The organism is Legionella massiliensis (assembly GCF_000756815.1).
Lineage (GTDB): Bacteria > Pseudomonadota > Gammaproteobacteria > Legionellales > Legionellaceae > Tatlockia > Tatlockia massiliensis.
This window is the reverse complement of record NZ_CCVW01000003.1, coordinates 461,372-692,057: the sequence shown is the minus strand read 5'-3', so window position 1 is coordinate 692,057 and position 230,686 is coordinate 461,372. Positions and strand designations below refer to the sequence as shown.

Sequence of the window (230,686 nt, the reverse complement as noted above, 5' to 3'; positions counted from 1 at the left end):
TTGAAAGCAGTGGCTTATATTATCCTCTCCCTACTGGCGATGATTTATCCTCTCTAAGCGAACTAGCGAAGGGCCCCCTCTTCTTACCCGAGCGTATAAGCCTACAGTTCAAAGCCTTTCTTTCTCGCGTACCTGCTTTCTTTATTTATCTTTACAATTCGCTGAAAGATTATATTGGCAATGACTTATATAACGACTTTAACAATCATATCAATGCAGGACATCCGCAACCGGAGGAATCAGATACAGAAGATGGCGGAGAAGATCTAGGCAATAAAACGTTTACCGAGCATTTTCACACAACCCTGCAAGAAATTTTAAGAAACCGGGGTTTACTTTCTAATGATCAAACTTTGGAAGAGTTTATCGAAACACAAATTCGAGAAAGTAATTACGTCATTGTTCGTGAAGAGCATCCTCCTAGTCCACAAGCCTATGATGACCCCCTGCATCGAGCCCTAAGTGTAGCGCGTCATCTTGCAGCCTTTTTCGTTGATGCCAGTGAAAGGCACCCAATCACTGGTACCCTGGCTGCAGCCGCTTATTTTTACGGGGCTGGGGCAATCATTGCCCCCAAAGTACTTACTTCCATCCTTGCTAAATTGCATTTAAATGGATTAATCGCAGGAATAGGCCCAACCCAAGACTTCGGCAGGTGGATGAGCCATGGCATGCTTTCAGAAGCCCTGTCTGCGGCAACTACCTATTGGCAGGGAATGATTCTTGCGGGAAATTTTGATCAGTTTCTAATCCAAGCCATTGATATATTAAAAGACGATCCTGCAGAGGTAGCAATTGTCATTTCTTTGGCAATTGCCATGGGTTGGAGCTTGTGCAAAATATTCCCTAGCCTACAAGAGGAAATGGGGGAATTTCCTTATATAAACTATGCTTTCCTTGGCGCTAAACAGGGTGTAGCAATTAACGATACCCTAAAATATCCTGGTAATGATTGGTTTCTTGGCACGATTAAGTGGTTGCTTAGATGTGGAATGATTCTGGGGAAAATGTTAATTGGACCCTTCATAGAGGCTTATCATTATGGCTTTAAAGATGGGCTACTTTCTGGTTTAAAGAAAAGTTGGAATTTATTGCTTCGTACAGGCAAGCAAATTTTTGCTGGCCTTGCAGATTTATCATTGGCAATAGCCACTATACCTTTCCAGGAGATGGCCTCACTGCTTATTCATGTGCCCTTCCGCGGTCTAACCAACATGCTCAGCAAAACCTTAGCAACGATAGGTAACTGGGATGCTTTGGGAGAGGTCTTAATTGACTTTGCGACACGACCTGATAGTTGGAACTATCTGACAGGTTTTCGCCTTTCGCCACTCTATGGCTTTTATTCACCCTTTGGTACCTATTCACAAAACAGTATTATTAATTCAGTAGCTAATTGGGCAATGGCAATTTTTTCACCACCATTTCAACTGATGAAAAATCTGGTTGTTTTGCCCTTAATTGATATCACTTCTCTTTGCATACGTATCGCTCTAAGCATCCTGAATCCAATAACCAGAGCTCTTACCTACACGGCTGGCAAGCTCTTAACTACTGCAGCTATTGTTTGGGACAATAGTATTGGAATAGTGTTTCGCTTAGCAGCTAGAGGTGTAACCTTGGGCGCAAATTGGATTGACAATAAGGTAGGACACTTCAAACACGACCTCTTAGGAAAAATACAGGTTTTACGCCGCCAGCTTTATCATTGGGCCTTTGAGGATGAGGACTTAGCCCTACATGGCGTCTTGCAAAACAAGAAAGCCTCTAACCACCCTATTACTGGCATTAACGAGGATAAGCAGTATTTTTTAGATAATCCTGTACGCACTGAGCATTTACCTCATGAGCATAATAGTACACATTGCATGTTTGAGGCCTTACTCGGTGATCGATTACCAGTGATCACCGCCGATGAGTCGGCTAGGCACTCCCATCATCCTTCTCTGTTTCATACCTCCTCTCCAGGACGATCACGAAGGGCAAGTGCTATAAATCCAACTTCAAGTATTTCTGAGTTTTCTCTATAATTCCTCAGCATCACAACCGTTCGGACTGAGGAGGCCTTTAGGGCGCTTCGATCTGTGGTTAAACTCTCGCAACAATGGAATTGATATGAAAACCGAAGGCTTTTCTCTAATTGAACTGATGTTCGTTATTATTATTGTCGGTATTTTAACGACCTTCACTTACCCAATTTTCCAAGAAGCAATCACTCGCAGCAGACGTATCGATGGGCAAACATCCTTAATCGACCTTGCTAGCCGCATGGAACGCTACTTTGCTGAAAATCATAGCTATCAGGGTGCAACCTTAGGCACTGGAACCAGTACCGATATTCTCGCAAGCAAGCACTCCTCACAAAGCTGGTATATTTTGGCAATAGTCGAGCAAACGGATAGTTCTTTCAACCTAGAAGCAATCCCAACCAAAGCTCAAGCAATAAATGATAAAGCCTGTCAAACATTAGGCTTGAATAATCTTGGTATTAAAACTGTGACTGCTGGTCCTGGCGGGCTACCAACAGCAAAAGCCGATATTTGCTGGTAAATGCGCAGCTTTAGCTCAATGGGGAGCCACTTTGGCTATTGTATAGACAATTATATCGTGTATAATTTAAAATATTGGTCAGATTTAATTAACAGGATTTAACTATGACAAAAAAATCATTCTCAGGCCTTATGTCGCCAATGAATCAACGCACAAAACAATCTGCTGCAGAACAAGCAAAGACTGGCTCCACTGGCATGCAGAAGGATATTCAACTACTTCATGATAGAAATCATCCAAACGCTCTCACCCTTAGCGTACAGGGTAAACCAGCTCCTGTTGTTGTTAAAAATGATGCAGACTTAGCCCAACTTATACAACCTTATCAAAGGGGTAAAACTACACCAGCAGCTGCCGCTGCTGCAAATGCGAAGGAGATGGGGCTAACTGGCCATATTGCTCGTCTCAATTCACCTATCGGAAAAGCCCAACAAGCAATACAACGAGAACAACTTGCCATAATTGCTGACTTAAAAGAGCAGGCTGCCCTGGCTCAATACCGCAAAGAAGTCTTAAAACAATTATTTTTGCTAAATGTTCGCAGAATGAAAATAGCTGAAAGAAGGGCAAAAACGAGAGAGACCATTGCAGCTAATGAAAGGCAAGATCAGAAAAGCTTAGCCCGTGCCAAAGAAGTAGCAGCACAGAGCCATACATCTGCGCCAATATCAGCTATGTCTGATGAAGCCTTACGAAGATACCTTTTAAGCTCTTACGATCAAGCTATACAAGATCTTCAAAATGAAATTGACGACAGTTTAGATGAAGCCGAAAAACTTGGAGAAGAAATTACTGCCCATCTGGCTGCCGGTGAAGAAATTCAAGAGCGCTTTGGCCTCTTGGCTACAAATCTCGACAACCTGGATGCACATTCTCAATCTTTAGAGAGCCTGCCTCATCAAGAAAGAGTTCATGCAACCCAAAATGGCCTCCTGGACATTCAAGCAAAGATGGCTCAACTTACTACCAACATCCTGCAACTTGCTAATCAGGGTCAAGATCATGAAGCCAGCCAACTTATGAACCACTTAGATGGACTTCACATCGAGGCAGAAGGTATGCAGACAATGTTGGATCATGCGCATAGTAAATGTCATTATTTCACTGAAGAAGGACATAGCACTGACGCTTATCATAAAGCAGCCTTTATTGCTCCCAAAGATCAACATATTCATAGAGATAAAGCAACAGGCCAATTACTCTTATTAGAAAAAGGCCAGAAACCTGAGGACATGAGTGCTGAAGAGAAAGCGGCCGCTCACGCAAAATTCGAACAGTTTAAGCCTGGGTTCTGTAATGCAAGAGGCAAGGTAAAGCAGTATCACGATACTGAAATGAGGGATTATGAGAATACACAGAAAGATTTGGTTGAGCGTAGTGAGAAAATGCAGCAGCATATTTTGCAGCTGACAGACGAACGCAATAAATTAATGGCATTAAGGGCAACAGCAATGACTGGGCTTGACGTTGCTAGGACTGACCTCTCAAATACAACTGAACCTATGCCGACTCCGGGTTCAGCACCAACACCCCAGCCAGGGCAAACCATGGTTAACCCACAACCTTCACCTCCGCCAAGTGACAGGCATATGCTTCAATTAATGCGTATTAATCCTACGCAGGAAGCGATAGATCGCTATAAGAATAGCAAGACCCTCCCAAATGGCGAGCCTGATAGACTTGCTCAAGAGGCAATTACCAACACCATTAAACCCGGACAACCGATACCAATTACCGTAATTCATAATTTATTGACGACTCTGGCGCGTCTTCCTCAGCCAAGTACCGCGCCTAATCCGCTCAGTACAACACTCTCTCCTCTTGCTAAGAAGCCAAAGCAAGATGAGGAACCGTCACCAAGTACCGCACCAAGTCCTTTCAGTACAACACCCTATCCTAGATAAATCCAATCAAAAAGGGGCTCATCAGAGCCCCTTTTTAGTTCTTAGGACAGTCAGTCCCGTTATAATGCGGCTTTGTGCTGCCCCTGAGATCCTTCGCTACGCTCCCAAAGACATACGTCATGTCGAACGTAGAGAGACATCTCCTGAGCGTAACACTGTGCTAATCCCGGAGATCCCTCACTATATTCGGGATGACGGGGTCTTTATCGATGTTTGCCTCAAAGGAGCTGGGCGCTCTGGATAACGGAGTGTGAAGACCTTTTTTTAGCTTAACACTTGATAAGCAGCCCCAAGTCTTCTACCATGGACAGATGTTGCAGTTTCGCTAGTGAAATAAAACCATGATGAGTGACAAATTGTTTGGTAATCAATCAATTATTGTAACCCTTGACGTAGACGCCTTATTATTTGACAGGTTAAAGCAAATAGCTCATGCAGGATTTTCTGTCGTAGAAATCAATTGCTGTGAACAAGGGTTATTGAAAAAAATTCTCCAGGATTTCCCCACCTTACGTGTAGGAGCCAGCAATATTATAAGCACCCAGCAATTAGAAGAATGTTACACTGCAGGTGTACATTTCGCCTCAAGCCCAGGCTTCTTGCCAGCAATTGCACAGACCGCTGCAATCTATTCGATTAATTATATTCCTGGTATCGCAACGATTTCTGAAGCAATGCAAGTTATGGCCTTAGGTTATCATCAAGCAAGACCATATCCTGCAAACCTTGCCTTCTGTGCCTCATTAAATAAATGTCTGCCTATGTTGCGTCTATTTCCAGCTGAGATTGAGTGGGATGAAGCGGAGCACTATCTCAGTTTGCCAGCAGTAGCAGCTGTTAGCATTCTTAACCCCGAGAGCGAGCATTTAAGTGCTCTCTCTACTGGAGTTTTTGCATAAATCAATAACAAGCAAAAAAGCGCCAAGGCAAATGGCGCTATCCGCCAGATTGAAAACCGGCCAGTGGTGGTTTTTATAATAGAGATCGATAAAATCGATCACATGCCCTAACACCGCCCTGTCATATAAATTTCCAACAGCACCACCCAGAATTAAACTAATTGCCAAAGATTGTAGCTTTGCTGTTGGTGTCAATCTTGCTAACCAGACAATCAAAACGCCACTCATTACCACAGAAAATCCAGCAAAAAACCAACGATGCCAACTACCAGCGCCGCTTAAAAAGCTAAAAGCAGCACCTGTATTGTAAGCTAAGGTAAAATTGAACATGGAAAAGACAGCCTCAGGCTGATAAGGGACCAAATTCGATTCTGCCCAGTATTTGCTTAGCTGATCAAGCAGCAATATAGCTATGCTTAAAAGAAACCATGGCCATCTTTTCATGCAAACTGCCTCACTTCATCGGTTCCAGTGATATTCCCTGCACAACGTAGGCATAACTCAGGATGCTGAGGGTCAGACCCTACATCTTCACGCCTATGCCAGCATCGACTACATTTCTCATAAGTGCTAGCCCGAACAGCAATAGCTAGTCCCAGGTCTTTATTCGTTTGTATAACATCCTTGGCTTCTTCTAGTGGTTTAACAACCGCAGCAGAAGTAATCAAAATAAAGCGCAATTCATTACTTAGTTTGCTCAGAACGGGGAAAAGCTTTTCTCCTGCATAAAGCGTTACCTCAGCTACTAAAGCAGATCCAAGTACACCCTCTTTACGCTGACTTTCAAGTGCTCTGTTCACCTCATCACGGACAAGCTGTAACTGCTCCCAGAAGGCCATATCGACGTCTTCAATTTGCGGCCAAGCGGTATACCATTGCTCAAGAAAAACCGATTCACTGATCTTACCCGGGATAAACTGCCATATTTCCTCAGCTGTAAACGATAGAATTGGAGCTAACCAGCGAGTCAAAGCATGAATGATATGGTACATAGCCGTTTGGCAAGAACGTCTCGCTAAGCTATTCCTAGCGGTGGTATATTGCCTATCCTTGATCACATCAAGATAGAAGCTTCCCATATCAACGGCACAGAAATTATGGATTTTCTGATAGATTAGATGAAAATGATAATTCCTATAAGCTTCCTCAATTTCTTTCTGTAAGACCTGACAGCGTTTAATAGCCCAACGATCTAGTTCGACCAATTGCTCAGCTGCAAGAGCATGCTCCTCAGGATTAAAGTCAAAAAGATTGGCTAATAAGAAACGAGAGGTATTTCTAATACGCCGGTAAGCATCTGAATTACGTTTTATTACTTCATCAGAGATACTTACCTCATGGCGGTAATCAGTTGAAGAAACCCACAGACGAATTATATCGGCACCGTGTTGGTTAATTAATTTATCCAGTGAAACATAGTTTCCTTTGGATTTTGAAAGTTTCTTCCCTTCAGCATCAACTGTGTAACCATGAGTCAATACCGTCTTATAAGGAGCATGACCATAAATCGCTACTGCGGTTGTCAACGAGGAATTAAACCATCCCCGATGCTGGTCAGATCCTTCCAAATACACATCAGCCGGCGAACCAAGTTCTGGATTCTGCTTTAGAACGCAAAAATGAGACACACCAGAATCGAACCAAACATCGAGTGTATCGCTGCTTTTATCATAATGCTGCGCATCTGCACCTAAAAATTCATTGATATCAAGCTCAAACCAAGCGTCGATGCCCTTTTTTTCAACACGTTGAGCAACTTGTTCAATAAGTTCAACTGTACGTGGATGAAGCTCTCTTGTTTCCTTATGTATAAACAGAGTCATAGGCGTACCCCAGGCACGCTGACGTGAGATACACCAATCAGGCCTTGTTTCAACCATTGTTGAGATACGTGCCTTACCCCAATCCGGTACCCAATTAACACGATCTATTTCATCCTGTATCGCTTTGCGCAAACCATTCTTATCCATGGCAATAAACCATTGTGGTGTCGCAAGGAAAATCATTGGTGTTTTATGGCGCCAGCAGTGAGGATAGCTATGGCTAATTTTTTCACTATGAAGGAGAGCTTTACGTTCTGCCAATACTTCAATAATTTTGTCGTTTGCTTTTAATACTGATAGTCCGGCAAAAAGAGGTACATCACTGGCGTAGCAACCGTTTCCAAGTACAGGATTGATAAGTGGTAAATCATAAGCTAATCCAACTTGGTAATCGTCAGGACCATGAGCAGGCGCGGTATGAACACAGCCTGTTCCAGAATCAGTTGTGACATGGCTTCCTAAAATAATAGGCACCTGACGCTCATTAAAAGGGTGTTGCAGCATAATTCTTTCAAAGGCCTGGCCCTTTGCCTTACCAACTTTTTGATAACTTTCTATGCCATAACGCGACATCACTGAGGCTAATAACTCCTCATTCACTAGAAAATAACGCTCACCAGAATCGACTAGAACATAATCTAACTCAGGGTTCAGACAAACAGCCTCATTTGCTGGTAAGGTCCAGGGCGTTGTAGTCCAAATCGGTACAACGACAGGCTTCTCACCTAAGGAAGAAGCAATTGCCAGAATTTGTGTTGGCTGCACAGCCATAAAAGCAACATCAATCGATGGGGAAACCTTGTCTTCGTATTCAACCTCAGCTTCCGCTAGCGCAGAACCACAATCAATACACCAATGAACCGGCTTAAACCCTTGCTGTAGATGACCATTTTCGATGACTTTTGCTAGGGCACGAATTATATTTGCTTCATAGGAATAATCCATCGTTGCATAGGGATGTTCCCAATCACCAAAGACCCCCAGACGTTTAAATTCTCCACGCTGTATATCAATTTGGCTTGCTGCATACTCACGGCATTTTATCCTGAACTCTTCCGCGGAGATTTTTGCGCCGGCCTTGCCTACTTTTTTCTCAACATTAAGCTCAATAGGTAAACCATGGCAATCCCAGCCAGGCACAAAGGGTGCTTCAAATCCATCAAAGGATTTGGATTTAACAATGATGTCCTTGAGAATCTTGTTAAGTGCGTGACCACAATGCAGATGCCCATTGGCATAGGGTGGACCATCATGAAGAACAAAACGCTTAGCGCCCGCATGCGTTTTTACAATTTTTTCGTAAATACCCTTTGTTTCCCAGTTTGCTAACATCTGTGGCTCACGCTGCGCGAGGTTCGCCTTCATTGGAAAAGACGTATCTGGTAAATTTAAGGTATCTTTGTATTCTGCCATAGTGCCTACTCTATAAAGCGTTAAGTATAAACCAAAAAAACACAACCGAATCTACTACGACTCAACTGCATTTTTCAGGATAAAACGGCGCGCGCGAAACTCCGACTTGGCCGCTGCAACATCATCATGGATTTGCGCAATCAAGGCATCCACTGATGAAAATTTAACCTCATCTCTTAATTTGTGCAAGAAAAACACTTGTAACATCTCACCATACAAGCTTTCATCAAAATCAAAAAGGTGTATTTCAAGAATATTTTTTGTTCCATCAACCGTGGGCCTGCTCCCTAAATTGGCGACCCCATCTATCAGTTCACCGCTGGCTCTGCGCACTTTTACACAAAAAACCCCTTTTAGCGGAAGCATAATACGATGCATACTCAAATTCGCAGTAGGGATTCCCCATTCCCTCCCACGACCATCTCCTCTAGTAACCCGGCCGCAGAGGCTAAAAGTCCGGCCTAATAAATCAGCACTACGCTCAAGTTCTCCCTGTGACAAGGCATCTCTGATTTTAGTCGAGCTTACGCGATAATTATCAATAGAAAAATCAGGAAAAGCGTGTATTGAGCAGCCCTGTTTGGCGGCTAGCTCTTGTAAAAGATGAATATCACCAAAGCGTCCCTGACCAAAACGAAAATCTTCCCCAATCAATATATGCTTACAGTTTAATAAGGAAAAAAAATAATGCTCTGCAAAGGCCTGTGCTGACATTAATGCCAAGGCCTTATTAAACTTAAGGCAAATAACATAGTCAACTTGGCACTGCTTAAGTACGGTTAACTTCTCTCGTAGATTAGTCAATCTCGCTGGCGCATCTTTGGGACGGAAATATTCCGCAGGCTGTGGCTCAAATAGCAGAACAATCAGGGGAAGTTTTAGGCTATCGGCTTGTTTTTTTAAGGTTTTTAATAAAGCCTGATGCCCAAGATGCACACCATCAAAGTTACCAATAGTTGCTACACAACCATTAGTAAAATCAGGAATCCTATGTAATCCACGCAACAGCTTCATAATTAATCAGAATTTTATAAAAAGAAAAAGATTATACCGAGTTTATATCAGATTGCGAAACTTAATAGGAACCCTCATTCATCCTCACTACCATTTAGTTAAGAATAATTACATGCGTTCGCGCTGAGCAGCTCAGCCTCTTTGGAGCAAATATCGGGAAAGAACTTCGAACCAGCAACCCCTCATCTATCCTTCAGACACTGCTCTTTGAGAGGAATGTGCGTAAGCACAGGTCTCGAAGCGTCACTATGCAAAGCTTCGAGACGGCCTAAAGGCCTCCTCAGCCCGAACGGTTTTGAGGTTGCTTCCTTAACTGGATGACAGGTGTTGAGCTGATTAGCTCGTCCTATCACTTAGCCCCAAAACGTCGTCTCACGACAACAAAGAAAACAGGTACAAAAAATACCGCAAGAACTGTCGCAGTAATCATTCCGCCAGTAACACCAGTCCCAACAGCATTTTGTGCCCCGGAACCCGCTCCAGTACTTATAGCCAAGGGCAAGACCCCGAAAATAAAGGCAATTGAAGTCATTAGAATAGGGCGAAAACGCATACGTACGGCTTCAAGGGTTGCTTCTACTAAGCCTTTACCCTCTTTCACAATCAAGTCCTGGGCAAATTCAACGATCAAAATCGCATTTTTTGCAGACAAGCCTATCGTAGTTAATAAACCAACCTGGAAATAAACATCATTATTCATTGAGCGGAAACTTGCAGCTAATAAAGCACCAATAACCCCTAATGGTACAACCAACATGACTGAGAAAGGGATTGACCAACTTTCATATAAGGCAGCCAGACATAGGAAAACGACAAGCAAGGAAATTGCATAAAGAGCTGGGGCCTGATCACCGGAGAGGCGTTCCTGATAAGACATTCCTGTCCAATCAAATCCGATGCCAGAAGGCAATTGGGAAGCTAAGGAGGCCATTAAAGCCATTGCATCACCACTGCTTTTACCCGGAGCTGCTTCACCCAAAATTTCCATGGAAGGCAGGCCGTTATAACGCTCCAATCGAGGAGAACCGTACTGCCAATGGGTTGTACTAAAAGCGGAGAACGGCACCATTTGCCCTTTATCACCTCTTACATACCAAGTATTAATATCACCGGGCAACATACGATGAGGCGTTTTACCCTGCATATAAACCTTCTTAACCCGTCCGCGATCGATAAAGTCGTTCACGTAAACAGACCCTAAGGCGGAGGAAATTGTTTGGTTAATATCCGCAACCCTGACACCTAAGGCCTCTGCTTTTTCCTGATCAATTTCTAATTTAAATTGTGGCGTATCTTCCAAACCATTCGGACGGACACCTACCAAAGTATCAGGATGCTCTGCCACCATACCTAAAAGTTGGTTGCGCGCATCAGTTAATTTTTCATGGCCAAGATTTCCCCTATCTATCAATTGAAAATCAAAACCACTTGCGGTACCTAACTCAATAATTGCTGGTAGATTAAAGGCAAACACTAAACCATCTTTGATCTGAGAGAAGGCCCCCATCGCCCTGCCAATAATAGCAGGCACTTTATTTTCTGCCCCTCCACGCTTTTCCCAATCCTTCAAGGTAGTGAAAGCGATACCTGCATTCTGTCCTCGTCCACTAAAACCGAAGCCTACTACGCTAAAAGTTGAAACAGCATTTTTCCCTTCCTGGGTTGCGTAATAGTCATAAACCTGATCAGCAATTTTTTGGGTACGCTCTAAAGTAGCTCCCGCAGGTAATTGCATCATCGTCAGAACCAGGCCTTGATCTTCCTCGGGTAAAAAAGAGGTAGGCAGCGTAAGGAACAAATAACCCATCGCAAAAACAATCAACAGATAAACGACCAGATAGCGACCTGTCTTAAGCAATAACTTTTCAACGCGGTTGTGATAGCGTTGTGTCAAATATTCAAAGCCATTGTTAAACCAGGCAAAAAACCCCTTTTTAGCGCCGTGTCCCTCTGCAGAAACAGGTTTGAGCATCGTTGAACAGAGTGCCGGTGTCAAAATCAATGCAACCAAAACAGAAAGAGCCATGGCTGACACAATTGTTACCGAAAATTGGCGATAAATAGCCCCCGTTGAACCACCAAAAAAAGCCATCGGTATAAACACAGCCGAAAGGACCAGGGCAATCCCAATCAAAGCCCCTTGAATTTGCCCCATAGAACGCCGCGTAGCCTCTTTAGGACTGAGCTTTTCTTCAGCCATCACCCGCTCAACGTTCTCGACGACAACAATTGCATCATCAACCAACAATCCAATTGCCAAGACCATACCAAACATGGTGAGTGTGTTAATCGAATATCCCATGATCGACAAAACAGCAAAGGTTCCCAGAAGTACGATTGGTACTGCCAGAGTAGGAATTAGAGTAGCCCTGAAATTTTGTAAAAACAGGTACATTACAAGGAAAACCAGGATGATCGCTTCGAATAGGGTTTTCACTACCTCATGGATAGAAATTTTAACAAAGGGCGTTGTATCGTAGGGATAAACGATTTTAAAGCCGGCAGGAAAAAAGGGCTGCAATCGTTTGATTTCATCTTTGATAGCAGCTGCGGTACTTAGCGCATTTGCCCCAACTGCGAGCTTGATACCTAAACCAGCTGCAGGCTTGCCGTTATAACGCGCGATAACATCGTAATTTTCCCCACCTAGCTCAACACGAGCCACATCCCTTAAACGGACTTGGGAACCATCAGAATTTACCTTTAGCAGTATTTTCCCAAACTCCTCTGGCGATTTTAATCGAGTTTGCGCAATGATAGAGGCATTGAGTTGCTGCCCAGGTACTGCCGGAGTTCCACCTAATTGACCTGCAGCTATTTGGTTATTCTGGGCGCGAATCGCTAAAATTATATCGCTAGGTTGTAGTCGGTAATTATTCAGCTTATTGGGATCAAGCCAGACTCGCATTGAATACTGCGAACCAAAAAGTTGCACATCCCCTACCCCATTCAAACGGCTAATAGCATCCTTAATATTAGACGCCACATAGTCAGCAAGATCGTATTGATCCATCGAGCCATTTTCAGAAACGGCCCCCAAAACCATTAGAAAACTAGAGCTTGCTTTTTTAACACTGATGCCTTGTTGCTGTACTTCCTGAGGCAATAAGGGCATTGCCAATTGCAATTTGTTTTGCACTTGCACCTGAGCAATATCAGGGTCAGCCTTTGCATCGAAGGTTAGAGTGATAGTCACAGTACCTGAGGAATCACTTTGTGATGACATATACATGAGGTTATCGATACCACTCATGTTCTGCTCAATGGTCTGAGTCACTGTGTCCTGAACGGTTTGCGCATCTGCACCAGGATAAATAGCAGAAATAGCAACTGCTGGTGGCGCAACTGATGGGTATTGGGCAACGGGTAAGGTTAAGATTGCTAGAGCACCGGCCAACATGACAAGAATAGCTAAAACCCAAGCAAATATTGGTCTATCAATAAAAAAATTCGACATTTCTAACCACTCACATGCGCACTGATTGGAGCCTTATCTGCAGCAGCCTTGGTTTTTGACTCATCGTCTGATTCAACTGCCTTTACAGCCATCCCGGGGCGGATTTTTAGTTGCCCCGTCACAATAATCTGCTCACCTGCTGTTAAGCCACTAGCAACCAACCATTTATCGCCAATAGCCTGCCCTGTAGCTAAGGTACGTAGTACTACCTTGCCTTGCTCATCCACTACAAGAGCCGTAGCCTGACCCCGAGCATTACGAGTAATACCCTGTTGCGGAGCGAGTAAAGCATTTTCTTTAACCCCCTCTTGGATACGGGCATGCACAAACATCCCAGGTAATAACTCTTGATTTGGATTAGGGAAAATCGCGCGTAAGGTGATAGAACCTGTGGTTTCATCAACAGTCACATCTGAAAACTGCAGAGTACCTTTTTGTTTGTATAAACTGCCATCATCGAGGATTAAATCAACAACAACACTCTCTGCATTTTGCTTAAGCGAACCCTTGGCAAGTTCGCGCTTTAAATTCAGAAAATCGGTGCTTGATTGAGTAACATCGACGTAAATCGGGTCAAGTTGCTGTACAGAAGCTAAGGCTTTAGGCTGCCCAGCTGTTACCAATGCACCTTCTGTAACACTGGATTTACCAATACGCCCACTAATTGGTGAACTCATTTTGGTGTACAGGAGATTAATACGCGCCTGTTCTAAACCTGCTTTAGCGGCTACAACTGCCGCATCAGCCTGTTTGGCATTAGCAACTGCTTTATCGTAATCTTGGGGACTCACATAGTGGGTTCCCAAAAGAGGTGTATAGCGCTTGACTGTTAAATGACTAATATCTGCACTTGCTTGCGCCTTAGCAAGCTCTCCCTGAGCACTGTCAAAAGCAGTCTGATAAGTGGCAGGATCAATTTGGTATAAGGATTGCCCAGCGATTACATCACTACCCTCTGTGAACTGGCGTTTTAGAATTATGCCACTGACCTGAGGTCTAACCTCAGCAACCCGGTAAGGGCGTGTTCGCCCTGGTAGTTCTGTAGTTAGTGCCAGTTTCTCTGCCTTAAGCTTAACTACACCAACCTCAGGCAATGCCCCACCAGCTTTGGCTTGATCATTATCGCAACCTGCGAGTAGAAACATGCCGGAACATAGCGTCGCAAAAGCTAATCGCATGACCCTACTATTCTCATTCATAAACATCCTCAACAGCGTAGCTAGCCCCTCAATGAGACTAGTCCTTTTGTTTCATTTCAATTATTTCGAATTCTCACAGCTTGACTGCAGGGAGTCGAATTTTTTTGGGACTGTTCATTTTTGTCCCGCAAAGAAAAAAAAAAGAAGAATACTCCGCAATTTGTCAGATCTCAATGTTAGCCAGAGAAAATTCTTAGGTGTAAGAGGAAAGCGCCTCAAGAACCCCTGTTGAAAAGTCACTTTCAAATATACCATCTCCCCCCCAAAAAAACCGAATTCCCGTAGCTTGACCGCGGGATCTGTCAGTGGTGCAAGCTACATAGACCCCGCTTTCAAGCCGAGAAGATTCGGAATAGTAAAAGGTTTTTTCTACTTAGAACTTGCAATTTTTGTCAAAGAATATTATTAAGGAGATATGTTGTGCAGGATAAAGTCATGAAAAGCGTTTTGTACAGGAAGAAAAGTGTAAACTTTAGCTTGTACAATGCAGGTCCATGAATAGGCTGCTTTGATTGATACTAAGGTACTACAAAACCATGGAAACCGTTCTCGTTTGCCTTGTTCTTCTACTGTTAATAGTCATTTCTGGTGTCGCTACAAGGCTAATTCCAGGCTTGCCTAGTCCCGTTTTACAAATTACGCTAGGTGCTGTAGTTGCCGTTTTATGCCCCTCCTTTCATATTGGTTTTGATCCAGAGCTTTTTATGCTCCTGTTTATCCCCCCCTTACTTTTCAGCGATAGCTGGCATTTCCCCAAACGGGAGTTTCTGTTAAACACCCGCCCAATTGTCATGTTATCGATTGGCTTGGTATTTTTTACAGTAGGCGGTATCGGCTATATGGTCCATTGGATAATCCCCGAACTACCCTTACCAGCTGCTTTCGCTCTAGCAGCTGCCTTATCTCCTACTGATGCAGTCACACTCCGTTCGATAAGTTCCAAACTCAAAATGCCTCAACGCATTACTCATATCTTACAAGGAGAAGCTCTTTTAAATGACGCCTCAGGTCTTGTTTCTTTTAAGTTTGCAGTAGGAGCGATGCTTACCGGTGTTTTTTCTTTTAAAACCGCTAGTCTTAGTCTCATATTTATCAGTCTTGGTGGACTAGCTATTGGCGTGATTCTGACTTACTTTTTTATCACTCTTTTAGGGCAGCTAACTCTAAAAAGTAATGATGAAACAACGACAGAAAACCTATTATTGCTGCTCTTACCATTCACAGCCTATCTTAGTGCTGAAGCCTTGGGCTGTTCTGGAATCCTTGCAGCAGTTTCTGCTGGATTTACTATTGATAAGGCAGGCTTTTTAGATAGAACCATGGCTAGAATGCGCATCGAGGGGCATTTTGTTTGGGGGATGCTTGATCTGACTCTCAATGGTCTTATTTTTATACTCCTAGGTTTATATTTACCTCATGCAATTGAACTAATTGATAATACTGGCTTTGGCTTGGCAGACTGCAGTGTCATCATCGCAATTATTACTTTCAGCCTAATTTTTCTGCGAGCACTCTGGATTTACATAACACTGCCTTTTGAAGCCTTGATTGCCAGACATCGTCGTAAAACCTGGCACCTTCCCAATCTAAGGATTATTGCAGTATTTTCCCTAGGTGGTGTTCGCGGTACCATTGCCTTAGCAGCCATCCTTTCTTTACCAACGCTCATGCCTGATGGCACTCCCTTTCCCCAACGAGATCTCTTAGTTTTACTTGTTGTCGGTGTAGTACTTTGCTCCTTACTGATTAGCACAATCGCTCTTCCTTTAGTACTTCCAAATCTAAACGCTATCATTTCAAAGCCTGCTGATAACGAGGAAAGCGTAGCGATCATTGCTGCATCGCAGGCAGCAATCCGAGGAATCGAACAATGCATGGAAGCGCTTTGCCTTAATGCTAGTGAACAGGATATTGCTATCTGCCAACAAGTTGGTAACTCGCTGATGGCTGCACTCAATCAATTTGTTTTGTCGAATATTGGTGCAGAATCCGAAAAACTCGCTAGTATAAAAGCCTTATCCTATGAGAACCAAATGCGTTACGCATCACTAGAAGCCGCACGGCATGAGCTACTCTCTTTACGGAAACAGAGAAAAATCAATAACACAACCATGATGACCATTATATCCAGACTGGATCTAAGACAACTTACCCTAATCAATGAGAGAAAGAGTTCGATCTTTAATATACAGAAAGAAAATTCGAATTAAGGGCAAGAACAATCAAAAATAAGTCTATAAAATAGGCAATTACTCTTTCTTAAGATATACTTGAGAAAATATTTGACAAGTCCAGTGCAATAGGAAGCAATCCTTTTGATATCTGGTGTCAAAATAATTTATATCTAATAGCGTAAAATTAAGAATAAACATGGACCAACCTTTAATTAATATTAGTCGCAAACACGCTTTGCTATTCGCCTGCTTTTTAGTGTTTTATGAGTTTCTGACTTATATCGCCAATGATATGATTATGCCCGGCATGATTAAAGTCGTTGAGTCCTTTAATGGACCAGAAACAGCAATCGCAACCTCACTAACCGCTTATGTTCTTGGCGGTGCAAGCCTGCAATTATTTCTTGGTCCGATTTCTGATCGCTATGGTCGAAGACCAGTTATGCTTTTTGGCGCCTCGCTTTTCCTTATCTGTACAATCTTAATTGCCTGCTCTAATTCAATTGGGCATTTTTTAATTGCGCGCTTTTTCCAAGGGATGGGACTTTGCTTCATTGGCGTTATCGGTTACGCAACCTTGCAAGAAATTTTTTCTGAAATGGACGCTGTACGTCTGATTGCGCTCATGGCTAATGTATCGACAACGGCACCTTTACTCGGTCCCCTTCTTGGCGCGGCCTTTATCCACTATTTTAGCTGGCGACTAATCTTTGTTCTTATTGGTTTTTTTGCGCTGATAACTCTCTGGGGATTATGGCGATTTATGCCTGAACCTGTAGGCCAGCTAAAGCGAGATGGTGAAAGAATTAACCCTGTTTCTCTCGCCCCAAAGATTATTGCAACAAACTATCTGAATTTGTTAAAGAATATACCTTTTATGCTTGGGTCAACTGCTCTAGGACTTATGGTTCTCCCCTGTTTGGCTTGGATTGCGCTTGCTCCTGTTATCCTGGTTACTGACGCGAAGCTTACAGTAATTCAATATGCGCTTTGGCAAATTCCTGTATTCGGAGCGACAATATTAGGCAATTGGTTTCTACAGCATCTTAGTTACCGCGGAAGCTTGCGTAAAATCCTGATGATTGGCTCAATCATTATAGGGATCGGATTACTGGCAGGCTTTATCCTGCCTCTTGCAATCAGCAATTACTTTGTCTGGCTCATGCCCGGACTTATTATTTATTTTTTTGGTTTAGGTGTTGCTGGCGCGCCGTTAAACAGGCTTATTCTCTTTTCTACGCCTGTAGGTAAAGGCACAGCTTCCGCCTTAATGAGCATGATCAGCATGTTGATACAGGCCTTAGGTATTGAGGGCGCTAACTATATCTATCTCTCTCATAACAATTTACTTTTTGGTCTTCTCTGCGCGCTGATAGGCCTTGCTTATATTGTCTTTCTAGTCGGCTTATTTCTATTGACAGGTTCGGAGAGTCAGGACATCGATCCTAATTCACCTTCTAATGAATAGATCTTTGTTGCTGGGTTCCACAAGATTTTCCATGCTATTTTGAGAGTTTTCGATGATATTAAAAACCTTTACTAAAGGCTTATTGGATACTTCCCCATAACCTGAAAATGGAAAACTAAGAACAGTTACTGCTGTTAGAAAACAACTTAAAAAAGCAGATAAAACTAAAAGAAAATGCTTTCCTTTTAGATCAGTTTCTAAGGAATAAATCAAAACAATAAGAACGGCTCCTAAAAAAATAATAACGTACCAGGCTTTTGGAATTAATACATCCAACATATTCACACGATTATTTCTGATCTCAATCAATTGATTCAACGCAGAAACAGCATTGCCATAGTAAACAAAAGCCACCGGATCTTGAGGTTTTGTTTTATGAAAAGACGAATATAAATTATTGTACATCTGCTGAGTGTCCGGACTTTCATTTCTAGTGGACATTGCCAGCAGCTCTACATTTAAAACCGAAGCAACATATGAGCTTAAATTTTGTCTTAGAATTTTCTGAGTTTCTGCAGGAAAGCCATTAATACTTTCATTAATAACATATAATTTTGATGCCTCAGAACTAATATACTCATTAACTTTTTGATAGTTATTCCAGAGAATAAACAAAACAAACCCGAGAAAAATGCTATAAAGCGAACTTATTGATCCAACAACTGCACGCGCAGTCTGAACCTCTTCTTTATTTGTTTTTTTGTGTTTTACACGACGAAATATCTTGCTAGTTGCAAGTAATAAAAAGAGATAAAGGAGAAAGACAAATGGCGGAAAAATGTGATTCATCAGACTACTCAACATTTAAAAACTCCTGTAATTAAACCGGGCCTGACTGATTATTTGTATGCGTTTACGCCCTATTTACCGAAAGTCTGTATCGCCCCCTGAATAGGTACGGAGTTTGCCATACCAATAAGAGGCTGGTATGGCTATGGTTATATTTCGCTAGGCTTTTTGAGTATAGACTGGATTTGTAGTGCGTATAAATATCTGAGTAAAGTATAGTTTTCCTCGGCTATCGCGCGCAAGACCAATGCCAGTTAAATTGAAATTACCTTCGATATTTCTGCGGTGCCCGGAGCTAGTTAACCAGTTTTTAACAACATCTTTGGCATCTTTATAATTGTAAGCAACATTTTCAGAACCACCTTTACAGTCCCCAATTTCTGCAAACAAACGATGAATCCTTTTATCAAAATATTTATGGCCAAAAGGAATAGCATGTCTAGCCATTTCACGACTATGTTTTGCAGCTTCCTCTGACATAAGATTATTCATTTTCAAAGGCTTTAAATGGTGTTTCGCTCTATATTCATTCACATAATATAAAATCGCTTTTTGATTGCTGCTATCAATCGATGAAAAATCAGCTGCTGAAGCAGCTATTTTTTGCGTTAAAAATACTGTTAAAAATAAAGTGGTTAAGCAGTAAAATACCATCGTTTTTTTTCTCATAATTTTGCCTTTGTTTACCCATAACTGACGTTAATTTAATCAAGTGTTTTTCAGTGGCAATGATGTAAAAAAAACAAGCATTTGTCTAGCAAAAAATAATCTTCTTATAACTGACTTATCTTATTAGGATTGAATAATCTTCTAAAATTTATATATAGCCTAATTTAATTTTAATAGAGAAAGTGATGGAAAAATTTATTGACCGCAGGGACGCGGGCATTGCTCTTGCGAAACGGTTAGAGGAATACTCGCAAAGATCCAAGGCTATTATTTTAGCCTTGCCTCGCGGAGGGGTACCTGTTGCTTATGAGGTTGCAAAGGCGCTTTCACTTCAGCTTGATGTTTTTATTGTGCGAAAACTTGGTGTCCCAGGGCATGAGGAACTGGCAATGGGAGCAATTGCAAGCGGAGGTACAGTCATTTTTAATGATGAAATTATCAATTCTTTATATTTATCTGAATCACTCATAGAGCGAGTCATTCAAAAAGAACAAAAAGAATTAGAGCGCCGCGAAAAATTATATCGCCCAAACCTCCCAACCCTAGAACTAAAGGATAAAACGATCATCCTCATTGATGATGGCATAGCAACGGGGGCCACGATGCATGCCGCAGTTCAAAGCATAGATAAACAAAAGCCAAGGCACTTGGCAGTGGCTGTGCCCGTCGCCGCTTGCTCTACTTATAAGGAATTTTCTGGAAGAGTTGATAATTTCGTTTGCTTACTAAACCCCGTCAATTTTTATGCCGTAGGCTTATGGTACGATGATTTTAACCAAACGACGGATGAAGAAGTCACTGAGCTACTAATAAAAGCCAATCAATAATATCCACATTCTTGATTCTGATAATTACAAGAACCTGAAGGATAACAGCGTGGCACTACTGCGCAACGATATCGTGGGAAATAATAATAAGGGCCGTAGCCGTAGTTAGGAGGATAGTAGGAATTATAATAGGGATAATTGTAAGGAGGATAACCGTTGTAATAGCCAGCGGGCTGATTAACGATAATGACAGTATTACCCCCGTTAACATAGTAGCTATAACAGAGGTTATAACTAGCCAATCCCAAAATCAGTGTAAGCATAGGCCATAATTTTAAGCTCATCTCAGCACCCTCTTTATAAGATCAAGCTGTCTTAATTATAAGTATAGCGCTAGGACGGCGATTATAGATAACCCCTCACTTTCTATTCACAGAATATTTTTGGTATATCAAGGGTAATAGCCACGTGGGATGTAAAAATCTTGGAGAAAGTTCAATTTTGAGTCCAGGTCGAGAGAAAAGTGGACTTTCTTGGGTACGGAGTGACCTATTACTATCAAGGCAAAAAAAAGCTGATCCATGTAGAACCCAACATGGATCAGCCTATTATTAATCGTGTGCTGGTACAGGACGAACAATCAGAACATCACACTCAGCGCCATGGAGAATGGCATTTGCAGTTGAGCCTAGTAAGAGTGCAAGGCCATGTTTGCCGTGGCTGCCAGTAACAATCAAATCGATTTTCTTTTCCTGCGCCACCCGAAGAATTTCATTCTTGGTTGAGCCGAATTCAATCATACAATGCTTGTCATCAACTCCTAGCTGTCTAGCTAAGTTAGCCAATTCTTTCTCAGCTTGCTCACGTATAGATACTTCAACTTCAGCAAAACCAGCAAAACCTGGATAAGCATAGGCAGGAATTGGTTCAACAACATGAACAAGTAGCAAGTCCGCACCATTTTCATCTGCAATTTTTTTCGCCTTATGAGCGGCTCTGATACCTACTTCATCAAAATCCGTCGCGAATAACACCCTTTTGTACATAGTTTCTCTCCTTGGCTATCTCTAGCTACACAAAGACTAACAGAAAATTTTTTAATTTCCCATAACATACAGTTTACTATAAAATTAGCGCCAGTCGAAATCCAAACAAAAACAATTCTGAAAATATACTTTAGGCGATGGCAAAAACCTAAAACTCATACCTAAAGGTTATATATTAAGATTGTATAAAGCTAGTCTATGTTTCTTGATTTATTTGGGGCTCTGACCTCTATATTGTCAACCTATTATTTTGTTCGTTTAGACAGTAAAGCCTGGTCGGTTGGCCTAGTTGCTACAAGTCTGAACAGCCTTCTCTATTGGCAAAATGCTATCTATGCCGATATGACTCTCGAAATGTTTTATTTTTTCAGCAATTGCTATGGCTGGTATCTATGGCGCCAATCTCACAGTCAAAAGGAGTTAGCTATTGGCCATCTATCTAAAAAACAAGGGTATTTACTCTTTATTGCTGTTATTAGTGGTTTCCTATTGATCCTAGGTCTCTTAAAAATGTTCACTCATTCAAATGTTGCAGTGCTTGACGCGCTTACCACCGCACTTAGCCTAGCAGCACAGTTGCTCATGTGCTACAAAATAATTACAACCTGGATTCTCTGGTTTTTTACCGATGTTCTTTATGCCTATATGTATTTGCATAAACGCTTAGCCTTTCATGGTCTCATGATGTTTATTTATACTGTGATGGCTGTAGTTGGCTATATCTCCTGGACCAGGCAAAGAGACAATCGTCTTAAGTCCACCTTGACTGATAGGGTTCATTATAGCTAGCCCGTAGCCTTAAGCTGGGATACAGGGCGGACCCAGGGATTATAGCGAGCTAACTCGGTAGGAAGGCTCTTAATTGCTGCCTGGGCATGCTCAACCTGGTTATACTCGCCAATTGTCAATACATACCAATCCGCTCCATCACGTTTTGTTAAGCGGATCTTTGCTGTTTTTTTAATTTTATGATTATTAACAAAACGCATAATATCTTCTTGTTTTGGACTCGCTAACAGTTGAATAGTAAATGGTCTGTCAATAACCTTTGGTACAGCTTTGGGAGCCGCTGCTTGTTGAACAGGCACTGGGGCAATTTGTTCTGGGATCGTTTCCGTTACTTGGGCTGGTGGAGGAATAGCAATCGTTTTAGGAATTACTACAACTCGATCCCTCACCACCAAAGAATCATCACTCTCATCTTCAATTGCTACATCAACAACTCGTTTAGGAGATGGCTGCACTTGTTGCCTCATTGCAGCAACATACCATGCAGGTATTTGACTGGGTCGTTTAATCAATTCCTGGTGGATATTCGGTAATTCGCTAAGCAGAATTAGCTCCCTTTCCGCCACAGGTACCACGGGCACTAAGGAAGGCAACGGTTGACTGATTTCTGCAACAGACTCTTCAAATTCATGTCCTGATGATAAGTCAACTGATGAGGGTAAAAACTGATTTTGCCAAATATAAGAAGAAGCAATTAAGGCTACAGCAGCAGTAGCCGCAAAACTTAAGCCCCTGATTAAATATTTTCTCTTATCACTTGATGTTGTAGCTGCAAAACAAAAATAGTCGATCATTTGGGCATTAATACGAGCGATATTGCCTTCTGTTAATTTATAAAAATGATCTAACCGCTTCTCAGTCATTGTTTTATCTAATTTTTTTGAGAAGGGTAAAACATGACGAAGATAGGTTTTGGTCTCAGTCACTGTTAAATTACCAGGTTCCAAGCTGTGGATTAGCTCCCTTTCCATCTTGTTTAAACTTGTCGATAAAGAATGATCAGAAACTAAGCAAAGATGGAAAAAACTACTAGCTCCTTGCTCTTTTAATTCGCTTAAGACTTCTTGTAAAAACGTATCAGGTAAATATTGCGCATCATCAATTATTAGCAGAATCTGCGCTTTACGCTCATTGATTTGTGCAATCAAATCCCTAAGTTTGGTATCGCTATCAGCTTTTAAATGAAATGCCGTGCTAAGTTGTGTTAATAATTCAGCCTGCGAAAATGGAGCCTTAGCCTGTATAACATGCGACTTAATATTAGAATCAAGGCCTGCTTGTAATAAACTGATGAAGGTTGTTTTACCAGAGGCACGCTCAGCAAGAACTGCTATCATGACATTACTGAAAAGCACCAGGTGATTAATATAATCAATTTTGGTTAACCAAGAACTAGGTTTAAAAACCTGTTTACCTACTGGTCCCTCTTTAATGCCTGGCTCAATCGCCTCATTTTGCATCGCTAATCTCCTTCAACTGCACTTTGCAAAGATAAACGCAAATCCTCTTCTGACACCTGATTTTCGATATAACAGTTGCCAAACGTTTTCATCAATATGAAGCGCAAGTTTTTATTTTTAATTTTTTTATCCTGTGACATTAAAGCACGCAACTCATAAAGGTCAATATCTCCAGGAATTCTACGTGGTAACTTAGCCATAGTCAGCATCTCATCGACTAAGAACAAATCTTTCTCATCTATTTTTAACTGTCGTTGCGATAATAAGGCAGCGCAGTATAGTCCGATTGATACAGCTTCACCATGAAGCCAACGGCTATAGTGAGTATAGGCCTCAAGCGCATGCGCAAAGGTATGGCCGAGATTGAGTAAAGCACGCTGGCCTGTTTCACGCTCATCTTCCTGGACATATTGGGCTTTAATTTGGCAACATTGGCTAATGATCTCGGCCAATTTGTCAGACTTATTGTTAGCTAAGCCCTCTTGCAAGGCACTATAAACCAATTGCAAAAACGCCCCTCCAGCTAGCAAAGCATACTTGATAATTTCAGCAAGACCGGCTCGAAACTCACGAGCTGGTAAGGTGGCTAAGGTATCTAAATCGATGATTACAGCGTTGGGTTGATGGAAGCTTCCAATCATATTTTTAGCTTGTGGGTGGTTAATTGCTGTTTTTCCACCTATGGAGGCATCGACTTGTGCTAATAAACTGGTTGGGATTTGTATGAAAGACACCCCTCTCTGATATGTAGCAGCCGCAAAGCCAGTAATATCACCCACGACGCCGCCACCTAAAGCAATTAAAGTGGTATCACGATGATGCTGTTTTGCAATTAGAACATCGTAAATCTGAAACAGACTTTGCTGGTTTTTATATACCTCACCATCTTCTAAGATGACGGTATCGCATTGTCTGTCTTCGAACGCTGTATGGAGATACTTAAGATAATGCGGCGCAATCGTATTATTAGTTACAATCAGCACTTGCCTAGAAGGCACATACCTACGAAGTTCATCAGGGTCAGTTAATGCATTATGCCCAATAAGGATAGGATAGCTATGCCCAGGCAGGCGAATATCTAACTCCTGGTATAAATCAAATTTCGCCATAGATATATTTTATAATGTTATTTGCTACTGCTTTGACAGTTAATTTATCCGTTTCAAAACTGATATCAGCCAGTTCGTCATAAAATGGCTCCCGCTCATCGCGCAAGGTCTCCAACCGTCCCTCTAAATCATCTGTTTGCAATAAAGGACGTTTGGTATCACGCTTTGTGCGTTCATATTGTTGTTGTAAAGAAGTTTTTAGGTAAATTACTGTGCCTCGGCCTGCTAGCGCATTTCGATTTTCAGGTGTCATTACAACGCCGCCACCAGTCGCTAATACAATGTTGGTTTTTTGGGTTAACTCATCAATTACTTTTTGCTCGCGACGACGAAATCCATCTTCTCCTTCGATATCAAAAATCCAGGAAATATCAGCTCCTGCGCGCTCTTCTATCACTTCGTCAGAATCATAGAACTCAAGCTTGAGCTCCTTTGCCAAAGTACGGCCTATTGTGCTCTTACCTGCTCCCATCGGCCCTATCAGAAATATATTTCGTACTTTAACTATGCTCATTTTTAATTACATACCCCTTGAACTGAAACATGGAGCCAACAAACCCCAGGTTTGATTAACGTAGTGCAGCTTAAGAATAAAACCAGGCCCTAGAGTCTATTTGTTGCAAAACATAACAACACCTAGTGAACCTGATTGCCCAATTCCATAGCTGGATTACCAAACTTATCCAACTCAACACCTCCTGCAACCGCTTGTCCCCTTCCTTTTTCTAAGCCTAAAGACAAATTGCTGGTTATTATCCTAGGAGTAATGAAAATGAGCAACTCCTCATTTCGAATGTTAGTTGCTTTATTCCTAAATAATCCACCTACAACTGGTAATTCACCCAGAAAAGGAACGCGATTAACCGCATTGTGCTTATTTTGTTTATAAATACCGCCCAATACGATCGTTTGCCCATTATCCACAAGAGCCGAGGTCTGAATTTCCTTAGTTAAAATAGAAGGGACCCCATTAAAAACCTTTAATGATGGTATATCTTGACTGATATGCAAATCCATCAAAATCTTACTATCAGGTGTAATATGTGGTGTCACCTTTAGGCTTAGCACCGCTTTTTTAAATGCAATAGCTGTCGCCCCACTTGCGGTTGATTCCTGATATGGAATCTCTTCCCCTGATTCAATAACGGCTGTTTGTTGATTAGTCGTTAACAACCTAGGACTTGAAACTATTTCTCCCTTCCCCTCGCTTTCAAGAGCAGATAACTCCAAATCGAGTAAGATGCCATTTCCCAATTTAGCTAATGCAATCCCTACTGATGCGGGAGAAACTGCAAGGGGTGCCGCAGCAAGATCGAGATTTAATCGATCAGCCAGAGGAACTGTATCTGCAGGTATAAGGTCTTGGGGCAAGAGATTAGCCTTCCTTAATTTGCCAGCTAGATGCCTCGGCGTTGATACTCCGAAACGGATCCCCAAATCCTTGGCAAAATCTTTAGTTACATTGACGATACGCGCCTCTATTAAAACCTGCTTAACAGGCAGATCTACCTGTCCCACATATTTTCTAATTCGCTCAATTTGTTGTTCAGTATCCTGCATCCAAATTGTATTTGTTCTATTGTCCACACTTATGCTACCTCGAGGAGAAAGAAGTGTTGTATTTTGATCTTTCAATAAGATGGCTATATCTTGCGCTTTCGCGTAATTTATTTGGATCAAATCAGAACGAAGTGGCATCAGATTTCCAAGATCGGACCGAACATTAAATTCTTTTTTCTCGCGGTCTATTATTTCTTCAGCTGGAGCTATAAGCATGACATTGCCTACTATTCGTTTACTTAAAGATCTGGTTGTCAAAATAATACTCAGAGCCTGATCCCAAGGGACATCATTTAAACGCAACGTAATACTGCCGTCTACTTTATCACTTACTACCATATTAATTCCAGTAAATTCAGCTAATAATTGCAAAACAGCCCTGACTTTAATGTCTTGAAAATTTAATGAAATACGTTTGTGATTCAGGTCTTGTTGTTCTAATCGGACCTGATTATTTTTATTCCCCTCTTTTTGAACTAAGCCTGGAATTCCATGGGCAATAGCAAAATCAGGTTTGCTAAATAAATAACCATACACTAAGGCCAAAAATAGCACTCCATTAATCTTAAACAAAACCAACTCCTAATTAGCGTCTATTAAATAAATATCCTTGAGCTTTTTTTCCCTTTTTCCTGCGATAAGACTGGATTCTTCAACGCGAAGATAGTTCTCCGAAATTTCAACAATCTTTCCAGAATTTGTACCAAGAAAATCCCCAATAACAACACCAGATAGCTCACCTCCTGGATAACTGATCAGTGCTAAGGTTTTTGATTGCGTCTTCATTAGGCCGACAAATCTTAAGGATTCTAGAGGAGTTTGTTTTAAGGAGTTTTGTAGAGTTGTCCTGTTACTAGCAGCATTTTTAGAGTCGTCTTTTTGCAATCGTGGCTGAAAAGGACTTGGGTAGCTATCCCGGCCTGAATATGAAAATTTTGCCAAATGCTCAAAATAGGGAATTGGCTCGGGCAATTGCCTCGGACGCGATTTTACCTCTTTGATATAGGTATGAATATCAGAATCAGCATAGGCTTGGCTGCACATTATCAAAATGCCTAGAATTCTTATTAATAGTTTATATTTTTTCATCTTTTGTTTTTTTTATTAGTTGGACTTAGGTAACATTAGTACTTATAAATTTTTACTCTAACTTTCATCCTTAAAAGATTAATTGGTTCGAGATTTAATTGTTTGCTATTTCCGTTAATTTCTTTTTTATTTATCTCAAAATCCTCAAAATAAATTAATTTTTTAAATGTAGAAATACCATTTAAAAATATCACTATGTTGTGATACTTTCCAATCACGATCAGAGTGAGGGTCAATTCTTTAGGAAATTTATCTTTTTCTTCTTCTTTAGGAGCAAAAAACTCAAAAACCAAACCAGAGGATATTGCCAATTGAGAAATCTCATTTAATAAAAGAGATATTTCATTATTTTTTACCAATTTATTTAGTCTGCTTTCATTCGTTTTTTTCAATATCGACAATTGCTCTTTATAAGCGTCTAAATTGGCTATTCTATGCTTTTCTTCAAATTCATTTTTCAAACCAACTTCTTCATTAACTAAGTCTTTGTAGTAATAATAATTTGAGCTAACACCAAGAAAATAAAAAATCGCCGAAAGCACAAGTCCTAACATAGTTATCACAAAATATTTGAGTGAATTAGGCCATTGCTGAAAATTATCCCAGGTCAATTCATTCAGATTAATCATATTCATAAACTCAGATTATCCGCTTGTTTTGATTTGAGAGTAAAACTTATGCTAAAACTGTTATTTTCTTTCAGTAATTCCTCATTTTTAATCTCAATTAAATTTGGAGCTTGCATCCAGGGATTATTTTCTATTTTCTGCATTAACAGAGATACTGAGTGGCTTGAATCAGAGTAGCCTTGTAAAATCACGCGATTCCCTATGCCTTTTATCCGGCTTAAATAGATTTGTTTAGGTATTAACTTGATAAGCTCATCGAAAAAATGGATGACTAAAACAGAACTATTCTCTAATTCTTGTAACAGCAGAATTCTATCAAGTAGATCGGATTTCTCTTTTTTTATTTTTTCTACTTTATTTATCATGATATTCAGAATTTCTATTTCATTTCTTAGTGCCTGATTAGAATTCATTTGTATTTCAGCAAGCCCGTTTACATAATACTTTGCCAATAAAGAAATAATTGTCAGAAAACTCAATCCAAGCAATGAAGAAAGTAAAAGCTTTTTCTTTTCATCTTTTCGACGAATTTCTCGCCAAGGTAGTAAATTAATTTTAATGCTCATAGGCTAGCCTTAATGCCAAACCAAAGGCAAGTGTGAGTGAAGGAGCTATTTTTTTTAATTCATTTAATTTAATATTTTTTGAAATTTTTAGTTCTGAAAAAGGATTAGCAATTTTTACTGGAATTCCGATTTGATCTTGAATTTCTTGAACAAGGAAGCTTAACTCACCAACTTCACCTGTCAGGTAAATACACTCAATAAAATCATAAGAACTAGTAGAAAAAAATAACTCCACTTGATTTTTAATATGCAATTTTATTCTATTGCTATCTAGCTCTTTCTCATGATTTTCACTAATAAAAACCTCTTCTTGCCTATAAATAATTTTTTCATTATCAAAAACAGTTACAGTTAAGATCTCAAAGCCAATATTAGTTAGAGCCACAACTCTGTACTTATCTTCAGCTGACAATCGATTTATTACGGAGGCAATAGCATAAGATTCAACATCAACAATTTTGACATCCAGTCCCGCTTCTCGGAATAATTCTATTCGTTTGTCTACCTTATCAGCCTTAGCAGCAACCAGCAGAACATCCATCATGGCAACATTTTTTTCGCTCGGACCGATAATAGAAAAATCAACATAAATATTCCCTGCCAGGTATTTATTAGCTTCCAAAAAACTAAGTTTTTCAACGTCGATGGCATTCAAACTATTTGCCAACTGAATCGTTTTGCTAATTACAGTAACATCAGGAACTGCTATAGCTGCAGTCTTAACTGTTGAGTTTAGTTGAGATAAAAGAGTCTTAATTGTTGCGATAATCTTAGCTCTACTATCATCGGAGGCTAAACGTACATAGGCATAATTTTCGATACAATACTGGTTTTTATAATAAGAAATTTCAAGAATTTTGATAGAAGTTGGGCTGATATCTATACCTAGAAATAAGCAATACTTTGGCCTGAACCACTTAAGCATTCCATTTTCTCCATTAACTTTACGACGATTTTGGACTATTTAGCGTTGATAAAACTTATTTTCCATGTCTAAGAATTAACAACGGTAGCAATCTTAGCTGATCGTTTTACAAAAAGATAGATTTCTTTAAGCGCTTGAAAATTAAACTTAAGATCTCTCATTTATCTATCTGTGCAAGGCTTGCACTCTTAGTATTATTTCAATATATTGGTTTGCTGGGAAGAATGATTTCCTTCCCCTTTCCACCGACTACAAGGAGTTTTTATGTCACGTTTGCAAAACCTAGTTAATTCAATGATTACTGTTATCACTGGTTATAACGAAATTCACACTAAGAACAAATATTCCCTTGAAGCCATGCTAAAACAGCCACATGCTGAATTAGAACAAACTCTTATTGCAATCACTAAGGAAGCGACATCAAGTCGAGATTATTACAGACGAAGCTCTTTGTTTGACTATTTTCTCCATGTCATTAAGGAAGTTAAACCACTTGTAGACAAAGAGGAACCCCTGGATAGCGAGTCTTATCAAAGAGTGCAGACACTCTTGACCAATCTTCTCGATGACGTCAAGTTGCTATTAAAGACCGTCCAAACTGACACGATTACCGTTCATTACGATGGTAAAGAAGCCAAGATCCTTGGTTCATTATATGGTGGTTGGGCAGGTGGTTTCTGTCAATCAGGTGGTGTTCTCAACCGTTGGATTAAATCACCTGATGTGTTTCCCGCAGAAGAGTTCAATAGCGCGGCCTTTATTGCTGGAAACATGGAAAAACATCAAGCCATTGTTGGTTATCCGCTTTATAGAAAAAAGACTGATGAATTAACTACTAAATTGGAGGAAGCACAGAAAGTTGAAAAACAACTAAGGGAAGAACTTGGAAAAGCAAAAGGCCATATTGGCGAATTGGAAGCAAATCTTAGCCAGGTTAGAGAAGAAATAGCCCTACTTCAAATTACACTAGCCAAAACCAAGGAAGAGTTAGCACTTTCAGAAGCAAGGCTTTCTCAAATTAAGGAAGAGTTAACCCTTTCTCTAGCTGGGCAAACACAAACTCAAGAAAAGTTAAATCAATCCCAACTAGAACTCACTGAGACTAAAAAGGAGTTAACTCATTCTCAAGCTGAGCAGGCACAGACCCAGGAAAAGCTAAATCAATCTCAATTAATACTCGCTAAGACTAAAGAAGAACTAACCCATTCTCAAGCTGAACAGGTAAAAACCTTGGAAAATTTCAATCAATCCCAATTAACACTCGCTCAAACTAAAAAAGAATTAGCCCAATTTCAATCTACGCAAGTACAAACCCTGGAGGAGCTGCATCAATCCAAATCAGCGCTCGTTCAAACCACAAAGGAATTATCCCAATCTCAATCTACACAGGTACAAACCCTGGAAGAACTGCATCAATCCAAATCAGCGCTTGTGCAAGCGCAAGAAGAAATTGCGCAACTAAAAGAAAAAATCCGTCTACTTGAAGAGACAAAGATTAGCCAAATACGACAAAGAATGCTTGTTTCTCCAATGTTCGGTAGTCCTTATGGCTTTAACTTCTTTCCGGGACAAGGGACTGCCGGTGGTACGGCTATAAATCCAACCGTAAAACCTGTTAGTCCTGAGGAAGCAGCAAAAGAAAATTCAGTAAAAAACGAGCTTACATCCTGAGTGCCCCAGCCCCTTTGAAAAACTTCAAATCGGCAACCCCTTCCGCCCTGCGGGCACCTTCTTCCCAGAGGGGCGAAGGGAAAAACTTCTCCTTTTCGGGGAGATGGTGTTAGTAGAATAGATGAGGGGTCCTAAGCCTAGCTTAGTTTCGAGGAAAAGAAAAAAGGGGATAATTCGCAAAATACTATTAAATAGCGCTATAATCGGCTATTCGACCTTTAAATAAATAAATCGTTCTCCTCATGACAAAACCAGCATATTTCTGGCGCAAAGGCTTCTGGGCGCTAATAAGCCTTTTCTTTCTGTTCCTAGTTTGCGTTAGCTTTCTATATCTATATCTTGAAAGCCAACTTCCTAGTGTAGAATCACTCAAAACAGTTCATTTGCAAGTGCCTTTGCGTATTTATACCCAAGAAGGTCTGCTAATCCAAGAATATGGTGAAAAAAGACGTATCCCTCTAACTTATGACCAGATTCCCCCTATGCTGGTGCACGCTCTTTTAGCGACTGAGGATCAGCGCTTTTTTGAACACCCTGGGGTTGATATTATGGGCTTAGGCCGTGCGGCTGTTCATATGTTACAAACCAGGACAAAGTCGGAAGGTGGCAGTACCATTACCATGCAGGTTGCGCGTAATTTCTTTCTAACCCGTAAAAAAACCTTCTTACGTAAATTTAATGAAATCTTATTAGCCATTAAAATTGATAGAGAATTAAGCAAAGAAAAAATTCTTGAGCTTTACCTGAATAAAATTTATTTAGGTAACCGCGCTTATGGTGTCGGGGCCGCTGCAATGGTTTATTACGGTAAAAATCTGAAAGATTTAAATCTGGCCGAATTGGCAATGATCGCCGGTTTACCGCAAGCACCATCAACCCAGAACCCAATCACTAACCCTAAAGCAGCTGAAAAACGTCGCAATCACGTACTTGAACGCTTGCTTGAAGAAAAATTTATTACAGAACAGGAATATCAAGAGGCAATCAATCAACCAATTACCGCAAAATACCATGGCGCCAACATTAAGGTTAATGCCCCCTACGTTGCGGAAATGATTCGCCAATCCTTGTACGAACACTTTGGCTCGAAGGCCTATACAAAGGGTTACAAGGTATATACAACCATTAAAGGACCGCTGCAAACAGCAGCAAATGACGTTGTTACTAGCAATCTTATTGCCTATGACCGTCGCCACGGTTACAGAGGACCTGTAGCGAATATAGGCAAGATCGATACCCAAGCTCCTGAAGCCTTACAAAAAGCGCTTGCTCAATATCCAGTCATTAATGGCCTTGAGCCCGCCGTGATAGAAACAGTTGGTGAAAAAGACGCTTCCGCGGTCACTAATAGTGGCTTAAAAATCACTATCCCCTGGGAAGGTCTATCCTGGGCCCGACCTGCCTTGAAAAATGGTTGGATGGGTAAAGCACCCCGCAAAGCTAGCCAGGTTGTTACTGTGGGCGATGTTGTCTATATTCGCAACCAAAAAGATATCTGGCAGTTAACTCAGATTCCACAAGTTGAAGCAGCGCTTGTTGCTTTAAATCCCAATAACGGTGCCCTAGAAGCCTTAGTGGGTGGATTTAATTTCCAAAAGAGTAAATTTAACCGAGCAACCCAATCTGAAAGACAACCGGGTTCAAGCTTTAAACCCTTTATTTATGCTGCTGCCCTCAATAAAGGCTATACCTTGGCTACCCTAGTCAATGATGCGCCGATTGTGGTTGATGATCCCAGCCAGGCAGGCTTATGGCGTCCTCATAATGACAACCTTACCTTCAATGGTCCAACTCGGCTTAAAGAGGCCTTGGTGCGCTCACGCAACCTAGTGTCGATCCGCGTTTTAGATGATATCGGCTTTGATTATGCAATCGACTTTATCAGTCGTTTTGGCTTCCGAAAAGCAAGCCTGCCAAAAGCACTTTCATTAGCCTTGGGAAGCTTATCAGTCAGCCCTATGGACTTGACTACTGCTTACGCGGTCTTTGCAAATGGCGGCTATAAGATCGAGCCTTATCTCATCGACCATATTACAGACAATGATGGAAAAACCCTGTTACAGGCAAAACCAGTTGTTGTGTGCAAGAACTGCGACCCAACAAAGGTCGACCCGGCAACTCAGGCTCCTCGTGTGATTCCTGCAGATGTTGCTTTCTTAATGAACTCCGCGTTGAAGGATGTGATTCAGCACGGTACAGCACATGCAGCTAAAGTATTAAATCGCCAGGATATAGCAGGTAAAACAGGAACAACGAATGATCAGGTTGATGCCTGGTTTGCTGGCTTTAACTCAGATCTTGTTGTTACAACCTGGATTGGCTTTGATACACCACAGTCCTTGCATGAGTATGCAGCAAACCTTGCCCTGCCCTTATGGATAGATTTTATGAAAATCGCCTTGTCTAACACCTCAGAGCAAGAGCTAACTCCACCTAAGAATGTTGTCGCAGTGCGAATTGATCCAAGCAGTGGTTTACTTGCTAGAAACAACCAATCCAATGCTATTGTTGAGTTCTTCCGTGAACAGGATATCCCTTCAGCGGAAGATTCTTCTTCGTCCTCTTCTCCTTATGACAATCGCTATGAAAGTCCCTATCAGAACCAACGGGTTGAAAACGCAGAGAATCAAGCAATGGCGGCCCCGCAAGATCAGGAAAATTTGTTCTGATATCAGAATGAACTTCGCAGCAGAACCCCCTCATCCGCCCTTCGGGCACCTTCTCCCCAAGTCTGGGGAGAAGGGAAAACGCGTAAGAGATCACTCCGTACCCAGGAAAGTCCATTTTTTCTCTCGACCTGGACTCAAAATTGAACTTTCTCCAAGATTTTTACAAGACGGCGCTGCGTGCTTCCTCTAAAGAACAGCCTTCATTCTGTGGCATCAACCAATAGTATCGCCCCGCGGCATCGCCCCATAGGTATCTACACAGAAAAATCAAACGTAGCCTTGATGCAGCGCTGCGCTGCATCAAGGCTACACTTGTGTAGATACTGCCTTCGAATTCCCAGATTTCGCTTCGCTCTGAGGAATCCTGGCATTTTTTTAAACAGAAAGCATGTGCCATATAAGTTCTATCTGTTTTTTTGTATGTCATTCCCGCGTAGGCGGGAAACCATCGTGCAAACAAAGTGAGGAACCACTTTGAGAAATGGTTTCCCGCCTACGCGGGAACGACACACATATAAGTCAAAGTAACTGATTAATGCTCACATAGATATCTAAATGATACTTTGATTAAAAAAATATCAGGATCACTCAGCGCTTCGCTGCATCCAGGCTACGGTACTAATTTTTCCCTTCTCCCCAGACCTGGGGAGAAGGTGCACGAAGACCCTACTCTTAATTCGCTAAAGCATCCGTTGCAGCAACGTATTCATAGCCTAAATCACGAGCGACAGCTTCGTAGGTAATCATACCTTTATGAACATTGAGACCATTAAGCAAATGCCCATCACTAAGCAGAGCTAATTTGACACCTTTGGTCACAAGGCTCAATACAAAAGGTAGGGTCGCATTATTCAAAGCGAAGGTTGAGGTTCTTGGTACTGCGCCAGGCATATTGGTTACACAGTAGTGAACAACGTTATCAATAACATACGTGGGTTCATGATGTGTTGTAGGACGACTTGTTTCAAAGCATCCCCCCTGATCGATTGCTACGTCAACAACAACAGAGCCAGGACGCATTGTTTTTAGCATCGCATGGGTTACCAGTTTCGGCGCAGCAGCACCTGGAACCAGTACAGCACCGATAACCAAATCAGCCTCAGCGACATAATGCTCTAAAGCCTCGACTGTTGCGTAGATAGTATTTAATTTTGAACCAAACTGAAAATCGAGTTCACGTAAGCGAGAAAGAGATTTATCCAAGACAATAACTCGAGCCTCCATTCCCATCGCCATACGTACAGCATTAGTGCCAACTACCCCACCACCAATTACCACCACATTGGCAGGAGCTACTCCAGGAACACCTCCCAATAGAACTCCACTTCCTCCCTGAGCCATCTCAAGGCAATGTGCGCCAGCTTGGATAGACATACGCCCAGCTACCTGGGACATCGGTGTTAATAAGGGCAAGCCACCATCATTTTGTGTCACTGTTTCATAGGCAATTGCTGTTACCCCAGACTCTTTGAGCAACCGTGTTTGTTGGGGATCGGGAGCTAAATGCAGATAGGTAAATAAGGTTTGCCCTTCTCGTAGACGCCGGCACTCAATTGGCTGCAATTCTTTTACTTTTACAATGAGTTCAGCACGCTCAAATATATCATCAGCAGTGGCTACTATTTCAGCGCCTGCAGCATGATATTCTTGATCGCTAATGCCAATACCTAAGCCTGCGCCTGTCTCAACTAAAACCGAACTTCCAGCCCGAATAATTTCTCTAACACTTGCAGGAACAAGACCGACTCGATTTTCCTGTGGTTTAATTTCTTTTGGAACTCCAACAAACATAGCATCTTCCTTTATTCACTTTAATATCAAGCAGTTTTTAACTGTTCAATCATCTGAGGAACCAATTCAAACAAATCACCCACTAAACCATAGCTGGCAATCTGAAAAATTGGCGCATCTTCATCCTTATTGATTGCAACAATCACCTTCGAATCTTTCATTCCCGCTAAATGCTGAACTGCACCGGAAATACCAACAGCAATATACAAGGTTGGCGCAACAACCTTACCTGTTTGACCAACCTGATAATCATTAGGAACAAAACCAGCATCAACAGCCGCTCTTGATGCACCTACTGCTGCGCCAAGAACATCAGCCAGATCTTCAATTAATTTAAACTTCTCAGCGTTTTGTAAACCCCGTCCACCAGAAACTACAATTTTGGCACTACCCAGCTCAGGACGCTCAGAACGGCTTAATTCCTGTTTGATAAAACGAGTCTTAGCTCCTGAAATTGCTTTATCAATATGTTCGATAGAACAAGAACTTTGCTCGTCATGGACTGCATCAAAGGCTGTAGTTCGAATAGTCAGTGCTTTAATCTTATCCAAAACCCTAACAGTTTCGATTGCATTTCCAGCATAAATAGGATGCTCAAAAGTATTTGAATCAATAATACGGGTCACATCTGAAACCTGTGCTACATCCAATTTTGCGGCTATGCGCGGCAATAAATTCTTACCAAAGGTAGAGGCCGGCGTCAAAATTGCGGAAAAAGAAGAAGCCATGGACAACACAAGATCACAAATATTTTCAGCGATGGGATGGGCATAGCAAGGACTATCGACCAACCAAACCGCATGTACCCCAGCCATAGCTGCTGCTTGTGCTGCAACCGCCTGACACTCATGACCAACGACAAGTAACACGGGATTTTTATCTAATTGCAAGGCAGCAGCAAAGGTATTGCGTGTTGCTGGGTGCATTAGCTTGTTATTGTGTTCAACAATTACTAAAGTGCTCATAATGTCCTCCCTGCTAAAGCACTTTGGCTTCATGTTTTAATTTATTAATTAGCTCTTCGACTGAATCCACCTTTACCCCGCCGCTACGTGTTGGCGGCGCAGTCACTGAAAGCACTTCGATATGTTCTTTGAGCTCTAATCCCATGGTTTCCAAGGCAATCATCGTGAGGGGCTTTGACTTTGCTTTCATGATATTGGGTAAACTGGCATAGCGGGGTTCATTCAAACGTAGATCCACACTTATTACAGCAGGTAAATTAACACCCAAGGTTTCAAGACCACCGTCAACCTCGCGCACTGCCTCCAGAGAATCACCATTCATAGTCAAGCCAGAAACAAAGGTTGCCTGGGGCCAATCCAACAAGGCAGCAAGCATTTGGGGAGTTTGATTATTATCGCCATCGATGGCTTGCTTACCCATCAAGACCAAATCTGGCTTTTCATCATTGACAATTTTTTGCAAAATTTTTGCGATATTCAGACTACAGTGTTCCTTTGCCGTACTCACCAGAATTGCACGATTCGCACCTAAGGCTAAGGCTTGGCGCAGAGTTTCCTGGCTCGCCTCAGTACCCACTGTTACGGCAATGACCTCTGTTGCGATTTTTTGTTCTAGCAAGCGTATTGCCTGTTCCATGGCAATTTCATCGAAGGGGTTCATAGACATTTTGATATTTTGCTTATCTACCCCGGTACCATCTCCCTTAACACGGATTTTGACATAGGGGTCTATCACTCGCTTCACTGCAACTAGAATTTTCATAGTTCCTCACTGGAATTTCAGTCTGCCCAGCATATTGCCAGAGATAGTGTCCCCAATTCAAGTCAACTTATGAATCTTATCCTTTCCGATTCCGAATCACAGCGGCTTGGCCGTGGCGTTTAGATCATTTGCACTGGCAGATCCCGCGGTCAAGCCGCGGGAATTCAGAAGGTAAATGAAACACCGTGCTAATCACGGAGATCCTTCGCTGCGCTCTGGATGACGGAATGTAGGGACAGCTTTTGGGAGACTTACAAAACCTTCTAATTCAAAGATTGCAAATACTGCGTAAAAGCAGCGCCAATTTCTGAGTGTTTCATTCCCAATTCAACTGTTGCCTGTAGATATCCCAACTTCGAACCACAATCATAACGCTTGCCATGGAACTGAAAGGCCTGTACCGGTTCTTCGTTTAACAAACGACGGATACCATCAGTCAACTGAATTTCTCCGCGATAATCTGCAGGGGTTTGCCTAAGACAGGCAAAAATTGCGGGTGTGAATACATAACGACCAACGGCAGCAAGATTTGATGGTGCTAATTCGGGTTGGGGTTTTTCAATCATTTCAAGGATTGCCGAGTAATTTGTCAGTGCATCGACCACTCGAACTACACCATACTGATTTACATCATGCCAAGGCACAGGCTGCACTGCTAATAGAGATTGCCTATCCCGCCCGAAATGCTCAGTCATTGCTGATAGGCAAGGTAATTTAGAATCATCGATTAAATCATCGGCAAGTAAAACAGCAAAGGGTTCATCACCAACTACGTGCTCGGCACAAAGCACAGCATGTCCCAATCCCAAGGGTTGATTCTGCCTTACATAAGTAAATTGAATTCCTGGTGGCGATACGCTTTTTACTAACTCGAGCAATTTTTCCTTACCTTGTTCTTGCAAGCGTGTCTCTAATTCAAAATGATTGTCAAAATGATCTTCAATTGCTCGTTTACTTGAGCTTGTGATAAAAATCATGTGATTGATACCTGCACGAACTGCTTCTTCCACTGCGTATTGAATCAATGGCTTATCCACAATCGGTAGCATTTCTTTGGGATTGGCCTTAGTCGCTGGCAAAAAACGAGAGCCTAAGCCTGCTACTGGAAAAACAGCTTTTTTCACTTGCACGTAAATACACTCCTTAGATCATGATGCGCAGTCAGATTATTCAGAAGATCCAATAATAGCTGGCCGCCCTACTGAGTAATAATAAGGTAATTGGGCTGCAATCACCCTAGACAACTCAAAACAATTTCGACCGTCAAATAACGGCGCACCATTCAATTGGCTCCCTAAAAGCCCAAGATCATAATTCCTAAACTGCGGCCACTCAGTCACAATAACCAAAGCATCTAATTGTTTTTCAAATACAGCTTCCGCTGTATCACACCAGCTGATTGCCAGGTCACTATCGAGTAGTTGTTGCGCAGCAGGGATTGCCACTGGGTCAAAAACCCTAAGTTTAACACCAGACTGAGAAAGTGCCTGAATAGCCACAAGACTACTGGCTTCTCGCATATCATCGGTACCGGGCTTAAATGATAAACCCCATAGACCTACTGTCAAGCCCGTCAGTTTAGAATTGAAATGTTTCGAGAGTTGCTCAAAAACCCAATTCTTTTGCGAATGATTTATTGTTTCGATAGCGTCCAATAGGCTGGTATCTATCTCGACAGTTTTGGCAGTGTGAACCAAAGCCTGAACGTCTTTGGGAAAACAAGAACCACCATAGCCAATTCCGGCATAGAGAAAATGAGGTCCAATACGATGATCCAGAGCGATACCTTCACGAATCTCGTCGATATTTGCGCCTAACTTATCCGCAAGTCGGCTAATCTGGTTCATAAAACTGATTTTACAAGCCAGCATAGCATTAGCTGAATATTTTGTAAGCTCTGCAGAACGGCGACTCATTGTTAAAACTGGAACCTCTTGTTCTGTCAACGGTTGATAGATTGTTTTGAGAACATCCAGGGCTTGCTGATCGCCGCCAATAATCACTCTGTCTGCATTGATAAAGTCATAAACAGCCGTGCCCTCTCTTAGAAACTCAGGATTTGAGGCAACATTGAGCCTTATATCTTTAGCACAGCGCGCCAATTCTTTATCAACAAGGGCTTGAATTTTATCTCCTGTTCCTACTGGCACAGTTGATTTAGTTACTATTAGGTCATCCCCCCCTGCCTCTTGAGCAATTCTTAAGGCCACTGCAAAGACCTGAGATAAATCCGCACTACCATCGGCAAGGCTTGGAGTCCCTGTTGCAATCATATGAACATTGGCTTCCTTAATTGCATAGTCCAAATCGGCAGTAAATTGAAGTCGCCCACTCAGCCTTTGCTCTATCAACAATTCAGGCAGATCTTGCTCATAAATCGGGCATTTTCCCTCTAAAAGCATAGCTACGCGTTGCTCGTTAATATCCGCACAAATTACTCTATGGCCTAATTTAGCCAGGCAGGCAGCAGAAACCAATCCGACATATCCCGCTCCATAAACCGATATAATCATAGACTTCTCGAAAACAAATCCGTGCATTATCGACAAAACGGAGGAAAATAACAAATACCTTGTTTTATTGATCTTTGCCATCCGCTCATCCACCCTGTGGGCGGCTTGTCCGCGGCATCCAGCTGTATGTTAATTCGCCACTCTGAACTCCTGGATACCGCGCATTAAGCGCGGTACGTAGGCATCGGAAACTTAGCTTGACGCCTATGCCCTTTCTGGGCGAAGGGATAAATCGTGGGTGGATGAGGCCATAGCAATATTCCCGATAGGGAACATTATTCCGATAAAGAAAGAAAATCCTTGATTTGTTCCCGATAGGGAATATTTCTCTGGATTTTTCATCAAAGCCTGTATAAAGTTACCGTACGGGAATAAAAAAAACGAATTATGATTCAATCAACAGAACATATAGGACAAACTATTCGCAATGTTCGTAAAAAGCTGGGTATTACTCAAAGTGATCTAGCTTTAACCGCAGGCACGGGCTTGCGTTTTATTATCGAGTTGGAAAAGGGAAAACCGACTTGTCAGGTGGGGAAGGTGCTACAAGTGCTACAAATTCTTGGTATCCAACTCCATTTATCCCATAAGGAGATAGAAATTGAAGACCCATAAACTGGACGTCTATCTCAACCAAATCCTGGTGGGGCAATTAAGCATTGATAGTTATGGTGATATGACCTTCATTTACAATGAGGTTTATCTGGAAAATGAAAATAATCTACCACTATCACTCTCACTACCCCTGCAAAAGACCGCCTATAGCGCCAAACAATGCCATCCTTTTTTCAATGGACTGTTACCTGAAGCCCATTTACGTATTTCCATTGCCCGACAATTAGGTATTAGTGGAAAAAATGATTTTGCCCTATTAGCTGCTATTGGTGGTGAATGCGCAGGAGCGGTAAGCCTGCTTCCTGAATCTCTGTCTCCTAGCAGTTTACAACCCGATTATCATTTGATTGATGACAATGCCGTGCTCAACATTTTACAAACCATGCGCCAAAAACCGATGCTAGCCGGCGAAGATGGGATACGTCTATCCCTTGCTGGAGCACAAGATAAATTAGCTGTTGCTCTTATTGACGGCCATATAGCAATTCCCATGAACGGCGCCCCTAGTACTCATATCTTAAAACCGATAAATAGAAACTACCCTTCTCTGATTGAAAACGAATGCTTCTGCCTGGGCTTAGCCCGTAAAATTGGTTTGAATACCGCCGAAGCATCGATGCATAAGGCTGATGACACAGCCTATCTTTTAGTAAAACGCTACGACAGAGTTAAAACAGAAAAAGGGATTCAACGTTTACATCAGGAAGACTTTTGTCAGGCAATGGGCATTAACTCAGAAATGAAATATCAACGAGAGGGTGGCCCAGGAATTAGCGATTGCTTTCAGCTAGTTAGAGCTAGCTCAAGCATTCCTGTCGTCGATATCAAACAATTATTACAGGGTGTTTTGTTTAACCTCATTATCGGCAACAATGACGCTCATGGAAAAAATTTTTCTTTTATTTATAAGGGGCAACAAACCAGACTTGCACCCTTCTATGATCTGATTTCAACGGTTTACTACCCTAACCTGGCAACTAAAATGGCAATGAAGATGGGCAATAAATATGATTTTGATGGTTTATTTCCGCGTCACATAGTACAGATGGCTGAAGAAGCTATGCTCTCAGCAGCCTTAGTTCGCAAAGAAGCTCAAAAACTCATCTCTAAAATTCAAACCCACATAGCAGAAAGCCCGTTTACAGCAACTATTTTGCAACGCGCAGAAAAACTAAGTCAGAGACTTCAGACTTATAGCGAATAACCCATTTTCATTTTTTACGTACAGTCCTCAATAAATTCTTAAGACTAAGATCGCATAATCGCCTTGTTTTAAATCATTAAGCAAAGGAATAAGCCATGTATAGTCGAGAAGAAGTGCTTGATTATCGCAATGAAGTTCTAAAGTTAGGAGTTCCCGAATCCTTATTGGACGAAAACCTAAATATAGATTATCAACTTTTGTTTACGAGACTTAAGCCGTTCTTAGCAACTGGCATGTTGAAATTAACTGAGTCTTGGCAGATACAAGTATTAGGAGATCCGAGCTTCTGGGATAAGCCTTTATCGCAAGAGAGTTTACTTTGGAAAGATCGTTATGGTGCAAACATTGCTACTTATGCCGTGGCTTTGGGAAAGTTTGAGCATTTAGACTGGATATTCATCCATGCTCGCGAGCTCTTAGATGCTAGCTATTTTATTAAGACCAATATTATTAGTATCAATGTTGCAGTTATATTAGGTAATACCAAGTTTTTAGATTGGTTAAAAGCTAAAAATTACGAATTGTCAGTTTGTGAGGTTGCTTGTACTGCTGCCAGAATGGGTAGTATTCCCGTTTTAGATTGGCTAAAAACTAATTTTGATTTCCCTGAATTATTAGCTGATGTTGAAGAGTTTGTTAATAGCTTCGTTACAGAGGGAACAGTTGAAAGTATTCAATGGCTTAACAATATTTTTCCTTTAAAAAACTATAAGAATTTAGCTTACCTTGCTGCTAACTCAAGGGATCCTGAGCGATTTAATCTAGTTCAAGCTTTGTCAGAGTCTAAAGATACATTTATCTGGCCCATTGATGATAAATCTATGCAAAGCGCTCGAGTTGGAAACGTTGTAGAAACCCTCTTAGCTGTACTTGAAACAAACTTTTCGCTTTGCCAGATACAGAATCTTGAGCAACTGGAAACAGCGCTATGTACCTGGGATCCTTGCTTTCAAGAAATGCTGGGAAAAATAGAGGAACTTCTAGAAAGGAATAGATTCCTTATTTCCTTCCAAGGCTTTCTGGAGAAGCAACCTCAAGATACTCTCATAGCTGGGCTGCCTACGGAATTAAAATCTCAGGTTGTGGAATATTGCAGGTTTTTTAAGACTCCTCAAAGTATTCAGAAGCCCGATGAGCTAGTGCCTTTCGCAGTACCTGAGGCTGTTACGAATTAACTAAACCCAGTCCTGTCATTGCGAGGAACGTAGTGAGGAAGCAATCTATGGTTAGGGACTCAACCCTCTGGATTGCTTCTCTGCGTTCGCAATGACGGTTCTGTTCATTCATAAAATCTGGCTTTTCGCGAACAAGGACTAAGATTCAACTCATTTCTATTGTATACTGTCGCTTTTCTTATAATCCAAGAAATGACTTATAAAACAAAGCTAGCCCAACAGTCCTGGCTTGAGCATCCTGGAATTATCTTATTCCTTTTTGCTTTTCTTATTTTATTATTTCGTATTTTCCTCCGCGGCCAAATGCTTGAGTTAGATGAAGCAGAGCAGGTGGTTATGGCACAGCAGTTATTACCGGGCTATCCAGACCAGCCACCACTGTATACCTGGTTGCAATATACTTTTTTCCATATCTTTGGCTGTAGTTTACTTAGTCTTGCCTTACTAAAATCTATCCTGCTTTTTGGTTGCCTTTATACCTTTCATCAGATTTCTCGATTGCACTGCAAAACGCTTAGCTTAGCCTGGTGTGCTACCTTGGCTTGGGCTCTGATTCCGGCTATTAGCCTTGATTTGATTAAAGACAATACTCATTCCGTATTAGCTTTATTTACAGCTTGTCTTAGCTGGTATTGGTTTATCGCCCCTTCTCGGCTGACAAAACTATCCTGGTATCTAATCTTAGGCTGTATTATTGGGATAGGCTTTCTTTCCAAATTTAACTATTTGTTATTTTTTGCAATTTTATTCATCAGTGCTGTCTCTATTGCGGAATTTCGCGCCAAACTATTGAGTCCCTATCTATTGTTAACTCTGTTTGTGAGTTTGCTTATAGCCAGCCCTTATATCTTTTGGTTAGAGCATCATTTTGGTCTTGGTTTTCGCAGCGTTTATAAATTAACCCCTGAGGATAAACAACCCTGGTATGGCTTTGCTGAGTTAATCATGGCCATTATTTTTTTTATTGTTCCAAACTTTCTTGTCGCCCGCATTTTCTTTCCTTTTAAATTTAGATTAGGGCAACAGTTTTCCGCGAATACCCTGCTTTATCGTTACCACCTTATCTCTATCCCCTTCCTTATCGTGGTACTTTTGTTTGCGGCAATTAAAAACTTTGAGACACGTTGGCTAATTCCAATCCTGTTTTTATCACCACTTTTGTTTTTTGGACAGGTTAAGGAAGAGGAGGCTTTGGCGAAAAGAGTCAAATCATTTTTAAGAGTTTGCATTCTTGTTCAATGCTGTTTGTTCATCGCTTTGTTTTATCGCAGTCACAGTGGGCACAAGATACGAAATCAATTTCCCTATCAACAGCTTGTCCAGGTGATTAAAAACAATGAACAGCAACTGAAATTCATTGTCTCTGACTCGCATTGGCTGATTGGTAATCTAATGCTTAATTTTCCGAATCTGCAGGGTTGGCTCTTACATCCAGCCACTCAGCCCGTATTGCCCCAAGGGAAGGCGATACTGATTTGGCAAGCCCCTGTCCCTCCTTTTTGGGTCGATCTCTTTGCTCAAACTAACCATTTAACCAAGATACAATTTATTGAGGATCCGCAAAGTCATCAGGCTGTTGCAGGTTATACCTTTACTAAAACGTAGCCACCCTTACATAGCACGTCATCCTGAGCGCAGCGAAGGATCTCCTGAGTGAGGCACAGTGCCAATCCCGGAGATCCTTCGCTGCGCTCAGGATGACGGGGTGGGGGGACGTGGCCCTATTACACTTTTCGTATCCGTTCGGGTACATGAAAGTTTGGATTTGAGCGCTCTATCTTCTAGCTAAACTCTCTGTACGCAACCTTGAAGCCCTTCTCTCGCGCTGGATTAGATAGAGATTACGCGCGTAAATAAAAACACCAGTTGACTGACCTAAGATAAAAACGGGATCTTGCTTATAGACAGAATAAACCGTCAGGGTAAGGCCGCCTAACAAACTCAGGTACCAGAAAGCGACGGGGATAATACTCTTCTTTTCTCTTTCACTAACCAGCCACTGTACGATAAACCGCGCAGAAAAAATTCCCTGCCCGATTAAACCAATTGCTAACCAAAGATATTCATTTTTCATGAGTAGAAACCTCCGGTGCACAAGGACGTTTTAACAACCAACGTACACCTATTAAATCATGTATTCCAACAAACAACCGATTCATCACACCATATTTAGATACGCCGTGCCAACGCGAACGATGATTAACAGGTAAATTCACTAGCTTATAACCTGCTCTCTTAAATAAGGCGGGTAGAAATCGATGCAAATGATTAAAATGCGGTAAGGTCAAAAAAGCATCTTTTGGGAATAATTTTAAGCTACAACCTGTATCAGGACATTCATCTTTCAGCAGACTGCGGCGAACTCCATTACCTATACGCGAAGAAATTTTACGTAAGCCATTATCATCCCTCTTCTTACGATTTCCCAAAACAACCGTACGCGAATCCTGCAACTGCTCAAATAATCGTGGAATATCAGCAGGATCATTTTGACCATCACCATCCAGGGTGACTAACATAGAATAGCGCGCAGCCCTAGCTCCACTCACTAAAGCAGCGCTTTGACCATAGTTACGTTTATGAAAAACGGCTCGCAGATTAGCATGTACTTTCGCAAGTTCTTGCAAACGGGCAACCGTTCCATCTGTGCTGCCATCATCTATAAAAATAACCTCATAAAGAAAACGCTCAGCCGGAAGTGCAGCCTCAATTTCCTTATATAACTCTTCAACATTATCCACTTCATTATAAACAGGGATCACCACAGACAAATCGTGTAAATGACTTGAGCGCATCTATATTACCTAAGCAGCCAAAATCCGGACATTATACAGTATGTCTCCAAACAGGTGTTAGCCAAGATTTAGATCTTAAAACATAAAGTAAACAGCCAATTTCTATTAAAGTAAGATAAGAAGTAAATAAAACATCACTAAGGTAGTGGTGAGTCAATAATACTCGCGATAAAGCCACGGCTATGCCTAAAAGCAACAAGGGTGTGAAATAGCGCGGCAAAAGAATCCCCAAGCCTAAGACAACGGACATCATTGTTGTGGTATGACCTGATGGAAAAGACCAGAAATGGGAGTCCAGCTGAAAACCATAAAAGCCATAAAATTGTCCATCACCTTGTAAAAACATATTGGGTCGAGCACGTCCTAAAACTATTTTGATGACGACACAAATCGCTGTCGATATGGATAGGCTAAGCAGTAAAAACCATATTTTTGCTTCCCAATCGGGGTGTTTTTTGACATAGCGGAAAAAAAATATCAAAACAGGAAAGACAGAAAAATAAACAACGCCCAAACCAAATCGGGTTAGATAGCTCAAAAAGGGTAAATGAGCCCGCATATCGGCATGAAAGAGATAAGAGGACAGCGGTTTATCCCAATAAAGCATCAATAAAATAATTAAAGCAAAATAAGGGATTATCACCATTGGCTTTGTCATAAAGGCAAAAAAACGATCAAAGGGTGATTTGTTAGTTTTCTCCATTATTCCGTCCTACAATAAAAAGTTCTACCCATTTTCCCTTACTATAATTGAATCCCTTGCTCCGCGCCAAAATGGCTAAGTCAACAGGCTCATTCTGCCAGGTCTCAAAGTCAGCAGCTTTTATCACTGCAATCCTTGAAGGGTCTGTTTGTATAATTTGTTTCGCGGTTGGGGCATTCACAAACTGTACTTGCTTGGTATTCAAATGAAATACTAGACTAGGCTCATCAAAACCAACAACAAGTAAGGGCTTTTGATTTGAAATTTTATCCTTAGCAACAAGTTTCGCTAAATTTGCAGTTAGCCATAGTGGCTTTAATTGGGGAAGTAAACTGGTAAAAATCAGAGGATAACTAATTAGGGCAAGAAGCATCACAGTTCTGCTTGCACGCTGATATAACCCTCGCCTGGCAAAATAGACTGCAGCAAAGGTTAGGAGTGTTATTTCCACTAAAAGAATAATGCCTGTTCCAGTCCATTGTCCCATCAGCAGATAAGGTAGGCTTGCCAGTGCCAGGGCTAAACCGACCGATAAGACAGCCCAAAGAATCTGTAGCAAGCCTAGCCATTTTCCAGGCATTTCAGTCTTATCAGACTTAGTAATTGCCAAAGCACAAAGCAGGGCAATAGCTGGGAAAGTTGGCAACACATACTGTGGCAATTTGGTCGGCATTAACTCGAAAAAAATCCATGTCGGCAAGATCCAAGCCAATAAAAACTTAACCAGCTGGCTATGTCGATTGCGAAATGCATAGACTCCACCTTGCCACAAAAACAACGAAGCCGGCCAAAAAGTCAAGGGTAAAATGACTAAATGAAACAGCGGCGGCTTACCATGTGATTCATGGCCACCACGCAATTTAGGCAATAAATCTTTGTGAATCATTTGCATTAGATAATTGGAATGTTCGGCATGGTTAACCAAGAGAACCCAGCTAAGGCTAAGCAAGGAAAAGAGTAGGAAACCACTAACAATATGCAACCCGCGAAGCCAATCAATACGACGCTCAGTTAAGCCCAGAGTCACAACCGATAACAGGCCGACCAAGGGTGTAACGCCCTTCAATACCAAGCCATAAGCCATCGCCAGCCAAAAACATAGCGCCCATCCCCAATGAGCCTGCCGCTTTTCCATAGCCTCCTGATAAATTACCCATAAGGCGCCTTGCATAATGAGGACAGAGGACAGTAGAGAGGTATCAATAACAGCCATATGGGCTTCAACCACAAGTAGCAAGGTGCAAACTAATAGTCCCGAGGCAAGACAGGCCGCAGTATCGTTAATAAAGCGGCGCGCAAAGAAATAAGTTAGCAAAACGGAAATTAAAGCGCCGATTAGCGAGGGAAGGCGATAAGGCCAAATGCTATTCAACTCAGCATTACTAAAAAGTTTGACAGAAATAGCCTGTAACCAGTTAATTCCCGGCGGCTTTTGAAAGCGAGTTCTATCCTGAAAACGGATTTGAAAATAATTTCCTGTCTGGATCATCTGCCGACTGGCTTGGGCAAAATGCGCCTCGTCTCTGTCAATAACAGGCATTTTGGCTATTCCTGGTAGTAGTATCAGGAGGGAGAACAGGATTATCGCCAGATAGTTTTTTAGATTAGAGTTTTGTATACATTTCAAATTCTTGTCTCGTATAAATGGTTTAAATATCCCCTACATTTCGTCATCCAGAGCGCCCCAGCCCCTTTGGGGCAAGCCCCGTCATCCCGAACATGGTGAGGGATCTCCGGAATTAGCACAGTGCTACACTCAGGAGATGTCTCTCTACGTTCGACATGACGTACGTCTTTGGGAACGGAGTATATAAGAGGCTAAAAGCAATTTCCACATAGTTACACTTGAGCCAAAACCTAACTATCCGTTAGAATGACCGCTTGCTTAACAACCTGCCTTCCTAATGCTTGAATTATCAACTGTTCAAAAAATAGTAATCTGGATTTTGCCAGTACTTTTCGCCATTACCATCCATGAGGCCGCGCATGCCTGGGTTGCATCGCGTTTAGGCGATACGACAGCTAAAATGATGGGGCGCCTGAGTTTTAACCCTATCAAGCATATCGATCTCGTTGGCACAATCATTATGCCTATTGTTGTGCTGATTTTAAGTCATTTCAGCTTTGTCTTTGGCTGGGCTAAACCTGTACCAATCAATAGCTCAATGTTTGCTAAGCCACGACGAGATTTAGCACTTGCAACAGCCGCAGGTCCAATTTCAAATTTAATAATGGCTTTTCTGTGGGCTATTTGCCTTAAAATCGGCGCCTTAATGAATCCATCGGCATCGAACACCGCCTTATTTATGGTTCTAACAGGCCAGGCAGGTGTTGTTATCAATCTGTTGCTTGCTTATTTGAACCTGGTTCCTATCCCTCCTCTCGATGGCAGTCGGATTTTAGCTAGCATGCTACCGGTCAGACAGGCTATTCAGTACCAAAGAATCGAGCCTTATGGATTTTTCATTCTACTCATTCTTATCTTTACTGGTGTCCTAGGTTGGATAATTCGTCCCCCCATTACTTGGTCCTTAGCGGGGCTTTACTCACTTTTTAACCTATGAAAATTCTTGCTGATGCCAGTTTGCCAGGGCTTTTGGAAGCCTTTCCAAAGCCCTTTGAGCTTAGTTTTTACAAGGATATGCAAGATCTTTCCAGACTTCTTAAAGACCAGAGCATCTTGCTTTGCCGTGCTGCTTTAAAGGTTAATAAGAGGCTATTAGAGGGAAGTACTCTAAGCTATGTTGCGACGGCAAGTAGCGGGACTGATCATATTGATACCAATTATTTAGAGCAGAATGAGATAAAACTAATCGATGCAAAGGGAGCTAATGCCCAGGCTGTAGCTGATTATGTGATTGCAAGTATTGCCTATTTACAACGATTCCAAGGTTTTTCCGGTATCAATGCAGGGGTTGTTGGTATGGGTGAAGTCGGTAGCCGCGTCACTAAGCGCTTAGAAGCAACTGGAATGCACGTATTTTGCTATGACCCACCCAAAGCCGCCCAGGATCCTACTTTTATTTCTTGCTCAGTTGAAAGCTTAAAGCACTGTGATTTGATTAGTATTCATGCCAACTTACATGATAAGCCGCCCTACCCGAGCCACAATCTCTTTGATGAAACTCTGCTCAGTCAATTAAAACCTGGAGTCGTTATCATCAATGCAGCACGGGGGGGAATAGTCAATGAGATAGCCCTGTTGACGCAACCTAACCTTAGATATTGTACCGATGTCTACAGCAATGAACCTGCTATTAGCAAAGCTATTGTAGACTTTGCCACCTTATGCACACCACATATTGCCGGACATAGTATCGAAGCGAAACTCAGGGCTGTCCATATGATCTCCGAGAAACTCCATGCCTGCTTTAGCCTTAGACCACCAAGCTGGCAGCCCACTCTTGTTAACCCAGACACACCCGCTTGGAATTCAGAGAATTGGCAAGATTTTATTCTTTCCCTATACAATCCTTTTAACGAAACTAAGCTTCTAAAAGCAGCGGATAATGTCGAATTGAGCTTTCAACAACTGCGTAAAGCCCATCAAAATCGCCATGAGTTTTGCAAGATCAGGTTAGAGAAAATTCAAGGGCTTTTAGAGTAGAGAAACATCGAACCAGCAACCTCTCGTCTTTCTGTGCACCTCCTCCCTAGGTCTAGGGAGAAGGGAAAAAGAGGGATGTTATTTGCTTAATAAACAATCGCACAACTGGCGATGGCTACACTGTCGTTCGATAATGCACCTGTGCTTCCTGCTCCGAGAGTTTGCACATCCAGTGGGCTGTTGTTGGCATTAGTAGTTCCGCTGTTGGTAGTAGAACCCAACTGGCCAAAGCGGTTAGATCCCCAGCACTTCTCCGCGCCGGTATTGAGCAAAACGCAAGTCTGAAGACTCCCTGCAGCTAAGCTCACCACAGCTGAATTGAGGGTTTGCACGTCCAGTGGGCTATTGTTGGCATTATTGGTTCCGCTGTTGATAGTTGAGCCAAGTTGGCCAAATGAATTGTCTCCCCAGCACTTTACTGCACCAGTATCGAGCAAAGCACAGCTATGGCTGCTACCTGTAGTAACAGCCACCGCACCTGAGCTTAGAGTCTGCACATCTAATGGGCTATTGTTGGGAAGCTCAATTCCGCTATTAATGGTTGCGCCTAGTTGCCCAGATGTGTTGCTTCCCCAGCATTTTACTGCGCCGGTATCGAGTAAAGCACAGGTATGATTCCCACCTGCAGAAATGGCTACTACACCTGAGCTTAGGGTTTGCACATCCAGTGGGATATTGTTGGCATTAAAGTTTTGATTGTTGATGGTAGATCCTAGCTGACCTAAAAGGTTCCATCCCCAACACTTTACTGCACCAGTGTCAAGTAAGGCGCAGGTATGAGACCCGCCTGCAGAAATGGCTACTACACCTGAGCTTAGGGTTTGCACATCTAGTGGGATATTGTTGGCATCACTAGTTCCACTATTTACTGTTGAGCCAATTTGTCCAAAATTATTCCACCCCCAACACTTCACCGCGCCGGTATTAAGTAGGGCACAGGTATGAGCAGCACCTGTAGTAATGGCCACCACACCTGAGTTTAGGGTCTGCACGTCCAGTGGGCTGGTGTTAGCATTAGTAGTTCCACTGTTGGTGGTAGAACCCAGCTGGCCAAAATTATTCCATCCCCAACATTTTACCGCACCAGTATTGAGCAAAGCGCAAGTATGGGTATTCCCTCCAGCTATAGCTATCACACCTGAACCCAGGGTCGGTATATCTAATGGGCTAGTGTTAGGATTAAAGGTACCAATGTTGCTAGTAGAGCCCAACTGGCCATAGTAATTTGACCCCCAGCATTTCATACTCCCCATAGTTCGGATACTCACTGTAATGTTCAGACTAACAGTAGTTTGGGCGGCTATCAGGCTGTTAGCCTGGGTGGCTTGAATGTTTAAGGGATTAAAAATACCAAGTGCAGCCGGAATAGGGATGTTATAGTCTAGCGCACAGCTTTGATGAGCTGCGAGTGATGAGGGGCAATTGTTGCTGAAATAAGATTGCCAGCCAAAAGGGGGTTGAATGGTCAATCCACTAAGAGGCATACCTCCTGTATTTGTAAGAATCAACGTACCCGAATCGCCAGCCTGCAAGTTTAAGACGCTCACCGGATTGCCAAATTGGCTGGCCTCTAAGCGCCCGGGACCGGAAGAATGATTAATCTGTAACTGATTTTGCTCGACAGGCGAATAACATTGATTGGGATTAGCTTGCTCACAGAGGACAGGACCTGAATGAAGTCCTTGCACAGGTATCTGACTACCGTTAACAGTCAATATCAGATTGCAAGTGCTACCTTTACCCACTAGGTTACAGCTTGAGGCAGTTAAACCCGGAGTGTCTCTGAGGAACAGCTGCTTAGGAGCTGAGGATTGGTTAGTGACTGTATATTGCACAATTACCGTTTGCCCTTCTGCAACGGTGACCTGAGCCGGATTAGGAGCTGAGAAGGTCCACACAGGTATCCCCGCATGGAGCAGAGAGCTACCTAAAATACCACAAAGTCCAAGAGGTAAAGTGCGAACGAATAAAGAGCGGAAAGTCATGTTGATCCTTTACTTTTTATTAATCCCTAAATCTATATTCCAGCATAACTTGTTTATAGCATTAGGGATAGCTTCTCATCCTGGAGCTGAGCTCTTAATAACTAAAAGTTGTATTAGTAACACCCGCCTCATCTGTAAAAGTATTAGCACTTTGTAAAAGGTCTGCAAAAGTTAAATCTGTAGCCAATACTTCCGGCCACCAGGGATCAAAGGGAAGGGATGGCTCTTGATCCAGTCCAGGGAAATTCGACTCAACCTTGAAGTTTTGTGGAACTACACTGTTTGCTATCCAGCGCTTTTCTTCAATCTGGGACATAACTATATTCTTTTTCTCTTGTAAGGTTGCTTTCAAGCCCGCAAGATAATCATCAACAATTTGCTTTTGGTCTCTATCGAGACAGCCCCAGGGAAGGGAACGCTGTACCTCTCTCACATGGGCGATAATCATATGCGCATACCAGTTCCATGCATTTTTAAATTCCTGCAGCTCTTGTTCTGTTGCTGAGAGATTATTAGCAAATAAATTTAACAGGGAAGTATATTGGTTTCCCGCTCTAGCTAGCAGCTTGCTATTGTTAAGTTCAGTACATTTTTTTTCAAATAAAGAAGGATTCATAATAAGTATTAATTTAGTTAAAAGTGCGCCGATTTTAGCACGTAGTCACAAAATTAAAACTATCTGCCCATAGTTAATTCATAATGCGCCGAATCACTGCTTGATCAGAGAAGGAATGGCGAGTCTTACCAATTTGTTGATAATCCTCATGCCCCTTACCGGCAACTAAGACAATATCGTCTTTATCAGCAAGGCTCAGTGCCTTGGCAATAGCCTGTTCTCGATCAGGGATTTTATAAAGGTTGTTTTTTACACTGATCCCAGCTTCAATGGCATCAATGATAGCCAGGGGATCTTCCGTACGGGGATTGTCACTTGTGATGATTGCAATATCAGCGTATTGGCTAGCAATTTTTCCCATAATGGGTCTTTTTGTTCGATCTCGATCACCGCCACAACCAAAAACAACCAGAATTTTACCTTTTTTGACCTTTTGCAAAGTAGCCAATACATTTTCCAAGGCATCTGGGGAATGAGCATAATCAACTATTGCATAAGGCTCCTGCGCTACAATTTCCATTCGACCAGGGGCTGCTTGCAATTTAGCCATGACAGACACAACCTGTTCCACTGGGTAACCGTAGGCAACTAAGCTTGAGAACACTGCCAATGCATTGTAAATATTGAAAAAACCGAGGGCTTTGATCCTCATTTGATACTGCCCCCAAGGCGAGGCTATCTCAAGTTGTGTTCCTGCTAAACTAACCTCCCAACGCAGGGCACGTACATCAGCGCCCTCTTGAATGCCATAGCTTATAATCTGTCCGCTCTGCACCGCGGCTCGCATCAAAGCACTGCATTTATCATCATGATTTACAATTGACCATTTCAATGTTGGCTTAGCAAAAAGTTTTGCCTTTGCTGCAGCGTAAGCTTCCATTGTTTGATGGTAATCCAAATGCTCATGGCTAAGATTAGTAAAAATAGCTTGTTGAAAATCGATATTATCCACGCGATGCTGGCAAAGTGCATGAGAGGACACTTCCATACAAACCTGTTTTATCGCCTGTTGTTCATAGCTATACATCAATTCTTGCAGGCATAGGGCATCGGGCGTTGTATTCGCCAGAGTCTGTAAAGCACTAACTTCTCCCTGGCCGATAGTACCAATATAAGCTGAGCGCTCACCTAATAAGGCATGAGCTTGGGCAAGCTGATAAGCAATCGTTGTTTTACCGTTTGTCCCAGTTACGCCGCTAACCACTAACTTTTTTGTTGGTTCTCTATAAAATCGTTCAGCAATTTCTGCCAGCTTATCTGCCAAGCCCGGCAGAGCTACAGAGGGTATCTCAGAAGGAAGCTGGCTTGCAGCTGACCAATTTTCCGGCTCATAAATCAAGGCACTAGCCCCTGCTTCTAAAGCCTGAGCAATAAAAAGCCGCCCATCAGTGGCAGCTCCAGGATAGGCGAAAAATAAGAAACCTGGCTTTATTTGCCGACTATCGTTATGCAACCCTAAAATTTCACAATCAGGAATTTCACCCTTAATCCAGGGTCGTATGAGTTCAGCAAATTTCATTTTTATCTTCCATTTAGCCAGCAGTGTCGTCAGGTGGCACATCAAGTATGCGTAAGGCACCAGCCATCACTTGTGAGAAAAGCGGAGCAGCAACTGCTGCGGCATAATAACCATTCTTGGTTGGTTCATGGATCACTACAACAACAACCAAACGCGGATCGGATACTGGGGCAATACCAACAAAGCTAGCGATATGGCGATCTTTTTCATAACCATTCTTTCCAGCAATTTGTGCAGTCCCGGTTTTACCAGCAACACGATAACCTGGAACCCTTGCGGAGCGCCCAGTTCCTTCCTTACCTAAGACTGCTTCAAGCATTGCTAAGACCTGTTTTGCAGTTTTCGCATCCACAACCTGCTCACCCGAAGGCTTAACCTCATTATGCAATAAGGTAACAGGCATCAATTGCCCATTATTGGCAAAGACCATATAGGCTTTCGCTAATTGCAGAGCGGTAACTGACATCCCATAACCAAAGCTCAGAGTACTTAATACGAAAGGATTTGCATCTTTAACACTAACAATTCCCCCATCACTTTCGCCCGGGTAACCACTCTCTGTTCTTTGCCCAAAACCACAGCGCAGTAATAAACCGATAAGCTGCTCTGGAGGACTAGCCAATACCATCTTGGCTACACCCACGTTAGAAGAATGCTGCAAGACACCAGTAACGTTCAAAACACCATAATTATGAATATCACGTACAGTACGACCATGGACAATCATCCAGCTTGGGCGGGTATCGATAATCGTATCCGGTTTAAATAAACCGGAGCCCAAAGCACTGGCGATTGTGAACGCTTTAATAACAGAGCCTGGCTCAAAAGTATCGGTAATGGCCTTATTACGATAACTATCGAGGGTATAACGCCCGCGGGCATTGGGATTAAAAGATGGCGCATTTGCAACTGCAAGTATTTCTCCAGTTTTCGTATCAACGACAACAACAGAGCCAGACTTGGCAGCGAATTTTTCCATCGTGTTTTGCAATTCATGATAGGCCAAATACTGGATATGTCGGTCAATACTTAAAACAAGATCATGCCCTGGGCGAGGTTCCTTGATAATACCTAGCTCTTCGATAATCCTCCCCATGCGATCTTTTAATACTCTTTTCTTACCATTCACACCCATTAGCCAGTCTTGATAGGCTAATTCCAACCCTTCAATACCAATGTCATCAATATTGGTAAAACCAAGTAACTGTGCTGTGCTTTGCGCCTCTGGGTAGTAGCGTTTAAATTCTTGTTGAAAATTAATCCCTGGGATTTTGAGATCTTCAATTTTTTTAGCCAGCATTGGCGGTAATTGACGGTATAAATAGAGAAATTCGCGTGAATTAGCCTGCTTAATGCTCAAAAATAAATTTTTAGGAGGGATGTTTAATATTTGACTAAGCTGAATGAATTGGGTCTTGCTAGGAGCAAAGGTTTTTGGATTAATCCATACAGTTTGTACTGGAGTACTCACAGCAAGTGGTGTGCCCTGCCTATCAGTAATCATGCCACGATGCGCTGGTATATCGATAGTCCGTAGACTACGTGCGTCCCCCTGTCCTTGCAGAAACTGGCGATGTAAAACGGTTAAATCCAGCATTCTGAATAGAAGAGCAGCAAGCAATAGTACAAAAAAAGAAGACACGACGATTAGTCGTGTCTGATGACCTTTATTTTTCATTGTGTCCGTAAAACGTAGATTTCTTTATCGGTTGGCAATCGCATTTCTAACTTTTCTGAAGCCAACTGCTCTACTCTTGCTGGCGTTGCAAGGCTAGCCTGCTCCAGAAGTAATTGCCCCCATTGCAACTGTAGCTGATTTGCCTGTTGCTCCAAACGCTGAAGCTCAATGAAGTTCAGACGATATTCGTTGGTAGTATAAACAATAGCAAGCGCACTAACCAGAACTGCTAACATCAGAGTCAAAAGAAAGCAAAGTCGTTTTGAAAGACGCATCTCCAATAGTTGTCCATTAAAGAAATTGCTTTGATTAATCGCCCTAGCCGCGGCATTCATGCTAATTTTTCTCCTATTCTCAAGACTGCACTACGAGCCCTGACATTCTGTTTTACTTCGCCTTCTGCTGCTTTCACAGCCTTTCCTACCCTTTTAAAATTGGTTTTTATCTCAACATCACGTATCGGGACACCAGGAGGAGGACGTTGTCCATACTCTTTATTACGCATAAACTGTTTCACTATTCGATCCTCTAAGGAATGAAAGCTGATAACAGCCAGGCGTCCACCTATAGCCAACACATCCAAGGCGGCATTAAGACATAGATTCAAATCATGCAACTCCTGGTTCACATGAATGCGTATTGCCTGAAATACACGTGTCGCCGGATGTTTATGCTTCTCCCATTTGGGATTCGCTTGTTTGACAATCTCCGCCAACGCCTCTGTGGTGCTTATTGGTGCTTCACTGCGCGCTGCAACAATTGCCCTAGCGATACGGCCTGCAAAACGCTCTTCACCATACTCTCTGAAAATCACTGCCATTTCTTCAGCTTCAGCCTTATTAACAAAGCCTGCGGCATCCAATTCCTGAGATAGATCCATTCGCATATCCAAAGGCCCTTTCTGCATGAAACTGAACCCGCGTTCCGGATTATCCAGTTGCGGCGAGGACACCCCCAGATCGAGCAAGATACCGTCGATCTGACCGTACACCTTTGCTTCTTTACTAAACTCAGCAAGTCTGGCAAAAGACCCCTGAAATATTTCAAAGCGCGGCTCATCGGCAAAATGGTTACGAGCATAATCGATAGCTTCCGGATCTTTATCAATCGCAATTAAGCGTCCGGCTGAAGATAATTGCTGCAAAATAGCACGGCTATGGCCACCGCGACCGAAGGTACCATCAACATAGATACCCTCAGGCTTAATCGCCAAACCATCTATCGCTTCTTGCAACAATACTGATTGATGCCCTGTCATTTTTTATTTCCACTACAAAGAAAAGGTTTTCATTTCATCTGGCAAACCATCGGTCTGTGATGCCTCTTCTGCTAACCATTGTTCACGTCTGGATTGCCACAATAATTCGTCCCAGACTTCAAATTTATTACCTTGACCAATCATCACCACTTTTTTATCAAGACACGCATAATCGCGTAACAAAGGGGGCAACAGTACACGCCCATTACTATCAAGCTCTACATCGGTTGCATGTCCAATCAACAAGCGTTGAATTCGACGCGCAGCCGCATTAAAACTAGGCAAACCTTGCAGTTTATCCTCAATTATTTGCCATTCTGCAGCGGGATACATCAACAAGCAGGTTTCCTCGGTATCGATGGTCACCACCAATGACGCCTTGTCCTGCTCTCCTAACGCCTCTCGATAGCGCGTTGGAACCGCAAGCCGGCCTTTTCCGTCAATAGTGATGGCATTAATTCCCCGAAACATGACTTTAATTTATGCGTTAAGGATTAATTATTAACTATTTAAGCTTTAAATTACCTATATGCTCATAAAGTTAACCATATCCCTCCCACAATTCTCCACTTTTTTGTAATTTTAATCCACTTTCACACACTATAAGGACATATTTTCCCAAGCGTCAACACTTAAGGCGAAATTTCTAGTAAAAAAAATCGCAAAAAAGTCTAATTCATCATCTTATGAAAATATTGATCTCACTATGAATAAATTATGGCCACGCAAAAAACGAACAAATTGAGCTACAGCTGAATAGCGATTAAAAAAGTAAGTTATGGTCTGTATGTCCAACTTCTCTAAAACATCGAGTACCATCATCCTGAACAAAGTGAAGGATCTCCTGAATGTGGCTTTATGCCTGCAATAGGAGATCTCTCAGATATTCGTGATGACGTTTTCCTGGACTTAGCTTGTTTTAACAAACTTTAATGTTCAGAATAAAAACAGAAATACAACTGAATTTATTACAAGCTTAGGGGCTATTAATAGCCCCTAGTTGTTCAACTCCGCAGCTAAGCGAATCCCTTGCAACACCAAATCAGGGATTAGCAAATTATAAATACCCTGTTTATCGAATAAGGAAGCAAATCCACCGGTAGCAATGACCAATACCTCTTGCCCTGCAAAGGATTCCTCTTTAATTCGGTTAATTAATTCACGACAAGCGCCTAGTGCACCATAAAATACACCAGATTGGATACTTTCGATTGTTGATCGACCCACAACCTGCTCTGTCTTAATGATTTCGACAGAAGGTAATTTAGCTGTTTTAGTTGCTAGGGCTTCCACAGATAAACGCATGCCCGGTAAAATTGCTCCGCCCAAATAAGCCTTTTGCGCGTTAATTACACAAAAGGTCGTAGCTGTTCCGAAATCAATTACAATAATATTTTTCCCTGGAAAGGTATGAGTTGCCGCAATAGCATTGGCAATTCGATCAGCACCGACTTCAATGGGGTTACGATATTTAATATTTAAGCCAGTTTTTACTCCAATCTGCAGAGCAAAAGGTTCCACAGAAAAATATTTAAGGCAGGCAGAACGCAGAGAATAATCTAGTTGAGGGACGACTGAACAAATAGCAATTTGCTTAATCTCCTCGGGAGAACAGAGATTTTCTCTAAGTACCGACTTCAGAAAAATACCTAATTCATCGGAAGTACTAACTTTTGATGTATGGCGAAAACGAAGCCGGATCTCATCTCCAGCAAATACGCCACCATAGATATGAGAATTACCTACGTCAATACATAGCATCATGGCAGAACTCGTGTCTTAAATTTCATTTACAAAAAGTTATCAGCAGCGAATTCTCAAGGCCAAGCCACAAGAATTCTGTCTTGTCATAAAGCACGAGATAGTAAGTGTTGTTCTGCTTAGAATCAAGGGTCTGTTTACAATTGCTATACCCAATGTAAGCAGACTCCCAAAGACGTACGTCATGTCGAACGTAGAGAGACATCTCCTGAGTGTGGCAGAGTGCTAGTCCCGGAGATCCCTCACTACGTTCGGGATGACGGGGTCTTTGCCGATGTTTGACCCAAAGTGGCTGGGGCTCTCAGGAAAAAAAGAAAAGTCGGTCGATAAGCCGGGTTCTGTCGCGGACAATCATTCATCTGGGATATGCGTCACCACATACCTCAAGCAACCTACCCGAATCCCGTACGGGCCGCACGTTTTCACCTCGCGATGAAGTGGATTCCTATTTGGTCTTGCTCCGGGTGGGGTTTTCCCTGCCACGACTGTTACCAATCGCGCGGTGCGCTCTTACCGCACCATTTCACCCTTACCAGTTCGATAAGGAACTGGCGGTATATTTTCTGTGGCACTTTCCGTAGGCTTTCACCTCCCAGGCGTTACCTGGCACCCTGCCCTATGGAGCCCGGACTTTCCTCCCCTTGTGTAAACAAGGAGCGATTGCCTGACCGACTCTGTTCCAATACTAACAGAGTGCCTAGTGAAAGACCAGAATCATAAGATCTTTAAGATGGGGTAAGCTGAAAACAGTCTTGTAATGCTTGTGCAGGGTAAAAATGAAGAGACCAGAAGAATTAAATAATCGATACAAAGATGAAATGGCATTATTGCGTGAAGCTCGTTGTTCTTGCTCCGATCAGTCCATGGCCTAGATGCAACGAAGTGAAATCTGGGAAATCTGATCACTGCTCCCAGATTTCGCTTCGCTGCATCCAGGCTACATTCAAACCACACAACACTAGATGAAATAGAGTCCGTTTACAATTGCTGTCGGAACTACAAACACCAAATGTAAACAGACCTTAGATACTCTCTAAATTATCCGCGAGTACCAATGAATTCATCATCAAAATAACGCTTCAGTTTTGTACGTAAGGTACCACGGCTTACACCAAGAACTCGAGCAGCTTTAGATTGGTTGTACCGGGTTAATTCCATTACTGTACGGAAAAGGGGCGCTTCAACTTCTTCAACAATTAGCTGATAAAGATTCAAGTTAATTTCTTTATTTCCAACAGCATTCAAATAACCTTTTACAGCATTGACAACTTGTTGGGTCAAAGCATCATTATATTGTTCCACTTGTTGCATAACTGCGTTCATTGTCCTCTCCAAACACTCTTAATAATACATTTTTTTAACAAAACAGATAAAGATTGAACATCATGACTGATATATTACCAGATCCACCAAACCGTGTAAACTTTGTTTGATTGATATTCATTTCTTAAGGGAAGCTTAAGTAAAAATTAATTTTTTTGCAAGCATTTTTGCGCGATCTGAAACAATTTAACGCATTCATTATCAATAAAAGCGCAAGATGAGCAATTATTAATCAATTTTAAGCGGATGGTTTCTTATTGTTTTATTAAGAGTTAAGCGAGTTATGGTCTGAGCATATTAAAAACGAATAGTAGATATTATTAATTAACCAGTTTCATCGTTGGGCATATTGGACTTCAAAAAATCACTTTTCCCTTTGGCGGAGAAAATTTTTGTGAGGAATTTAGTAGATGAGGAAATTTTTGCATTGAAAATCCCCTCATCTGCCCTTCGGGCACCTTCGCCCCATGTCTCACTGCCCTTAACTTAATGGCAGTTGCCCCATGTCTGGAGCGAAGGGAAAGAGCTCCGGGATTCATTGTGCTCCCAGTAACTACTCAACTGTAAAGCTTTCACCGCAACCACATTGGCCGGTTTGATTGGGGTTATTGAAAACAAATTTATAATTTAATCCTTGCTTAACATAATCAATGGTCATTCCTTTAAGAAAGGGATAACTGGCCTTATCAATGTAGAGTTGATAATTCTCAGCTAAGTTCTGTACGATATCATTGTCTTTGGCGGTGGTTACATAATCAACGACATAAGATAGGCCTGAGCAACCTGTTTTCTTCACTGAAAAGCGGATGCCTTTGCTATCTTTTTGTTTGCCTAAATAAGTTAACACATGTTGAAGAGCGGCTTCACTTAAGATTACTTCGAAGACTGAATCATTTTTATGTTGTATTACTACGCTCATTTAGGCTCCCCTTTTAACTTCGTTTTCATTAATTGCACTATCTCGCGATAACCATCTTCAATTTGTAGGGCAACTGGGTAGCGAACCTTAGGAATATCCAGTTTTTGTACAAACAAGGCGTAATCAAATCTTGGATGTTCTTCAATTTGGCTTCCCTCCAATTGCCGGCAAAGCCATTCTGCTCCAGCGACAAGGTAAGGATTACCATAAGCTTTGAAGCGTGCTTTAAGGATTTTGCCCTGCTCGTCACAAAGCAGATAAAAATCAAAAAAATCGCCACGGCCAGCTTCTCCACCCCGATAAAAGGCTACTAGGCTTTGTGTTAAATCCAAAGTTCCTACATGATTAGGTGCGAAAAAACAGGCTTCTACAAGTTCATTATATATCATAGTGGTGATATTTCATGCAAACGGGTTATCTGATGACAGATTATATCTCTAACCTGTCCTATTTGTTCCTCAGTCGTAAAACGGCCAATTGACAGTCGGATCGAGCTATAGGCTAATTCATCATCAAGACCTAAGGCTCGTAGCACATAGGATGGCTGTTGGCTCGCGGCGTTACAGGCAGAGGTTGTTGAGACAGCTATCTCTTTTAATGCCAATAGCAAAGAATCACCGTCGACACCTGCAAAAGCCAAATTAAGATTACCGGCGATGCGCGTTGTGTCGCTACCATTCAAACGAATACCAGGGATATGCCGAATACCTTCCCATAACTGCTGGCGTAAATGCAAGATCCTTGCTTGTTCTTCCTCTCGATAAGCTTCCGCAAGGGCAAAGGCCTCTCCCATTCCTACAATTTGATGGGTAGCCAAGGTTCCCGAACGCAGCCCTCGCTCATGACTGCCACCAAAAGACAAGGGTTGTAAGCGGATTCGTGGCTTATGACGCACATATAAGGCGCCGACGCCCTTAGGACCATAAACCTTATGGGCTGAAAAAGACATTAGATCAACAGCTAACTGACTTAAATCAATAGCAACTTTACCGGCACTTTGCGCTGCATCCACATGAAAGATGATGCCTTTATTACGCAAAAGTTCACCTAGAGCCGCAATGTCTTGTATTACGCCAATTTCATTATTTACATGCATGATCGAGACTAAAATGGTATCGACGCGTAGGGCTTTTACTAAATCCTGACTATCAAGCAAACCATCAGGTTGAGGCTCCAAATAAGTCACCTCAAAGCCCTCTTTCTCCAATTGATTAAAGCTATCAAGCACTGCTTTATGCTCCGTGCGCATAGTAATCACATGGCGTCCTTTGCGTTGATAAAAGCGTGCTGCACCTAGTATGGCAAGGTTGTCGGCTTCAGTGGCTCCCGAGGTAAAGATAAGATCCTGAGGGCTTGCATGGATCACTTTCGCGATTTGTTCGCGCGCCTGTTCCACCGCTTCCGCTGCTTGGTAGCCGTAAACATGAGTTATCGATGCTGGATTTCCATAAGCGCCTTCCGGCCCCAAATAGTCCATCATCTTTTTTACTACCCGTGGATCAACTGGAGTTGTCGCCATATAATCCAGATAGATCGGTAATTTGGTCATTGCCCAGACTCCTTACCGGCTTTCTTCGCCACCTTCAAGGCATACTGTACCTGACTCAAAATACCGCGCAAAATCGTTATTTCGGTGTATTCCAAACGAGTCCGATTAAATAAACGACGGATCCGCTGCTGTAATCGTTTGGTTGGGTTTGTTGGTTTTAAAAACTCTGTTTCTTTCATCACTTCTGTCAAATGCTCATAAAATTTTTCAATTTCATCAGCAGTTGCCAATCTATCTTCGTGAAGCGCTACCTCTGCAGAGGGCTCTAGCAAATTCATTCTTAATTCATAAGCGATGATCTGAACTGCCTGAGCAAGATTTAAGGAGCTATAGTCTGGGTTTGAAGGAATATTCACATGATAATGGCTTCTTAATAGCTCTTCGTTAGTAAGTCCTGCATGTTCTCTACCGAAAACAATAGCAACCTCAGTATTATCTGGCTGCTCACCAACCAGTTGCGCACATCCAGCAGGCGTCAAGCCAGGTAGTGACACTCCACGTGGCCTGGCGCTTGTCGCTAAAATCAATTGACAACCTTGTAAGGCTTCATCGAGCGAGTCAGTTACTACAGCCTGGGTTAATAGATCATCAGCCCCTGCCGCTAGCTCCCAGGCTTTTTGATCTGGAAAGGATTTTGGAGTTACCAGATAAAGTTTAGATAAGCCCATTGTCTTCATCGCTCGGGCAGTTGAACCAATATTTCCAGGGTGTGAGGTTGCTACTAACACTATTCGAATTGACGCAAAATTCATAATGACAATCGTTATTTATTTAAGGATAGCAACTATACCAGCAATGACTTCTCTCTGTACAAAAAAAAATGTGCTAGAATCGCTGACTTTGTAGAAAATGAGTTGAATTATGGAACCCTTATTAAATATTGCTATTACTGCCGCCCGCCTTGCTGGCGATATTATTATTCGCCATATTGATCAAGTTGATCGCATAAAAATTACTGCGAAGGAAAGCAATGAATTGTTCAGTGAAGTCGACATAAAAGCTGAACAGGCAATCATTAATACTATTCATAAAGCATACCCAGGGCATGGAATTATTGCAGAAGAAAGTGGAATTCATAATGACGAAGCTGACTCAGTGTGGATTATTGATCCCCTTGACGGAACATCCAATTTTTTACACGGCTTTCCCTCCTTTTCAGTCTCTATTGCACATCGTGTAAAAAACCGTATTGAACATGCTGTAGTCTATGATCCACTACGCCATGAGTGTTTTTCTGCAAGCCGTGGCCGTGGTGCGCGGCTCAATGATCGACGGCTTCGCGTTTCTAAGCAGACTCAATTAAGTGCAGCTCTGCTCGGTATGGGATTCCCTCATCGTAATGCTGAGCTAGGCCAACGATTCTTAGCTACCTTTGAAGCCTTGCTTGGCAAATGTGCCGGAATAAGACGAACAGGTTCGGCTGCCCTTGATTTGGCCTATGTTGCCAGTGGGCGTCTTGATGGGCTTTGGGAATTTGGTTTGCGTCCCTGGGATATCGCAGCTGGATCTTTACTGATAAAAGAGGCTGGTGGCTTGGTTGGTGATTTACAGGGTGGGGAAGAATATATGAAAAAAGGTGATATTGTTGCGGGAACACCGAAGGTGTTCAAAGCCTTGTTGCAAACATTGATGCCGGCTATTAGAGGTTAAGCGTTTAGGCCTGCGTGAATGTTGTTGCTTGCTCCGAGCCGTAGCCCGGATGCAGCGCAGCGCAGAGTGATCCTGACATTTTTTTAATCAAAGTATCATTTAGATACCTATATGAACATTAATCAGTTACTTTGACTTATATGTGGGTCGTTCCCGCGTAGACGGGAAACCATTTCTCAAAGTGGTTCCTCACTTTGTTTGCACGATGGTTTCCCGCCTACGCGGGAATGACACACAAAAGAACAGGAAGAACTTATATGGCACATGTTTTCTGTTTGAAAAAATACCAGGATTCCTCAGAGCGCAGCGGAATCCGAGAGCAGTGATACGACTTCCCGGATTCTGCTGCGCTGCATCCAGGCTACATTCTTAAGAAACTTCTTGTCTAACCCGCGCTTTAAACAAGCGCGCACCGAATAAATTAATAAATAATCCTGTAATAACTAATAAACAGGCTACTAGTTTCCAGCTCTGAAAGGGTTCTCCTAGTACCAGGGTCGAGCTCAAAACACCAACCACTGGAACCAGTAAAGTAAAGGGAACAACAGCTCCGACAGGATAACGGCTCACCAGCCAATTCCATACACCATAGCCAAACCAGGTTGACAGATAAACAATATAGGCCAAGGAAAAAACCGCCTGTATAGTAGAATGCTGCCAACTTCTAACAATAGCCTCGGGGCCCTCAAAGATTAAAGAGAATAAGAGTAATGGCAGGCTGGCAACAAAGGATCCCCAAACAACTAAAGCGATCATTGAAATCTTATTGGTTTTCTTGGTAATAAGATTTCCCAAGCCCCAGGTTGCTGCTGCAGCAAGCATACAGAGAAATCCTAGCAAAGTGATATTGCTATCAAAATGCAAACCTACAATTCCAACACCCGCAAAGGAAACTAAAGCACCAATAATTTGCCAGGCATTCAGAGTTTCACCGAGCAGGATTACCGCAAAAAGCATAGAGAAAAATACCTGAGTCTGCATAATCAAAGAGGCCATGCCGGGCGTCATACCAATGCTCATACCGATAAAAAATAATGAAAATTGCAGGGCAAAGGTAACCATTCCATAGAGAATAACTATCCTGAAAGATACTGCTGGGGGTTTGATAAAGAAAATTGCAGGGACACTCGCTAAGAAAAAACGCAGAGCGCAAAGCAGCAAGGGCGAAATTTCATCGAGCGCCAGCTTTACAAAAAGAAAATTTATACCCCAAACAATAACAACTAAAAGGGCCAACAAAAGGTGAGTCAATGGCATTTTTTTATGCTTCTTAAGAAAAAGATTATAGAAGTATAGACAAAATTAGTAAGTCGCTACTAAACCAAATTCCCGCGGTGAACCCACGGGAATTTGGTATAAATCAGCTATCAAAGAGCGGCAACTGCAACTGGTTCATCAGTCTCATCCTCGTCCAGGCTTATGTCAGAGGTTGTCGCAACCTGGTCCACAACCGCTACTAGCTCACCTGATGCAGCAGCCCTTTCTTCTTCAAAGAAGGTGTAGACACTTCTTTGGAGAATTTTCTCAGATTTTACTCTTACCTTACGCAGGGCAGTTTCAAGATCTGTTTTCACTTGGTCTTTGCCATACTGATCATTAGCCTCAACTTGCTCAATCATTGTATCGAGTTGCTTCTCAAATTTTTCAGCTGCTAAAGTCAACAGGATTCTGTCATAAATCACTCGACGGAAAGGCGTATCACATAAGAACCTGACAATGGGTCCAAATACATCTACTGCGATCACTTTGACAATACCAGTCATTTGTTTCTCGCGGTATAACTCCATAGTTTTCTGAATATGAACCAAATTTCTTACAAGTTTGACTTTATCAGCTAAGGCATCGACTTGTTGTGAGCTCATACTCTCAAAGTCTTTTGCAGAGATAACTGCCTTCTGGTCTGTTATATTAGGGCTGTTCAATCCATCAGCATAGGTAGCGATTCGCTCATTTGCCTTAGCAACTAATCGTCCTTTCTTAGAGTCAGAATTGGAATTTGGTGTTATGCTCTCAGCAAGGCCACTTATCGTGTTCACTGTTGAAGTTGCCATATCATTTACAACTTGTGGCGCCACATAACCTGCAGTATATCTGACAGCAGTATTAAATAACCACCCAACAGTGTTTGCTACAGTAAAACCAGCCCGAGTGACATTCACTGCCACTTTCATTTTCGTGCTCGCTTCTGTATCTGGTGTATTTATCTTCGTCCATTTAGTTGCATCTTGAGGATACTTAGTTTGCATTTGGTTTTGATCGCTAAGATCATCAACTAAGGTACTATCCTCCTTTGCCAACTCTTCAGCCATTCTTTTGTAAGAGGCAATTTTTCTAAGAGTCTTTTCTTTGTGTTTAAGATTTTTATTTAAATCATCAAATACTTCTATAAGAGAGCTAGCTTGCTGCTGGTGTGCTTGGACTGCAGCCTGGGTATCTGTCTCAAACTGGACAAGCAGTTTATCCTCTACGGGCAATTCAGCAAGCATTGATGTAATTTGGTCAAGAAGGGTTGCTCCTGGTTGATTTGCAACCTCAGGGAAAGCTGCAAGAACTGCTGCAGGACTAGCTTGCTGGGCAATGTAGTTGTCAATTCTATCTTTTAGCCCTTGCGCATCGGCCTGCACAGAAGCTCGTTCTGCGATAACCCCATTAACAATTGGTGCATAAGGGCCTGAATCGATTTGTGCATAGCGGCATAAATGATTGTAGTAAACGATAGCAAACAGTAATTCTTCTGGATTATTAACATCTGGTAAGTAATGGGTAGCATTATCATGAGGACTAATAAAGGCGGAACCTAAATTCGGCATAGCTCGGTCTATTGCATTTTTATGCCCCATAGCCGATATCAAACCATCTTCTATCTGCGCTCCTTCTTGAACAAGAGTTCTTGCGGTTTGCCAGGCAGGTGATTGATGATTCTGTACCTTAGCTTGCAATCTAGCTAAGTCAGTTTCTAATTTATTCCACCATTGGGTAAGGGTCATACTCATATCAACACCATTAAATCTATGTAACCTAGGTTGTTATTATACATATAGAACATTAATTAAACATTATGTGCTTGTCGTAATTTCCGCATTGTCTGTATAAGTAATTTTAATAAGAAATGATTTGTAATCACAATCTCTAACATTAGCTCATAGCGATCTTTTTTTACCTTATTAGCTTTTTTCGCCCAATTAGAACAATGCTTTATTAAAATCGCTTATACGAACTGACGTTAAGTTAAGGACATCTATATCCGCTCGCGCTGAGCAACTCAGCCCCTTTGGGGCAAATATCGGGAAAGAACTTCGTACCAGAAACCCCTCATCTATCCTTCAGGCACCTTTTCTCCACGCTTAGGTGAAGGAAATAATGAAAACCGTTCTTTGAGAGGTCTGTGCGTAAGCACATGTCTCGATGTGTCACTATCTAAGGCACCTGTAGTCTGGATGCAGCGCAGCATAATCAAGGTTTTCCTTAGATAAAGATAATCATCAATTAAGCTTTTTTTAGTTGTCTTATGCGCTTAGCCCCCTTTTTAAACCCATAGCTACAGGTATCTGGTTTACAATGGCAGTACCAATATTCTTAGCCATGCGCTCAAAGACGGATTGTTTGTAGGTATAGTCAATGACCTCTTCAATTTTCACAATTTCTCGGGCAACCTGACCGCTGCTTGCAAAACCATCGATTAAGCCTCGTTCTTTAGCTTGTTGACCTGTCCAGAATAGACCGGAAAAAGTTGAGTCATCAATTTTAAGCCTATCCCCTCGCCCTGCTTTCACCCGCTCGATAAAGGTATTGTGTATGTCATCAAGCATTCCCTGTAAGATTTTTGCTTGATCAGGGTTTTCTGGTAAAAAAGGATCAAGAAACGCTTTATTCACACCAGCAGTTTGTAAACGCCTTGTAACTCCCACTTTTTGCAGGCTATCAACAAAACCAAAACCATTGTAAATAACGCCTATCGAACCAACCATCGATGAGGGGTTAGCGTAGATCTCATCTGCGGCCGCAGCAAGGTAATAAGCTGCTGAAGCACACATATCAACACAAACGGCGTAAACCTTAATCTCTGGGTATTTGTCGCGATAATATTTAACTGCGTTGTACATATAATCAGCCTGTACCGGACTACCACCTGGGCTATTAATACGCAAAATCACTGCCTTGAGGCCTGTACTCTCATAGGCCTCATCCATACTCTTAACAAAATTTTCAGCGCTGGCACTCTGGCTATCAAAGATTGAGCCATTAACGTCAACTAAGCCGACATGCGGCTTGGAATGGGAGCTTTTATCGTCTTCGGAATAAGAAAAGATGTTGTAGGCTACAATTAAAATCAATACTAAAAATAGGATCCGCATAACCCAACGCCAACGGCGTTTGCGTTTTTGTTCGCGCATGTACTCGATAACAATTTGATTTAATAGGGTTTGCGAGTCAGGATTCTCATTGTTTACAGAATTATTCATTATCTGGACTACTTGATTTTAACTAAAGAACCCACATTTTACGGTAGATAGCTTTTAAATTAAACAATAACTCAAACAAAGAGGTTTCTTATGCGTATGGATAAGCTTACTTCCAAATTTCAAATGGCTTTAGCCGATGCCCAATCGTTAGCACTAGGCCGAGATAACGGCTTTATAGAGCCAGAACATCTAATGAAAGCGCTTCTTGATCAGCAAGGGGGAAGCAGCAGGCCTTTACTCACCAAAGCGGGTGTCAATTTATCACAACTGCGCACGCTGATTGATCAAGCCCTGGATAGATTGCCGAAGGTCAGTGGAACCGGTGGTGATATCCATATTTCCAACGCCCTAAACCGCCTGCTTAATTTAACCGACAAATTGTCGCAGCAGCGCAAAGATAGTTATATTTCCAGTGAGATCTTTATCTTGGCGGCAATTAGCGAAGATGGCACCCTTGCCAAGTTGCTTAAGCAGGCAGGTGCTGAAAAACAAGCGATAGAGAAAGCTATCGATGAGGTTCGTGGTGGTGATTCCGTCAATGATCCAAATGCCGAGGAGCAACGCCAAGCCTTAGAAAAATACACTCTGGATCTAACTGAGCGTGCTGAACAAGGAAAGCTTGATCCTGTTATTGGCCGCGATGATGAAATACGGCGTACTATTCAAGTGCTACAACGTCGCACGAAAAACAACCCTGTTCTTATCGGAGAACCCGGTGTTGGTAAGACGGCTATCGTTGAAGGATTGGCGCAGCGAATTGTTAATGGTGAAGTCCCCGAAGGCTTAAAGAATAAACGTCTGCTTTCGCTCGACCTAGGTGCCCTGATAGCCGGCGCTAAGTTTCGCGGAGAGTTTGAGGAACGCTTGAAGGCTGTGCTCAATGACTTGGCTAAGCAGGAAGGACAGATTATTTTATTTATTGATGAATTGCATACCATGGTCGGCGCAGGTAAGGCAGAAGGCGCGATGGATGCTGGTAATATGCTGAAACCAGCGCTTGCCCGCGGTGAGTTACATTGTATCGGCGCTACAACACTTGATGAGTACCGACAATATATCGAAAAAGATGCCGCCTTGGAGCGACGCTTCCAAAAAGTTCTGGTCAATGAACCCAGTGTTGAAGATACCATTGCCATTTTACGCGGCTTGCAAGAGCGCTATGAAGTGCATCATGGGGTAGATATTACCGATCCAGCCTTAGTCGCTGCTGCAACCTTGTCTCATCGCTATATTGCTGATAGGCAATTACCAGACAAGGCCATTGATCTTATTGATGAGGCTGGCTCTAAAATTCGTATGGAAATTGATTCCAAGCCGGAGAGTATGGATAAACTCGAGCGTCGCTTAATCCAGCTAAAAATTGAGCGTGAAGCCCTTAAGAAAGAGCATGATGAAGCCTCTAAGAAACGCCTGAGTGATTTGCAGGAAAGTATCGACGAGCTTGAAAAAAATTATGCCGATCTAGAAGAAATCTGGAGGGCGGAAAAAGCAACCTTGCAGGGTGCCAATCAAATCAAAGAATCACTGGAGCAAGCCAAAATTGAGTTGGAAACAGCCCGACGAGCAGGTGATTTGACCCGCATGTCAGAACTGCAATATGGCCGTATTCCCGAACTTGAAAAACGTTTAAATCAGGTAATTGCTTCTGAGAATGCAGAAAATTCTGATAATAAGCTAGTTCGTAATAAGGTGACTGAGGAAGAAATTGCCGAGGTTGTCTCCAAATGGACTGGGATCCCTGTCGCCAAAATGCTTGAGGGTGAAAAGGAAAAACTCCTGCATATGGAGGAAAACTTGCATAAACGACTCGTTGGGCAAGACGAGGCTGTCGATGCGGTTTCTAATGCCATTCGCCGCTCACGGGCAGGCCTGTCTGATCCAAATCGACCTATTGGTTCCTTCCTGTTCCTTGGACCAACTGGTGTTGGTAAGACCGAGCTTTGTAAAGCGCTGGCAACCTTTCTATTCGACACTGAAGAGGCCATGGTTCGTATCGATATGTCTGAGTTCATGGAAAAACACTCTGTTGCCCGTTTAATCGGTGCGCCCCCAGGCTATGTCGGCTATGAGGAAGGAGGCTATTTGACTGAAGCAGTGCGACGCCGCCCCTATTCGGTCATCTTGCTTGACGAGGTTGAAAAAGCGCATTCCGATGTTTTTAATGTGCTACTGCAAGTTCTCGATGATGGTCGCCTCACAGACGGCCAGGGTCGAACTGTTGATTTCCGTAATACGGTTATTGTGATGACTTCAAATTTAGGCTCCCATCTTATTCAGGATATGGCCGCTAAATTAAATTATGAGCAAATCAAAGCTGCGGTTATGGAAATAGTCGGACAGCATTTCCGCCCAGAGTTTATCAATCGAATCGATGATACGGTTGTTTTTCATCCTTTGGCGAAAGAACAGATTGCGACTATTGCTGCTATCCAGATAAGCCATTTACAAGCACGTTTGGCTCAGCAAAATATCAGTTTGGAGCTTAGCCCTGAGGCGCTATCGCATTTGGCAGAGGCAGGGTTTGATCCTGTTTATGGTGCAAGGCCGCTGAAAAGGACTATCCAGCAGAAACTGGAAAACCCTCTTGCGCAGGCTTTATTGCTTGGTGAGTTTAAGTCTGGGGATAGGATTGAGGTGATCTGGAAGGAGGATAAATTGCATTTTATTGCTGGTTGAGGGGGCTCAGAGCTTGTAATAGGTCTCACCCCCGTCACCAAGTCATCCTGAGCGCCCCAGCCCTTTGGGGCAAACATCGATAAAGACCTCGTCATCCCGAACATAGTGAGGGATCTCCGGGATTAGCACAGTGCTACACTCAGGAGATGTCTCTCTGCGCTCGACATGACGTACGTCTTTGGGAGCTCAGGATGACAAGGTGTTTACCCACTGCTACATCTCCATACTTATAGATTAAACCACAACAAACTGTATCGAATCACCCTCCTGACTGATTGGTTTCTTCGCATATTCGTCCTTAACATCCATCAGCTTACGAATCATTTTTTCTTGACCCTGCTTTTCTTTAGTCTGCCAAGCTGAAAAATCAACATCAGCGGTTGCTTCTCTATCCATAAACTTTTTAAGCTGTTCAAAAGCACTATTATAGGTTTGGATATCCAAGACATTAGTAGAAGACTCTTTGATTGCGTTGCGAATCGCACTGTCAAGATGAGGCATCTCCAGCGTGCATTGACTCAGACAAAAGAGATAAGCCCCAATCAGGGTATATTTACTTTGGGCAATTAGCAGCTTAGTGATCGCATCGATAAAATTGCCATCATTTTCCATTTCACCATCTTTACCAGGACTATAGGCATCTCCATTTTTGCTAATAATGAAGCGTTCTGGCAGCAAATCTGCAAACACCTTATAGGTACGTTGACTGGCATTGATTTCCTTTAAACAAGCAAGTATGTCATTTCTGGTCAAATAACAATCGCCTTGTTTAATGGCTTGAAGTTTAGAGGTCACCAGTCTTTCTAGGGGCTCAAAACATTTATCGACTATTTCATCATCTGATTCAGCCAGGGTTTTTGCCATTGATTGAATAAAATAAATAGAATCTATCTGAGCTTTAATAGGTGCAGCCTTTGGCTCCGCCTTAGTAATAATATCTTCAAAATTGTCAAAAAAATCATTCTTCTTATTGATATAAGCATATCTGTTCTTCGAGGACTCCTGTTGTAAATACCCCCAGGCCGCAGAGCAACAGGTATAAATGGTGTAGTCATCAAGACTGCCAAGATCAAATAATTCGACGAGCGCATTATTCAAGGCACAGTAATTTATATTCGTCACATAGCTGCTGACATAGCCTACTAGCCCCTCTTCATAACTCACCCTAAGCCGAAGATGACGATGCAGTACCGCTCCGAATAAAGTACGTTCTGCTTTCTTTCGTCTGACACTATCATTAGAACTCAGATCATTGTTTAAGTCATTTCGCAACTTAGTGATAAAGGCTATCTGATCGAGACGTGTTGGATCAGCTGCGGCGGAAAAAAGCCAATTAGAGTTTGATTTAGACTCTACTTTTTTATGATATAAAGCCTTAATTTCTGATTCTGTATAAGCTATTAACTGCTCGTGTGCAGGAAAGATATAGCTTTTGGCATAACGATTAAATTCTTTTTCCAACTTGCTTGTTTCTTCCTGTAACTCCCTGTAAAGCGGTGATATATATCCCCCCATAGCCTCTCCTTAAAATGGACTTTTTATAACTATTAATTCCGACAAAGTACTCGTCAAACAAAAGTCTTCCGGAAATGGTGCATAGCGCTGCGAATTAAGATTCCCTTGCATCTCAGCTGGCATAGCATCATAAATCGGTTGTATTTCAATAAAAGCTTGGTTGTCATTAACCCAAGAACAAAAATTAATTAATGCGTTAAGGCATTCCCTATAGGTTGTTTTATCAATTTCAGCTAAGGAATTAATACAGAGGCATTCTTGTAGCAATTTGATTAAGGGACTATTCAGAAACCATTGCAAATTGCTGTTATATTGATACCAGAGATGGACAAAAATACCTGTCAGTACCAATTTTTTAGTTTCAATATTAGCTGGCAAATAAAAATTTATGCCGTTAGCAATCTCTTCAATCAAATTGGCATAACTAATCAGTTGGGTGTTTGGAGCGAAAGCAATACAGGTCGAAAAGAAAGCACCTGCTGAATATTGGTGGGCATAAGCTCTGATTAATCGTCGAGAAAAATCTTTTGCACTATCTTGCAATTCGGCAAACTCTGGCATGGAATCCCTCCCCTAAGCTCTGAGGTCACTGCCACTAAGTTAAGGGCATTTGTCATTCCCGCGAAGGCGGGAAACCATCTCTACATTGGCACTGTGCTTAGCTAGAAATAGTTTCCCGCCTTCGCGGGAATGACAAAACCTTCCTTAACTTAATGGCAGTGAGCTCTGAGGTATCCCCTTCCGCCTGCTGCGCGTCATTGCGAGCATAGCGAAGCAATCCCATTGCAGCTTCGTTAGAGATTGCTTCATTTTGTTCGCAATGACATCTCTTTTTGAAGTCATTGCGAGCAAAGAAAGAAGGGAGCATCTATTTTTATAACAATCTGCCAAAGATTTTGCAAGATGTGTCTGCTTATCTATTATTTGTTGAAAAGTGAATCAATCCTTTCAACTAATAATTGATAAATATTTCCAAATCCTCGATTAGACATGATCAACACCGCATCACCAGGTTGCACCATTTCAGCAAGGGCATCGACGATTGCATTAGTGGTTGGCAATAGCTGATATGGGCAGGTCCAATCCTTTGCGAGTTTGCTGAGATCAAATTGCTCTGGATTCAATACATAGGCCGCATCCACCGGTGCAATGGCTTCAGCTATTGCAGAGCCATGGACACCAGTCTTCATTGTATAAGAAGCGAATTCGAGTACAGCTAAAATGCGTTTATGCCGTCCGCTTTGTTTCAAGGCATTAATCGTTTTGGTTATTGCTGTTGGATGATGGGCAAAATCATCATAAACAGTGATGTCATGCCGATTTGATTTAACCTCCAGACGCCGTTTAACCGGTTTAAACTCCGCTAAAGCACTGGCTGCCACCTCAATGTCCACTCCCGCACGATAACTTGCGGCCAGAGCTGCCAGGCCATTTTCAACATTAAACTGTCCGATTAAAGGCCAATTAACTTCTGCAACAGCCTTTCCTTGATGCCAAACTCTGAAAGAACGTCCACTTTCATCTAGTAATTCAGCTCGCCAGCTTGCTTCGCCCTCAAAGGCTAATTCATTCAATTCGGAGAAAAGGCCTCGGCTAAGCACTTCATTAAGCGCGGCATCATCACGTGGCTTAATGACTAATCCTTTGCCTGGAATGGTTTTTAAATAGTAATGGAACTGTTGTTTAATTGCTGCGAGATTTTCATAAATATCGGCATGATCAAACTCAAGATTATTTAAAATAGCGACCTCTGGGCGATAATGCATCAGCTTTGGTCTTTTATCAAAAAAGGCTGAGTCATATTCATCCGCTTCAATAACAAACCATTCACCCTGCCCCAGTGATGCGCTGGTATTAAAATTTGGCGCGACTCCACCGATAAGAAACCCTGGCTGCTTGCCTGCTTGATGCAGGATGAAAGCCAGCATCGAGGTTGTTGTCGTTTTTCCATGAGTTCCTGAAACAGCCAGTACCCGATAGCGAGGCAAAATATTTTCGGCCAACCATTGCGGACCAGAAACATAATTTTTACCTGCATTGAGCACGGCCTCAAGCACTGGCATACCGCGCTTAATTGCATTACCGACTATTACCAGGTCAGCTCCTAAAGCTAGTTCACTATGTTCATAACCCTCAACCCATTCAATGCCCTTGGCTTGCAAGAGATCACTGACAGGCGGATAGCAATTTGCATCGCAGCCTGTTACTTTGAAGCCTGCCTCTCTGGCCAACAAGGCCAACGCGCTCATGAAAGTCCCACCAATACCTAAGATATGTAAATGCATAATTGCTCTCATTGCCAAAATGAAACAGTTAAAATATTACAAGCCAATAATCCAAAGCTTGCTAGGATAGCACTGAGATAATCCAATTCCAGCGCCTGTTTATAAATATGGATTGTTACCATAAATTGCCAAAAGGTTAGGATCAAGGTTAAAACCAAATAGACAATACCAATAAATAGCAGAATCCCCTGATTTAAATCGGAGTTAATCAATAAAGGCGTCGCTAATAATAAGGGAAATGCAAAAAAATGGACAATCAGGTGACTTGCCAAGAGGGAGGTCAAGGTTTGTAAAGCCCTACCTGCTTTGCGATAAATTTTTAAGATGACAAAGGTATAGACAAAATAAGAACAAAGCAAAGTCAAGGCTGCCAAAATGGAAATAGCTAAATTAAATTGTTGCCTCAGATCTGCCAGATACCATTGAAATAGAATTAATATAAAAAATAAAAAAGCGACCATGACCATTAAAAATGGCGAATAGGGTGTGTTCTCAGGGCTCTCCTTCAAGAGAGCGACCATCCAATAACGCTTGAGTAGCGTCTCCCACATAATATTTCCTTATTAGTTTTTATTAGCTATCAGCTCGGACTGAGCAACTCAGCCCGAACGGGTCTAACCTTTAACCGCAGTAGCCCTAAGCCCGCAGAGGCACCTTACGTTTTTTAATAATACTTACCTGTTCTACCAAGGGTTGCTTCCAGGGTCCAGTAACTTTATAGGTATAACCGCTAATTTTTTGCATACCTTGATTGATAATTTTAGAAGCAACCCAAGTGGCAAATCCAACGATAGGTCCGCCTGCGATAGTTGCAACAATGGGTAAGCTTGCGGTGATATGCGGTGAAATTTTTAAATCCACATCATAATTCTGCTTGGCAATATCCAGATTTCCCTTCATGCCGGCATAGGCTACAGGGCCGTCAATATAACTATCTTGGGTAGTCATAATACCATTATGAATATCAAAATTTCCCTGGAACTTATCGAAACTATAACCAGCATGGGATAGGTCACTAAAATCTAATTTCAGGCGTCTGGGAATTGTTTGCAGGCTAAGGATGCTTAATAACTTGCCTAGGCCTAATTTTTCTTCAGTCTCAGTACTCAGGTTAGTGATACGGCCGTTCCTGAAGTCCATGCTAACCTGGCCGCTAACCTTAGCTAGCTGGAAATCTGGTATTGCCCCAGGCCATCCACCCTGGAATTGTATAACCCCTTCCTTTGCTTCAACAGCAGGACTAATTTTCCAGCGCGCTAAACTAGCCGCCAAATCACTAATTGTTAAATCTGCCGTTAGTTGCGTGTCGTTTAACTTGCCATCTTGTTTCCATGTCCCCTTTGCGGCCAAAACATAGGAAGGAGTATTTATTTTGCAGTGCTCAAGCCGCCAGAGTTTCTCTGTTGATCTTGTTTTTAAACTGACGTCACCGACCTCAACCTCTCCCCATTGGAAGGAAGCAATGTGCAAATCAAGATTGGGTATGTCTGTCGGTTTCAAGGCGGAATTTTTTATTTCCTTAGATTTATCCGCTTTAGTCTCAATGCGCAATTTATCAATCTGCCCTGTTAGTGTGTTTGAATCAGGCTTATAACGCAACTTTGCCATTAGGTTAGCCTGATTTAACTGTATAGCCCAATTATCTCCAGTCAATTTCGCAGCATTAATTAGCAACTCCTTGTATTCTTCCCTCCAAATTTTGGCGTTCTGAAGCCTAAGGTCAACCCGATTTAAACTTTTCATTAAAAGACTTTGCTCATTGACCTGCGGTAATTTTGCTTTGGCATCAAGCCATTGCTGTAAATCAAAGGAAGGCAAGGATCCTATAATGCTTAAGCCTTGCTCATTTTGTTTGCCTGCCTTAACGTTACCAATACGTATCTCACCTTTTTGTAGCTGAAACTCTTTTTTCGGACGAGAAAACCATAAATCAGTGCTTAGGCGATTATCATAATTAAAGCGTAAGCGCACTGCTTTTTCAGGGTTAAAATCAATATCTACGGTTAATGGCGCCTTTATCTCAGCAGGCTTACCAAGCGGTGGCGGTAAATCAATAGCAAGTCCGTCTAAACTTGTCTGTACTCGAAGATGATCCAAATCATTGGGATCATCTGTGAATTTAAGCGTAGAGTTCATCTGCAAAGAACCATGCAACAAAGCAAAGATGGGTAAGTTGAGTTTTTTGTTTAAGACACCTGCCTTTGCTGAACCAGAGAGTTTTACTTCCGTATAAGGAATTTGCTCATGGACTGAACGAATAGCCAGATTAGTTGGGCACTCGAGTATCTTTGTTTTTAAATTGGAACTTAAAATACCTGTCTCATTAAATTGCAAGCTACCACTTAGCTGGGTCAATTCGATGTCATCCATACTATGGTGTACATTAATCTTATCGTTTTTAAACTTAATTTCGCCTAGCGCTAGGATCGTATCATTCTGCGGATAGAGAGGAGCCTCCAACTGCAAGTGAAGATCAAGCAGCCCCTGCATTCTCAGCATGCTTAGGGCAGATAACTTTTTATGCAAGGGCGAAGACATGATATAGGCTAAGGCCTTGTCAGACTTAGCTGCAACTTGGGTGCGTAGTAAGAGAACTTCTTTATCCAATCCAATATCATCAATCCCTAATTTCGCCTTATTAATGATGATACCTTGCAAATTAGCATGGACAATATCCATATCTAAGTTACGCTTATTAACGCGCAAATTACCCTCTAAATCTTTGCTTAACGACCAATTACGCGCAAAAATCAGATCGAGCCCTTTAAAATGGCTATTAATTGAGAATTCACCGGGTTGTTTATCGTAGGGAAAATCAGCCAAAGCACCATTTACAACCAGGGTTCCGCTGAGCTCCTCAATACGCTTAACGTCGTGCTTAAGCCAAGCATCTAATTTCTTCTTTAAATGTTTTCCTGGAATATAAGGCAGCAAATGCTGGGCTTCGTTTGCGGAAAATTCTGCCCTTAGATTAATTTCTCCTGAGGAATCCTCTGTAATTTTATCGACTACAGCCCTTGCACTTAGCAAAAGATTAGAATGATTAATAACAAAACGATCGATATTCAAACGTAAGCCATCACTTAACTTTTGCCAATCAAAGACTACATCGACCACGGATAGGCTAATAGGCTTTTGCTGTTTTAGAGTGATTACCGCATTGTCACTCGCCAGCTCTAACTGTCCCTGGTTTGGCTGCCAATGCAACACTCCTGATAGATTAGTCACGCCAGGCTGTGAATCCAGTGGCTGCCAGCCCAGATCGGAAAAACGGCTAAGGACAGAATCTATCCCCTGCGTTGTAAATTGAACCTGAGTATCATGAAGCTGGCCCTGGGGTTTTACCGCCAAAATTGGCTTCATTTTTTCTGGCCAGGTGATGGAGGTGTTCAGTATGGATTCAAGCTGGAGATTTTTAACAAAAGCAAAATAACTCTGGGTCTTGCTTTGATAACGCAGCATAAAGCTGTTTTCTGGCCAACGAGCTTCACTTAGACGCAAATGCACCTGATCAGCGTCTAATTGCCATCCTTCCTTATTTGGCTTCCAAGCTAAATTTGCTTTAATAGTTTGAATTAATTGAGTTTTTTCAGTTTGTTTATCCGTCCAGGCCAAATGATGGAAATTTACTCTTGCCTGAATATTACGAGTATGACCCTTTGCTATATCTGCCCAAAGCTGCAAATTACCCTTACCGCCTAATAGTTGAAAACGGCCTTCTGGAGTAAATCCCTGCCATTGTGCAGGGAGCAGATGTTGTACCGAAAAAAAGACCTGTCCAGTTGCCTTATTCAGGGCATAGGGATTTAAGGCCAGATCAGCGAGTAATTGAAAATTGGTTGCTGTAGTTTGTGTAAGCACGCCTCTTCCCTTAATGTGATAGTGTCCTGAGCGGTTTGCAATCGTGAGATTAAGCTCGGAAAGTGGAATAAGCGCGCCATCCAGCATATAGACCTGGGCTGAAAGATTTTTAATGATAATTTTTTGCTGTGTGAAAATCCAAATCAGGGCTGGTTTGAAAGTCTCTAGATCCCAGGTGAACTTCAGACTTTTGAGTTCACCAAGACCATTAATTTGCCAAGAGTCCTTTCCTTGATGAATACCTAAGTGTAAATCTTCAATCAATAGAACACCTGGCTGAATTTGCCAATGGCAGATTGAGCTAAATACATTTATGCCAATTAAAAGCTTGGATAATTTTACAGGCTCCTGCTTACCATCCCAGATGCTGATTTGATTTAGTTTAATAACAGGCTCAAACCAATACCATCCTGTTTCCATAGTATCAATGGTCACAGTCTCGCCCAAAAGCCGAGATAAATGTTGTTCTACCTCAGTCTTGTATTGTTTCGCCCAAGGAGTCAGTGCACGAAAGAGACTTGAAATAACTGCTGCTGTAATAATCAAAAATGCCAGGATTAACCAGCACCGTTTAAAAAATTTAGTCACTCGCTTTTTGTCACATTATTGACAGATTTTTTACTATACCATTGCTTTTGCGCGTACTCATCACTTTCTTTTTGTTCTATACGCTCTTTTCTTATATTCTCCTGCTTTTCGACTCGTTCAAGCAGACGCTGCACTACATCTTGTTCAGATTTTGCACGTAGATAGAGCGATTCATAATGCGCCCTTTGCTTGGCTAACTGACCTAACTGCTGGTTCAGATGAGACAGGGCATGATCTAGTTGTCCGATAAAATTGATTCGATTGCGTACATCACCAACCGTGCAACCCGCATCGCCAATTTGATTCAGCTGTTGCAAATAGTCCTGGCGATAACCAAGAAGCTGATTATGATGTGCCTTGCCAGCTGTGAATTGCTCGCGTGCCTGAGCGAGATCCTGAGCAGCTGCTCGGGTACTTTGCTCTTTGAGCGTTAAAAGCTGTTGTAAACGGTTAATGCGTCCTTTCATAAATTCTCCTAAAAGCCTACGTCATGTCGAACGTAGAGAGACATCTCCTGAGTGTAGCACCGTGCTAATCCCGGAGATCCCTCACTATGTTCGGGATGACGGGGTCTTTATCGATGTTTGCCCCAAAGGGGTTTGGCGCTCGGGATGACGTAGTACACATACTATAAACTCCGAAAAGCCCAATACTTCTATTCCAAGGTACTGGCTAATTGATTTAACAAGCCAATACTATTGGCAAAATCAACCTTTTCATCCATGCCCTGGGCAATATATTCCCTGATTTTTTCTCGGCTAGCGATCGCTTTATCTAAGAATTTATCATTGCCTTTGTTATAGGCGCCGAGCAACACTAAATCTTTATTTTTCTCGTAAATTGACAGGTATTTTTTTATCAAAAGCATTTTCCGCATTTGTTCTTCAGAAACAATAGCAGGCATGACACGGCTGATTGATGCCTCAAGGTCTATTGCCGGAAACTGGCCTGATTCAGCCAATTCTCGGTTTAAAACAATATGACCGTCAAGAATAGCGCGGGCAGCGTCTGCAATTGGATCCTGTTGATCATCACCTTCTGTGAGTACAGTATAAAAAGCTGTAATAGAACCACTCCCTGGTTTGCCATTACCTGCACGCTCCACGAGCTGGGGTAGTTTGGCAAAAACAGAGGGTGGATAGCCCTTTGTTGCTGGTGGTTCGCCTATCGATAAGGCGATCTCACGCTGAGCCTGAGCAAAACGGGTTAGCGAATCCATGAGTAGGAGCACATGTCTACCCTTATCGCGAAAGTACTCGGCAATGCTTGTTGCTACCATTGCACCATGCAAGCGCATTAAGGGGCTTTCATCAGCGGGTGCTGCAACGACCACTGCACGCTTTAGCCCTTCTTCTCCTAGGTTTGTCTCAATAAATTCTTTTACCTCACGACCACGTTCACCAATTAAACCAACAACAACCAGATCGGCAGCAGTAAATCGAGTCATCATGCTAAGGAGTACTGATTTTCCTACGCCTGAACCAGCAAAAAGCCCTATTCGCTGTCCTCGACCAACGGTGAGCAAGCCATTAATTGCTCGAATACCAACATCCATTGGCGTATCAATTGCCGCGCGCTTTAGGGGGTTAACTGGTTGGCTAAGTAAGGGATAGGTTTCATCAAGCTCTAAGAGTTCGCCATCGTCAATGGTTTCTGCTGCTCCATTAAGTACTCTGCCTAGTAAGGCATCGCCAACACCGACCTGGGCAACTCGGCCGCTTGGAATAATAACCATGCCTGGTGCAATTCCTTGGGTATGGCCTACCGACATCAGATAGGCTTGCTCATTATCAAAACCAACCACTTCGGCTTCAATTCGTTCCTTATCGTTGATTTTTACCCAGCAGCGCGCACCCACGGCCTGATGAAACCCTCTGGCCTCCAAGGTTAAACCGATAGCTCGGCTGACTCGGCCACAGCGAACCATCCCTGAGTCAGGTTTGCTTCGTATTGCCCCCAGGGTTTTAAAAAGTTGCGATTGATAAGCATTCATGAGGAGCCTGCAGCGTCTAAATTATTGAGACTTTCTTCATCTTGTAAATAAGTTTCAAAGAGCTTCTGCAGGCGCGTGCTTAAACGACCGTCCAAATCGCTATATTCATTTTTCAAATAAAAATCGCCACGCTTTAATGTAGGGTCTGCAACCAGGAAATAAGTTGCGGCTGATTCCCTTATTTCACTTAACTCATTAATAATGAAATCAACATCATCAGGATGCATGGCAAGCTGCTTATAACCATTTAGCGAGGGCAACTCCTGTTTGACTAGCTCCATCAAAATAGTCAGTTTCTCGGGATTGATTGAAAGTTCAATGCCAATGCAGGCTTCACAAATCCAGATGATGGTTTTAATAATCTCTTGAGTGAGGGCGTTATCCAGCAAAACTGTTGGCTGCTGTAAAAGCGTAATGCAGGCCGCTAATTCACGTTGTTTGCTTTGCACATGCTCCGCTGCCTGTTTTAAACCTTCCTGATACCCCGTGTTACGTGCTTCCTCACGCAAACGCTCGCATTCCTTAGCAAACTCTTCTTGGGGGTCTACCTCAATAACTGGTTCAGGTTCGGGACCTTTGATATCCCAGATATTAAAGGCTTCGCTATCCTTTTCCTCATAGAGAGGTTGAAAATTGTCTTCCACGTTACTGTCCTTAAACCTAGAATTGTAAGAACGTAGACTGGTCTGTTAAGCCCATAGCCGTTACGTTAAGAGCCTTTGTCATTGCCGCGAAAGCGGGAATCTATCCATACAATGGCACTGTGCTTTGTGAGAAATAGTTTCCCGCCTTCGCGGGAATGACAAAACTATCTTGGGCTTAACAGCCGAGCCTATATCCCGTCATCTACGCTTTTAGGTTAAATCATTTTCCTCATAGAGAGGTTGAAAATTGTCTTCCCGTTACTGTCCTTAAACCTAGAATTGTAAGAACGTAGACTGGTCTGTTAAGCCCATAGCCGTCACGTTAAGAGCCTTTGTCATTGCCGCGAAGGCGGGAATCTATCCATACAATGGCACTGTGCTTTGTGAGAAATAGTTTCCCGCCTTCGCGGGAATGACAAAACTATCTTCGGCTTAACAGCCGAGCCTATATCCCGTCATCTACGCTTTTAGGTTAAATCATTTCGTCGCCGCCCTTGGTACCAAGAGCGATTTTGCCCTCTTCTGCAAGGCTTCTGGCAATGGCTAAAATTTCGCGTTGGGCTTTTTCGACCTCGCTCACCTTTACCGGCCCTTGCATTTCTAAATCGTCGCGTAATAGATCTGAAGCTCGTTTTGACATATTGCCAAAGATCTTTTCTTTGACAACCTCAGTGGTTCCTTTTAGTGCAAGCATCAGCTGCTCAGTCGAAACATCGCGCAGCAGGGTTTGCACACTACGGTTGTCCATATCAACTAGGTTTTCAAAAACGAACATCTTATCTTTGATTTTATTGCAGAGCTCTTCGTCCCATTGGTGGATTTTATCCAAAACATCGGACTCGACAGAGCCCTCGAGAAAGTTAATAACATCAGCAACGCTCTTTATTCCGCCCACAGAAGCAATTTTACCTACCTTCTGACCACTCAATTGCTTTTCAATCACATGCCCCAGTTCAGAGATTGCTTCCGGTTTCACGGTATCAATAGTGCACATACGCAAGAGTACCTCAGCGCGTTTTTCAGTTGAAAAATAACCAACAACCTCAGCAGCCTGCTCACTATCCAGATGAATCAGGATTGTTGCGATGATTTGTGGGTGTTCGTTACGAATAACGTCAGCAATTAGGCGAGCATCTAGCCATTTTAGGCGGTTGAGGCCACTGTCTTTGTCTGAGACTAAAATCCTGTCGATGAAGGGGATCGCATTTTCCTCGCCCAGGGCGTTAATCAGGATGGTGCGCAGATAATTTTCTGCATCTACAGTAAGACTGGTTTGATCTTCAATCGCATTTAAAAATTCGCCCAGTACACCTTGCATTTTAGCTTTAGAGACTGAGCTCATTGTTGAGATTGCCATCCCTACTTTTTGCACCTGACGCGGTTCGAGATGCTTGAGCACCTCTGCCGCATTTTTCTCACCCATTCCCAGAAGTAATATTGCAGCGCGTTCAATTCCATCCATATCTTATCCCCGCTCTACCCAGGTTTTTACTACTTGGGCTACTCGTTTTGGCTCTTTATCAACGACCTGACGCAATAAGGCTAATTGCGATTCATAATCACTGGCATGTGGCAACATATCCTGAGCTTTATAAGTCAGTTCACCGAGCTTTTCTTCTTCATTTTCTTCGGGGACACCTACCAGAGTTTTAAACAAGGGTTTTAATAGACCAAACACAATGCTTAGGACAAGTATCGCAGCAGCCACTTGTTTAATTATCGACCAAAACCAATCCTTTTGCCAAAAATGTAGCTCAGGTAGGTCAGGGATTCGATCCGGTTTAACAAAATGGCTATTGATGACATTCAAACTATCGCCGCGGCTGGTATTGATGCCAATTGCGTCTGCTACCAAGATTTTTAATTGCTGAATCTCAGCAGCAGTTAAGGGCTTAGAGACCTTTTTCTTAGTTTTTGGATCTATCAGCTGCTTATCGTCAACCAGCACAGCAACCGTCAAACGTTTGATTGTTCCTGGTTGATTTTGTGTATGGCTAATTGTTTTATCCAGTTCGAAATTTTTAGTAGATTGGGTACGATAATCACTCGATTCAGTATCGCTATTTGTTGCACCTAATTGTTGAGTTCTAGGTGCTGCTGGCTGAGCGTTCTTAGACTGTTGTAAGGCTGCATTGGCCGGCGGCGTATTTGATAAAGACCCAGGAACACCAGAAGACGTGCTACCCGCACTACGCTTTTCTTCCATTTTTTGTTCACTACGCACTGAGGGTAACTCAGGATTGTAAGTTTCTTGAGTTTGTTCAAAGGAGGTGAAATCAATATCCGCAGATACTCTTGCCTTTACTCGCCCATAACCTAGGTAGGGAGTCAGGATATCTTGAATTTTTTGGACATACTGCTGTTCAAGACTCTGGCGATAATCCATAAAGCGTTCGGTATTTGTGAATAAATTCTGGCCACCCCCCTCACTTAATAGTTGGCCATTCTGATCAACAACGGTTACCCGACTGGCAGAAAGATTAGGGATACTTGAGGCGACTAAGTTGATTATCGAGGCGATCGTTTGTTTTTTAAGCTCGAGTCCAGAGTAGACATCGATAAATACGGAGGCGCTTGGCTCACGATTATCGCGCACAAAGGCCGATTCACGCGGTATTGCCAAATGGACTCTGGCTGATTTGATATCATGAAATTGGCTTATCGTCCGTGCAAGCTCGGTCTCTAAGGCCTGTTTATAACGTGCATTCTCCATAAACTGACTGGTATTGAAGGTATTATTACCGGCAAATAATTCATAACCAGCACCATTGCCTCGGGGTAGCCCTTCTGCTGCCAATTTCATCCTTGCATTTTGCATATCATCGGCAACAACTAGTATCGTTCCTTGATTTTTATCGACCTTAAAAGGGATATTAGAGCGCTGTAATAAGCTAACCACCTCAGCCGCATCACGGGAATTTGCATCACTATACAAGGGTAAATAATTTGGTTCACGCGACCATAAAACCACAGCAACGCCAATTGCAACGCTTGCCGCCAAACCAAACAACAAGCCAACTTGTCTGGGAACAGACAAACTCGCAAACTTCGCAGCAGCCGTTGATGCATTGTCAGCCAATGCCATGATTTACTCCTGTATTTATAATTTCCAATTTACCTTAGTTTCTACTTCTTCCGTCATCCTGAGGAGCTTGCAACGAAGGAGCTCCCTATTGTGGCACAATGCGTTTTTCAGGAGATCCTTCGCTTCACTCTGGATGACGTTAAATAGACATGTTCATTATGTCTTCATAGGCCGCAATCAACTTATTTCTAACACTTAGAGTTGCCTGAAAAGCGATATCTGCCTTTTGTGTCTGAATCATTACCTCACCAATACCCACGTTGCTATCTCCCACTTCAAAACGGGCTTTTAGAGCATCTGCTGATTGTTGCAACTGGTTCGTTTCATTCAGCGCATTTTGAAAAACCTCGCCGAAAGACTCTTGAACCCCAGCAAATTCGACACTTGAACCAGCCGCTTTGCTTGACATCAAACGCATCTGGTTCATCAGAGAAATTGTATTAACGTCACTCATGCTATCCCTCGCAAAATATAAGAGCCCCTCATCCGCCCTTCGCGCACCTTCTCCCCGGCGGGGAGAAGAAATCATTCTATCTACACAACAATGCCCTATTAAACCACGTAGCCCTCTTCACGCATTTTCGCTAACTTATAGCGTAAAGTACGTTCACTAACGCCTAAGATCGCTGCAACACGTTGCCTGTTGCCCTGATGGGCTTTCAAGGTTTTCTCAATCAAATCAAATTCATGATTTTGCAGACTTTTACTATCACTCAGCACCTCGGCTTTCGATTCATCTTTTGATTCAACGTCCTCATAGTCTTCTGCCATAGCTGATAACTGTAGATCAGCGACTTCGATAACTCCGTTTGTTTGTAACACCAAAGCCCTTTGCACCACGTTGTCCAACTCACGTGCATTACCCGGCCAGCTGTATTCTAGTAAAGCGTTCTTCGCAGCCTCACTTAGGGCAGGTATCAGGGGTTGGTTATTCTGACAATGGCGGCGTATCAGATAATTCGCTAAAGGAAGAATATCGCAAGATCTTTCGCGTAAAGGCAACCAATGTAGAGGGAATACATTCAAACGATAAAATAAGTCTTCACGAAAACGGCCAGCCTTGACTTCATCCAGCAATTTTCTATTTGAAGTGGCCAGCACACGGACATCAAGATTGATTAATTTATTGGCGCCAATGCGTTCTACTTCTTTTTCCTGCAAAACTCGTAATAACTTAGCCTGCAAACTCAGGCTCATCTCACTCACTTCATCAAGCAGCAAAGTTCCGCCCTGGGCTTGTTCAAATTTTCCTGCTGTAGATTTGTAAGCACCGGTGAATGCACCCTTCTCATAGCCAAAGAGCGTAGCCTCTAGCATCTGCTCAGGTATTGCTGCGCAGTTAATAGCGATAAAGGGATTGTTGCGTCTTGGTGAGTGATCATGAATGAAATGCGCCAACACTTCCTTACCAGTACCACTTTCACCACTAATCATGACACCCACATCTGATTGGGCAACTCTTAAGGCCATAGAAAGTAAAGCCTGGCTTTTTGGATCTTGGGCAACTGGCTGACTGTCATCTTCGCTTAGATCGGGCTTAATATAGCGATTAATTTTTTCGGTTAAGGCATGAGCACTGAAGGGTTTCTGGAGGTAATCAACTGCACCATGACGCATCGCATCTACGGCATCTTCAACCGAGCCATGGGCTGTCATTAGAATGACAGGGACGCCAGGATTACGACGTTGAATTTCAGCGAGCAACTGCTGACCATCCATCTTGTCCATGCGAATATCGCTTAAAACGATAGCAGGACTATGTCGTTCCAACATAGCCAGTGCTTCTTTGCCATCTTTTGCTGCCAAATAAGAGTGCCCGGCAAGACTCATAGTCTCTGCGAGCGCCTCGCGTAAAACGGGATCATCTTCAACAATTAATACATCACTCATAGCTCGACCCTTTGTGCAAAATACCATTATCCTAAAAAAAGGATAATCATGGTAGATTAATCGTTATACAACTTCCCTGCCCTGGTATTGAATCCAATTCAACGTCTCCACCATGCGCTTTAACTACCGCATAAACCACAGCCATTCCCAATCCAGTTCCCTGCGCCTTTGTCGTGAAGAAGGGGGCAAAAGCCTGTGATTTCACCTCATCTGACATACCAACACCATTGTCACTAATTTGCAACTGCAAACCACATCCTTTGTTTTGCTTAATAACCAAGGTAATGCAATTTGCTTGCGCTTGCAAAGCATTAATAATCAGATTTAACACGGCCCCAGTCAAGGATTCAGCATATAAGGAGTATTCTGTCTTATCGCTGATCTGGTTTTTAATAATCAATTGAGCTGAGTCTGCCTCAACTAAAGGCGAAGCCCTTTCTCTTAGCCGTTCACACCAGTCTTGTATGCTAATTAACACTGGATCCACCTTTTCACCACGGGCAAAGCGCAGTAAATCCTGAATTTGTTTTTCGATGCTAGCATGACAGCTTTGTATTCGAGCCAGCCATTGCTCACATCGCTTGTCATCAAAAACCAGGTTGGCTAAATGATCACTATATAAAATAGCTGAGGACAAAGGTGTTCTAAGCTGATGCGCCAACTGCGCGGTCATACGTCCTATTGTAACCAAGCGATCCTTATTCGCCCTATCTCGCTCATAAGCGCGAGTAGCAGTCATATCAGTAAGTACGACTAATTGTCCGGGTAAACTGGCCAGGGATGAAATAGCGACCTGAACCCTGCGCCCATCAACCAGAGATACTTCAAGGCCATCATCTTCACGGGGTGCGAAAGCACGCTGGATGATTTCCCGCCAGGGCTGCCCTTCTAACTCAGCGCCCAGTAATTGCTCCGCTGCGGAATTTAGCCAATGAACCTGCCCCTGAGCATTGAGCACAACCAAACCACAGGGTAGACAGGATAGAATATCACCTAGAGGTAAATCCTCTTGAAGCTTAGTGTCTTTGTTCTTAGTTGTATTAGCCTGCATAGTATTGATGCCTTAACTTGTTGGCATGAGCAAAGCAAAAAGTAGGCCAAATTTAAAATACATCTATTTTCAATGTGTTATGTAAAATGGTTGTAAGCTGGGCTAACAATCCCAGCCTACAGTTTTCTTATAATGGGCATCAAAAATAGCCAGCAATTTGACGCTACAAATTTTGACAGGCCTGATCCTTACAAGCTGTTCCCGATAAAATTTCTACAACTCGAGCGAGCCATTCCCCACTGTCTTTAGAAACAATAGTGTTTGTACGCCCATAAAGCGGGGCGCCAATTTTACAGTGCAGATATCTCGTTAGTGCCGCATCACAGTTCAGTGCAAAATAATGACGGTCGACATCGTTTGTACTGATATTATTTGTTGTCAGAAGCTTGCCGAAGGGGGTCTTAGTCGTTAGCACCGCGTTTTTAACATTCTCAGGCAAGGCTGCAAAATTCATGGTTATCGAAGCCAATTCAACAACAACCTCTTCTTTTGATTTTTGCGCTAAATTGGCATCATTTCTGGTCTTATTGCTATCAATAAACATAGTAATAATCCGCGAAAAAGTTTGTGTCTTATTATTTTTCAATATAGAAACAGCCTGGACCACTGGAGTTCGTTGATAATATTTTTCCATGCCAATCGTCATTAGCGGCTGGGTGAGAAGAAAATCATAGGGAGGAGGTAACAGTTTTGCCTCAAGATTAGTCGCTGTCACTGTCATTTTTCCACCAAGAAAATTCTCTAACTCCCTGATCTGCGTTAGTTTTTTACTCTGGGAATACTTGGTATATGACAAGGCTAACAAGCAAGCCACTATCAAGAGGATGAAGAACTTTAACTTCTTTCTTGCGAGAAACATTATGATTAGATCCTTTTAGTCTTAATTATAATGCCAGTTATGATACTACTAATTAATACCAAATCATGTATTATCCCTGGATGTTTCAATTTTGTCTTTGATTGCCTAAACGGGAAGCCTATGCAAAGCGTGCAACATTTATTGGATTTTATTTTACATATCGATGTTTATTTGCTTAATTTTGTTGCCAGCTATGGCACTTGGACTTATCTAGTACTGTTTCTCATTATTTTCTGCGAAACAGGCTTAGTCGTCACACCCTTTCTCCCTGGTGATTCGCTACTCTTTGTAGCCGGTAGTATAGCTGCCCAAACAGATTCTCCTTTGAATATACTAAGTCTTCTCGTTTTATTGATCATTGCCTCTATTTTGGGGAACCAGCTTAATTATCAGATTGGTAGACTTCTTGGCCCTAAGGTTTTTAAAGCCGAACGCTCCTGGCTTCTGAATAAAAAGCATTTGGAAGATACCCACCGCTTCTATGAAAAGCATGGTGGTAAAACGATAATTTTCGCGCGTTTTCTTCCCATCATCCGTACCTTTGCCCCCTTCGTTGCAGGAATAGGTTATATGGGAATCTCTCAATTTACTCTCTATAACATTGGTAGCGCTTTATTGTGGATTGGCAGTCTTTTGGGTTTTGGTTATTTCTTTGGTTCCCTACCCATAATCAAAGATAACTTTTCGATAGTCATTTATGGGATCATCTTACTTTCCCTTACCCCTCCTCTTATTAGCTTTATTTACCATAAAATCAGCGCTTCTTGCTGTGGTAAACAAGAGAGGACCTAAGATAGTCCCCACACTCCGTCATCCTGAGCGTAGCGAAGGATCTCCTGAATGAGGCACAGTGCTAATCCCGGAGATCCTTCGCTACGCTCAGGATGACGGAGCAGTGACAGAGCTAAACTGCTACGGTGAAAGTCTGTATTTGGCATGAACTTTTACAAGGACGTTAATGATTACAGCGATAACAGCAATCGGTACAGCTAATCCCCCTCATTTACATGAGCAGCAAACTGTCGCAAATACTATAGGGCAGTTGTTAAAGCTAGGGCTAGCCAAGAAAAGACTGCTCAAATCGATATATAAATCATCTGGCATAGAGAGTCGCTATAGTGTTTTAGCGAATGATCAGGAAACAACAGAGCAATTTACGTTTATTCCGAACTCGGTAGCTACTTCGCCAAGCACTGCAACAAGGATGGAAATTTACCGGCAAAATGCCCTTCCCTTGGCTATGGCAGCTATCGAATCCTGCTTAGCAACTAAAGAAAATTTTGCTAAACAACAAATTACTCATCTCATTATTGTCAGCTGCACTGGCATGTATGCCCCGGGTATTGATATTGAAATTATTCAAAAACTTAATCTTAACTCTACGGTCAAAAGAACAACTATTCATTTTATGGGGTGCTATGCAGCCTTTAATGGAATCAAAGCTGCTGATGCCATCTGCAAAGCTGATCCAGCAGCAAAGGCCTTGGTTGTCTGCGTTGAATTATGCACTATCCATTTGCAACATAAAGAAGACATGGACAACCTCATTGCCAATGCAATTTTTGCTGATGGCGCAGCTGCTGTGCTGATTGAAGCGAATCCTGAGCAAAACAAATACTTTAGCCTAGAGTACTTCCACTGTGATCTTCTTCCACAAAGCTCCAAAGAAATGGCTTGGCATATTGGTAATCATGGTTTCGATATGGTGCTAACCTCCTATGTTCCTGAGGCAATTAAGTCAGGCATAGCCAGTTTTTTTCATAAGCTTATTGCCCAGGGTAAATTAACGCCTGAGCTAATCGACATCTATGCTATCCATCCTGGCGGAGTCAAAATATTGCAAGCCTGTGAAGAAGCCTTAAAAATTAGTCGAGAAAAAAATAACTACTCTTATGAAACCCTACGTAATTTTGGCAATATGTCCTCGGCAACAGTTTTGTTTGTTTTAAAGAGCATCTGGGATGATATTAAAAAGGACAGTGATGATAATAAACGAATTTTTAGCTGTGCCTTTGGTCCTGGTTTGACCTTGGAGTCGATGTTGCTGAGTGTAAGGCATTGTGAAGCTGTTGTATGAATGTTATTTGGTAATAGGACTCTCTCGCTCCGAAAGCTGAATCACCAATTCGAAGTCCATTTTTTATTTATTTTTCTCTGCGTCCTTATCTAATTGACGTAAAAAAGCCATCTTATCTGCAATCTTCGACTCGAGTCCTCTGGGCACCGGCTCGTACCAGCCTGGTTCTTTCATTCCCTCTGGTAAATATTTTTCACCGGCAGCATAAGCATTCGGCTCGTCGTGGGCATAGCGATAGGCGTGGCCATAGCCCAGTTCTTTCATTAGTTTTGTTGGTGCATTGCGCAAATGGACAGGAACCTCGCGTGATTTGTCTTGTTTTACAAAGGCCATGGCCTTGTTGAAAGCAACATAACCTGCATTGCTCTTGGGAGCTACTGCCAGATAAATGACAGCCTGCCCCAAAGCTAATTCACCTTCAGGAGTGCCTAAGCGCTCAAAGGTTGATGCAGCATCGTTAGCTAGCTGGATTGCACGTGGATCGGCCAGACCTATATCTTCCCAGGACATTCTCACTATACGGCGTGCCAGATAATGCGGATCTACGCCGCCATCAAGCATACGACATAGCCAATAGAGGGCGGCATCAGGATTCGAGCCACGCACGGATTTATGCAAGGCAGAGATTTGATCGTAAAAGTTTTCGCCACCCTTATCAAAACGACGACCGCTTGGGCTTAAGGCATTGACAATTAAAGTATCAGTCACTTGATCAACGCCCTGCGTCCTTGCGGCCGTATTTATTTGTTCCAGAAGATTAAACAAACGGCGGGCATCGCCATCGGCATAGCTGACAAGATGTTCGATAGCCTGTTCCTCAAATCGCAGATGCGCCAAAACCATTTCCTGAGCACGTGCTATCAATAGTTTTAATTCTGTTTCTGTGAGCGGTTTAAGTACATAAACCTGGGCACGGGAGAGTAAAGCAGAGTTCACCTCAAAGGAAGGATTTTCCGTTGTTGCACCAATAAAGGTAACTAGCCCCGATTCAGTAAAGGGAAGTAAGGCATCTTGCTGGGATTTATTGAAACGGTGTATTTCATCAATGAAAAGCAGAGTATGTCGCTGTAAGGATAAATACTGTTTTGCCTGTTCAACCGCTTCCCGAATATCCTTAACCCCGGAAAAAACAGCGGAAAGCGCTATCCATTCACAATCAAAAGCCTCAGCACTCAAACGAGCTAAGGTTGTTTTACCTACGCCTGGCGGTCCCCAGAGAATCATAGAGTGGGGTTTTCCTGACTCAAAGGCTAGTCTGAGGGGTTTACCAGGGGCGAGCAAATGAGTTTGGCCAACGACCTGATCCCAATGCTTAGGCCTTAATAATTCGGCTAAGGGAGCTTGGGGCTGGCTAGCAAACAAGCTCATTGCTGCACAACATCCGTCCCTTTGGGGGGCTTAAATTGAAACAAAGAGGCCGCAACCTTCGGATTAGATTTTACATTGGTTAAACTGACAATCGTGTGTTGCCCCAACTGATCGTACATTTCAATACCAGCTAACACATTGTTTTTAAATATAAGTTTCAATCGTTGAAAATTAGCCTTCTCTGATTTTGAATGTAAATCATAAGCTTGGTCTGCACCTGTTCCCGTTGCACTAACATCAAAGTCACGAGTCACAGTATTATCATAACCACTTAAAAACAAGGCAGCTGTACCACTCAGCTCATCATCTTGCTTTTTAACAGTGACTTGCTCCAAATCAACATCATAAACCCATAGCTTTTTACCATCAGCAACAACGAGCTGCTCCATAGGGTCCTTGGTCTGCCAGCGAAAACGACCAGGACGTTCCAGCGCCATTGTTCCAGTGGAATGAGAAATTTCTTTTTGTTTTGTTTTAACGACCTGATTGAAATTAGCCGTCAGCGAATGCATAGCATTAAGCCTGGTTTGCAACTCATCACCGGCTGAGTCACAGAATGCATTAGTTGCAAATACCAATGCTAGAAGGGAAACAAAACGCTTCATCGCCTAATCCTCACTTATAGTAGTTACTAACACATCACGAAAACCACCATCCAATGGCCCTACAACACCAGTGCGCTCCATTTCTTCCACAAGCCGTGCAGCACGGTTATAACCAACTTTTAAACGACGCTGAACTGCTGAAATACTGGCTTTTCTTGTTTGAATCACAAATTCAACAGCCTGATCATAGAGGGGATCGGCTTCTTCTGTATCTTGTCCCTCATCACCAGAACCACCTTCTGCCCCATCACCTAGAATTTGCGTAATTTCATCAATATATTCAGGCTCACCTCGCGAACGCCAATCGTCCGCGATGCGATGTACTTCCTTATCGTCAACAAAAGCCCCATGTACCCGCAGAGGTGCGCCACTGCCTGGAGCCAAGTATAGCATGTCGCCATGGCCTAATAATTGCTCAGCCCCTTGCTGATCAAGGATGGTTCGCGAGTCAATTTTTGATGACACCTGGAAGGACATGCGAGTTGGGATATTCGATTTGATCAATCCAGTTAACACATCAACCGAAGGTCTTTGTGTTGCAAGAATCAAATGTATTCCTGCAGCACGGGCTTTTTGGGCAATTCGCGCAATCAACTGTTCAACTTTTTTACCCACAACCATCATCATATCGGCAAGCTCATCGATCATAACAACGATATAAGGCAAGGTTTGTAGGAGAGGTGCTGTCTCGTCCATCGAGTCAACAGGCTTCCATAAAGGATCGTGTAAGGGTTCACCTTTCGCCGCTGCTTCAGTTATTTTCGCATTGAAACCGGCCAGGTTACGAACTCCCATTGCGGCCATCAAACGGTAACGTCTTTCCATCTCCCCTACACACCAGCGCAGAGCCGATGCAGCTTCTTTCATATCAGTAACCACAGGAGTTAAAAGATGGGGAATGCCATCATAAACCGATAGTTCCAACATCTTGGGATCAACCATGATCAAGCGTACTTCCTCTGGCGTCGACTTGAACAGCAGACTTAAAATCATCGCATTAATACCGACTGATTTACCTGAGCCTGTTGTTCCAGCAACCAGTAAATGAGGCATCTTTGCCAAATCAACAACCATCGGATGACCAGCAATATCAACACCTAAAGCCAAAGTCAGGGGCGAATGCGCTTGTTGATAAACGTCTGCTGTAAGCACTTCCGATAAGCGTACCATTTCACGATGTTGGTTAGGCAACTCAAGCCCTACCACTGTTTTACCTGGGATAACTTCCACAACCCTGACCGAAGTAACCGATAGAGAACGAGCCAAATCCTTGGCCAGGGCTGACAATTTAGACACCTTTATTCCCGCAGCCAGTTGTAATTCAAAGCGAGTAATAACGGGCCCTGGATGCACAGCTACAACGTCTGCTTGAATACCAAAATCGAGTAGATGCTGCTCGACCTCTCGGGATACACTTTCCAGTTCCTGATGGGTATATCCACCCATTGCTTTTCCTGGCTGCCCCTTATCTAACAAGTCTAAACTAGGCAAACCAACTGCAACTATAGACATCGCTTTGGCGCTGCGTGTTTCCTTGGCTAGCTCTTTCACAGGCTCTTTGGGCAGCTCTTTTGCGATTACTTTTGGCGCCTCTTTGATCGCCTCGTTAACAGGCGATTTTGCTGCGATAAGAATAGGTAGAGCAGACGCTTTATTCGTTGATTCAGCGAGTGAAATTGCACTCAGAGTATGCAGCTCATTACCTAAGGCAGGGACAAGAGTTGGCTCTGTTTTATCTTTCTTGATTGCTGGCAACTTAGGTTCAGAACGCTCAGCGACAACCGTTGGTTCCTTACCTCTGAAATGCTTAATTTTGGCCCTGATCAAACGCGAACTTGCTAGTACAGTTCGCAAGACCTTGGTCACAGTGAATAAAGCAACTCCACCAAGAGTTTCTGTTGCATGAACCCAGGACAATCCAGTTAGCAAGGTTACCCCAACCAGGAATATCGCCAGTAGGAGCAAGGTTGAGCCTTGAATATTCATCGCGTATTCAAAACCACCAGAAACGAAACTTCCGAGCACCCCACCAGCGCTGTGAAAAGCGTCGATTGCAGCAATTTGTGGCTCCAGACTGAGAAGGCCACAACCACCAATCATTAGGAAAACCAGACCGCTGGCACGTAAAAACATCGCCGGTCTATTAACGAGCTTAAGCGCTCGATGATCTTTTAGAATCTGCCAGGCAACGTAGGCTACACAAAGAGGTAAGAGATAGGCCAAATAGCCAAATAAAAAATAGAGAGCATCTGCAAGATAGGCACCAACCTGTCCCCCGGAATTGGCAATTTCGCTATTGGCTTTGCTGACATGTGACCAGCTTGGATCGCTGAGTTCATAAGTACTCAAAGAGAGCAAAACAAACAAGGCGCAGGCGGAAATAAAGATGAATACCCCTTCGCTAACACGGTTGACTAAAAAACTTGGCAGGCCTTTTTTAGGGTTTCTTGCTTGATTACCCACTTGTTGTTTTCCCATAGATCTTTAAATGTTCGTTATTTTGTCATAATATTTGCCATCTTAACACACTTAATAAGGAAGGCAGAGACAATGAGCAAAAGCAATCACCATCGATTGATAATTCTCGGCTCAGGCCCTGCCGGATATACTGCTGCAGTCTACGCTGCTCGTGCAAATTTGAATCCGGTGCTTATCACAGGCATGCAACCTGGCGGTCAATTAACAACAACAACTGAAGTCGATAACTGGCCTGGCGATGTAGAAGGTCTTATGGGGCCAGCATTGATGGAGCGTATGCAACAGCATGCCGAGCGTTTTGAAACACAAATCATTTTTGATCACATTATCAAAGCGGATCTACAGCAGCGTCCCTTTGTTTTGCAGGGTGATAGTGAAACCTATACCTGTGACGCTCTGATTATCGCTACTGGCGCATCTGCACGCTATCTGGGACTTGATTCTGAAAAAGCTTATCAAGGCCGAGGGGTTTCAGCCTGCGCAACCTGTGATGGCTTCTTTTATCGCAACAAGCATGTTTGTGTAATCGGTGGTGGTAATACCGCTGTTGAAGAAGCGCTCTATCTCTCGAATATTGCAGCCTCTGTTACTCTAATACATCGTCGCGACAGCTTGCGGTCTGAAAAGATTTTGCAAGACAAGCTCTTTGAGAAAGCTGAAACAGGAAATATCAAAACCCTATGGCACCACACCCTTGAAGAAGTACAGGGTGATAGCATGAAAGTAACTGGTGTAAAAGTACGTAATGTGCAGGATGATAGTACTCAAGAATTAAAACTCGATGGGGTTTTCATTGCCATCGGCCACGATCCCAATACCGGGCTTTTCAAAGAGCAACTTAATATGAAGGACGGTTATCTGATTATTAATTCAGGCTTAGAAGGCATGGCTACAGCAACAAACATTCCTGGCGTTTTTGCCTGTGGCGATGTCGCTGATCATGTGTACCGACAAGCAATCACCTCAGCAGGCTTTGGTTGCATGGCTGCTTTGGATGCTGAAAAGTATTTAGATCTGTTGGGAGTTGAATAAATTGACGCTTCACTGCCAGTATTTTTAAGTCCAAACGATTTCCGCTTTCCTAACCCGAAAGACGCTGATACTGAAGGGCTTTTAGCAATCGGGGGAGATTTATCCTCCGAGCGCATACTGGCAGCTTATCAACAAGGTATTTTCCCCTGGTATGAACCCGGAGGACCTATCCTTTGGTGGTCTCCAGATCCACGACTTCTTTTAAAACCCTCGCGCTTTAAACTTTCCCGCAGCCTAAAACAAGCGTTGAAGAAACCCTATGTGTTTAAGATAGATACCGCGTTTAGCCAGGTCATGCGGGCTTGTGCTAATGCCGAAGGAAGAATTAACCATACCTGGATTAGTGATGAGATGTGCGACGCCTATACCAAGCTACATCTCATGGGTTATGCACACTCTTTTGAAATTTGGCAGAATGAAAAATTAATCGGTGGTTTATATGGATTGAGCCTAGGCCATGCTTTTTTTGGCGAATCAATGTTTCACCAGGCACGTGATGCCTCAAAATTAGCTATGTACCACCTCTGCCAAACCCTGAATAGCTGGGACTTTGATTTTATCGATTGCCAATTACCAACACCTCATTTACAAAGTCTGGGAGCAGAAATAGTTAGTCGTAGCAAGTTTCTGCATGACTTACAGAAAACCTTGCAATATCCAACTCGTCGTGGACTCTGGGCCAATACAGAGAGCTAAAGTTTTGTGTTTTTTTACTAATTTTCAGCGACTCTCAATAGAGTTGATTGCCATTTTTCTCATTTTAGTGCACTATTTGCGCTTTATTTTTCGATATCTATTTGAGAGACCTATGGCGAAAGAAGATCATATTGAGATGCTAGGGACAGTTATTGACACCCTGCCAAATACCATGTTTCGTGTGGAACTAGAAAATGGCCATATTGTGACCGCACATATTTCAGGCCGTATGCGCAAAAACTATATTCGTATTTTAACTGGTGACAAGGTGAAGGTTGAATTAACACCTTATGATTTGACTAAGGGTCGAATTATATTTCGTGATAAGAACTAATTAATTTACTCCCCTCATCCGCCCTGCTGGCACCTTCTCCCCTTAGGGGAGAAGGGATAGGCTGGATGAGAGGAGTAAAGCCTAATGCCCAGCGATCATCATCTCTTCAAGCAAAATCGATCCACAACGTGTAGGAATATTAGGATTGTGATCATTGCCAACGGCAGCTATCGCCTTGAACATATCCTTCAAGTTACCAGCTATCGTAATTTCCTCAACTGGATATTGAATCTCACCATTTTCCACCCAGAAACCAGCGGCGCCACGAGAATAATCGCCAGTTAAACCATTAACGCCCTGCCCCATTAGTTCTGTAACTAGCAAGCCCGTATCCATTTTCCGCAGCAGATCTTGTAAATCACCAGCAGTGGGGTCAATTGTAAGATTAAAAACACCACCACTATTAGCCGTTGTCTTTACTCCCAAACGCCTGGCTGAATAACTACCTAAAACATATTGGCGCACGATCCCTTCCTCAACAAAAACATTATTCCTTGTTGGAACTCCATCAGCGTCGAAGGGAGAACTTCCTAAGCCTCTTGGTAAAAATGGCTGTTCGTAAACCCTGATATTTTGCGGAAAAATTTGCTGATCAATCGAGTCGAGTAAAAAAGTATTTTTACGATATAAATTTCCACCACTAATTGCATTAATAAAGCTTGCAAATAACCCCGAAGAAACGCGAGTAGAGAATAATACCGGTACCTTTTGCGTCTGCACCTTTCTAGCTCCCAAACGACTGGTGGCCCGCTCTACGGCACTCTTAGCTAAATTTTCCAGCGAATTTAAATCAATAGCACGCCTTGCGGTTGTGTAATCATAGTCACGCTGCATGGTTTCCCCTTCTTTGGCGATCAGCGAGCAGCTCAAACCGTGGCGAGTACTTTGAATAATGCCCTTGGCACCATTGGTATTGGCAAAGCCATTGCAAAATGCGTAGGTTGAAAAATTAACTCCATCAGAATTTGTAATGCGTTTATCCATTGCTAATGCCTGAGCTTCACAGGCGAGGGCTTTTTCTATCGCTTCAGCAGGGGTTATCTCCCAAGGATGGAAGAGATCCAAATCTGGATAATCATTATTGATTAGTTCCTTATCAGCCAAGCCAAAACAGGGATCAGCAGCGCTGACTAAGGCAATATCGCAGGCCGCGGTCACTAAGGCATCTAAGGCTGCTGGAGAGGTATCGGTACTGCTTGAGCTTCCTTTGCGATTGCCTATATATACAGTCAAAGCCACTCCTTTATCTTCACTAAAGGCAACCGTTTCAACCTCGCCCATCCGCACATCAACCGAATAACCGCTATCATGGTTTACAGAAACTGACGCATCTGTTGCGCCCTTTGCCTTGGCTCGTGCTAAAACATCTTGCATTAGCTCAGACAATTTGTTGGTTGACTTCGCTACCGCTCTATTGTTATTTTCCCCTAATGTTCCCATGGTGATTCCGCCACTAAAAAGTTTGTTCATAAGGATACAAGATTAATATGCCCAGGCAAACCATTGACCTTGTAAAATGGCTTACCCGAGCCTTAAAATTTTCAACGGCTGCTTTGCTACTCTTCGTTTTCGCAAATTATGCCTGTGCGACCAGTGATTGGCGTAAGCTTGCTCCAGGTATTGAGTATCAGGATCTTGACGGTAGCTTTTTAACGCCTTGGTCTCATGTCCATGTTTTTCGTATTGATCTCAAAGAAAATGAGTTATCACTGGTTTCGGCCAAGGATCTGTCTCGCCAACATGCGTCTATTGAAGAATATGCTCAATACTCTAAGGCCTTATTAGCCATTAACGGTGGTTTTTTTGACAATGATTACAAGCCGCTGGGTTTGCGAATTAATAATAAACAGCAACATAACCCCGCCAAAAACATTAGTTGGTGGGGTATTTTCTATATCAAAAATCAAAAAGCCTATCTGACTAGTGCCAATCAATATAGCCCAGATCACCAAATTGAATTTGCTATCCAAAGCGGCCCAAGATTGCTTATAAATAACCGCATCCCACCACTCAAACCAGGTCGGGCAGAACGTTCAGCCCTAGGTATTACTCATGATGGACGACTTATTATTCTAGTAACGGATAATATGCCCCTCTCTACAACAGAGTTAGCACAGTTGATGAAAGCTCAGCCGCTGAATTGCGAAAATGCTCTGAATCTTGATGGCGGTAGCTCAAGCCAGTTGCGAGCTCAGCTTGATTCTTTTCAATTGGATGTTCATGGTTTTTCTAATGTTAGTGATGCGGTGGTTGTTAAAGCTAAAAGCTGACCCCTCTCCCCCAAAGGCACTGCCGTTAAGTTAAGGAAGGTTTTGTCATTCCCGCGAAGGCGGGAATGACAAATGCCCTTAGCTTAATAGCTGTGTCCCCCAAGGAGGCGAGGGAATTTTTCTTTGCCCTCGTAGATGCGAGGATTTTTATTCAGAAACATAGAAACGCTTAAAAATAACGGATTTAAGCAGATTCACACATCTTATCCACAAGTTATAAACTAGTTATAAACACAATATATAGAGAGATAAAATTTTATCACCCCTATATATTGTGTTTTCAATGCTATACTATAGAATATGACACTTGCCTAATTTCATGGAATGAGATTAAGCAAAGAACAAGAAAAATAACATTTTCTATGGAGAAAACATGTCTGAGATTCTAGAGCCGGTAAAAGATGTACCGCCCACAAGTCAACTGGAATTGACCGCTAACGCCCCAGGTTCATTGAAAACCATCAAGCGTAACGGCAAAGTTGTTGCCTTTGACGATAACAAAATTAAAGTCGCAATTACTAAAGCCTTTATTGCTGAAGAAGGTAATAATGCCGCTGCCTCAAACCGCATTCATCAATTGGTTGATGAAATAACTCAACAGGTGACTCAGGCTTTTAAACGTCGTTTACCAAGTGGCGGTACCATTCATATCGAAGACATTCAGGATCAGGTTGAACTTGCCCTAATGCGCAGCAGCGAATACAAGATTGCCCGTGCTTATGTGCTCTATCGTGAAGCACATCGCAAAGCGCGTGAATCCAGTTTGCAACAGCAAGCTAGTGATAGCAAAACACTTCTAATTACTATGCCAGACGGTGAATTGGCTCCCCTTGATATGGCGCGCGTTGAAACTATTGTTAATGAGGCCTGCCGTGAATTGGAAAGTGTAAAGGCCGAGCCCGTCATTAAAGATGCCCTGCGTAATCTCTATAACCAAGCGAAACTGGACGATGTCCATAAAGCCCTGATTATGTCTGCCCGCGCCTTAGTTGAAACAGAGCCTAACTACACCTATGTCAGTGCTCGTTTATTGTTAGACAGCATGCGAACAGAGGCTCTGAGCAAATTACAGATCCAGACAGAAGCAACCTTTGATGAAATGGCAGCGCTCTACCCTGCTTACTTTAAAGCCTATATCGCTCATGGAATTGGCCAAGGCATGTTAGACCACAAACTCGGCGAGTTTGATTTGGATAAACTGGGTAAAGCCTTATTAGCTCAGCGTGACATGAAGTTTACCTACCTCAGTCTACAGACACTCTATGATCGCTATTTCATTCATGAGAAAGGTATTCGCTACGAATTACCCCAAGCCTTCTTTATGCGTGTTGCAATGGGGCTCGCTATTCGTGAGAAAAACCGTGATGAGAAAGCAATTGAGTTCTACCTGCTCTTATCGTCTTTTGATTATATGTCCTCAACACCAACCCTGTTTAACTCAGGAACAGTCAGACCGCAGTTATCAAGCTGCTACTTGACTACTGTGCCAGATGATCTTGATGGTATTTACAGCGCGATTAAAGACAATGCTCTCTTGTCCAAGTTTGCAGGTGGTCTGGGTAATGACTGGACTCCTGTTCGTGCAATGGGCGCTCACATTAAAGGCACTAATGGTAAATCCCAAGGTGTTGTGCCCTTCTTAAATGTGGCTGATGCAACAGCCGTTGCGGTTAACCAAGGCGGTAAACGTAAAGGGGCTGTTTGTGCTTATCTTGAATGCTGGCATCTTGACGTTGAAGAATTCTTAGATCTCCGTAAGAACACCGGTGACGATCGTCGTCGTACCCATGATATGAATACTGCCTTATGGATTCCCGATTTATTTATGAAACGTGTCCATGAAGAAGGCGAATGGACGCTGTTTTCACCTGATGTCGTACCAGACTTGCATGATCTCTACGGTAAAGCCTTTGAAGCGAAATACTCTGAGTATGAAGAAAAGGCACGTCGTGGCCAAATCGACAATGCAAAGGTCGTATCAGCGTTAAAGCTATGGCGCCGTATGCTTTCAATGCTGTTTGAAACGGGTCATCCTTGGCTTACATTTAAAGATTCTTGTAATCTTCGTTCGCCACAGCAACATGCTGGTGTCATTCATAGTTCTAATCTATGTACTGAAATTACACTCAACACGTCACAGGATGAAATTGCAGTATGTAACTTGGGTAGTATTAACCTGCCTGCGCATATTCATGATGGCAAACTGGATCGCAAAAAGTTAAAACAAACCATTAGTACAGCAGTCCGTATGCTGGATAATGTGATTGATATTAACTATTACTCAGTACCACAGGCGCGCAATTCAAACCTGCAACATCGTCCAGTAGGTTTAGGATTAATGGGCTTCCAGGATTCGCTCTATGCTATGAAAATAGATTATACGTCCAAGCAAGCTATTGAATTTGCTGACGAGTCAATGGAACTAATTAGTTACTATGCCATTGAGGCTTCTTGTGAATTGGCGAAAGAGCGCGGCTCTTATTCTACTTATGAGGGTTCGCTTTGGAGCAAAGGAATTCTTCCGATTGATTCGATTAATCTGCTGCAACAAGCTCGTAACCAATATCTGGAACAAGATCGTTCACAACGTCTGGATTGGGAAGGTCTACGCGTCAAGGTACGTACCCAAGGCATGCGTAACTCGAATGTCATGGCTATTGCGCCTACAGCGACTATTTCCAATATTTGCGGGGTTTCACAGTCTATTGAACCAACCTATCAAAACCTCTATGTGAAATCGAATTTGTCAGGCGAGTTTACTGTGATTAATCCTTACCTGGTTGCTGACCTGAAAGCGTTAAACCTCTGGGATGAGGTCATGGTTAATGACTTGAAATATTTCAATGGTAGCGTACAACCAATCAGCCGTATTCCTGCCGAATTGAAAACTCGCTATGCAACTGCTTTTGAAATTGATCCTATGTGGCTGGTTGAAGCTGCTTCGCGCCGGCAAAAATGGATCGATCAAGCGCAGTCACTAAATATTTACATGGCAAAACCCTCCGGTAAAAAATTGGATCAGCTGTATAAACATGCTTGGTTACGTGGCTTAAAGACAACCTATTATCTACGCAGTGTTGGCGCTAGTAATGCCGAAAAATCAACAGTTACCGATGGGGCACTCAATGCAGTCAAACTCGATGCTGAGCCGAAAGTATGCTCAATTCTTGATCCAGACTGCGAAGCCTGCCAATAAAGAGGAGAAATGAATGACAACTGCTACTACAGAACACATGAATGCAGCTAACTATTTAAGCGCAACCGGCCTGGAAGCGCTTGAAATGGGTGCTAGCCGTATTCAAGTTGACGACAAACAAATTATCAATTGTCGTGCTGACTTAAACCAGTTAGTGCCTTTTAAATATACCTGGGCTTGGGATAAATATTTAACTGCCTGCGCTAACCATTGGATGCCGAATGAAATTAACATGAGCGCAGACGTTGCTCTATGGAAGGATCCTAATGGCTTAACTGAAGACGAGCGTTTGATTGTACTGCGTAATCTAGGCTTTTTCTCAACTGCAGATTCCCTAGTTGCTAACAATCTGGTTCTGGCCGTTTACCGCCATATTACCAACCCAGAATGCCGTCAATATCTCCTGCGCCAGGCCTTCGAAGAAGCCCTGCATACACACGCTTATCAATACATCATCGAAAGCTTAGGTCTTGACGAAGCGGCTGTGTTTAACATGTACCGTGAAATTCCCTCTGTCGCTACCAAAGCGTCTTGGGCACTTCCATTCACACAAAGTCTCTGCGATCCCAACTTCCATACGGGCACGCCTGCAGATGATCAACGATTGTTACGCGACCTGATTGCCTTCTACGTCGTTTTCGAGGGTATTTTCTTCTACGTTGGCTTCACTCAGATCCTGTCAATGGGAAGACGTAACAAAATGGTAGGAACCTCTGAACAGTTCCAATACATTTTACGTGATGAGTCCATGCATATGAATTTTGGTATTGATGTCATTAATCAAATCAAAATTGAAAACCCCCATTTGTGGACCCCTGCCTTCAAAGAGGAAATCATTGCACTGATCAAAGAAGGTGTCGCTCTGGAATATCAATACGCCAAAGATACGATGCCCCATGGTATTTTGGGTATGAACGCTGAGATGTTTGAAGAGTATCTTCATTTTATCGCCAACCGCCGCTTAAGCCAGATTGGTCTGCCAGAGCAATATCCAGGCGCTGAAAACCCCTTCCCCTGGATGAGTGAAATGATGGATTTGAAGAAAGAGAAAAACTTCTTTGAAACTCGCGTAATTGAGTATCAAGCTGGTGGAACGCTAAGCTGGGAAGACGAGGATCAGTAGAGCATCCCGTCATCCAGAGCGCAGCGAAGGATCTCCCGAATGAAGCACAGTGCTAACTCCGGAGATCCTTCGCTGCGCTCTGGATGACGGAATGTCGAGACAAGGAGAGATGTGACATTACAAATGTCTAAAAGTCCGTAGCCTGGATGCAGCGAAGCAAAATCCGGGAAGTCGAATCGCTGCATCCAGGCCACATTCTATTAACACAGTAAGGCCTTAATAGGCCTTGTGAGCAGAGCGAAGCGCCCTAAGTTATTGAGCCAGTATTGCTGGCGAGAGTTCAGCAATTGTGTCGATCTCTTTATTATAGAGTTCACCCTTAGTACTCCAGATGCCCCAAAAATAGGCGCCAGAAAAGGTAATAACTGTTAAAACCCCTTTTAAAAAAGTGATTGCGGCACTATCCCTTCTGCTTGCAATAAGCGCTCTATTCAGCACAAAGTCTTGTTTAAACTGAGATAACTTATCTGCAATAGAGCCCTCTCCTTCCAGAGTGTCACAAAGCCCTTTTACAATTTGATATTTCTGTAAAGTCAGTTTGAACACAGCATCATTATTAAAACCCTCAGGATCAGCAGTCAAAAGCTGCTCTGGCGAATCACTGGGATAAAGATCAGTTCTTACAAGGATCTCTTCTTTCAAATGAATAATATAATTTTGGGAAAATACTAGTAAATCAGAAAGTTGCCCCTCTTTACTAGAATCGCTTGCTGTCGTTGTTTGGGCCTGAGGTGCAGGCAAATCAGACTCAAATTGCTCAAGCTTGATTAAATTCGCTTCAATTGCACGAGCAACTTCTGCAACAGACAATAAGCTAATACGCGGATCCAGATTCAAGCAGATGCCCAATTTATTTTTTAGGAGTAACTGATTAAGAATACCTAAGGTAAAGGTTCGGCCATTACCATCAGGAAAGGGATGTAATAAAATCATTGACTTAATAAAACTTGCAATCTGATGTAGAGAAGGTTTCCTTATCTTATTAAATTCCTTTATCTGCTTCTCAAAAAGTGGTCCAACGGCATCAAAAACTTCATACTTAGCAAGAATTTGTTGCATCCGCATATTTTCTACAAGCTGTTCACCACTGAGATTAACTAAGTCGCAATTAGGATTGAGATTATCAAAAGGGGGAATATACCTTAGCCGGTAAGTGCCGTTTTTTAAATTATTGTTCAGTTTGTCAGCGAGCTCTTGATTCGACTTACAACCTAAACCATCTCGCATTTCCTTAATATTTTTAAAGTGCTGCAAACTGTTATAACGATCAATCAACTCGAATCGAGGACCATAACCTAAATTAGCCTGCTCAGACCAAACAAAAAGCTCAAGCAAACCTTGCTCACTGATAAACTCTTTATCATCCACAAGAAAGGCAACTGATCCTCTACGGGTAGGGGATTTCATGTTAGCGCGTATTTCTGGCTTCATCGCATTGAAAACACTAATAATCCCTGCTGCGCTGAGCTTGGCCTTTGCACTCTCTAAAGCAATAAGGAAGCCTGCGCATAGATTTTTTTTGTCATTCTCAGTGTAATCTTTAGAAACATAAGGTGCTTTTAAGCGAGAATCGAAATTTTCTTGAACATATTGCAGTAGAACCTCATTGCGCATGCTAATTACCTTAAAAAAACTGGGCTTTGCACCACCAGATCCCGCGGTCAAGCCGCGGGAATTCGAGTAGTTTGTAGAATTGCTTATTTTGCCCGGGCAGAAAAAACTGGATTATAGTAAAAAAAGCTTAAATAAATATTAAATATTAAATAAAAAACATCCAAATAAGATGAAATTAAGGCATATTAAAAGCAAATCAACCAATTCTTCAGCTCTCAGAGTCTCCGATTTTACGTTAAACTTAACTTAATAGCTTAGGTAATTGCTGAGGAGACCTTGTTACGTGGATTAACGAACTAACCGGTTACAAATAGCCAGGCAGTTCTTTCTTTACAGGAACTCGATAGCCCAACCTTGGTCGCCTACCTGCGGCTTAAAAAAAATAATCATTTCGACTTACAAAATTTCAAGACATTTTTGCAGCAGCGCTTACCTCTCACTATATACTTCCTAGCCTGGTTGAAACTGTAAATTAATGATAACTATTAATAAAAGAAGACACATTCTAATTTAGTCTTAATTTTTGCACCGGATAATCTATTAAAGTTTATCTGGACCAAATTAGATGCCAAATACGCATACATCATCATCTTCTTCCTCATCTTCAACTCTGAGTGATGACGCTCTGCCCGTTGACTGGGTCGCTCTTTTGCAAAGCCATTCTCCTCATATTTTCCGCGTTACCAATAACAGCCTGAGAACCAATACTTATTGTCAAAAAATTTATGCGAATTCTATAGATCACTTATTAGAAAATACTGACTCTCTGGATGAGAGCACAATTCAATTAAAAGGACTTATAACCGATGTTCCACAAATTTTGGATAAGACTCAACAAGTAAAACTAGTCGAGTTGATTGTCGATTTAATCAAAAGGAATAGCACTAACTTACAGTTCATGATGATATTTACAAATCGATTACATCATTGTTTACCTGTAGACCTCGCATCAGCTCTCTATGAGTATGCGATAACCCAGAAAACCCCTTTTAAACCTATACATTGGGCAATTATCTGCGATCAACCCCTCTCTGAAAGTTTAGCAATTGACATTAATGATGCATCTCTCATTGCTCCCTTATACTTGGCATCCGATCTTAATAAGCCTGAACTTGTCTCTACCTTACTAGCGTTTAATGCAGAGGTAGACCTTCCCTCCTATGGAAAAACCTCTTCTATGCTTGCTTGTATAGTAGGTTTCACGGAAGTATTAAAAAGGTTACACCAAGCTAGTGCTAATTTAGAGGTGGTCGTAGAAGAGGATGGCTTCAACTTACTCCATTGTGCAGCTACCACTAATGAGCTTGCAACGGTCGAATACTTGTTGGAACACAATCCCAAACTAATTAATTCGAAAAATAATCGCGGGGAGAAACCACTAAAAGTAGCCTTAGCGAATGGTCAGATTAAAATCGCTGAACTCTTGGTTGATAAAACTGAGGACCTCCCAAACAATGGTTTTACTCTATTAGAGGCCACAGTTGCGGGCTCTATTAAACTTGTCGAAGCATTCTTAGCGAGAGGCTTGCCTACTGATTCCACAGATAATAATGGTAACACTGCCCTGCATCTTGCCCTTCAATGTGGTCATGAACAAATAGCTAAATTCTTACTAGAAAAAGCTCCAGCTCTTCTCAAAACCACAGATAATACGGGTCAAAACCCTCTGCATGTCGCCGCCTTAAAAGGCTGTCACGAAAGCGTAAAGCTCATTAAGGGAATTGATGAGAACTTGGCTAAGGCTCAAGATGATAGTGGTTTATTTCCACTTCATATGGCGGTCATTAATGGTTGTTCTGAAACAGTTGCTGTCCTATTAGAGGGTATTGGCAGCGATACTATTTTGCAAAACAACACAGGTCGTACCCCAACTCATCTTGCTGCCCAAGTTGATAACGTCAAAATACTAGAATTTTTACTGGAAAAAGCGCCCCAATGGACCCAGGTTAGGGATCGAAATGGTCTAAGTCCGCTACATATTGCTGTATCAAACGGCAGTATCGAGAGTGTTAAGCTCTTAGTGAAAAATGCGCCAGAACTTATTAGGCTACAGAATCCTGATGGTTTAACAGCGCTTCATTTTGCTGCCAGATTTAATAAGCATGAAATAGCAAGGATTCTAATGGAAGCAGATCCCAGCCTCGCCCAAGTGCCGAATAGATACGACAGATTGCCTCTTGATGTCGCTGCTCAATATGATAGTGTCGAAACTGCTAGAGTTATATTAGAAATTAAGCCCGAACTAGCAGAAGCTAAAACCCACGATCAGATAACAGCACTCCACACAGCCGCTATGCAAGATAGTGTTCAGGTAGCTGAACTTTTGTTGGAAAAAGCCCCTGGGCTAGCAAGCTGTGGTGACAATTACGGCAATACTCCAGCCCATATTGCTGCAATCCACGATAAAACCAAGGTAGCAAAACTGCTACTGGAAAAAAATAAACAACTTTTCTCAAAATTTAGCCATCGCTATCAAACTGCATGTGAACTAGCGGTTGAACACAACGGGTTAGAAGTCCTTAAGTTAATACTGGATTATATTGATGGAGAGCCTAATCTAATAAGCTATGCTGTTAGAGTAAAGAATTATCCAGCTATAGACCTAATTATTGAAGCCGGAATCTATCTAAGCCCGGCTAATCTCGTATTATCTCTACTTGAGGAAATAACCAGGCGTATTGAAGCGAATACCGAATTTTATAAACTACCTGCAGATACAGAAGACAAGGTAGGAACTCTTTTGGGACGTGCGCTGAGAGTTTGTCGAGAACAGCTGATAATGGCTGATGAGCAAATCCCTGTTTATCCTCTTGTCAAGCTCGATGTACTTCTGCCTATGCCTATTGGTTACACTTACCTTGGTGAGTGGTTTATTCCGCAAGCAATGGCCGGTGATCATAGGTATCTTGAGCTTTTAGAAAAATCCAAGGAAAAACCTCTAGCCCTAGCAAGGTGGTTTGCAAACGCCCCTAAGAATTGTGGCTATGAGCATTTAGCCATAAAGCTAGTAACTTATAGGACATTAAAAAAGGGGCTCATCAGCCAGACAATTGAGCTGACTGATGAGGAAGCTAGCGCCTTGCATTCTGGTCAAATTGACTCTTTACAAACTCTGTCGAAGAGATATCCCCATGAACAACTTAGAAAGTGGCTGAATGCTTTAATTGAAGCGCCTGAAACCGCAGCGTTTCACAAGCCCTGTCAAAACTGCCTTGAGGCCTTTGACAGAAATGCTCTGCTTGCACGTTTGCGAGTTTTAAGAGAAAAGCGCATAGCAACCCAATCTAGACAGCAGCAGGCAGAAGGGAAATCAAGAATCCCACAATTTATCCAACCTGAACAACAACTAATACGCTCAAAACGTGTATCGCCGGAGCAACCCTCATCTTCTGGTGGTCCTGACCTTAAATTTCAGAGAACAGCTCGAGAAGACGATCGAGTTGAGAGCGGAGAGTTATTTAGTTATTCATCTTCGAGTTCCTCTAGCTCGAGCAATGAGGAAGCAGCGGGATCCTTTGGCTGCATCTCTGATAGGCGATGCTTCATTTTAGAAGCCATTGCTGGTTCTGAGGAAGCACTCAACTACTTAAATGCCTGCCCGCGTGAAGACCGAGCTAGCTGGTTTAAGAATAATGGAAATGTATTGGAGCATAAGCGTCTAGCTCTTAAATTAGTAACTAGACAATTTATGGCAGGAAATCCTGAGCATTGCCTTCAATTAGAGAAAGCAGAAGAATCTGCATTCTGTGAAGGCAAATTATCAGCATTGGGTTCTCTCTACGATAAAATGCCTTATAGGTTAGGCATGAGTTGGCTAGAGAAACTAGCGACTGCACCCGAAACAATCTATCTTCATGAGGTATGCCGTGAGTTGATCACTATTTTTCAGGTAAGGCATGCTAGAGAGCGTCTTGATGCCTTCGAAAATCGAAATGTAGGATTGAGTCATTCTGAGCCTGCTGCGGAAACGCTGGGCCAGAGACCTATTAGTTATTTCTTCCAGTCAGAAGACAGTGCTGATAGCTCTAGTGTACCTGTCAGTAATGACTATCCCCTTAGCTTCTTAGCATCATTGGACTAACCGCGCGTAGCGTGGGGGAGGAGAGAAGGGTAAATCAGCTTGCGCAAGCAACATTATTGGTTTTGTAGCCGCTTCGCGACACCTTTAAAGCCCCCTCACCCAAAAAAAAGGTTATAACACTGCCGTTTTAACAACCTTATCAATAGCCATGAGTGTTTCCAGCAGTGTTTTTATTTTGGCAAGAGGCCAGCTATTTGGGCCGTCACTCAGCGCTTTATCAGGGTCAGGATGGGTTTCCATAAACAGTCCAGAGATCCCCGTTGCAACAGCAGCCCTTGCTAAGGCTGGAACAAACTCACGCTGGCCACCTGAGGTACCATCGTTGCCGCCGGGCAATTGTACGGAATGTGTTGCATCATAGACTACAGGACAGCCTGTTTCGCGCATGATTTGCAGAGAACGCATATCAGACACCAGGTTGTTATAACCAAAGGTGGCGCCTCGCTCGCAAACCATAATTTGCTCATTGCCACTAGCCTTTGCTTTAGCAACAACATGCTTCATTTCCCAGGGCGCAAGGAACTGGCCTTTTTTGATATTGATAGGCTTATTCATTGCCGCAACTTTTTGAATAAAATTGGTTTGGCGGCATAAGAAAGCAGGGGTTTGCAGCACATCAACTACTGAAGACACCTCTAATAAGGGTGTATCTTCATGAACATCAGTCAACACGGGAACGCCAATTTGCGCTTTGACCTTTTCCAAAATCATCAAGCCCTTTTCAAAGCCTGGGCCTCGATAACTGTTAATTGATGAACGATTAGCTTTATCAAAGGACGATTTATAAATAAAGGGCAATTTAAGTGCTGCACAAATTTCTTTGAGGTATCCCGCTGTTTCTAAAGCCAGCGCTTCGCTCTCAATAACACAAGGCCCAGCAATTAAAAATAGAGGTGAGTCTATGCCTATTTCAAAACCACATAATTTCATGCTTTTTCCTTCTGTTGATGATTTTTGCGCGCAGCTAAGATGAACTGTGTAAAAAGCGGATGCCCATCACGGGGGGTGGAGGTAAACTCAGGATGGAATTGGCAAGCAACAAACCAAGGGTGGTCTGCCAGCTCTATCATTTCAACCAAGGTGCCATCGGCAGAACGCCCAGCAACAACCAGCCCCTTTTGCACCAGAGCCTCAACATAGCGATTATTAACCTCATAGCGATGACGATGGCGCTCGATAATTTGTGGTTGACCATAGATTTCAAAGGCTCTTGAATCTTTATCAACTTGGCAGAGCTGCGCACCTAAACGCATTGTTCCACCCAGATCCGTATTTTCATCGCGAAGATTGACACTGCCATCAGCCTCTAACCATTCAGTAATTAAGGCAATAACCGGATAAGAAGTCGTTTTGTCAAACTCTGTCGAGTTTGCGCCCTTAAGTCCAGCGACATTACGTGCAAACTCAATAACTGCGGTTTGCATGCCTAAGCAAATTCCAAGAAAAGGAATCTTCGATTCACGGGCATATTGGATCGCCCTGATTTTTCCTTCAACTCCACGCTCACCAAAGCCCCCGGGAACCAGGATTGCATCAACATTCGCTAATAAATCAGGGCCATGCTTTTCAATTAACTCGGCATCAAGATAACTAATTTCAACCTTGGTTTGCGTGTGAATACCAGCATGGATGAGCGCTTCATTAATTGATTTATAAGCATCATTTAACTCGGTATATTTACCCACCATACAAACTTTGACGGTTTCTGTCTGGATTGCCTGGGCATCAACAACACGCTGCCATTCACTCAAATCGGCAGGTTTAATATCAAGCCCTAATTTTTTCACCACAATTTCATCTAAGCCTTGCTCATGCAGGATCATAGGAATTTGGTAAATGCTCTTGGCATCCTGCAGGGAAATAACCCCTTCCTTCTCAACATTTGTAAATAAGGCAATCTTAGCCCTATCAGTCATGGACAAGGGTTTTTCAGAACGACAAATGAGGATATCAGGTTGTATACCAATCGAACGTAATTCTTTGACTGAATGTTGGGTTGGCTTCGTTTTTGTCTCACCAGAGGTAGGAATATAGGGTACCAAGGTTAGGTGAATAAACAGCGAGCGTTGCGACCCAAGCTCTATACGCATCTGGCGAATCGCTTCCAGAAAGGGTAAAGACTCTATATCACCAACTGTTCCACCAATCTCAATCATCGCGACATCATAGCTATCTGCGCCCTGTTTAATAGAACGTTTAATTTCATTAGTAATATGGGGAATTACTTGAACTGTACCCCCTAGGTAGTCACCGCGGCGCTCTTTTTTAATAACGGACTCATAAATTTTGCCTGAGGTAAAATTATTTCGCTTAGTCATCGTCGTACGGACAAAGCGTTCATAATGCCCAAGATCAAGATCGGTTTCTGCGCCATCATGAGTCACGAAAACTTCACCGTGCTGAAAGGGGCTCATTGTGCCGGGATCAACATTTATGTAAGGATCAAGTTTAATGAGGGTAACACTTAAACCGCGGGCCTCAAGAATAGCGGCAAGTGAAGCTGAAGCAATGCCTTTTCCCAAAGAAGAAACAACACCACCAGTAATAAAAATATAATTAGTCATAATTGATCCCGTTTGAAATGCTAAAACTGCCGCTCAAGCGACAAAAAATTAGGCGCATGTAAACGGGGCTCAATTTTAACAAAACTAAAAATGAAATAACAAGAGAATTCTTGTGCGGCAAAAATGATCCAAGACTAGCACAAGAAATACCAAGTTGGAAAAAATTAAATCAGACAAAAAATTTGATTTTAATCAATACTCGTCTGCAATAAAGTATTTTTTAATTCTTAATATTAAAAACAAAAGCACATTCTTAAGCTTCTCTTAATTCGAAACTAAGACAATCCCTTAATTATTTACTCGTATACCGGAGAAGAATTAGTATGCGATCCAAACGTGAACCCTTCCAATCCTCGCAAGCTAGGGGTAAACGCCAAAGGGCAACAACATCCGCAAGTAGAATCCTTTCTAACCTAGCCTCATCAAGTTCATCCAATAGTAGTTCTGCCAGAGCACCAAGAGATTGGGAAAAGCTGGGACACAATCATTTTCCAAGCTCCTATGACCCTCTTACGAGAAAAACAAGTGATGGCTGGAAAACTCACTATCTTCGAATGTTAAGTGACACTGCGAAAGCGCTAGATACCCCAGAAGAAGGGCAAAAAATTAAGGCTCTATTCACCAAGCTTTTTTCACTTGAGAATATTGATCTAAGTACTCATGCCTTAGATGAGGCTGACAAAGCGCTTCTCTTAATGCAAATTATAAGGGTGCTGAATAACCTTCATCGTGTAGCATCTCAGAAGCGTCTTATAAATCTTGCCGCCTTGGTCCATCATCGTCTTCCTAAAGATCTTGCCTCTGAGCTATTCACAAAAGCTATAGCATGGTATCAAGAAAATCAGGCCTTAGAAGAGCAAAGACCTCTTACACCACTATACTGGGCTTTAATATGCCGGCAACCTATCAGCAGAGAATTAATAACCAAAAGTCTGAACAATAATCGTCTTCTAGGAAAATTTCCCAATATTTTCCAATTAGCTACCGGCCTAAATGACCTGGAATTTATCAAGTCTCTGATGATTCATGGTCTGTATATAGACCGATGTGATCGCCCTAACTGCATAGTGGCAATAAATTTTGGATTTATCGACGTTTTGAATTTCTTTTTAACTTTGCCTGATGAATCACTAATAACAAAAGACAATTTACTGAATACTGCTTTGCGAAAGGGAAACATTGAAATTGTGGATCGTCTGCTAGAAAAAAATAATATTGAGATCAATGGGAAAAAGACTCTTTTGAGCGCCGCTAAACTCGCTAATGCAAATATCATAAGGAAAATTCTTGCTCGTGACGCTTCCGGTAGCATTGAGGCACTTGAAGAGGCTATCAGGGAGCAGAATACCGTTTCAATCGACGCTCTTTTTGAGGGCGGCGTTCATGTAGGTCCAGATTGCCAATCTGAGCTAATTACCGAGGAATTAGCTAAACGAGCGCAGATGAATCTTAACATTCTAAAAAGAGCCGACCCACAGGCCGAATGTTTTGATGAGGATACAATAATTGACTTCCTCAAAGGTAGGCTCTCAGGATTGTGCTCGATGCCGATAGGATATACCCCTGATGGCATCTATTTCTTTGAAGATGCACTTAACGGATCGGCTAAGGCAGTTAACTTCTTAATAGCTTCTGACCATAAAACCCCCATGGTGCTGAAACCCTTTTTTCATGATACTGAAGACAGATTGTCATATAGACTTTTAGCCTTAGCGATAGTATCTGACCGACTATCCAGAGCTGGTTGGCCGATTGTCCTTAAGGAAGAAGAAAAACATGATTTATGTCGGGGTGACCTAGCCTCATTGAGTCGTATCATCAGCGAATATCCAGCAGATGTACTGCAAGCTTGGCTAAACGAACTGGCGAAAGCTCCGGAAACTGCGAGCTTTCATCTTGTCTGCCAGACATTAATTAAACAGATAGAAAGGTTTGAATTGGCAGAGCTACTCAAGGAATTAGAGTACCTTGACCCTGAGTCCTTTGAAAATGTTGACTCACCCTCTTTACCTTCGAGCAGTCAGCAGAAGCGCTATGGGCTTGATCGTTTCTTTAAGCGTGGTGGGGATAAACTCCCTGCTGAGGAGAGCTTGGTTAGCTGTTCTAGTTCTTCTAGTTCTTCTAGCTCGATCTCAAATGAAGATCGGGATAGCCTGGGAATGGGTTAGGGGCTGTTAACAAAGAAAAGAGCTTCGAATCAGCCACCCCTCATCCGCCCTTCGGGCACCTTCTCCCCTGAGGAGCGAAGGTGCCCGAAGGGCGGATGAGGGTTTCTTTTTTAATCTTTTATAGCGAGCAAATGCCCAAGTTTCTGTTGCTTGGTTTTCAGATACTCTCGATTCTCAGGCGTTGGCTCTACTGTCAGAGGAATACGTTGGGAAACTTTTATCCCATATTTCTCAATGGCCTCTATCTTCTTAGGATTATTGGTAAGTAAGCGAATAGCATCTAGTCCCAAATATCGTAAAATTTGAAATGCCACAGCATAGTTACGGTTATCCGCTGGGAATCCTAATTTTAAATTAGCATCGACGGTATCAAAGCCTTGCTCTTGAAGAGCATAAGCCTTTAATTTGTTGGCCAAGCCTATTCCCCGCCCTTCCTGCCGCAGATAAATACAGACTCCACCTTCTTTTGCAATTAAATCCAGAGATTGCTGTAATTGGCTACCGCAATCACATTTGCATGATCCGAAAACATCGCCAGTAATACATTCAGAGTGAATCCGCACTAAAGGAATCTGATTGTTGATTTGCGGTGCTTTGACAAGGGCAAAATGTTCGGCAGAATCGAGCTTATTAGCAAAAACTGTCATAGCGAAGTCGCCATGCCCATTGAGGGGAATGCGGGTAGTTGCTACTTCTTCGACCAGGACTTCATGTCGAATTCGGTAATCAATCAGATCTTTGATTGTGACCATAGGAAGCCCATGTTCTTTTGAGAATTTTGCCAATTCATCGCGGCGACTCATTGTGCCATCTTCACTGATAATTTCACAAATAACAGCCGCAGGCTTACAACCAGCTAGGCGCGCAAAATCCACTGAACCCTCTGTCTGCCCTGCTCGCTCTAAGACCCCTCTTGCTTTAGCACGTAAAGGAAATACATGCCCCGGTGAAATGACAGCCTGGGGTGAGGCTTCATCAGAAATTGCTACTTGAATGGTTCTTGCACGATCCTGAGCAGAAATACCGGTAGATACGCCAGTGGCAGCCTCTATCGACACAGTGAAAGCAGTGCCATAAGGTGAACGGTTGGTAGCGACCATCATTGGCAATTGCAACTTATCGATAAGTTCCTCAGCCATGGGTAAACAAATCAGACCACGTCCAAAACGAGCCATAAAATTAATCGCATCCGCAGTAGCATGCTCAGCAGCAATAACCAAATCGCCTTCGTTTTCACGCGCCTCATCATCCAAAAGCATAATCATCTGACCAGCCTTTAAGGCCTCGATCGCTTGCTCAGTGGTTGCAAAAGGACTTGTCATATCGATTCAACCTCATTTTTCAACTGCCCTGCTACCTGAAGCTGATGCGCAACGATACGGGTCAAATAATCAAATTCCACATTTAAACGTTGACCAAGCTCTAACTGGCCAAAAGTTGTTTGTGCTAAGGTGTGCGGAACCAGCATAAGTTTAATATCACCATCAGTTACCGCGTTTATTGTCAAACTCACCCCATCAAGGGTAATGCTGCCTTTAGGCAAAAGGTACATGCTAGCATAAGCTGCAAAATCACCAACAACTATCTCAGTATAATCACCGACCTTAGTCACTTCTTTAAGGCGGGCTGTTGTATCGATATGTCCGCTAACATAGTGGCCACCAAAACGAGCTGTTGCTGCCATGGCTCTCTCAAGATTAACCTTAGAACCAACAGCTAACTGACCTAAATTCGTCAATCCTAAGGTTTCTGGTGATACATCAAAAATTAGATGGTCTTTGGATTCAGGCACTAAGGTCAAACAAACTCCATTCACAGCAATGCTCTCACCGATCGCTAATTGCTGATATGCCGCTTTAATTTCCAGACGATTAGCAACCGTTCCTGCATGATTAGCCAGTACTTCACCCTGTGTTTCTATTAATCCTGTGAACATAAACCCTCCTGCCAATCGAGGCATGCTATCACATTATCAGCCTTTATCTGCCAACTTACTTTCGGTTTATTTATGAAAAGCTTGTCTCCGTTAAAGGCTGAAACAGCTTTAGGACCTAAAAGCGAAGGCACGATATACAAATAGGTTCTCTGAACTAATTGCTCGCGATGCAAAGCAGAAAACAGCTGCCCCCCGGCCTCCACCCAAACATCGTGAAAACCAAGCTCTCCAAGGTTTTTTATGATAGATGGCAAATCAAGTAAGCCTTTTTTTGCAGGGACAGCATGGTAAGTACAATTCGTATAAGGCGTTTTAACCTTTATATTTTCATCATAGTAGATATGACAATGCTTTGCGTTGCTAAAAACCTTAGCCTTATTGGATAGTGATAATTGGCTATCAAGGATTGCTAGAATTTTTCCCTGCTCATCCCCATCAATACGAGCAGTAAATAGAGGATCATCTGCGCTAATGGTTTTTGCAGTAGTCAAAATAAGGTCGGTTTGTGAGCGTTTGAGATGGGTAAATTCAGCGCATTCAGTATTGGATAAATGAACACGGACCCCATTCTCTCCAGCAATTTTGCCATCCAAAGACTGCGCCATCTTGGCGGTGATCCACGGCTTTTTAGTAAAAGTCCAATAGCGATAACTCTCATAGAAGGCGTCAATTTCTGGCAGCGGATAATGCACTACCTTGATTCCATGGGCTTCCAAGAGCTGTGGCGTGTTATTAGCAGCAACTAGGGGGTTGGGATCACTAAAACCATAGACAACCTGGGAAATACCATAGCTGATAATTGCTTCAACGCAGGGAGGAGTTTTCCCCCAATGATTACAAGGCTCTAAGCTTACATAGAGAACAAGGCCTTTGATTCCAGCGGGGATTTGCTGCAGGATTAGCTGCTCAGCATGCGCGGTTCCAGCGCCCTTATGCCAGGCTCGAGCTATAATCTCACCCTTATGTACCGCAACCGCGCCTACACTGGGATTTGGTGCACATTTACCCCGTCCGAGCCAAGCTTGTTCAAGAGCAGCTTGCATAAAGTAGTTGTGCATAGTGAAGTCGATAGTAAAAAAATGCGAATGATAACAAGTTATTCAATTTATGAGTAGTCTATGAGTAAATTTTAGGTAATAGGCCACCCTAACATAGCCCGTCATCCAGAGCGCAGCGAAGGATCTCCTGAACGAGGCGCCGTGCTAATCTCGGAGATCCTTCGCTGCGCTCTGGATGACGGGATGCAGGGGCAAGGGGAGCATACCTAGGTTTTGTGTAGGCCTATTAGAAAAGCCTGTGTTATAATCCCAGCGTTATACTGCTACGAAAACACTCAGGGAGTACCCAATAAATTGACCAGGCCCATGAGACAGTGGTTCCAACTAACAGGACGAAGGCTTCTAAAGCAAAGTTTGTGTTTTCTTCTTGCTATGATGCAGGTCTTTCCTATCCAAGCTTCATCCCCCCTTGCCCCCTATTCAACACGCGAGCTTGAGGAACTGGAAAAGGAATTTATTCAACTAATCAATCGCTCCGACAGTATTGAGCGTAACCCTTTAGCTAATCAATATATCAACCATCTCGGCAAATCTCTGGCGCGCTTCGCCCATATTCCGACCCCTTATTTTTTCATTGTGAAATCCAGTGAAATTAATGCCTTTGCTGGTCCCGGAGGATATATTGGTATAAACACCCAGCTAATCTTAGCCACTCAAAATGAAAGTGAATTAGCCGCGGTTATGGCGCATGAAATCGCTCACGTACGCTTACATCATCTCTACGCGATGATTGAGCATCAAAAACAAATGCGTGTCCCTATGCTAGCCTCTTTACTGGCCTCAATTGCCCTAGGCGTAATTAATCCTACCCTGGGTTCTGGCGCCTTGATGGCTTCACTGAGTGGTTTTGATCAAGATGGGATTAACTTTACACGTTCCAAGGAAAAGGAAGCGGATAGAATTGGCATCGATATGCTAATTAAATCTGGGCAAGATCCCCGTGGAATGGCTGGTTTTTTCAAAAAAATGCAGCAACATACCCGTTATTATTACACGGCAAGCACGCCAGCTATTTTAAGAACCCACCCCCTAGATGAAGATCGTATTGCTGAAGCAGAAAACCGCAGTGAGCACCTAGCAAAAAAGCACTACCCCGATAATTTGAATTATCGTTTATTTAAGGAAGTAATCCGTGTTTCAGTCAGCAGTGATAGCAAGCATCTGCTTGATTATTATCATCATGAATGCAGCAAAAGAGCTAACAATTCCCCTTGCCAATATGGCCGTGCTTTGACCTTTCTTAGCATAAACCAGTATCAACAAGCACAAACTATCCTTGAGCCCTTGCTTAATCAGGATCACGATAATCTCTATTATCAAATCGCAATAGCCCAATCAGAGATAGGCACCAAGCAATACGATGCAGCGTTGAAGCGCCTAAGTAGTTTGCAGGCAAATTACCCTGAAAATTATGCGGCTCTTATGGCCTATGCCCAGGGCTTACTTGCCGCAGGCAAAGCGGAGCAGGCAGCAAGTATCCTGCTCAAAGGCTCAAGACAATATAAGCAAGACTTGGTTTTATGCGAGGAACTTGCGCAAGCCCAGGCTGCGGCTCATCGTAAAAGCTACGCTTATTTTACAGAAGCCCAATGCCAACTACTTCAGGGACGTAAAAGGGATGCAGTACGGCAGCTTAAGCTCGCTAAAACCCTAGCTAAAAATGATAACTATCTTCAGGCTCGAATCAACGCTATGATTGATGACATTAAATTTTTATCAGAGAGTTAGATTTCACTTAACCAACTAAAGGGAGTTAGAAATGGATATTAGTGCTTTGCTAGTTAGCTTAATTAGTGGCGGTATTGGCGGTAATATTTTAGGCGCAGCATGGAAGGATAAAAGCCTTGGCGCTATGGGTAATACCATTGCCGGTTTAATTGGCGGAGCAGCTGGTACCTATATTGCTCAGGCAGTTGGGCTCTTAAATAGCCTGGGTCTAGGTGATATGACTGTGAATTCAATCATGGGGAACGCGGGTTCTGGGGCTGTTGGTGGAGTCATCTTGACTGCTATTGCTGGAATTATAAAGGGCGCGATGAAAAAGTAGTTTCTGCTCTCCCCTTCTGCCCCACTGCCGTTAAGTTAAGGGCATTTGTCATTCCCGCGAAGGCGACGAAACTATTTCTAGCTAAACACAGTGCCAATATAGAGATGGTTTCCCGCCTTCGCGGGAATGGCAAAACCTTCCTTTGAAGCCATGCGCTGTCAGGAAATGCTTCTTGGCTTATGGACAATTGACCTCGATTCCTTCATGAAGTTATTCAGTCAAAATAAAGATAAGCAAAGCAAGGAAACTACCCTATTACTTATCAACCATCAATTAGCTTCTCAATCAAGGCCTGCTTGGAATTGACCTTCATTTTATATTTCATATTCAATAAATATTCTTCTACTGTACGGAAGGATAAATCTAGTTTCTGCGCAATTTGCTTTGCGCTATAGCCTCTGATTAACCAGTAAGCGCAATCGTTTTCTCGTGGTGTTAATACTTCATAGAAATTATCGGAGACCAGCATGGTAAGTTGATTGAATAGACCCAACTCCCTTAATTGGCGCAGAGAACTAAGCATTGATTCGGTTTGTAAATTAAAGCTGAACCCTGCAGAACCAAGCAATTGATTGTCTTGATTAAACCAAGGAAATTTGATTGAAAAAATGGCTTGTTCAGCGCCCTTATTATTTAATAGCCTCTCCTCAAAGACCTGCACTCTATTCATTCTGCAAATGGAGCGGCTGTTTTGCATCAACTGATTGGCAGATTCCAGGTCAGCAACATCTTTAAGTGTGCGACCTACCGAATCCCTTGCAGAATCAAAGCCACATAAGTTTGCACCATATTCGTTCATGCAATAGGTCGTACTTTCCGCATCTAAGAAATAGACGCTCATTCTTAGAGCAAGTAAATCATTAAGCTGAATTTTAGGAAAAGGCTTGCTGGGTTTTAGCAACTTCAGACCTGATTTATAGGGAACAATTGCGGTTTCAGCATTCAATATCTTAAGTGTTTCTTTAGTCAACATGTTAATTCAATCAAGGCTATTCCCGTAGACAATACGGGGTAAAGTGGCTGCAAAATTATATTATATTTTGAGCTTAAATTTAACAGTTGCCAAGGATATACCATGACCAACTTTTCGAGCCTGAAAGACTCTCCCCTAGGAAAGACCAGCAAATCAGCAGCAAACTACGATAAATCGCTTCTCTTTGCTTTAGATCGTAGTGAAAATAGACGAGAATTAGATCTTGTTAGCCCTCTCCCCTTTCATGGCAGTGATATTTGGAATCTTTATGAGCTTTCTTGGCTAAACCTGCAGGGAAAACCCATTGTTGCCATGGCAAGGCTCACTGTTCCCGCGGATTCTCCTAGGATTTTTGAATCTAAATCTCTGAAGCTTTATTTGAATTCTTTGCATAATCTGCGTTTTGCTAATGGAGACGAGCTGTGCAAGCTTATTGTTGCTGATCTCAGCGAACTTTGCGGAACAAATCTAATGCTTAGCCTAGAGCCCTTAACTGCTCTTTCATCAAGCCCCTTAAGCAGTCCTGAGGGTTTGAATCTGGACGACTATGACATTCATACTGACTGCTATTCTTATCATCCGCAATTTCTCTCGAGCTCTGAAAAATTCTGCGAAGAAATACTTTATTCTAATTTATTAAGATCAAACTGCCCGATTACCAATCAACCTGATTGGGCGACGCTGGTTATTCGCTATGAAGGCCGGCAAATCGACCACCCCGGCCTACTGAAATATATTATCTCTTTGCGTGAGCATAATGAATTTCACGAACACTGTATTGAACGGATTTTTGTCGATCTTATGAAACATTGCGGGCCTGAAAATTTGCTTGTCTCTGCAAGATACACACGACGTGGTGGAATTGATATTAATCCACAACGGGCGACATTGGCTTATGGGTTAGAGGGAAATCGGCGTTTAATAAGGCAGTAGGATGTATCTATTTACGTCATCCAGAGCGCAGCGAAGGATCTCCTGAATGTGGCACCGTGCTAATCCCGGAGATCCTTCGCTATGCTCTGGATGACGTACTGTTGGGACAAGGAGGGACGTGACATTACAAATGTCTAAAAGTCCGTAGCCTGGATGCACGAAGCAGAATCAAGGCTACTTGTCTTTAAACATTATGCTGACGCAGATGCGGGAACAAAATTACATCACGGATGGATGAAGAATTGGTAAATAACATCACCAATCTATCGATACCAATACCTTCACCAGCTGTTGGCGGCATACCATATTCCAGTGCTTCGATGTAATCGCTATCAAAATGCATCGCTTCCATATCGCCAGCTTCCTTCTCTTCAACTTGCTTTTGGAAACGATCCGCCTGATCCTGAGCATCGTTTAACTCAGAAAAGCCATTCGCAATTTCACGTCCTGCAATGAAAAATTCAAAGCGATCAGTCACTTCTGGATCCGAATCACTGCGTCTTGCCAAGGGTGAAACCTCAGTTGGATAAGCAGTAATGAAGGTTGGCTGGATGAGTTGCTGTTCAACTTTTTCATCAAAGAGAACCATTTGTAATTTACCCAAACCATCGGCTTCTTTATAGGCAAAGCCGAATTGATCCAACAAGGCTCGGCAAGATGCAACAGTCTCAAGCTGTTCAGGCTTGATATCTTTGTTGTAATGCAAGATTGATTCTTTAACACTCATGCGAGCAAAGGGTTTGCCAAAATCAATCTGATGGTCTTGGAATTCAACCAGACGGCTACCCAAAACAACATCACAGAGATGATGGAGCAAATGTTCGGTGAACGTCATCAGGTCGTTATAATCAGCATAGGCTTGATAAAACTCGACCATGGTAAATTCTGGGTTATGGCGGGTTGAAAGCCCTTCATTGCGGAAATTACGATTGATCTCATAAACTCGTTCAAAACCTCCAACAACCAGACGTTTTAGATAAAGCTCAGGAGCAATACGTAAAAACATCTCCATATCCAAGCTATTATGGTAGGTCACAAAGGGACGAGCCACAGCACCGCCTGGAATTGGATGCATCATGGGAGTTTCTACTTCGAGAAACTGGTGGCTATCCATGAATTGGCGGAAAGCCTTGATTAATTTTGAGCGCAACAAGAAAGTCTGGCGGCTCTCCTCATTGGCAATCAAGTCCACATAACGCTTGCGGTAACGCATTTCCTGATCAGCTAAACCATGGAATTTATCAGGCAAGGGGCGCAGGGATTTGGTCAGTAACTCGATGTGCTCCGCATTTACTGTGAGCTCACCGGTATTTGTTTTAAATAATTCACCCTTAATGCCTACTATGTCACCTAAATCCCAATGCTTAAATTGCTCATACATCTCAGGTAAATCATTTTGACGAACATAGACCTGAATACGGCCAGAAACATCCTGAATATGGAAAAAGCTTGCCTTGCCCATAATACGACGTAAAACAATACGTCCAGCGACAACAACCTTGACTTGTTGCTCGGCCAAAGCCTCTTTTTCTGTTTCCCCATATTGATTAGTCAGGTTGTCAGCTAAATACTGACGGCGAAAATGGTTAGGAAAATTAAAGCCGGAAGCTCTTAAATCTTCTAATTTTTGTTTGCGAATTTGATAGACTTCGCTTTCATCTAAATGTTGTTCTTCTGTCATGCTACTACCCCTACTCCAGCCTTTAGGCTAGCTACAATAAATTGGTCCAAGTCACCGTCTAAAACTGCTTGTGTATTAGAGGTTTCAACGTTTGTGCGCAAATCTTTGATTCGCGACTGATCCAAAACATAGGAACGAATCTGCGAACCCCAGCCAATATCTGATTTGGTTGCTTCCAAAGCTTGCTGAGCCGCATTCTTCTTCTGCATTTCCAATTCATATAATTTGGCGCGTAATTGCTTCATCGCCTGATCTTTATTCTTATGCTGACTCCTGTCAGTCTGACACTGCACAACGATACCACTGGGTGCGTGGGTAATCCGTACTGCTGAGTCGGTTCGGTTAACGTGCTGACCACCTGCTCCTGACGCCCGATAGGTATCGATTCGCAGATCAGCGGGGTTAATTTCAATATCGATGTCATCATCAATTTCAGGCGATGTGAATACAGCGGCGAAGGAGGTATGGCGACGATTTCCTGAATCAAAGGGTGACTTACGTACTAAGCGATGTACACCGGTTTCTGTGCGCAGCCAACCGTAGGCATATTCGCCGCTGAAATGAATGGTTGCGCTTTTAATTCCAGCAACGTCACCGGCCGAACATTCCACTAACTCGGTGGTAAAACCATGATGCTCACCCCAACGCAGATACATACGCAACAACATTTCTGCCCAATCTTGAGCCTCAGTTCCCCCTGATCCGGCCTGGATATCCAGATAAACATTGGAATTATCCATTTTGCCTGAAAACATACGTCTAAACTCAAGCCCAGCAACCTGCTTTTCAACTAACTCAAGCTCACCAGCTACATCAGAGATCGCAGCCTCGTCGTCTTCAGCCCGCGCTAACTCGAAGAGTTCGCTTAGATCAATGACTGATTGTCCCAATTGCTGCAACTGCGTAACCACGGCCTCCAATTGCGCCCGCTCACGCCCAAGCGCCTGTGCCTGTTCTGGGTTATTCCAAATATTTGATGATTCTAGTTCACGCACAACCTCTTCTAGTCGTTCGCGTTTACTATCAAAGTCAAAGATACCCCCGAAGCGCTTTTATTCGCTCATCCAAATCAGCTAGATTAAGGGTGATTTGATTAACTTCTAACATGAATATTCCAAGTGATTTTTTGTCAAGGGCGATATTGTACAGCGAAAGCTAAATACAGGCCATAGAATTATGGCCATACACAACTTACTAAAAAAACCGTATTTGGAATATTTTTATACAATAAAATGAAAATTATTTGTACATCTGTTGTGGATCAAAAGTTACCTCTGTTACTCTCTAAAATGGTGTGAACTGCTAAACTATACAATATAGCTATTACGGGGTTATACGATGACTAGAAAATCAGACAAAGAACTTGAACAAGAAAGAACACTACAACGTTTAGCAGAGGAACAAGCAGAGAGAGAAAAGGCAGCCTTGCTACAACAAGCTCAAGAGGAAGAAGAAGCTAAAAGGCTGCGTGCACTTGGTACACAAGATGAGGAAAATCCAATACCCGTTGAAGTTAGCGCTAAGCCTTTAGGCTATAGTGAGGACTGGATTAAAATTGTTGATGCCTATAAAAAAGAGTTTGATAAGGATCCTGGCCAAGACGGAATCTTGGTTTTTCCTGATAAGGATTCAATGGATAACTTTTTCAATAAACAGGCAGCAGCTGGACATAAATTTTTTAGCGCCTTGGTAGAAGCAGATGGTAAGTTGACCGGTCATTTTGAGTTTTCCTGTGGTGACGGCAAACGTCATTCAGGGAGTCTCGAACAAATCAAAGATGAGCTAACACGAGACTTGGCTACAGCGGGACCTAATAAAGATAAGGTTCAAGAGGGTCTTGCTAAGATCAATAAGTACATACAGGAAACTAAACCTAATCCTTCACAATCAGCAAAAAAAGCCCTACGAGATTTAACTCAGCCAAGTGAAGAGCAACCTGGATATAAATCACCTTCGCCACTGTCTACTGATAATAAACCTAAGTGATTTTAAGACTGTTTACTTGGGGGGTTAGGCAGGAAAGAAAGTAGCCTGTATGCGGCATTGTGCTAGCCCCGGAGCGCCTTCGCTATGCTCCCAAAGACCTACGTCATATCGAACGCAGAGAGATCTCCTGATATGTAGCACAATGCTAGTCCCGGAGATCCCTCACTATGTTCGGGATGACGGGCTATGGGGGTGACCAATTACCAGCCTATTCCATTGCAATCTTAGTATGCGTTTTGATCACCGCCTGATAAGCATGTAAATTCAACAACAATTCCGCTTCTGCCTGCGATAAGTGGCAGCTATTAATAATTTCCTCTTTAGAGCCACCCATCTCCAAAATCTTCAAAGCATGCTGATAACCACCGTCATTATCCCGTTTGTTTTCTAAGGCCTGTAACTGATTATCCATGCTAATCAATTGACGGTTTATTTCTGCTATCTGTTTAGCAAAACCCAAATCGGCATTGACCAACAATTTATGCCTGAGTTGATCTTCCTGCATCTCTGACTTTAAGGCTTTGATTTTTTGGTTTAAATCAGCTAATGACCGGCGATAATAGTTCATTGTTTTCACAACAATAATTGCTACAACTATTCCACTGCTTAATACAATAATCATGGTATTTCCTTATTGTCAGCCTTTTGAGGCTCAGAGGCTGGCTCGGTTTTTACTGGCTCTGTTTGTTCCGGCTCTGCTGTTGCTGCCTTATCGGTATTCTTATTTCTGATACTTATCGCTGGATTGAGTAAACGAGGGACCAGCTTATCTTTGGCAATAACCAAGCATACCCGTCTATTTTGTGCGCGCCCTTCTTCCGTTTTATTATCAGCTACCGGGTATTGTTCACCATAGCCTGTTACTGACATTTGCGTCTGTTCAACGCCAAAGGTAGACATAGTCCTCGCAACCGCGGCGGCTCTAGCAGAAGAGAGTTCCCAGTTAGAAGGGTATTGATCCGTTTCAATCGGCATATTGTCGGTATAACCCTCAATAGCAATCGGATAGGGAAGCGTCTTTATAATTGCAGCTAATTTCATTAATTTTACTACTGCAGCAGGCCTAAGCTCAGCACTACCGCTATCAAACAAAGCCCCCGCTTTGATATCTAATTCAACAAAACCGTCTTGTGGATTCATATGATAATCAGAATCTTGTAACGCCGATAAGGCCTGAACCAATTGGGTAAAAGAGTCCTGTTGATTAACAGGGCTTTTCATCGCTGTGTTCATATTCTTTACTTTGGTCTCTTGGGCTATACCTTGCTGTTTATTATTTTTCTGAGCAAAGGCCGTATGCATTCCTTCCGCAAGAGTTTTGTATTTGGAAACATTGACTGATGAAATAGCATACATGACGACAAAAAAAGCAAAGAGTAGAGTGATGAAATCCGCGTAAGATACCATCCACCGGTGAGTGTCTTCATGAGGAACTGCTTTATTTTTTCTTCCGCGCATTAGTATGATGTAGTCCGTAATTATTTAACTTCAAGTTTAGCATATTGGGGCTCTCCCCACTTGCCATGGAAACCAAGCCTTCAACAATCATTTCGTCATGGTGCATTTGCTCAGCGATACAGCTTTTGATTTTATTGGCAACAGGCAGAAAAACAAGGTTTGCTAAACCAACACCATAAATAGTTGCAACGAAGGCTACTGCAATTCCAGCGCCAAGCTCACTTGGCTCAGCCAAATTACGCATAACCTGAATTAAACCCAGCACAGCACCTAAAATGCCGATCGTTGGGCTATAGCCCCCCATACTTTCAAAAACATGGGCTGCCTTCATATCTTGCTCTTCACAGCGATCCATTTCAGATTCAAGAACCTGTCTGATATTTTGCTTATCCACACCGACAACCAGTAGTTCCAAACCTTGGCGCATGAGCGGATTTTTTTCTCTTTCCAAATGCTCCTCCAGAGAGAGCAAACCAAACTGGCGTGATTTTCTGGCTAATTCGATTAATTGCTCGCGGCTTCTGTCATAGGGTTGCTCAGGGGGACGGACAATCCATGGTAAAATTCGAAATGCCCGTTTGAAGGTGTTAAAAGGCGTCTGCACCATCACCGCACCTAGGGTACCTCCTAACACAATACATAAGGCTGGAAGATTCATTAAGGAGTGAATATCTCCCCCCTCTATCATTTGCCCGACAATAATTGCCGAAAATGCCACAATTAAACCTAATATACTTAAAGCATCCATATTCTTTATCCATCATTCGGTAAGCGCGATTTTATCCGCAGGGTTGCCTGACTATGAATTTGTGAAACTCGTGATTCGCTTACCCCTAAAACCTCACCAATTTCTTTCAAATTCAAATCCTGCTCATAGTACAACGACAAAACTAAACGTTCATTTTTAGGCAGGCTCTCAATGATTTGCGCAAGATGACGCACCATATCATCGCGAAGAGCATTAAGATGTGGTTCACTAAACTCTTCGCCATCACCTTTTAAAATATCATCTGTAACACCTAGATCATCAAAACCGTAGAGTTGAGAACCTGCTGAATCTTTGAGCATCTCATGATACTCATCCAGGCTTATATTTAATTCGGTTGCAATTTCATTATCTTTAGCATCACGTCCCAAGCGGTTTTCAACCACTTTGACTGCTTCAGAGATCATTCGAGCATTACGATAAACCGAACGCGGTACCCAATCATTGCGCCGTACCTCATCCAGCATATAGCCTCGTATACGAATGCCTGCATAGGTTTCAAAGGAAGCACCCTTCGTTGCATCATAATGCCGAACAGCCTCTAGCAGACCGAGCATTCCGGCCTGAATCAAATCATCAAGCTGCACCGAATAAGGTAAACGGCCTAGCAGATGATGGGCTATTCGTTTGACTAAAATCGCATGGTTTTTAACCAGCGTTTCCTGCGTCTGTTGATTTACTTTGCCGTAGGCAGCCAAAGCATCCACGACTCCCTCCTTAGTTTCGCTTGCCTTGAAAATCTACTATCTTGGTATTCTGTCTCTGGAAACCTCGCTTTAAATCCCTGCGCAGGGTTGCCATAAAACAGTACATTATGACTAAGTCTAGCAAACTTTAAGACAAACATTTTTTTAGCGTTCGTGCCCCATTCACAGAAAGTCTGTATTTGGCGCAACCTGCGCTCAAATCCAAACTTTCACCAAAGTTCAAACATGCACCTTGAACTGCCGGTTTGTCATTCCCGCGAAGGCGGGAAACTATTTCTAGCTAAACACAGTGCCAATGTAAAGATGGTTTCCCGCCTTCGCGGGAATGACAAATGCCCTTAACTTAATGGCAGTCCCCCTTGAACAAGTATTATTTTCTTATTCACCTGCCACCAAACGCTCCAGGAAAAAGCTAGTATTACCGCCGAGTGTTTGTTTGTATGGCCAATCCTCTACTGTATCCGCTAATTGCAAAAACACCTTTGCCGCATTGGATTCAGGATAAGCAATGAGCACTGGTTTTTGTTTTTTTACCGCTTCATGCACACGTTCATCAAAAGGAATAGCGCCTAAATAGTCCAGACGAACATCTAAAAATTGTTCTGCGACTCGGTAAAGTTTGTTAAAAAGTTCACGCCCTTCCCTCGTTGATCGGACCATATTGGCTAAGACATGAAAATGACTCCATTCATAGCGCTTAGACATCACTTTGATTAAAGCATAGGCATCGGTTAATGAGGTTGGCTCGTCACAAACGATGACAATCAGCTCCTGGGATGAACGCGCAAAACTCAAGACCGTGTCAGAAATACCGGCGGCTGTATCAATGATCATATAATCCACATCATCAGTAAGCTCATTAAATGCGTCGATAATGCCAGCATGTTCAGCCGCGCTTAATTGGGTCATATACTCTGTTCCCGAAGCGGCAGGAATAACCCTGATTCCGTGGGGACCTGTTAGCATGATGTCAGTCAGATGACAGAGACCTTGAACCACATGAGACAAATTATATTTGGTGTGCAAACCAAGCATGATATCAATATTGGCCAAGCCCAAATCCGCATCCAGTAATAAAACACTCTTACCTTGTTGCGCCAATGCAACTGCCAAGTTGACTGAAACATTAGATTTGCCAACACCACCCTTACCCGCCGTCACGGCAATAACCTTGACTGGTTTTGAACGGGCTAAATTACGAAGTCCGGCAGCTTGGTCTGACGCATCTCGATTAACCTTCGACATAGAACCTCCCTGCAACGCCAAGCGGTGCATCATGTTCATTAACATTCTTTCCATCTAATTTGAGTTCCTGCTCGCTTAATTGCTCAATTAATTGATGGCGGGTTGCCATTTTAATATCCTCGGGAACTCGTTGCCCATGAGTTAAATAACTCAGTTCTACCCCTGTTTCAGCCACGGCACTCAGAATGCCTCCTATCGCCATGGCCTCATCCAGTTTAGTAATAATACATTGCTCAATACGCCCTGCCTGATAACGTTTGATAGCTTCTATCAACACCTGATAATGGTGGGTTGCTGGTAACACCAATACCGTAGAAACTGATTGCAGACGAGAGCTTAGTAAATCCATCTTTGCCTCTACCCTATCATCAGCAGGATTCATGCCTGCGGTGTCGATAAGGATCAGTTTTTTATCATTTAACTGCCTTAGCACGCGGGTTAGCGAGACATCATCTTGGGCGACGCAAACCTGTACACCAAGAATTTTGCCATAAAGCATTAACTGCTCATGGGCAGCAATTCGATAGGTATCCATAGTCACTAAACCTAGATTTTCAGCGCCGTAACGCAAAACAAAACGGGCTGCAATCTTGGCCAGGGTTGTTGTTTTACCAACACCTGTTGGGCCAACAAAGGCATAGATTCCGCCCTCTTCAACACGACGCAAATCGCGAATCACCAAAGACTCTGAAAAGCAATTTAAAACCTGCTGCCAGGCACGCTGTTGATTCAAGCCAGGATTAATGCGATTAACTAAGGCGGAGGCTGTTGTAGGACTGACACCCAGATACAATAATTTTTGCATCATCACGACATGCAAGGGTTCGCCACGTCCGGCATGACCACGTATTTGTGCCTCCAGCATACCTCTTAGGGTTTGTATTTCCTGACGCATATCATCTAGCGGCGAAGCATTCATTGGTTGCTGAGAAACCTGTGTAGGCGGCTCAGCACTGGCAATTGCAGTATTTGCCGCAAGAACTGTCTCATCAAAATCAATAGCCGCAACTATTTCGACACCGCCTTCAACCTTGCTGGAAGATAAAATAACGGCATCCGGGCCAAAAGCCGCTTTGATTTGCTGCATTGCAGTTCGTGTATCCGGTGCTATAAAACGTCTTAATTTCATAAGGAGTCCACCTATCCTACCGTGCCTATAATCCTGATTTGTTTGTTATCAGGTATTTCCTGATACGATAAAACATGCAGGTTACTGGAAATATTACGCACAAAACGTGCCAAAACCGATCTAATTCCAGGCTGCACGACCAGTACCGCCAACTCCTGTTTCGCCTGCTGCTGCGCTGCCAGCTGCGTTAGGGAGTGTTGAATCTTATCCGCCATTCCTGGCTCAAAACTTACCCCATGACCACCACTGCTTTGAATTGTATTTTGCAATAATTGTTCCAACTCTGGTTTTAAAGTAATAATCGGTAACTCTTCGTTAAGACCGCTGATTTTCTGGGTAATTAGGCGAGACAGGGAAACCCTTACCTGCGAAATCAGATAATCAGTATCCTTGGATTTCGCCGAAGCTTCCGCCAAAGTTTCGACAATCGTGCGAATATCAGACAAGGGAATATGTTCAATCAATAAGCCTTGCAGTACCTTGCTAACCGCGCCTAAGGATAAGGCATCAGGTACCAGCTCTTTGACTAGCTTGGGTGAAGAGCTAGACAATTTATCGAGTAATTGCTGAGTTTCTTCATAACCGAGTAACTGATAGGCATTTTTCTCAAGAATCTGGCTTAAATGGGTCGCAACAACTGTTGAGGCGTCAACCACGGTATAACCAAAGGTATGGGCTCTTTCCTTCTGGCTATCGTTAATCCACACCGCATCCAAACCAAAGGCTGGATCTTTGGTTTCCTGCCCTTCTAGCACACCAAAAACCTGACCGGGATTAATCGCTAACCAGCGGTCGTTAAAAATTGGCGCTTCACCCATAACAACCCCGGCAAGGCTGATCCGGTAATAATTAGGCTTGAGATCGAGATTGTCGCGAATATGCACAGTGGGGATTAGGAAACCCAGCTCCTGCGATATTTTTTTACGAACCCCTTTGATACGAGCTAGCAAGACGCCACCCTGTGAACTATCAACCAGAGGAATCAGGCGATAACCGACCTCAAGGCCAATCACATCCACGGGATTAACATCATCCCAGGATAAGTCAGCGATTGTCGGTTCAGTTAGGGCATTCGTTTTGCCCTCGCTAGTGCTTTCAATTTTAGCCATCTGTGTATTTTTCTTGATGGTCAGATAGGCAATCCCCCCCAAGCCTGAGGCTAGGATAAGGAAGGCGATATGCGGCATGCCAGGAATGATTCCTATACAACCAATAATGCCGGCAGCAATAATCATGGAGCGCGGATTGCCAAAAACCTGCTTCATCACCGCAGATCCCATATCCTGAGCACTCGATACACGAGTAACCATAATGGCCGCAGCGGTTGACAAGACGAGGGAAGGAACCTGTGCCACTAATCCGTCACCAATCGTCAATAAAACATAGTTATGCAGGGCTTGGCTAAAATCCATATTGTGCTGCAAGACACCAATAATCAAACCACCAACAATATTAATAACCAAAACCAAAATACCGGCGATTGCATCACCACGTACGAATTTGGACGCACCATCCATCGAGCCATAAAAATCAGCCTCTTGCGAAACTTCAGCCCGACGGCGAATAGCCTCTTCCTGATTAATTAAACCCGCATTCAGATCAGCGTCGATCGCCATCTGCTTGCCAGGCATAGAATCTAAGGTAAAACGCGCAGAGACCTCCGATACACGCCCAGCACCCTTGGTGACTACCACAAAATTAATCACTACAAGAATAATAAAGACCACCAGACCAACCGTGTAATTTCCACCAATAACCACCTCACCAAAGGACTTAATCACCTGGCCGGCGGCATCAGTACCAGTATGGCCATTGAGCAAAACGATACGTGTTGAGGCAACGTTCAAGGCCAGGCGTAATAAGGTGGCAATGAGGATTACCGTTGGAAAAACAGCAAAATCCAAGGGCCTTTCACTATAGATAACGGCGAGTAAGACAACCAGTGACAGAGCAATATTAAAGGTAAAAAAGATATCCAGAAGAAAGGCCGGCAAGGGCAACATCATCATGCTGAGCATCATAATCAACACCAGGGGTGTACCTAAGCCCTGTTGTAAGGATTGCCGTAGAGTGTGAAATAAGGCGTTAACGTTCATCAACCATTCTCCTCAGCATCTCGCCTTAGGTCATCTGGAATAGGCAAGTCCTGCAATATTTCAGGCTTCCTGTCGTAAGTTGCCTTATCTTTAAGTTGAAAGATATAAGCTAAAACCTGAGCAACTGCGACATAAAGTCCACGTGGAATTTCCGCATTTAATTCTGTTGAGAAATAGAGGGCGCGCGCCAGCGGTGGCACTGATAATTGGGGTATCCCATGATTCAAGGCAATTCGATTAATTTGGAAGGCAACCAAATCCTTCCCCTTAGCAACCACAACAGGCGCTCTATTACCCTTTTTCTGATAGCTCAGCGCCACAGCATAATGAGTTGGGTTAGTGAGTATAACACTCGCCTTAGGCACCTCAGCCATCATCCTTCGGCGAGAAATTTCTTGTTGCATACGCCTGATCTGACTTTTGACCTCAGGCTTACCTTCGGTTTCTTTGTATTCATCCTTGAGTTCCTGTTTGGTCATTTTTAATTGTTTTTTATGCTCATAGAGCTGAAAAGGGACGTCAATCGCTGCAATCAATATAAGAGCCCCGCTAATGAGCAAAAATGATTGAGTAACGATAGACAAACCTGAGCTCAAAGCAGCAGCCAAAGGATAACCAGTCAAAGCAATTAGGGCAGGAAGCTTGCTTTTTAATACCAAAACAGCAACCACGGCAATCAGAAAAAATTTAAGCATGGATTTAACCATCTCAACCAAGCCTTTGAGTGAAACCATGCGTTTTAAGCCTTTCACCAAGCTCAGACGGGAAAATTTTGGTTGTAAAGACTCCACACTAAAGACCCAGCCCCCCATCAGTAACGAGGAGAACACCGAGAGCAGCAAGATCATTAGCAAAAGGGGGAACACCGCTTTAAAACCAAGAGGAAACAAATAGGATAGTTTTTTCAAGGCAAACGAGGGTAAGGTCAAGACGCTACTGTCAAAGTCAAAGGCTTGACGCATCATCGACATTAATTCAGCTGACATATATTGGCCAAAGAGCACAAAGCAAGCGCCAGAAGAGAGTAAAATCATGGTGGCGTTAAAATCTTTCGAACGCGCAACCTGACCTTTCTCCCGCGCTTCTTTCAGCCGTTTAAGCGAGGGTTCTTCAGTCTTTTCCTGGGCCTGTTCTTCTTCTGCCATTAATGAAAAATCCCTATAATAAGCCGCATCCCTTCTTCCAAACTATCTGTTATCTGTGCTGCTACACCAGGCAAACTGATGCGGATAACCACCATTCCCATTATCAGGCTAATAGGAAACCCCAGTGAAAAAATATTAAGTTGTGGCGCGACCCTTGTCATCACCCCAAAAGCCAGGTTCACAATCAGCAAAGACAAAATGGCCGGTAAAGCCACTAAGACCGACTCTTTAAACATCCATCCTGAGAAGGCTATAACAGAACCAAGCTCAGATAGCCCCACATTTAACTGTCCGACAGGCAGTTTTTGAAAACTACTCAGCAAAGCATCAAACAAGGCGAGATGACCATTTAGCACAAGGAACATCAGGCTTAACATCATTTGATAAAACTGACTAACCAGAGGAACTGAGGCCTGGGTTGCCGGGTCAACCATGGTAGCAAAACCCAGACTAGCCTGCATGGATATCAACTGTCCACCAATAATAAACACCTGAAACACTAGTTGCAGAATAAAACCCATCAAGAGCCCCATCAGTAACTCATGAGCAATTAGCGCAACATAACGTCCTTCAAAATGAAGAAAGGACAGGTTTTCAGGAATAAAGGGCGCACAAATAAAGGCCATAGCAAGGGCGAAAACGACTTTGATCCTTGTGGGTACCAATAGAGATGAAACGATAGGCATAGTCAGAAAGAGGCCAGAGATACGTGGTAGTGGCCAAATAATCTGACTAAATTGAGTAATCATTGCCTGATAATTCAAATTCATGCTCAACCTATCAAATAGGGAATGTTAGTAAATAGGGTGTCGGTGTAATTCATCATCGTTTTCAGTAACCAGGGTCCCGTAAAAACTAGTACCAGGAAAGTGACAAAGAGCTTGGGAATAAAGCTTAAGCTCATTTCATTGATTTGCGTCGCAGCCTGAAACATAGCAACGATCAAACCCACGATAAGCCCAGGTATGATTAAAACCATCAGTATGATAATCGTTAGATATACACCCTCACTAAATAGTGAAAGCACTGACTCAGGCGTCATCCCTTTCCTCCAAAGTAAATCCTTTTAAATACAGCCTCTCCCTAACCATCACTGCCGTTGAGTTAAGGAAGGTTTTGTCATTCCCGCGAAGGCGGGAAACTATTTCTAGCTAAACACAGTGCCAATGTAGAGATGGTTTCCCGCCTTCGCGGGAATGACAAATGTCCTTAACCTAATGGCAGTGTCCCTAACCCTCGTCCCCCAGACAAAATAGTCCTTTCGCCCCTCTGGGGAGAGTGAAAGCACTGACTCAGGCGTCATCCCTTTCCTCCAAAGTAAATCCTTTTAAATACCGCCTCTCCCTAACCATCACTGCCGTTGAGTTAAGGAAGGTTTTGTCATTCCCGCGAAGGCGGGAAACTATTTCTAGTTAAGCACAGTGCCAATGTAGAGATGGTTTCCCGCCTTCGCGGGAATGACAAATGTCCTTAACCTAATAGCAGTGTCCCTAACCCTCGCCCCCCAGACAAAATAGTCCTTTCGCCCCTCTGGGGAGAGTGAAAGCACTGACTCAGGCGTCATCCCTTTCCTCCAAAGTAAATCCTTTTAAATACCGCCCTCTCCCTAACCATCACTGCCGTTGAGTTAAGGAAGGTTTTGTCATTCCCGCGAAGGCGGGAATCTATTTCTAGCTAAACACAGTGCCAATGTAGAGATGGTTTCCCGCCTTCGCGGGAATGACAAATGCCCTTAACCTAATGGCAGTGTCCCTAACCCTCGCCCCCAGACAAAATAATCCCTTCGCCCCTCTGGTGAGAAGGTACCCGCAGGGCGGATAAGAGGTTCTCAATTCCTCAATTAACTCAAAGCAAAACTAGATGCCAGCGATCCCAAAACCAAAGTCCACCCATCCACCATCACAAAGAGCATGATTTTAAAAGGTAAGGAAATAATAAGGGGCGAAAGCATCATCATACCCATCGCCATCAATACGCTGGCCACGACTAAATCAATAATTAAAAAGGGTAAAAATAAAATAAATCCTATCTGAAAAGCTGTTTTTAACTCGCTGGTAATAAAGGACGGAATCAAAATGGTCATAGGTACTTCAGCCAGGCTCGCATAGCTTTTATTAGAAAATTTGGTAAAAAGCGCCAAATCATTTTTGCGAGTCTGATTGAGCATAAAACCCTTAAGTGGTTCCTGTGCCTTAGCTAAGGCCTGAGGAAAATCCAGTTTCTCAGCAATATAGGGTTGTAGAGCCTGCTCATTAATCTGGTTGAAAACAGGCGCCATGACGAAGAAAGTCATAAACAGAGCGATACCAATGAGGATCTGATTCGTCGGTGTCTGCGCCATGCCAATCGCTTGCCGTAAAATTGACAGTACGATAATTATCCGCGTAAATGCCGTCATAGCCATTAACAGACCTGGAATGACACTTAGCAGGGTCATAAAAATCAGGATCTGCAAATTGACGCTATAAGTTTGTCCGCCATTTGCAGCCGGAGAAACCGTCACTGCGGGCAAGGAGGTTGCCGCTGCCTCAGCCAAGAAAGGAATAAAAAACAGAGCGATAGCAGAGCAGACACAGAAAATTCGCCTCATGATTTCCCCAAAGCTGATTTTAATAACTCAGAAAAAGAGGCTTTAGAACCCTCTGAGGAAAACCCATCAGGGCAGTCTTCGCCAAAATCATGAAGAGTATTAATAGACCCAGGCGTAACACCAACAAGTAGGAAACGATTGGCGACATTAATTAGCATTATCTTTTCTCTAGTCCCTAAATTCATACAGGCAATAATTTTTAAGCCCCTTGTAGTCGCAAACTTGCCTCCATTTAAACGCTTTAATAGCCAGGATAAGAAAACAATGGCAGCAACAACAATTAACAAACCACCCACAACACGCAGCAACTCGCCACCAGACATTAGAGCTGAATTTTGTGCGAGCGTTGTTGCATGACTTGTTATAGGCACTAAGATACCTGCCAAAAGTCTTCTCATTCCTAAGCTCATCGTAGACGCTTGATCCGTTCAGCCTTGCTCACAATATCTGTCAGGCGTATACCAAATTTATCATTAACGACCACCACTTCGCCGTGGGCAACCAAGGTCCCATTCACCAAAACATCGAGCGGCTCCCCTGCTAGACGATCCAGGGCAACAATCCCCCCCTGGTTAAGTTGCAGAAGATTGCGAATAGTCATCTTAGTCCGTCCAATTTCTACTGTGACAACAACGGGAATATCTAAGATTAACTCCATTTTCTCCACATCATTATCCTGCCCTGCAGCATTAGGCACTGGTGGATTCGTTGTTACTGCTGTCTCTGTTTGATTCGCCATACTCTTCCCCTGATAAACGTCAATTATGGATAAGAATTGACGTTAGTAACTAATTCTTTTAATAATCTTTACTGCCCGTTTATCGTTTGCACTACCTATAGTTGCGATAAAACCCGGTGTGTTTTCAATATCCAGGGTAACTACCTCATTCATCTCCAGAGGAATAAAGTCACCACTCTGCCAAGCCATTATCTTGCCTAAGGAGCTGTCGGCCTTCGCCATCACCGAACTAACGACAAGCTCAACTTCCATCAGCTCCTCTTTCAAGGACATGATCCAGTTCGGATCAATCTCATCATCTGGCCTTGCCGCCCCTAATTCCAATTGTTGCTTAATTGGCTCAACCATCGCATAAGGCATAACGAAGTAGAAGGAGCCACATTCCTTACCAAAATCAATATTAAATCGGCTGACCAGCAGTAATTCATTGGGCTCACCAATATGTACCAACTGCGGGTTAGTCTCGTCCCCAACTTTTAGGGCATCAAGCTTAATAATTGGCGCCCAGGCTTGTTCGATACAATGAACCAGTTTGCCAATAATGATTTCCATAACCCTTAATTCAGTTGCAGTAAAATCCGTTCTATCGGTTTGCGCGAGAAATTGCGAGCTGCCACCAAAATAATAATCGACTAGGTCATAAACAAAGGTAGAGTCAAATAAAATCAAGGCCTTGCCGCGTAAAGGTTTAAAGCGGCGAATAGTCATGAGTGTGGGGTTGGGTAAGGAACTTAAAAATTCTCGATGCTTAACAACAGCTAAAGGCTCTTGTTTAATTTCCAAATCCTTCGCCATTAATTGATAAATATCATTGGCAAAAAAACGAGCCGCCCTGTCATGGATTTTATCAAGAACAGGAAGCTCACCACGAACAATCCGTTCCTGATTGCTAAAATTAAGCACCTGCACATGCTCAGTGCCAGGTTCGCCCAATTCACTGCCGTTCTGATTGAACTGATCATTAGATTCAGCATTCTTAGAACTTGCAGAGGACTCACTCTCCCCATCCACTGAATTGAGCAGCGCATCAATTTCTTCCTGCGATAAAATTTCTTTTTCAGCCATAGCTAATCCGTAACACTCCAAGTACTGTCTCGATGAAACCCTTGTACAATAAGGCCGGTAGAGCTAAAGCAAGGAGCGTGCCATTTCGTTTAGATGCCCCCTCTCCACCGCGCGCAGCGTGGGGGAGAAGGCTTGGGACACTGCCATTAAGTTAAGAAAGGTTTTGTCATTCCCGCGAAGGCGGGAAACCATCTCTACATTGGCACTGTGCTTAACTAGAAATAGTTTCCCGCCTTCGCGGGAATGACAAATGCCCTTAACTTAATGGCAGTAAGGGTTAGGGAGGGGGTCAAAATCAACCTGCGCAAGCAAACATCCCCCCAGAATTGAGCTCACAAGAAAATCATGCCACACTTAAATCATCTCCTCATTGGCCTGATTTACTATGCGCTCAAAGTCTAAGCAACTTTCCAATTTTTCTAATGCGAAGCAAAGTACCTCCGATTGTTTTCGTCCCGATAATGAGGCGCAAATGGCGAATATCAATTTGGTTGGTGCCTTAGCCAGAGGTAATGGTTCAAGCTACAGTGATTGTTGCCTTAATGATCAAGGCGTCATTATTGACACAACTCGCTTAAATCATCTTATCTCTTTCGATGAAAAAACAGGGCTCCTAGTTTGTCAGGGAAGCGTCAGCTTTGCCGATCTTTTTCTAGTCAATCCTCATTATATTCCTGCGGTTATTCCAGGTACTTTAAAAGCAACCGTTGCTGGTGGGATTGCCAATGATGTCCATGGAAAAAATAATCATCAGCAAGGCAACTTCGGCCAACATCTAGAATGGATTGAATTGCAACTCGGACAGCAATCCTTATTTTGCGACCGTAAAGCGCATGCCGACCTCTTTCATGCAACCATTGCAGGCCTTGGATTAACCGGAGTTATTAAACGTGTCGGTCTAAGGATGCGAAAGGCCTCACAGTTTGTTGTCACCCATAGCGAGAAACACGATAACTGGGAAACCATGCTGGAGCGATTGCAATATAAGGGTTGCGACTATGATTATCAGGTAGCCTGGCTTGACTTGCTCAATGAGCCACGCGCCCTGCTATCCTTTGCTAATCACTGCGAAGGAGAAAATAAAAAAGACTCCTATTTGCATACCGTGCCCAAGTTACCTATCCGTTTAGTTAATGCCTGGCTAATGAAGTTATTCAACCGTTTTTACTTTAAAAGTCATCCTACTGAGGAGCGCATTTTATCCTTGCAACAGTTTAATAATCCGCTGGATACGATCAGGCATTGGAATCGCTTGTATGGCAAAAACGGTCTCCTACAATTTCAAGCTCTGTTTGATAAGGACATAGCACTGCAAGCCATTGAAGAACTACTCCAGATCATTCGCGCACATCAAGCTATCCCTACGCTAGCCGTGCTCAAATTATTTACTCAGCCAGGTGAAGGACTCTTATCCTTTGCCCAACCCGGATTTACCTTAGCTATCGATTTTATCAATAATGAACAAGCACGAAAGGCAATTAGAGCGATGAATGAATGGATTACCCAAGCAAGGGGCAAAATATACTTAGCCAAAGATCTTTTACTCACTTCCCAACAATTTGCCCAACAATACCCTAATCATGAGCGCTTTCGCGAACTCTTAACTCATTATAAGAGCAACATGCGCTCCGATATGAGTACTCGTCTGGGGATTACCCTATGACCAGCAGAACCTGGGTTATTCTTGGCGCAACCTCAATCATTGCAGAAGAGTTTGCAAAACTAGCAGCACAGGCGGGTTATTCCTTGCTCTTGGTGGGTCGACACAAAGAACAGCTTGCGGTTATCGCGGCTGATCTAGGTCTGCGTTATAAGATTGAATGCGCTGTGCAACAGATTGATTTTTCAGGTGATTTAAAACGACTTTTAACGCTTTTGCAGACCAGTCCTAATGAAATTGATCTGTTCATTGCCTTTAGTTCGATTATAGAAAACTTTGACCTAGATGAACAAAATATCGAGCAACTGCTCAGAGTGAATACCATAGCTACCGTACAAATCATCAACAATTATATTCATCGCTCACAAAGCCAGCACCGCATGATTTTTTTAAGTTCGGTTGCAGCTTGCCGCGGGCGGGCAAAGAATAGTCTTTATGGCGGTTCAAAAGCATTGATTGAAACCTATCTGCAGGGTTTGCAACAGGCGTCTCAGGGACAATTACAAATTACTATAGCCCGACTTGGATTTATTGACACCACCCAAACCTTCGGCCTGCCAGGCATTTTCTACGCATCTCCACCCGAGGCCTGCGCTAAAGCCTGTTGGCGCGCATCTTATGCGGGAAAGAGGTTTATTTATCATCCTTTTTTTTGGCGCTACATTATGGCAATTATTAGTCGTTTACCTTTTTTTATTTATAAGAAAATGAAAATCTAATACGCCTAGACAACACGAATTCTCGCGGCTTGACACGTCATCCTGAGCGCAGCGAAGAATTCCGGGATTAGCACAGTGCCACATTCAGGAGATCCTTCGCTACGCTCCCAAAGACGTACGTCATGTCGAACGCAGAGAGACATCTCCTGATGTGTAGCACTGTGCTAATCCCGGAGATCCCTCACTATATTCGGGATGACGGGGTCTTTACCGATGATTGCCCCAAAGGGGCTGGGGCGCTCAGGATGACGCAGATAAGGCCTTAGCGAAACAGCTTTATCATCGGTAAAATTGTGGGGATTAAATGAAAAAATTGCAGGATGTAAATGATTAGCACAATTAAAACTAATAAATTCAGTAAGCTTTTAATTGCCCCGGCCATGGGGATAAAAACATTTATCAGCCACATTGCTACCCCAAAAATAATAATCAGGGCAAATAAATTAAGTAGACCGCTCATAGACTTCCCTTATCAATGGCTTCTTTTTAATTGTAGTACAATTGCTCAGTCAATTCAGAAGATGTAATATCGGACAGTTTCGATAATTTTAATGCATATCAAGTGAGGACAAGATGCCAAGAGAACTTGCGATAAAAGCACTCAAACAAGCGACAGATGTAACAATTCCTGCAATCCTGGCAGACAATGTAATCGACAACAAATTCCTTGATGAAAAATTACTAACTAGCAAAATCTTTCTTCTTTCCCAACAAAATAAGCCTCATGTTTCTTTGTTAGAACAGGAGGTTGATGAGGAAGCTTTTAATGTAGTCACGAGCTATAAAGAAGCGATGAGAAAGGCTGTAGGTCATATAGAATTAGTTAGCAAAAATAATCTAAAGCTCATACCAAAGGATATTCGTGGTGAAATTCTTGGTCATCTTCAGAAAGATAATGCTGTTCTTTTAGAACATTTACTTAAGCAAAGCGAACATGCACCCGGAATTTTAGAAGATTACAATTACGCACTCCGCGTTGCAGCAAACGGTGCTATTCGTTGTTTGACTCATTTATTGAGTACAAGAATTCCAGATATCATGGACCCAGGCCCAAAATCTGGAAGAATTGCCTTAGACTATGCTATCGAAAACGGGCATCCTTCCTGCGTAGCTGCCTTGCTTAAGGCTAAAAATACCCTGGACTTTTATAATCCTGCCGGCCAATTGCTTTATGGAAAATCCCCAAATCGCCCTATTGATAAGCTGCAAACCTTAGCTGAAAAGGATGATGAGAAAGCGGCAAGTATCAGAAAAATTATCTTGGACGTTTTCAAGGGCCCAGAAGGGCGAGGGTCTTTAACTTCTGAGAGGCAAGTTAGTGAGATTAAACAGATCATTGCTAAGCAGCAAGTACAACATAGAGCCTATGAGTTAGCGTAGAGCCTACGAGTTTTAGAGAGTAGGCTGTGGCTTTGTGTACCCTCTCCACCGCGCGCAGCGTGGGGGAGAGGGTACACAGGGGCGCATGAGCTGGACCTTACCAGTCATTTTTTGTATAGCTTTCTAAGTGCCCCCCCAATTATCGCGTATAATCAAAATATGACTTCGATTCCTACGCCCCTAGCCTGGGCTCATCCCTTAGTTCGCGAGTGGTTTAGCAATAAATTCGGCTCACCAACAGAACCTCAGGAACAGGGCTGGCCATCTATTTTGGCAGGCTATACTACCTTGATTTCTGCACCGACAGGTTCAGGAAAGACCTTTGCTGCCTTTTTAATTTGTATTGATAAGCTAGTTAGACAGGCTCTGGCTGGTAATCTTGGCAGGCAAACTGAGGTTTTATATGTTTCTCCTTTAAAAGCCTTGACCAATGATGTGCAAAAGAATCTCTTGGAACCGCTGAGTGAAATCCAGCAACTTGCCAAGGATCAAGGTTATTCCATGGAAGAAATAGAGGTTGCAGTGAGAACCGGTGATACTCTGGCGCGGGACAGGCAGGCTATGTTGAAGAAGCCGCCGCATATTTTGGTCACAACCCCGGAATCCTTTTATTTACTGCTTACTGCTGAAAAGAGCCGGGCGATGCTAAGTACGGTTCAAACACTGATCGTCGATGAAATTCATGCCTTGGCTAATAACAAACGTGGTTCCCATTTGTCCCTCTCAATGGAACGTTTAGACGCAATCACTCTGCAGAAACCAGTGCGAATTGGCCTCTCTGCAACACAAAAACCACTTAGCCTGGTCGCTGATTTTCTAGCAGGCTCAAACAGTCCAACCCCTAGCATTATCAATATCGGCCATGCCCGCCAACTTGAGTTGACCGTGGAAGTACCTGAGATCGAATTAGGTCCAATTGCCAGCAATGCAATCTGGGATCAGATCTATGATCGGATTGCCGAGCTAGCCCGGCAAAATCGCTCTACTCTGGTGTTTGCCAACACCCGGCGCTTAGCCGAACGCGTCGCCCATCATCTTTCGGAAAGACTGGGTAAAGAAAAGGTAGCAGCCCATCATGGCAGCTTATCGCGTAAACTTCGCCTGGCTGCGGAGCATAATTTAAAAACAGGCCAATTACAGGTTTTGGTTGCGACAGCCTCCTTAGAATTAGGGATTGATATTGGTACGGTTGACCTGGTTTGCCAGCTCGGTTCGCCCAGGGCAATTGCTATTGCCTTACAGCGAATTGGCCGTGCAGGCCATTGGCATGGCGCTATTTCCAAGGGAATCTTTTTTGCGACCACAACCGATGAATTACTCGAATGCGCAGCCTTGGTTTATGCCATTCGCAGCGGTGACCTCGATCGCCTACTTGTCCCTGAGGAACCCTTAGATATTCTGGCACAGCAAATTGTGGCATCCTGCGCAACCAATGATTGGCAGGAAGAGCAATTATTTGCATTGGTGAAACAAAGCCATCCCTATAAAGACCTGACGCGGGAAACCTTCAATAGTATTTTGGAGATCTTAGCTGAAGGCATTGCCGGTTCACGTGGTCGCTATGGCAGCTATCTCTTTCGCGATCAGATCAATGGCCTGGTAAAGGCGCGGCGCGGTAGCCGTTTAACGGCAATTACCAGTGGCGGTGCAATTCCAGAGACTAATTTATTCACGGTCATCACAGAATCTACAGGGACTGTGGTCGGTACGCTTGATGAAGATTTTGCTATCGAATCAAACCGTGGCGATATTATTTTGTTGGGTAATACCTCCTGGCAAATTAAAGGCATTGAAAGTAAAAAAGGACGAATGCTCGTCGAAGATGCCCATGGCGCCCCGCCCACTGTCCCCTTTTGGGTTGGAGAAGCACCAGCTCGCACAGAGGAGCTCTCGCTCCATCTATCCAATCTGCGTAAAACCATCAATACGATGTTAACTAGCAAAGAGGATAGCCAAGCAGCTAGCACCTGGCTAACAAGCCATTGCGGATTAACTAAAGCAGCTGCCGAGCAAATCATTCATTACATCTTGACCGGACGCGCCCTGCTAGGCACAGTCCCTACCCAGGAAACCATTATTGCCGAGCGCTTCTTTGACGAATCCGGCGGCATGCAGCTGATTATCCATTCGCCCTTTGGCGCAAGGATCAATAAAGCCTGGGGCCTAGCCCTAAGAAAACGATTTTGCCGTTCCTTCAATTTTGAATTACAGGCTGCAGCAACTGACAATGGCATCGCCATTGCCCTGGCAGAACAGCATAGTTTTCCTCTGGCTGATGTCTTTGATTTTCTTCATCCAAACACCCTTAGCGAGGTGCTAACCCAGGCTGTTTTGCAATCCCCCATTTTCACAACAAGATGGCGCTGGGTTGCGATGCGCTCCCTTGCCTTGGTGCGCTTTCGTGGTGGTCGTAAGGTTCCGCCTAATATCTTGCGCATGCTCTCTGATGATCTCTTGGCCGCCGTCTTTCCCGATGCCGCAGCTTGTCAGGATAATTTGGCGGGACAAGACATAGAGCTTCCCGAGCATCCGCTGATCATTGAAACAATGAAAGACTGTTTAACCGAAGCGATGGATTTGCAGGGCTTAACCAAGCTCCTAGAAACTATCAAAGCAGGAAAAATAGACTGTATTGCGGTTGACACCCCCACACCTTCGGTCTTTTCCCATGAAATTTTAAATGCCAATCCCTATGCCTTTCTTGATGACGCACCCTTGGAAGAACGGAGGGCTCGGGCAGTAGAAATGCGCCGAGTGTTGCCAGACTCCTTAGTGCGTGAATTTGGCCGCTTAGATCCAGCCGCCATTACAGAAGTCCAGCAGCAGGTATGGCCTGATCTTAGAAATGCGGATGAATTACATGATCTCCTGCAAACCTTAATTGCTTTGCCAGTCGAAATCCAATTAAACGAGATACAAAAATCAGCGCCTCTATGGTCGGTCTATTTTGCTGAATTAGTCCAGCAAGGCCGTGCCGGTAAAGCCTTTGTTGCTGAGCGAGAGTTTTGGCTAGCTACAGAAAAATTCGCAACCTTTCGCTGCCTCTACCCTGCCGCTGTTTTCCATAATCAATTCCTTGATCTAGGCCGGCAAGCACCTGAGCATGCTGAAGCCTTAACCGAAGCAATCCGCGGATGGCTGCAGTACTTAGGACCAACTAGCCAGCCCGAATTGGCAGCAATTCTGCAGTTAAGTCACTCGGATATCGAGCAAACCTTGTTGCAACTTGAAGCGACAGGCCTGGTTCTACGCGGCCATTTCCGAACAATGGACAAGGAACAACTTGAATGGTGCGAAAGGCGATTATTAGCCAGAATCCATGCCCTTACCCTAGGAATTTTGCGTAAGGAAATTGAACCCGTTACAGCAGTTCAGTTTGTTAACTGGCTTCTGAACTGGCAACACCTAAGCCCCGGCTCGCAGGTCAGAGGGGAACGAGGCTTACTGGAGGTCATCAAACAGTTACAAGGCTTTGAAATTCCCGCAAATGCCTGGGAGAAGCAAGTCTTTGCCAAACGAGTGATTGACTACGATAAGGATTGGCTCGATCGCCTCTGTTTCACCGGCGTCATCGGCTGGGGACGCCTCTCCCCTCATCCAGTAATACTCGCTAATAATGAAGACCAGGAAAATACCCCAGCAAAGCGGATCACGCCGACAAGCATTTCTCCCATTACCTTCTTTGTCCGCGAAGATTCAGCCTGGATGGCTGGAATGCAGCAATTTAACCAAGACGATTTACAGGTTTTAAGTCATGTTGCCCAAAGTATTTATGCTTATTTACGCGAGAATGGCGCTTCATTTTTTAACGATATTTTGCAAGAGATTGGCCATCTTCGAACAGAGGTTGAGATCGGGCTCTGGGAATTAGTTTCTGCGGGGATTATCACTGCGGATGGCTTCGATAATTTGCGCGCCCTAATCGACCCCAAACGCCGTAACGGCAGGCCAAGGCATCGTGTCAACTATTACCATCAAGCCTCAGGACGTTGGTCCTTATTAAAAACCCCTAAAGCAATAGCCCCAGAACAGCAAATGGAAGCCATCTGTATGAGGCTGCTTAAACGTTATGGGGTTTGCTTTCGTGAATTGCTGGTGAAAGAAAAAATTATCCCCAGTTGGCGTGATCTATTAATAAGTTTTCGCCGCATGGAAGCCAAGGGAGAAATCCGGGGTGGCCGCTTTGTTAGCGGCTTCGCTGGCGAGCAATTCGCCCTACCCTATGCAGTAGACTCTCTTCGCGCGTTCAGGAAAAAAGACTTAGATAGTGAAATCATCGCTATTTCTGCTATTGACCCTTTAAATCTTGTCGGTCTTATTTTACCGGGAAAACGTGTGCCTTCGTTTTCGGGGAAAGAAGTGAATTTTAAATGAAACCTTGATTAACTTAACAGCAGTCCCTAACAGCCTATACCTGCAAATTTTACGTAGTTGGCTTAATAATTCCTCAAGTATATCGGCTTACCATTGGCCACTCTGATTAATTCAAAAAATGGAAATTTAAATTGCATTAGCAGCTCAATCTGACTTCCGGCGATAAGGAAAACCTAGACCAGGATTTTGCTAAGATTCCCGCAGCTGTCACTTTACTTAGTTTAGCTGTGAATACCCTTGGCAACCTAAGTGTTAAAGAATTTGCTCAAGTCCTTGCTGCAATTCCGGCAACTGTCACTCAGATTGATCTAAGGTCTAATAATGGTGAATGAAGTATCCAAAGAGTCTTGACTCCCCTGATTGGGTTATCCCAGCAGAAAGAATTACCTTTTGATATTGTTAACCATATTCTTTGACAACTAAGCCCTAATCCTCCAACTCTTAGCAATAAACAGGTCTCAGAGTTCCGTTTTTTAAGTAAGGAGCAAGCTAGGGTGAGTGAGGTAGAAGAGAGCAAAGCTAATCTGGTTGTTGGTTGATGACCTTGTTGTGTGGATTGAATGTAGCCTGGATGCAACGAAGCGCTGAGTGATTCTGGCATTTTTTAATCAAAGTATCATTTAGATACCTATGTGAATATTAATCAGCTACTTTGATTTATATCTGTGTCGTTCCCGCGTAGGCGGGAAACCATCGTGCAAAACAAAGTGAGGAACCACTTTGAGAAATGGTTTCCCGCCTACGCGGGAATGACACAAAAAAAGAACAGAAAGAACTTATATGGCACATGCTTTCTGTTTAAAAAAATGCCAGAATCACTCAGCGCTTCGTTGCATCCAGGCTACGGACTGTTCGGAACATGAACAACGAGCTCCACACAATAATGCCTCTCAATAATGCCCTAAGTTCAACAACCTATTATTGGGCACTTTGATTAATTCAAAAGAATGGAGATTTAAATTGCATCATACGCTCTATCTGATTACCTGTGATAAGGAAGAACTAGACCAAGACTTTGCTACGATTCCCACTGGTACCACTTCACTGACTTTGAGCGCAGATACCCTTGGTAATCTAAGCGTTACAGGATTTGCTCAAGCCCTTAGAGCTATTCCAGCCTCTGTTAATGCAATTGATTTGAGCGCGAATAACCTTGACGAACTAAGTACTACAGACTTGGCTTTAGTCCTTGCTGCAATTCCTGCAACTGTCACTTCGATTAATCTAAGGAACAATAATTTATTTATAAATAAATCCTTTGAACAACGCGATAATCTCCTTCGCGCCTTAGCCCCTCATGAACAACATGGCCGTCTTAGCCTAGCTAAGAATGGTGAATCGAGTATAGGAAGAGCCTTAGCTCCCTTGATTGAGCTATCGCGCCAGAATGGGGGAGTGCTTATCGATGTTGTTAACCATATTCTTCGCCAACTAAGCCCTAATCCTCCTCTTCTTAGCAATAAACAAGTCTCAGAATTCCGCTTTTTTAGTAAGGAACAAGCCAAGGCGAATGAGGTGGAAAAGAGCAAAGCTAATCTGGTTGTTGTTAGATAAGGTCAGTTATGGATTGGGGCAAACACCAGATCCGTGAAGTCATTTTTTTAAATGAAACCTTGATTACGCCACGTAGCGTAATCAAGGTTTTCCTTAGATCGTGGGAGTGACCTTCGTTTATTTCTTTTGCTCGGGAACGAAGCAATTTCTCACTTGCTTTTTCTGTAATTCATTAACGAATTTCGCGCTATTTTTAGCGTAATATTTTTTTAATAACTCATTCATAGCAATCTCCTAGTTAAAAATAATTTAGTTACAAAAAAAATCCCTTTATCTTTCCGAATCCCTGCGGCTTGACCGCGGGGTCTATCTAGCCTGCACCACCGGCAGATCCCGCGGTCAAGCCGCGGGAATTCGACTCTTTTGCGGGGGGCTTATTTCCCATTCAACTAATAATTTTCGGCTGGTGATGGATGTATTCACCAAAGATGTCCATGCAGTCTTCATGATACTTTTGCGTAAACAAAATGTGAGTGTGCCAGACGATATCCGCAATAGGTTCAGGTTGAAGTAGCTTGTCGCTTTTTGCTTCACGTTTTTTTAAAACGGTCTTAAGAAATGTCCGATAAGCAACGATCGCTTCATCAATAGCATCAAGCGGCCACTCATAGCCGCCCTCTTCGTTGCTCATGGAGAGTTTAATTTTGACAAGGGATAAATCTAAAAGATCAATCTTTTTAATAGTTGAAAGAACATCCAAAAAGATCACCATCTAGCTAAACAATCTTGATTTGAGACAATATTGCAAAAAATAAGGCATGTCAATTGCTTTTAGCTTTTAATAAATCTCTGATTTCAACAAGAAGCGATTCCTCTTTTGTCAGTTTTTCAGGCTCATTTTCTTTTTTACGCTGCACTAAATTAATAAATTTAATCACCAAAAAAATGGCGAAAGCAATAATAGTAAAATCGATTATAGACTGCAGAAAAGAACCCCATTTCACCACAGCATCGCCGATTTTCAGGGATTTATCGGCAATATTAATACCCCCTAAAAGTAGACCAATCAACGGCATGACTATTCCTTCAACCAAGGAAGAAACAATTTTACCGAAGGCGGCGCCAATAACGACAGCTACAGCTAAATCCATGACATTACCGCGCATTGCAAACTGTTTAAATTCGCTGAAAAAACTCATTGAAATCTCCATGCAGTCCAATTTAGTTATTAGATTACCTAGGTAGACATAAAAAAGAAATACGAAGTAATATAAGCGCCTTTAAGTTTCATGATTAGGGGCAGTTTAATATGGGGAAATCATGTGATGAAATTGATCATGAATCAATAGTTACGAGCTTCTACCGCCATATTTTAAAGCGAGCCCCCGATCCCCATGGCATGGAGACCTTTCTTGGGCTAATCGAAAGAAAAGGGATTAGTGACAGCATTGAGCAAATGTTTTCATCATTTTTTAGCTGTGATGAATTCTTAGCCTTGAACCCGCAAAAAAATGACAGCTCATCTTTAAGCCAATACCCTCAGAGTGAGCTGATCAATGGAAAGCCTATTTCTCATATTGTTTCTTTAGGGACTCACTGCCTTGCTAGTGGGATCTTACAAAAACATAACCTGAAAAAATATTCTCTTCCTTTTGATTGGATTTTTACATCGCCAAATTCCATTATGGATTGCTTTGAAAATAATTTTGAGCGTTTTCTTGACCGTAAATATTACCGCTCTATTAAAAGGGCAACAGGGGAACCGGGTGCGCATCACTCTTGGTATTTAGACAATCATGGGATTAGCGACTTCTTTACCCATCGTGATCCCGTCAATGAAAAGGACTATGCCTATTATCAGCGGACTGTTGATCGTTTCAAGCGCCTGATGCTTAAGGATGAGGCTAAGCTGTTTATTATGATTTCTGATCCCTGGCATGATTTAAGAAAACACTTTGTTGATTTATCATCTGCTGTAAATTCGCTCACGAAAGACGCAGCATTGATTTGTATTCAACTCCGACCCTGGGAAGCATTCAATCGCATGCGGCTTGTTGAAAAAAATAAAAACAATGCTCTTTATGAATTCACTCCCTGTTCAAAAGAGTCAGGCGCGTATTTTTCTGAATTAGTTGATGAGTTGGAAATTATTCGGTTGATTGGTCAATATAATGTTCAATTGGTTGAAAGGCTCTGAGAAGGTTTTGTCATTTCCGCGAAGGCGGGAAACTATTTCTAGCTAAGCACAGTGCCAATGTAGAGATGGTTTCCCGCCTTCGCGGGAATGACGAATGCCCTTAAGTACTCCCCAGAGGGGAGAAGGTGCCCAAAGGGTGGATGAGGGGAAATAGCCCCTCACTGAGCCGGTGCTACAGCCACCACCACAGCAGGAGCAGCTCGGGATTCATCGCGGCTATCCCCTTCCAAATGGAAGACATTGTGCAGAGCTCGCACGCCTTCATCCAGTAAAGAGGAATCAATTAATACCGATATTTTAATTTCAGATGTCGCAATTAATTGGATATTGATCCCTTTTGAGGCCAAGGTCTTGAACATAATAGATGCAATTTCTGGATGGCTTTTAAGGCCGGCACCCACTAATGACAATTTCGCTAAGTCATTTGCTCCAACTACATTATCAGCCCCTAAGTCTTTGACTAATTTTCGTAATTGTTTGAGCGTAGCCTGGTATTCATCGCGGTGCACGGTGAAGGTAAAATCTGTTTTGTCATGGGTAGATAAATGTTGAACAATCATATCAACATTTATACCTATTTCAGAAATTTCACTTAAGATACCTGAAGCAATGCCTGGTGCATCGGGTACACCAGTTAAGGTCACCTTCGCTTCATTTCGGCTGAACGCAATGCCAGTCACCATCGGTGCTTCCATAGCGTTTTTCTGCTGATAAGTAATTAGCGTGCCTGGGCCTTCTTCTGAGGAAGACAAAACCCGCAGGGGTATATTGTACTTGCCGGCAAATTCTACCGCCCTTATTTGTAAAACCTTGGCACCTAAGCTCGATAGTTCCAACATTTCTTCAAAGGTAATCTGTTCCAGCCGCTTAGCATCGGGAACCACTCTGGGATCAGTCGTATAAACACCATCTACATCGGTATAAATTTGACACTCATCAGCATTCAGAGCAGCTGCTATTGCCACAGCAGTGGTGTCTGAACCACCACGGCCTAAGGTCGTAATATTGCCGTCTTTATCAACCCCCTGAAATCCTGCAATAACAACGACCTTGCCTTGTTCAAGATCATGCAATATTGGTTGGGTATCTATGGCTTGAATACGAGCCTTTTTAAATTGGCTGCAGGTTTGTATTCGAGCCTGCCCACCTGTATAGGAACGTGCGCTAATCCCACGATTAATTAAGGCCATAGCCATTAAAGCCATTGAAACTTGCTCACCAGTGGCTACTAGCGCTGCATATTCGCGCTCATCAGGACACTCACTGATCTCGTTTGCCAAACTGATAAGCTTGTCAGTTTCCCCACTCATTGCGGATACAATCACCACAACACTATGTCCGGCTTGCTTTGCCTTTGCTACTAGATCCGCTGCATGATTAATGTGCTTAAGCGTAGCAAGCGACGTTCCCCCGAATTTTTGGACTAATAATGCCATTTCAGCGCCCCGTCATTATGTTAACCCGCGTGCTCAGCGATCATTGCTTGAATCTGTGAAATCTTATCGTCCAGATCATCCGGAACACGTCCTCCACCTTGAGCCATATCCTCGCGTCCGCCACCTTTACCACAGAGATGCTTAACCAGCATCGCCGCAGTGGGTACACGTCCCAAAAGGTTTTTGCTCACTCCAGCAACAACGTTCATCTTCTCTTGTTCAATAGCAATCAATACGATTACTGCATTTTCCATGCTCGATTTTAGTTGATCGAGCGTAGTTCGCAGTGTCTGACTATCCATCGAGCCTAATTGCTTAATCAGCAAGTTCACATCATTTATTTTCTGTACATCAGCAAGTAGATCAGCGCCTGATTTTGCGACTAATTTCGCCTGTAAACGCGCCAATTCTTTTTCTTGTTGTTTACTCTCATGCAAAAATTGTGACAATTTATCGCGGACATTGCTTGTATTTGTTTTCAGTTTTGCCGCCATTTCATCCAGCATTTCCAGCTGTTGGTTCACCCAATTCAATGCATAAGCGCCGGTAACCAGCTCAATTCGCCTTACGCCGCTTGCAATACCATATTCAGCACTAATCTTGAAAAGGCCAATATCACCAGTGCGAGACGCATGGGTTCCACCGCAAAGTTCTTTGGAAAACTCACCCATTGACAAAACTCGTACTGCATCACCGTATTTCTCGCCAAACAAAGCGACTGCCCCGCTTTGCTTTGCTTCATCAATATCCATAATCTCGGTAACGATTTCATCATTGTGGCGAATTCTGTCATTCACCATGACCTCTAATTGCCGCAGTTGCTCTGGCGTCAAAGCTTCATAATGAGAAAAATCAAAGCGGGCACGTTCTGCGTCAACTAGGGAGCCCTTTTGTTGCACATGTGCACCGATAACTTTTTTCAGCGCGGCATGCAATAGATGGGTTGCACTGTGATTTAAGCGTATTGCCGCACGTCGTTCTGCGTTGATATGCGCACTCACTTCCTGGTTAATAGAGAGTTCACCCTCCAGCAATTCACCATAATGGACGATTGCCTGACCAACACGTTGGGTATCATCAACGCGAAAAATGGTTTTTCCATCGATTAGCTTGCCGCGATCGCCAACCTGGCCACCACTTTCTGCGTAGAAGGGTGTATTTTTAAGAATTACTGCTCCTTTGCTACCCTTCGTTAATTTTGTGACTTTTTGATTGTCGCAAAGCAAGACTAAGATCTCAGAATGCAAACTTTCTTCGTTATAGCCATGGAATTCCGAGGACTCTGAAAACTGCGCTGAATTTGAATAATCGACATTAAATTGACTTGCAGACTGCGATAATTCCCGTTGATGTTGCATGCAATTATTAAAGCCAGTCATATCGATGGTTAAACCTTGTTCACGAGCGATATCAGCGGTCAAATCGATAGGGAAGCCATAGGTATCATAGAGTTTAAAGGCAACCTCGCCGGCAATTTCCTTATCTTTCAAGGATTGAATTTGCTCCTGTAATAAGCGCAATCCCTGTTCAAGGGTACGAGCAAATTGGTTTTCTTCCTGTGATAAAACACGCTCAATTTGCTGTCTGTGACTAACTAATTCAGGATAAGCCTCGCCCATAACATCGATAAGTGGCTCTACCAGATTACAGAAAAACGGTGTTGGCAAGCCTAATTTATTGCCGTGACGGATTGCGCGACGAATAATTCGGCGCAGCACATAGCCCCTACCCTCATTAGAAGGCATAACCCCGTCAGCAATCAGGAATGAACAAGCTCTGATGTGATCAGCAATCACTTTCAATGAGGCATGTTCAGGATCGATAGAAGGAGCAATAGCACAGATCGAGCGAATCAGATGTTGGAAAATATCGATGTCATAGTTATTGTGAACCCCTTGCACAACCGCCGCTATCCGTTCAAGACCCATTCCGGTATCAACAGAGGGTTTGGGTAAGGGATGCAGATACCCTTCCTTGTCACGGTTATATTGCATGAATACCAGGTTCCAGATTTCGATGTATCGATCGCCATCTTCTTCCGGGCTACCTGGAGGACCGCCGGCAATTTCTGCTCCATGATCGTAAAAAATTTCAGTACAGGGGCCGCAGGGTCCTGTATCCCCCATTGACCAGAAGTTATCCTTCTCGCCACAGCGTGAAAAACGTTCAGCGGAGACGCCCATTTCCTTGAGCCAGATATCCGCTGCTTCATCATCGTCTTTATAAACGGTAACCCATAAACGTTCAGCAGGTAATTTCAATACTGTAGTCAAAAATTCCCAAGCATAGCGAATGGCTTCACGCTTGAAATAATCACCAAAGCTAAAGTTACCCAACATCTCAAAGAAGGTATGATGCCTTGCGGTATAGCCAACGTTTTCCAGATCATTATGCTTTCCACCGGCGCGGACACAACGCTGAGAGCTGACCGCCCGGGTATAAGCCCGAGGCTCTAAACCCAAAAAGGTATCTTTAAACTGCACCATGCCTGCATTGGTGAAGAGTAAAGTTGGATCGTTACCAGGCACAAGTGAACTTGATTCAACAACCTGATGTCCTCTGGCAGCAAAATAATCAAAAAATGCTTGTCTTATCTCTGAACTTTTCATGCTTATAGTCATTTCACCGTTATCAATCGTTTATGTTAGATTCACCTAATTTCCCAATCAGTCCGGGCAAGTTTTATTCCCCTACGCCCACTGCCATTAAGTTAATGGTATTTTATAACCGTTCGCAAAGAACTTCGAATCAGAAACCCCTCATCTATCCTTCAGACACCGTTCTTTGAGAGGTCTGTGCGCAAGCACAGGTCTCGAAGCGTCACAGAGTGCAAGGCTTCGAGACAGCCTAAAGGCCTCCTCAGCCCGAACGGCCTTGATGTAGCGTCCTTAACTTAATGGCAGTGAGCTTGACCGCGGAATCCATGAAGCTTTCGCTACTACCAGATCCCGCGGTCAAGCCGCGGGAATTCGGGATTTTTCTGGGACTACGCATTTTTGTCCCGTACAAAGCCTTTTTAACCGCGAATCAACGCTATAACACCAGCGATAATCTCCGTGGAAAATCCACGGTATAACAAAAAGCGCTGTCGCTTCTGTAACTCGTCAAAAGGAACATCATCCTGATTTTTGTATTTCTTCTGCCAAACCGCTAAGGCATAAGTCACCCAATTGTCTTGCTCTTGTTCAAGAGCTTGCGCAATCAAAGCACGGTCTATGTGCTTTGATTGTAGTTCCTGGCTTATTTTTATTGGGCCAGAACCTTGGCGAATCCGTGCCCGGCATAAGGAATCCACAAAACGTTCATCGCTTTGCAAACCCAGGCGCTGGCATTCAGCAATTGCTTCAGAAACCTCTGAGGTCGCAAAGCCTTTTAGTACTAACTTATCTGCTAATTCCCTTGCACCATGCTCGCGCCTGGCTAACAGGCGCAGAGCAGAGTCAAATGCCTTAGTCATCGATACTCTCAAACTCCTCAGTCTCGTTTACCGGTAACTGCTTTGTCAGTAATTCAGCTCTGATCTGCTGTTCCAGCGTTGCAGCAATTTGAGGATGTTCTTTTAGGTACATACGGACATTGTCCTTACCCTGACCTATTTTCTCTTGCTTATAGGAATACCAGGCACCCGATTTCTCAATAAGGCCAAGCTGAGCACCAAGGTTAATAATTTCGCTTTCACGCGAAATACCCTCGTTATAATAGATATCAAAATCTGTCGTTTTGAAGGGAGGTGCGACCTTATTCTTCACGACTTTCACACGAGTTTCGCTACCAAGAACCTCATCACCCTTTTTAATGGAGCCAACACGTCGAATATCAAGACGAACAGAAGAATAAAACTTCAGGGCATTACCACCAGTTGTGGTTTCTGGATTACCAAACATAACACCAATTTTCATACGAATCTGGTTAATGAAGATAACTAAGGTATTAGAGCGCTTGATATTGGCTGTTAATTTACGCAGAGCCTGAGACATTAAGCGTGCTTGTAGACCAACATGGGTATCACCCATTTCACCTTCAATTTCGGCCTTGGGTGTTAATGCAGCGACGGAGTCAATAATGATCACGTCAACAGCAGCAGAGCGAACCAGCATATCAGTAATTTCTAAGGCTTGCTCACCAGTATCAGGTTGAGAAACCAACAGTTCATCAACATTAACACCTAGTTTTGCAGCATAACTTGGATCAAGGGCATGTTCTGCGTCCACGAAGGCAGCCGTTCCGCCTTTCTTCTGGCACTCAGCGATAACCTGAAGAGTCAGGGTTGTTTTTCCAGATGATTCAGGACCGTAGATTTCAACGATTCGTCCCTTGGGTAAGCCGCCTATACCTAGAGCAATATCAAGCCCTAAAGAACCTGTTGAAATTGCTTCGATATCGCGCGATATAGAGCTGTCGCCCATACGCATCACAGAACCTTTGCCAAACTGACGTTCGATTTGCGCGAGAGCGGCACTTAATGCTTTTTGTTTATTGTCTTCCATAAAGTCACCCGAGTAGTATGCAAAGCGCAAATTATACATAGTTATTGGCTTACAGCAAATTATCCTTATCTAAGGAAAACCTTGATTAGGCTGCGTGCATCAAGGCTACGATTTGTTAAATAAGTGTAGCCTTGATGCAGTGCAGCCCTGAGTGATTCTGACATTTTTTTAATCAAAGCATCATTTAGATACCTATATGAGCATTAATCAGTTACTTTGACTTATATGTGGGTCGTTCCCGCCTACGCGGGAATGACACACAAAAGCACAGAAAGAACTTATATGGCACATGCTTTCTGTTTAAAAAAATGCCAGTATTCCTCAGAGCGCAGCCTAATCAAGGTTTCATTTAAAATTCACTACTATGGATGCTTATTTTGTTCAGTATAAATCACAATGCGCCAATTTCACCCAAAATTATTGCCTTCCCAGCGTCAACATGAAACAATCCGCGCTAATTTATCCCTTCCTGTCAATATAATGAAAAAAACGCTTGTTCTTCCATTACTTTCAGCCTGCTCCATTAGTTGGGCAGCCAATCCCATTAATTTGCATCAGGCGCCTTTGAGTGAATTAAAGCAATTTTCATTTTCACAACAGGCAAAAACCGCGGCTTTACCAACTAAAAATGTGAATAACTTAAAAAAGGTCAATCAGACAAAGCAAGCTAATTTGGTCATTACGCGATACCAACAACTCTATCAAGGAATCCCAATTGTTGGCGCCCAAGTCACTGTGAGCCAAAACCCCAAAATTCATGGGCTAACTAGCGGCCAGGTTAATGGGCATTTATTTAATGATATTCAACTGAATACCAAACCAACACTGAATTCGCAGCAGGCACTGCAATTGGCTAAAGAGCGCTATGCCGGCAAAGCAGAAACAAGTGAGGAAAAGTCTGAGCTGCAAATTAGGACAAATAAAGATAACCAACTCGGCTTAACTTACCTAGTTTCTTTTAAGAGTTTCTTAAACTCTAAGCCTGTATGGCCTTTTTTTATTATTGATGCCCAAACCGGTGAAATTTTAAAACAATGGAATAACATTCAACCTTATAAAGATAGCGGTCCTGGCGGTAATGAGAAAGTCCATGAGTACTGGTATGGAAAAGACGGTTTACCCGCTCTGGATGTAAGCCAAAATGAGCAAAGCTGTACTCTCGATGATGGAACGGTAGCCGCTGTTAATGTCAACTCGAAATGGGACTGGCAGGGTTTTATTCAAACAGCTATTAGTTATCCTTGCGGGAATAATGTAGAAAATTTTATTCATGGTTCCTATTCTGCTGAAAACGATGCCTACTTCTTTGGCCATATCATTCTTGACTTGTATAAAGATTGGTACGGACTCAATGCCTTACAAGATTCGCTGGGGAATCCGCAAAAATTAATCATGCGTGTGCATTTTGGCGAGTACTTTGACAATGCCTTTTGGGATGGAAAAACCATGACCTTTGGTGATGGTAACTATTTCTATCCTTTAGTGTCACTAGATGTCGCAGGCCATGAGGTTTCTCATGGATTTACTCAGCAGCACTCTAATCTTGAGTATCACGACGAGTCAGGCGCATTAAACGAAGCCTTTTCTGATATGGCCGGTCAGGCATCTCGTGCTTATCTTCTGGAAAAGTATCCTGAGCTGTATAACAAGGCCTTTTTGACGCCGAATGAAGTGACCTGGGAAATCGGTGAAACCTTAATCCCTTCGTCTTTAGCTATAAAAGCATTGAGATTCTTAGACTTACCTTCTCTCGATAAGATGTCTGCTGACTGCTTCGATAAAAAGATGGCAAGAAGGCAAAATAGCCTATGTGCTATCAGCTATCCGGAACTTCTGGCCTATGTTACAGCAACCTCCTCAGATGAAGATGACAGACAAAGTGCCTTAGTACATTTTGCCAGCGGCATATTTAATAGAGTCTTTTACCTAATGGCAAAACAAATGGGAATTAAAACAGCCTTTCAAGTCATGATTATTGCTAACACAAAGTATTGGACCCCGATAACCGATTTTAAAGAGGCTGCCTGCGGTGTGATTGATGCAGCCAAGGATCTGAATTTAGATACAGCGCCCATTGTCACTGCTTTCAAAAAAGTAGGGATTAGCACCACTCATTGTATAAACGTTTAATTGGATAACCGAAATGAAAAAACAGCTTCTTTTAATTAGCCTCGGTGCCCTTGTAGCATCTTCTTCCTTTGCTTCACTGCCCTATCTTTATAAACGCTTGCAGCAATCGCCAGCTAAGGTGCAGAAAGCAAAACTAGCTCATGAAGGCTATGCTAATTTTTCAGGTGCTTGGGTTGGCTTTTGTGATGATACACCTGAGGAAGAAGAATCAATGACAATTGAGCAGAGTGAAGACCTTTCTTCATTTACTGTGAATCAAGTTGAATTTCCTATTGATTCTATTTCAACTAATAGCTCGAATGAAAATTTTAATATCCATAAAAGCATCACGCATCTTCGATGGAGCAGCGATGGCCAGCAAATTCTAGGCACTCTCCTTGATTATTCTAAAGAAGGAAATATGTCCCAAGGGAACTTAGTAATCGCCGTAGTCAAATATAACTGGTATCTGGAAAATGGAAAGCTACATACAAACCAGGAATTTAGCCTTTTCAACGACGGAAGCCCAGTTGATACTCACAAATCTCACTGTGTTTTCAGCAAGGATTGATCGCTCTTAGATCCCGCGGTCGCTGCCGCGGGATTTCGCTAAACTGACCGTCAAGGACACTACCTCAAAGCCGCTCGGGCTGAGGAGGCTTTTAGGCCGTCTCGAAGCCTTGCGAGCAGAACGAAGTAATAATGTAGCGTTCTTAACCTAGAAGTCTAATTACCCCCTCTAATGCCCTAGCAGACACAAGCTGACGAAATATTTGCCGAGAAACATCTTGAAAATGACAATGCACACTTTGTACTGGTCTATTTTTCATCGCCCAGGCAAGCCACACTGTACCAACTGGCTTCTCAACAGAGCCCCCGCTTGGACCAGCAACTCCGGTAACGGCCAGACTCAGATCTGCAGCACTATGGGACAAAGCCCCCAAAGCCATTGCTTCTGCAACTTCCTTGCTGACGGCCCCCCTAGTATTAATTAGTCCCTCGTCAACATCCAACATTTCTACTTTGGCCAGGTTGCTATAAGTAACAAAACCTCGCTCAAACCAGGATGAGCTTCCCGGCAACTCTGTTAATAAACTAGCAATCAACCCTCCTGTACAGGACTCAGCTGTACTGATTTTTAGCTTCTTTGTTGCGAGTTGTTCTGTCGCCTGAAAAACTAATTCGACTAAGTGCATTATTTCTACCCCAGAGAATGGAACAGCCAAAAAAAACCCCGCATCTGCGGGGTTTTGAGATATTCAATCTAAAATAGAAACATTATTGACCAGTTTTTGCTGCATCATTTGGAGCACCAGCAGCTGCACCAGAATTTTCTGTGCCTGGTTGAGCTGGAGCTGCGCCAGTATTTTCTTGTGATTGAACAGCTGAAGTTGCGCCGTTTTCTGCTTTTTTCTCTGCGCTTTCACCGCAAGCAGAAAGAACTACTGCCAAGAACCCAGTGATTGCTAGTAGGGCCAAACGTTTCATAATCATTCTCCGTTGTTGATATTAACACCCTCAAATAGTCTAACAAAAATATACTTTAAGTGAAGGACTTAGATAAAATATACCTCTTAGCCTCTCTATTCAAGTTATTGTTAAACTATTAAAGCCATCCATTTCATTGAATGAACATCAAACGCTGATTATCAATACCTACAAAAATCAACGTCTTGACAGTCATTATAGTAGAAATATCGGCAGAGCATGAATTGGCCTTAAATTTTTCTTCTTTTTTTTCTTAAAGTTAGCTAGCCCTTGTAAGAAATTTTGAATAAATTTCAAAAAATGGTTAATATGTGCCCACTGTGCTAATATTTTTAAAAGTGAGCAAAGTAGCATTATGAAAAAAATTATATTCTTCGTTTTATTAGCCTTAGGCAGCCAAATTTATGCCTCAGATGCTAGTTATCTTTTCTTTCAGTCTGCATCACAAGCAAGCCTTACAAAACTAGATAAAAATAATTATCGTTTAACGCTGGAAGAATCGCCTCGTTATATTAATTATTTTACTGACAGACCAATAAGAAAATCCGGTATTTTCTCTTTATCAAAATTCTTTTCTCTATGGTCTAATAAAAAAATAAAAAATAATTTTACTGACAGTCCGCCGAATGTTGCTCTATCGATGGTTTCTAAAGACAGAAAGCGTCATAATTTTATCGCTATTGTTTCTAAACCAGTCTATAAAGAAGGAATAGTTAGCTATCAAATTCACCCGTTGAATAACTACTCGCTACAACCCGACCAATTCAAATATGTCATGTTATTTTTTGATGATATTCATTGGAACCCAGGTGGTTTTTAAATCGCCTCGCTGCTGTTTTTTTAATCAATTTATATAGAGCCTGTCTCATGCCAAACGAGCAACAACCCTTATTAACACCCGCCGCGCCTAGCAGAGAGCCTAGGCAAATTGAAGGCCGCGATATCTTGGAACTTCTTAAAGCATTACCCGATGGTATGGCAAAGACTTACTCCACCTTTGGCCCTATCGCCATTCTCTATTCACCAGGACTTTGGCTTATAGCCCCAGTGATGACAGGCGGAGTGATTAGTGTAAGTGAGAAAACCTTTGAATTGTTGGCGGAACGTTATCCTGATCATGAGCTAATAAAAACAATTGCCAAACTATCCAAAAATACCAACCAAATTGTTATTAATTTTTTTGAAGATTTTGGCTTTACTTATTCATTAATGACAACGGTTGCAGCTCAAGTCGGTGGAATTAAATATTACAGCAATGCCTTTGCTAAATTCACAGCGCCCTTAGTCAGTTTCTTACCCTCTGTGGTAGTCCGTTATGCTCGCTACAGACAAGCAAATAACGAAGAAAATAGCACTGCACTAAATGCCTTTGCTGGAGCAATTGATGGTGCAAACTCCCCTATTTTTACCACTCAGTTATTGCAAATGCAGGGGGTAATTCCTGTCGTTTCGCCAATCCCTATTGCTATCGCCACAACAACCGGAGCCGTAGGCTTTTTTAGCGGTTTAGCGAAAAAATCCTGGCCACGCACATCATTAAGCGCAGAAACTCTGATCGCCGTCTTAGAAAATGCATCTTTGGCAGTAGCCTTCTTCACCTTTCCTAATGACATCTTTGCTGCAGCCAATAATGATGAAATCAGCGAGGGCTTTTTTTACACGAATGCGGCTGTTAGCTGTTTGTATCTTTTTGCCCTGTTTTGGTTTACAGGACTGTCAGCCCATCAAAAATTTCAGGCGCTTAGCGCAATTGAAGAGCTGAGCGATGACGATGATCTTGAGGCAGGAAGAGGGAGTCCTCCCTTAGAGCAAGAGTTTTATTCCGTTAATGATCTTAGTGGTTCTAGTTCAGATAGCAGCGATGAGAGTGAAGCTAGCAATGATGAGTCTGAGGATCCAGAGCGGTCATCAGAAGAAACTGTTCTCATCCTTGGCCTTAACATTTCCAGTTCAGATAGCCAGGATTCTGATAATGAAGATGCACCTACATTACTATTAGAAGCCGCCAGCTCCTCTAGTAGCAACCAGGCAAGCTTTTTCAAGCCACTGCCTCGTACTGCCTCTATGGAAAGCTTCTTTGATCCGGAGAAACAGGGGCAATCTAAGCATCGTCGTAGTTTTTCTGGTTGATGCTTTTCCTCCTTTATCCCCTCGCCACCTAGGGCACTACAATTAAGTTAAGGGCATTTGTCATTCCCGCGAAGGCGGGAAACCATCTCCACATTGGCACTGTGCTTAGCTAGAAATAGTTTCCCGCCTTCGCGGGAATGACAAAATGGAGTAGAGCTTAACTTCATGGCAGTGACCTAAGGGCGAGGGGCTATTACAGTGTTAACTTGCCCCATTACTTAAAACTCAAACTGTTTTTTCACTAGTCAAGACTGTTTAGCCAAAGGTCTATTTGCTAGAATCGTCAAAATTTACTGCTGTTAGATCAACATGTCCACAATCCATACCCCAATGATGCAACAATACCTTCGCATCAAATCTGACTATCCTGATATGCTCTTGCTCTATCGCATGGGTGATTTTTATGAGCTTTTTTACGATGATGCCAAACGGGCAGCTCAACTATTGGATTTAACCCTGACCCATCGGGGGCAATCTGCAGATAAACCCATTCCGATGGCTGGTGTTCCCTATCATGCTATTGAAAACTACTTGGCTCGCCTATTAAAAAAAGGAGAATCCGTTGCCATTTGTGAGCAAATTGGCGATCCGGCCACATCTAAAGGCCCTGTCGAACGCCAGGTCACTCGTATCATTACCCCGGGAACAGTCACTGACGAAGCCTTGCTCGATGCCAAAAGAGATAATGTTCTCCTGGCTATTCATCAGCAACGCAAACAATTTGGTCTAGCCTGGGTTGACCTAAGCGGTGGGCGTTTTCATCTCTTGCAAATCAACGATGAAGCACAGCTTTACGCCGAAATCACTCGCTTACAGCCAGCAGAAATACTGGCTCAAGAAACCTTTGCTCTTGGCAACTTCGGTGAAAATTATCCGCTAAAAGTACGTCCGGCCTGGGAGTTTGATTTGAATCGGGCTCGCCATCTTTTATGCGAGCAATTTGCTGTTAATCATTTAAACGCCTTTGGTGAGAAAGACTACGCTATTGCCTTTCCAGCAGCCGGCTGTTTGCTCGCCTATCTGCAAACAACCCAGCGCCAGGCTTTACCCCATTTAACCAAGATGACCTTGGAGCAAAGTGAGGATTATCTGCAAATTGATGCATCGACTCAAAAGCATCTGGAATTATTTGAAAACTATCAGGGCAGCCGGGAAAATAGCTTGCTTGCTGTGCTCGATCATACTGCCTGCGCAATGGGTTCCCGCCTATTAAAGCGCTGGCTTGGTAGACCACTTACCCAACCTGCTTTGATTCAGCAGCGGCATCAAGCAGTGAGCGAGTTGATCAGCAAAAAACAAGATACTTTACTCCATCCCCTACTACGACAATGTTGTGATGTTGAGCGGATCGTCTCGCGGATTGCCTTAAAATCAGCCAGACCACGTGACTTAGTTCAACTACGCCAAAGCTTGGCGCTTCTTCCCGAATTTAGCGAAATTATTGCAAAAAGCGAGTCCCCCTTGCTCAAAACTCTGGCACAAGCCCTGGTTCCGCAACCAGTCCTGCAAGATCTTTTGGCTAGTGCGCTGGTTGATAACCCGCCTATGCTCATTCGCGATGGGGGCGTCATTGCTACTGGCTTTGATGAAGAACTTGATGAGCTCCGAGCCTTAAATGATAACGCGACTGAAAAAATGCTTGATCTGGAGAATGCGGAAAAGCAACGCTCTGGACTCTCCTCGCTCAAGTTCGGCTACAATCGTGTACAAGGCTATTATATAGAACTCTCACGAAACCAGGCTGAAAAGGCGCCGCTCAATTATCAACGCAAACAAACCTTGAAGAATGTTGAGCGTTATATCACGCCTGAATTGAAACTCTTCGAAGAGAAAGTCTTATCAGCCCAGGTCAAAGCCCTGGCGCGTGAAAAATGGCTTTACGACAATTTATTACAGGAAATTCAGCTCTATATCCTGCCTTTAAATCAATTGGCGCATGCAATCGCCCAAGTTGATGTTCTCGCCAACTTTGCCGAAAGAGCCCAATGTCTAAGCTGGTGCTGCCCGGAATTGACAGCAGAGCCTGGAATTTACATTAAAGAAGGCCGTCATCCGGTTGTAGAGCAAGTACTGCAAGAGCAGTTTATTGCTAACAACTTAAGCTTAGACAGAGCAACCAATATGTTGCTGATCACAGGGCCCAATATGGGCGGAAAATCTACCTATATGCGGCAAAATGCCTTAATTGTATTGCTCGCCCACACCGGCAGCTATGTTCCAGCAAGCCAGGTTCGCATAGGTCCGATTGATCGCATTTTTACCCGTATTGGGGCATCTGACGATCTAGCCTCTGGCCGTTCAACCTTCATGGTAGAAATGACAGAAACCGCTCATATCCTGCGACAAGCGACAGAGAAGAGCCTGGTGCTAATCGACGAAATAGGCCGTGGCACAAGTACCTATGACGGCATGGCTCTAGCCTATGCAACCTGTGCTTATTTAGCCTCTGCTATCAAGGCCTATGCCCTATTCTCTACGCATTATTTTGAGTTAACGCAGTTGCCTGAGCTCTTTAATTGCATTAAGAATGTGCATTTGCAAGCAACTCTGGCAACGGGACGAATTGTTTTCCTCTATCGGGTAGAGGCGGGGCAAACCAATCGCAGCTATGGTTTGGAAGTGGCTCAGCTTGCAGGAATACCCGAAGAGGTCCTCAAGCTAGCCTCGAGTCATTTGCAACAGGTACAAACCCCTACTAGTCAGCAGCCAGCATCAATCGTCATGGCAAAAGACTCCTTGATTCTAAGAGAGTTAGCAAAGATTGATGCTGATAATTTATCAGCACGTGAAGCACTTGAATTAGTCTATCGTTTGAAAGAATTAGAGACTCACAGTGCGGATTGAGGTATTGCGAAAACGGCTTAGTAAGCTTGGCCTCTTCTGCCTTATTATTTGCCTGCCATTGCTGCTCGGCGCCAAATCAAAAGCAAACTTTGATATTAGCGGAGTCAAAGGCAAGCTTCTGAAAAACATTCAATCGCGCTTAACTGAGCTTGATCAACAGAAACCGCTTAGCAGCCAAAGCGATGAAGAGTTGCAGCAGCAAATTGAGCAAGCCATGCAGCCCTATGGCTATTTTAAACCGCAGATCCAGCTTAGGCGCCAGCCGCTAAAAATAGCCATCAATCCTGGGCCACAGATGCAAGTCACCAGTCTCAGCCTCAGCTTGATAGGCGAAGGCGCAAATGATCCAGAAATCAGAAAGGCAGCTGATAGCTTACCTATAGCCAGGGGGCAGCCCTTAAACAGTGCCAAATATGAAGAAGCCAAGCAGAATTTAATGAATGCCGCAGAACGCCAGGGTTATTTGCATTCTTCGTTTGATAAGTCAGAAATATTAATAAATACAACTAATTACACAGCAGAAATTATTTTATTATTTAACACCGGCACACAATATTATTTCGGCCAGGTTCGCTTTGATCCAACTTATATTTCACCGGAATTGCTTCATCGCTATGTCCCCTTCAACTATGGACAACCCTATTCCACTGATCAAATTCTTATCTTAAATAATCAATTAGCGAATAGCGGTTATTTTCGTAGCATCAGCGTAAAACCACAAATTGGTGGCGATGAACGTCATATCCCTGTGGATGTTCATTTGCAACGGGCTTCACGTATCAGTTATTCGCTTGGCGTGGGTTATGGGACGGATACAGGAATTCGTGGCCGTCTCGGTTATCATGTTGTCCCAGTCAATCGTGCTGGTCATAAATTCAATGCAGTAGCTATTGGCTCCTTTGGGCAAAGCATCTTACAGGCACAGTATATTATTCCCGGTAAAAACCCAGTAACTGACCAATATCATGTTACAGGCAACGTATCAGCGTTGGATTATAATGCTGGTTACTCTAAGTCAGCCCTGATTTCCTTCTCGCAACATCATAGCCTGCCGCAATATAAACGAATTCTTTCTATCAATAGCCTTTATGATGGTTACCATTATTACAATCAACCGGATGAAGAAAATTTCACACTCTATCCCAAAGCCAGCTTTACCTGGTTAAAAACGAAGGACAAATTGTTTTCACCTTCGGGCTACAGCATCACTGTTACCGGTTTAGGAACAAGCAAATTATTGTCCTCTCATAGTAATTTTATCCAAGCCTCCGTTAATGCAAAGGCTGCGCTAACCGTACCAAGCATAAGGACCCGCTTTTATTTCCATACGCTTCAGGGCTTTACACAAATTAATGACATCAACAATCTGCCTTTACCCCTCGCACTCTTACTCGGGGGAGCAGACAATCTTAAAGCCTATAGTTTTAACTCAATCGGCCCGGGTAAAATCGTGACCTATGGGGGACTGGAAATTCAAAAAGAAACGATTGAACATTGGTATTTTGTAGGTTTTCTTGATAGCGGTGATGTGTATAAACCTAACTTGAAAAAGCTCAGAAACGATATAGGTGTGGGTCTAATGTGGGTTTCACCCATTGGGCCTATTAAGATTGGTATTGCTCAAGGGGTGGACACTCACTTTAATCGACAAGGTAAGAGTCCAAAACTAGTGGTTAGCATGGGGCCCGATTTATCATGAGGTCAGCTTAGTATGCGTTACATTTTATCTATCTTTAGATCACTCTTTTATAAGCTAGTTTTGCTTAGCATTTTGCTAGCTGGCCTAGGCCTTTTTTTGCTAGCAACTACACCTGGTTTATTTTTGACAAGCAAGCTAGCGAAAATGTTTGTCCCTGGTCATTTAGATGTTAAAAAAGTACATGGAACTCTTATCGATAGTATGGCCTTTGAGGAGCTTCATTATAAAGATGATAAAATTGAATTAACTTTGAAGAATTTTAATCTCAAATGGCAATGGAAAGCCTTATTTGACCATAAACTCGTGCTTGATAATTTGCAGGTTAAGGAGTTGGATTTAAAATTAACAGCAGAGGGAAAAGAGAAAAAAGAGGAAAAATCAGCATTTAGCCTACCCAAATTACCACTAAATATAGTCATCTCTAATGCGCTAATTAATCAGCTTAACTTCGAAAAAGCAGGCTCCCAGACCCAAGTGAATAACCTGCACTTTCAAGCCAATCTTGACAATCAACTCTGGCAGCTTAACAAGCTAGACCTTAACTTTGCCAATATGAATTTTGCCCTGCAAGCACAGGGACAGCCAACCTTGCCCTATGCCCTAACAGCGAAACTGCTATTCACTCCTGCTAAGTTAACCGATCAGTCAGTCAGAGGCCTTATCAAGATTGGTGGCGATTTTTCGCTTTATCACTGGCAGGCGGAAATTAATAAGCCGGCAACCTTCATTGCCAAAGGAACCCTAAGGTATGGGAATGAATTACATAGCTCGGCAAACTGGCATGACTTTATTTGGCCTCTTAGTAAAGACCAGTCTTTTAGATCTACAGAAGGAAGTATCCAAATTGATGGAAATATCCCCAATCTAAGCGCCAATTTAAGCTCAAAGATAAGCGCTCCTCTTCCGGCTGATATACAGCTTAAAATGTTGACCAAAGAGCAAAGCCTCGATAGCTCTGGTCTAATCAAATTCCCCCTGGGTCAAGTTGACCTAAATCTTAGTTACAATCAGCTGGCATCACCTAAATTTCAAGGGAAAATTGTAGCCAAATCCTCAGACAGTAAAGAAGGTGATTTTCCTATTAAAGAATTAATACTTAATAGCAAACTTAGTGGTGATTCATTGCAAGATTTAACTCTAAAATCTGACTTGAACGCGCTCTATTTTGCTAACAATTTGCGTGGCTCTTTGTCTTATCAAAAACAACAGCTTGCTGCTGAATTTAACTTGGGCAAAAACCTGTTAACCCTTCAAGGCAGCCCACCTTATAACTGGCAACTCAAGGCACAACTTTCTGAACCCGGATTATTACATCCAGATCTAGCGGGCTTACAAACCAAAATTGATAGCAAGATTTCATTAAGCGCTGCAAACCAAGGTACAGCGAGCCTAACTATTCAACCCGGTTATTATAAGTTGCCTGATGAAAGCCCTTTAAGCCAATTAGAGTTTAGAGGTGGCCAGATACAGGCTCAACTTAATCCACAAAAAATGGCTATTACCGGCAAACTCATACTGGATCAACAAAAGTCCCTTTTACTTAACCTTTCTCTGCCACAGTTTCAAATCGATAAGGGCTTGCAGGATTCCCAGAAAATTCAGGCGGAGCTGAATTTAAAGGTCGATTCACTCAGTTTTTTAGAACGCTTCAGCCCTGCTATTTCCAAGCTCGATGGCCAATTGAATGCAGTGCTCAAGGCCTCGGGCACTTTAAAGAAACCTATCCTGCAAGGTCAAGTTAACCTTGATAAAGCCAAAGTACTTGCCCCTACCTTGGGTCTTGATTTAAATCCAATCCAACTCAAAATGGAAAGCCATGATAAGCAATGGTTCGCTGAGGGTAAGATAACTTCTCAGGAGCAGATACTCCGGCTCAACGGGAAAGGTATGCTTGTGCCTAAGGCAACAGGAGTTATCAGTATTGAAGCCAATAATTTTCCTTTGATAAAAACAGAGGAATACCTCATTAATTTATCACCCAAATTGGTGCTTAGCTTTTCTCCAAATTCCATTGACATGACCGGTACCGTCGTTGTACCTAATGCGCAGATCAAGCCGCAGACCTTCAATGATTCTGTCAGTTTATCAGGCGACGCCGTCTTTGTTAGTGATAAGCCAGCCCCAGCGGCTAACCCCCTTCACATCAACACTGATATCCGTCTTGAAATGGGTGAAAATGTTAGCCTTAACGTAAAAGGCCTGCAGGGCTTTCTTGATGGCGCCATTCGTCTTCGACAATTACCACAGGGACCACTCAATGCCAGCGGCGAGCTAACTGTTCGTGAGGGCAAATATCAGGCTTATGGACAGGATTTAACGATTGAGCAAGGTGAGCTGCTCTTTACAGGTGGTCTTATTGATAATCCCGGTATTAATGTGCGGGCTATAAGGCAGTTTAATACCAACAGATCAACAATTAATAATTCCAGCCAATTATTTAATCTCAACCAAAGAAATAGCCAAAATATAACTTATAGCGAAAATACAATAGTGGGCGTCCAAGTGGCTGGGCGTCTAAAATCACCTAGAATTGAGCTTTTTTCTGAACCATCAAACCTGTCACAGGCTGACATCTTATCCTTACTTATCTTGGGCGTGCCAACCTCTCAAGCTGACTCTGCTGGTGGGCAATTATTGTTAAAAGCGGTCACCTCCATGAATCTTGGTTCTGGCACAAAGGGCGCCCAACTTTTGGATCAACTTAAGCAAACCTTGGGATTAGATTTCGATTTCAAAACGAATACTACCTTTAATGAGCAAACCAGGCAGGTTACTGAATCAAATTCGGTTGTTGTTGGGAAGTCCTTATCAAAACGCATTTACCTGAGTTACAATTTCGGGCTTGCTACAACTGACACTAATGTTCTCACTTTGACCTATTTGTTAAATAAATTTTTCAGTATTCAAGTTAACGCGAGCACCAATGCAAGCGGTGCAGACTTGTTATATACCCATAATAAAAAGGAAGGAAGAAAATGACCTCGTTCCATCTACCTTTACGCCTCAAACGACTACGCCGCAACCCAGCTGTTCGCGCCATGGTCCAAGAAACTCGCTTAGATGTTAAACAATTTATTGCGCCTTTATTTATTTCGGAAACGCTCTCCGAAATGCGGGAAATTCGTTCTATGCCAGGCCAATTTCAACTCAGTTTGGACTGCCTACCCGAGGAGATTGAGCAATTATCAGCACTCGGTCTTCAAGCTGTATTACTTTTCGGCCTTCCCGCTCACAAAGATGCTAAAGGCAGCGACTCGCTGTGTTCAACAGGAATTATTCAGCAAGCCATTCGCAAAATTCGCCAAATCAATAAAGATATTTTAATTATTAGTGATGTTTGCCTCTGTGAATACACCGATCATGGTCATTGTGGCGCCTTAGATGGTGAACTGATTGATAATGACAAAACCCTTGAAATTTTAGCTAAACAAGCTGTAAGCCACGCAGATGCTGGTGCGGATTGGGTTGCACCAAGCTCGATGACCGATGGAATGGTTCTAGCTATCCGCCAAGCCTTAGACGAAGCAGGACATTTAGATACGGCTATTTTGAGTTATGCCGCAAAATATAGTTCATGCTTCTACGGCCCCTTCCGTGAGGCAGCTGATGGCGCACCAAAATTTGGCGATCGAAAAACCTACCAGATGGATCCAGCCAATGCCAGCGAAGCACTTAGAGAGGTTGCCTTAGACTTGGAGGAAGGCGCCGATCTGATTATGGTTAAACCAGCAATGAATTATCTTGATGTGATCTGCCGAGTAAAACAACATTATCCCGAGGTACCACTTTGCGCTTATCAGGTAAGTGGAGAATATTCCATGCTGAAAAATGCTGCCGCTCAGGGATTAATTAATGAAGAGCAGGCTATGGTTGAAAGCTTACTAGCGATTAAACGTGCTGGTGCTGATTTGATTATTTCTTATTTTGCCAAGGATATTGCTGAGTTTTTACGGCGATAGTTGGTGTTCTGTGCTAGGTCACCCACATCGTCATCGCGAGCAGCCATTGCTAGCGAATCTCGTAGCTCTTGCTCCGATCAATTCCTAAGCTGGCCATCTACTATTGATAAGACAAGGTGCCTGAACTATTAGGCACGTCATGTCGAACATAGTGAGGCATCTCTTGAATGTAGCATAGTGCTAATCCCAGAGATCCCTAATAGATCACCTACTCCCATCTCTTATCTAAGGAAAACCTTGATGCAGCGCAGCGTAATCAAGGCTTCATTTAAATTCACTGTGATAGTTACGAGATCCCTGACTACGTTCATATAGAAACAAGGGCGAGTATGTATGTAATAAAAAAGCCACGCATCGCGTGGCTTTTTTATTATTAAATTTGTTCTTACTTGGTAGGAACAGGAGCTGGTTGATCAAGAGTCCAAACAGCTTGTAGACCAACGAGATCAGCATGAGCTTTGATCTTCGCATGAACAAAATATTCACTAGTAGATCCAGCAACATCAGTGCGGTTAATCTTTGCTTCACCCACTGAGAACAGGTGAGTATATCCTATATCAACACCAATAGATGGCTGAACTTGATAATGAGCACCGACTGAAGCAGCCCAGCGATCAGAATCTGGAATACGAACATCTCTGTATTTATTTCTTGTTGGGGTCTGATCATAACCACCACCAATACGCATCATTAACTTCTCATTGACGTGGTAATTAGCACCTAAAGCAAAACGCCAAGCATTACGATAATCCTGAGTAGATGAGGAATTAACAACAACCTGACCCACATTAGGAGCATAGGCACCTACACGATCTAGCTCAATAGTTTTCAGGGATTTCCAACCAGTAAAGACCACCGAACCTAATAAAGCCAGTCTATCATTCAGATCGCGATATCCACTTAAGGTTGCGACTTCTGGAAGATTAATGTTGTTAGAGGCTAAATCGTAACTCCAGAATATGGCGTTAGGATCAGCGCGGAGTATAGAGCTAGGCGTTGCAACGGGAGGTAAAGCAGCCAAACGACCTTGCAAACGGCTATAACCATGGAAACTATGGCGAACCTGCGATTGGTAGTTCACACCGATACGTGTGTGATTCTCATCAAATAAAGCCATCGCACCAGCATGGAAACCAACGCCAAATGAATGACCTTTGTTGTAACTTAAAGAGTCAAGAGTTCTTGGAGGAGCGCCAAGAGCCATCATTTGAGCAGGTGAACCAACAACACGGTTGAATCTAACACGAGCATACTGCAGATCAATACCAGCACCCACTGCAAAGTGTTCATTAATTCTGGAACCAATTTCTGGCGAAATATTTGAGGTAATAAAGTTAGAAGTCGTTGCTTCATAACGGACAGGACCAATACGACTCCATTGTGTGGATAAACCAAATGGAGAAACCAGACTTAAGCCCAGGGTAGTATTTTCACCAACTGGCAAAGCAAGATGCGCGGAGGGGACATATCCCATTTTACCGCCACTTAAATCATTGAAACTCTGGGTATAAGAGGGAACACCGACAGTTGAGAAGGTACTAAATCCACGTAATTTAGCACTAGGAGCAACACCTACTATACCAAATACACCCTGTTTGCTATGGATTAAAGACAGACCAGCGGGGTTATACCAACCTGTTGAGGCGTTCGCTGCTTCAGCAGCAGCACCGGCAGCGTAATTACCGATTTCAGCCGCGCTACTTTCAGTGTACAGGGAAAAGCTCCCCGCGTTAGCGACAGTACTAGCCATCATAACGACTGCCATACTGACGATTGTTCTGATGGGTTTTTGCATGCTCTTCACTCCACACTCCTTACATTAAAAATGCATCCCAATATTATTGCAAAACACAGAGATGATAAATGAATTGCGCAGCTTTTCAACTGCTAATAGAAAAATTTTGTTAATAAAATCATATCCAATTCATATAAAATTCATTATGGTCATTATGCGAGCATGATGTATTTTTAATGTCAGCCGTTAAGGCTTTTAACATTCTTGAAATACTAAGCCAGTCCGTGGTAACGTGTTCTTTTTTTGCGCGGAATTTTATTATGCAACAACTCGTTACCAAATTTGGCGGGACAAGTGTTTCTTCTTTGCAAACTTGGGAAAATATTGCTGCCATCACTAAGCAACATTTAGCTAGTGGAGTACAACCCGTCATAGTCTGTTCAGCGCTATCGCAAGCATCCAATAAGCTGGAAAAGGCTATCGAAGCAGCCCTGATTAATCAACAGCAAAACATTGAAACTGAAATCACCCAAGGCTACCAGGAATTGGCAAAGGCTTTGCAGGTCTCAGCAGACCTTATCGCCAACGATTTAAAACAGCTGCAACAATGGCTTACCGGTATTGCCCTTTTAAAAGAAGCGCCGGCAAAAACGAGAGCGCAAATCTTAAGTCTCGGGGAAATTATGATGACCCGCTTAGGCCATGCTTTTTTGAATAAAAAAGGGATTAAGTGCCTCTGGTTTGATGTCCGCGAAGCACTGGTATCAACCCCCACTCCTGGTGGAGATGCAGTCAATTACCTAGCGGCACGATGCACCTCTGAAGCTAATCCCGAACTGAGTAAAAAATTGCTTGATTCAGGTGCTGATGCAATCATTACCCAAGGTTTTTTTGCTGCTAATCCTCAAGGAGATACTGTTCTACTGGGTCGAGGGGGTTCTGACACTTCTGCAGCCTTGCTTGCAGCAATCTTGCAGGCCGCAGCCTGTGAAATTTGGACTGATGTTCCGGGCATTTATACTGCCAATCCACATCAATTACCCAATGCGCGCCTGCTCAAACAATTGAATTATAATGAGGCCCAGGAAATTGCCACCATGGGCGCTAAGGTCCTTCATCCCAATTGCTTGCCGCCGGTACGCAATGCAGGTATTCCAATGGTTGTGAAATTTACCCGGATGCCTGAACATTCTGGTACAAGAATTTCCAATGAGAGTGATGAAAAGGCACCTCCGATCAAGTCAATCCAAGTAAAAAGTAATATCATCCTGATTTCTATCGACACCCTTAATATGTGGCAACAAGTTGGTTTTCTGGCCGATGTCTTTAGTACCTTTAAATTGCATGGTTTCTCTGTCGACTTACTCTCTTCTTCAGAATTTAACGTCACCCTCTCACTCGACAGCAATGCCAAGCTGCATGATCGCCGTGCCTTAGAAGCGCTTATTGCTGATCTGAACCAATTTGGCCGCGCCAAATTAATTGAGCCTTGTTCTGCAGTCAGCCTAGTAGGTCATCATATCCGCACCGTACTGCCGCAATTAGGTCCAACACTTGAGGTCTTTGATTCCCAACAGGTTTATTTGATGTCGCTGGCCTCAAATGACCTGAACCTGACCTTCGTGGTTGATGAAATGCAAGCTGATAAATTATGTCAAAAACTACATACTCTTTTGATAGAAAATAACCCACAAAGCTTTTATTACTCCAAAAGCTGGCAAGAAGAATTTGGCAATCCAGGTGAAAGAAAAATACCTTGGTGGGAAAAGGAACGTGAACGCCTACTCGATCTTGCGGCTACTAGCTCCCCCTGCTATGTCTATCATTGCAAGACACAAGAAAACAAAGCCCAAGAACTCTTGTCGCTAAAATCGATTGATCAGCTTTTTTATGCGATTAAGGCAAACCCCCATCCAGCTCTATTACAAACACTCTATGCTAAGGGTCTGAATTTTGAATGTGTTTCTATTGATGAACTTAAGCATATTCAAGCTTTATTCCCGCAAATTGATAAAAAACGTATCTTGTTTACCCCGAATTTTGCAGCTAAAAACGAGTATGCCTATGCACTTTCTTTGGGATGCTACGTTACCATCGATAATTTATACCCGCTAGAAAATTGGCCTGAACTCTTTAGAGATCAAGCGATTCTCTTGCGCATTGATCCAGGCTCTGGCGCTGGCCATCATAAATATGTCTGTACCGGCGGCAATGAATCAAAATTTGGTATTCCGCAAAGCGATTTAGAGCTCTTGCTTAAAGTGGTTGAAAAAAATCAGATTAAAATCATTGGATTACATACTCACTCTGGTTCAGGCATCTTAACACCTGAGCTTTGGCAACAAACCGCAATGATGCTTACTACTCTGGCTTCGCATTTTCCAGAGGTTCGAATAATCAATCTGGGCGGTGGTTTGGGAATCGTTGAAAAACCAGGACAGCAAGCCTTAGATTTAACAGCCTTGGATGCTTCGTTGATGGCTGTAAAATCAAGTTTTAGCCAGCTGTCATTCTGGATGGAGCCAGGACGGTTTTTTGTTGCTGAAAGCGGCGTTATTCTTGCCAAAGTAACCCAATGCAAGAAAAAAGGTAAGGTTCATTTCATCGGTATCGAAACAGGAATGAACAGCCTAATGCGACCTGCTCTTTATGGGGCTTATCATGAAATTGTTAATCTTAGCCGCTTGACTGAAGAAAAAACCGATTTTGCTCATATCGTAGGACCCATTTGCGAATCAGGCGATACGCTTGGCTATGATCGTTTATTACCTAAAACTGAGGAAAACGATGTTCTGCTGATTGCCAATACCGGTGCCTATGGCCATTGCATGAGTTCGAGCTATAACCTCCGAGCCCCAGCCCAGGAAATCGTGTTGGAGGACTAAGATGAGAGATTCAAGAAAAGATTTTTCTCAACCACCGAAATCCCACGGCTTGACTGCGGGAGCCGGATTTCTCGCAGCCTCAGATCCCGCGGTCAAGCCGCGGGATTTCGTGACAATTTAAGGACTAATCGGTAATGCTCAAGGATAGCCTGCAACGTGCACAAGCGACCGATCCTGCCAGGTCTTTTATTGTTCAAGCCCCGGCGGGGTCAGGTAAAACAGAAATTCTGACACAGCGGTTCCTAAGATTATTAGGAACAGTAAACGCGCCAGAACAAATCGTTGCCCTAACCTTTACACGCAAAGCAGCCAGTGAAATGCGTGAGCGTATTGTTTTATCCTTGCAAAAAGTAGCTGCGGGCCAACAAGCCAATTCGCCGCATCAGCAACAGACCTACGATTATGCAGCAGCAGCGCTGGCACGCTCAGAAGAGCGAAACTGGCAGCTCCTGCAACAATCCGGGCGTTTACGAATTATCACTATTGATTCCTTATGCCAAATGCTGTCCCAGGCTATTCCCCTGCATGAGAAGCAAATTCCCTATGCACAAATCAGCGATAATCCACAGGACCATTATAAAAAAGCGGCACGAGCCTGCTTTGCCTATGCCCTTGCAGATAAAGACTTGCAGTCTCCGCTAAAAACCCTGCTAATCCATCTGGATAATCGCCAGGACAAACTTCTTCAGTTATTTAGTGACTTGCTCGCTAAACGTGATCAATGGCTGCCTGCTTTGTATTCAGCACGCCAGCATGACAAAGCCAGATTTGAGCAAATGTTAGTGTTTATCGAGCAACATGAACTGAGCCGTTTTCAAGATTCCATTTCCTTCGTTCTTTGGGATGAATTATGCTCGCTTGCCTCTAAGGTCACCTCGATAGAAGCCGATCCGGAAAAACCCCGTTTTCTGCTAAGAGATTGGCAAGATCCTAAACAAATCAACAGGACTATTGCCACTGGCTTGGCCTCACTGTTGTTAACCTCAGACGATAAACTAAGAAAGGGTTTTGACCATCATGTAGGCCTTAAAAAAGAAGCCTGCGATGCACAACTTTTGCAAGCCTTGAAATCCCAAAGCAAGGAACTGCTTGGCAAACTTGCCGAGCAAGCCGATTTTCTTGAAGCCTTACTAAGCGTTAAAAATCTGCCTCCACCCTATTATGACCCAGAGCAATGGCAAGTCTTGCAAGCCTTATTTACTCTCTTACCCTTTTTAGTCGGGCATCTACAACTCATATTCAATGAGCAGAATGAGGTCGATTTTGCTGCCGTCGCCCAACAGGCCCTCGATGCCTTGGGAGACGAGGAGCAGCCTACTGATTTAGCGCTTTATCTCGACAATAGTATTCATCATTTATTAGTCGATGAATTTCAAGATACCTCGATCCAGCAATTTCAATTACTAACAAAACTGGTGCAAGGTTGGCAAGCCAATGAGGGCAAGACCTTGTTTGTTGTTGGTGATCCCATGCAATCTATTTACCGCTTCCGCCAGGCGGAGGTCGGTCTTTTTTTAAAGGCCAAACAGCAAGGCATAGGTCCCGTAGAGTTAGAAAGCCTGGAGCTATGCTGTAATTTTCGTTCAACAGCCACGATTGTTAACTGGGTCAATCAGCAATTTAAAAGCATTTTTCCCCAGAATGATGACATTGAATCAGGTGCTATTTCTTTTCATGCCTCTGTTAACGTGCAGGAGAGCGCTGAGGATTCCTATATTAAAGCCTGGCAATTTGCCGACCGCGCGCAAGAAGCACAAGCCTTAGTCAAATTAGCCGCTGAGGTCTTAGCAAAGCACCCCGAGGAACAAATTGCTATCCTTGTGCGCTCACGCGGTCTCTTAGCTGAAATTATGACCGCCTTACGTGAACAGAAAATTCCCTTTCAAGGGGTTGATATTGAGCTTTTGGCAAAACTGTCGCATTTACGCGATCTCTGGTCTCTGACCCAGGCCTTACTACTGCCCGCAAATCGTTTAGCCTGGCTTGAATTACTGCGTAGCCCTTTCTGTGGCTTAGCGCTTGCCGATCTTCATCTGATCGCCAATTTTGACAAGAAAAAATCGATTTACTATGCCCTGTCCAAATTGGATCGAATAAATACCCTAAGCGCTGAGGGGAAGGTTCGTGGGCAATTTATTTATAGCGTTATGCACGAAGCCCTTGTCAGCCGACACCAGCAGGCCATCGTTGACTGGGTTGCTTCTACCTTTAAACGCTTGCATGGAGAACTCATCTTAGATAGCACCCAACAAGAGGATTTAGAACAGTTTTGGCTATTGCTCGAAGACTTTACCCAGGTCGAAGAGCTACCAGATCTTAAAGAACTGAAGGAGGAATTCGACAAGCTCTATTCACAACGAGCCACCCCCTCCCGCCTGCAAATTATGACGATACATAAATCTAAAGGCTTGGAATTTGACTCAGTTATTTTGCCAGGCCTAGGCAGCAAATCGCAAAGCCGCGATCAACCCCTGCTGCGCTGGATGAAGTTGCCCTCTAAGAACCATGGTGAGCTCTTACTGATTTCGCCAATCAAGGCGGCCTATCGTGAGGAATGTCGCGTTTATAATTACCTCGGCAAATTAGACGCAGAAAAAGAAAGCTATGAATTGCAGCGCTTGTTTTATGTTGCAGCAACCCGGGCTAAAAAGCGCCTTTTCCTTTTTGATAGCTCTGAAAAAGAAGGCAAGGGAACCTTTCGTAGCTTACTGAAAAACCAGGAATTTTCTTCGATAGAAGCGACTTTGTCCAAGGAGGAAACAACGCAGAACCTGCCTTTGCTTTATCGCCTGCCGCAAGAGATATACCTCAGTTCTACTACCCATAGTCACCAGGCTGTCATCCCCGCTCAGGCGGGGATCCATCAGGGATGTAGCACAGTGCAGCCTTTGGAGATAGATTCCCGCCTACGCGGGAATGACAATAGTCCTAAATTTAATGATCCTCCTCGTACAGCCCAGCAATCGATCTTAGTTTCACTGAATAGAACAGCGCGCCAACAAGGTATTGTTGCCCATGAACTCCTTCAATGGATTTGCGACCATCATCCCGCCACAATTGATGCCCTACCCTGGGCGATGGTTGAAAATCAGTTTAAGCGCCTAGGCTTTAATGCTGAAGAACGAAGCGAGGCATGCAATCTGCTGCGCCAGCAAATATCACGCATGTTCAGCGAGCCAATTGGCCAATGGCTCAGCAAAGCCCATCAAGACGAGCGCAATGAATACGAGCTTTTGGTGAATGTGCAAGGCTCAGCAAGCACACGAATCATCGATCGCACCTTTATTAGTGAGGGCGAGCGCTGGATTATCGATTTCAAAACAGGCTCAGAGGAAGAAGGCGCGCAAAATCAGCATCGCCAACAAGTAAATAATTATGCTGAATTACTTGCTAGCAATAGCCCTGAACCAATAAGATGCGGACTTTACTATCTTACCAGCGGAAACTGGGTGCAGTGGGATTATCAATGAACATCGAAAAAATTCTAAAAGACATACTCGCTAATACTAGCGATACCGTACTAGGACTAAGCCCAGAGCAGTTGCAACTGCAAGCAAAATATACCCTGGAAGGGCAAACACTCCATTTGAATTTACTGGCCGGTTTTCCCAGTAAAACGCTAGAAACTACCCTGCTGCCTGAGCTTAAAAAGGCATGTATACAAGCCTTGCCGGGTTATCAAGTTGAAATTGCTCTCGAGCATTTTATTAGAGCACACCGTACTCAACTCACAGGAAAAGGCCTGCGTGGCGTAAAAAATACTATCGCGATAGCCTCTGGAAAGGGAGGGGTCGGCAAATCAACCGTTGCGGTCAATTTAGCGATCGCTCTCGCTCGCGCAGGAGCACGTGTCGGCCTACTTGATGCCGATATTTACGGTCCGAGCGTTCCGCTTATGTTAGGTAAGACAGCGCCAGTGGAAGTCAGTGAGGATCGCTATTTACCCGTATCTGCCCATGGTATCCAAGCGATGTCTATTGGCTATCTTACCGATAGCGAGCAGGCACTGATTTGGCGTGGCCCTATGCTTGCTAAATCACTGCTGCAAATGCTTGATATCACCCTCTGGGACGAGCTGGATTATCTATTGATCGACCTGCCTCCAGGAACCGGTGATATACAGCTAAGCCTGGTTCAGAAGATTCCCTTAACAGGTGCTGTTGTTGTAACTACTCCACAAAATGTGGCGACCCTGGATGCTCAGAAAGCAATAAAGATGTTTGAAAGAACGAATATTGATGTTTTGGGTCTGATCGAGAATATGTCCTTACACCTTTGCAGCCAATGCGGTCATCAGGAAGCAATCTTTGGTTCTGGAGGCGGCCAAAAGCTTAGCGATTCATTCCAGGTCAACCTGCTTGGCCAATTACCCTTAGATAGCCGTATTCGCAGCCAATGCGATGAGGGTTTCCCAACTGCTGCACAGGCTGATGAGCCCTTGGCGAAGTCTTTTATGCAAACAGCAATGCGTATGGCAATTGCCTTAGCGGGGAAGCCTTTGAATTATGCGGATAAGTTTCCTGAGATCGTGGTTGAGTAAAAAATAAAGATCCCCTCGCCCTCTCTTGGGGGATAGGCATAGGTATCTACATAAGTGTCTGTACCCTCCTGGTCTCAACACTACGTCATCCTGAGCGCAGCGAAGGATCTCCTGAATGAGGCACCGTGCTAATCCCGGAGATCTTCGCTGCGCTCAGGAGGACGTGGCGTTGGGGGGACAGGGCGTTCAATTACAGACACTTGTGTAGAAACCTATGGGGGGATAGGGGATAAAAGAGGAGGAGTACCCAAACTTAGCCTTGTTCGCCCCGCGACATTCTATGCTATACTTCGTCTATTTTGGGCCGGCTGCAGGACTTGTTGCATGGCCAAAGCAACCAACAGGATCCAGCAATGTCTGAAAATTACACCGCCGAAGCGATAGAAGTCTTATCTGGCCTTGAACCCGTCCAACGCCGTCCTGGAATGTACACTGACACAAGCCGCCCCAATCATCTAGCACAGGAAGTTATCGATAACAGCGTCGACGAGGTTATTGCCGGTTTTGCCAGCCAAATCAAAGTCACCCTTTATGAAGATGGTTCTGTTGAAGTTGAGGATAACGGCCGTGGTATGCCTGTTGACCTCCATCCGCAACTTGGCTTAAGCGGTGTCGAAGTCATTATGACCCGTCTGCATGCTGGTGGTAAATTCTCTGATAAAAATTACAGCTTTTCTGGCGGCTTGCATGGTGTCGGGGTTTCGGTTGTGAATGCCCTTTCCGAGCGCGTTGATGTCACTATTAAACGTAATGGCATTGTCTACAGTATGGCCTTTGCCAATGGCGATAAACTTGTCGAGCTCAATGAATCTGGCGTCGCTAAAAAACGAGATACGGGTACTATCATCCGCTTTTGGCCTAATGCCAAATATTTTGATACCACCAAGATTTCTGTTAAACAATTAACCCATGTATTACGTGCCAAAGCTGTACTCTGTCCTGGCTTATCCATGACCTTTATTAATAAGGCGACTAATGAGCAAACAAGCTGGTGTTACGAAAAAGGACTAGCTGATTATCTCCGCCAATCCCTACCCTCTGATTATTTTCCTGAAGAACCCTTTACCGGCGAATTTGCCAATGATGAGGCAACTGTTGACTGGGCTTTGGCCTGGACACCAGCGCCTTCTGGCAGCTTGAGCGAGAGTTATGTCAACTTGATTCCAACAATCCAGGGCGGAACACATGTCAATGGCCTACGCGCTGGGCTCTATGATGCCCTTGCCGCTTTCTGTGAATTACGTAATCTCCTACCCCGTGGCGTTAAATTAGCTGCTGATGACCTATGGGAACCTTGCCAATATGTGTTATCGGTCAAAATGAAAGAGCCGCAATTTGCAGGTCAAACCAAGGAGCGTTTAAGTTCACGACAAACCGCTGGCTTTGTCAGTTCAGTCGTTAAAGATGCCTTTGCGCTTTGGTTGAATCAACATCGCTCTCAGGGTGAAGCAATTGCTGCCCTTGCCATTGAGCGAGCACAAAAACGCCTGCGTCAAGCTAAACAAGTTGCTCGTAAGCGAGTTAGCCAGGGACCTGCCCTACCGGGAAAATTAGCTGATTGCCTGCAACAGGATTTAAGTCAGGCTGAATTATTCTTAGTTGAGGGGGACTCGGCAGGCGGTTCAGCGAAGCAAGCACGAAATAAGGATTTTCAGGCGATTCTTCCGCTACGCGGTAAGATTCTTAACTCCTGGGAAGTTGAATCGAATCAAGTCTTAGCTTCACAAGAAATCCATGACATTTCCGTTGCAATTGGGGTTGATCCTGGTTCTGACGATCTCAGTGGCCTGCGCTACGGCAAACTCTGTATTCTGGCAGACGCGGATTCAGATGGAGCGCATATTGCCACCCTGATTTGCGCCCTGTTTTTACGCCATTTCAAACCCTTAGTCCATGCAGGTCACGTTTTTGTTGCCATGCCTCCGCTCTATCGTATTGATGCAGGTAAGGTGGTTCACTATGCCCTGGATGATGAAGAAAAAGGACGAATCATTGACCAGCTTGGCCAAACTTCAAGAGCAAAAATCAATGTGCAGCGCTTTAAAGGCTTAGGTGAAATGAACCCTCTGCAATTACGCGAAACAACAATGGATCCAAATACTAGACGACTGATCCAACTTACCCTTGATGATGAACAGACTACCATGGCAATGATGGATATGATGTTAGCGAAAAAACGAGCTGCTGATCGTAAGGCTTGGTTAGAAACTAAGGGGAACTTGGCTGAGGTGTAAGTCTCTACCCTCATCCGCCCTAAAGCAAATAAAGGAGAAAAGATGAATATCGTCGAATTGGAATCGTTTCTTGCAGTTGTTGAATACCACTCGGTCTCCTTAGCTGCAAAACGCATGCATACGACCCAGCCTACTCTGAGTAAGCGCATTAAAAAATTGGAGCAGGAGCTAGGGGCGCAATTATTTTATCCTTCCAATCAAGGCGTGGTATTAACTGAAAAAGGCAAAAACTTAATTCCTTACATTCGGCAAATCCATAATATTTATCAAGACATGGTGAAGGCTGAGTTAAGTAATAGTAACTGTAGGCCTCATTTAAAAATCAAACTGGGTTCATCACCCTATGTTTCTCATTTAGTGGCACCTGAATTCATTACTTATATGAATGACCATAAAACAAATTATTTTATTGTTAACTCGTCCATTGCCACTAAAGAGTTAGTCACCAGTTTAAACAGTGGAAACGTTGATATCATCATCGCCCCAGCTCTTGGAAATCATCCGCATAACTTTTCCTGCCTGCCTTTATGGAAAGAGAAAATGATACCCGTCTCCTCAATCCATCACCCTCTAGCTAAACTGAATAAAGCCATTTCAATTTCTGAATTAGCGCAACACGAAGCCGTATTGTTAATGGAAGATAGCCCCATACGGTCTAAATTTGATTTATTGCTGAGTGAACAAGATATTTCTATCAAATTAATTGCGGAGGTCAACTCCATTCACAGCAATATCCATTTAATTGAAATGGGTACAGGCTGGTGCATCATCAATGAACGCATGTTAAATGAGAAGCTGTCTACCATCGAGCTCAACGATCTATCCATGGATCTCGAGTTCAATGCTTATTTCCTAAAGAAACGTGCTGATGAACGGCTAATATGGGCTTTTGTTGAATATCTTCAGCAATGGCTATCTGAGTCTCCTCAATTTTCTAAGCTTTTACTCCACTCGAAAAGCTTGGCTATGCAGGATATTAAGTCGCCGCTCTAACGCTCATCCGCTCTGCATCCAGGCTACGGACTTTCGGTGAATAGGGCGTGCTATGGTAATAGGAAATAGGTCAGCCCCGTCATCCTAACATAGCACGTCATCCTGACCGCCTCAGCCCCTTAGGGGCAAACATCGATAAAGACCCCGTCATCCCGAACATAGTGAGGGATCTCCGGGATTAGCACAGTGCTACACTCAGGAGATGTCTCTCTAGGTTCGACATGACGTACGTCTTTGGGAGCGCAGCGAAGGATCTCCTGAACGAGGCACAGTGCCAATCCCGGAGATCCTTCGCTGCGCTCAGGATGACGGGGTGGGAGGCATGATCTATTACACGTGGGATGTAAAAATCTTGGAGAAAGTTCAATTTTGAGTTCAGGTCGACGGAGTAATCTATTACGATCTATGTTATCTACTCACTTTAAGAGGGTTAACCTGTTGCACCTCTTGTTGTTGCTTCTGTATCTGTAAACGCATAGCAATTTGCCACATTGAATTTCTATTAGGTCGCTGTTTTTGTTGTTCTTCAGCAGCCCGCATACTCTGTAAAGACTGCATCACTTCAAAGGGATCATCCACTCCGGCACAATTGTAAGGCAGTATAGACTTATTAGACTCATGGATCTTAAGAGCATCCTCTGCTGAAAGGTAGTTCCCATCAAGCCCAGCAGAATGGCGCACAGAGATATAAACTCCTATTCGTTTATCCGAGCTAAATAAGTAATCATGAGTCCGTGGAAGCTTAGTAATATTGGCTTGTAAAAGTGATTGTTCAATTTTCTCTAATAGCTCAACATAGAGCGCTTCTTCACCAGCCGGGATATAAATAGTAAATTGCAGGGCATCAACACAACGTTTGCCAAACACTGTTGATTTATCCGCCTCACCAAGGGTTGCTAAACGAATGCATTTAAAGGCAGGACAATCATATTGTTGTAAAAGAGGCACAACAATTTCCCATAATTGTGGCAGCGCATCTTGAGTGCAACTTAAATGAGCCTTCCAGTGAGTGTTCAAGGAACTACTGCCGCTAGCCTCTGTTAATTGTTCTTTAAACTCCGGTTTACAAACCTCATAAAAATGCCTGTCTTCTATTAAACAATACCCATCAACTACAGGCAGTTGCTCATTAGTGCTGTTAATTTGACTATAGCTAGGCGTATCAAACTGGTTTGCTAAATCCGTAGGTATTTTATGTATGCTTCTCATCGTTACTATTCACTTAAAAAATTAAGTATTATATATATTTAATATTAAGACAATATGAATAGTATTGATTCAGATTATGTGCGAGAGATAAACTCCGCGGTCAAGCCTATAGGTATCTACACAAGTGTCTGTAATAGCTGAGCCCTATCCCCCTAAAGCAACGTCATCCCGAACGTAGTGAGAGATCTCCGAGATTAGCACTTTGCCACATTCAGGAGATGTCTCTCTACGTTCGACATGACGTACATCTTTGGGGGGCTGAAGGGGCTACCGATTCGAAGATCAGTATTCACTGTTCTAAGACCACTTCATCAAAGGCAAAAGATTTGAATAATCATCAGTCCATAATTGTCTGCTTGCAGCTTCAGCCGCAAAGCGCCAGCCGCCTTCAGCCATTAAAGCAAATCCTAAATCTTCATCAGCACTCAGCAAAACCCACTCCGCTGGAAACTGACCCTTTGCATAGTTCTCAGGCTGTCCTTTATACAAAACCAAAAGCTCCTTTTGACGCCCTGCTGCGATAATAACCGGCAGTAAATGCAAATGACGATTAGAGATATTGATTAAAATAGCTCCATTTTTTTTAATCTTCTGTTGATACAAATCGAAGGCTTCCATCGTTAGCAAATGGATTGGAATAGCATCGGAGGAGAATGCATCAACAACTAAAAGATCAGCACTGGCATCCTTATTCGCCATCAAAACCAGACGCCCATCCCCCTCACTTAGGGAAATTTTCGGGGGGCAATCACGTAAATAGCTAAAATAATGATCAGCGATATTGATTACCTGTTGGTCAATATCAATGATTTGCAGCTTGTCAGCTAGGCGGAATTGACAAGCCATCATCCCTGTTCCCAGCCCAATAATCGTAACATCCAAAGCCTCTTTTCTTTGCTGTAATTGCTGAACCGCCGATAAGACAGGCCCGTAATAGGCCATTGCCCCGTTCTCAATCTTAGGTTCTTTGGATATTTGAAAACCATGCATAGTATTTTGACTGATTAATACATAGGCTCCCTTGCTATTTAGCACTTGTTTCACACCATAAAAATTACGTTGCTGGTTGAGTACCTCGATGGGTTTAAACCAGGGGATAAAAAGAAAAATGACGAGGGTTGCCAGACCTGCAAAAAGACTTACTCGATTTTTCGGCCAAATCATCAGAACACCTAAGGCAAGAAGTTCGAGAAGATGGTGAGTCTTTAGCCATTGGCCTAGGGCTTGCTCAGGCAAAAAATAGTTAATCATTAATAGGGCTAATACAATGAAGGGTATAAGTCCAAAGGCTTTAAATCTCGGTAGAGGCAGGCAGAAAATAGCCATCGTCAAAACTAAAGGGTATTCATAAGCGCCACTAAATATCCTTGGTGCTAGCAAACCATTAAAGATCCCGGCCAATACACCGCCTAGGGCCAGGCAAAAATAAAAAATCGTCAATTGATTAACAGGCGGTCTAATTCTCACTAATTCACCATGGCATAAGAGAGCCAGGACGAAAAAACTGGCCAAATGAAGGGTCATAATCTGCCAAACTTGCAAGACCTGCGCTCCAAAGATAAAGCTAATCATCGGAGCCGCAATAAAAAACAGGCTGTATTTTCTAACCCAGTGATGAGAAATAACTGGCTTCCTAGCAAAGGTAATAATAAAGGTTAATAAGTAAACTGCCAGGGGTAGCACCCAGAACAAAGGGGTTGCGGCAATATCCGTTGAGATATAAAAGGTCAAACCTAGCATTAAACTACAGGGAATAAAGCTATAAGCAATCCAGCGCAAAACGCTTTGCCAGTGCAAAGGCGCCCTTTCAGTTTTTATCATTGCTTGATTGCGATAAGGTAGGGCAATCAAAACAAGAGCTATCAGCAGCAGATAGCCAATAAATGCATAGTTCCAATAATGAAGCTGTTGGCTAAGACCAATGTAGTGCTCGATGATCCAAGGGTAGCTTATTAAGGCTAACAGGCTGCCAACATTAGAGGAGACAAAAAGGAAGTAAGGATCTTCTTTTTGCCTGGTTTGTACCTGGCTGTAAGCAAATTGCAAAAGCGGCGAAGATGCGCCAACCACCAACAAAGGCAAACCCAATTGACCCAGCAGCAATTTTAAAAGCGCTAAATCAGGCGCCCCTGCGGCTAAGGTAGGTGCGAGCGTCAAGGGAAAAGCGCTAAGGCTCAATAAAATAAGTAGACAGTGTCCCAAGCGCCATCGCCAGGATTTATCAGCAAAGCGGCTAAGAAACCAAGCATAACCATAAGAAACTAAAAGAGAAAATTGGAAGAATAATACCGATAAAGTCCATACAGCAGGCGATCCACCATAAATAGGTAAGATAATTTTGGCCGTAATAGGCTGGATAGCAAAGAGCAGAAAGGCACCTAAAAATAGGCTTAATGTAAAAAGTAAATGTATCACTGCCGAATCCTCTCCCCTGCCCTTTTCGCATAATATTTCCGCATCAAATCCAAGGCCTGCTTAAGCACTCCCATTCTTGGCGTCGCCAGAGGAAGAGGATCGGCATGTATGGTGGTGATGTCAAAATTTCCTGAGGTTTGCAAGGTAGTCAGACGATCAGCCTCAACAATCCCCATATTCATGTAGCTTCCACTGATAATAAAGGACTGAGGTCCTGTTTTATCGAACAAATCCTGCCCGATACTATAATCGCCATTAGGATTAGCACAAGCAAATAAACGCTTAGCCAGAGTCGGTAATAAATCATAACTTGTTGTTAAATAATTTATTTCTCTTGGAGGTTGCCCTGGCCAATGAATGAGTAAAGGCACTTGTATCTGAGCCCGAGTAAAGTTCCCTCCATGCCCCCAGAAATCTTGCTTATTGTCGTCAAATTCCTGGCCATGATCGGAGGTAAAAATAACAATGCTATTTTCTAAGTAGCCCTGTTGTTCAATAACCTTAAGTACTTTGCCAATTTCATTATCATCAAAATCAACCGCATTAAGATAGCGATTATAAAGATGCTCTGCATTGAAATTATTCATAAAAGACAGGCGCGAACAATTTTTCATTGTAGGCTGATAGGGACCGGAATATTTTTGCTTAGCACAAAACCCATGTGGCGCATCATAGAAAAGATAAAGGAAGAATTGGCGTTCATCTTTATTTGTCCTTAAAAATTCAGTTGCTTTCTTCGTTATATCCCTATCCCTAGCTCCAACATCTTTCTGTTTTGAACCATCAATTTCAAGGTTTTTTAATCCGCTAAAAACTGTCTTATTAAAAGGGGGATTATAAAGGGTGTTAGACCAAAATATCTGTATTGAATAATTGAATTGAATAAGCAAGTTAGTTAGAACAGGAGGAACATTTTGCTTCAATGCTGCAGTCCAATAACTACCAGGTATAGAGTAAAAAATAGAAAAAACACCAGGTTGCGTTGCATTTCCGCCACTTAGATGATTTTTAAATTGCCAACTTTGCTCAGCAAATCGCCGCACCTTTGGCATATATTCCAGGCTATCATAACGCAGAGAATCAACCATAATTAAGATTAAATTGAGAGGCTTATCTGGCTTAGCACATTGCATAGGATGCAGAGGATATTGCATTTTATCATTTGAAAAAAGCCGTTGAGAATAATTGGTTTCACTAAGGCGTTTTAAAAGCTCGTTTGCGTTCTTATTAGGTATTAAATGTACGAAGACCTGATAAAATAAAGGGATGTTTGATGTTTGCTGGGTAAATAGATTAGACAGCGATGACACGCTCAGCATTAGGGTAAAGTAAGTAAATAAGCAAGACCCAAGCCACAATACAAAGATAGTTTTCTCGACTTTTAATCGTTCTTTTAGAATGACTTTATTCCATACAAGGAAAGCAATAAAAATCTCTAGGCCTAGTATTGCAAAAACCAACAAAGCAAAAAAAACTAGTTCTAGGGTTGAAAAATCAAAAAAGTTACGCCAGTCCCCATGGAAAAACATCGAAAAAATCGTCAAGTTCAGATGGAATTTAAACATCAGATAAACACGAGTATCTACAATCAACAAAACAAGATTTGCGGTGGAAAAAAGCACGCACAACATCCAAAACAGCTGCTTTTTAGACAAGAAACAGGATAAAATTAACAGAAAAATGGCAGGAACAAATGCCAAAAACAACATAAAACTAAGATAATTATTTATCCAAAAAAATACTACAAAAATCCTGCCAATAACCCCTGAATAGTTAGAGGTGTAATTTGAGAATAGAGTTGGCGAGGAAAAAATGTTGTTTATATATTGAAAGCCAAAGAGCCAAAATAACAATGAATTTGTCAAAAAAAACCAGATTATAAAACGACAAACCATAGTCCTTTCTTTAGTCAGATATCGCATAAACAACTTCATTTAGACTTCGTTTTATCCTTTAGAAAAGTTGGAGCATTAAGCCTGGGACCCGGATAGCTTTTTACCTCGCCAAAATGCCTATGATTTTGCCAATCATCAGTCGCTTTGCTAATCTCTTCGGGACTGCGCGCCACAAAATTCCACCAAATTAAAATTTCTTCGGCAAAAGGCTCACCACCAATAAGAATTGCCCTAGTTCCCTTGCTAGCAGAAATAGAGAGTGTTGTACGACCGCAACCAAGATAGACAAAACTATCGCTGCCTTGTGCTTCATTCTCAATAAATAGCTGTCCTGATAAAACCAAAACACCATATTCAAATTTTGGGTTCATCGGCAATTGCATTTTCGCCTCTGAAAGGGCATTGAGATCCAGACCGATTAAGGGCGAATAGACCTTTGCCGGGGCAGATTGATTAAACAAGTCCCCAGCTAATAGCGTTAAACGAAAGCCGCCCTGCTCCTCAACTGGCAGGTCAGTATAATGAGCAAATTCAGGATTCATAAAACGTACAGAATCGGGTAAGGCTATCCAAAGCTGTACACCCTCTAGCCTATTCTTAGATATCGACTCCTCAGAATGGGTAATTCCCTTTCCAGCAGTCATCAAATTGATTTCACCTGGACGAATAACCTGCTCATAACCAAGGCTGTCGCGATGCAAGATTTCGCCTTCAAGTGGCCAGGTAAAGGTTTGTAAACCGATATGTGGGTGGGGACCTATATTTAACCCTATTTTTTGCAAATCAACAGGACCAAAATGATCGAAAAAGCACCAAGCGCCAACCATACGTCTTTCTGGATGGGGAAGAATCCGACTGATGGTCAAGCCCTCACTCAATGTTGCACGGCGCATGGGAATTTGTTGTCTGACAGGCTTAAGAGAACTATTTGGACAATCGTTTGAATCAGATAGTTTACCGTCCTTAATTAAATCACTCACTTCCTTTCCTCCCAGGCCTAAAACTCTTGATAAAAGCATTGTAAAGATCACTAGTTTATAAAGTAAACCTTTGCGTGGAAATCCCCTCTTTTCCTTTGTTAATTTTTCAACCAATTCACGCTTAACTTGCCCATAAAAATCTCATCTTGTACTAAAAATTAATATGTGCTTAATGTTTTTAGTTTAACCTAGAAATAGAAGAAATTATCAATATACGGAAATTCGACAGGAGAACAACCATGAATCCTGAACTAAAACAAAGATTAATCAAAGCATTTTTAATGAATAAGTTTCCTAGCACTTATCAAAACGCTTGGCTAACTAGCGGTAATTTTGAAAATTTAGGTACGGCTATAGAATACATGGACGGAGAAGTACCTTTCGATTTAGCTCAGCTCAATGACAATCCGCAAAATTTTGGCGCGTTCTTTGCCATTTTAAATAAATCACTCCATTTCACTAATGAAACGCCACCAAGATGTACAGGTTTAAAAGAAGGAGAGGATTTTAATTTCAATATGCAATTATTGGGTAATTTCTCATTCGCTATGCCACCTAACCTACCTAATGCTAGCTACACTCCAAGGAAAACGCAGAAATTTGAAAATAAAGATGTTCCAATAAAATTTTATGACGATGATAGGCAGATGCAAGTTTCCGGTAAATTTGAAAAGCTAAGACTTTCTGCGATGACAGTGCTTTTAAATCTTGCAAAAAATCAAATTCCTTCCCTGCCCGATGTAAATGACATTAGACTCGAGGATATAACATCCGCAATTAAAGCACGTGAGGAACTTCTGGAAACAGAAGAAGATCAAGATGCTAAAGAGATTCTGGAAAATGAAATCACTCTATTAGAAGATATAACTCAAGTTGCTGGGCTATCGGTTATCAACATCCCTAAAGAGGATGGTAGTGGGGCTTTGCATTGTATTTTGCCAGTTGCAGCAGGTGGGGTTACCGAAAAATTTTCATTGATGAGAGGAGGCGAAGTCGTCACCCAATTGGCCAATCTCTATAATGGCAGGAATCACATCGATTTCGATTCTTACTTACAGCATAGAGATCAATTCAAATTAAGCACACAAGGCATTCTGAAATTACCTAAACATGGCAAAACCATTGAGGTACAGCGAGAAGCTATTGCGCTTAATATTTCTCGAATCCTTGGATTTACTACTACGAAATCCACCATGGTTGAGCATAATGGCCAAGCAGCCCTCTTCGTTCCCTTTGATAAAATTCAGCTAATGAAGGAATTTGCTCATGGAGAGATCCAACATGTCATTCTCCCAAGCTCTTATAAGAAGATACGTACAATAGGTGACGAATATCTCCATTACTCAACCATTGTTCCTGTGGGTAATCAGTTACATCCTGATAGAACGATAGAAGATTTTGGTAAGGTAATGGCCTTTTCCTATCTCTGTAATGACCCCGATTTTATCGGTATGGAGAACCAGAATAAGGCAATAAAAGATAATCAATTACTTTATATCTTTGACCAGGTTGTTATGTCTGATGAGAAGATGGAGTTAGATACCCGCTTAAGCTTAGCTCCTATTGGAATTATTGGTAAACACTCTCGCCATAATCAAGGTAGAAACCGCACAATCGTTGAAGATTCTTCATTTGATGCCAAATTCAATAGCGTCGCAGAGTTGCTTGGGCGTCAGGAAAAAATCAATTTCATGCTTGATAATATGTTTTTCTCTCATTTTTCTAGAATTTCTGAACTACAAGCTTCAATCCACGCGATTACAATTAAAGGAAACAGAGCTAGCCCGGCAGAAAAAGAACAGTTGAAAGCCTTAAAAACCGAACTTAAAGAAGTTGTAGCCTTGAAAAACGATGTGCAGAAAATAAAAGGCGTTGTTAACGATCGAATGCAAACCATGTTTAAAAAATTTCCAACACTGAATGGCCAAGCAATGACCTCACAAGTCTTTTTGGCAAATCAGGACACCCTAAGAAAAAGCCTGATTTTAGAAAAGTTAGTCAACAAACCCATGCTCTTTGCCGAAGATGGCAGACCTTATAAAAATCCATGGACCTATAGAAACAAGAATAAAATAACTGCAATAACCCTGACTCAGGATAATAGGGCACAGCTTAGCTTTAAAAAGTTTGATGCAGATCAAATGCTCGCTATTCTAAGGAGCGCTGGTATCGATACCAGTCTTTGTAGAAAGAGAGGAGAAACAACGCTTACACTTCCAATTGCAGAATTAAATAAACTGCATGAAAAGTGTATGTTTCCGGAACTTGGTGATTTTAATCCAGATCATAATGCAAGGGATTATCTTGATATCGCTCGCTTAAAACTTAATTTATCAGGCTACTCAGAGAAAAGTGAGGTTGTCATTGCAAGAATTGAAAAATATAAAGCAGACTTGCTTAAAGCTGAGGCACTTAAAGATGGTGAAGTTATCAAAGGGAAAATTGATGCTATGGAGTCAGCTCTCACTGCTCTCGAGCAAATGAGAGATAGCGGGAGCTCTAAAGGCATGGTGAAACAGGTTGAGTTGAATTTGCAATTAGACATCCAACAAAATCTAAGAGCAATAATTGCAAATGGAATGAATCCACTTCAAGCACCTGCAATTGACGTAAAAATAGCAGCTGCTTTTGAGGCTGCTGTTAAATTGGATCGAGTCGATGATTTTAACCATGTGCTCATGGCCTTTGCCAGTAATGGTTTCAGAAATGTGGGTAAACTGGATACCTATTTACAGTACGTCGCTGATGCAGGCCTTAGAGCTACAAATTATCAAAATGCTAAAACAGCAAGTCTCGAAGTGTATGATAAATCGGATAAGCTTATTACAGCTTTGAATAAGCAACCCAGAAGCTCTGATGATCTTATGCGAGAACTTATGCCCTCTGTACACAATTCTGGAGAGATTGTTATCAACGTAGATAGCGATGAAGACGAGTACAATGTGAACGTTGGGCAATTCCAAAGGGAAAGACAAGTTCAGGAGCATGTAAATCTCTCTGTTGATGTTGATCCAAGAACCCCAGTGCTTAATAAGGAAAAGCCTCCTGTGGAAGAAGACACAGGGGTTAAGATTAAAACCTTTTAAGTTAAGCGCTGCTTATATAGTGGCGCAGCATGCTAAACACACCGAAATTCGAAACTTTTTAGGGGGTACTTTTGCTTCCTGGCAAGGCAAAATCCCCCTATATAACACTACAAAACATCAACTCAAAAACAAACCATCAGACCACAAAAACCTCAATTTGTACTAAAATTAAATATATGGTTAATGTTTCTAGTTTAATCTAAAAGTAGAAAAGATTATCGCTATATGGAAATTCGACAGGAGAAAACAGCATGAATCCTGAACAAAGACGAAGACTAGTAAGCACTTTCTTAAGAGCCAAATATCCAGATACTTATGATGATGCATGGCTAGAAAATGAAAACACCTTCGCCCCCGTAGCTGAGGCTATAGATTTGATGGAGAAATGGGGAACTTTAAACTCAAGCGTATTAAACGATAATCCCCATGCCTTGGGCTCACTCTTTGCTGCCTTAGACAGGGCACTCATGGTTTCTATGGACGTACCGCCAAAATATGTCTTCGCAGTAGAAGACGCGCTCCTACCTGATGGCGACTATACGTCAAGACAAACTAAGACTATCGAAAATCAAGCTATACAAGTCAACTTTCTTAACAGACGTGGAGAGCCAAGGAACCCTAATTTTGAAGAACTAAGACAGAATACCTTAGAAACACTTTTGCGGATTGCAGCAAATCAAATGCCTTCCCTGCCCGCTTGGGATAAGATAAGCAGTCAAGATGTTCAATCTGCAATTAAAGCACGTGAAAAACTTCTGAAAGCTGCGACAGATCCAGGAGTTAAACAGAATCTGGAAAATGAAATCGACCTATTAAAAGATATTAATAAGGTTTCCCAGTTAAAGGTTATCAATATACCCAAAGAAGATGGCTCTAACGATCATTATTGTATCTTGCCCGATGCAGCTGGCGGGGTAACCGAAAAATATTCTGTGATGAGCACAGGCAAAGCCATCGAGCAAATGATCCATCTTTATAATGGCAGATATGGTTTAGATTTCGCCGGCTATACTGCGCAGAGAGATAATTTCAAATTAAGCACAGAGGGTATTCTGAAATTACCTAAACATGGTAAAACCATTGAGGTACAACGAGAAGCTATCGCGCTGAATATTTCTAGAATCCTCGGATTTACCACTACAAAATCCACGATGGTCGAACACAATGGCCAGGCAGCTCTCTTTGTTCCCTTTGATAAAATTCAACTGATGAAGGAATTTGCTCACGGAGAGACCCACCATGTTGTTCTCCCAAGCTCCCTCAAAAAGATAACCTCAATAGGCGACGAATACCTCCACTATTCCACCATTACTCCCGTGGGTAATCAGTTACATTCTGATAGAGCGATAGAAGACTTCGGTAGAGTGATGGCCTTCTCTTATCTCTGTAATGACCCTGATTTTATCGGCATGGAAAATCAGAATAAGGCGATAAAAGATAATCATCTACTCTATATCTTTGACCAGGTTGTTATGTCCGATGAGAAGATGGAGTTAGATAGCCGCTTAAGTTTAGCCCCTATTGGAGCGGGCAGACACTCTCGCCATAATCAAGGTAGAAACCGCTCTATCGTTGAAGACTCTTCTTTTAATGCAAAATTCGCTAGCGTTACACAATTGCTTGAAAATCAGGGCAGAATCAATACTATGCTTGATGGAATATTGGACTCTCATGATACGAAAATTAGACAGCTCCGAGCCGATATCAAGAATATCGCCGACAAAGGGGGTAGAGCCCTCCCCGCAGAAAAAGAACAGATGAAAGCATTACAAACCCAACTCAAAGAAGTAGAACTCTTGAGAGGCGACGCAGCGGGCATAAAAGACGTTATAAACAGTCGCATGGAAACCATGTTTAGAAAGTTCCCAACGCTGAATGGCCAAGCAATGAACCCACAAGTCTTTTTGGCAAATCAGGACGTTTTAAGACAAAGCCTGACTTTGGAAAAACTAATCAACAAACCCGTGCTCTTTGCCGATGATGGAAGACCTTATAAAAACCCATGGACCTATAGGAACAAGAATAAAATAACTGAAATAAACCTGACCCACGATAATAAAGTTGAGCTGACCTTCAAGACGCTTGATGTTACTCAAATGATCGCTGTTTTAAAAAGCGCGGGGGTCGATACCTCTCTCTGCGAAAAGAAAGGCACAACCCTTAAAATTCCAATAGGCGAATTAAACAAAGTTCAAGAAAGGTGTATGTTCCCCGAACTTGGCGCCTTTGCACCACCACCAAATGGTTATCTCGATATCAATCGCTTAAGACTCAATTTATCAGGCTATTCAGAAAATAGTGAGGTCATCATTGCTAGAATTGAAAAATATAAAGCAGACCTACTTCAAGCAGAAGCACTTGAATATGGCCCCGATATCAAAAATAAAATTGAAAACATGCAGTCAACACTCGCTGCCCTTAAAGAAATTAGAGATAGCAGCAGCTCTAAGGGCATGGTGAAACAGGTTGAGTTGAATTTACAATTAGACATCCAAGAAAATCTAAGAGAAATGATTCACGAAGAAGAACCTGGACTCGATGCAAAAATCGCACAGGCTTTTGAGGCTGCAGTTAAATTAGACCGAGTCAATGATTTTAACCATGTACTTATGGCTTTTGCCTATAATGGCTTCAAAAATGCGCCTGGTCTGGATACCTATTTGACCCACTGCATTACAGCTGGCCAAAGAGCGAATGACAATTATAAAAATGCTAAAGAGGCAAGTCTTGCTATACGTAATGAATCACACGAGTTTTATACAGCGCTGAACAATCCACCCCAACCACAACCCAGAGATTCTGTTTCAGCTATGCTGGATCGCATGCCACCTGGACGCGTTGTTCATGGACCACATCTTGAGTTCAGCGAGGACGATGAGGATGTGGACGTTCATAACGTCCAAAGACAAAGGCAAGTTGAGGAGCATAGAGAACTCACTGTTCATGTTACCCAAAGCTCTGGTTCTAACCCCCTGCCGACTGGTGGGGGAACTCAAGTTGTAGAAGAGGACCCAACTATTACTACGGTAAAAACCTTCTCATAAACTCCGTCATCCCCCACCCCAGTATTGAATTCCCGCGGCTTGACCGCGGGATCTGTTGTTCACTCTGAGCCCATAGATCCCGCGGTCAAGCCCATAGGTATCTACATAAGTGTTTGTAATAGGTCATGTCCCTCCTGGTCTCAACACTACGTCATCCTGAGCGCAGCGAAGGATCTCCTGAATGTGGCACCGCGCTAATCCCGGAGATCCTTCGCTGCGCTCAGGATGACGTGGCGTTGGGGTGACAGAGCCTTCAATTACAGACACTTGTGTAGATACCTATGGGTCAAGCGGCGGGAATTCGGGATGGGGGCGACCTTAGGCCTGATCTTTAGTTCAGCTTGACATACTCGTGTTTATTTAGTACAATCTGGTCGTTATTTGTCATTGTTTAATAACTAATTTTAGGGAAATGATTTCATGACACCATTGCAATTTGAAATACAATTAAGAAACTACAGTGACAACCGCAACGATAAAAACCTTAAAACCCTATTGCAAACCCTTCAAAGCCTTCCTCTTGCTACTCTTAACAATTTTTGCCTGCAAAATGAAACCATCAGGAAAATTCTCCGAGAACCTGATTTTGAGCCATTTTGGCAGAAAAAAATGGAGGGTATTAAAATCAAAGGCCTTGAGGGTTTCTCATTTAAAGCAACCCAAAGTCTCAACCCAATGGACCTTAGGTTAGGGTATTTTAATTATATACAAGCTATAAAAGCGAGTATGGCAAAAAATCCAGAAGAAGAAACCAAGTATATCCATCAGGCTTTACAGTTTCATTCGTTCCACGCCTTAAATCACTTTTATCAGGAGCTACTTTTCCAATTTAAAGCTCATGACACAGAGAGTTTTGAGCTTACCGCAGAATCAATTGCCTTTTTTGAGGAAGAAGCACGCTGGCATGGCACCCCTGGCTATCTTATAGTCGCCAAACTTTATTTCCGCCTTACTTCAGATTTAATGGAAGCAAATGACAGTCCCGCGGCAATTTCCGCAGCCTTTCAGTTGCTAATAAAAAACCTGAAACTTGCAGAGCTAATGGAGTCTGAGTCAGAAGATGATATACACAATGCTTATCTTGCACAGCCCTTTGCGCAACAAAACCCCTTTAATCTAGAGTCTATTGCAGCTATTCGCCAAGCCTGTATAAGCCATGCTGGCGCCTATCTGAGCAGGGATGACGTTAATATAGCAATCGGCGCAGCCAAAAATTTCCGTCCTACCAGAGCTAAACCACCGGTAGTCTCAGAGCCCGTAGCTCCTTCTGACTTTTATCAAGCTATTTTGACCGACTCATCCGAGTTATTGCGGCTCAGCTATAAGAAAGAAGAGCTTGAGAAAACCAATCATGGGGGAGAAACACCCTTATTTTTTGCTATTCGACACGGAAAAATTAACTGCGTTCGCTGCTTGTTAGCTCTTGGTGCCAATCCAGACTGTAGTGACTCCCGGGGCAATAAATCCTTGGCTTTAGCCTTACATTTAGGACATCAGGGAATCGCGAAATTATTAGTCAAAGCCAAACCAGAATTACTTGCAGATAGTTCAGTGATCCGGCTTAACGGACCTGACCATCCGCATACTAAGGCGCTAAGAAAAATTCCACAAAAAGCAGAGATCGAAATCTTAATGAAAGCCCTTAAAAGCAAATCAGGCGATAAAATTCGTGGATGCCTGCAAACGGGTATTGGCCCCGATCTTATTCTCCCTTCTGGTAAAACCTGCCTAGCTCATTTAGTAGAAACGAACAATATAAAGGGGATTGAATTGCTCTTAGAATTCGGTGTCTCTTTGAACCACCCAAACTCGAATGGCGAGACGGTTTTGTTTTCACTGATGAATGCAATAGAGTCTAAAAATAATTCAACCTATTTCCGGCGTTTTGTTAGTCTAGGTGCCGACCTAAACGTACAGAATAAGCAAGGTGAAACGCTGTTAATTAGGGCAACTAAAGGCGGAGATCTTAATGCGGTCTCATTCCTACTTGAGCAAGATACTATCGATTTAACACTAGGAGATAAACAGGGCCGAACTGCCTTGGATTATGCGACCAATCAATGGGTTAGAGATCTTATCTTAGAGAAGCAGGCAAAGAATCCATTAAATGAGCAAAAGCAAGAAGCGACGATTCCTCTTACATCTCAGATAATGCGTTTTTTTGGCTTTGTCTCCGACCAAGATTCGACACAACCCTCAGTGGCTGCCTCAAGCTATACAACATAGTTCTCCGGACTGAAAACCTTGATTACGCTGCGCTGCATCAAGGTTTCATTAAACAAAAATCTAGCAATCAAACCTCAATTTCTCGCGAAGATTCCAACATCCAGCGTGATTTTTCATGGGCTTCGATGCGGTCTGAAAGCAGATTCGCTGTGCCTTCATCATTGTTTTCCTGAGCCAAAGCCATAGCCTGATTTAAATCTTTTACCAGGGTATCGTGATCATGAGCCAGCTCGGAGACCATTTGGTTGGAACTAAGATTAGGGTTTCCATCCTTAATTCGTTTTAAACTCTCAAACTCTTTAAAAGTAGCCGGAACATTCTGTCCTATGGTTCGAATACGCTCGGCAACCAAGTCTACTGCATCAGCTAATTCGATATATTGCTCTTCAAATAATTGATGTAAGCCTTTAAATTGAGGACCTCTGACATGCCAATGGTAATTCTGTGTCTTCAAATACAATGCATAAGTATCTGCCATGATCACTGATAATTTGTTATATACATCACTCATTGCTTACTCCTTGTTATTTTCTATATATTAAAAATAGCTGAAAAATCAGCTAATTTAAAATCAATTGTCTTAATGAAGACGATTGATAGCGTTTATCATCCTAGAAATCCGAGCCCCCGCGGTCAAGCCACGAGGAAATGTCACGTCCCTCCTTGTCTCAACATTACGTCATCCAGAGCGCAGCGAAGGATCTCCGGGATTAGCATGATGCCACATTCAGGAGATCCTTCGCTGCGCTCTGGATGACGTGTGTTGAGACGAGGATTTTTATTTTTGTCCCATACAAAGAGAATAGGTTAGAATAGAAGCTATTTATTATTTTAAGAGATGCTAATGGACGAATTTCTGTATACCTTGGACAATGATAATCTGGATTTATTGAGCGCAGAATGCAAAAAATCGGCTCTAAACTCCCTAGAAGCAGGCAAGGTACTTTATTTTCCTGCTTATACTTTTGCCATGACCCCCAGAGAAAAAGACCAGCTCCTTTCAGACAAGATCTTAGATGGCAAGCATAAAAATGTGAGCTTTGACTATCGCAGACAGAATCTGGGTGGTTTTAATCAAGATACTTCCCTGGCAGCTCTCCTAAAGCCTTTTATGCAGCGTTATGCAGAATTTTCCAAGCAACTCATTGATAGCGTTTTACCGCAATACCAGGACGACCTGATTTGGGGAAGAACCAGCTATCGACCAGCAGAAATTAAGGGGCGTTCTTCATCGAAACGCAAAGATGATACCCGCTTGCATGTCGATTCCTTCCCAGCAACCCCTGTTAATGGGCAACGAATACTCCGCGTCTTTTGCAATATCAATCCCTACAATGAGCCTCGCGTTTGGCACTTAGGCGAACCCTTTTCTCAGGTGTTAAATCGCTTTGCGCCAAAGATTAGCCGCTATAGCCCTGGACGAGCCAAATTGCTACAGCTGGTCAAGGCTACCAAAACGCTACGGTCCCCTTACGATCATTATCAACTTCAGTTACACGATACGATGAAGTTAAGCGATCAATATCAACAGTCTGTTAGCAAGCAACGTTTTGATTTTCCGGCACAGAGTACCTGGATAGTCTTTACTGATCAGGTCTCGCACGCCGCGCTGAGTGGCCAGTATTTGTTGGAGCAAACCTTTTATTTACCTGTCAAAGCAATGGCTAAGCCTGAACAGTCTCCGTTAAAACTTTGGGAAAAAGAGAGGGATGCTGTTTTAGTTTAAGTCGATCGGCAACCCCTCATCCGCCCTTCGGGCACCCTCTCCCCAAAGGGGCGAAGGAAAAATTCAGGCCTGTAAATCCCTTCTCCCTTTTAGGGAGAAGGTGCCCGTAGGGCGGATGAGGGGTCCTAGCTGGTGCTAAGACCTAAAATGAAAATACCGTCCTGAGTCAGCTGGCGTAATCACTCTATCTGCTTCGGCGGTCAGCCAATCTACTAAGTCCTCACCTTCCCAGAGCAGCTTTTTTTTATCGTAGGTCATCAAAAAATCGTGGCTTAGCGTTTTTTTCTCAGAATTTTCGCCTAGTGATAGAGGCAAAGGCTCAAACTTCATTTTGTTTAAGTCGCTTGCGTAATCCGCAATCCTAATGCCATAAACCTGCCAATTATGCTCGGTTAGGCCGGGTGGGCTTAAAAACGTCAAATAATTTAAGTCCCCAGCCAATTGCACAGATACTGTTATGTTTTTTGCCTTTAAAGAATCACAAAATTCCTGGGCAAATTTAAACATAGAATGCCCCATACAGATATCCGAAACAATAAAGTTAATTCTTTGCACATTTTGTGATAAACCAGCGGTGATTAATTGATTCGCAAATAACTTGGGATCTAATAATGTTTGTAAGACACCATCTGCTTTTAATTCGATAATAGTAATTTCTTCATCTGCATTTTTCTCTAAATCAAGCTCAGGATAATTTTGGATTACAGCGCCGTTTGCTAGGATTTGCGCTGCTTCCTGGTTAATCGATGCTCGTGACATAACGATGATCATAAGAAAACCTTGATTGCCCTATATGGTTAAATTTTAAGTTAAATGTACTAAAATAACAAATATGGTTTTTCATTTACTCACAACAATGCTAATTGGTCTTTTTACACCCCATGCAATAAACGACATGCATTCACTTCAACAAGCCTATCCCAATGAGTGTCTTACAAGTTTTGGCACAGGTGAGTTCCTCTGTACAAGCTCTGGAGAACTTGCGAGGGAAATGGATGGAACTATACCAGAACGTCTCTGTTTTCTAGATCATTTAGGATATGGAACAATAGGACACAGCGCTTCTGGCAATAGTCTCTCAGCAACTGAATTTGCGGACATACTCATCGCTCAGTTAGAGCTAGTAAAAACACATAATAATGGACGTGTACCTATAAGGGATGTCGATATTTTAGGATGTGAAGGTGGACTACGCTGGCTCGATTCCCAAGGCGTTTTACATGAAAACTTCGCTGAAATCGTAGCTAGAAAACTTGCTGAAGCAGGATACGCTCAAATCAAGGTACATGCTCTAACACCGGAGTTTATCGGCGACCCCGAGGTAACCCATACTTACTTGTATGGCGGAGGACCAATAGGCCAGCCCTTTTCATTTTACGGATTCACTAATGAAGGGTTAACCGCTATCAATGCGGCAGGGGAAGAATTACAAGAGGCTCAACAGACCTGGTACCAGCTCCAGAGTCAAAAATATACAAACTATGCAATGCTGACAGCGCTAAGATCCATTTTTCCTAGAACGCCAGAACAACATAACGATTATGTGAACGCGCTTATTTGGCAGGTGAAAGTTGTACCAATTTTAGAAATCCAATATCAATTTGCTCTTGAGTCTGCAACAGCCAAATACCTTGAGACTCGTGCAGAACATAGTCGCCCCAAGGATGGCGCTATCAAAGATTTACGGCAGGCTCTGGACGATCCACGTAATCTCTTTGATCCGCTTGAGCAAATATCATTAGAACAAGAAAAACTAATAGAGGAAGAACAAGATTGTTTGCGAGCAGGGCTAGACGTCTTATGTCAGCAAATTAGAGCTATCAAGGACTTTGATTTTACTCTATCTACCGATCCCCTAAATCCTATTGTCAGCCTAAGGATTTTTTTTAATATAAAGCGAGAAGCAGACACTTTTGTTGCAGCAATACAGGCAAAGGATCCTAGTCTATGTTCAGATGCAACTTTAACATTAACACCAGACTTCGAAGGCTATGTAGTAGAGTGCAACCCGTCACTAGTACGAGAAAACCCTCTTTTAAATGAAATAATAGCTCACTATCTTGACTCAGAAACACAAAGAACTAATGAGATATACCAAAGACAATTATTATTAGCAGATGCTCTTAGTCACAATTTCATTGTGATTTCCCCTCCGTCCTTTGATCCTTTTCAAATAAGCATTCCTGATGAGCTAGGTTATTTATGCATAAAAAAATACCTTGAGGAAAACGAAATAGTCTTTGAATCTTCTTACAAGACCGAGGGGATGATTGAAATTTCTGATGAACTTTTTCTCCAAAAACAAGCTGTTCAACAGCTGATTGACTTTCTGAGTTCAATAAAAGAGTGGACTCAGAAAGCAGCAGAGATTCGTGAAGACAGAATACAAGAGCAACTAACTGTACTGATGCCGAAGATAAATTTACTAAGGGGGGAGATTCCCACTATCCAAGCTGTTGCTTTTGATTATAGTGCAGATCCCTTGCAACCTATCAAAGGGATAAAATGCTTATTTAACACAAAGCAAGACGCCAATCATTTTGTCGCTGTCATAAAAGCAAGGGAGCCCTATGCCAGAGTAAAAGTGGTTCCAGTACCAGGTGGCGGCCTCTCAGTGAGGTCTGATCTCTTCATCTCTAATTCATTTGAAGGCGACTATCCTGAGCTAGCCTCCCCCCCTATTCCGCAAACAGCAGCAATGGCGGAGAAACCAGCTGCAACTAGACCCAGTTTTTTCACCTACTCTGCAGACGCTGAACAACTTCAAAATACAATCTTGGATCAATTCAGGGAACAGCTTATTGAAAAAATTGATTCCGGCGCTATTCAAACCGCTGAGGACTTGGCTAAGGAAATAGATCAAATAAAAAATAGTTCTGAATACCAAGAACTTAAAACAACAGGGAATGGAGCACTTGATTTTGAAAATCTGATTAATGAGATTAGGACTGATGAAAGCTTTTTGTTGCTGGCAAAGAGCTCAAGATTTTTATAATGGCAGTATCTACCTACGAGCTCCACTGCTCATTTGTCATTCCCGCGAAGGCGGGAAACCATCTCTACATTGGCATTGTGCTTCGCCAGAAATAGTTTCCCGCCTTTGCGGGAATGACAAAGCCTTCCTTAACCCCTAGCTCACCTCAATTTATAAAAAACAAGACTATAATTTAATCTAAATGAAAATTTAATAACTCATTTAGGGAATGATTAATGAATAAGGAAGCACTTTGCCAACGTTTTCAAGAGGTGCGGCAACAAAGCAATACTTTATGCGATCCGCTAGAAATCGAAGATTATGTCATCCAAAGTATTGACGATGTAAGTCCGCCAAAATGGCATTTAGCACACACTACTTGGTTTTTCGAAACCTTTATCTTAGCCAAATATTTGCCAACCTATCAAAGTTTCGATCCCTCGTTTCGTTATTTGTATAACTCCTACTATCAAGGGATTGGTACTCCCTTTCCACGGGTGAAACGAGGTTTATTATCGCGCCCAACTGTTGCAACCATTTATGCTTACCGCAAACATGTTGACCAGGCACTAATCGCTTTAGCCAAAGAGGCCTCAGCAGAACTATTGTTGGAATTAGATCCGCTAATCATTCTAGGTTTGCACCATGAACAGCAGCATCAGGAGCTTCTGTTAATGGATATTAAACATAATTTTGCCATTGATCCTAACTTTCCCTGTTATCAAGAAAGCACGGAGCTAAACAGCCCCTCAAAGAGCGCTAGACTTCAATTTATTGAGACTGAGGGAGGACTGATTGACATTGGTTATAAGCAAGGGGATTTCTGTTTTGATAACGAATTGCCTGTTCATAAAAAATTTCTTAGCCCCTATGCAATAGCAACGCAGTTGGTTACAAATGGCGAATATCTAGCCTTTATCAAGGATGGTGGCTATGAGGATCCGCGTTGGTGGCTAGCAGATGGCTGGGATACTGTGCTAAAAAATCATTGGCAGGCTCCCAACTATTGGCATAACCAGGACAATGAATGGTTAATTTTCACTCTAAATGGTTTAAAGCCCTTGGATGAACAAGAGCCAGTCTCTCATATTAGCTTCTATGAAGCCGATGCCTATGCTAGGTGGTGCGGCGCCAGATTACCTCTGGAGGAAGAATGGGAGCATTTTGTTAACCTTCATAATCTGGATAGCACCAAGGCAAATTTTATGGAAACCGGGCTTTTCCATCCGCAAGCAGCAAGCAATAACAATGGTGCCTTAGCACAGCAATTTTTTGGCGAACTTTGGGAGTGGACAGCGAGCCCCTATTCAGCCTACCCAGGTTATACACCACTTAGCGGCGAGTTAGCTGAGTACAATGGAAAATTCATGACTAACCAAATGGTTTTAAGGGGTGGCAGCTGTGCTACCCCTGCCTCACATATCCGAAGCAGCTATCGCAATTTTTTTCAGCCTGAAAAACGCTGGCAATTTAGCGGAATTCGCTTGGCCAAATCAATAAATAAGGGGTGAAGAAATGTCAGCAAAATTTGAAACCTTAATGTCTAATACTCATATTTCTCATGACAAAAAACAAGAGTTTATTCACGATATTCGTCTCGGTTTATCAAAGACAAATAAGGCCATAAACTCAAAGTATTTTTATGATGAAAAAGGCAGCGACTTGTTTAACCAGATTACCCGGCATCCCGATTATTATCTTACCGGTTGCGAATTGGAAATTTTAAGTCGTTATAAACAGGAGCTAGCCACTATTCTAACTAATGACGATTTTAATCTTATTGAGTTAGGCCCCGGAGAGGGAATAAAGACTCGCCTTTTAATTGATGAGTTTTTAAGTGAACAGCTTTCGTTTAGCTATTTTACCATTGATATTTCCGCAAAATACCTGACTCAGATCGTCGATAAATTCAATCAGCAATTACCTAATCTCGAAACCATTGCCCTAAATTCTGACTATTTGAACGGGGTAAAATGGCTTGGATCCCATTCAAATAAACGCAATTTTCTGCTTTTCTTGGGCTCAAGTATTGGTAATTTCAGTTTAAATTCTTCAAAAGAATTTTTAGGCATGCTTCATGATTTTCTCAACCCTGGTGATTATGTATTAATTGGTTTTGACCTCTTAAAAGATATTGATGTTTTACTGCGAGCTTACAACGATAGTGCCGGTATTACCCGAGATTTTAATTTAAATTTATTAATGCGAATGAATAATGAATTAGGCGGTAATTTTAATGTTGATTCCTTTTATCATTATGGGACTTATAATATTTACGCCAAAGCAATGGAAAGCTATCTTGTCTCTAACAAAGCCCAAATTGTTTATATCGATTCCTTGAAAAAATCGTTTAACTTCAAGGAATTTGAAGCTATTCATGTTGAATCATCGCAGAAATATTCCCTGACAGATGTCGATAATTTGGCACGTTCTTCGCGCTTTAAAGTGATTAAGAATTTTACTGACTCTAAGCAATATTTTCTTAACTCCCTGTGGCAGGCTTAGTTTCTGATTACTGCGCAGAAACGACCTTTATAGGGGACAAAAATTTGTAATTCTAGAAAAAATTCGAATTCCCGCGGCTTGGCCTCGGGGATTCGGAACAAATTAAAGGATTTCTCTTTTTTGTCCCGTACAAAGGAGAAAGACACAATGATTTACTTCTTTGATATAATGAGCCAATCAACTCATTTTGATTTCCAGCAATGTCATCAGAAATTTTGCCCTTATCACTACGCTCCTATCATGCAGAAAAAAGCAGGCATTGCCATGACTATGCGCAATTCGTACTACCTATTAAGGGTGAAATGGAGTTAGAGACTGGGACTCATTATGGCTTTGTTAACACAAGTACCGCAGCCTTTATCGCGCCTGGTGAAAGCCATTGTTTTTCGGCAAGCCGCGACAATAATTTTCTGGTCGTCGATATTAAAGAAGAAAACCTGCCCTGGCAAAGAGGTCAAATCCCAGCCTTTATAGCCCTGACAGCAGCAACCGAAAAATATCTGGCCTTCATCCCTGCCTATCTCAAGGAAAACACCAATGACCTTTTCTCTGATTATCTTGTGCAGACTATGCTATTCAAACTCCTGTCGCCTCTACTCAGAGTACATCAGGATCAGCGAGTATCCCTTGCAAGACAGTGGATTGACCAACATTTCACCTTACCAGTAAATCTGGATAACTTGGCTAAAAACTGTCACTTAAGTACTAGCCAGTTACAACGACGTTTCAAACAAGAAATGGGGCAGACGCTCGCAGACTATTGGCGTGGAAAAAAACTTGCCTATGCCCAGTTGCTACTGAGTTCTACAAATCTTTCTATAGAAGCCATCGCTTATAGGCTGGGCTATGAAAATTTAGCTGCATTCAGCAGACGATTTACCCAAGTTTTTGGCCTAAGTCCCTCACAGTGGCGTGAAATGACGCTTTCAGCAAAGTCTTTGCCTGTCGGGGATAAATACAAATCATCTAATTAGCATTAGAATCGCTAAAATGAAATCTTGATTCCGCTTCGCTGCTTCCAAGCGACGACTTTCCCCTAAAGAAATTACAAACCAGTGAGCTAAGATCGATGAAATACGAGTTCCCACAAGCCGTTTGCTTCCTAATCCTTGCCCAGCTCATGGTGAGCCTTAATATCGTTGCTTCGAAATACCTGATTGCCTCCCTGCCCTTAGAGCTCATGTTAACCCTGCGCTTTGCTTTGGCAGCCTTAATCCTATTCCCCTTGCATTGGCTAACCCCTGCAAGAAAGCTAACAGTCAAGCAGCATTTTTCCTTACTTGGCAAAAAGGATTGGTTCTTCATCTTAGCCCAAGCGCTTACTGCCGGGGTACTCTTTAATTTCTTGATGCTTTTAGGTTTGCATTATACCGACGCCAATGTGGCTGGCATCATCACCAGCGCCCTACCAGCGACTATTGCTTTGATGTCCTGGGTTGTTCTTGGCGAAAAAATCTCAGGTAAAAAAAGCATCTGTATTGCATTTGCCACCCTGGGACTAGTGATAATCGCCTGGTCTAAATTTCAAGGTCCGACCCTAACTCATTCTTATTTGGGTGACTTTATTATTCTGCTTTCCCTTATACCAGAAGCGTCTTATTACATCTTATCCAAACTGCATTCCAATCGTCTGCCCCCTTTCTTAATCTCCTCGCTAATCAACGCCATCAATGCGTTAATCTTGCTACCGTTGAACGCTTTGGCCTCCTTTGATTCGCTAAGCATCACGCCCTGGTCCTGGTTGATCTTGCTCGCTCTAGGCTTAAGTTCAGGCTTATTTTATGTGTTATGGTATTTTGGCTCGCAGAAGGTCGATGGGGTTTTTGCTTCACTTTCAACAGCAGTTATGCCTATGGCGACAGTTATTCTTGCCTGGCTTATTCTTGGTGAACGCCTGACAGGCCTGCAAGGTTTCGGAATGGGCTTGGTTCTCTTGTCGATTGCTATCTATGCGCGGCGAGCTTAGCGGTATTGTGCAGCGAGGACAACCTGCAAGCCTGCAGCAGTCAAAGAAAGATAGTTATAAGCCGGATCGGCCGTGGTGCGCTCAAGCCATTCATTGGCAATGCAAATATCTGTTACTTTTTGCGCGTACTCTAAACTCACAGGCTCCTTAATTTTCGCACTAAGAAAACCAACCATTTCTTCATCAATACTCAAAAATACAGCTTCACGGGTTTCCCCTCGCGCAACCATTTCGTCATAAAATAAATTCAAGATATCAAGTTCATTCATAGTAGCCGTCCTTAACAACTATCATTAATTTAAAGTATAGATTCAATTTTCATTTTCAATTTTCAAACTGTTGGCATAGTCTATGCGTGAGAATAAAAAAAGTTTGAGGTTGACTATTATGAAAGCCAAAACAACAGACACAGCACGCCCCAGAAGCACAACAAGTATCGATGATTTTGCTCTCGAGACTGCAAAGTCCTCAGGCGGAGTTACCGGTAGTAAACGGGTTCTAAGGAGATCGAACAATAGTTCCTATCAATTAAAACCTTCTATTCTTGATAATACTTATACCAGGCAACTCAAAGCCAAACGTACTGAACGCGAGAATTTTGGTGAATTTATCTCCTCTTGCATTGGACGAAGTATGTTAGCGAGTTTTGATAAACCAAGTACTACGCTTCCAGAGATAATACTTGTCTACGATCAACATAAAAAAAGAGCACTAATTGCTTCGAAATATTTAGAGGGCAATGTGGTACAGACTCTGGATGATTATGCCCAAGCAATAGCCCCCGGCCCCGCCCCCTTGAAAGGCAAGAAAAAGGGGCACGCCTCCTTCGTGCCAGGCCAGCTTTCAGATAGTGGTAAGATAGGCTTAGATAGCAATCAGATGGTTGAGCTAAAAAGCAGCTTACGAGACTCAATAGGCATCTCTGCTGTTTTGGGTGATCATGACGTTAATCCAGGTAATATGATGGTGGTTACTAATCTTTTTATAGATGAGGAAACAGATGAAATTGTTCAACAATCACAGATCGCCCGAATTGATTTAGGCCATGCCTTTAACGACTTACTGAATGTACCTGTTGCACCCTCTCTATTTGGGGCCGCGCTAGATACTGCTCATCCGGTTCAGGATTTTCTAAACCGTGAAAAGGTTGCGGGATTTGGCGGTGGAGATCCCTCCAAATTTTGGCGAGACTATCCTGGTATGGGCTCTCTGAGCGAAATGGCAGAAATGGCAGAAACCTTCGAAAGAATTGGTAGTGTTCCCGAGGAAGCTATTAAAAAAGGGGTTGAGGATGCTAAACAAGGATTTCTTGATCTTCTCCGCGACATGAAAGCTAACAATGATGATGCAGGCATTGCCCATGTTCATAGCTCCTTGGTAGAAATTTATAATAATATTTCTTCTGAAAAAATGCAGGAATCGCCTCAACAAATACGGTCACAGATTGATACGATTTTTGAGGAATATGGTAATTTCGTAATTAATAATTGTAAGGACGCCTTACGCACTTCAAAATTACTAACTATACAATCGACCATCGATCAGCAACTTAAAAACCGTGTCCCTATGGATCAAATTTATGCCAAAGTGCTTCCCATATTTAATAATCTTGAGCCAAATGCTAACCAGTCAGATCCTAATAAAAAAATTACCTGGGTAAAAGAAGGCCCTGATGTTCCACCCTTTAGCGGTACTCTCAAACAATATCTCATTCAACGGCAAATCGATTTGTTATATAAGCAAGAGCCCAATAAACCCGTTAATAAAATCGCCAATAGTATTCTTAACTATTTGAATAGCTATCAAACCTATGTTGATAGCCAAAGGATCGGAAATAGCACTGGTATTCAGAAAGCGGGACAACTGGAAACAGGCTTATATGAGATTGCTGAACAATTAGCCAAGAATAATCCCCGTGGCGCTTTAGACTTAGTTAAAGTTCTGCGAACTGAGTTGATAACTAAGTTTGGTGAAACCAACCTTATTGGTAAATCGAATGCCATTCAGGCAGTCACGCAAATGCAAGCCGATTTGAAAAAAATAGTATTTAATGAGTATAAGCAAGGCATGGCACAAATGCGTTTGCACAATGAGCCAAAGCCCACCCCTAGCCCTGATTTGTAGTTAATACTTTGAATTTTATGTTCAAATTTATGTTACTTTGATTTTAAATTGTGCTAAAATAGCGTTCGCTGTTGACTAGCTGATAATTTCGCTCATAAGGAGGTTGTAATGCGTAAAAATGAAAAACCAGGTTATGCAGCTCAATGTTTTACCCTATTTACTAAGCCACAAGAACAAGAAGTGACTTATTTTAAGCTCAGCGAACTTAATGAAAAAACGAAAGAAGAGTTCCTCGCTGCTTTTAAAACCGTTCCAGACACCGCCAACTATCTTGATTTAGAAACTAATGACCTGCATCTACATGTTGACGAAAGCATCGAGGCAATTTCTCACCTCTCAGCCTGGTTAACTTCGCTGGATTTAAGTTTTAATTGCCTGGGTGATGAATTAACCGGCAACAAACTTCCGAAACTCGTCGCTGCAGTTAATTCGAATATACACTTTGTGAATTTAACGGGTAACTACCTGGGGATGAAATCGGTAAGCCAGTTAGAGGCTGCCTTTAAGTCCTTTCATCAAAAACTAGAGTCATTAAATTTGTCTTTTAATGATTTTAATGTCCAAGCAATCGATCATTTAGTGCAAATTGCCCAAGCCTTACCTCTTAGCCTCAAAAAATTAAACCTTATAGGAAATGATTTGGGGGAAAAATCGACAGATGAGCTTGTTAGATTCTTTTCAGCCCTGTCTGAACATAAGCAATTGCGGTACATCGATTTACGAGAAAATCAGTTTGAGCCCGAGCAGATAGCTGCTATTAAAGGATGTTTACCCCATGTAAAAGGCTTGTATTTTTCTGATGAAGATTTTGAGAATACGGAAACAAGCGAATTTAATATTGGTAAGGCTTTTATTGCAGAAGCAGCGCTTGGCAGTTCGGAATTTACTTATAGTTAACAACGCTTTCCCCTGTTCGGGGGACGTGTTTGAATCTTAGTGAAAAGTTTGGATTTCCCCTTCATCCGCCGCTTCGCGCCACCTTCTCCCCTTAGGGGCGAAGGTGTCCGAAGGGCGGATTAGGGTTTCTAAACCTTCAGCCAAATTCTTCTTAGGAATAGCCCGGCTTATGAAGATGATTTGATCATGAGCAGCAATTGTGTTGGCTTTGACAAAGCATCTTTCGTGTTAATAATCTTGTGTTTTTTGAAGCCTAATTTTTCGTAACATCGAATCGCGCAGATGTTATCTGTAGAGGGATCCACAAGGCAATAGTCAAATGAAGGCCAGATTTTTTCATCCAGAAATTGCCTAATAATCACCCCACCCAAACCAATACCTAAATACGAAGGTTCCCCAATAAATAAATCAATCCCTGAGGCCTTGGCAACAATCGTCTCATCCAAATCTTGGTTATCCCAAGGAAAATCAAGGAGACGGTAGTTTTGAATATAGCCAATGGGGCTTTTTTCAAGAAAAATGATATAACCTGATACCGGAGTTTTCTCTGTGATATAGGGGTTCAACTTATTAAAGATCTCCTCTTCCGACCACGGCCGCAAAGAATAATGCCCTTGTACATGTGGCAAATTAAACCAGCGGTGCATTAAAGGAAGGTCTTCCAGCGTTAATTGCTTAAAATGCAACATGAAAGGACTGTCTATTTGAATCATGGTAATCTATGGTCAGTTAAATAAATTTAATTTGAGAATGCTCAAAATGCACCAACATTCAATTATTATCAAGACCATGGAATTATCCAATGAAATTTCCCTATCAACTCATTGAATTAACCCATACCTTAGATGAAAACAGCCCCGCTTGGGAGGATGGATGTGGTTTTTCCTCATCAATAGTATTGGATTATTCTGACTGTACCGACGAACCCCGATTTCGCGTGCAAAGTTTTGGGATGCCAGCAGGGATGGGAACACATATGGATGCCCCCTCACATTGCTACCCTGATGGCCTGTCTATAGACCAAATCTCTCTGGAACAATTGGTCGTCCCCTGCGTAGTTATTGATGTATCTCCAAAAGCGCATGAATCATACAGCGTGACACCCCAAGATATCGTTGATTTTGAAAAAATATATGGCCTGATTAAACCTGGTTCATTCCTTATCATCAAAACTGGCTGGTCACGTTTTTGGAATACCCCCAAGCAATATCGTAACAACTACCAGTTCCCCAGTGTTGCCGCTGAAACAGCTACCTTGCTGGTTTCACGGGACATTGTGGGTTTAGGCATAGATACCTTATCGCCTGACAGGCCAGATGTTGGTTACCCTGTGCATCGCATCCTCTTAAGCTCAGGACGATACATCGTGGAGAACATTGCAAATAGTGAACTATTACCATCTAAAGGTAGTTTTATTATGGCTCTGCCACTAAAAATCAGGCAAGCAACTGAGGCACCAATGCGTTTAATTGGGTTATTAGCATGAAAGAATTAATTTTTTTGACTGTTTAATAAGTAACAGGCCACGCCCCTACCCCGTCATCCAGAGCGTAGTGAAGGATTCCGGGACTAGCCACAGTGCCACATTCAGGAGATCCTTCGCTACGCTCTGGATGACGTGCTATGTTAGGGGGGGCGTGACCTATTACTTTAATAACAAATGGAGAAAGCAGATGTTGCATGGGAATCAATATACTTTTACTACTGATATAGTGCCAATAATCATTAGTATCGTCGTTATTTGTATTTTGATATTTAGTTTCTATGTGACTGTTAAATATCCAAACACAGAAGAATATAAAAACACTCGCATTAATGTTTTTTTTTCAACCTTAGCCTCTGTAGCTATCATCTTTGTTGGATTTAACATCGTATTGACTTCAATTGCCTTTGAAAACAATCAAAAATTTTCGCGCATTACGAAAACCAAAGAAGCCGTTGACAAATTATGGCTTTATCCTCATCAGCTTCTAACATCGAGCCATAACATTAGGCCTGAGTTTTTAGCTTCCTTTTTTATGTATAACTTACAATTGTATAACATGGTTATATTACCCAATAAAAAGTCACCGTTGACAGTGAATGGGCTTATTGAAGAACAGTTTATAAGCAACGTGATGATCCAAGCCTGGGAAGACTGCATAACCATTCGCAATTACGATGCCACGCCCTTAGATTCTTGGCTAAGAGCGTTTATTAGCTGGGCACAAAATCCTTATTTTAAATCTTACTATGAAGAAGCAAAATTCCAGTTTAGAAGAAGGACGGTTCACTTGGGCGATCTTTTATTCGAATATGCTGAGACAATACCCCTACCCACTATAGATACTACAATTTATGACCGAACTGTTCAAAAACTAACAGCTGATCCTCGGTTTATAGATTTAAACTTAGAGAAAACTTAAGCAATTCCTATTACAACAATTCTGGTTTTCCTCCATATCCACCCTAACAACCTAAACGGCTAATTAGCAGCTATACTGAATAATAGGGAAAGATAATGGAAACCAGATGTTATGCCTACTGTTAAGCTAGACAGTAACTTTGCAAGTTCGATTTTAGATGTAGCTGTTGATAACGATGTAAGTAAAGCCCATGCCGCAAAAGCTGCTGAGAGACTAAAAGCTGTTGTTATTACTCCTATCCTTGCTAAGTTAAACTCAAATACTCCTCTAGAAGATCATGAGACAAAGGTCTTGGATTTTCTAGTTACTGAACATTCAAGTGACGGCTTGCAATGGGGAGGCGCGATGCCTGAACAATCTAAACGTGCAATTTTGGCGGATAAGGAATTACAAAAGACGCTTTTAACTAGACTCTCTGACCGAATGACCACTGAGAACATCATGGCTATTACAGAACCGGCAGGACTTGCTGGCGTTATGAAGGCTATAACGGATTGTTCTTTTACCTATGTTGAACGTTTTCCAAAAGCAATGCATGGACCGAATTTTGACGGTATCAAAGATATGATTACTCCAACGCCAGAGGAACTTGCTATTCGCGTACAAAGAACAGAAATGGGCCAAACGGAGCATCGAGCAATTAGTTTTGGTATTGGCACTGAAGTTGGAAAGGATATTGCTCCGGTTAACAATATTCCCTCAGATCCTGAGCGAATGCATAAGGCAGGAAAAGCTGCTTTTGCAACGGCTGATGCTGTTCAAAGAGCAAAAATAATTGCCACACAGTATGACAAGCAAGCGATGCACGTTAGTGACCTTGAATCTAAGGAGGATACTTCTACAGAGGAATTAGCTGAAGCAAAAGAAACCTTGGAGAATTTAGCAAAACAAATGGATTATTATCGTGTTCCTAAAAACCCTGGGCAACGCCCGGCAAATTTTCAACAATTGAATATTCCACAACCCTCAATTCAAAAATTAGCGCGCTTAGGAGGGGATGATAATGTGCCCTTACCTTTAGTTGCAACAGCATCGGGCACTACAGCTCGCGCCTTAATCGCACTGCATGATCTGGGTGTTTTTAATGATAGCGAAAATAATTTTGATCCTGAATCAGCACAATATCTATCAACTCTCCTCTGCGGGACAATTGTTCATGGTGGTCATCACTCAGTTCTTGAGGTTGGCGAAATGTATAACCGCTTATTAGACTATGAGGCGATTAGCGACTTAGAAAATAAAGGGGTACGTAGTAATGAAGAAACCATGGGCTACTACGAAATAGGCGCTTCAGGAACCTTAGTACCAGAAGCAATGAGAGAGGATGTTCTTAGCAAATATAATGCTAAAAACCAAGCGGATTTCAAGCAGACCTTAAAGGGTACAGTCATAAGGGAAGAGCCCAATGACCCGAGCCCTCCTCAAAATAGTGCGACCTTTTAGCTAAAACTCATTTCTTCATGGTGGTTCTCAAAGCTTGAAGCTAGAGTTTCGAGGCTAAAGAAAGAAGGCTTCTGCAAACTAGTGATGATCGTTTTGTTGGTAGCCTGATGCAAGATTGTCGCTAGTTCCTGCCGCTGATCGTTAGTAAGGGTGCTCTCTACAAAGATAACCTCCTCAACAAATTTCATTGAAGAGATAATTGCAATCAGTTCTTCCTCAGAAAAGCGTTTGAATCCATTAAGGCTTATATTAATTTTCCGAACACTTTCAGTTAAACCGCTAAACATTTCTTGTAACTCTTCTACCGTTTTGAGGTGTAGAGAATTCAAACTTAAATCGATTTCTGTGATAGATGAGGGCATAGAACCAAAGGCTCTGCCTAAGGTATAGGACGATTTGCTATAAAGCTTAGACTTTTTTAAATCCATGATAGATTCTGTTGGAGGTATAAGACAAAATGCGGAAACAAAAGCATCACCGTCTTCCATAAGCGTTGCCTCATCTATTCTAAAAGTCCCCATAATATACCCCTTGTTTAAAAATTAAACAATTATATAGTATATTTATCTTTCCGGCAATGGCTATAGGCTGATATTAGCTGGGATGAACAAGTAGCCTCTCTAGCGATGTAACTTCGCATGCTCCTTGTTTCTAAGGTCACTACCATTAAGTTAAGGGATTATATAACCGTTCGCGCTGAGCAACTCAGCCCCTTTGAGGCAAATATCAGGAAAGAACTTCGAATCAGAAGCCCCTCATCCGCCCTTCGGGCACCTTCTCCCCGCAAACGGGGAGAAGGGACTCTTTTCTCCTCCCTTCCAAAGAGTAGCTAATCGGCTTAAATGATAAACCTACTAACTTCGGCTAGCCTTAAGAGGTCTAATTAGGTTTTAATAGTTATTCTTAAAGACTTAGATACGAACAGAATGAGTCAAATATGATAGAGATAAAAAAACTTAATGAATCACATCTCGATGAATTGTCATCCTATCTCAGCCATTATCAAGAAACGACAATGTTTCTTAGGAGCAATCTATTTCATTCAGGAGTAATTTATCAGAACAGAGCTTTTCATGGTGAATATTATGGTGCTTTTGAAAACAGCCTTTTGAATGGCGTTTTAGCTCACTATTGGAATGGCAATCTAATGATGCAAGCAGAAAATCTCTCTTTATTAGAAACCTTAGTCAACGATTTTGAACATAACAGAACAAGGCCAATTGCTGGAATCTTAGGTGAAGAGTCTCAAGCCAGCTTTGTCATCGAAAAGTTAGCCTTAGAATCGTCTTTATTTGCTGTGAATTACCAAGAAAAATTATTCCTACTTAACCTTGAAAAAATGCTTAGACCAAAGGCTATTGAGACCTATAACTGCTCGATTAAAACGATACAAGATTGCGAAGTAGATACTATGAAAGAGTGGTTGATTGCCTACCAAATTGAAGCCCTTGGTCAAGAAGAAAGCGATCTCGGGTTAGAGGAATCCATCTTGAATGAAATTCAAGATAAGCAGCTCAATGAAAATCGCTGGGTCTTATTCGTAGATAATACCCCTGTTTCACTCTGTGGATTTAATGCAAGTCTTCCAGACATTGTTCAGATAGGCCCTGTTTATACCCCCTACCCTTTAAGAAATAAGGGGTTTGCCAGAATAGCAGTGTATCTTTGCCTGCAAGAGGCCATGAAAAAGGAAGTCAAAAGAGCCATTTTGTTCACCAACGACAACTCAGCTATACAGGCTTATAAAGCACTTGGGTTCCAAGAAATAGGAAAGTACCGATTAGCTTTATTGAAGTAGAGAAGATCACGAAATGCCAAGGTAATTCTCAGTTTTTGATCGTTTAGTTCTTCGTTCATCTTCAAATGCTTCAGCTAGTCTCCCAGAAAGATATTGAAGCTCGACTCATTGCCAACAGCATCAATAGTCTTGGTAACTTAGCACTACATGGAAAACTGACAGGCTCCTTTGATGCCAAGGATCTAAAACCTCTCTTAGAGCGTTTAGTCACCCTGAAAGATATTGATCCCCAAGCCATTGCCAACATCCTTACTAGCCTCGGTAATTTAGCAATAAATGGAAAGCTGACAGGATCCTTTGAAGCCAAGGACCTAAGCCTCCTCTTGCAGCCTTTCTCAACCTTTGCCGCAAAAGATATTCAACCCCGTCAACTTGGCAACAGCCTTAACGGCATCGGCAAACTAGCAATAAAAGGAAGACTAATAGGGCAACTGCCTGCGGAGACTATTGATATGCTGCTCAACCTCTTATTGAGCTCGCCATTACTTAGCAGCATGGATATCTCTAACGCAGTAAATAACCTTGGCCGCCTGTTTAAAGCCGGCTCTCTTCGAACCTTGAGCGAAGGCAGGTCAACGCGCTCATGACTAAGATACCCTGCGCTCAATTCAGCAGCCATGATTGCATCCATGCGATGTTTGGCCTAGGGAATTTACCTGAGAATCTTAGGGCTAAACTAGATAGCACTTATTTATCGCAACTCCTGGAAAAAATCCTCTCGTTGCCTTATTTGTCGCCTATCTTTGTCGCCAGGGTTGTTCAATCCCTACTCGTCTTTAGCCAACATCAGCAGGCACTCAGCCCCCAATTTAAGCAACTGGTCGATGCCTTAATCCTTCCCTTGGCACATTTCCCTGCTGATATTCAGCAAGGATTTAAGGACAAGCTAGGCACTTTGCAACAACACTGCCCAGCTTGGCATGACTACCTACAGCAGCAATTGCGGGGTGAAGTAGCGCCGGTTATCCCTTGCGAAGCCCTTGCCAGTGAGGAAAGCACTAGCGCGCCTATATCTCAACCTTCGCCAAGGCAGCAACAGCCCGCAACAACACCCAGGCCGAAGCCCAGGCCAGCAGCGGCAAGGGTCGCTGCCCCTAACAACCGTATTTATCAGCTCATTAGTGCGAATGACTTTAGCGCTCTGGAAACCTTGCTGGAAACGAAACTAGATTCACTCGCCTCTATTCACCGAAGAGTTCAGCAAGCCCAAGCTAAAAAACTACCTCCCAACGCCCACCAGGCAGACGGGGAAAAAGCTGCCGACTTACTAGTTACCAGTTTTTTTAACAACAGCAACTCCGCACAACTTTGTCAATTAATCAGCAAGTCAAATGCCAAGCACTTTTGCTTACTCATCAAAGCCTGCAGCCTGGCTAAACGCTTTAGCCTTGGGCGTACCAACCTGCTTGCACCCATTATCGTTTATCTACCAATCGATGAATGCACAACCTTTATTAACTTCTTAGTTAACAAAGCCCAAATGTATCGCGATCATCGTGTCGTGTTGAATCTCATCGAAGCCCTGCAAATCCGCCGAGCCCTTGAAAAGGATGAAGATAACAAAAATGAAATCAAGACCTTAGCTATTAACTTGATGGACCGAGCTCTGGACTTTCATGGCCTGGCTCACCACCATAAAGTCATAGAAAAACTAAGAAGAACCCTCGATAAAAACCAATTATTCACCTTAACAATCTCCGAAGGCGAGGAAGAGGGAGCTAATTCGATTGTCGAGTCAAGTGCTCCCGCACAACCCCAGACAACCCAGACCCAAACGACAACAGTCCCAGTAAATCAGGCTAACAAGCAGCCAGTTATTAATTCAGAATATCAATACAGTTCTGAAGACATCCAGACTATCTTGCGATTGCGACTACAGGAGAAAAATATAGCAGACACTGCAATATTGGCCTCTACTGACCTCAATTCAACAGGGCTTAATAGCCCAGCAGCTACTATAAAACAGTATTTACAAGCTGCGCAAACAACAAACCGGCTCCATCGCGCCTTAATCCCTGTCTTAGTCAACAACAATCACTGGGTTGAACTGCTCCTGGAAATTAACCATAAAAAAATAACCAATATATCCCTCTTTAATAGCCTTAAACAGAACAACCAGGCATTGGCACAGCACCTTAATGATCAATTACTCAATAAGCCAAACCTTGCCATGCCTAATCTCAGGGTCAAGCCAGGCGCTTATTGCTTAGAACAAGATAACAGTACAGATTGTGGAGCCTTCTTAGTCGAAAATTTCTACTGTGCTGTCTTAAATAGTCAATGGCCGCAAACAAACAACCTAGGCACGACCATACGCACGCGGCATTTGAAACTGCTGCGAGAACACGATCGTCCCTTTCATGATCAATTTTATAATCGGCAAAAGAATAATAGGAATGATGTCCCTGCCCTGGCCAAGCAAATGCAGTCTCATGGACTCTTTTCTTCAAAGGACAGGGATAGCTCTAGCAATAATGCCGCAAGGAACAAGCAAGCGCCCTTTACAACTAATCAAAGATCTGTTGCTGCTGCAGCACCAAACGCGCGTCTCAGCTTAAAGTCTATTTAAAAAAGTAAATTTTAAATGAAACCTTGATTACACTGCGCTCTGAGCGATCCTGACACTTTTTTAATCAAAGTATCATTTGGATACCTATATGAACATTAATCAGTCACTTTGACTTATATGTGTGTCATTCCCGCGTAGGCGGGAAACCATCGTGCAAACAAAGTGAGGAACCACTTTGAGAAATGGTTTCCCGCCTACGCGGGAATGACATACAAAAGAACAGAAAGAACTTATATGGTACATTCCTTCTGTTTAAAAAAATGTCAGGATCACTCAGCGCTGCGCTGCATCAAGGCTACACTTATTTGACAAATCGTAGCCTTGATGCAGTGCAGCGTAATCAAGGTTTTCCTTCGATATGGCTTTTGTATTAACTTTTTTTAACCATGACACGTAGAAATAGTGCCGAATCTAGAAAAAACTTCAACCAATCAACAAGATAAGTGAACTCACTATTGATAAACCATTTCTCGTCAACCATATAAAATTGCCGTATAAAAGGAAAAATCGCAATGTCGGCAATAGTAATGCGATCTGCTAATAAGTATTGGTGTTTTATTAATAGATTGTTAAGTAGGCTAAGATATTTTCCAGCCTGTTGCTGATAGTAAATTGGATCCTGTATCTCAGCTCTTTGATAATATTTATAGCTATCAAGAATTGGCTTAAATTGATAATCATTAGAATAGATTAGCTCACTACTCTCTTTCTCTAATTCCTTTGACAGCCATTTATCCGGATCAGATTGCCCTAAAGCCCATTTAATAATATCGAGACTCTGATCAATGATAGTCCCATCCCCAAGCACTAAAACGGGAACTGTTGCTTTAGGAGAAAGCGCTATAAGTTCAATAGGTTTGTTTTTAAGATCGACCTCTCGTTCTTCTATAGGAATATTCGCATAGGAAAGCGCCATTCTTGCTCTAATCGCGTAAGGACAACGCCTAAATGTATACAACACTGGCAACAAGACTCACCTCCCATTAGTAAATTGGTTTAATGGAAAATTCAAACTCATTTTAAAACCTGGCTAGAGAGAAATTGCTTAAAAGCTTATTTCATCGTAAAAAGGATAAATGAAGTCTTATTTCCAGGATGGTTATGGGAAAAATCTTATCAGATTATGAACGAGGCAACTATTATAGTGTCACTTTGATCTTAGTGTCCTCAGTGAGTATTGCAATCTTGTTAAATACTTATTCAACGGCACTCTACTTAGGCAACTTTTCGCGCTCAACCTTACCCTATTATTTCATTGTCACCTCCCTAATTTCGGCCTTGAGTATGGTTTTTTTACTGCCAATTCTAGGAGCTAATAACAAAAAAACCATTTTAATTGTGCAAGCTGCCGCAATTGCGCTCTTGGTTCTTTTTTTAATCATCAACGGCAATCACATAAAAACTATTGCACTGATTTATAGTTTTTTACTTATTGTTTTATCAGGAATATTTAACGCCACTTGCTGGAATATTGCGAGTTCAGCCTTTGAGTTTAAGCGCTTTAAGGAATACGCCAATCAATTTTTAGCCTTAAGCAGTATAGGTTCTATGGGCATTACCGCTCTTTCTTATTTCGCGGTAGCTGCTTTCGGGGAGAACTCTATTTTGTATCTATCCACCCTCATGATGGTCTTAAATTGTATAGCCTTGTTTTATACGCAAATGGCGACTCTAACAGACCGCAAAAATTCCATGAGTTCCGCCTCATTGAAAGGCTATCCAATTTTTTCAAGCCTTGCCCTATTCCTAGGATTGATTAATTTTTTAAATATCTTATTTAATTATCAGATGATGTATATCTTGGGCAAGGATCACAGCATGACAGAAATTGCTCAGTTTATGACTGTCTTCTATTTGCTAGTTTCCGGAGGGAGTTTTATTGCTCAGCTTATTTCAAATCGCTTATTGAATAACTACGGTCTGTCGATTTTGTTTGTTCTTTCAACCCTTTGTCTGGTTGTCTTGATAGTGCCCTCTATTTTTTTCCCCTATCTTTTTCTTATAGCACTTCTTAATGCATCAGCTCTTATTGTCTATGCAAGTTTTGTAAGTTTGGGCCGTCAAATAAGCTTAAACGCCCTGCCATCCTCTTTAAAAAGCAAGGCACAAATTTTAATTAAGGCCATAAGCAACAATCTATCAAGAATAGCTGCCTCACTCACTTTGATGTTGTTTGCCTATCACTATGAATTCTATCCTTACCAGCTTTTAAGCTTAATAGCTCTGGGAGCTATGTTGTTTTATGGTTATAAAATCAAACTCTACTATGGAGAAACCTTGTTAGGCTGCATCAAAGAAAGGCGGTTTTACCTTCCGCTGTTTACTGAGGCTGTGGATTATCATTTTCTTAAACAACAAGTTAATGAATTGTTGACGAATGAGGATTCTTACAAAATCAGCATCGGCTTAGCCATTTTAAAATGGACTAATCATCAACAAATTCCCCAAGGACTCTTTATTTTATTTGAAAGTCCAGAGGCAATAATTCGTATCAAAGCTTATAAGGCGCTTGAGCATTTTCCTAAGGTTTTTAAAGAGGACTTGTTAGTGCATCAGATTGAGAAAGAGAGGGATATAGAGGCCTCTTGGCATCTTCTGCAATTAATAGATAAGAAATACCCTGAACAAATCATTCAGCGTTCGGAAAATTTTTTGGTTTCTTCCAATCCAGCCTATCAAGCCATAGCCATTATTGCTCTGATCAGAGGTGGCGAGTTGCAGCAAGTTGAGCTTGCGATTCATACCCTGCAAACGTTATTAAAAGATAAAAGGGATGAGCATAGGCTTTATGCCCTAAGAGTTCTCAAAAATATTCCTATTGGAAACCCAGTAGAGGCGATCCAACCACTTATGATTGATAACAATTATCGGATTGCTAAGGAGGCCATCCAGGCATCTAAAAAGTTTAGGGATAAACGATTAGCAAGTTGCCTGATACAACAACTTGGTAAACAGCGAGTCAGCTATGATGCTGCTCGTTCCCTCATTGATTTTAAAGCTGATGTAGGTTACCTATTGAGCAAAGCTTGCCTTAGAGCTAACACGCATAACTATAAACCATTGATACGAGTCCTTTGTCAGATCAACTCACAGTCTGTGATGCGAGGTTTATGTCGATTAGTACCCAATATGCCATTTCTGTTTTCGGTAGAGCTTGCTAAACAAATCGCTTTGCAAGCGGCTAAAATACCCTTGGCTCCTAGGTTAAACCAAGTTATACAAAAACAAATTCCAGTTATCCTGAGAGAGCTTGCCGCTTATTCAAGTTTGGTAAATGCTCAGAAGGAAGACGATAAAAAATCAGAACTGCTGTTAAGAAAACACTTGATCGAAACAAAATTAATTTGTTATTTAGCAGCTATTACTGATCCGCAAAAGATCATGATCATCTTGCCTAAACTGGTATCTAAGCAAACATCGACTCAGCAAAATATCCAGCAGGAGCTTGCTTATGAATACTTAGATTGGCTTATAAAGGACAGGCATTTAGCAAAACAAGTGTTTGATGTTGTGGAAAATAAATCCTCTCTTACTAAAGAAGAGATTAGCGCCTTTAAATTTGATCCCTGGACACAGAGGGTACTTAATGAGCAACTCGATGAAAGGAATACTATGGAAACTGTTGATAAGGTATTTGCGCTACGCAAATCATCGATTTTTCGTCATATCCCAGCAGAACTATTAATAGCCTTGGCTGAGGAGTGTCGTGTCGTTCAAGTACCTGAACAAGAGGTGATCTATAGAGTTGGGGATATGATAGATACCATTTATATGATTCTTGAAGGTGGAGATGTTCAGATTCAACGGAAGGGAAAACTAATAAATCATGCCAAAGACTATGATTTTCTTGGCCTACTCACCACCTTATCAGACAAAGAGTGCGAGTTGGATGTAATATCCTACAAGCCCACTAGTTTGCTGGCCTTATCTAAAGACGTATTCAACCAACTGACCGAAGACTACCCTGATATTTTACGTGGAATTTCCAAATATGTTGTGCAACTGTATTATTTCTCTATGGATTTGGAAAAACGGGCTGATGCTGTTGATGATATTATTTGCTGAGGGATTGTTCCTGGGGATTCAAATAAATATCGTAATAGGTCACCCCGTCACACTAACATAGCCTGTCATCCCGAACATAGTGAGGGATCTCCGGAGTTAGCACTGTGCTACACATCAGGAGATGTCTCTCTACGTTCGACATGACTTACGTCTTTGGGAGCCAGGGTGGGAGACGTGACCTATTACTACTCTTTCCTATAAAGCACCTTCGTATTCAATCTTAGCAGTCTTCGATTCTCGACTAAGAATTTCCATTAGGTTACTACAGGCCGAACTAACATTAGATAGTTTAATTCTGCTATCAGTTCTGAAAAAACCGGCACCAAAGACCGAGTTCGCATATCGCCAGAAGGAGTCTTTGTGATCATCAATAAAAGTTGCGTGATTTTCCTGTGTCAAAATCTTCTGAATATCACGACATAAGATTGCTGCTTGCTTAATACGTTCCTTCCTTTTCAACTGAACAAATTGTGTTACTCGTTCTGTCACCTCCGCCAGAGTTGCAGCTAAATGTTGGTTCTTTGTTTTTCGTTGATCTGTAAGGTTTTCCTCGTCATTGATGGTTTGAATTTTCTGGTTTACCAGATCCAACTTGCTTGATAGGTCTAGATAGGCTGCCAATTCTTCTGCAAACAGAGATAGGCCTTCATGATCACTGGCTGCGGGCCTTTCTTCCTTTCTAATTAAAATAATGGACTTCTTAATCATACTAAAATTGTATTGAATATTATCAGCAAGATTAGGCGCTTCTCGAGCTGTAACTGCTATCTGTTCAGGCTTCTGAGGTAAATTACTTCGAGAATTACTATTAACAACATTGGCTTGAGCAGCTTGTTTCTCCACTAGCTCTACTCTTTGTAGTGCCTGGTCTTTAGCAGTATTGATTTCCCTGGCAGCAATGGGTTTCTTAGGTAGGGATGAGCTTGATTGCGGTACAGAGGAACTTGACTGAGATGAAACATGATGTGAAGTTCTTCTTCTAGCTTTTTCGCTTTGATGAGAGCTACTTTTTCTCCTATGTTCAGTTTCTTGAGCACAAGGTAGGTCATGTGTTTTTGCAATCAGATGAGCTGCTGTGAAAAGATTATATTCCGCGTCAAATCTAAGTTCGGCAGTTTTCTCTCTATTTTTATGCCAATATTTTTTAATTTTATCTTTGGCCATGCCGATTGTTGTATTAGTGGTTTCTAACAAGGCATATATTCTTTCTCTATGCTTGGTGATCTCATCAATATGCATCGCATTATTGGAGCTTTCTTGAATTTTGTATAAGTCCGTTTTGAGTCTTAAATAATCATTTTGGATTTGTGCACAGAGCTCATCAAGTACGTTGAATATTTTTCTATGGTATTTATTGCTAACATCAATTTCACCTAAGGACTTAATGCCTTTGATAAGATTAATTGAATAATATTGCAGCGAGATAATTTTGCGTATTAAATTTGCAAAGTTAATCATTATGCCAGCGCGGTTAACAACCTCATCATACTCAGATACAGGAATATACTTGTGTTTGGAATTGGCAGTTTTAGGATCCATCTCAAGAGTGACGAAATTCTTGCTTTCATAAAACAGTGATTTAAAGGCCTCAAGCTGCTTTTTTATTCCTTTTTTCTCGGTTTTTTCTTCCTGAGTTAAGTTGTCCTTATCCCTTAATTCGATATACCGCCCCAGATTTGGAACTTGCACATCAACCTTAGGAATGTCACTAAGTGCCAGTGTTTTTTCGGGATCAATTGAACTTAGTGCATATTTTACCAAGTGAATTAAATCGTCTTTGAACGGCGAATCAAGGATATCAGTCTCATTATCAGGTATGTTAATCAAGCCTAAAATACTCCCTTCAATGAAGTATTTTTTTAGCATCCCCTGTGACAACTCTTTCTTAGTTACCGTTTCCATCAGTTTCCAGTGTTTTCTAGGATTGATCATCATCGTAAACACTCTGAGCGCTTCATCATTCATGTTGCGGCATGAATCATATAAATCTGAAAGGAGCTCTTGCAAAGACAAAACATCCTTATGTAAATCTAATAAATGTTGCGCCTTAACGATATTGCTATAAACCTCATCTAAGTGGCTAAATCGCTTGGTATTTTGATTGTTACCTTGAGAGGCATAGGCATCAATAAAGGCAGCAATGGCTTTAAGATAGGCAATATCATAATCATAACCTTCAAATTTAAGGCAATGAGAATCAAGCATTTCAAGCAAGTAAGAGAGAACGGAGCCGGTAGTATCATTATTATCCGAGCGGCTAAAATAATATTCTTTTAACTTTAAGATTGCATCGCGAATAGCTTCCTGATAGAGCGAGAGTGCAATATCAGTTTGGCCAGGCAACTTATTGGCCTTGGTGCGAACAATGTCTTCGTTATAATGAAGGGACTCAACGGTTTTGAGATCATTTTCTGTTTTAAACTTAAAAATAACAGGCAAAGATAGAATTTCATTTTTCCCCGGCACAACGATTTTTGACAAATGCTCTTCATGCAACTTATTTATTGCATTGATTTCATTTAAATGTTTTTTTTCTTTATAGGCTTTAAATTCTTTATAAATGAAGGCTGCACCAGCAACTGTAACAGCAACACCTCCAATTACAGCGCCGGCAATCAGCTGAGCTTCTGGATTCGATGCTAAAAGACTTAGTGCTGTAAAGCTACCTTGTTGGTTTAAAATAGATGATGTTGCACCCATGATGTAATCTCCTTTTACATTAATCAAAAATGCATCCTGCATTAATATAATGCAATAATATTTAAAACGTATCAATTGGTATTTAAAGAAATCTTTTTGCTTAAAATTAGATTATTTGCGGGATTCTAAACTAATAAATTTACATACTTTAGGAAAGCTTTTGATAAGGCAGTGGTATTTATATGCAGAAGTGAATTTTAAATGAAACCTTGATTACGCTACTCTGCATCAAGGCTACACTTATTTGACAACTCGTAGCCTTGAATCAAGGTTTTCCTTAGATAAGGATAATCATCAATTAAGCTCTGTTGAACTTAACTCATATCCAAACTATGAGACCTCGCACCCTGTTCTAACTGAATCAATAAATCAGCCGTACGTGTACTTAGAGATCCTTCATCGACTCGTGGATACTTTCGTTTAATTGCTGCAATAGCATCAGAGATCCTCATTGTTTCGGCCTTAGTAATTAACTCATTTAGAGCATCTACTTTAACCTGTTTTAAATCCTTATTTGGATAAGGCCAGCAACTATTTATCTCTCCAGTTAATCGATCAATGACCTCATTGATTTGCAGCAATTGCGACTCATCAAGTGAACTACCAACGGGTTTAGGCTTTGGTGGAGACTGGGTCGATTGACTTGGTGGAGAAAAGATCCCATTTCGACTAGGCGAGCCTGAGTGCCTTAGTGTATCTGATGCATCCTTTTTTGGTGAAACGGTTGTCTGTTGCGGAGGTTGTTCTTGAATAACAGGTTTTGAAGGTTGGGGGTTTTCAACCTCTGTAGACGCAGAAAGGCCTACATCCTGTGGAACAGGGTGCGGAATCTCTCTGTGCTTGGGAGCTTTATCGATGTTTGCCTCTGGAGATCTGGGACTCTCAGGACTGGGTACTACTAGAGTCTCTACTCGCCCCTCACCAGAAACTAACTCGCTAGTTGCCGGTTCTTTGCCTTCATTCACCTCTATCTGCAGCCCAGGTTCTGTTAGCGTTTCATTGCTTAGAGTATGGCTTTGACTTGTACTTGCTCTACCGACTTCAAGAGTTGTTTGGAGCGGGTTTTCCAAGTTTCTTTCTATCACTGTTGCATAGGCTCGTGGATTCAAGCCACGGCTGTTTAAAGGGGCTGTTGAAAGCGCGCCCATAAAGGTCTGGCTAGTTTCGGCTTTTCTATGGATAGAAAACAGGTGATGGTGGTGGTTTTCAGAATTGTTCGATTTCCAGTGGCCTCCAACATCAGACAAACCATAGATAACATCGCTCTCAGCAGGAATATGCAAGGCACAGGGTCGCCCCGTTTTATTCAATCTATCAGCAACAAAAATAAGGTTCTTAGTAGCCATTACCACATTTTCCGGCTTTGCCGCTCTTAACGCTTTTTTAAATGATTTTTCATGATCACCAGGATGATAAACAATATTTAGCTTGGGAAAGGCCTGCGCTACCTTCATCAAGGCTTTAAAGTACATTTCAGATTTGCCGCCATGAGAACCTAAACCAGCTGCGGTCATTGCAATATATTGTCGTCCCTCACGTTGTGCTGCATCAAAAAGGTTAAAAAACATGCCCTCGATAAAATGAGCCTGCATACCTTTATCCATGTGCTCGCCAAGTGCACTCTTAAGATTCAATCGGGGACTTGATAGCAAAAGTAAACCAGGAGTATCGTTGCTAATCTCGCCTTCACGGACTGAAACATGGGCTCTTTTATGGCTGCTCATAATTGTGTCGACAAGCAAATCGACTTCTTGGGCATGGCAGACGCCAACTGCAAGATTTTCCCAATCAACGCCATTGGTTTCTTTAGGTAGCTCAGCTTTCTTACTAACCAATTCCTCTTGCATCGCCCTCTGGTACAAACCCTCTGGGAAAAGAGCTGTATTGACATAGATCTTGCTGCTTTGTAATAAATGATCAACACGCTGGCCACTAATGGCTAATGTTTTATCCGCAGTATTGGTAGTAAAACCTCTTAGTTTAATCGCAGCATTATCTGAAGTTTTGAGCGCTGATGGGGCGGTTGATAGTATGGCTTTTGGATCTTGCACGCTACCGAGTGCAGCTAGCATCTGTTCGGCTGGTTTTAGATCAAATGGAATGGTATAGGTATGACCATGTTCTATAGTTTTGTATTGTGAAGAAAATTGACCTACATCCTTCTCAATATCTTCGATAATTTCCTTTAATCCCATAAAAACGACTCCCTTTGTTAGTGTATAGTAACAGCCCTAATTGATTCCATCATGAACCAATAGTACAGAATAACGTATTCCTCAGACTCGTTCAATGGACTATGAAATGATTAAAGGGGGACAAAGAGCTAGAATAGGAGGCGTATTATTTTGGAATCCAGAGGCTAAATTAGCGACCACCGCAGGCAAGAAAGTTGTAAACCCACCAAAATCCGGCCAAAGCTCAATCGATTTTGCATGATAAGTTGTCGCATTAACGATAGCACCACACCAATTCAATTGTTTGGGGGAGGCGGTTTGAAAATCAATCAATGTGTTATTGGGGTTTATGGAAAAAAGAGATTGCATTTCTGTATAGACAAAGGAATCTGAAGTGGGTAAAGGTGAATTTAAGGCGTGATTACTTAGGATACATCTTGAAGATAACTGGCATTGATTCATCACTTGAATCGTAAAAGCAGGATCTTGTTGAACTTTACCGCCATCTATTAGGTGAAACAGGCTAAAGGTAAAATCTAACATGGTATGAGTCCAAGCACTGTAATCACCGATTGCACCAGTTAAACAGGCCTCTTGTTGTGCATCCGTATATCCATAATTTTCAAGATTATTAACAGTAGCTGTGTCAAGCCAACCAACAAAAGGCTCATCAGTTTCCGACGCACAAGAGGTGATAGCGACCTCTCTAATGAGAGGATTATGATCATAGCGGTCAGCCAACAAGGACTGTAGTTCTTTCCAAGCAGAAAGGTACTCTGTTGTCCAGAATAAACCAATATACCCCTGCTGGGGGTTTTTGCCATTACTAGATACTGAATCGATATAAATAGGACCACCATTTATAGCTTTTGCCCACTGCGGTGCAGTAAACCCACCCCAGACCCTAAGTTTTGCTGTGATGGGAGTATCTGGATGGGTTCGATTATAAGATTGGATTGCTGCTAAGGCCTGATCAATTGCATTATCTTTTATAAGAGTTCCTGGTCCATTAGGTTGCAGTTGATTCCAGGTGACATTAATCACCATTGCCGTAAATGAACTTGCATAAGGCTCTATTATTGATGGGTCATTTACTGGAGACATACTCGGGTCATTATAAAAGGAAATATTCCCCATATTAATCAATCCCTTAATTGGTGCTTTCATTTTGCTCAAAGCTAAACTATCGTGTTTGCCCGGTTGATGGCATTGATGAGGGTTTGCTGTCCCATCAGGATTAGCCTGGCAAAGGGTTGGTCCTCCGGTTAAACCATCAGTCGGTAATGCACTGCCATCGACGGCTAAAGTTAACAAGCAGCTATCATTTGCACTACCTGCAGGTCCAACCAGGCATTGCCCTACTTGAGAAATACCTAATATAGGTTTGATAACTAATTGGTGCGAGTTTCTCGAGTTATTCTTTATCGTGTATTTTACTGTAGCAGTTTCTAAGGAGTTTACAGTTAATTGTGGAGGGAAGTTCGCATCGGGGCTAAAGCTCCATAGAGGGATGCCAGCATTGGCCGTAGCAATAAAATAAAAACTAACTAAGCCTAATCTGGTTTGTCTTCTTAAATGAGATAACTTCATATTCATGCCCTTATAAAACTAAAACGAGTAGACCCAGATCATACGCCGCTCCCAGAACCACTGCTATTAAGTTAACGTCAGTTATGGATAAGGGGTTTTATAGCCGCAGAGAGCAAGGCTTCGAGACGGCCTAAAGGCCTCCTCAGCCCGAACGGCTTTAACTTATCCATAACTGACGCTAAGTTAAGGGTATTTGTCATTCCCGCGAAGGCGGGAAACCATCTCTACATTGGCACTGTGCTTAGCTAGAAATAGTTTCCCGCCTTCGCGGGAATGACAAAACCTTCCTTAACTTAACGGCAGTGACTCCCGGAACAGACTGATAATGTTGTTGCATATTATGCCGAATAATCAACCCTAGCGTTATTTACGAACATTCACGCAATTAAGGTATTCTCATGCCCAAGATCTGATACTAAAGCTAGAGAATTCACTTGCTTATCTAAGGCTGTGATAAACGCACTTACAGTGGAAACCTTTTGGCCGTCTAATAAATAATTCGCTAAACCTTGCCTTACAAAGGCTCTGATATCGTCGCCTAGTATTCCCTGGCGAAAGATTGCTATATGAGATAGCAGATCGACTGAGTTATTATTTAAAGCCCCTCTCAACGCTTCAATTGCTTCGTTCCATCCCATATCTTTTTTTGCAGACCAGATAAAGAATCCCTGGGTATGTTCCTTATTTAAAATATCATCAAGCGCTAAAGTACTATTCACAACAGCAACAAGCTCCGCGAGTCTAGCTAAATGCTCTTGATGCACCTCTGTGACAACCATTACTAGCTGGAGTTTTTTAATATTGGGGTCATCTGGCTTTAAACTTTTGAGTGCCTTTAAGTCTTTATCGCTATTTATTTGAGCTTCAAGCCATTTGACAGTTACCCTGCTTATATCATTACAGTTAAAGATTGTTTCCATACAAAGTTCATAGATGGGCGACTCTCCTGCAAAGGATGCGGGTGAGTCGAATAAAATTTTCCTTATAGCATGACGATAGGTTCTATTCAGATAATCTATGAGCTCATTTGTATTTATTTGATCCTTTTCGGTACGAGACTTCTTAATAATTTTAATGAGATCATAATAACCGCGGATAATAATTAATTTTGGCATCATAATACCCTCTTTAATATCTAATTAGATTTTATAAAAAGCACTTATAAGGCTTGTTTCTTAGTCTTTAACTTCTAAGATAACTTCAAGCATAACAGAAACTCCAAAGAGTAAATTTCCCGACCTGACCGCCTCTACATAGGCTCCCAAAGGTGATGGAGCTTGAGGTAGTTCAATTTTTAACTCGTTTAATCTTGTATCTACCCTGTTTAAAATTAATTCTTTCATGTTCATCACCTGACCATTTGCCTACATGAGCTCCACCATCTACGTGCAGAGTCTCTCCTGTAATTGCTTTAGATTCGGTTAAAAATAAGATCGCTTCAGCAATCTCAAGTGAAGAAGTAATCGTCCCCATTGGTGAAAGTGAGCGTAAGAAATCCTTAGGATTATCTTTATGCATCGGAGTATCCACAATACCAGGAGCTACTGCATTAACACGAATGTTATTTTTTGCGTACTCAATAGCAAGTGGCAATCACCACGTTGGGAAAACAAAAGTATTTAAGAATCCACAGCCTTACATGGAACCTTATGGTGCATTCGCCATGCTAATCAAAGTCTTTGCCTTCGCATTACCATAAGGTGCTAGGGTTAATTTAGCATCGTCATTCAGATGCCAAACCGTTCTTTTATTCCCATAATAGTCAATGAGGCCTTGGTTTTTTTCGGGCGTCATATCGTTAGCCCAGACAATTTTTGATGCATCAATATTAGCCTGGTTATATACCCAGATGTCATTCGGATCATTTAACTTGCCTTGATGGACAAAGACTAACAACTGTCCCGGTTGGCTATTTAACAGGGAAAGCACACGGTTTCGTTTTTCAAGAAAATGCTTTTTTGGAAATAAAAATCTGTTCTCATTGCTGCTCATCAGTGAAGCTGTTGAAACTATAAAAAACAGGGATAAGGTTAAGCAAAATATTTTTCCAACTTCAGTTTTTTTATAAGAGTACTCAGACATTGTGCGCAAAGCCATAGTCATCGCTAGATAAATCAGTGCGGCGGCTGGCGCTGTATAATGAGGAACGACATCTAAGATTAGACAGCTTATTAAACAATAAAATAATAAAATCCCCATTGCAGCGCGGTTGGGTTGCTTAAAAAATATCGACCGCATTAAATTAGTTCCATCGCCAATTAAAAATAGCACCAGGAAAAGTAGAATAAAGTAAAAGCTATCCCCAAAATAAAATTGAAAATTTCTTATAAAATCATTAAGAAAAACAGTCATGGGATAGTGTCTTGAAGCTTGTTTAATACCACCATCCCATTCGACAGCGGCACGTCTTATAAAATCATGCCTGTATATCGGT

The 230,686-nt window shown here is 42.6% G+C and carries 178 protein-coding genes and 1 other RNA gene (2 of these 179 cut by a window edge); 69 read left to right on the top strand and 110 right to left on the bottom strand.

What is annotated here, in order from left to right:
- The 4 genes from BN1094_RS14465 to BN1094_RS14450 form a co-directional block, all read left to right on the top strand.
- Positions 1 to 2,030, top strand: partial view of a hypothetical protein gene (locus BN1094_RS14465; protein WP_044011791.1) — the 3' portion only. 1,162 nt of this gene lie to the left of the window's left edge; 2,030 of the gene's 3,192 nt are visible here — the last part of the coding sequence; its start codon lies beyond the left edge, outside the window; it ends in the stop codon at positions 2,028 to 2,030.
- An 85-nt stretch (positions 2,031 to 2,115) separates the two neighbouring features.
- The gene (locus BN1094_RS14460; RefSeq protein ID WP_044011790.1) at positions 2,116 to 2,550 is read left to right on the top strand and encodes a type IV pilin protein; all 435 of its coding nucleotides are present in this window, start codon (positions 2,116 to 2,118) and stop codon (positions 2,548 to 2,550) included.
- A 104-nt stretch (positions 2,551 to 2,654) separates the two neighbouring features.
- On the top strand, positions 2,655 to 4,454 hold the full coding sequence (locus tag BN1094_RS14455) for a hypothetical protein (protein ID WP_044011789.1): 1,800 nt from the start codon (positions 2,655 to 2,657) through the stop codon (positions 4,452 to 4,454).
- Positions 4,455 to 4,795: 341 nt separating this feature from the next.
- A complete protein-coding gene (locus tag BN1094_RS14450) occupies positions 4,796 to 5,353 on the top strand; it encodes a multidrug DMT transporter permease (protein ID WP_044011788.1) in 558 nt (185 codons plus the stop codon).
- On the opposite strand, the gene lspA is transcribed toward BN1094_RS14450, so the two are convergent.
- The 5 genes from lspA to BN1094_RS14425 form a co-directional block, all read right to left on the bottom strand.
- The gene (gene lspA, locus BN1094_RS14445) at positions 5,321 to 5,797 is read right to left on the bottom strand and encodes a signal peptidase II (RefSeq protein ID WP_044011787.1); all 477 of its coding nucleotides are present in this window, start codon (positions 5,795 to 5,797) and stop codon (positions 5,321 to 5,323) included. The two genes, BN1094_RS14450 and lspA, sit on opposite strands and share 33 nt — an antisense overlap.
- Positions 5,794 to 8,589, bottom strand: coding sequence for an isoleucine--tRNA ligase (ileS, locus tag BN1094_RS14440; protein WP_044011786.1), 2,796 nt, complete (start codon positions 8,587 to 8,589; stop codon positions 5,794 to 5,796). The genes lspA and ileS overlap by 4 nt, the downstream gene beginning before the upstream one ends.
- Before the next feature lie 54 nt (positions 8,590 to 8,643).
- Positions 8,644 to 9,603 carry a bifunctional riboflavin kinase/FAD synthetase gene (gene ribF, locus BN1094_RS14435; protein ID WP_044011785.1) on the bottom strand — a complete coding sequence of 320 codons (960 nt, stop codon included), beginning with the start codon at positions 9,601 to 9,603 and terminating at the stop codon, positions 8,644 to 8,646.
- Positions 9,604 to 9,952: 349 nt separating this feature from the next.
- Complete coding sequence (locus tag BN1094_RS14430) at positions 9,953 to 13,060, bottom strand: efflux RND transporter permease subunit (protein ID WP_044011784.1); 3,108 nt, start codon at positions 13,058 to 13,060, stop codon at positions 9,953 to 9,955.
- A gap of 2 nt (positions 13,061 to 13,062) precedes the next feature.
- A complete protein-coding gene (locus BN1094_RS14425) occupies positions 13,063 to 14,259 on the bottom strand; it encodes an efflux RND transporter periplasmic adaptor subunit (protein ID WP_044011783.1) in 1,197 nt (398 codons plus the stop codon).
- A 536-nt stretch (positions 14,260 to 14,795) separates the two neighbouring features.
- On the opposite strand from BN1094_RS14425, the gene BN1094_RS14420 reads away from it, so the two are divergent.
- Together BN1094_RS14420 and BN1094_RS14415 are read left to right on the top strand one after the other, a co-directional pair.
- Entirely contained in the window at positions 14,796 to 16,469 is a 1,674-nt protein-coding gene (locus BN1094_RS14420) for a Na+/H+ antiporter (RefSeq protein WP_044011782.1), read from the top strand.
- 160 nt (positions 16,470 to 16,629) lie between these two features.
- Positions 16,630 to 17,901 (top strand): MFS transporter, encoded by a 1,272-nt coding sequence (locus tag BN1094_RS14415; protein ID WP_044011781.1) that lies wholly within the window; start codon positions 16,630 to 16,632, stop codon positions 17,899 to 17,901.
- Here the strand turns inward: BN1094_RS14415 and BN1094_RS14410 are convergent.
- Positions 17,884 to 18,705, bottom strand: coding sequence for a bestrophin-like domain (locus BN1094_RS14410; RefSeq protein ID WP_052403315.1), 822 nt, complete (start codon positions 18,703 to 18,705; stop codon positions 17,884 to 17,886). The two genes, BN1094_RS14415 and BN1094_RS14410, sit on opposite strands and share 18 nt — an antisense overlap.
- A 144-nt stretch (positions 18,706 to 18,849) precedes the next feature.
- Entirely contained in the window at positions 18,850 to 19,359 is a 510-nt protein-coding gene (locus BN1094_RS14405; protein ID WP_052403314.1) for a CAP domain-containing protein, read from the bottom strand.
- A 185-nt stretch (positions 19,360 to 19,544) separates the two neighbouring features.
- Between BN1094_RS14405 and BN1094_RS14400 the strand changes: the two genes are divergently transcribed.
- A complete protein-coding gene (locus tag BN1094_RS14400; protein WP_044011780.1) occupies positions 19,545 to 20,186 on the top strand; it encodes a phosphoribosyltransferase in 642 nt (213 codons plus the stop codon).
- Here the strand turns inward: BN1094_RS14400 and BN1094_RS14395 are convergent.
- The gene (locus BN1094_RS14395) at positions 20,180 to 20,470 is read right to left on the bottom strand and encodes a hypothetical protein (RefSeq protein WP_044011779.1); all 291 of its coding nucleotides are present in this window, start codon (positions 20,468 to 20,470) and stop codon (positions 20,180 to 20,182) included. The two genes, BN1094_RS14400 and BN1094_RS14395, sit on opposite strands and share 7 nt — an antisense overlap.
- 267 nt (positions 20,471 to 20,737) lie before the next feature.
- Positions 20,738 to 21,172 carry a universal stress protein gene (locus BN1094_RS14390; protein WP_044011778.1) on the bottom strand — a complete coding sequence of 145 codons (435 nt, stop codon included), beginning with the start codon at positions 21,170 to 21,172 and terminating at the stop codon, positions 20,738 to 20,740.
- Positions 21,173 to 21,370: 198 nt separating this feature from the next.
- Here BN1094_RS14390 and pnuC point away from each other — a divergent pair, with 198 nt between their 5' ends.
- Positions 21,371 to 21,961, top strand: coding sequence for a nicotinamide riboside transporter PnuC (gene pnuC, locus BN1094_RS14385; RefSeq protein WP_044011777.1), 591 nt, complete (start codon positions 21,371 to 21,373; stop codon positions 21,959 to 21,961).
- On the opposite strand, the gene BN1094_RS14380 is transcribed toward pnuC, so the two are convergent.
- The 8 genes from BN1094_RS14380 to pilM form a co-directional block, all read right to left on the bottom strand.
- On the bottom strand, positions 21,958 to 23,421 hold the full coding sequence (locus BN1094_RS14380) for an AAA family ATPase (protein WP_044011776.1): 1,464 nt from the start codon (positions 23,419 to 23,421) through the stop codon (positions 21,958 to 21,960). The two genes, pnuC and BN1094_RS14380, sit on opposite strands and share 4 nt — an antisense overlap.
- A 2-nt stretch (positions 23,422 to 23,423) precedes the next feature.
- Positions 23,424 to 24,530, bottom strand: coding sequence for a 3-dehydroquinate synthase (gene aroB / locus BN1094_RS14375; RefSeq protein ID WP_044011775.1), 1,107 nt, complete (start codon positions 24,528 to 24,530; stop codon positions 23,424 to 23,426).
- The gene (gene aroK / locus BN1094_RS14370; RefSeq protein WP_081935166.1) at positions 24,517 to 25,044 is read right to left on the bottom strand and encodes a shikimate kinase AroK; all 528 of its coding nucleotides are present in this window, start codon (positions 25,042 to 25,044) and stop codon (positions 24,517 to 24,519) included. The genes aroB and aroK overlap by 14 nt, the downstream gene beginning before the upstream one ends.
- Positions 25,045 to 25,166: 122 nt before the next feature.
- Positions 25,167 to 26,663: a type IV pilus secretin PilQ gene (locus BN1094_RS14365; RefSeq protein WP_052403313.1), complete on the bottom strand. Its 1,497-nt coding sequence runs from the start codon at positions 26,661 to 26,663 to the stop codon at positions 25,167 to 25,169.
- A 9-nt stretch (positions 26,664 to 26,672) separates the two neighbouring features.
- Positions 26,673 to 27,179, bottom strand: coding sequence for a pilus assembly protein PilP (locus BN1094_RS14360; RefSeq protein WP_081935164.1), 507 nt, complete (start codon positions 27,177 to 27,179; stop codon positions 26,673 to 26,675).
- A gap of 35 nt (positions 27,180 to 27,214) precedes the next feature.
- On the bottom strand, positions 27,215 to 27,814 hold the full coding sequence (locus tag BN1094_RS14355) for a type IV pilus inner membrane component PilO (protein WP_081935163.1): 600 nt from the start codon (positions 27,812 to 27,814) through the stop codon (positions 27,215 to 27,217).
- On the bottom strand, positions 27,811 to 28,374 hold the full coding sequence (locus BN1094_RS14350; protein WP_044011772.1) for a PilN domain-containing protein: 564 nt from the start codon (positions 28,372 to 28,374) through the stop codon (positions 27,811 to 27,813). The genes BN1094_RS14355 and BN1094_RS14350 overlap by 4 nt, the downstream gene beginning before the upstream one ends.
- The gene (gene pilM, locus BN1094_RS14345; RefSeq protein WP_044011771.1) at positions 28,364 to 29,299 is read right to left on the bottom strand and encodes a type IV pilus biogenesis protein PilM; all 936 of its coding nucleotides are present in this window, start codon (positions 29,297 to 29,299) and stop codon (positions 28,364 to 28,366) included. The genes BN1094_RS14350 and pilM overlap by 11 nt, the downstream gene beginning before the upstream one ends.
- A 264-nt stretch (positions 29,300 to 29,563) precedes the next feature.
- On the opposite strand from pilM, the gene BN1094_RS14340 reads away from it, so the two are divergent.
- Both BN1094_RS14340 and BN1094_RS14335 read left to right on the top strand, forming a co-directional pair.
- Positions 29,564 to 30,970, top strand: coding sequence for a coiled-coil domain-containing protein (locus tag BN1094_RS14340; protein ID WP_044011770.1), 1,407 nt, complete (start codon positions 29,564 to 29,566; stop codon positions 30,968 to 30,970).
- Positions 30,971 to 31,212: 242 nt separating this feature from the next.
- The gene (locus BN1094_RS14335) at positions 31,213 to 33,639 is read left to right on the top strand and encodes a penicillin-binding protein 1A (protein WP_081935162.1); all 2,427 of its coding nucleotides are present in this window, start codon (positions 31,213 to 31,215) and stop codon (positions 33,637 to 33,639) included.
- Between the two features lie 672 nt (positions 33,640 to 34,311).
- On the opposite strand, the gene ald is transcribed toward BN1094_RS14335, so the two are convergent.
- From ald to BN1094_RS14305, 5 genes are all read right to left on the bottom strand, one after another.
- Complete coding sequence (gene ald, locus BN1094_RS14325; RefSeq protein WP_044011768.1) at positions 34,312 to 35,430, bottom strand: alanine dehydrogenase; 1,119 nt, start codon at positions 35,428 to 35,430, stop codon at positions 34,312 to 34,314.
- Positions 35,431 to 35,456: 26 nt separating this feature from the next.
- Entirely contained in the window at positions 35,457 to 36,395 is a 939-nt protein-coding gene (locus tag BN1094_RS14320; RefSeq protein WP_044011767.1) for an electron transfer flavoprotein subunit alpha/FixB family protein, read from the bottom strand.
- A gap of 13 nt (positions 36,396 to 36,408) precedes the next feature.
- On the bottom strand, positions 36,409 to 37,158 hold the full coding sequence (locus BN1094_RS14315; RefSeq protein ID WP_044011766.1) for an electron transfer flavoprotein subunit beta/FixA family protein: 750 nt from the start codon (positions 37,156 to 37,158) through the stop codon (positions 36,409 to 36,411).
- Between the two features lie 263 nt (positions 37,159 to 37,421).
- On the bottom strand, positions 37,422 to 38,288 hold the full coding sequence (gene galU, locus BN1094_RS14310) for a UTP--glucose-1-phosphate uridylyltransferase GalU (RefSeq protein ID WP_218054620.1): 867 nt from the start codon (positions 38,286 to 38,288) through the stop codon (positions 37,422 to 37,424).
- A 36-nt stretch (positions 38,289 to 38,324) separates the two neighbouring features.
- Entirely contained in the window at positions 38,325 to 39,671 is a 1,347-nt protein-coding gene (locus tag BN1094_RS14305) for a UDP-glucose dehydrogenase family protein (RefSeq protein WP_044011764.1), read from the bottom strand.
- A gap of 387 nt (positions 39,672 to 40,058) precedes the next feature.
- Between BN1094_RS14305 and BN1094_RS14300 the strand changes: the two genes are divergently transcribed.
- The 4 genes from BN1094_RS14300 to BN1094_RS14285 all read left to right on the top strand — a co-directional run bounded on the left by BN1094_RS14300 (position 40,059) and on the right by BN1094_RS14285 (position 44,270).
- Positions 40,059 to 40,286: a helix-turn-helix transcriptional regulator gene (locus BN1094_RS14300; RefSeq protein WP_044011763.1), complete on the top strand. Its 228-nt coding sequence runs from the start codon at positions 40,059 to 40,061 to the stop codon at positions 40,284 to 40,286.
- Complete coding sequence (locus tag BN1094_RS14295) at positions 40,273 to 41,490, top strand: type II toxin-antitoxin system HipA family toxin (RefSeq protein ID WP_044011762.1); 1,218 nt, start codon at positions 40,273 to 40,275, stop codon at positions 41,488 to 41,490. Before BN1094_RS14300 ends, BN1094_RS14295 begins: the two co-directional genes overlap by 14 nt.
- A gap of 95 nt (positions 41,491 to 41,585) precedes the next feature.
- On the top strand, positions 41,586 to 42,665 hold the full coding sequence (locus tag BN1094_RS14290; RefSeq protein ID WP_044011761.1) for a hypothetical protein: 1,080 nt from the start codon (positions 41,586 to 41,588) through the stop codon (positions 42,663 to 42,665).
- A gap of 192 nt (positions 42,666 to 42,857) precedes the next feature.
- A complete protein-coding gene (locus BN1094_RS14285; RefSeq protein ID WP_044011760.1) occupies positions 42,858 to 44,270 on the top strand; it encodes an ArnT family glycosyltransferase in 1,413 nt (470 codons plus the stop codon).
- Between the two features lie 169 nt (positions 44,271 to 44,439).
- Here the strand turns inward: BN1094_RS14285 and BN1094_RS14280 are convergent, their stop codons facing one another.
- The 4 genes from BN1094_RS14280 to BN1094_RS14265 are packed head-to-tail and all read right to left on the bottom strand — an operon-like array spanning position 44,440 to position 47,703.
- On the bottom strand, positions 44,440 to 44,739 hold the full coding sequence (locus BN1094_RS14280; protein ID WP_044011759.1) for a lipid-A-disaccharide synthase N-terminal domain-containing protein: 300 nt from the start codon (positions 44,737 to 44,739) through the stop codon (positions 44,440 to 44,442).
- Positions 44,729 to 45,460 carry a glycosyltransferase family 2 protein gene (locus BN1094_RS14275; RefSeq protein WP_044011758.1) on the bottom strand — a complete coding sequence of 244 codons (732 nt, stop codon included), beginning with the start codon at positions 45,458 to 45,460 and terminating at the stop codon, positions 44,729 to 44,731. Before BN1094_RS14275 ends, BN1094_RS14280 begins: the two co-directional genes overlap by 11 nt.
- 31 nt (positions 45,461 to 45,491) lie before the next feature.
- Entirely contained in the window at positions 45,492 to 46,163 is a 672-nt protein-coding gene (locus BN1094_RS14270) for a phosphatase PAP2 family protein (protein ID WP_044011757.1), read from the bottom strand.
- Positions 46,150 to 47,703, bottom strand: coding sequence for an ArnT family glycosyltransferase (locus BN1094_RS14265; protein ID WP_044011756.1), 1,554 nt, complete (start codon positions 47,701 to 47,703; stop codon positions 46,150 to 46,152). The genes BN1094_RS14270 and BN1094_RS14265 overlap by 14 nt, the downstream gene beginning before the upstream one ends.
- A 364-nt stretch (positions 47,704 to 48,067) precedes the next feature.
- On the opposite strand from BN1094_RS14265, the gene BN1094_RS14260 reads away from it, so the two are divergent.
- A complete protein-coding gene (locus tag BN1094_RS14260) occupies positions 48,068 to 48,727 on the top strand; it encodes a site-2 protease family protein (RefSeq protein WP_044011755.1) in 660 nt (219 codons plus the stop codon).
- Positions 48,724 to 49,770: a 4-phosphoerythronate dehydrogenase gene (locus BN1094_RS14255; protein WP_044011754.1), complete on the top strand. Its 1,047-nt coding sequence runs from the start codon at positions 48,724 to 48,726 to the stop codon at positions 49,768 to 49,770. The genes BN1094_RS14260 and BN1094_RS14255 overlap by 4 nt, the downstream gene beginning before the upstream one ends.
- Before the next feature lie 86 nt (positions 49,771 to 49,856).
- On the opposite strand, the gene BN1094_RS14250 is transcribed toward BN1094_RS14255, so the two are convergent.
- From BN1094_RS14250 to BN1094_RS14185, 14 genes are all read right to left on the bottom strand, one after another.
- On the bottom strand, positions 49,857 to 51,755 hold the full coding sequence (locus BN1094_RS14250) for an RCC1 domain-containing protein (protein ID WP_052403312.1): 1,899 nt from the start codon (positions 51,753 to 51,755) through the stop codon (positions 49,857 to 49,859).
- Positions 51,756 to 51,849: 94 nt separating this feature from the next.
- Positions 51,850 to 52,371, bottom strand: coding sequence for a hypothetical protein (locus BN1094_RS14245; RefSeq protein WP_044011753.1), 522 nt, complete (start codon positions 52,369 to 52,371; stop codon positions 51,850 to 51,852).
- Positions 52,372 to 52,444: 73 nt separating this feature from the next.
- Positions 52,445 to 53,890, bottom strand: coding sequence for a UDP-N-acetylmuramoyl-L-alanyl-D-glutamate--2,6-diaminopimelate ligase (locus BN1094_RS14240; protein WP_044011752.1), 1,446 nt, complete (start codon positions 53,888 to 53,890; stop codon positions 52,445 to 52,447).
- A 13-nt stretch (positions 53,891 to 53,903) separates the two neighbouring features.
- Positions 53,904 to 55,568 (bottom strand): peptidoglycan D,D-transpeptidase FtsI family protein, encoded by a 1,665-nt coding sequence (locus tag BN1094_RS14235; RefSeq protein WP_044011751.1) that lies wholly within the window; start codon positions 55,566 to 55,568, stop codon positions 53,904 to 53,906.
- Positions 55,565 to 55,903, bottom strand: coding sequence for a cell division protein FtsL (gene ftsL, locus BN1094_RS14230; RefSeq protein WP_044011750.1), 339 nt, complete (start codon positions 55,901 to 55,903; stop codon positions 55,565 to 55,567). The genes BN1094_RS14235 and ftsL overlap by 4 nt, the downstream gene beginning before the upstream one ends.
- Positions 55,900 to 56,826 carry a 16S rRNA (cytosine(1402)-N(4))-methyltransferase RsmH gene (gene rsmH / locus BN1094_RS14225; protein ID WP_044011749.1) on the bottom strand — a complete coding sequence of 309 codons (927 nt, stop codon included), beginning with the start codon at positions 56,824 to 56,826 and terminating at the stop codon, positions 55,900 to 55,902. Before rsmH ends, ftsL begins: the two co-directional genes overlap by 4 nt.
- Positions 56,827 to 56,838: 12 nt before the next feature.
- On the bottom strand, positions 56,839 to 57,297 hold the full coding sequence (mraZ, locus tag BN1094_RS14220) for a division/cell wall cluster transcriptional repressor MraZ (RefSeq protein WP_044011748.1): 459 nt from the start codon (positions 57,295 to 57,297) through the stop codon (positions 56,839 to 56,841).
- A gap of 525 nt (positions 57,298 to 57,822) precedes the next feature.
- Positions 57,823 to 58,590, bottom strand: coding sequence for a type III pantothenate kinase (locus BN1094_RS14215; protein WP_044011747.1), 768 nt, complete (start codon positions 58,588 to 58,590; stop codon positions 57,823 to 57,825).
- 308 nt (positions 58,591 to 58,898) lie between these two features.
- An RNA gene (gene rnpB / locus BN1094_RS18960) (RNase P RNA component class A) lies at positions 58,899 to 59,263 on the bottom strand.
- Positions 59,264 to 59,625: 362 nt separating this feature from the next.
- Positions 59,626 to 59,910 carry a helix-turn-helix domain-containing protein gene (locus BN1094_RS14210; protein WP_044011746.1) on the bottom strand — a complete coding sequence of 95 codons (285 nt, stop codon included), beginning with the start codon at positions 59,908 to 59,910 and terminating at the stop codon, positions 59,626 to 59,628.
- A gap of 553 nt (positions 59,911 to 60,463) precedes the next feature.
- Positions 60,464 to 60,829: a HesB/IscA family protein gene (locus BN1094_RS14200; protein ID WP_044011744.1), complete on the bottom strand. Its 366-nt coding sequence runs from the start codon at positions 60,827 to 60,829 to the stop codon at positions 60,464 to 60,466.
- A complete protein-coding gene (locus BN1094_RS14195) occupies positions 60,826 to 61,218 on the bottom strand; it encodes an iron-sulfur cluster assembly scaffold protein (protein WP_052403311.1) in 393 nt (130 codons plus the stop codon). The genes BN1094_RS14200 and BN1094_RS14195 overlap by 4 nt, the downstream gene beginning before the upstream one ends.
- Positions 61,215 to 62,378, bottom strand: a complete 1,164-nt coding sequence (locus tag BN1094_RS14190; protein WP_044011743.1) for an IscS subfamily cysteine desulfurase — start codon at positions 62,376 to 62,378, stop codon at positions 61,215 to 61,217. Before BN1094_RS14190 ends, BN1094_RS14195 begins: the two co-directional genes overlap by 4 nt.
- Positions 62,375 to 63,130 carry an RNA methyltransferase gene (locus BN1094_RS14185; RefSeq protein WP_044011742.1) on the bottom strand — a complete coding sequence of 252 codons (756 nt, stop codon included), beginning with the start codon at positions 63,128 to 63,130 and terminating at the stop codon, positions 62,375 to 62,377. The genes BN1094_RS14190 and BN1094_RS14185 overlap by 4 nt, the downstream gene beginning before the upstream one ends.
- Before the next feature lie 109 nt (positions 63,131 to 63,239).
- On the opposite strand from BN1094_RS14185, the gene BN1094_RS14180 reads away from it, so the two are divergent.
- Positions 63,240 to 64,028, top strand: a complete 789-nt coding sequence (locus BN1094_RS14180) for an inositol monophosphatase family protein (protein WP_044011741.1) — start codon at positions 63,240 to 63,242, stop codon at positions 64,026 to 64,028.
- Positions 64,029 to 64,397: 369 nt separating this feature from the next.
- Here BN1094_RS14180 and BN1094_RS14175 read toward each other — a convergent pair whose 3' ends face one another.
- The 3 genes from BN1094_RS14175 to BN1094_RS14165 form a co-directional block, all read right to left on the bottom strand.
- Positions 64,398 to 65,285 carry an EamA family transporter gene (locus BN1094_RS14175; protein ID WP_044011740.1) on the bottom strand — a complete coding sequence of 296 codons (888 nt, stop codon included), beginning with the start codon at positions 65,283 to 65,285 and terminating at the stop codon, positions 64,398 to 64,400.
- Positions 65,286 to 65,395: 110 nt separating this feature from the next.
- The gene (locus BN1094_RS14170; protein ID WP_044011739.1) at positions 65,396 to 67,021 is read right to left on the bottom strand and encodes a hypothetical protein; all 1,626 of its coding nucleotides are present in this window, start codon (positions 67,019 to 67,021) and stop codon (positions 65,396 to 65,398) included.
- 513 nt (positions 67,022 to 67,534) lie between these two features.
- Entirely contained in the window at positions 67,535 to 68,491 is a 957-nt protein-coding gene (locus BN1094_RS14165) for a S49 family peptidase (RefSeq protein WP_044011738.1), read from the bottom strand.
- 90 nt (positions 68,492 to 68,581) lie between these two features.
- Between BN1094_RS14165 and clpB the strand changes: the two genes are divergently transcribed.
- Positions 68,582 to 71,167, top strand: a complete 2,586-nt coding sequence (gene clpB, locus BN1094_RS14160) for an ATP-dependent chaperone ClpB (RefSeq protein ID WP_044011737.1) — start codon at positions 68,582 to 68,584, stop codon at positions 71,165 to 71,167.
- Positions 71,168 to 71,401: 234 nt separating this feature from the next.
- On the opposite strand, the gene BN1094_RS14155 is transcribed toward clpB, so the two are convergent.
- The 14 genes from BN1094_RS14155 to BN1094_RS14090 form a co-directional block, all read right to left on the bottom strand.
- Positions 71,402 to 72,682, bottom strand: a complete 1,281-nt coding sequence (locus BN1094_RS14155) for a hypothetical protein (protein WP_044011736.1) — start codon at positions 72,680 to 72,682, stop codon at positions 71,402 to 71,404.
- Positions 72,683 to 72,691: 9 nt separating this feature from the next.
- Positions 72,692 to 73,243, bottom strand: a complete 552-nt coding sequence (locus BN1094_RS14150) for a hypothetical protein (RefSeq protein ID WP_044011735.1) — start codon at positions 73,241 to 73,243, stop codon at positions 72,692 to 72,694.
- A gap of 359 nt (positions 73,244 to 73,602) precedes the next feature.
- Positions 73,603 to 74,967, bottom strand: a complete 1,365-nt coding sequence (mpl, locus tag BN1094_RS14145; protein WP_044011734.1) for a UDP-N-acetylmuramate:L-alanyl-gamma-D-glutamyl-meso-diaminopimelate ligase — start codon at positions 74,965 to 74,967, stop codon at positions 73,603 to 73,605.
- Between the two features lie 8 nt (positions 74,968 to 74,975).
- On the bottom strand, positions 74,976 to 75,518 hold the full coding sequence (locus BN1094_RS14140) for a hypothetical protein (protein ID WP_044011733.1): 543 nt from the start codon (positions 75,516 to 75,518) through the stop codon (positions 74,976 to 74,978).
- A gap of 85 nt (positions 75,519 to 75,603) precedes the next feature.
- Positions 75,604 to 79,416 carry a YhdP family protein gene (locus BN1094_RS14135; protein WP_044011732.1) on the bottom strand — a complete coding sequence of 1,271 codons (3,813 nt, stop codon included), beginning with the start codon at positions 79,414 to 79,416 and terminating at the stop codon, positions 75,604 to 75,606.
- Positions 79,413 to 79,883, bottom strand: a complete 471-nt coding sequence (fliJ, locus tag BN1094_RS14130; protein ID WP_044011731.1) for a flagellar export protein FliJ — start codon at positions 79,881 to 79,883, stop codon at positions 79,413 to 79,415. The genes BN1094_RS14135 and fliJ overlap by 4 nt, the downstream gene beginning before the upstream one ends.
- Before the next feature lie 188 nt (positions 79,884 to 80,071).
- Positions 80,072 to 81,409 (bottom strand): flagellar protein export ATPase FliI, encoded by a 1,338-nt coding sequence (fliI, locus tag BN1094_RS14125; protein WP_044011730.1) that lies wholly within the window; start codon positions 81,407 to 81,409, stop codon positions 80,072 to 80,074.
- Positions 81,406 to 82,053, bottom strand: coding sequence for a FliH/SctL family protein (locus BN1094_RS14120; protein WP_044011729.1), 648 nt, complete (start codon positions 82,051 to 82,053; stop codon positions 81,406 to 81,408). Before BN1094_RS14120 ends, fliI begins: the two co-directional genes overlap by 4 nt.
- Positions 82,054 to 82,525: 472 nt before the next feature.
- Positions 82,526 to 83,515 (bottom strand): flagellar motor switch protein FliG, encoded by a 990-nt coding sequence (gene fliG / locus BN1094_RS14115; RefSeq protein ID WP_044011728.1) that lies wholly within the window; start codon positions 83,513 to 83,515, stop codon positions 82,526 to 82,528.
- A gap of 3 nt (positions 83,516 to 83,518) precedes the next feature.
- The gene (gene fliF / locus BN1094_RS14110; protein WP_044011727.1) at positions 83,519 to 85,138 is read right to left on the bottom strand and encodes a flagellar basal-body MS-ring/collar protein FliF; all 1,620 of its coding nucleotides are present in this window, start codon (positions 85,136 to 85,138) and stop codon (positions 83,519 to 83,521) included.
- A gap of 139 nt (positions 85,139 to 85,277) precedes the next feature.
- Positions 85,278 to 85,592, bottom strand: a complete 315-nt coding sequence (fliE, locus tag BN1094_RS14105) for a flagellar hook-basal body complex protein FliE (protein ID WP_044011726.1) — start codon at positions 85,590 to 85,592, stop codon at positions 85,278 to 85,280.
- A 98-nt stretch (positions 85,593 to 85,690) separates the two neighbouring features.
- Positions 85,691 to 87,028: a sigma-54-dependent transcriptional regulator gene (locus BN1094_RS14100; RefSeq protein ID WP_044011725.1), complete on the bottom strand. Its 1,338-nt coding sequence runs from the start codon at positions 87,026 to 87,028 to the stop codon at positions 85,691 to 85,693.
- Positions 87,029 to 87,074: 46 nt separating this feature from the next.
- Positions 87,075 to 88,079, bottom strand: a complete 1,005-nt coding sequence (locus BN1094_RS14095) for a sensor histidine kinase (RefSeq protein ID WP_044011724.1) — start codon at positions 88,077 to 88,079, stop codon at positions 87,075 to 87,077.
- A 163-nt stretch (positions 88,080 to 88,242) separates the two neighbouring features.
- Positions 88,243 to 88,938: a hypothetical protein gene (locus BN1094_RS14090; RefSeq protein ID WP_044011723.1), complete on the bottom strand. Its 696-nt coding sequence runs from the start codon at positions 88,936 to 88,938 to the stop codon at positions 88,243 to 88,245.
- 120 nt (positions 88,939 to 89,058) lie between these two features.
- Between BN1094_RS14090 and BN1094_RS14085 the strand changes: the two genes are divergently transcribed.
- Together BN1094_RS14085 and BN1094_RS14080 are read left to right on the top strand one after the other, a co-directional pair.
- The gene (locus tag BN1094_RS14085; RefSeq protein ID WP_044011722.1) at positions 89,059 to 89,730 is read left to right on the top strand and encodes a DedA family protein; all 672 of its coding nucleotides are present in this window, start codon (positions 89,059 to 89,061) and stop codon (positions 89,728 to 89,730) included.
- Positions 89,731 to 89,896: 166 nt separating this feature from the next.
- Positions 89,897 to 91,015 (top strand): type III polyketide synthase, encoded by a 1,119-nt coding sequence (locus BN1094_RS14080; RefSeq protein WP_044011721.1) that lies wholly within the window; start codon positions 89,897 to 89,899, stop codon positions 91,013 to 91,015.
- Positions 91,016 to 91,078: 63 nt separating this feature from the next.
- Here the strand turns inward: BN1094_RS14080 and BN1094_RS14075 are convergent, their stop codons facing one another.
- The 3 genes from BN1094_RS14075 to BN1094_RS14065 are packed head-to-tail and all read right to left on the bottom strand — an operon-like array spanning position 91,079 to position 95,466.
- Entirely contained in the window at positions 91,079 to 92,383 is a 1,305-nt protein-coding gene (locus BN1094_RS14075; protein WP_044011720.1) for a replication-associated recombination protein A, read from the bottom strand.
- Positions 92,380 to 92,988: an outer membrane lipoprotein periplasmic chaperone LolA gene (lolA, locus tag BN1094_RS14070; RefSeq protein ID WP_044011719.1), complete on the bottom strand. Its 609-nt coding sequence runs from the start codon at positions 92,986 to 92,988 to the stop codon at positions 92,380 to 92,382. Before lolA ends, BN1094_RS14075 begins: the two co-directional genes overlap by 4 nt.
- 3 nt (positions 92,989 to 92,991) lie before the next feature.
- Entirely contained in the window at positions 92,992 to 95,466 is a 2,475-nt protein-coding gene (locus BN1094_RS14065; RefSeq protein ID WP_044011718.1) for a DNA translocase FtsK, read from the bottom strand.
- Positions 95,467 to 95,538: 72 nt separating this feature from the next.
- Here BN1094_RS14065 and trxB point away from each other — a divergent pair, with 72 nt between their 5' ends.
- The 3 genes from trxB to infA all read left to right on the top strand — a co-directional run bounded on the left by trxB (position 95,539) and on the right by infA (position 97,528).
- Complete coding sequence (gene trxB, locus BN1094_RS14060) at positions 95,539 to 96,498, top strand: thioredoxin-disulfide reductase (protein WP_044011717.1); 960 nt, start codon at positions 95,539 to 95,541, stop codon at positions 96,496 to 96,498.
- A 12-nt stretch (positions 96,499 to 96,510) separates the two neighbouring features.
- Positions 96,511 to 97,194 (top strand): leucyl/phenylalanyl-tRNA--protein transferase, encoded by a 684-nt coding sequence (gene aat / locus BN1094_RS14055; RefSeq protein ID WP_044011716.1) that lies wholly within the window; start codon positions 96,511 to 96,513, stop codon positions 97,192 to 97,194.
- Positions 97,195 to 97,306: 112 nt separating this feature from the next.
- On the top strand, positions 97,307 to 97,528 hold the full coding sequence (gene infA, locus BN1094_RS14050; RefSeq protein WP_044011715.1) for a translation initiation factor IF-1: 222 nt from the start codon (positions 97,307 to 97,309) through the stop codon (positions 97,526 to 97,528).
- Between the two features lie 81 nt (positions 97,529 to 97,609).
- Here the strand turns inward: infA and pmbA are convergent, their stop codons facing one another.
- Positions 97,610 to 98,998: a metalloprotease PmbA gene (gene pmbA / locus BN1094_RS14045; protein WP_099909024.1), complete on the bottom strand. Its 1,389-nt coding sequence runs from the start codon at positions 98,996 to 98,998 to the stop codon at positions 97,610 to 97,612.
- 17 nt (positions 98,999 to 99,015) lie between these two features.
- On the opposite strand from pmbA, the gene BN1094_RS14040 reads away from it, so the two are divergent.
- The 3 genes from BN1094_RS14040 to BN1094_RS14030 all read left to right on the top strand — a co-directional run bounded on the left by BN1094_RS14040 (position 99,016) and on the right by BN1094_RS14030 (position 104,117).
- Positions 99,016 to 99,798 carry a phosphodiester glycosidase family protein gene (locus BN1094_RS14040; RefSeq protein ID WP_081935161.1) on the top strand — a complete coding sequence of 261 codons (783 nt, stop codon included), beginning with the start codon at positions 99,016 to 99,018 and terminating at the stop codon, positions 99,796 to 99,798.
- A 373-nt stretch (positions 99,799 to 100,171) separates the two neighbouring features.
- On the top strand, positions 100,172 to 102,994 hold the full coding sequence (locus tag BN1094_RS14035; protein WP_044011713.1) for a ribonucleoside-diphosphate reductase subunit alpha: 2,823 nt from the start codon (positions 100,172 to 100,174) through the stop codon (positions 102,992 to 102,994).
- A gap of 13 nt (positions 102,995 to 103,007) precedes the next feature.
- Positions 103,008 to 104,117, top strand: coding sequence for a ribonucleotide-diphosphate reductase subunit beta (locus tag BN1094_RS14030; protein ID WP_044011712.1), 1,110 nt, complete (start codon positions 103,008 to 103,010; stop codon positions 104,115 to 104,117).
- Between the two features lie 252 nt (positions 104,118 to 104,369).
- On the opposite strand, the gene BN1094_RS14025 is transcribed toward BN1094_RS14030, so the two are convergent.
- Positions 104,370 to 105,731, bottom strand: coding sequence for a Fic family protein (locus tag BN1094_RS14025; RefSeq protein WP_044011711.1), 1,362 nt, complete (start codon positions 105,729 to 105,731; stop codon positions 104,370 to 104,372).
- Positions 105,732 to 106,296: 565 nt separating this feature from the next.
- On the opposite strand from BN1094_RS14025, the gene BN1094_RS14020 reads away from it, so the two are divergent.
- A complete protein-coding gene (locus BN1094_RS14020; protein ID WP_044011710.1) occupies positions 106,297 to 109,812 on the top strand; it encodes an ankyrin repeat domain-containing protein in 3,516 nt (1,171 codons plus the stop codon).
- 111 nt (positions 109,813 to 109,923) lie between these two features.
- Here BN1094_RS14020 and kdsA read toward each other — a convergent pair whose 3' ends face one another.
- Both kdsA and BN1094_RS14010 read right to left on the bottom strand, forming a co-directional pair.
- Positions 109,924 to 110,742 carry a 3-deoxy-8-phosphooctulonate synthase gene (gene kdsA, locus BN1094_RS14015; protein WP_044011709.1) on the bottom strand — a complete coding sequence of 273 codons (819 nt, stop codon included), beginning with the start codon at positions 110,740 to 110,742 and terminating at the stop codon, positions 109,924 to 109,926.
- On the bottom strand, positions 110,739 to 112,376 hold the full coding sequence (locus BN1094_RS14010) for a CTP synthase (RefSeq protein ID WP_044011708.1): 1,638 nt from the start codon (positions 112,374 to 112,376) through the stop codon (positions 110,739 to 110,741). Before BN1094_RS14010 ends, kdsA begins: the two co-directional genes overlap by 4 nt.
- Positions 112,377 to 112,699: 323 nt before the next feature.
- Here BN1094_RS14010 and BN1094_RS14005 point away from each other — a divergent pair, with 323 nt between their 5' ends.
- Positions 112,700 to 114,544 (top strand): ankyrin repeat domain-containing protein, encoded by a 1,845-nt coding sequence (locus BN1094_RS14005; RefSeq protein ID WP_044011707.1) that lies wholly within the window; start codon positions 112,700 to 112,702, stop codon positions 114,542 to 114,544.
- 110 nt (positions 114,545 to 114,654) lie between these two features.
- Here the strand turns inward: BN1094_RS14005 and BN1094_RS14000 are convergent, their stop codons facing one another.
- From BN1094_RS14000 to ribD, 3 genes are read right to left on the bottom strand one after another with little or no spacing between them, the layout of a single operon-like run.
- The gene (locus tag BN1094_RS14000; protein WP_044011706.1) at positions 114,655 to 115,866 is read right to left on the bottom strand and encodes a bifunctional 3,4-dihydroxy-2-butanone-4-phosphate synthase/GTP cyclohydrolase II; all 1,212 of its coding nucleotides are present in this window, start codon (positions 115,864 to 115,866) and stop codon (positions 114,655 to 114,657) included.
- The gene (locus BN1094_RS13995) at positions 115,863 to 116,480 is read right to left on the bottom strand and encodes a riboflavin synthase (protein ID WP_044011705.1); all 618 of its coding nucleotides are present in this window, start codon (positions 116,478 to 116,480) and stop codon (positions 115,863 to 115,865) included. The genes BN1094_RS14000 and BN1094_RS13995 overlap by 4 nt, the downstream gene beginning before the upstream one ends.
- The gene (gene ribD, locus BN1094_RS13990; protein ID WP_044011704.1) at positions 116,465 to 117,538 is read right to left on the bottom strand and encodes a bifunctional diaminohydroxyphosphoribosylaminopyrimidine deaminase/5-amino-6-(5-phosphoribosylamino)uracil reductase RibD; all 1,074 of its coding nucleotides are present in this window, start codon (positions 117,536 to 117,538) and stop codon (positions 116,465 to 116,467) included. Before ribD ends, BN1094_RS13995 begins: the two co-directional genes overlap by 16 nt.
- Positions 117,539 to 117,910: 372 nt before the next feature.
- Between ribD and BN1094_RS13985 the strand changes: the two genes are divergently transcribed.
- Positions 117,911 to 119,266: a M48 family metalloprotease gene (locus BN1094_RS13985; RefSeq protein WP_245614354.1), complete on the top strand. Its 1,356-nt coding sequence runs from the start codon at positions 117,911 to 117,913 to the stop codon at positions 119,264 to 119,266.
- Positions 119,267 to 119,297: 31 nt separating this feature from the next.
- Positions 119,298 to 119,585 carry a hypothetical protein gene (locus tag BN1094_RS13980; protein WP_044011702.1) on the top strand — a complete coding sequence of 96 codons (288 nt, stop codon included), beginning with the start codon at positions 119,298 to 119,300 and terminating at the stop codon, positions 119,583 to 119,585.
- A gap of 262 nt (positions 119,586 to 119,847) precedes the next feature.
- On the opposite strand, the gene BN1094_RS13975 is transcribed toward BN1094_RS13980, so the two are convergent.
- Positions 119,848 to 120,558, bottom strand: coding sequence for a helix-turn-helix transcriptional regulator (locus tag BN1094_RS13975; RefSeq protein ID WP_044011701.1), 711 nt, complete (start codon positions 120,556 to 120,558; stop codon positions 119,848 to 119,850).
- A gap of 102 nt (positions 120,559 to 120,660) precedes the next feature.
- On the opposite strand from BN1094_RS13975, the gene queF reads away from it, so the two are divergent.
- A complete protein-coding gene (queF, locus tag BN1094_RS13970) occupies positions 120,661 to 121,491 on the top strand; it encodes an NADPH-dependent 7-cyano-7-deazaguanine reductase QueF (RefSeq protein ID WP_044011700.1) in 831 nt (276 codons plus the stop codon).
- 184 nt (positions 121,492 to 121,675) lie between these two features.
- On the opposite strand, the gene lysS is transcribed toward queF, so the two are convergent.
- Positions 121,676 to 123,172 carry a lysine--tRNA ligase gene (gene lysS / locus BN1094_RS13965; protein WP_044011699.1) on the bottom strand — a complete coding sequence of 499 codons (1,497 nt, stop codon included), beginning with the start codon at positions 123,170 to 123,172 and terminating at the stop codon, positions 121,676 to 121,678.
- A protein-coding gene (gene prfB, locus BN1094_RS13960) for a peptide chain release factor 2 (RefSeq protein ID WP_099909023.1) occupies positions 123,169 to 124,279 on the bottom strand; the annotation gives its coding sequence in 2 pieces (ribosomal slippage) (positions 123,169 to 124,203 and positions 124,205 to 124,279; 1,110 coding nt in all). The genes lysS and prfB overlap by 4 nt, the downstream gene beginning before the upstream one ends.
- Before the next feature lie 231 nt (positions 124,280 to 124,510).
- On the opposite strand from prfB, the gene BN1094_RS13955 reads away from it, so the two are divergent.
- Positions 124,511 to 125,158: a hypothetical protein gene (locus BN1094_RS13955; protein WP_044011698.1), complete on the top strand. Its 648-nt coding sequence runs from the start codon at positions 124,511 to 124,513 to the stop codon at positions 125,156 to 125,158.
- A 208-nt stretch (positions 125,159 to 125,366) separates the two neighbouring features.
- Here the strand turns inward: BN1094_RS13955 and BN1094_RS13950 are convergent, their stop codons facing one another.
- The 14 genes from BN1094_RS13950 to fliM form a co-directional block, all read right to left on the bottom strand.
- Positions 125,367 to 125,780: a DUF2802 domain-containing protein gene (locus BN1094_RS13950; RefSeq protein ID WP_044011697.1), complete on the bottom strand. Its 414-nt coding sequence runs from the start codon at positions 125,778 to 125,780 to the stop codon at positions 125,367 to 125,369.
- Positions 125,777 to 126,616: an OmpA family protein gene (locus BN1094_RS13945; RefSeq protein ID WP_081935159.1), complete on the bottom strand. Its 840-nt coding sequence runs from the start codon at positions 126,614 to 126,616 to the stop codon at positions 125,777 to 125,779. The genes BN1094_RS13950 and BN1094_RS13945 overlap by 4 nt, the downstream gene beginning before the upstream one ends.
- On the bottom strand, positions 126,597 to 127,364 hold the full coding sequence (locus BN1094_RS13940; RefSeq protein ID WP_044011696.1) for a flagellar motor protein: 768 nt from the start codon (positions 127,362 to 127,364) through the stop codon (positions 126,597 to 126,599). Before BN1094_RS13940 ends, BN1094_RS13945 begins: the two co-directional genes overlap by 20 nt.
- 5 nt (positions 127,365 to 127,369) lie before the next feature.
- Positions 127,370 to 128,089, bottom strand: coding sequence for an RNA polymerase sigma factor FliA (locus BN1094_RS13935; RefSeq protein ID WP_044011695.1), 720 nt, complete (start codon positions 128,087 to 128,089; stop codon positions 127,370 to 127,372).
- Between the two features lie 378 nt (positions 128,090 to 128,467).
- Positions 128,468 to 129,334, bottom strand: coding sequence for a MinD/ParA family protein (locus BN1094_RS13930; RefSeq protein WP_044011694.1), 867 nt, complete (start codon positions 129,332 to 129,334; stop codon positions 128,468 to 128,470).
- On the bottom strand, positions 129,321 to 130,463 hold the full coding sequence (gene flhF, locus BN1094_RS13925) for a flagellar biosynthesis GTPase FlhF (RefSeq protein WP_081935158.1): 1,143 nt from the start codon (positions 130,461 to 130,463) through the stop codon (positions 129,321 to 129,323). Before flhF ends, BN1094_RS13930 begins: the two co-directional genes overlap by 14 nt.
- Positions 130,464 to 130,474: 11 nt before the next feature.
- Complete coding sequence (flhA, locus tag BN1094_RS13920) at positions 130,475 to 132,559, bottom strand: flagellar biosynthesis protein FlhA (protein WP_044011693.1); 2,085 nt, start codon at positions 132,557 to 132,559, stop codon at positions 130,475 to 130,477.
- The gene (flhB, locus tag BN1094_RS13915) at positions 132,559 to 133,704 is read right to left on the bottom strand and encodes a flagellar biosynthesis protein FlhB (protein ID WP_044011692.1); all 1,146 of its coding nucleotides are present in this window, start codon (positions 133,702 to 133,704) and stop codon (positions 132,559 to 132,561) included. Before flhB ends, flhA begins: the two co-directional genes overlap by 1 nt.
- Entirely contained in the window at positions 133,704 to 134,474 is a 771-nt protein-coding gene (gene fliR, locus BN1094_RS13910; protein WP_044011691.1) for a flagellar biosynthetic protein FliR, read from the bottom strand. Before fliR ends, flhB begins: the two co-directional genes overlap by 1 nt.
- A gap of 2 nt (positions 134,475 to 134,476) precedes the next feature.
- Positions 134,477 to 134,746, bottom strand: a complete 270-nt coding sequence (gene fliQ, locus BN1094_RS13905) for a flagellar biosynthesis protein FliQ (protein ID WP_044011690.1) — start codon at positions 134,744 to 134,746, stop codon at positions 134,477 to 134,479.
- A gap of 798 nt (positions 134,747 to 135,544) precedes the next feature.
- Complete coding sequence (gene fliP, locus BN1094_RS13900) at positions 135,545 to 136,294, bottom strand: flagellar type III secretion system pore protein FliP (protein WP_081935157.1); 750 nt, start codon at positions 136,292 to 136,294, stop codon at positions 135,545 to 135,547.
- The gene (gene fliO, locus BN1094_RS13895; RefSeq protein WP_044011908.1) at positions 136,291 to 136,692 is read right to left on the bottom strand and encodes a flagellar biosynthetic protein FliO; all 402 of its coding nucleotides are present in this window, start codon (positions 136,690 to 136,692) and stop codon (positions 136,291 to 136,293) included. The genes fliP and fliO overlap by 4 nt, the downstream gene beginning before the upstream one ends.
- A gap of 8 nt (positions 136,693 to 136,700) precedes the next feature.
- Positions 136,701 to 137,033, bottom strand: a complete 333-nt coding sequence (fliN, locus tag BN1094_RS13890) for a flagellar motor switch protein FliN (RefSeq protein ID WP_081935156.1) — start codon at positions 137,031 to 137,033, stop codon at positions 136,701 to 136,703.
- A gap of 42 nt (positions 137,034 to 137,075) precedes the next feature.
- On the bottom strand, positions 137,076 to 138,098 hold the full coding sequence (fliM, locus tag BN1094_RS13885) for a flagellar motor switch protein FliM (RefSeq protein ID WP_044011686.1): 1,023 nt from the start codon (positions 138,096 to 138,098) through the stop codon (positions 137,076 to 137,078).
- Positions 138,099 to 138,483: 385 nt separating this feature from the next.
- Here fliM and BN1094_RS13880 point away from each other — a divergent pair, with 385 nt between their 5' ends.
- Positions 138,484 to 139,761 carry an FAD-binding oxidoreductase gene (locus BN1094_RS13880; RefSeq protein ID WP_044011684.1) on the top strand — a complete coding sequence of 426 codons (1,278 nt, stop codon included), beginning with the start codon at positions 138,484 to 138,486 and terminating at the stop codon, positions 139,759 to 139,761.
- Positions 139,758 to 140,477, top strand: a complete 720-nt coding sequence (locus BN1094_RS13875) for an SDR family NAD(P)-dependent oxidoreductase (RefSeq protein WP_044011676.1) — start codon at positions 139,758 to 139,760, stop codon at positions 140,475 to 140,477. Before BN1094_RS13880 ends, BN1094_RS13875 begins: the two co-directional genes overlap by 4 nt.
- A gap of 262 nt (positions 140,478 to 140,739) precedes the next feature.
- Here BN1094_RS13875 and BN1094_RS13870 read toward each other — a convergent pair whose 3' ends face one another.
- Entirely contained in the window at positions 140,740 to 140,937 is a 198-nt protein-coding gene (locus BN1094_RS13870; RefSeq protein ID WP_044011675.1) for a Thivi_2564 family membrane protein, read from the bottom strand.
- A 113-nt stretch (positions 140,938 to 141,050) separates the two neighbouring features.
- On the opposite strand from BN1094_RS13870, the gene BN1094_RS13865 reads away from it, so the two are divergent.
- From BN1094_RS13865 to BN1094_RS18950, 3 genes are all read left to right on the top strand, one after another.
- Positions 141,051 to 141,857 carry an ankyrin repeat domain-containing protein gene (locus BN1094_RS13865; protein WP_044011674.1) on the top strand — a complete coding sequence of 269 codons (807 nt, stop codon included), beginning with the start codon at positions 141,051 to 141,053 and terminating at the stop codon, positions 141,855 to 141,857.
- A 159-nt stretch (positions 141,858 to 142,016) separates the two neighbouring features.
- Entirely contained in the window at positions 142,017 to 146,231 is a 4,215-nt protein-coding gene (locus BN1094_RS13860; protein ID WP_044011673.1) for a DEAD/DEAH box helicase, read from the top strand.
- 960 nt (positions 146,232 to 147,191) lie between these two features.
- The gene (locus BN1094_RS18950; RefSeq protein WP_052403309.1) at positions 147,192 to 147,785 is read left to right on the top strand and encodes a hypothetical protein; all 594 of its coding nucleotides are present in this window, start codon (positions 147,192 to 147,194) and stop codon (positions 147,783 to 147,785) included.
- 385 nt (positions 147,786 to 148,170) lie between these two features.
- Here the strand turns inward: BN1094_RS18950 and BN1094_RS13850 are convergent, their stop codons facing one another.
- Complete coding sequence (locus BN1094_RS13850; protein WP_176695307.1) at positions 148,171 to 148,485, bottom strand: glycine-rich domain-containing protein; 315 nt, start codon at positions 148,483 to 148,485, stop codon at positions 148,171 to 148,173.
- 61 nt (positions 148,486 to 148,546) lie between these two features.
- On the bottom strand, positions 148,547 to 148,924 hold the full coding sequence (mscL, locus tag BN1094_RS13845) for a large-conductance mechanosensitive channel protein MscL (protein ID WP_044011672.1): 378 nt from the start codon (positions 148,922 to 148,924) through the stop codon (positions 148,547 to 148,549).
- Between the two features lie 110 nt (positions 148,925 to 149,034).
- Between mscL and BN1094_RS13840 the strand changes: the two genes are divergently transcribed.
- On the top strand, positions 149,035 to 149,922 hold the full coding sequence (locus BN1094_RS13840) for a DUF1796 family putative cysteine peptidase (RefSeq protein ID WP_052403307.1): 888 nt from the start codon (positions 149,035 to 149,037) through the stop codon (positions 149,920 to 149,922).
- A gap of 158 nt (positions 149,923 to 150,080) precedes the next feature.
- Here BN1094_RS13840 and BN1094_RS13835 read toward each other — a convergent pair whose 3' ends face one another.
- The 4 genes from BN1094_RS13835 to recA form a co-directional block, all read right to left on the bottom strand.
- Positions 150,081 to 151,358: an aspartate kinase gene (locus tag BN1094_RS13835; RefSeq protein WP_044011671.1), complete on the bottom strand. Its 1,278-nt coding sequence runs from the start codon at positions 151,356 to 151,358 to the stop codon at positions 150,081 to 150,083.
- 20 nt (positions 151,359 to 151,378) lie between these two features.
- Entirely contained in the window at positions 151,379 to 153,967 is a 2,589-nt protein-coding gene (gene alaS, locus BN1094_RS13830; protein WP_044011670.1) for an alanine--tRNA ligase, read from the bottom strand.
- A 407-nt stretch (positions 153,968 to 154,374) separates the two neighbouring features.
- On the bottom strand, positions 154,375 to 154,815 hold the full coding sequence (gene recX / locus BN1094_RS13825; RefSeq protein WP_044011669.1) for a recombination regulator RecX: 441 nt from the start codon (positions 154,813 to 154,815) through the stop codon (positions 154,375 to 154,377).
- Positions 154,808 to 155,845 carry a recombinase RecA gene (gene recA, locus BN1094_RS13820; protein ID WP_044011904.1) on the bottom strand — a complete coding sequence of 346 codons (1,038 nt, stop codon included), beginning with the start codon at positions 155,843 to 155,845 and terminating at the stop codon, positions 154,808 to 154,810. Before recA ends, recX begins: the two co-directional genes overlap by 8 nt.
- A gap of 477 nt (positions 155,846 to 156,322) precedes the next feature.
- Between recA and BN1094_RS13815 the strand changes: the two genes are divergently transcribed.
- Together BN1094_RS13815 and BN1094_RS13810 are read left to right on the top strand one after the other, a co-directional pair.
- Positions 156,323 to 157,975 carry a M4 family metallopeptidase gene (locus tag BN1094_RS13815; protein ID WP_044011903.1) on the top strand — a complete coding sequence of 551 codons (1,653 nt, stop codon included), beginning with the start codon at positions 156,323 to 156,325 and terminating at the stop codon, positions 157,973 to 157,975.
- A gap of 13 nt (positions 157,976 to 157,988) precedes the next feature.
- Positions 157,989 to 158,525: a hypothetical protein gene (locus BN1094_RS13810; RefSeq protein WP_044011668.1), complete on the top strand. Its 537-nt coding sequence runs from the start codon at positions 157,989 to 157,991 to the stop codon at positions 158,523 to 158,525.
- A gap of 142 nt (positions 158,526 to 158,667) precedes the next feature.
- Here BN1094_RS13810 and BN1094_RS13805 read toward each other — a convergent pair whose 3' ends face one another.
- Complete coding sequence (locus BN1094_RS13805) at positions 158,668 to 159,153, bottom strand: CinA family protein (protein ID WP_425411917.1); 486 nt, start codon at positions 159,151 to 159,153, stop codon at positions 158,668 to 158,670.
- A 79-nt stretch (positions 159,154 to 159,232) separates the two neighbouring features.
- The gene (locus tag BN1094_RS13800) at positions 159,233 to 159,442 is read right to left on the bottom strand and encodes a hypothetical protein (RefSeq protein ID WP_044011666.1); all 210 of its coding nucleotides are present in this window, start codon (positions 159,440 to 159,442) and stop codon (positions 159,233 to 159,235) included.
- Positions 159,443 to 159,797: 355 nt separating this feature from the next.
- On the opposite strand from BN1094_RS13800, the gene BN1094_RS13795 reads away from it, so the two are divergent.
- From BN1094_RS13795 to hemB, 6 genes are all read left to right on the top strand, one after another.
- Positions 159,798 to 160,262 carry a hypothetical protein gene (locus BN1094_RS13795; protein WP_044011665.1) on the top strand — a complete coding sequence of 155 codons (465 nt, stop codon included), beginning with the start codon at positions 159,798 to 159,800 and terminating at the stop codon, positions 160,260 to 160,262.
- 47 nt (positions 160,263 to 160,309) lie between these two features.
- Entirely contained in the window at positions 160,310 to 161,572 is a 1,263-nt protein-coding gene (locus BN1094_RS13790) for a hypothetical protein (protein WP_044011664.1), read from the top strand.
- A gap of 309 nt (positions 161,573 to 161,881) precedes the next feature.
- Entirely contained in the window at positions 161,882 to 164,416 is a 2,535-nt protein-coding gene (gene mutS / locus BN1094_RS13785) for a DNA mismatch repair protein MutS (protein ID WP_044011663.1), read from the top strand.
- A complete protein-coding gene (locus BN1094_RS13780; RefSeq protein WP_245614335.1) occupies positions 164,406 to 166,115 on the top strand; it encodes an autotransporter assembly complex protein TamA in 1,710 nt (569 codons plus the stop codon). Before mutS ends, BN1094_RS13780 begins: the two co-directional genes overlap by 11 nt.
- Positions 166,116 to 166,127: 12 nt before the next feature.
- The gene (locus tag BN1094_RS18945) at positions 166,128 to 169,094 is read left to right on the top strand and encodes a translocation/assembly module TamB domain-containing protein (protein ID WP_052403306.1); all 2,967 of its coding nucleotides are present in this window, start codon (positions 166,128 to 166,130) and stop codon (positions 169,092 to 169,094) included.
- The gene (hemB, locus tag BN1094_RS13770; protein ID WP_044011662.1) at positions 169,091 to 170,074 is read left to right on the top strand and encodes a porphobilinogen synthase; all 984 of its coding nucleotides are present in this window, start codon (positions 169,091 to 169,093) and stop codon (positions 170,072 to 170,074) included. Before BN1094_RS18945 ends, hemB begins: the two co-directional genes overlap by 4 nt.
- Positions 170,075 to 170,459: 385 nt before the next feature.
- Here hemB and BN1094_RS13765 read toward each other — a convergent pair whose 3' ends face one another.
- A complete protein-coding gene (locus tag BN1094_RS13765; protein WP_044011661.1) occupies positions 170,460 to 171,878 on the bottom strand; it encodes an OmpP1/FadL family transporter in 1,419 nt (472 codons plus the stop codon).
- Positions 171,879 to 172,129: 251 nt separating this feature from the next.
- On the opposite strand from BN1094_RS13765, the gene BN1094_RS13760 reads away from it, so the two are divergent.
- From BN1094_RS13760 to BN1094_RS13740, 5 genes are all read left to right on the top strand, one after another.
- Positions 172,130 to 174,694 carry a bifunctional aspartate kinase/diaminopimelate decarboxylase gene (locus BN1094_RS13760; protein ID WP_044011660.1) on the top strand — a complete coding sequence of 855 codons (2,565 nt, stop codon included), beginning with the start codon at positions 172,130 to 172,132 and terminating at the stop codon, positions 174,692 to 174,694.
- Positions 174,695 to 174,828: 134 nt separating this feature from the next.
- Positions 174,829 to 178,164, top strand: a complete 3,336-nt coding sequence (locus BN1094_RS13755) for a UvrD-helicase domain-containing protein (protein ID WP_044011659.1) — start codon at positions 174,829 to 174,831, stop codon at positions 178,162 to 178,164.
- Positions 178,161 to 179,234 carry an iron-sulfur cluster carrier protein ApbC gene (gene apbC / locus BN1094_RS13750; protein WP_044011658.1) on the top strand — a complete coding sequence of 358 codons (1,074 nt, stop codon included), beginning with the start codon at positions 178,161 to 178,163 and terminating at the stop codon, positions 179,232 to 179,234. The genes BN1094_RS13755 and apbC overlap by 4 nt, the downstream gene beginning before the upstream one ends.
- Before the next feature lie 353 nt (positions 179,235 to 179,587).
- A complete protein-coding gene (gene parE, locus BN1094_RS13745) occupies positions 179,588 to 181,468 on the top strand; it encodes a DNA topoisomerase IV subunit B (protein ID WP_044011657.1) in 1,881 nt (626 codons plus the stop codon).
- A 42-nt stretch (positions 181,469 to 181,510) separates the two neighbouring features.
- On the top strand, positions 181,511 to 182,461 hold the full coding sequence (locus tag BN1094_RS13740) for a LysR family transcriptional regulator (protein ID WP_044011656.1): 951 nt from the start codon (positions 181,511 to 181,513) through the stop codon (positions 182,459 to 182,461).
- Between the two features lie 408 nt (positions 182,462 to 182,869).
- Here BN1094_RS13740 and BN1094_RS13735 read toward each other — a convergent pair whose 3' ends face one another.
- From BN1094_RS13735 to BN1094_RS13720, 4 genes are all read right to left on the bottom strand, one after another.
- The gene (locus BN1094_RS13735; protein WP_044011655.1) at positions 182,870 to 183,670 is read right to left on the bottom strand and encodes a hypothetical protein; all 801 of its coding nucleotides are present in this window, start codon (positions 183,668 to 183,670) and stop codon (positions 182,870 to 182,872) included.
- 297 nt (positions 183,671 to 183,967) lie between these two features.
- Positions 183,968 to 186,085 carry a fused MFS/spermidine synthase gene (locus tag BN1094_RS13730; RefSeq protein WP_052403305.1) on the bottom strand — a complete coding sequence of 706 codons (2,118 nt, stop codon included), beginning with the start codon at positions 186,083 to 186,085 and terminating at the stop codon, positions 183,968 to 183,970.
- Positions 186,082 to 187,980 (bottom strand): DUF3413 domain-containing protein, encoded by a 1,899-nt coding sequence (locus tag BN1094_RS13725; protein WP_245614353.1) that lies wholly within the window; start codon positions 187,978 to 187,980, stop codon positions 186,082 to 186,084. The genes BN1094_RS13730 and BN1094_RS13725 overlap by 4 nt, the downstream gene beginning before the upstream one ends.
- A gap of 35 nt (positions 187,981 to 188,015) precedes the next feature.
- Positions 188,016 to 188,960 carry a pirin family protein gene (locus BN1094_RS13720; RefSeq protein WP_052403324.1) on the bottom strand — a complete coding sequence of 315 codons (945 nt, stop codon included), beginning with the start codon at positions 188,958 to 188,960 and terminating at the stop codon, positions 188,016 to 188,018.
- A gap of 239 nt (positions 188,961 to 189,199) precedes the next feature.
- Here BN1094_RS13720 and BN1094_RS13715 point away from each other — a divergent pair, with 239 nt between their 5' ends.
- The 3 genes from BN1094_RS13715 to BN1094_RS13705 all read left to right on the top strand — a co-directional run bounded on the left by BN1094_RS13715 (position 189,200) and on the right by BN1094_RS13705 (position 197,316).
- On the top strand, positions 189,200 to 192,046 hold the full coding sequence (locus tag BN1094_RS13715) for a hypothetical protein (protein ID WP_052403304.1): 2,847 nt from the start codon (positions 189,200 to 189,202) through the stop codon (positions 192,044 to 192,046).
- Between the two features lie 251 nt (positions 192,047 to 192,297).
- A complete protein-coding gene (locus tag BN1094_RS13710; RefSeq protein ID WP_052403303.1) occupies positions 192,298 to 195,090 on the top strand; it encodes a hypothetical protein in 2,793 nt (930 codons plus the stop codon).
- A 420-nt stretch (positions 195,091 to 195,510) separates the two neighbouring features.
- The gene (locus BN1094_RS13705; protein ID WP_052403302.1) at positions 195,511 to 197,316 is read left to right on the top strand and encodes a DUF5630 domain-containing protein; all 1,806 of its coding nucleotides are present in this window, start codon (positions 195,511 to 195,513) and stop codon (positions 197,314 to 197,316) included.
- A gap of 67 nt (positions 197,317 to 197,383) precedes the next feature.
- On the opposite strand, the gene BN1094_RS13700 is transcribed toward BN1094_RS13705, so the two are convergent.
- A complete protein-coding gene (locus BN1094_RS13700; protein WP_044011653.1) occupies positions 197,384 to 197,827 on the bottom strand; it encodes a Dps family protein in 444 nt (147 codons plus the stop codon).
- A gap of 333 nt (positions 197,828 to 198,160) precedes the next feature.
- Here BN1094_RS13700 and kdoO point away from each other — a divergent pair, with 333 nt between their 5' ends.
- The gene (kdoO, locus tag BN1094_RS13695) at positions 198,161 to 199,042 is read left to right on the top strand and encodes a Kdo hydroxylase KdoO (protein ID WP_044011652.1); all 882 of its coding nucleotides are present in this window, start codon (positions 198,161 to 198,163) and stop codon (positions 199,040 to 199,042) included.
- A gap of 135 nt (positions 199,043 to 199,177) precedes the next feature.
- Here kdoO and BN1094_RS13690 read toward each other — a convergent pair whose 3' ends face one another.
- On the bottom strand, positions 199,178 to 199,813 hold the full coding sequence (locus tag BN1094_RS13690; protein WP_044011651.1) for a hypothetical protein: 636 nt from the start codon (positions 199,811 to 199,813) through the stop codon (positions 199,178 to 199,180).
- Between the two features lie 124 nt (positions 199,814 to 199,937).
- Here BN1094_RS13690 and BN1094_RS13685 point away from each other — a divergent pair, with 124 nt between their 5' ends.
- From BN1094_RS13685 to BN1094_RS13665, 5 genes are all read left to right on the top strand, one after another.
- Positions 199,938 to 202,037: a hypothetical protein gene (locus BN1094_RS13685; RefSeq protein WP_141650491.1), complete on the top strand. Its 2,100-nt coding sequence runs from the start codon at positions 199,938 to 199,940 to the stop codon at positions 202,035 to 202,037.
- Between the two features lie 215 nt (positions 202,038 to 202,252).
- Positions 202,253 to 203,527 (top strand): ergothioneine biosynthesis protein EgtB, encoded by a 1,275-nt coding sequence (gene egtB / locus BN1094_RS13680; RefSeq protein WP_044011649.1) that lies wholly within the window; start codon positions 202,253 to 202,255, stop codon positions 203,525 to 203,527.
- 4 nt (positions 203,528 to 203,531) lie between these two features.
- On the top strand, positions 203,532 to 204,521 hold the full coding sequence (egtD, locus tag BN1094_RS13675) for an L-histidine N(alpha)-methyltransferase (RefSeq protein WP_052403301.1): 990 nt from the start codon (positions 203,532 to 203,534) through the stop codon (positions 204,519 to 204,521).
- A 200-nt stretch (positions 204,522 to 204,721) separates the two neighbouring features.
- Positions 204,722 to 205,495, top strand: coding sequence for an AraC family transcriptional regulator (locus BN1094_RS13670; protein WP_044011648.1), 774 nt, complete (start codon positions 204,722 to 204,724; stop codon positions 205,493 to 205,495).
- Between the two features lie 95 nt (positions 205,496 to 205,590).
- A complete protein-coding gene (locus BN1094_RS13665) occupies positions 205,591 to 206,487 on the top strand; it encodes a DMT family transporter (protein WP_044011647.1) in 897 nt (298 codons plus the stop codon).
- On the opposite strand, the gene BN1094_RS13660 is transcribed toward BN1094_RS13665, so the two are convergent.
- Positions 206,484 to 206,756, bottom strand: coding sequence for a hypothetical protein (locus tag BN1094_RS13660; RefSeq protein ID WP_044011646.1), 273 nt, complete (start codon positions 206,754 to 206,756; stop codon positions 206,484 to 206,486). The genes BN1094_RS13665 and BN1094_RS13660 overlap by 4 nt on opposite strands.
- Positions 206,757 to 206,874: 118 nt before the next feature.
- Between BN1094_RS13660 and BN1094_RS13655 the strand changes: the two genes are divergently transcribed.
- Positions 206,875 to 208,611, top strand: a complete 1,737-nt coding sequence (locus BN1094_RS13655) for a hypothetical protein (RefSeq protein WP_141650490.1) — start codon at positions 206,875 to 206,877, stop codon at positions 208,609 to 208,611.
- A gap of 108 nt (positions 208,612 to 208,719) precedes the next feature.
- Complete coding sequence (locus tag BN1094_RS13650) at positions 208,720 to 209,508, top strand: leucine-rich repeat domain-containing protein (protein ID WP_052403299.1); 789 nt, start codon at positions 208,720 to 208,722, stop codon at positions 209,506 to 209,508.
- A gap of 167 nt (positions 209,509 to 209,675) precedes the next feature.
- Here the strand turns inward: BN1094_RS13650 and BN1094_RS13645 are convergent, their stop codons facing one another.
- Positions 209,676 to 210,221 carry a GNAT family N-acetyltransferase gene (locus BN1094_RS13645; RefSeq protein WP_052403298.1) on the bottom strand — a complete coding sequence of 182 codons (546 nt, stop codon included), beginning with the start codon at positions 210,219 to 210,221 and terminating at the stop codon, positions 209,676 to 209,678.
- Positions 210,222 to 210,310: 89 nt separating this feature from the next.
- On the opposite strand from BN1094_RS13645, the gene BN1094_RS13640 reads away from it, so the two are divergent.
- The 3 genes from BN1094_RS13640 (at position 210,311) to BN1094_RS13630 (ending at position 213,356) form a co-directional block, all read left to right on the top strand.
- Positions 210,311 to 210,994: a cyclase family protein gene (locus tag BN1094_RS13640; protein ID WP_044011645.1), complete on the top strand. Its 684-nt coding sequence runs from the start codon at positions 210,311 to 210,313 to the stop codon at positions 210,992 to 210,994.
- 187 nt (positions 210,995 to 211,181) lie between these two features.
- Positions 211,182 to 211,913 (top strand): hypothetical protein, encoded by a 732-nt coding sequence (locus tag BN1094_RS13635; protein ID WP_044011644.1) that lies wholly within the window; start codon positions 211,182 to 211,184, stop codon positions 211,911 to 211,913.
- 111 nt (positions 211,914 to 212,024) lie between these two features.
- A complete protein-coding gene (locus tag BN1094_RS13630; protein WP_044011643.1) occupies positions 212,025 to 213,356 on the top strand; it encodes a hypothetical protein in 1,332 nt (443 codons plus the stop codon).
- Here the strand turns inward: BN1094_RS13630 and BN1094_RS13625 are convergent.
- The gene (locus BN1094_RS13625) at positions 213,353 to 213,877 is read right to left on the bottom strand and encodes a hypothetical protein (protein WP_044011642.1); all 525 of its coding nucleotides are present in this window, start codon (positions 213,875 to 213,877) and stop codon (positions 213,353 to 213,355) included. The genes BN1094_RS13630 and BN1094_RS13625 overlap by 4 nt on opposite strands.
- A gap of 416 nt (positions 213,878 to 214,293) precedes the next feature.
- Between BN1094_RS13625 and BN1094_RS13620 the strand changes: the two genes are divergently transcribed.
- From BN1094_RS13620 to BN1094_RS13610, 3 genes are all read left to right on the top strand, one after another.
- Positions 214,294 to 215,154: a GNAT family N-acetyltransferase gene (locus tag BN1094_RS13620; RefSeq protein WP_044011641.1), complete on the top strand. Its 861-nt coding sequence runs from the start codon at positions 214,294 to 214,296 to the stop codon at positions 215,152 to 215,154.
- Positions 215,155 to 215,219: 65 nt separating this feature from the next.
- Positions 215,220 to 215,741 carry a hypothetical protein gene (locus tag BN1094_RS13615; protein WP_044011640.1) on the top strand — a complete coding sequence of 174 codons (522 nt, stop codon included), beginning with the start codon at positions 215,220 to 215,222 and terminating at the stop codon, positions 215,739 to 215,741.
- Positions 215,738 to 217,723, top strand: coding sequence for a Ulp1 family isopeptidase (locus BN1094_RS13610; protein ID WP_044011639.1), 1,986 nt, complete (start codon positions 215,738 to 215,740; stop codon positions 217,721 to 217,723). Before BN1094_RS13615 ends, BN1094_RS13610 begins: the two co-directional genes overlap by 4 nt.
- 370 nt (positions 217,724 to 218,093) lie before the next feature.
- On the opposite strand, the gene BN1094_RS13605 is transcribed toward BN1094_RS13610, so the two are convergent.
- Complete coding sequence (locus BN1094_RS13605; protein WP_281175079.1) at positions 218,094 to 218,684, bottom strand: glutathione S-transferase N-terminal domain-containing protein; 591 nt, start codon at positions 218,682 to 218,684, stop codon at positions 218,094 to 218,096.
- Positions 218,685 to 218,824: 140 nt separating this feature from the next.
- On the opposite strand from BN1094_RS13605, the gene BN1094_RS13600 reads away from it, so the two are divergent.
- The gene (locus BN1094_RS13600) at positions 218,825 to 221,788 is read left to right on the top strand and encodes a cyclic nucleotide-binding domain-containing protein (protein WP_044011637.1); all 2,964 of its coding nucleotides are present in this window, start codon (positions 218,825 to 218,827) and stop codon (positions 221,786 to 221,788) included.
- Between the two features lie 195 nt (positions 221,789 to 221,983).
- Here BN1094_RS13600 and BN1094_RS13595 read toward each other — a convergent pair whose 3' ends face one another.
- The 6 genes from BN1094_RS13595 to BN1094_RS13570 all read right to left on the bottom strand — a co-directional run.
- Positions 221,984 to 224,488, bottom strand: a complete 2,505-nt coding sequence (locus tag BN1094_RS13595; protein ID WP_044011636.1) for a hypothetical protein — start codon at positions 224,486 to 224,488, stop codon at positions 221,984 to 221,986.
- Between the two features lie 314 nt (positions 224,489 to 224,802).
- On the bottom strand, positions 224,803 to 226,683 hold the full coding sequence (locus BN1094_RS13590) for a hypothetical protein (RefSeq protein ID WP_044011635.1): 1,881 nt from the start codon (positions 226,681 to 226,683) through the stop codon (positions 224,803 to 224,805).
- A 99-nt stretch (positions 226,684 to 226,782) separates the two neighbouring features.
- Positions 226,783 to 228,252, bottom strand: a complete 1,470-nt coding sequence (locus BN1094_RS18940) for a hypothetical protein (RefSeq protein ID WP_052403297.1) — start codon at positions 228,250 to 228,252, stop codon at positions 226,783 to 226,785.
- Between the two features lie 377 nt (positions 228,253 to 228,629).
- Positions 228,630 to 229,370, bottom strand: coding sequence for a hypothetical protein (locus tag BN1094_RS13580; protein ID WP_044011634.1), 741 nt, complete (start codon positions 229,368 to 229,370; stop codon positions 228,630 to 228,632).
- A gap of 169 nt (positions 229,371 to 229,539) precedes the next feature.
- Complete coding sequence (locus tag BN1094_RS13575; protein ID WP_044011633.1) at positions 229,540 to 229,845, bottom strand: SDR family oxidoreductase; 306 nt, start codon at positions 229,843 to 229,845, stop codon at positions 229,540 to 229,542.
- A 54-nt stretch (positions 229,846 to 229,899) separates the two neighbouring features.
- Positions 229,900 to 230,686, bottom strand: the 3' end of a protein-coding gene (locus tag BN1094_RS13570; protein ID WP_044011632.1) for a hypothetical protein. 971 nt of this gene lie beyond the right edge of the window; only the last 787 of its 1,758 coding nucleotides appear in the window; its start codon lies off the right edge, out of view; the stop codon is at positions 229,900 to 229,902.

Excerpts from the sequence above, each read along its gene's own strand:
- BN1094_RS13700 (WP_044011653.1), bottom strand. The coding sequence starts at position 197,827 with ATGAGTGATGTATATAACAAATTATCAGTGATCATGGCAGATACTTAT.
- BN1094_RS13950 (WP_044011697.1), bottom strand. The coding sequence starts at position 125,780 with ATGATTATTGTATTAAGCAGTGGAATAGTTGTAGCAATTATTGTTGTG.
- fliN (WP_081935156.1), bottom strand. The coding sequence starts at position 137,033 with ATGGCGAATCAAACAGAGACAGCAGTAACAACGAATCCACCAGTGCCT.
- pmbA (WP_099909024.1), bottom strand. The coding sequence starts at position 98,998 with ATGAACAAACTTTTTAGTGGCGGAATCACCATGGGAACATTAGGGGAA.
- egtD (WP_052403301.1), top strand. The coding sequence starts at position 203,532 with ATGTCAGCAAAATTTGAAACCTTAATGTCTAATACTCATATTTCTCAT.
- BN1094_RS13715 (WP_052403304.1), top strand. The coding sequence starts at position 189,200 with ATGAATCCTGAACTAAAACAAAGATTAATCAAAGCATTTTTAATGAAT.
- BN1094_RS13670 (WP_044011648.1), top strand. The coding sequence starts at position 204,722 with ATGTCATCAGAAATTTTGCCCTTATCACTACGCTCCTATCATGCAGAA.
- BN1094_RS13795 (WP_044011665.1), top strand. The coding sequence starts at position 159,798 with ATGAAAAAAATTATATTCTTCGTTTTATTAGCCTTAGGCAGCCAAATT.
- BN1094_RS14275 (WP_044011758.1), bottom strand. The coding sequence starts at position 45,460 with ATGCGCTCAAGTCATTTACACGATTTGTCTGTGGTGATCCCTGTTTAT.
- BN1094_RS13955 (WP_044011698.1), top strand. The coding sequence starts at position 124,511 with ATGACTAGAAAATCAGACAAAGAACTTGAACAAGAAAGAACACTACAA.
- BN1094_RS14095 (WP_044011724.1), bottom strand. The coding sequence starts at position 88,079 with ATGCAGGCTAATACAACTAAGAACAAAGACACTAAGCTTCAAGAGGAT.
- BN1094_RS13800 (WP_044011666.1), bottom strand. The coding sequence starts at position 159,442 with ATGAAACGTTTGGCCCTACTAGCAATCACTGGGTTCTTGGCAGTAGTT.
- trxB (WP_044011717.1), top strand. The coding sequence starts at position 95,539 with ATGAGCAAAAGCAATCACCATCGATTGATAATTCTCGGCTCAGGCCCT.
- BN1094_RS13860 (WP_044011673.1), top strand. The coding sequence starts at position 142,017 with ATGACTTCGATTCCTACGCCCCTAGCCTGGGCTCATCCCTTAGTTCGC.
- BN1094_RS13865 (WP_044011674.1), top strand. The coding sequence starts at position 141,051 with ATGCCAAGAGAACTTGCGATAAAAGCACTCAAACAAGCGACAGATGTA.
- BN1094_RS14180 (WP_044011741.1), top strand. The coding sequence starts at position 63,240 with ATGGAACCCTTATTAAATATTGCTATTACTGCCGCCCGCCTTGCTGGC.
- BN1094_RS14410 (WP_052403315.1), bottom strand. The coding sequence starts at position 18,705 with ATGTTGAGTAGTCTGATGAATCACATTTTTCCGCCATTTGTCTTTCTC.
- BN1094_RS13740 (WP_044011656.1), top strand. The coding sequence starts at position 181,511 with ATGAATATCGTCGAATTGGAATCGTTTCTTGCAGTTGTTGAATACCAC.
- ftsL (WP_044011750.1), bottom strand. The coding sequence starts at position 55,903 with ATGAATGCCGCGGCTAGGGCGATTAATCAAAGCAATTTCTTTAATGGA.
- BN1094_RS14380 (WP_044011776.1), bottom strand. The coding sequence starts at position 23,421 with ATGCAAAATGAGGCGATTGAGCCAGGCATTAAAGAGGGACCAGTAGGT.
- BN1094_RS13610 (WP_044011639.1), top strand. The coding sequence starts at position 215,738 with ATGACTAAGATACCCTGCGCTCAATTCAGCAGCCATGATTGCATCCAT.
- flhB (WP_044011692.1), bottom strand. The coding sequence starts at position 133,704 with ATGGCAGAAGAAGAACAGGCCCAGGAAAAGACTGAAGAACCCTCGCTT.
- BN1094_RS14240 (WP_044011752.1), bottom strand. The coding sequence starts at position 53,890 with ATGAAATTTGCTGAACTCATACGACCCTGGATTAAGGGTGAAATTCCT.
- BN1094_RS13870 (WP_044011675.1), bottom strand. The coding sequence starts at position 140,937 with ATGAGCGGTCTACTTAATTTATTTGCCCTGATTATTATTTTTGGGGTA.
- BN1094_RS14390 (WP_044011778.1), bottom strand. The coding sequence starts at position 21,172 with ATGTACAAAAGGGTGTTATTCGCGACGGATTTTGATGAAGTAGGTATC.
- BN1094_RS13705 (WP_052403302.1), top strand. The coding sequence starts at position 195,511 with ATGACACCATTGCAATTTGAAATACAATTAAGAAACTACAGTGACAAC.
- BN1094_RS13665 (WP_044011647.1), top strand. The coding sequence starts at position 205,591 with ATGAAATACGAGTTCCCACAAGCCGTTTGCTTCCTAATCCTTGCCCAG.
- BN1094_RS14215 (WP_044011747.1), bottom strand. The coding sequence starts at position 58,590 with ATGATGCTATGTATTGACGTAGGTAATTCTCATATCTATGGTGGCGTA.
- aroB (WP_044011775.1), bottom strand. The coding sequence starts at position 24,530 with ATGGCGAAATTTGATTTATACCAGGAGTTAGATATTCGCCTGCCTGGG.
- BN1094_RS14005 (WP_044011707.1), top strand. The coding sequence starts at position 112,700 with ATGCGATCCAAACGTGAACCCTTCCAATCCTCGCAAGCTAGGGGTAAA.
- BN1094_RS14300 (WP_044011763.1), top strand. The coding sequence starts at position 40,059 with ATGATTCAATCAACAGAACATATAGGACAAACTATTCGCAATGTTCGT.
- BN1094_RS18940 (WP_052403297.1), bottom strand. The coding sequence starts at position 228,252 with ATGAAGTTATCTCATTTAAGAAGACAAACCAGATTAGGCTTAGTTAGT.
- BN1094_RS13980 (WP_044011702.1), top strand. The coding sequence starts at position 119,298 with ATGGATATTAGTGCTTTGCTAGTTAGCTTAATTAGTGGCGGTATTGGC.
- fliG (WP_044011728.1), bottom strand. The coding sequence starts at position 83,515 with ATGGATGGAATTGAACGCGCTGCAATATTACTTCTGGGAATGGGTGAG.
- BN1094_RS14235 (WP_044011751.1), bottom strand. The coding sequence starts at position 55,568 with ATGAAAAATAAAGGTCATCAGACACGACTAATCGTCGTGTCTTCTTTT.
- fliJ (WP_044011731.1), bottom strand. The coding sequence starts at position 79,883 with ATGAAAGGACGCATTAACCGTTTACAACAGCTTTTAACGCTCAAAGAG.
- BN1094_RS13735 (WP_044011655.1), bottom strand. The coding sequence starts at position 183,670 with ATGAGAAGCATACATAAAATACCTACGGATTTAGCAAACCAGTTTGAT.
- fliE (WP_044011726.1), bottom strand. The coding sequence starts at position 85,592 with ATGAGTGACGTTAATACAATTTCTCTGATGAACCAGATGCGTTTGATG.
- BN1094_RS13835 (WP_044011671.1), bottom strand. The coding sequence starts at position 151,358 with ATGGCATTATTAGTCCAAAAATTCGGGGGAACGTCGCTTGCTACGCTT.
- ald (WP_044011768.1), bottom strand. The coding sequence starts at position 35,430 with ATGTTTGTTGGAGTTCCAAAAGAAATTAAACCACAGGAAAATCGAGTC.
- BN1094_RS14335 (WP_081935162.1), top strand. The coding sequence starts at position 31,213 with ATGACAAAACCAGCATATTTCTGGCGCAAAGGCTTCTGGGCGCTAATA.
- BN1094_RS13975 (WP_044011701.1), bottom strand. The coding sequence starts at position 120,558 with ATGTTGACTAAAGAAACACTTAAGATATTGAATGCTGAAACCGCAATT.
- BN1094_RS14030 (WP_044011712.1), top strand. The coding sequence starts at position 103,008 with ATGACAACTGCTACTACAGAACACATGAATGCAGCTAACTATTTAAGC.
- fliI (WP_044011730.1), bottom strand. The coding sequence starts at position 81,409 with ATGAATGCTTATCAATCGCAACTTTTTAAAACCCTGGGGGCAATACGA.
- BN1094_RS14100 (WP_044011725.1), bottom strand. The coding sequence starts at position 87,028 with ATGAGTGATGTATTAATTGTTGAAGATGATCCCGTTTTACGCGAGGCG.
- BN1094_RS13755 (WP_044011659.1), top strand. The coding sequence starts at position 174,829 with ATGCTCAAGGATAGCCTGCAACGTGCACAAGCGACCGATCCTGCCAGG.
- BN1094_RS13625 (WP_044011642.1), bottom strand. The coding sequence starts at position 213,877 with ATGGGGACTTTTAGAATAGATGAGGCAACGCTTATGGAAGACGGTGAT.
- ribF (WP_044011785.1), bottom strand. The coding sequence starts at position 9,603 with ATGAAGCTGTTGCGTGGATTACATAGGATTCCTGATTTTACTAATGGT.
- BN1094_RS13945 (WP_081935159.1), bottom strand. The coding sequence starts at position 126,616 with ATGCGCGGAAGAAAAAATAAAGCAGTTCCTCATGAAGACACTCACCGG.
- BN1094_RS14195 (WP_052403311.1), bottom strand. The coding sequence starts at position 61,218 with ATGATATATAATGAACTTGTAGAAGCCTGTTTTTTCGCACCTAATCAT.
- BN1094_RS14405 (WP_052403314.1), bottom strand. The coding sequence starts at position 19,359 with ATGAGAAAAAAAACGATGGTATTTTACTGCTTAACCACTTTATTTTTA.
- BN1094_RS13930 (WP_044011694.1), bottom strand. The coding sequence starts at position 129,334 with ATGTCGAAGGTTAATCGAGATGCGTCAGACCAAGCTGCCGGACTTCGT.
- ribD (WP_044011704.1), bottom strand. The coding sequence starts at position 117,538 with ATGCACAACTACTTTATGCAAGCTGCTCTTGAACAAGCTTGGCTCGGA.
- BN1094_RS14395 (WP_044011779.1), bottom strand. The coding sequence starts at position 20,470 with ATGAGCTTAAAATTATGGCCTATGCTTACACTGATTTTGGGATTGGCT.
- alaS (WP_044011670.1), bottom strand. The coding sequence starts at position 153,967 with ATGAAAAGTTCAGAGATAAGACAAGCATTTTTTGATTATTTTGCTGCC.
- BN1094_RS14415 (WP_044011781.1), top strand. The coding sequence starts at position 16,630 with ATGGACCAACCTTTAATTAATATTAGTCGCAAACACGCTTTGCTATTC.
- mscL (WP_044011672.1), bottom strand. The coding sequence starts at position 148,924 with ATGAGTTTTTTCAGCGAATTTAAACAGTTTGCAATGCGCGGTAATGTC.
- BN1094_RS13600 (WP_044011637.1), top strand. The coding sequence starts at position 218,825 with ATGGGAAAAATCTTATCAGATTATGAACGAGGCAACTATTATAGTGTC.
- BN1094_RS14280 (WP_044011759.1), bottom strand. The coding sequence starts at position 44,739 with ATGAAAAATGAATATCTTTGGTTAGCAATTGGTTTAATCGGGCAGGGA.
- recX (WP_044011669.1), bottom strand. The coding sequence starts at position 154,815 with ATGACTAAGGCATTTGACTCTGCTCTGCGCCTGTTAGCCAGGCGCGAG.
- BN1094_RS13940 (WP_044011696.1), bottom strand. The coding sequence starts at position 127,364 with ATGGATGCTTTAAGTATATTAGGTTTAATTGTGGCATTTTCGGCAATT.
- BN1094_RS14020 (WP_044011710.1), top strand. The coding sequence starts at position 106,297 with ATGCCAAATACGCATACATCATCATCTTCTTCCTCATCTTCAACTCTG.
- BN1094_RS14190 (WP_044011743.1), bottom strand. The coding sequence starts at position 62,378 with ATGACCAAATTACCGATCTATCTGGATTATATGGCGACAACTCCAGTT.
- BN1094_RS13620 (WP_044011641.1), top strand. The coding sequence starts at position 214,294 with ATGATAGAGATAAAAAAACTTAATGAATCACATCTCGATGAATTGTCA.
- mutS (WP_044011663.1), top strand. The coding sequence starts at position 161,882 with ATGTCCACAATCCATACCCCAATGATGCAACAATACCTTCGCATCAAA.
- BN1094_RS13790 (WP_044011664.1), top strand. The coding sequence starts at position 160,310 with ATGCCAAACGAGCAACAACCCTTATTAACACCCGCCGCGCCTAGCAGA.
- BN1094_RS14200 (WP_044011744.1), bottom strand. The coding sequence starts at position 60,829 with ATGAGCGTAGTAATACAACATAAAAATGATTCAGTCTTCGAAGTAATC.
- BN1094_RS13635 (WP_044011644.1), top strand. The coding sequence starts at position 211,182 with ATGTTGCATGGGAATCAATATACTTTTACTACTGATATAGTGCCAATA.
- BN1094_RS13985 (WP_245614354.1), top strand. The coding sequence starts at position 117,911 with ATGATGCAGGTCTTTCCTATCCAAGCTTCATCCCCCCTTGCCCCCTAT.
- BN1094_RS13630 (WP_044011643.1), top strand. The coding sequence starts at position 212,025 with ATGCCTACTGTTAAGCTAGACAGTAACTTTGCAAGTTCGATTTTAGAT.
- kdsA (WP_044011709.1), bottom strand. The coding sequence starts at position 110,742 with ATGAAATTATGTGGTTTTGAAATAGGCATAGACTCACCTCTATTTTTA.
- lysS (WP_044011699.1), bottom strand. The coding sequence starts at position 123,172 with ATGACAGAAGAACAACATTTAGATGAAAGCGAAGTCTATCAAATTCGC.
- BN1094_RS14455 (WP_044011789.1), top strand. The coding sequence starts at position 2,655 with ATGACAAAAAAATCATTCTCAGGCCTTATGTCGCCAATGAATCAACGC.
- flhF (WP_081935158.1), bottom strand. The coding sequence starts at position 130,463 with ATGAAATTAAGACGTTTTATAGCACCGGATACACGAACTGCAATGCAG.
- BN1094_RS14065 (WP_044011718.1), bottom strand. The coding sequence starts at position 95,466 with ATGGGAAAACAACAAGTGGGTAATCAAGCAAGAAACCCTAAAAAAGGC.
- hemB (WP_044011662.1), top strand. The coding sequence starts at position 169,091 with ATGACCTCGTTCCATCTACCTTTACGCCTCAAACGACTACGCCGCAAC.
- BN1094_RS13645 (WP_052403298.1), bottom strand. The coding sequence starts at position 210,221 with ATGATTCAAATAGACAGTCCTTTCATGTTGCATTTTAAGCAATTAACG.
- BN1094_RS14355 (WP_081935163.1), bottom strand. The coding sequence starts at position 27,814 with ATGAATATGATTAATCTGAATGAATTGACCTGGGATAATTTTCAGCAA.
- BN1094_RS14000 (WP_044011706.1), bottom strand. The coding sequence starts at position 115,866 with ATGACAAGTCCTTTTGCAACCACTGAGCAAGCGATCGAGGCCTTAAAG.
- flhA (WP_044011693.1), bottom strand. The coding sequence starts at position 132,559 with ATGAACGTTAACGCCTTATTTCACACTCTACGGCAATCCTTACAACAG.
- pnuC (WP_044011777.1), top strand. The coding sequence starts at position 21,371 with ATGTTTCTTGATTTATTTGGGGCTCTGACCTCTATATTGTCAACCTAT.
- BN1094_RS13650 (WP_052403299.1), top strand. The coding sequence starts at position 208,720 with ATGCGTAAAAATGAAAAACCAGGTTATGCAGCTCAATGTTTTACCCTA.
- BN1094_RS13690 (WP_044011651.1), bottom strand. The coding sequence starts at position 199,813 with ATGATCATCGTTATGTCACGAGCATCGATTAACCAGGAAGCAGCGCAA.
- BN1094_RS14430 (WP_044011784.1), bottom strand. The coding sequence starts at position 13,060 with ATGTCGAATTTTTTTATTGATAGACCAATATTTGCTTGGGTTTTAGCT.
- BN1094_RS14260 (WP_044011755.1), top strand. The coding sequence starts at position 48,068 with ATGCTTGAATTATCAACTGTTCAAAAAATAGTAATCTGGATTTTGCCA.
- BN1094_RS13875 (WP_044011676.1), top strand. The coding sequence starts at position 139,758 with ATGACCAGCAGAACCTGGGTTATTCTTGGCGCAACCTCAATCATTGCA.
- BN1094_RS14035 (WP_044011713.1), top strand. The coding sequence starts at position 100,172 with ATGTCTGAGATTCTAGAGCCGGTAAAAGATGTACCGCCCACAAGTCAA.
- BN1094_RS14080 (WP_044011721.1), top strand. The coding sequence starts at position 89,897 with ATGATTACAGCGATAACAGCAATCGGTACAGCTAATCCCCCTCATTTA.
- fliR (WP_044011691.1), bottom strand. The coding sequence starts at position 134,474 with ATGAATTTGAATTATCAGGCAATGATTACTCAATTTAGTCAGATTATT.
- BN1094_RS14305 (WP_044011764.1), bottom strand. The coding sequence starts at position 39,671 with ATGATTATATCGGTTTATGGAGCGGGATATGTCGGATTGGTTTCTGCT.
- BN1094_RS13840 (WP_052403307.1), top strand. The coding sequence starts at position 149,035 with ATGGGGAAATCATGTGATGAAATTGATCATGAATCAATAGTTACGAGC.
- parE (WP_044011657.1), top strand. The coding sequence starts at position 179,588 with ATGTCTGAAAATTACACCGCCGAAGCGATAGAAGTCTTATCTGGCCTT.
- BN1094_RS14425 (WP_044011783.1), bottom strand. The coding sequence starts at position 14,259 with ATGAATGAGAATAGTAGGGTCATGCGATTAGCTTTTGCGACGCTATGT.
- BN1094_RS14400 (WP_044011780.1), top strand. The coding sequence starts at position 19,545 with ATGGAAAAATTTATTGACCGCAGGGACGCGGGCATTGCTCTTGCGAAA.
- BN1094_RS13710 (WP_052403303.1), top strand. The coding sequence starts at position 192,298 with ATGAATCCTGAACAAAGACGAAGACTAGTAAGCACTTTCTTAAGAGCC.
- recA (WP_044011904.1), bottom strand. The coding sequence starts at position 155,845 with ATGGAAGACAATAAACAAAAAGCATTAAGTGCCGCTCTCGCGCAAATC.
- BN1094_RS14185 (WP_044011742.1), bottom strand. The coding sequence starts at position 63,130 with ATGAATTTTGCGTCAATTCGAATAGTGTTAGTAGCAACCTCACACCCT.
- BN1094_RS13685 (WP_141650491.1), top strand. The coding sequence starts at position 199,938 with ATGCATTCACTTCAACAAGCCTATCCCAATGAGTGTCTTACAAGTTTT.
- BN1094_RS14140 (WP_044011733.1), bottom strand. The coding sequence starts at position 75,518 with ATGTGGGAGACGCTACTCAAGCGTTATTGGATGGTCGCTCTCTTGAAG.
- BN1094_RS14245 (WP_044011753.1), bottom strand. The coding sequence starts at position 52,371 with ATGAATCCTTCTTTATTTGAAAAAAAATGTACTGAACTTAACAATAGC.
- BN1094_RS14255 (WP_044011754.1), top strand. The coding sequence starts at position 48,724 with ATGAAAATTCTTGCTGATGCCAGTTTGCCAGGGCTTTTGGAAGCCTTT.
- BN1094_RS14270 (WP_044011757.1), bottom strand. The coding sequence starts at position 46,163 with ATGGAGAAAACTAACAAATCACCCTTTGATCGTTTTTTTGCCTTTATG.
- BN1094_RS13640 (WP_044011645.1), top strand. The coding sequence starts at position 210,311 with ATGAAATTTCCCTATCAACTCATTGAATTAACCCATACCTTAGATGAA.
- BN1094_RS13660 (WP_044011646.1), bottom strand. The coding sequence starts at position 206,756 with ATGAATGAACTTGATATCTTGAATTTATTTTATGACGAAATGGTTGCG.
- fliF (WP_044011727.1), bottom strand. The coding sequence starts at position 85,138 with ATGGCATTGGCTGACAATGCATCAACGGCTGCTGCGAAGTTTGCGAGT.
- egtB (WP_044011649.1), top strand. The coding sequence starts at position 202,253 with ATGAATAAGGAAGCACTTTGCCAACGTTTTCAAGAGGTGCGGCAACAA.
- mpl (WP_044011734.1), bottom strand. The coding sequence starts at position 74,967 with ATGCATTTACATATCTTAGGTATTGGTGGGACTTTCATGAGCGCGTTG.
- lolA (WP_044011719.1), bottom strand. The coding sequence starts at position 92,988 with ATGAAGCGTTTTGTTTCCCTTCTAGCATTGGTATTTGCAACTAATGCA.
- BN1094_RS14320 (WP_044011767.1), bottom strand. The coding sequence starts at position 36,395 with ATGAGCACTTTAGTAATTGTTGAACACAATAACAAGCTAATGCACCCA.
- BN1094_RS14040 (WP_081935161.1), top strand. The coding sequence starts at position 99,016 with ATGCCCAGGCAAACCATTGACCTTGTAAAATGGCTTACCCGAGCCTTA.
- BN1094_RS14450 (WP_044011788.1), top strand. The coding sequence starts at position 4,796 with ATGATGAGTGACAAATTGTTTGGTAATCAATCAATTATTGTAACCCTT.
- queF (WP_044011700.1), top strand. The coding sequence starts at position 120,661 with ATGACCAACTTTTCGAGCCTGAAAGACTCTCCCCTAGGAAAGACCAGC.
- rsmH (WP_044011749.1), bottom strand. The coding sequence starts at position 56,826 with ATGACAGGGCATCAATCAGTATTGTTGCAAGAAGCGATAGATGGTTTG.
- ileS (WP_044011786.1), bottom strand. The coding sequence starts at position 8,589 with ATGGCAGAATACAAAGATACCTTAAATTTACCAGATACGTCTTTTCCA.
- fliM (WP_044011686.1), bottom strand. The coding sequence starts at position 138,098 with ATGGCTGAAAAAGAAATTTTATCGCAGGAAGAAATTGATGCGCTGCTC.
- BN1094_RS14155 (WP_044011736.1), bottom strand. The coding sequence starts at position 72,682 with ATGGGGGGATATATATCACCGCTTTACAGGGAGTTACAGGAAGAAACA.
- BN1094_RS14315 (WP_044011766.1), bottom strand. The coding sequence starts at position 37,158 with ATGAAAATTCTAGTTGCAGTGAAGCGAGTGATAGACCCCTATGTCAAA.
- BN1094_RS18945 (WP_052403306.1), top strand. The coding sequence starts at position 166,128 with ATGCGTTACATTTTATCTATCTTTAGATCACTCTTTTATAAGCTAGTT.
- BN1094_RS13880 (WP_044011684.1), top strand. The coding sequence starts at position 138,484 with ATGCGCTCAAAGTCTAAGCAACTTTCCAATTTTTCTAATGCGAAGCAA.
- BN1094_RS13595 (WP_044011636.1), bottom strand. The coding sequence starts at position 224,488 with ATGGGTGCAACATCATCTATTTTAAACCAACAAGGTAGCTTTACAGCA.
- BN1094_RS14250 (WP_052403312.1), bottom strand. The coding sequence starts at position 51,755 with ATGACTTTCCGCTCTTTATTCGTTCGCACTTTACCTCTTGGACTTTGT.
- pilM (WP_044011771.1), bottom strand. The coding sequence starts at position 29,299 with ATGCTTAAGTGGTTCAGGCCAAAGTATTGCTTATTTCTAGGTATAGAT.
- BN1094_RS14340 (WP_044011770.1), top strand. The coding sequence starts at position 29,564 with ATGTCACGTTTGCAAAACCTAGTTAATTCAATGATTACTGTTATCACT.
- BN1094_RS13810 (WP_044011668.1), top strand. The coding sequence starts at position 157,989 with ATGAAAAAACAGCTTCTTTTAATTAGCCTCGGTGCCCTTGTAGCATCT.
- BN1094_RS13760 (WP_044011660.1), top strand. The coding sequence starts at position 172,130 with ATGCAACAACTCGTTACCAAATTTGGCGGGACAAGTGTTTCTTCTTTG.
- BN1094_RS13590 (WP_044011635.1), bottom strand. The coding sequence starts at position 226,683 with ATGGGATTAAAGGAAATTATCGAAGATATTGAGAAGGATGTAGGTCAA.
- BN1094_RS14460 (WP_044011790.1), top strand. The coding sequence starts at position 2,116 with ATGAAAACCGAAGGCTTTTCTCTAATTGAACTGATGTTCGTTATTATT.
- BN1094_RS13615 (WP_044011640.1), top strand. The coding sequence starts at position 215,220 with ATGCTTCAGCTAGTCTCCCAGAAAGATATTGAAGCTCGACTCATTGCC.
- BN1094_RS14210 (WP_044011746.1), bottom strand. The coding sequence starts at position 59,910 with ATGAACGCAGTTATGCAACAAGTGGAACAATATAATGATGCTTTGACC.
- BN1094_RS14290 (WP_044011761.1), top strand. The coding sequence starts at position 41,586 with ATGTATAGTCGAGAAGAAGTGCTTGATTATCGCAATGAAGTTCTAAAG.
- clpB (WP_044011737.1), top strand. The coding sequence starts at position 68,582 with ATGCGTATGGATAAGCTTACTTCCAAATTTCAAATGGCTTTAGCCGAT.
- fliQ (WP_044011690.1), bottom strand. The coding sequence starts at position 134,746 with ATGACGCCTGAGTCAGTGCTTTCACTATTTAGTGAGGGTGTATATCTA.
- BN1094_RS14360 (WP_081935164.1), bottom strand. The coding sequence starts at position 27,179 with ATGAAAAAATATAAACTATTAATAAGAATTCTAGGCATTTTGATAATG.
- BN1094_RS14285 (WP_044011760.1), top strand. The coding sequence starts at position 42,858 with ATGACTTATAAAACAAAGCTAGCCCAACAGTCCTGGCTTGAGCATCCT.
- BN1094_RS14350 (WP_044011772.1), bottom strand. The coding sequence starts at position 28,374 with ATGAGCATTAAAATTAATTTACTACCTTGGCGAGAAATTCGTCGAAAA.
- BN1094_RS14175 (WP_044011740.1), bottom strand. The coding sequence starts at position 65,285 with ATGCCATTGACTCACCTTTTGTTGGCCCTTTTAGTTGTTATTGTTTGG.
- BN1094_RS13580 (WP_044011634.1), bottom strand. The coding sequence starts at position 229,370 with ATGATGCCAAAATTAATTATTATCCGCGGTTATTATGATCTCATTAAA.
- kdoO (WP_044011652.1), top strand. The coding sequence starts at position 198,161 with ATGGACGAATTTCTGTATACCTTGGACAATGATAATCTGGATTTATTG.
- BN1094_RS13995 (WP_044011705.1), bottom strand. The coding sequence starts at position 116,480 with ATGTTCACAGGATTAATAGAAACACAGGGTGAAGTACTGGCTAATCAT.
- fliP (WP_081935157.1), bottom strand. The coding sequence starts at position 136,294 with ATGAGGCGAATTTTCTGTGTCTGCTCTGCTATCGCTCTGTTTTTTATT.
- BN1094_RS14170 (WP_044011739.1), bottom strand. The coding sequence starts at position 67,021 with ATGAGTATGACCCTTACCCAATGGTGGAATAAATTAGAAACTGACTTA.
- BN1094_RS13725 (WP_245614353.1), bottom strand. The coding sequence starts at position 187,980 with ATGGTTTGTCGTTTTATAATCTGGTTTTTTTTGACAAATTCATTGTTA.
- BN1094_RS14420 (WP_044011782.1), top strand. The coding sequence starts at position 14,796 with ATGGAAACCGTTCTCGTTTGCCTTGTTCTTCTACTGTTAATAGTCATT.
- BN1094_RS13655 (WP_141650490.1), top strand. The coding sequence starts at position 206,875 with ATGAAAGCCAAAACAACAGACACAGCACGCCCCAGAAGCACAACAAGT.
- BN1094_RS14085 (WP_044011722.1), top strand. The coding sequence starts at position 89,059 with ATGCAAAGCGTGCAACATTTATTGGATTTTATTTTACATATCGATGTT.
- mraZ (WP_044011748.1), bottom strand. The coding sequence starts at position 57,297 with ATGTTTCGGGGAATTAATGCCATCACTATTGACGGAAAAGGCCGGCTT.
- lspA (WP_044011787.1), bottom strand. The coding sequence starts at position 5,797 with ATGAAAAGATGGCCATGGTTTCTTTTAAGCATAGCTATATTGCTGCTT.
- BN1094_RS14265 (WP_044011756.1), bottom strand. The coding sequence starts at position 47,703 with ATGCCTGTTATTGACAGAGACGAGGCGCATTTTGCCCAAGCCAGTCGG.
- BN1094_RS14150 (WP_044011735.1), bottom strand. The coding sequence starts at position 73,243 with ATGCCAGAGTTTGCCGAATTGCAAGATAGTGCAAAAGATTTTTCTCGA.
- apbC (WP_044011658.1), top strand. The coding sequence starts at position 178,161 with ATGAACATCGAAAAAATTCTAAAAGACATACTCGCTAATACTAGCGAT.
- infA (WP_044011715.1), top strand. The coding sequence starts at position 97,307 with ATGGCGAAAGAAGATCATATTGAGATGCTAGGGACAGTTATTGACACC.
- BN1094_RS14090 (WP_044011723.1), bottom strand. The coding sequence starts at position 88,938 with ATGTTTCTCGCAAGAAAGAAGTTAAAGTTCTTCATCCTCTTGATAGTG.
- BN1094_RS14165 (WP_044011738.1), bottom strand. The coding sequence starts at position 68,491 with ATGAATAATTCTGTAAACAATGAGAATCCTGACTCGCAAACCCTATTA.
- fliO (WP_044011908.1), bottom strand. The coding sequence starts at position 136,692 with ATGAGAAGACTTTTGGCAGGTATCTTAGTGCCTATAACAAGTCATGCA.
- aroK (WP_081935166.1), bottom strand. The coding sequence starts at position 25,044 with ATGAGCATAGTTAAAGTACGAAATATATTTCTGATAGGGCCGATGGGA.
- BN1094_RS14010 (WP_044011708.1), bottom strand. The coding sequence starts at position 112,376 with ATGACTAATTATATTTTTATTACTGGTGGTGTTGTTTCTTCTTTGGGA.
- BN1094_RS14025 (WP_044011711.1), bottom strand. The coding sequence starts at position 105,731 with ATGCGCAATGAGGTTCTACTGCAATATGTTCAAGAAAATTTCGATTCT.
- BN1094_RS14075 (WP_044011720.1), bottom strand. The coding sequence starts at position 92,383 with ATGAGCTTGTTTGCTAGCCAGCCCCAAGCTCCCTTAGCCGAATTATTA.